Raw genomic sequence first — 224,732 nt, 5'->3', positions numbered from 1 at the left:
AGGTTATGGATCAAAACCCGCAAGCGCTTTTTACAAGAAAAATGAAGTTTTTGCGAAATTTCATCAGAATCGTGAAATTTCAATGACTTACATCGAAACTCTCGCGCAAAAACCCGCTGATCCAGGAAGATTTGAGGCTTTACCCTAGGGGAGCAATGGGTCTGATAGCCGCCCCTTTGAGGTTATCCACAGGGATATGTCCTTTCTGAGAGGAGACTCACGTTCAAATCCCCCAGACTCACCCCGCGGCGCAGCCCGAATCCCGCCAGATGGCCAAAATTTGATTCTCTTAAGTGCGAATACGGTGCCCCCCTGCCCCAAGAGCCGGATGAACAGGATGACCATGTATAGGAGGAATAGCCTTTACAGTGGCGGGCCGCCGACAGGTTCGTGCCAGCCGCGCCCCAGCAAAACCACTGGTCTTTATACTATGGTAAAGAGTGAACGGCGCGGAAGCGCAGGCCGTCTAGTTGGAGCGCACGCCGACCCGCATCATTGCGGCTTGGGTCCGGTCGCCTTCGATGCTCAACAGTGGACCGACAGGAAACGCGCTCATCCCGATCCGCTTCATCCAGCGTTGGAACACCGCCGGAACAATCCCGATGATATGCGATATGCCAAGTTCTTGCGCGGAGAGGGCCATCTGCTGCATCAAGATTGTCTGGATCTTCAGCCGGCGGTCAGAGCTAACGTTGTGAGAGACAAACAAACGTGTGGCCTCCCAGATGTGTTCCTTGACCGGCGCTTCCATAAACAGAAGGTCCGACGGAATATCGGGCAACATCCCCAACTGCGCGTCGCGGATCATATAGGTATAGGCGCCACAACGGGCGGTGGTCGGGGTCAGCCGGATGCCCGCGAGGATCTCACCATATTCATGCAAAACCACACAGCGGCTGAGCGGGGTGTCGTACTGGTCAAATTCCATCCCGTCGACCTCGGGCAGTTTCCAGCCACGACCCACGATGAAAGTCTCATGCCGGGCCCGCAGATAGCTGGTGAACAATTCGCCATGCAGATGCAGATTGTGAATCGATATGGTGCTGGCCCGGACATGGCCATCCACGATGACCGGCCCCTCACCCAGCCGCGCACCGCGTGCAGGCTCCGGCAATTGTGCCGAAAACGTGCCCGATGCAATTGGCAACTCCGGCCGCGCAAGATCGGGAAAGACCCTTTGAGCCTTAGAATATTGAGTTATCCGCTTCTCCGCAGTCACGCCTAATGTCGCCCCGTCTTCGCTCAAACATCTTTAGGTTGAGTGCAATGACCCCATTCACGCCACAATTGCACCTTACTTTGGTGTTTGTCTAGTTGCTAAGTGGTATGTGCAGAACCATTTTTGTGTCTGCAGCTCTGAAACAACAGAATGGCTCACAACAATGTACGAGAGCGGGCAAATATCAGATCAGCAACACCAGGATGGGGTTGCAGAAATGCTGACCTATCAGCTGAAGGATTATGCCAAGGCTGGTCTGGGTCTGTTTTGGCAGCGTCAGGCGATTTTTGGATCTGCACTTTTGCTGGAGGCGTATTACTACAGCCCCCTGATGGCCGCCTTTACCCTGTGCCTTGTGATCGCATCAGAGATCTTCGATTTCATGTGCTTTCGCCGGATCATGCAGCTCAATGACTATTCCAGTGACCGCGAGGCCTTCACCTGCCTGATGCTGGTCCAGATCGGCACAGTGGTCAGCGCCGGCATTATCGCATTCTTTGCCCTGTCCATTTCTTTGGCTCAGGGTCCAACCACCCATTTCATGCCGCTGTTCTTCTTGTTCGCGGCTGCGCTTTTCGCCGCGATGAACAACCACCAGATCCTGTCACTGATCGTGATGCGCCTGTTGATCTATGGTGTGACGTTCCTGTTTATCCCGGTCTGGGATATCTGGCAGACCAGCGCACCTTTGCATTCCGAACTGTGGGCGCAGTTCTTTACCAGTATCTTTGTGGTCTATTTCATCATTGATTGCTCGCGCATCTATATGAAGTTCTACGAACGCAACCGCCAGCAGCTTCAAAAGCTGCAGATCGAACATGAGACCACCAAGAACGCCCTGCGGTCGAAGTCCGAGTTTCTGGCCACCATCAGCCACGAATTGCGCACACCTCTGACCTCGGTCAAAGGCTCGCTTGATCTGGCATGTGCAGGTGCGCTTGGCCCGATGCCTGACAAATTGCAAAACGCCTTGGGCATCGCCCAGCGCAACGCGTCACGGCTGCATGCCTTGATTGCCGAACTTCTGGACCTGCAACAGATTGAGTCGGGCAAGATGTCGTTCTCATTTGAAACCGTCAAAGCCGATACTGTGATCCGCCGCTGTGTGGCCTCGCTGGAACCTTATGCAGATGGTCTGAATGTGCGTTACGTCCTGGGCGATATGCCGGACGATGTCTATGTGAGCGCAGACGAAGCGCGATTGGAACAGGTTGTGACCAACATCATGTCCAACGCGGCGAAATTCTCGTTCGAGGGCGGTGAAGTTGAAATTTCCATGGTCGCCACGGATGACAAACTGCGCATTCTGGTTCGTGATCAGGGGATTGGCCTGGCAACTGCAGACAAGGAAAAGGTCTTTGACCGCTTTAGCCAGCTTGATTCCTCCGATCAACGCCGCGCCGGTGGTACAGGTTTAGGCATGAACATCTCCAAAAAGATCGTCGAGGCCCATGGTGGCACAATCGATTATGTTCCGAACCCGGACAAGGGCACGACCTTCTTTGTCGAATTTGACCGCGCCGCGATGCCTGCTGAGGTTTACGCCGCCGAGGCAAGCTAGGGCAGAACAATCAACCTGCGGCCAGAATGGCTTTGGCCGCAGTGACGTTGATCTCACCTTTGTGCACCAACATCCTGGCGACCCTCTCCACATCCGGCCCTTTGGCGCCAGCAGTGATGGCGATGTTTCGGGCATGCAGGGCCATATGCCCCTTTTGAATGCCTTCGGTCGCCAGCGCCTTGAGCGCGGCCATGTTCTGCGCCAGCCCCACCGCCGCGCAGATCTCGCCCAATTCCTGCGCAGAGGATATATTCATCAACCGCAGCGCCGCCTGCGCTGCCGGATGGGTGCGGGTCGCGCCGCCGACAATGCCCACGGCCATCGGCATCTCCAGCGTTCCAACCAAAGTATCGCCATCCGCCAGTTCCCAAGTGGTTAAAGCACGGTACTGGCCAGATCGCGCCGCAAAGGCATGTGCGCCCGCCTCGATCGCTCGCCAGTCATTGCCGGTTGCCAGAACCACCGGATCAATGCCGTTCATGATCCCCTTGTTGTGGGTCGCCGCGCGGTAGGGGTCGATCAGTGCCAGCGTGCAGGCCTCCACAATGCCCTGCGCCACATCGCGCCCATTCAGCGTCTTGGTGTCCAAGGCTGCAAAAGGCAGTTCTACCCGCGCATTGACCAGCCGTTTGTCGGCAAGGTTGGACAATATACGCAGCCGCACCTTGCCGCCGGTGATCTCTTCGACCATCGGCGCAAGGGTTTCCGCCATCGAGTTGACAGCATTTGCCCCCATCGCATCACGCACATCAACCAGCAGGTGCAGCACCGCCATCGGGCCGATGGGCGAGGTTTCAAAGATATGCACCTCAATGCCCCGGCATCCGCCGCCCAATTCCACCAGCACCGGATCGCAGGCATTGGCCTGCGCCACCAGTGCCGCCTCCTGCGACAGAAGCTGCGCACGAGCCTTTGCAACGTCACCCAGTTCAAGGATCTGGATTTGCGCCCGCATGATCGGCGCGGTGCTCTGAACGGTAAAGCCGCCGCAGGATCGGGCGATCTTGGCCATATGGGAGGCCGCAGCCACCACAGACGGCTCTTCCACCGCCATTGGCACCAGAACTTCGCGGCCGTTCACGATAAAATTAGTCGCCACGCCCATGGGCAGTTCGAATGCCCCGATCACATTCTCGATCATTGCATCCGCCGTACCGGGATCAAGCGCCCCTGCCCCGGACAATGCCTCGATGTCCGCTGCCCCCAATCCGGCTGCTGCTCCCACCCGGTTCAAGCGATCTTGGGGCGCAAGATCACGCAACCCTTCGATGCGCGAGGACAACAGTTTACCTTTGTGGTGATTTTTGGAATTCATGATGTGCCTTTGAAATCTGGGAACGGCCAGCGCCATCATCAGCCAAAATCATAGGGATGCAACCATGGCCTCGTGATCCTACCGCTGGCTCAAATCCAGACCATCAAGCCGGTGCATCTCCCGTTCGATCTTGGCAGAAAGCGACAACAGGCCAATGACCTCCTGTTCGGGAATCCGCGTCGCAAAGGAATAGGCAACATCTTCGATCAGTTTCGACGCCAGCATCAAGCCTTCGGTAGAGAGCAGCGGATGAAACTTTGTCTCCGGATCGCCATTGTTGTCGGCGGTCGCCTGACGCTGCGCCTCAAGCGCGTGGCTGTAGAGGGAAATGCGTTGCGATTTGAATGCAATCAGATCTACGACCGAAGGCACCTCATCCGCCGGATCGTCCGGCTTGCGGGTCACCATCACATTTTCCTTTCCGAATTCAAGTATGCACTGTCTACGGAGGTAAAAAACTTTTCGCAAGGAAAAGAATGGATTACGTCAAAAACATGAAACAATTGCCTCAAAAATATGACACTCGCAATTTGTTCAATCCATGGTAGTTTGAAAGGGCAATCAGAACCTGCAAGCAGAAGCTGTGCACGTCTACTCTGCATTGTATCGCACCGGCTGCAAAGGATCGTTGTGACCAGAAAACGCGCTCGCATCGGGGACGTTATCAGGCTGACGGGATTGTCCCGTGCAACCATCGACCGGGTTCTCAATGCAAGGCCCGGTGTCAAATCCAGCACCAAATCCAAGGTCGAGGCCGCGCTTAAGGAATTGGGGTATGCCCCGGATGTCCTGACCTCGCGCGTGGCCGCGCAGCCTGCGGGGGTCGAGGTTTTTGTGCCCGTCGGGCCTAACCCGTTTTTCAAGGTGCTGCGCGATGGTCTTGAGGCCGCGATTGACCTGTTCAAATACACCAATCTGACCATCCGTTTCCGCGAATTTGATCCCTATGATCCCGATACCCTGTCGGGCCAGTTGCGCCGGGTGAAATCGGATATTGCCGCCGTAATTGCCGTGGGCGTCGAAGCGCCCGAGGTTGAAGCCGCCCTTGAGGCGCTGCAAAGGCGCGGCATCAAAGTGCTGACCTTTGTATCTGATACGCCCCGCGCCAAACGCACCGCTTATATCGGTCAAGACAACCTTGCGGCGGGACGCACCGCAGGGCGGCTGATGCTGGGCGCGCTTGGCGACAGGACAGGCACTCTTGCGGTCATGCTCAGCAACTTCCAGTTTCGGCACTTTCTGGACCGGCAGGCGGGGTTTGGGCAGATCTGCGCTGCGTTGCGCCCGGGCCAAGCCGTGACGACCACGCCGCCTTTTGGCCAAGACCCCACGCGGTCGGCGACCATTATGGAAGATCTCGCTCAGGCCCACCCCGATCTGGCCGGTATCTATATCGCCGGTGGCAGCCAGCCCGGTGGCCTGGCCGCATTTGCGCAATCGTTTGACCCCGCGCCGGTGATCATCGGGCATGAGGTGACACCCTTCAGCCGCGAAGCCCTGCACAGCGGGCTTTTCCGGTTTGTGATCTCTCATGACACCGTTGATATGGGTCGCAAGGCAATTCGCGCGGTTTTGGCCGATGAGCTTCCCGCATTCATCCCCAGCCCGATCAACATTCACGTGGCAGAGAACCTGCCGTGAAAAAGGGGCATCCGCGCGGGTGACCAACCCGTGCGACATGCCCCTTTTTCGGATCGCGCCCACCTTCAAAGGGCGCGAACCGATGTCATGCTTTGACACGCTCCATTCTGGGATCATAAAGCGGCGCTAGGCTGACTTCGGCTTTGACACGTTCTGTGGCCACCTCCAGCTCATAGTCTCCGGCCATCACATCTTCGGCCGTCAAACCGCCATCCATGCGCACGTAGCCCATGCCAATGGATTTGTTCACGTGATGCCCAAAGCCGCCTGAGCTGAGATAGCCGACCCGCACGCCGTCGCGATAGATCGTCTCGCGGCCAGACAGGATCACATCGGGATCGGTGGTGAAGGTCGTGAGGATCTTGCGCAACTGTCCGGCCCGCTGCGCCTCAATCGCCGCGCGGCCTTTGAAATCGATATTCTGTTTCATCTTTACCGCCCAACCCAGACCGGCCTCGTCCGGTGTGTGATCAGGACCAATGTCGGACGGCCATGCGCGGTAGCCTTTTTCCAACCGCAGGGTTTCAATCGCGCGGTAGCCTGCATCGACAAGGCCGTGTTCCGCGCCCGCCTTATGCAATGCCTCATAAACCGTGGTGGCATATTCAACAGGCAGATGCAGCTCCCACCCCAGCTCACCGACATATGTCACACGCAGGGCATTCACCGGACATCCCGCTATGCCGATTGTCTTGGCCGTGCCAAAGCGGAACGCATCGTTGCTGACATCATCGCGGGTGACCGCCGCAAGGATATCCCGCGCCCTTGGCCCCATCAGAGACAGAACAGCATTGGATGAGGTGATATCGAACAGCTGCGCGTTCATGCCCGCAGGAATGTTGCGCGAAATCCAGTCAAAGTCATGGGTGGCATAACCGGTGCCGGTGACGATGTAATATTCATCCTGCGCCATGCGCACCACTGTCAGGTCACATTCGATCCCGCCGCGATCGTTCAGCATTTGTGTGTAGATCAGCGATCCAACCGGACGCGCCACGTTGTTCGCCGCGATCCAGCCCAAAGCCGCCTCTGCGTCGGGGCCTTTGAGGGTGAACTTGGCAAAGGAGGTTTGGTCAAACAGCACCGCTGCCTCTCGGGCTGCCTTGTGTTCGCGGCCCACCGCATCATGCCAATTGGGGCGCTGGAAACTGTAGATGTCTTTCTGCGCCTCGCCTGCCGCAGTATCGGCAAACCAGTTGGGCCGTTCCCAACCCAGCTTTTCGCCAAACACCGCACCCTTGGCCTTGAGATGTTCATAGAGCGGGGATTTGCGGCAAGGGCGTCCACTGTCATGTTCTTCGGACGGCCATGCCATTGTGTAGTGTTTGCCATAGGCCTCAACCGTGCGGGTGCGGATCCAATCGTCGTCAAAATGCGGGCGACCAAAGCGGCGGATGTCCACGGGCCACAGATCATAGGGCGGCTCGCCCTTGGCGACCCATTCGGCCAGGGCCATGCCCGCGCCACCACCGGCGGCAATGCCGTAGGCGTTGAAGCCAGCGCCAACGAAGAAATTTTTCAGCTCCGGCGCTTCGCCCAGAATGAAGTTGCCATCTGGGGTAAAGCTTTCCGGCCCGTTCACCAGTTGCTTGACCCCTGCGGTTTGCAGGGCGGGCACCCGGCCCAATGACAATTCAATCATCTGCTCAAAATGGTCAAAATCACTGTCGAGCAGGGTATAATGGAAATCCTTGGGAATGCCGTCCACGGCCCATGGTTTCGGGTTCGGCTCATAACCGCCCATGACCAATCCGCCGACGTCTTCCTTGTAGTAGGTCAAGCGGTCCGGATCACGCAGGGTTGGCAGATCGGGCGTCACTCCCTCGATCCGTTCGGTGACCATGTATTGATGCTCCATCGGTACCAGCGGCACATTGACCCCCACCGATTTGGCAAAGGTGCGGGTCCATTGCCCGGCACAGGCGATCACAATGGGCGTGTCGATCCGGCCCTTGTCGGTCTCGACGCCTTTGATCACGCCGCCTTCAACATCCACGGACAAAACCTTGGTGTCTTCAAAGATCCGCGCACCGGCCATCCGGGCGCCTTTTGCCAAGGCTTGGGTGATGTCGGACGGGTTGGCCTGCCCGTCCGTGGGCAGGTAGGCCGCGCCGATCACGTCATCGACCTGCATCAACGGCCACAGATCCTGCGCCTCTTTCGCGGTCAGAAGCTGCATGTCCAGACCAAAGGAATGCGCGGTGGTCGCCTGCCGCTTGACCTCGGTCCAGCGTTCCTCGTTACAGGCCAGCCGCAAACCGCCGTTCATCTTCCAGCCGGTGCCAAGGCCGGTTTCGGCCTCCAGCGTTTTGTACAGATCCACCGAATAGCCCAGCAACTGGGTGATATTCGCGCTGGAGCGCAACTGACCGACAAGGCCCGCCGCGTGAAATGTGGTGCCGGAGGTCAGCTTTTTGCGTTCCAGCAGAACCACCTCCCAGCCAAGCTTGGCCAGATGATACGCCGTGGAACAGCCGACAATGCCGCCGCCAACGATGACGGCCTGCGCCGTTTTTGGAAAGTCACTCATGATTGGCCTCTTGCAGGGAATTGGGTGGCATAGGCCTGTCGGTAATTGGACAGGTTTTCTTTGGAATAGCTGGCATAGTCGAACTCCAGCGCTGAGGTGATTTCGGACACCATGCTCCACATGGTTTCGCGCAGCAGGGAGGCGCATTTCATCGCACCATAGCGCCGCATCAGATCGGCATCGGGCGCGGCGTCAAAGTAGCTGCGCAGCATCAGCGCCTCTGCCTCCGGCTCCAGCCCCGCGTTGGTGGCCAGACCGCCCAGATCAAACAGGGGCGTGTTGAACCCGCCATATTCCCAGTCAATCAGCCAAAGCCGGTCCGCACCGCGCAGAATATTGGCGGGCAACAGATCATTGTGGCCCAGCACCAGATCGATCTTGCCGACCGCCGCCTGCAGTTGATCGGCCTGCGCCATCAAATCCGGCAGAAGGGGCCGGTGGGATGATCCGTTGGCTTCCAGAAACGCAGCATAGCTGCGCAGGATGTGAAACACATGGAACGACAAAACCGGCCCTGTGACCTGTGCCTCAACATCGCGATGCATGGCGCGGATCATTTTGGTCACGTCCACCAACAGCGCCGGATCATGCAGGTCTTCTGCGGCGAGCGGCGCGGCATCAACAAATTCCAGCACCATCACCCCTTGTTCAAAGTGATGGACCGCTGGCGACACCCCCGCCTGCGCGGCGGCCCGTGCAATCGACAGCTCGTTCCAACGCATGACCCCGTGTTCCAGAATGTCATCGCCCAGCCGGACCACGAACTTGCGCCCCTGATCCTCGACCGTGAGGTTCACGTTGGTGATCCCGCCGCCCAACGCCTCGATATTTTGCGGAGCATCAAAGCAGGGCAGAGCGCCCACCCGAGCCAAAAGTTCGGCAGATACAGTCATTCCAATCCCAACCTTTCGCGTGATTGACGCGCCAGCGCGTTGACCACCCGGTCTGCAATGATCGCAAGGAAGGCAACGCCAAGTCCTGCGACGATCCCCTTGCCGACATTGGCCTTGGTCAGCGCGATATAGACCTCCTGGCCCAGATCACGGGTGCCGACGAGCGCGGTAATCACCAGCATTGACAGGGCCAGCATGATGGTCTGGTTCAGCCCCAGCAAAAGCGACGGCGCAGCCAGTGGCAGTTTGATCCGGCGCAGCAATTGCCAATTGGTGCAGCCGGCAACCTTGCCCGCCTCGATCAGTTCGGGGTCAATGCTGCGGATGCCATGGGCGGCGTAGCGCACGGCGGGGGCCAGCGCATATAGGACAATGGCAATGAGCGCGGAAAAATCGCCGACCCGGAACAACATGATCACCGGGATCAGGTAGACAAAACTGGGCAGGGTTTGCAGGGTGTCGATGATCGCCCCGATGACCGAGTTGGCCCGCGCGTTCTGGCCCGCCCAGATGCCCAAGGGAATGCCGATAACGCTGGCCAGAAGCACCGCAACCGAGGTCAGGTAGATGGTGATCATCGCCTTGTTCCACAGGCCTGTCGCCGCAATGAACAGCATCATCGCTGCCGCCAGAAGCCCCAGACGCCAACCGCCCGCACGCCCTGCGGCCAGCCCTGTCACCACAACACCAACCGGCCAAGGAATGCCGCCAAAGAATTGTTTCACCGGCAACAACAGCCAGGTCAGCAAAAAGGTTTTCACCGCGTCGATGGCATCAAAGAAATTGATATTGATCCAGGCAATCGTGGTTTCCCAGATCGTGCCGGTCGTCAGCGCTTGTTCGGCGGGGTAGACACGAAAGAACGGGATGAACAGGCTGGCCAGCGTGGCACAGACAATGACCGCAATCGTGGCCGTCACCCAAGGGTAACGCTTTGGCAAAGGCAGGCTCAGGTCGGGTTGCGGGCGCAACTGGCGTTCGGCAAAAGCCTGGCTGAGCCGGTCCAGCGCGATGGCCATGACCACAATGGCAAACCCGGCCTCAACCCCGCCGCCAATGTCCAGACGGCGCAGCGAGGTCAGCACGTCATAGCCCAGCCCCCCTGCCCCGATCATCGAGGCAATGATCACCATGTTCAGAGTCAGCATGATCACCTGATTGACGCCAACCATGATCGACGGCAGCGCCGCAGGCACCATAACCTTCCACATCAACTGGCGACGTTTGCAGCCCATCATCTTGCCCGCTTCGATCAATTGCTCTGGGACAGACTGCAAGGCCACCGTTGTGTTGCGGACCATTGGCGGCATGGCATAGATCACCGTCGCAATCAGGGCCGCCACCGGGCCAAAGCCGAAAAGAACAAGGATCGGCACCAGATAGGCAAACACCGGCACTGTTTGCATCAGATCCAGAACCGGCCGCATCAGCCGTTCCATCTGTGCGGACCGATAGGCCGCAATGCCAAGCAAAAGACCACCCACCGCCCCGATGGGCACCGCGATGAGAACCGATGCCAGCGTGACCATTGCGCTGTCCCATTGGCCAAAGATGGCGAGATAGGCAAAACAGGTGCCGACCAGCGCGGCCAGCTTCCAGCCACGGGCGTATTTGGCCAATGCCACAAAGACAAAGATGATCGCGATCCAGCTCAGCGCGGGCACAATCTCGACCGCCTGCTGGCCCTGACCTTTGGCAAACCCATCCAGTAGCAGCGACCGCACCAGATCATAGGGCGCTTCAATCAGGCTGGCGATGAACCGCGTGACATCGCGAAAGGTAAACCAGCCGAAACTCAGATCCTCCACCAGCCATTTGGTGAAATCCGACAGCCAGTCGTCCACGGAGATCTGGTAGGCTTTGGGAAAGCGTACGATCCAACGGGCATCCAGCGCCTTGTACAGCGCAAAGGACCAGGTTGAAGCGGCCCATGTGACCGCCAAGAGGATCAGCCAGAACAGCCGTCCACCGGTCAGCCAGCGCGCCTTGCCGCCCTTGAGAGGGGGATGATCTGCCACTTGATCCGTCATTTGGCGTTGCGCCCGATCATGACGGAAATCGCGGTTTGGGCATCCACTGCGCCGATCACCGTGCCGTCTGCCTCAACCACTTTGAACGGGTGCGCGGCGGCATCGATCTGCTCCATCGCTTCGGCCACGGTCATGCGGGCGGGGAGATCACCGGCATAGGTGGCATCCGGGTCCACCGGCACCGCGATGGAGCGTAACTTGACCACCTTGGAACGGTTCACGTGGCGCGTGAACTCGGCCACGTAGGGCGTGGCGGGGTTGGTCATCAATTCCTCAGGGGTGGCGGTCTGTTCGATCCGCCCGTCCTTCATCACCGCGATCCGGTCGGCAAGGCGGATCGCCTCGTCAAAGTCGTGGGTGATAAAGACGATGGTTTTCTTCAGCATGGATTGCAGGCGCAAAAACTCGTCCTGCATCTCGCGGCGGATCAAGGGATCAAGCGCCGAAAACGGCTCATCGAGAAACCAAAGGTCGGGTTCAGTCACCAAGGATCGGGCGATCCCGACACGCTGTTGCTGGCCACCAGAAAGCTGGCGCGGGTAATAATCCTCGCGCCCTTTCAGACCGACGGTTTCGATCATCTCATGCGCGCGTGCCTCGCGGGTGGTGCGGTCAACGCCCTGAACATCCAAGGGAAAGGCTACGTTTTGCAAGACTGTCAGATGCGGCAACAGGGCAAAATGTTGAAACACCATGCCCATCTTCTTGCGACGTATCTCGATCAAATCCGCCTCGGAAATGGTCAGCAAATCCTGACCTTCAAAATTGATCGCCCCGGCGGTCGGTTCAACCAATCGCGACAAACAACGCACCAGCGTCGATTTGCCCGAGCCGGACAGGCCCATGATCACAAAAATCTCGCCGTCTTCGATCTGCACATCCACGCCGCGCACCGCGCCGATCATCTTGGCCTTGGCCAGATCGCCATCACTTGGCGCCCCGTTGTGAGCGGTCAGAAAGGCATCGGCCTGCGGGCCATACAGCTTCCAGACGTTAGAGCAATCCAGCATAACGTTACGCGACATCCGGCGTGATCCTGTGACATGAGAAAGGGGTGTTTGGTCCGGGGCGATGCGGCACCGCCCCGGAGAAGTTCAGGCGGGTTTAGTTGATCCAACCCTGCCAGGTGCTTTCGTTGTTGGCCATCCATTCGGCCACAACCGCGTCAACGGTTTTGCCATCCAGATCGACCGCGCCAACCATGGCGCCCATTTCATCACTGGTGATATGGAAATCATTGATCGCCTCGGATGCGCCGGGCCATTTGTCGGCCACGCCGGACCAGGCCACCTTGAAGATCTCGCCGCGCGGCTTGCCGCAGTCATAGGCGGCATCTGGATTGATACCAACAGATGGGTCCGCATAGCATTCTTCCGAATAGGGCGGGAATTCCACGAATTTGCCGTCATATTTGGACGGTGCCCAATGTGGGGAATAGATCCACAGGACAATCGGGTCTTGCCGCTGATAGGCCGCCTCAAGCTCTGCAAATAGCGCGGCATCCGTGCCCGCGTGGACCACTTCGAAATCCATCTCAAGCGCTTCGATCCGCTCTTCATCAAAGCCGCCCCATGTGACGGGGCCGCCCAGATACCGGCCCATCGGGGCGGTTTCGGCTGTAGCAAATTCGCTGGCACAATCGTTCAACGCTTCCCAATCGGGCAAGCCGGGGCAGCGTTCTTCCATATAGGCCGGATACCACCATTCCTCGATGGCCTTCATGCCGGTTGGGCCTGCGCTGACCACGTTGCCGGTGCCAATCGCTTCGTCCATGGCCTCTTTGCCGGTGGTTTCCCAGATTTCCATGGCCACGTGCAGATCGCCGGTTTTCAATCCGGCAAATTGCGCGATGTAATCGGCCTGCACATATTCAACATTATAGCCCGCCTTTTTCAGCACCTCCCCCATCAGGGTCGTGGTGATGATCTGGCCGGTCCAGTCATGGGTGGTCAATTTGATCGGGTCAGAAGATTCAACGTCCGCAAATGCGCCCGCGGTCGATAGCGCGAGAGCAAGTCCCGCAGCCGTCAGTTTAGATGTAGTCATCGTCAGCCTCCTTGCTGGTCTGCGCCCGGTGCGGCGTTTTTGTCTCTGCATCACGAGCTTCCCTTAATCTCCCTGAAAAAACACATAAAGCAACAACAAATGTGGTTATCTGGCAAAAAATGTTGGATTTTGAGGTTTTTTGTTGTTTCACTTGCCTTAACGTGGCGTGATATGCCTAAATGAAAGCCACCTGTCCCCTTAGAAGAAATGCCCTGTCATGGACCCGCTCGCCAATCACCGCCAACAGGAAATCATGGATGCGCTGCGCCGTGCGGGTGGATCCTTGCGGGTGGGCGCCATCGCGTCAGAGTTGAACGTCACCAGCGAAACCGTGCGCCGCAATTTGCGGTCTCTGGTTGAGGGCGGCTTGGTCGAAAAGATGCACGGCGGCGTCCGTTTGAACGTCGCGGATCAAGACCAGGAACAGCAAGAAGAAGGCACGTTCAAACAACGCTTTAGCGAGAACATCGACGCCAAAAAGGCCATTGCGCGATCTGTATGCAAGCTTATCCCCGACGGGGCGTCTCTGTTTCTCGATATCGGCAGCACCACGGCCCATATCGCCGATGCCTTGCGCGAGCGTCATCGCCTGACGGTTGTAACGAACTCCATTCATGTGGCATCCAAACTGGCGATGCGAAATGACAATTGCGTCTATATGGCGGGCGGACGTTTGCGCAGCCATGACGGCGGTGCCTTTGGCCATGCGGCGATGGATTTTGCGGCAAACTTCAACACCGACTTTGCCGTTATGTCCTCCGCCGGGATCACCGCCGGACAGGGATTCGCGCTGTTTGATCTCGAAGAGGCGCAGTTTTCACGGCTGATTCTCCAGCGTGCGGGCACCCGGATCATGGCCGCTGATTCCAGCAAGTTTGGCCGGGAAGCCCCGATTCTGATCGGTGATCCGACACTGGTTGATATTCTCGCTACGGACCAGCGTCCGCCCGAGGATCTGAGCAAAGCCTGCGCCGGATGGGGTATTTCCATCCATACGCCGCAAACATAAGGACCCCCCGATGATCAAGTCAGAAGCAGTGCGCATCGCGCATGAGGCCAGCGCCGTGGCGATGAAGTATTTCCGTGCGCCTTTGGACATCATCGAAAAGGCCGATGACAGCCCGGTGACAGTGGCTGATCGCGAGACCGAAAGCTATATCCGTGCGGAACTGGCGAAGGTGTTTCCCGATCATGCTATCTTTGGCGAGGAACACGGGATCTCCGGATCATTGGATGGCCCCTCTTGGATCATCGACCCCATTGATGGAACACGATCTTTTATCACCGGATCGCCGCTGTTTGGCATGTTGATCGGCCATCTGGTGGGCGGCGTGCCGCAATTGGGCCTGGTCCAGATGCCCGCCCTTGGCGAGACATTTGTGGGTCTGCGCGGCGGCACAGCCGAATGCAATGGCACGCCCATTCATTGCCGGTCCACCAAACAGCTTGATCAGGCGATGGTCTATATCAACGAGGCGGAGCGTATTTTCTCCCATAACCCTGCCCTTTTCAGGCGGCTTTGCCGGATCGGCCACACGCGCCGCATGGCCTATGATTGTTACCCCCACGCCATGGTCGCCGCCGGGCGCATTGATGCGGTGGTGGATTTTGGGCTGGAGCCTTATGATTACCTGCCCTTGGTCAGCCTGATCGAGGCCGCTGGCGGCGTGATGACAGATTGGGAGGGCGCGGCCCTGACGCTTGGTTCCGACGGCCGGGTGGTGACAGCGGCAACGCCGGAGCTGCATCAGGCGTTGCTGGCTCAGATCACCGGCTGATCAGCGCGCCGCGACCGCCGCCACATGCGCGTCGAAATCAGGGTTGTCCATCAAGGCGCGGCAGCGTGCAAATCGGCCCGTGGCATAGGCCCAGAAATCTTCGGCATCATTGCCATCCGCATGCTGGATCAATCCCCATAGGGTCCAAAGCAGATCGCACATCGCCTTGTAGATCACCACACGGCCCATCTCCTCGTCCGTGGGCGCGCGGCCAAAATAGCCTTGCAGCAGCTCTGCCTCTCTCTCCGCGTCCATCTCGGCCTCCACGGACAGATCCCCCACATCCCACAGCGGGTCGTTCATGCCCGAATATTCCCAATCCACGATCCACATCTTTGTCCCGTCATCGAGAAAATTCTCGGACAAAGGATCACAATGGCAGGGGGCGAGCGGTGCAGGATGGGCGGCCAGCGCTGCCTTGACCGGTTCAGCCGCCTTGACCACATCGTGATAGCCATCGGGCAGGTCCACATCCTTGGTCGACAGGATTTTGAGGTAGTCGTCGATCATCGCAAACAGCTCAAACCGGAAATCAAAGGTCTCACCCGAAGTGTGCAATTGGGCCAGCGCCTTTCCGGCCCGCTCTGCCGCGCCGGGAATGTTTTTGAAATTCTGCGGCGTCATGGTGGTGATGCCCGGTACGGCCACTGAAATCATCACGCCGGTCTTCGCATCAGCCCAAAGCACCTCTGGTGACACCCCCGCGGCATGGGCCGCGTGGGCGTTGGTGATCTCAACTGCGCGGTCGATATATTCTTCGGTGCCATCACCGGGGATACGCACGATCACACTGCCCGCCGCACAATCGACGCGGTGTACCAGATTGGTCAGCCCCCCGAGCCGCGTGATGGTGCAGTTCTCTTCGCTCAAATCGGCATAGGCTGGCAGCACCTTCAGTTGCTCCAACACCCGCGTTGCATGTTCTGTCATGTCCTGCCCTCCCCTTAGGATTTCAATCGTGTGTTTTCCGGATCGTACAACGGCCCCTCGACCTTGGCGATGGGATGGCGCTGGCCAAACACCTCAACCTCAAAATCGATCTCATCCCATAGCGCCTTGTCCAGATAGCCAAAGAGGATGGTTTTGCCGGCGCTATGCCCAAACCCCGCCGCTGTGGCTAGAGAGACTGTCTGCCCGTTATGGATGATGGTTTCCCCCCCATAAAGCGGCAGCCTGGCCTCCGTCACAAAGGTACACAACCGGCGCTTTGGCCCATCCTGCTTTTGCTGCGCCAAAACCTCGCGGCCGATGAAATCTCCACCTGATTTCAGGTGCACCCGGAACCCGAGCCCCGCCTCAATGGGGGTGTAATCGGGGGAGATGTCACCCGACCAGTAGAGATACCCCTTTTCCAGCCTCAGACTGTCGATCGCGCGGTAACCGACATTGCAGATGCCCTGTCCCTGTCCCGCCTGCCACAGTTGGTCATAGACATGTGCGCCAAATTCGGTCGGCACATGCAATTCCCAGCCCAATTCGCCAACAAATCCGATACGTACCGCCCGCACCGGTGCCGCGCCAAGGGTGATGTTTTGAGCCGTGCCAAAGGGGAAAGCCGCGTTTGACAGGTCTTCCTCGCAGATCGATTGCAGCACCTGTCGCGATTTGGGACCGCAGATATTGATCACCGCGCGGGCCGAGGTCACTTCGATCAAATGACAACTGCCGTCTTGGGGCATGTGGCGGCGGATCCAATCGGCGTCATGCACGCCAAAGCCCGACCCGGTGACGATATAGAAATGATCTGCGCCCAACCTTGTGATGGTCAGATCCGCCTCGATCCCGCCCGCCTTGTTACACAGCTGCGCATAGATGACACTGCCCTCCGGCTTGTCCATGTTACAGGCTGCAAGATGCTGCAGCGTGTCCAAGGCGGAAGGGCCGAACATCTCGAACTTGGCAAAGCTGGATTGATCTATCAGCGCCACACCTTCGCGCACCGCCTTGTGTTCCTGTTCGGAAAACTGCTGCCAGCCGGGATTCAGAAAATCGAGCTGGTCCACGGGGTCCACCCCGTCCGGTGCAAACCACAAGGGCCGCTCCCAGCCGTTTTTCGATCCATACACCGCACCTTTGTCTTTCAACGTTTGATAGAGTGGAGACAGGCGCAGGCGTCGGGCGGTTTCATGTTCCTGACCGGGGTAGCGCATTTTGTAGTGATGCGCGTAATGTTCCACCGCGCGGGGATACATGAAAGCGCGGCTGCCGTGATGCGGGCCAAAACGGCGCACGTCCAGCGGCCAAAGATCCAATGATGGCCGTCCTTCAATGATCCATTCCGCAATCATCTCGCCTGCCCCACCACCTGCGGCAATGCCATAAAGGAACCCGGTCGCCATCATCAGATTGTCGAAACCCGGTGCCCATCCCATGACAAAATCACCATCCGCCGAATAGGGGATCGGCCCGTTGATCACCTGCCGGATGCCCACCTCGTTGAGCACCGGAGTGACCTCGGCGGCCAGTTCGGCCAGCGGTCCAAACCGGTCCAGATTGTCGGGCAACAATTGGCGCACAAATTCACCGGGAATGCCGGTGTCACCAAATGGCAAGGTGCCTTCTTCATAACCGCCAATGACCAGCCGCCCGCCTGCGTCCGGTTTGTAGTAGACCAACCTTTCGGGATCACGCAGGGTTGGCAAGCCCTTCACCAGTTCGGGCTGCGGCAAGGGTTCGGTGACGATATACTGGTGCTCAACCGCGCAGGCCGGCACCTTGATGCCAAGCTTTGCGCCCAGCTCCCGGCTCCACATGCCTGCGGCCATGATCACCGTATCGGCGCTATAGCGCCCTTGATCGGTGATGACCTGGGAGATCTTGCCCTCTTCAACGATGAAATCCTCGACCTTTTCGCCCTGGCGGATATCCACGCCCATTCTGCGGGCGGCGGCAGCGATGGTCTGGCACAGGCTGGCCGGGTCCACATGGCCGTCCGACGGGATATAGGCGGCACCCTCCAAACCGGTTGCGTCAATATAGGGGAACAGCGCCTTTGCCTCTTCGGCGGTGATCATCGACATTTCCAGGTCGAAACTGCGGGCCATGGTGGTCAGGCGTTGCGCCTCAAGCAGGCGTTCCTTGGTCGCCGCCAGCCTCAGTGATCCGACTTTTTTCCAGTCAAACGCCATGCCGGTTTCCGCCTCAAGCGCATCGTACATCGCAACGGACCGTTTGAGCATCCGCGTGGTGTTGCGCGAGGATCGCAACTGCCCCACCAACCCCGCCGCATGCCAGGTCGCCCCTTCGGTCAGCGATGCCTTCTCCAGCAGGACGATATCGGTCTCGCCGTTCTTGGCCAGATGATAGGCGGTGGAACATCCGATGATGCCGCCGCCGATGATGAGATGTTTTACGTGATGATGTGTCATGTCGTTCCGCCAGATGAGTCTCTCTCAGCATGACGATAAATCAACACAAAACAACATTTTTTGTCGCTTTCCCCAAAAGGAAAATTGTAATATACAGAAAACATGGGAAAATATGATCAACAAATAGCGAACATCGTCGCTTTGCGGGGCACTGTCTCGGTGACGGATCTGGCACGGATGCTGGACGTGACCGATCAAACCGTGCGCCGGATCATCAAGCCGCTGGTTGATCAGGGGCATATCGAAAAGCTTCACGGGGCCATCCGCGCCGTGGGCAACCCACTGACCGCCCCTTTTGCCGCCAGGATGGAGCAGAACCGCACCGCCAAGGCCAAGATCGCAGATCACATCGCCGACATGATCCCCGATGGCGCGTCTGTTGCCATCGACACCGGCTCAACAGCGGCATTTGTGGCCCAAGCCCTGCAAAAACGTCAGGATCTCACCGTCGTCACCAACTCTGCCTATATCGCCAGCACCTTGGCCCTGATCCATGGCAATCGGGTGTTTATGGCCGGCACCCAATTGCGTGATTATGACGGCGCGTCCTTTGACCGAACAGCCTTTGAGGTGATTGAGCGGATGCAGGTCGATTTTGCCATCCTGACCGCCGCTCAGGTCGATCCCGTGCAAGGCATCCGCGTGGCAGAGCAATGCGAATATGACATCTCGGTCGCCATGTCCGGCATTGCCCGTCAAACGATCTACGCCATCGACAGCAGTAAATTCCTGCCTACAACAGCATTGGTTGGGCTTGTCCTGCCCCCTGCGGGTGGCACGCCGATGATTGTGACCGAAGCCGCACCGCCGGAAATGGACGCGGCGACCAAGCAGAACTTCACGCTGCAACTGGCTGAATAGGCTGGCAAGCCCTATCTGATCCGGCGCAGGGCGTTGACGGTAAAGGCGTTCTTTTGAAGCCCTTGATTGAATTTATAACCTTTCCAGTTCAATCGGGTTCGGGCGCCGGTCAGATGATTGACCATTTCCATACGGGAAGACCGCCAGAACCGGCCGTTGTATTGGCGGTACCCGGACAGAGACAATGTCTTGAGATGCGCCCCCCGGCGATCAAAGAAATGGACCTGTTGCAACCGCAAATGGGCCGTATCCAGCCAGATCCGCTGGCGGCTATAGCCGGACTTGGACGTCGGGAACCTGTCGATCACATGGCAGCGCCCACCGCCGGGGCAGTTCTGTTCGGCAATCCATTGATGTTTGAACTTGTCCACCTCTTGATCTGCCATATCCTCGAAGGCGAATTCGCTGCCGACAAAGGAGCCTGAGCGCCCCGAGCCGGAAATCCGCCGCACGCGTTCCATCGCGGGCAGGTATAGCCACTGATCGTCCTTTTTGCCGGCGTAGACATGTGTCAGCAACGCGGTGTTGCGAATGTCGCCCGGCCAGCGAAAGATCAGCATGGACCGCGAGGCCCCTGCCCCTGTCGTTACCCATCTGGCGTCAAACCGCCGGGTTGCAGATTGTCCGCTTGAGGTTTTGAGGATCATCTCTCCGGACACTGTTATGTCTTCATACCCCCCGTTGCGGTTTGACGCCTCGGTCGCAAGGCGCAAACCGCGCTGTTCAGCGGTTTCTGCAATGGCCATGCCCGCCCCAAGGGCCAAGAATCCAAGAACAACTCCAAACAGGGTACGGCGGATCGATGTCATAATGATTTTCCTTGAAAGGTGCGAAGCAGGGCAGGCAACAAAAACAGATCCGACAGCAAAGCAAAAGCGATCACCGTGGCGGTCAACATACCGATGTGTTGATTGATGGAAAAGCCCGATGCCGACATGATGCCAAAGCCAAGGATCAAGGCAATGGACGTCAGGGTGATGGACGAGCCGACCACGGCAAAGGTTTCTTCCAAGGCGGCCTCCACTTTCATGCCGCGCCGTCTTTCCCGCAGGTAGTGCATCAGGAAATGCACCGTGTCATCGACCACGATGCCGAATGTCATTGTGGTCACCACTGTCGATCCCAAGTTCAAATCTCCCATGAACCACCCCCAAAGCCCAAAGGCCAACAAGGCTGGAACCAGATTTGGCACAAGGCTGATGACCCCGTGGCGCAGGCTGCGCAGGGTGACAATGAGGGTGAGTGAAACGATCCCCAGCACGGTCAAAAAACCAAACAACATCTGACTGTTGTTGCGCTGGGATATACGGGCAAAGGCAATCGCCATCCCGGCCGCCCGCGTGGCGATTTGTGGTTCGTTTCTGCCCAACCACGCTTCGGCATCTTGGGCCAAGGTCCGAACCACCGAACTATGCGGGCTGCGCAGGGTGGCCGTGAGCAGCGTTTGCGTCCGATCCACGTCCATCATCACATTGAGATCCATCCCGACAGGCAATGACAATTCATATAACATTAATAGCTGCGCATTTGCGGGTTGGGTCTTGGCAATTGCATAGGCGTCTTCCGCATCGCCGTTCATGCTTTGGTTCAGGTCTTTGATGATCCGGGTGAGAGAGGACACCGCCACAACTTCCGGCTGCGCCTCCAACCAAACGGCAAAGCGATCCACCGCTTTCAAGAACTCCGGTTCGAATACGCTTTGGCCTTCGGGGGCTTGCAGGTTGAACTGCATGGTTTCCAGGCCCGTCAGCTGTTGTTGAATGGCCTCGGCGTCCTGCCGCAATTCGTAGCGTTGATCGAAATAGCGGATGACATTGTCGTCGTAATCCAGCCGAAGGATACCGAACACTGCCAAACCGCCGGCGACCGGAAACAGCATCAGCCAGATCCGACGTCTGACCAGAACCCACCGGGCAAACTGGCGCATGCGCTGCCCGCCAACCATCAGGCTGCTCGCGCGGCGTGGGTAGGCGGTTTGCAACAACACTGGCAACAGCACAAATACGGAAAGATGCCCGACCAACAATCCGAACGCCACGATATTGCCCATCTGGGCCAATGGCGGCGACGGTGCAAAATTCAGGCAGAGGAACCCAAATGCCGTTGTCAAATGGCTGACGGTCACCGGCGCGATGTTCTGCGCAATGGCATAACGAAACGGATCGCCCTCGCGCCCCGTTTCGGCGGCGCGTATGGTGCCAAGCACGATGTGCACGCAACTGGTGGAAACCAGAACCATCACGGCAAGCGGCCCAATAGCCGTGCCCGCGGTCAATGCGACGTTGGCCCATCCGGCAAAACCGAAGGTGGCCGATGTGGCACAGACCAGAACAACAACAGAGGCTGCAACGGCCGCAACAGACCCCAAAGCAAGCGTAAAAAGAACGACCACGGCCAACAGCGCGACCGGAACCAGATATTGAATATCTTCAATAGCGACCTGAGCCAACAGGCTGTTGCCCAGCAATCCACCCGCGACATGAACCTGCCAGCCCGGATAGGATGCCTGCCAGTCCGACCGCAGTTGCCTGAGAAATTCCTCCACGTCCCGGCGCGCCACCGCTTTGTCTTCCTCCTTGGGCAGAATGACACGCATGGTGATCCCATAGGCGTCACCTTTCTCCGACAATAGTGTGTTGCGCAGGCTGTCAGAGGCCATGGCCAATTCGCGAAACCGCTCTGCCGCCTCTGGCGTGATCTCGGCCTCCTCGTCAAGCATCGGCTCCACAAGGATATCGTCATCCTGCGCATAGGAATGCATGTGATTGATCGCGGAATCGACACGCAGGGCATAGGGCATTTGCCATGCGTCCTCAGTCATTTCCTGCAAGGTTTTCAAAGTGTTGGGCGCAAAGGCCGATCCCGGTGGCGGGACGACCATCAACAGCAGGGTATTGGAGACCGTGTAGGTGTCCTCAATCTGCAAGACTTCCACAAATTCACTGTTGTCGCGGCCAAAGAACCCGCGGCTGTCAGATGAGAATTCCAACCGGGGAATGCCTGCGGCCAGACCGAGGATCAGGACAGCGAAAGCCACCATTGCGGCAAACCGAAACCGGAACAATGCGTCAGTGATCCGCTCTGAGACCGTCACGGATCTGCCGCCGGACGTTGATCCATCTGCAAATAGTCATAGCGCCGAAAGAAATCGGCGAATTGTTCATCCACCATTGCACGGGTCTTATCGTCCAATTCATAGCGATTGTTCTGATAGGGACGCGCAGGCCCGACCAGCGCAGCAAGTTCCGCCTCAATCGGGGCGAAATCACCCAAATCCAGATGATCATATATGCCGCGCATCACTGCGACTGGATCGGCCCGCAGATCTTCATAGCGCAATGTCATGATCTGTTCGTCGGGGATGTGCTGCCGGTCCTTGTCGAACTGCTTGTGAAACGCAACCGACCGTTTGATCATGCTCGCATCGCGTTGTTCCGGCACAGGTAAATGATCTTGAAGGGATGAAACCGAATGCATCGCGGTCCGCGAATTTCTGTTTGATAAAAACACCTTATAAGGGTCGCGGACGATGTGGATGAATTTTGCATTCGGGAATATCCGCAGGATCTCTTTTGTCCGCATCGTATGTGGGGGGGACTTCAGAACCAGCCGTTGTCCGGGGTTCACAAACTGGACACGTGTCAAGAAGGCCAGCCACTTTTTGCGCCAATCCGCCGCATCTGACTCACTCATGTCTTCTGGGTTCGTCGGGATCCGGCGAACGTTATTGGGAAACATGTTATGAAGGTAAGGAGACAAAGCGCCGGAAAGCGCAATTGCGTGCTCGTCTTCTTCAGGACTTTCCAATTTCAGATGGACATTGTCCATGGGGCGCTTTCCATCCATCGCCCAGCGCAGCACAGGCGTCAACAAACGTCGCCCGACCAAAAAGGTTTCGGGGCGGAAACAGGCTCTTACATCCGGCGCGGCATGGCGCGGATCAGAGATTAGCAATTGATGCAGCCAGGTTGTCCCGCTGCGCCAATGCCCGATGACAAATATTGGGTCAGGCTCTATTCGAACCTTCGCCAAACGCCGCCCATAGATTAGTTGCGACAGCCATTTGAGCCCCAAGTTGCTGATGCTGAAAAGGGTGATCATCGCAACCAGCGGGTAGCGGCTGGGCGAAACCATATGCCACTTTCCCTTCATCGCACGCAGCCATGCATCCAGCGCCATCCCGTGCCAAAGCCGCAGCGACAGGGGGTGCAGACCGAACTGGCGCAGGTTGATAGGTTCTTTGGGGGCTCGGTCCGTGGTCATGTCAAATCCATGCCAACCGGTTCCAGATCAAGCAATTGGCAGATCGTGTTTGCAATCGTTGTGCTTTCATTCTCGGTGTAGCTGATACCGTCATAGGACAGGCCAAACCCGGTGCGGACCTTGGTCGATCCCGCCTCAAGTCGCATATCCGCAAACCGCCGCCGCCGGATCGAGATATCCAACGCTTCAAGCGTGAAGGGTCCGATCTTCTGGATAACCCCTACGCCCGCGTAAAACCCCTCGCTGAAAATGGATCTGTCCTGACGGGTTATGGCGCGGGGTTGATGCACGGAAAACTGGCCGGGATTACACCCACGTTCGATCAACCTTCGTTGATAGGGCGTTCCCCGACGTGCCGCATCAGATGGCAGATGCGCCATCGCCTCGGCAAAGGTATCTGCAAGGGCTTTGGCTCCCTCCATTATGCGCGACGGCCCAACAGCTTGGTATGGCAGAAACGGATCGAGCGTGTGATCCCCCACATAGGTATCAAGGGCAGGATCACTGCGAGAGATCGCAACCATAAACATCAGCCGATCCAGATTATAGCACTGGCAAATTGCCTCAAGATAGGCTGCGAAGAGAAGCGTCGTTGCGCTGAGATTTGCAGCCTTGGCCGTCGCTTCGAAGGATCGGAGGCTGTCGGGAGTGGCCCGGCAGAAAAGTTGCCGTTGGTCTACCTTTCCCAGCGCATAGGATAGGGGTTCGATCCCCTTTGCCTTTCGCCCGACATTTGGCTCTGGTGGCAGATCGCGATGAAGGTCTTCCCAGAATGTTTTGGTCTTGAGCGCCTGGCTGGGACGGGGGGATTGGAACCGCTTGATATATTCGGCGTGCGATACAGCCTTGCCTGTGACAGGCAGTCCGATCAGGAGCTTGGTCAAATCTTCAGCCAGGACCACCATGCCGTAACCATCGGTAATTGCATGATGCACCCGTGTGATCAGAACATCACCGCGCGCGCCACAATGGGCCACGATGACCTCGGCCAGGGGGGCGTCGATCAGCGGCATGGGCGCATTGGCGATCGCCGAAATAGCGGGCAGAAAATCCTCGTCGCTCAAATTTCCCAGATCTACCTCCCGGATGGTTTCGCCTTGCGGCGGGTCAATCACAGCTCGCCATTTGTCTTTGATCAGGCAAAGCCGGATGCGTAGGCTGTCGTGACGCTCGCGCAGTTTGTCCACGGCCCGGCGCATGCGGCGCAGATCAATTTTGGGGCGCACGAGAAAGGCATTGGACAGGATAAACCTGTCCCGCAGATCATCGGTACAGTCAGGGTGGTTCGCCTCATCCAGCAGGTATTGCTGCCAAATCGTGACAGGATAGATCGTTGGCTTCGCAGGCGCCGCTATCTCTTTTTCTGCCATCAAACGGGTTCTACCTGCGCCAGACTGGCCAGCAGAGTATCTGACACAGATTGCGCCGTCTGCGGCGTTACAACATCGCGATCATAGATCAGTCGCAAACGGGTTTGGTCGTCCTGAATGCACACCTGCAACCAAACATCATGCAACAGATTGCGCGGCGCAACGCTGGAAAGCGTATCAACCTCTTCAAAGAGGATCTGGAAGGGCGAGACATCCCAATCTTCAAAGGCCGACGCGAACTCCGCCGCGGCAGCATAGCTGTCAAATTTGCGGTGCTTGTCCGCGGCGGCCAGAACGCGGTCAAATTGCGCCAGATCGGCGCGTCCTGCACGGGTGGTCGGCACTGGCAGGGGCTGCTCGACGTCAAAGGGGCCAATGGCCGATCCCGTCGGCAAACCCGCGCGCATTGAGGTTCTTCGTCCGATCAGAACCGGACCTGTGCTGCGGGTGGCATCGCGCAGGGCCGTTGCAAAGGCACATAGCAATGTGGAGGTTGTCCGCACGCCTGAAACCGATGCAGTGATCACCTCCGCTGGCCCGTGGTTTCGGCCAGCCAGAGGCGGCACGAGCGCGCGACTGCGGGTGCTGAAAGGCACCGGGTGGGCTGGCGCCGCAGAAAGCGCGTACCACCAGAACGCACGGTCTTGTTGTGAAGCCGGGTCTTCCGCGTCAAACCGGCCGTTGGCCAGATGTGACAAGAGCTTGCGACGCGGCACCGGTTTTGCCAAAGCTTCGCCCGCCAACACCTGCGTGATTTCCTGCAATAGCAAATCTGCCGAAGCGGCATCCCCGGCCGCGTGATGCAGGCGCAGGGCAAGAAACGTCTGATCGTCCTGATATTGGCAGGACAGCCGGGCCCATGCGCCGCTTGCAACCTCAAGAGGCGTATCATCTGTTCCCTGGATAAGCGTCACACCCGGACCGCCAGGTTTGATCTGGCCATCCAACCCGACCCTCATGGTCAACAGCGGATGGCGGCGTTCGACTTTGCGGAGGGCTTTTTCAAGGTCGCCTGCGGCGATGTGTTTCTCCAGATTGCAAATGGCGGAATGTTCCATCGCGGCTTGCGCAGGTTCCGATGTCATAGGCGCGGCCACATCGCGCAGCACCCCGATCTGCCTGTTGCTTGCGGCGAATCCTCCAGAAGTTTTTCCTTCGCCCAACGTTACCCCTGACGCCTCTCCCTGCGCCAAAGCAGCCGCTTCGGCCCGGCGGATCAATTCAATCTCGGCGGCAAGCATGGTTGACAATTCGCGGATGGAGGGCGCTTGCAGGAACTTTGACACCGGGATCGTGGCTTGCAGGGCCGTTTCTATGCGGATCTTCAGTTCAAACGAAGACAGGCTGTCGAGGCCCAGTTCGCTCATCGGGCGCTCCACCTGGATGACGCTCTTTTCGATCTTCAGGACGTTGGTGATCTCATCCTTAATGTAATCCTCGGCCTCAGAAATCAATTCCTCGCCCGACAATTGCATCAGACGCGCCCGGATTTCGGTTGTGCCACCGCCCGTCGCATCAAGAACGCTGGCCAGACGCGGCGATGCGCCGAGTGCAGGGTTGGCGCGGGCCACCTGCGCCCAGTCCGCGCGGGAGTAGACAAACGTCGGCGCATCGCGGGCAATTGCCAATTCCATGGCGGCGTCTGTGTCTTTGCGATCAAGCCCGAATTGTCCTACGCTTTCCAGATAGGAGGCCAAGGCGCTGTTGCGGGACACAAACCCGGCATCTGCAATCACACCCCAGTCGATGGCGGTGCCCGGACGGCCCAATGACAACCGGTAATGTGCAAGCGCGTCCAAAAAGGCGTTGCCGGCAATGTAGTTGGTCTGCCCTGCCGATCCCGTTGCCTGCGCAATGGAGGAAAAACCGATCATGAAATCAGGCTCTGTACCGGTGGCAGCAAAGGCACGGTGCAGATTCCATGCCCCTTTGATCTTGGGAGACAGCACATCGGTGATCATTTCTGGCGTGAGCTGGTTGGCAAATCCATCTTTGATCACCGCCGCGCCATGCACCACACCTTTGAGCGGTCTGTCACTGCCCTGCGCGGCGCTGACAAACTGATCCACAGCGTCGGTGTCACTAATATCCAGCGCGACAATCGAAACCTCGGTGCCACGATCCCGCAGCTTCTTGATCTTTTTCTCGTCTGCTTTGGCGATCTTGCCAGAGCGGGACGCAAGAATAAGATGCCCTGCCCCAACGCGGGACAACCAGTCGGCAACGCTCAGGCTGAACCCGCCAGTACCTCCAGTCACAAGATAGGTCGCATCCGCAGACAGGCTCACCGCGCGGGTTTCATCGCCCTTGATCTCAAAGCGGTCTTCTTCCAAAGACACAACCACTTTGCCCATATGTTTGGCCTGGCTCATGAACCGGATCGCATCACCTAGACGGCTTACGGGAAACTCCGTCAGAGGCAAAGCCGTCAAGGATTGCGCAGTCAACATCTCGGCCAGCTCGGAAAAAAGATCCGCCATGAGGTCCGGGCGTTCCTCACCCATTGCAGCGAGGTCCAGTACGCTCAGCGACACATTGCGGCGCAGTGCCTTCATGCCAATGGCGGCGTCTTCGTAGACATCGCGCTTGCCGATCTCCAGAAACCGGCCATAGGGCGCCATGATATCAAGCCCCTTGGCGATGAAGTCTCCCGGCAGGGAATTGAGCAGAATATCAACGCCTTTGCCCTTGGTGATCCGCATCACGTCATCGGCAAATTTGAGTGAGCGTGAATCCATCACATGCTGCACGCCCAGCGCCTTTAGGTGACGCCGTTTGGCAGGGCTGCCTGCCGTTGCAAAAATCTCGGCACCGGCCGCTTGCGCCAGTTGAACTGCCGCAGTGCCCACACCGCCTGTCGCCACGTGGATGAATACTTTCTCCCCTTGGCGCATCCTTCCAACGTGGTTTAACGCGTAATGGGCCGTCGCAAAGGCGCTCGGAATGGTGGACGCCTCGGCCAGCGAAATATGATCCGGAACGCGCGTCAGCGCATCGGAGTGTATGGTCATGAAGCGTTGCAAACACCGTTTTCCAAGCCCCATGACGCGGTCACCGGGCTCAAAATGGCTGACCTCCTCGCCGACCGCTTCGATTGTGCCGCCGAATTCAAGCCCAAGATTTTGCCACGCAGGTTCCGGCTCGGCTTCGCTGGGCAAAAGTCCCGTAACCGCCATGATATCGCGGAAGTTCAGGCCCACCGCAGAAACGCGCACGCGCACCTCTTTTGGCCCAATTGGGGCAAGCGGAATTTCGACCAAGCGCACCTGATCGATCACACCGGGCGCTGGCATGGTCGCATGGAAGTTGGTGGTGGTATCACTTGGCAGGACGGTCAGTGTCTTTGCGTCAAAATCCTGGACCTCGGCATGGTGCAAACGCGGCGCAAGGCAAGTATCGTCAAGAAGAATGATTTCGGTATCCGGACCGGACGTCAGGATATGGCGGGCCAGCAACTGCGGTGCTTTCAGTGCGGCTACATCAGCGTCGATCACCCGCACATTGTATTCGGGCGCTTCGGTGGCGAGCCCGCGCACCATAGCGGCAATCGGCATCTGCGACAGGATGGCTGCGCCACCTGTTTTGCCCTTTGCGTCAGGATAGGCCCCCGAGGTCAAGAAAACAAAATCAGGCAATCCATTGGTGCCCGCACGCGCGTAATCCATCAACTCCCCAAGTGAGATGATGTCTTTTACACAGGCGTCGATGGGTTCGAACAACGCGTCTGTTCCAGTGTCTTCGCTTACCTCGCTCAGGCCAAGCGGCCAGCCCACGACTATGCCGCTCACGCCGCCGTTTTCGATCTGGGTGCCCAGCATATCGGCCAGCGCGCCGCCGGGATCATCGCCCAGCGCATCGCGTGAAATACAGCGGATATCAGCGCCAAACCCTTGCATCGCCGCAACCAGCCTGGATTCATCCACGCCGCGATCGGTCAGAACAATCCAATGACCCGCGTTTGGATCGGCGCTCAATGGCTCGCGCAACTCAACAATATCCTGCCGGACAAAATGCGCCGGAACACCCTCGCCCTCTTCGTCGGCCTTTTTCGAGGGCAGCAATTTCACCCGAACATCCTCGACCACCATGAGAACGGTCCCGTTTAGATCCATCACGGTAAAGCCGACCGAGGCGTCGGTGTCCTTGGTATTCTTGAACTGATCAGCCCTGACAATCACCTCATCCGGGAAATCCGCATAGACACGCATCCGGCCCACGCCAACCGGCAGGCACACCGGATCACCAGGCTGACGGCCCTGCGCAACCTTCTTGAGCGTCATGCTCGGCTCAAGAATTTGTAGACAGCCGTCGAACATGGTGGGGTGCAGATGGTGCCGGTCTTTGGTCGCCTGACCTTCGTCGCGCAGAACAATCCTGGCGACGGTCTTGTTTCGCGACATCCACAGATCTTCGACGGTCTGAAACGCCGTGCCATAATTGATCAATCCGGTGGAAGCATCCACATCATACACATAAGCTGCATCAATCTTTTCAAAGGCGCTGTCTTCCGGGTCGAAAGGCCGGGCCTTCGGCGCGTCCACATCCAGAATGCGCACCTTCGCCTCGCTGCGCAGCACCCAATCATCCTCGGCGTCGCGGATCCGCGAATAAAGTTTCACGCGCCCTCGTTCGGGATCGTAGACATTGCTGAACAGTACCTCGTCATCAGCATTGATGAACAAGGCCTCGTGGATAATCGCGTTTTCCACCTCGATGATTTTGTCGGGGCCAAACTGATCGCGGCACAGGGCAATCATCGTGTCGACATATCCCGCCGCCGGGAAAATCACGTCGGACTGCATCCGGTGATCTTTGAGATAGGGATAGGCCTTGAGGTTGATCTCGGACGTCCATGTCGTGCCGTTGCCACGTTCCGGCATCCCCAGAAACGGGTGTTTGATCGGCGTGAACAACAGGCCGCGGCTTTCTTCGCTGTCTTGCCAGAACGGTTCTTCCACCCATTGGTTTTGCGGCAATTCGACATGGCCAGTTGGCGTGCCGGTGATCGCCTGCCAATTCAGCGGGTAGCCCATTGCAAACATCGCCGCGGCAGCACGGGCCATGGTGTCAAAATCGTTGTCCTTGCGGTTGATCGTATTCAAAACAGTGACCGATGCGCCCGCTTCGAGGGCCGTGCTTTTGGTAGGACCGGCAAGAGTTGCTGCCGGGCCAAGCTCCACAAACAGGTTCGCCCCCATGTCGATGGCGGTCTCAATCGCCGCCTGATACCGGACTGGCCGCCGCAGGTTGAGCCAGCCATAATCTGTATCAAATCTCGTTTCAGGCTGCCCCGTCACCGTCGAAATAAACGGCAAGGTTGGCACAGACCAATCAATCGTCGCCATTTCGCGGCGGAACCAGTCCTCGCCAGCGTCCAGATGATAGGAATGCCATGCGGTATCGACCGTCAAAGCCCGAATGAAGGTATCGGGGTTGAGCAACTCGAATTCTTCCACAAACTCATGCAGTGCATCAAAGTCGCCGCTGATCGTGGTCGAACCGGGACCGTTGATCGCAGCAATGCCCAATTTGCCATGCTCCGGCAGGATCGCCTCAACATCAGCCTGGTTCATGCCAATGGCGGCCATCGCACCTTTTGCGCCCAGTTGGTCACGGATCACACCGCGCTTTGAAAGAAATTTGGCCGCACCGCTGAGCGACAGACCATCAGCGATATAGCTGGCCGCGGCCTCACCGATGGAGTGGCCTGCAACCATATCCGGCTCAACACCAAGTTCTTTCCAAAGCGCGGCGAGGCCCGATTGAATGGCGAAAAGCGCAGGTTGGGTGACGGTCGTGTCATCAATCCGGCTGCTGTCTTTATCCTTGAGCAGTTCTGCACGGATTGACCAGCCTGCAACCGGGATAAACTCGGCATCAAAGGCGTCAACAGCATCCGAAAACACGGCATTGCGTTCCAGCAAGTCGCGGGCCATGCCCCACCACTGACTGCCTTGCCCGGAGAAGGTAAAGCACAGCTTGTTGTGGGTTTGCTTTTGCCCTGTGATGATGTTGGGGGCATCGGTTTCGCCCGCCGCCAAGGCTTTTAACGCCTTTTTCAGCTGCGGCGTGCTTCGGGCCAGTATCACGGCCCGGTACATCAAATGGCTGCGTTTCGTGGCAAGGGCCGTCGCAATATCGGCTAGCGTCGTTTTGGCCAGCGCCCCCTTGCCGCGCATCGCATCCAATAGTGCCGCCGCGTTGGCTTGCAAAGCCTCCTCCGTGGCACCGGATACCGGAACAAGATGGGGAAAGCCGTCTTCCTGGCCTGCCAGCGGCGGCGCAGGCTGCTGTGGCGGAACCGGATGGTAACTATAGGATTTCTCGGGCGGCGAGGACAGCAACGCACAGGCGTTTGCGCCGCCAAATCCAAAGGAATTGACCACAGCGTAATTTGCACCGTCCCCATCCGGGAAGGCTTCGGGTTTCACCGGCACCTCAAGGTTCAACGCATCAAACGGGATATATGGATTGGGGTTTTTGAAATGGATATTGGGCGGCACTATCCCCGTTTTCACAGCCATCGCCGCCTTGATCAAACCGGTGATGCCGGCGCCGCTTTCAAGATGGCCAACATTGGCCTTGCTTGAACCGATGTAAACAGGATGGTCGGGCGTGTTCTGGCCGATTACCGTACCAATTGCGCCCGCCTCAATCGGATCGCCAATGGGTGTACCGGTCCCGTGGGCCTCGACAAAGCCGATCTGCTCAGGTCCAATTGGGGCTGCATTGAACAAGCTGCGCAGCATCGCGATCTGGGCCTGTTGGTTTGGTGCGGTAATTGTATTGGTTGATCCATCCTGATTGGCAGCTGTCCCCTCGATAACAGCATGGATACGGTCGCCGTCCGCCTGCGCATGGCTGAGGGGCTTGATCACGATCATGCCCGCCCCTTCGCCGCGCACAAAACCGTTGGCGGCGGCATCGAAGGTCGAAATGCGCCCCGTCGGAGAGATCATGCCCGCCTTGGAAAATGCCAGAAACGGCGACGGGTGCGTCATCGCGTTCACGCCGCCCACAATCGCCATATCGCAAGCGCCGGTGCGCAGGTTTTGCACCGCCTGATCCAACGCCGTCAGCGAGGACGAACAGGCCGTATCAACCGCATAGCTTGGCCCTGTGAGGTTGAGCCGGTGCGAAATCCGGTTGGCACTGATACAAAGCGCATACCCGGTGCCGGCATAGCTTTCGGTGCTGGTAATGCGCATTTCTTGCAGAGTGCGATATTCGGATTGGGAAATTCCGATGAACACGCCTGTGCTTTTGCGGGCAAATTCTTCTAGCGGAATTTGCGCATCCATCATCGCCTCAACCGCACCTTGCAAAACCAGGCGTTGCTGCGGATCCATGCCGGCGGCCTCGCGCGGGGAAATGCCAAAGAATTTGGCATCAAAGCCTCGCACATCCTTGATAAAACCGGCCCATTTGCTCACCGATTTGGCAATCGCTGCCGGATCGGGATCATAAAAAACATCAACGCCCCAGCGGTCTTTGGGAACCTCAACAATACCGCATTGTTTTTTAAGAAGAAAATTGAAAAAATCGGCTGGAGTTCGGTTGTCGCCAGGCAGATTGCAGGACATGCCAACGATCGCAATCGGCTCATGGATACCGGCTGCAGCGTCGCGGTTTTGATCTTTCATGCGTGTCTTCCTATAGCGCACCAAAATGCATCGCCGTCAAAACGGTCCGGTACATTCTCCCCAAGAATTTTACGTTTAACACAAACATGACGGAGCAACAGTATCGGGAAGGGGAAAATTCCACTTGATTGAGCGGCAATGGCGGTAGAGCCAGGGCGTGTCGATCCCGCACCAATGATCAAGATTGTGACCACGACTGCGGCCATGTGATTGCGCCTGTGCCATGCTGGGATACTGTGCCCGTCTGAAAGGCAGTTTAATTGGGGTCGATTTGGGTATGAAACGTCTTTGCGCAGCTGCGGTTATGGCCTCCGCCTGGGCCGTTCCGGCATGGGCGGAAGGCAACCCGTTGAACCTCAGTGGACGGCTTGACGTTGGATATCGCTATTACTTTGACGACGGTCAATATGCAGGGCAAGCCGAAGCCGGATTTCACCCTTTTGTCGGCTTCCAGCTGAACGGCAGTTTCGGTGTTGGCACGGGCGAAGTTGTGTTTCAATTCGCTGGCCTGAATGATGATGAAAACGACCGCTCGCTCTTTAACATTCAGAAGGCATATTTCACCAACAGTTTTGAAAACTGGGATCTGGTTCTGGGCTACAATGTCGAGGATTGGGGGGTCAGCAACGGCCGCACCATCGTCAACGTGATGAACGCCAAGAACAGAACAAATCAGGTCGGCAACAGCGACCTGATCGGTACCCCCATGGCGAACGCAAATCTGTTTACAGATATCGGTACGTTCAGTGTCTATGCCTTGGGCGACAGTGTGCGCGGCAATTTTGGTGGTCGTGCCACCCGCCAGCGTGGCCCATTCTATACCGATGATGGATTGGTCCGCTACGAAGACAGCAACAGCCCCGATTTTGCGTTGCGCTATACCCATGGGTTCTCTCTGGGCGAGGGTTCATTGGACCTCGGTGTGTCGGCCTATCAGGGAACCGCCCGCGAGTCCCTCAGGATGCCCGGTTGCATAAGCGCCGATAGCGCGGTCAGCGCCTCGGCCTGCGCACAATTCAACGACGATGTATTGGCAGGCTACAACAGCGGAAAGACAGTGGCCAAGGCCGCCGCGGACGCGGGGACAGATGCCTTCACTGCCGTGACACCCTACTACCAGGAGATCAGGCAACTGGGCCTGACCACAGTCTACGCCGAAGGAAACACGCAATTGCGGTTTGAAGGGTTCCTGCGGGAAGCATCTGGTGAACGTTTCGTCGGCGCCATCGTTGGGGGCGATCATTCTTTTCACAATCTGATGGGCGGCGACGGCACCCTGACCCTTGCGCTGGAATATCACTATGATGATCGGAGCGGCCGCCAACCGGTCACCGTTTATGACGATGATGTGTTTGTTGGCGTGAACTTCATCGCCAATGACACAAACGACAGCCGCTTTAACCTGGGGGTCTTTTACGACCTTGATCAGAGTTCCCAGATTTACACCCTATCCGCGTCGCGCCGGATAGGCGAGCGCTTGCGTGTCGGCATCAATGCCAACCATGTGGTGTCTGACAGTCTGACAGATCCGCTCTCTTCGGTGGACGGAAACAGCTATATCGAGTTTTCTCTGTCAGCGTTCTTTTAGCGGGCAACCCAAAGCACCGTGCTCGCGCGGCAAAGGAAACCATAAACCAGATGGAAAAGCGCCAGACCTTAGGGACCATGGTCATTCGGGTGTGTGGCCTTTTGTTAGGCGCTGCGGCGACCGCAATGATTGCGCGGTTGCTGCAACCCGAAAAGTTTGGCGAATATTCTTTTGTCCTCGCGGTTATGACCATCCTGTCCATGCCTCTGGCGTTTGGGCTGCGGCAGACATTGGTTCGTGAGATTGCCTATGCCCGCGCCCATGCGGGCACGGGGCACAGCAGGCAAATCTGGACATGGGCCTTGCACCGCGCAATCTGGGCCACCGGAGTGTTTGCAGTCGCATTGGCCGTCTGGATCGCATGGGGAATCAACGACACGGACCTGCAATGGCACATGGCGCTGGGTCTTGGGATCTATGTGCTTTTGCCTGCACCAAAATTGCTGAGCGGTGTTTTGCATGGCATGGGCCACACGGTGCAAAGCCAGTTTCCCGAACATGTGCTGCGGCCGGTTCTGACAATTGTGGTCCTGGCCGGTGTTTGGATCGCCAGCGATCCGGCAGCTTTGTCGGTGTCGGCCGCCCTGCTGATTTTTTCACTGGCTTTGGTGGCAGATGCGGCCCTGTCGGTGGCGTTGCTCAAACGTGGATCAGATTTTCGTTTCTGGCCGCAAAAACAGGGCCAAGCCAAGACCACCCGCAGCCGGGACTTGACCATCTCAACCCTATCGTTCGGGGCCATAGCAAGCGTGCAATTGATCAACAATAACCTTGATATTGTGATGCTCGGGATCTTGAGTACTGACGCCCAGGTCGGTCTTTATAACGCTGCAGCAGTGCTGTCGACCATTGCGGTTTTTGGTCTCGGCGCGGTCAACACCGTGATCATGCCGCAGATTGCGAAATTACACGCCGAAGGGAACAGCGCCGAACTACAGGCCACAATCACCAAGGCGGCGCGGATCATTACGGTGTTCGGCATCGGGGGGGCAGCGATCACCTGGGTGTTCGGCAGGCATCTTTTGATCCTCATTTTCGACAGCAGCTATGAGGGCGCGTTTTGGGCCTTGGTCATCCTGACTTTTGGTCAGCTCGCGAATGCGTGTTTTGGACCAGTCGCGCTGATCCTGAACATGACCGGCCATCAGACGCTCACGCTGATTGGTGTTTCGACCTCTGTCTTGGTGAACGCGGCGCTGAACCTTGCTTTGGTGCCCCGCTATGGCATGGAAGGGGCGGCGGTTGCCACGGCTGTTTCGCTGGTAATCTGGAATGGCCTCTTGGCCGTCGCACTGAAACGGCGCACGGGATATTCCAGCAGCATCCTTTGACAATATCGTCGACGCGGCGCACCAAATCCAAGGTGACGACGGTGCCAAAGCTGGTGTAGAGAGAAACCAGTACGATTGCTTGTGTTAAGGAACTGCGCTGTGAACCCGCTTGACCAATTTGAAACCCAATTCAATGCGTCCTATGCGCAGCTTCGCAGTCTATTGCAGGTCACCAGCCAGCCCTTGCCCCCTGTTATTGACGATGCTTTGAGCCTGACTGTCAGTGAATACCTGGCCTCGCTAGACGCCTCGGAACAGGCGCTGCGGGACATTCCGGTGGCGACCTTGGTCAACCTGTTCTCTTTTATTTCCCAGCAGGTCGATGCGGAAGCCTTGGCGATTGTTCAGGCCTTGATTGATCAGGACTACGACACCGCGTTTGCCGCCATCAATGCGGGGCGGTCTTTCGTTGCGAATGCCACGCCGGATGTCACGATGGAGGCGTTTATCATTTCCATCAATCCCGACTACGATTTTGGCAACGGCACCGGCGGTGGAAAAACCGAGATTGAGCAATTGTTTGCCTCCTATCAGGATCGGCTGGATGCTTTTTTGTGGTCTGAGGATGAGGCGGGCTATACCTCTCCCACTTTCATTGTCGATGATGCGACAGGTGCATGGGCCTCGACCGACACTGGCAACGGCAGTGTCACCGGCGCCACCTTGGATGACCTTTTTGGCCAGCTTGGCGAGGCGGCGGCATTGGCGCTGCTGTCGGACCTCAATGAACAGGATGGCGTGATCGACGTATTGGTGTCTCAAGGAGCAGAACCCGAGGATTTTGATGCGGCCATCGCTGCCGTCAAGACCGCGGCGGCGCAAGCACTGCAAAGCCTGCAATCCTTTGGCGCACAGCTGACGGATCAAGGGGCTGCAAGCGTTGCGGGTTTTGAGGCACAGGCAAATGCGCAGTCTCAGGCGCTAGTCGCGGCTTTGGTCACCGCCCTGCCCGGCCTGGATGGCGCTTTGGACGATCTGATCATCGGGTCGCGCAACTCCAACCCAAGCTTTGTGGTCAGCCCGAATGGAGCCGCCGCCGGGTCAGGGTCCGGCGACTGGTTCTACTTGACCGGGGAAGGCGACACTTTCGATGGGGGCATCGGTGATGACATTATTTTTGGCTTTGGCGGTGCGGACCAACTGATTGGCAATGCAGGCAATGATAACTTGTTTGGCGGCAAGGGCGACGACACCCTCGATGGTGGTGATGGAACCGGCGATGTGGCGCATTTTGACGCCGGAATGGGCCGCTACACCCTACGGCTGGCACAGGATGGCACGATCTTTGCTGAAGACCGGATGGCGGACGGCCAGGGGACCGACAGCTTGACAGGCGTGGAAACCCTCGCGTTTTCGAGCGGCGTGAGCATTTTTGACGACGGCACCCTTGATCTGTCTATCATCGAGGGCATCACCGGCTTGAACGCCGATGAGATCAACACATTCGTCGAACTCTATATCGCCTATTTCAACCGCGCGCCGGACGCGCTTGGCCTGTACTTCTGGGGATCGGCCTTTGCCGATGGCACGACCCTTGAACAAGCCGCGACCTTTTTTCTTGACCAAGATGAAACGCGGGCAACCTATGCTCCGGACGCCAGCAACCTTGAGTTTGCCATGCAGGTCTATGCCAATGTGCTGGGCCGCACCGCCGATCAGGCTGGGCTCGACTTCTGGGTCGGCCAATTGGACAGCGGCGGGGTTGGCAGGGATGCGTTTATCCTTGAGGTGTTGCGCGGCGCCAAAGCCGAGCCGCCACAAGACGCCAGTCAGGAATTTGTGGATTTACAGTTGCAGGATCAAAGCTATCTCAGCACCAAGACAGACATTGGAACTTACTACGCCGTGATCAAAGGCCTGTCCGATGTGAATGATGCGGCCGCCGCTATGCAGCTTTTTGTGCGCGGCAACGACAGCAGTGTAGATGCCGCCGTTGCGGCTATTGATGCCGACTATGCCCAAGCAGTGACAGCCGACAGTGGCACATTGATTTTGCAGCTCGTCGGTGTTGTCGATGATCCGTTTCTCGCCTGATCCGGCCAATTGCCTATCGTAGGGCGACGATGATGCGGCAGGCGGAAAATGGCCAATCCATTCCGCTATTCGAACGCCAGATCCACCCTCCCAAAGGCACCAAAATCGGCAGCGATCCTTGTGCCGCTGGGGCATTCCACCGGGCGGATGAAACTGCCCGACAGGATGACCTGCCCCGGTTCGATGCTTTGCCCGTATTGCGCCATGCGGCGCGCCAGCCAGACGACGCTTTCGACCGGATCGTTCAAGACCCCCGCGCCAAGGCCGGTTTCTTCGACCTCGCCATTGCGACTGGTAATCGCGCCGACCCAGCGCAGATCGAAGGCATCCACCGCGTGACGCTCTGCCCCCAGCACCACGCCCGCATTGGCGGCATTGTCGCTGATCGTGTCAAAGATCTTGCGGCTTTGGCCGGTTTCAGGATCGGCGCGAATGATCCGTGTGTCCAGAATTTCAATCGACGGCGCGACGTAGTCGGTTGCGGCCAGAACAGCCTGCCGCGTCACATCCGCGCCGGCCAAGGGCGCCTTGAGGACAAAGGCAATCTCGGCCTCGATCCGAGGCTGGATAAAGCGGCCTTTGGGGATCATCGCGCCGGTTTCAAACATCATGTCGTCAAACAGGATACCACTGTCCGGGATGTCGATGTTCAACGCATTTTGCATTGCCTTGGACGTCAATCCGATTTTCCAGCCCGTGACCCTGCGCCCTTGATCCAGCTTGGCGTGGTAGATGGCGTTCTGGATTGCATAGGCATCATCCATCCCCATTTCGGGGTGGCGTTTGGTGAGCAGGCCAATCTGCTTGCCGGTCGCTTCGGCGTTCAAAAGATCGGCAGCGGCGATCTGGTGGTCTTGCGGGGTCATGTCGCTTCATCCTCGACGGTATTGCGCAGGGTGCCGATGCCGTTCACCTCCACCTCAACCACATCACCCGGTGAGAGGTACTGCGGCGGATCAAGCCGCGCGCCGGAGCCTGTGGGTGTGCCGGTGACGATAATATCGCCGGGCTGCAGGGTCATGAAGGTCGAGATATATTCGATCTCGCGGCGGATGGGGTGCATCATGCGGGACAACACATCATCCTGCCGGACCTCGCCATTCACGCGTGTAATAATCCGCGCATCGTCCAACTGCGATGCATCGCGGAAAGGCACAAGCCACGGGCCAATCGCCCCGGAGCGATCCCAGTTCTTGCCTTGCGTCACATTGAATTTCGCGTGACGCACCCAATCGCGGATTGTCCCTTCATTACACAAGGTCAGCGCGGCAATATGATCATAGGCATCCCTTTGGGCAATCCGGCGGCCCGCTTTGCCGATCACAATCGCAACCTCGCCCTCGTAGTCCAGCATGTGACTTTCGGGCGGGCGGATCAGCGGGCGATCATGGCCGGTAAAGCCACTGGCAAAACGCGGAAACAGCGACATGAATTTTGGCTGTTCGCTGCCGTCCTTGTATTCAGCATTGCGGTCGGGGAAGTTCACCCCAACGCAGAGAATGCGCGGCGCATCCGGCAGAACCATTTCATATTGGAATACCTGATGTTTCGGGCTTTGCCCCTGTGCGGCGTCCTCCAGATCCTTCAGCCCACCGGCCTTAACCACGTCCAAAAGGCTGGCCCATTGCGGAAAGGCATCGCCCAGCGGGATCATCCCCCCTTCAACCGCGGCGCCATAGTGCATCTCCCCATCGGCAGTGTATGTCGCAAACCTCATTGCATCTTCCCCCAGATGTCACGGATCACCGTTTCCGCCATCATCACATCTGCGCGGGTTGTGTCGAATTGTCCGACTTGAAAGCGGATGATCTTGCGCCCCTGAAAGCTGCCTTGCGTGACATAGATCCGGCCATCGTCATTCAGCGCGTCAACAAGGTGTTGCTGATCTTCATCCGACCCCGGACAGCGGAAAGAAAACAGGCTCAGGATCGGTTCCGTCACGATCTCGAACCCGTCCAGTTTTCGGATCGCCTCGCAGACCTCGCCCGCCCAAAGGATGTGATTGCGAATGCGGCTGCGCAGCCCGTCCAACCCGTAAGACCGGATCAAGAACCATATCTTGAGCGCCCGAAACCGGCGGCCGAGCGGGATGGTCCATTCGGAATAGTTGGTCACGCTTTCGCCCGTGGTCTTGAGATATTCAGGCTCGATCTTCAGCGTATTCAGTTGCGGTTGTGCGTCGCGCAAGAATTGCACTGAACAGTCAAACTGTGCGCCCAGCCATTTGTGCGGATTAAACACGATGCTATCAAAGCCATTCACATCGGCCCAGAACTCCGCCTGCAATTCGGGGCAAATCATCGCTGCACCGGCCCATGCTGCATCCAGATGGGTGTAAAGATCTTCGGTTCTGGCGATCTCCAGAATGGGGCCAAGGGTATCACAAGCGCCGATGCCGGTGCCACCGGTGATCGCGATTATGCCAGCAGGGGTATGGCCCGCGGCGCGGTCCGCGGTGATGGCCGCTTGCAAGGCGGCGGCATCCATTCCGTGGCGCGGGCCGGTGGCCGGGATCTTGACCAGATTGGCCTGCCCGATGCCCGACACCCAACAGGCGCGATCAATCGAGGAATGTACCTGATCAGAGCAATATATCCGCAGGTGCCCCTTGCCCGCGATGCCATCACGGTTGCCGGTGTATCCCGTGGCCCGTTCCCGCATCGTCAGCACCGCCGAAAGCGTTGCCGAAGACGCGCTGTCTTGGATCACACCGGTAAAACCTTCGGACAACCCAAGCGCCTGACGCAGCCATTGCACCATGACGGTTTCAACCTCGGTCGCGGCGGGGGAGGTCTGCCAAAGCATACATTGCGAGGCGATGGTGGTGACCAGCATTTCCGCCAGCATCGAGGGCGGCGCGGCATTGGCAGGGAAATAGGCGAAAAAACGTGGGTGCTGCCAATGGGTGATCCCCGGCATGACGATCTGCTCAAAATCCGCCATGATACGGTCCATGGCTTCGGCGCCATCCGGCGGCGCTTGTGGTAATTGCGCGGCGGTCTCGCCAAAAGCGGTTTGCGCCCGCACGGGGCGGTCCCGCAGGGTTTTGTGATAGTCTGCTGACCAGTCAGAAATATGCTTGCCCCAATGGGCGAATTCATCCCAATCCATGGGGAGCCTCCGGTGTTTTAGCCATTGCTGACTTTAGGTTGGCCGCAGGTCAATGCCGGGCGGCTGTGGCACACTCAGGGTGCGATGATCGGGCTGGCCCCAATATCGGACTCCTTGGTGTCCACACCCACAAAACTGCTGCCATGCTTAAACCAGCTTTCGGGCGCTGCCGCCCCCCAAAGGGTTTGGCGCTGCGGGTCTTGCAGATCCCATTTGATCGGCTCCAGATCCGGATCAACGGTCTGATAATCCGAGCAATAGATCTCGATCCGGTGGCCGTCAGGGTCCAGCACATAAAGGAAAAAGGCGTTTGAAATGCCATGCCGCCCCGGTCCGCGTTCGATGTTGTCCACATATCCGGTGGTGGCCATCAGATCGAGCAGGTCGATGATATTCATCGGGGTCGGCACCCAGAATGCCACATGATGCATGCGCGGCCCCGTGCCATTGGTAAACGCCATGTCATGCACACCGCCCTTGCGGTGCATCCATGCCGCCCAAAGCCGCTTGCTGTCTTCGTCTTCGGTGTATTCCGTCACGCGAAAACCAAAGTCACTATAGAAGGCAACAGAGGCATCTACGTCATGAGAAAAGCAATTGAAATGGTCGATCCGCAAGGGTTTGACCCCGCGATAGAGCGCATATTTCTGATGGATCGGCGCAAGGCGGTCCATCTTGTGATAGAACTCAAGCGGTATGCCCATGTTGTCCGAGGTCAGCAAAGTGCGTCCCTGATAGGGCCGTTCCACCCATGATGTCGGGCGACCCTTGGCGTTGAAATAGGCTTCGGCCTTGTCCAGATCATCCTCGTCAAAGGTCTTGAAACCCATCACCTCAACCGTGCCGGGTTGGTCGGATTTTTGCAGGATGATGCAGTGGTGCCCCCGTTCCTCCATCGCACGCAGGTAAATATGGCTGGCATCCTCATCGGTGACCTGAAGGCCAAGCGTATCGGTGTAGAACGCCTTGGATGCCGCGAGGTCTTTAACGTTCAAACAGAGATGAGACAGCCGGATCGTGTTGAAATCAGGGTAAAGGTTCGGGGCAGGTACAGGCATGGTCTGATCTCCTTACAACGCGCCAAGGCGGGTGATTTTATGCGCTCCGGTGGCGAAACCAATGTGTTTTTGCTCCATGTAGAAATCAAAGGACCAATCGCCGCCGTCCCGGCCAATACCGCTGGCCTTGACCCCGCCAAAGGGTGTGGGCAAGTGGCGGACATTCTCCGAATTCACCCAGATCATTCCCGCCTCCAGCGCGTCGGTAAAACGCAGGGCCCGCGTCAGGTCATTCGTCCAAAGGTAGCCGGTCAGCCCATAGGCCGTGTCGTTGGCAAGGCGCAAAGCGTCTTCCTCGGTCTCAAAAGGGATGGAGGTCAAGACCGGGCCAAAAATCTCTTCCTGGGCGATGCGCATGTCGTTTCGCGCGTTGGTAAAGAGGGTCGGCTTGACAAAATACCCTTCGTCCCCGAGGGCCGCGCCTCCTGCCGCCGTTGTCGCGCCATCTTGGGCGGCAATGTCGAAATAGCTGGTGACTTTTTCAAAGTGTTCGCGACTGATCAGCGGGCCGATTTCCGTTTTGGGATCAAGGGGGTGTCCCACCTTGATGTTGTTCACCCGTTCAACCAGCTTGGCCTCGAATTCAGTGCGAATGCTGTCCTGGACCAACAGCCGCGAAGATGAGGTGCACCGCTCGCCGTTGATCGAATAGATCATAAAGATCACCGCATCCAAAGCGCGTTCCAGATCCGCATCTTCAAAGACAATCACCGGGTTCTTGCCGCCCAGCTCAAGGTGGTTGCGTTTAAGGGTCTCTGCCCCCTGCCTGATGATCATCGATCCGGTGCGGCTTTCTCCGACAAAGGCGATGGCCTTGATATCGGGATGTTCACACAGCGCCTTGCCAGCGGTTTCGCCAAAACCGTTGACGGTGTTCAACACCCCCAGTGGCAGGCCCGCATCTTCGGCGATCTCGACCAGCAAACGCGCAGTCAGAGGGGAGGCCTCGGCAGGTTTGTGAACCACTGTGCATCCTGCGGCCAGCGCCGGCGCGATCTTCCAGGTGGACAACATGAAGGGCGTGTTCCAAGGGGTGATCACGCCAACAGGGCCAATGGGTTTGCGCGTTGTGACATTCATCAAGGTCGGCGATTGCAGCAACTGACCGTCCCGCGCCTGCACCACCTGATCAGCGAAATAACGGAAATTTTCCGCACCGCGCAGCGCGGCTTTGGACATGAACTTGAACGCCTGCCCGGTGTCCCAGCATTCGCATAAGGCAATCTCTTCGGCGCGGGCTTCGATCCCCTCGGCCACGCGGATCAGGATGCGCTTACGCTCGAGCGCGGGCATATCACGCCATGCCGGAAAGGCTTCAGCGGCGGCTTTGGCGGCGCGGTCAATGTCCTCGGCGCTGCCCTCTGCCACATCGCATATCACGGATTTATCGACCGGCGACAGGGTTTGGAACACACCCGCGCTGCCGATGCTGTCTTGTCCCGCAATCCGGTTGGCGATCCCGTTCTCTCGGAACCGCTGCAAATATCCGTCCAACTTCGCGATATTGTCTTCAAGCACGCTCATGCATTGTCCTCCAGATGGTCGCGGATGTTGCCGAATTTTGGGGATAGATCACCGTCAATATCGCGAATTTCCGCAGAAAGCGCGATGGAATGGCTGGCCATGGCCGGCGCTGCAAAATCCTTGAGCGCCGCAAAGATCGTTTCAATCGCATCGCGCTTTACCGCGTCACTGCGCCCTTCGCGGAGGCGCACCGACAGATCAATGTAGCCGTGTCTGGCATCCCCATCCGCCATCGCCACATGGTCCGCCTGCAGGGCACGCACACGGATACCGGCCATGGGAAAGGTCTCAATCCCTGCAGCCGTTGCGCGGATCACCTCGCACAGCTGCGCGATGTCCAGAACCTCTTCGAGGTTGGCGGAATAGTCGATGTGGAAGTGCGGCACATAATTTCCTTAACATGTTAACAATTATGAAGTTAATAAATTCGCCGTTGTTTTGTCAAGCCCAGCTGCTGATCGTTTGTTCTCCTCTTGCAGCAAAGAACGCTTGCCAGCACAAGCACCCTTGGCATCGCGTCCCAAACCATTGATATTTCCCGGCATGGTCGCAAGCCATGCAGGGAATTTAATCCCAAGCCAAATCAATGTGAGTGCCCGATGACCAACCCGCTGCCTTCGACGTCCCGCTCCCTGCCCATTGCGTTGATCCGCGCCCGCGAGGGGGTCATGGCACCAATCCGCGAAATGCTGGCAGAGACCGGGATCACCGAACAGCAATGGCGGGTCTTGCGGGTGCTGGCCGAGCACGGATCGCTTGACACATCCACTTTGGCAGATCGGGCCAGCCTGCTGTTTCCCAGTCTCACCCGCATCGCCACAACGCTGCGCAACAAGGGGCTGATCACACAGACCCGCGACGAGGTCGACCGGCGGCGGCAATTGATCGCAATCACCGAAGCGGGGCAAAAAATCATTGACGACCGCGCCGATCAGGCCGCGCAGATCGTGGCGAATTTCAAGGCCACATTGGGCAGTGACAACTATGAAACCCTGCTGGACCTACTGGCGCAGCTTGATCCGGGATCTTCAAACTAGCCCTTTGGCCCGCCAACTGTCCAGGATCTCCAACGCCTTGTCCGCAAATGCCGCGTCATTGATGTGGCAATCAAGGCGATGCGCTTTGGCCTGTGACGGCAGGCCGCTTTCCAGCGCCGACAGAAACGCGGCCAAACCCGGCGCGTCATGCAGATCTGCGCCTTCGCGATCCCATTCACCCAAGCCAAGCTCTGGCAGCAGAACCTCAACCGGAGCTTTGGCCGAAGCCAATTGAGTACAATGGGCTTGCGCCACCGCAATCCGCTCTGCCTCATTCAAGACCACAGAGGTCAAAAGCCGGTTGTGTTCGTGACTGGGGTGATCGGACCATTTGTCCGGCAGGGGTTGCCAGCCGACAATATCCACAAGATCGTAACAGCCCGGCGCAACGATCTGCGGAGTGCCGTTTAAGCCCGCGTTGGTCAGCCGGTCCGCCCCCGCCGAGATGTTTGAGCCGTGAATATGGTTGCCCAGTTCCTGCGTGCAAAAGTCAAAGACACAGACAAACGCCCCCTGCCCTGCAAGGCTTTCAAAAGCACGTCCTCCCATCCCCGTGGCGTGGAACACGGCCACCTCATATCCGCGTTCTTCCAAAGCAGGCTTGAGCGGGATCACATACTTGAGCGCCGAGGTGCCAAGCGAGGTCATGCCGATCATCGGCTTGTCCGGATCAGGCATTTGCACCGCCCGCGTCGCGCCCAGCACCGCACCTGCCGCCTGACTGAGCGAGGCTTTGCAAACCGAATTGAGGCCATACAGCCCGCCAGCCCAAAGGATCATCTGCGTGTCTGCCGCCAACCGTTCTGCCGGGATCAGCGGCGAGAAAGACACGGTAGAGACAATGTATTTCGGCACACCAAGCGGCAAGGCCGTACACACATCCAGCGCCAGATCCGTACCCATCGTGCCGCCAAGCACGATCATCCCGTCAAAGGTCCGCTGCGCATAAAGCCGCGTTACCAGCATGGACGCACCTGCGGCCATGATCTGCATGGCATGGTTTTCATCGCCCGATGCAATCGCCTCTGCGATGGTGCTGCCGCCCTCTTGGGCGACGTCGTGTTTGGAGTAATCGCAAGGCTTTGAGGGATCGCCCAAAACGGAGACATCCATCGTCAGAACGCGCCCGCCCTGCGCTCGGATCACGTCCGCCAGAAATCCCAGTTCATCGTCTTTGGTGTCATAAGTGCCGATCACCAGAATGGTTTTCTCTGTCATATGCACCCCCTTCAGAGTTTGATCCAAGCGGTCTTCAGATTGATGTATTTCTCAATCGCATGGAGTGATTTGTCCGACCCATTACCGGATTGCCCCACACCGCCCAGCGGCACAGTGCCATCAGCACCGCCATAGGTGTTCACATGCATCACCCCGGTGCGTACAGCACGGACCATGCGGTGGGCGCGGCTGAGATTTGAAGTCCAGACCGCACCCGCCAACCCGTAGACCGTGCCATTGGCCATCCGCAACGCGGCGTCCTCACCTTCGAACGGGGTGACCGCCAAGACCGGTCCGAACACCTCCTCTTGCGCCAGCGTCGCATCGGGCGCCACGCCTGTCACAATGGCGGGGTCCATGAAATAGCCGCCGGTCTCTTGCAGGATGCGACCGCCACCCCTGACAATGTCGCCGCCTTCCTGCTCCGCCTTGCGCAGAAAATCCAGATTTTGTTGCAACTGCCGCTCCGAATTCACCGCGCCGATGTTGGTGGACAGATCAAGTGGGTCACCAACCTTCATTGCCCCTGTGGCCCGGGCAACGGCGGCGACAAAATCATCGTGGATGGATGACTCGACCAAAAGACGCGATCCCGCGACACAGACCTGACCGGCGTTTCGAAAGATACCGGCAGCAGCAACTTTAGCCGCCTCATCCAGATTTGGGGCATCGGCAAAGATGATGTTGGGAGATTTGCCGCCCAGCTCAAGATAGACCCGCTTCATATTGGACCTTGCTGCATATTCCATCAGGCGGCGTCCCGTTGCGCCCGATCCTGTGAACACCAGGGCATCCACATCCATCGACAGGCCCAGTGCCTCGCCCACCACCGCGCCCGCACCCGTGACCGCGTTCAGAACACCGGGCGGCAATCCGGCCTCAAGCGCCAGATCGGCCATCCGCATCAGCGATAGCGATGCGGTCTCGGAGGGCTTCAGAACCACCGAATTGCCCATCGCCAGCGCCGGCCCCAACTTCCAAGCGCCAATCATCATCGGAAAGTTCCACGGAATGATCGCGCCGACCACGCCCACCGGTTCTTTGTGGATCAGGCCCAGAACATCGGATGATGTCGTCGCAATCTCACCATAGATCTTGTCGAGCGCCTCGGCGTAATAGCGGATCGTGGCGGCGGCTGATCCCGGCTCGGCTTTTCGGGCCATGCTGATCTCGGTGCCATTGTCGCGCACGCCCAGCACGGCGAGTTCAAGCGCATGGGCGTCGATCAGATCGGCCCATTTCATCAGGACTTTCTTGCGGGCTGCGGGCGCTTGTCCGGCCCAGTGGCCATCCTCAAATGCCGCACGGGCCGATGCGATGGCCGCGTTCATGTCTGCCGCGGTGCCATTGGCGACCTGCGTCAACACCTGCCCATTGAGCGGCGACAGAACATCCATCAGCCCGCCATCCGAGGCTGGCACGTGCTTGCCTTCGATCAAGTGGTGGAACACCGGAACGGGCTGATCCCGCAATGCATTGATGCTGTTTTGATCCATGGGCCTACCGTGTTTGACTGTCGTGCATGTCGTGGTCCTCTTCGGGCTGATGGGCGCGAAACTCTTTGACCAGCGTGCGGATGTGCAATGCGATCACCAATACGATGATCACGAAGAGGATAAAGGAAATGGGCCGGTCGATCATATCCAGCGGCGTCTTGAGGCGCGGCAGGGCCGAGCGCAGCTTGACCTCCATGATGCCGCCCAGAACCATTCCCAGAATGATCGGGACAATTGGCAGGTTCAGCCGCTTCAGGATCAGGCCAAGCACGCCAAACCCCGCCGAAATCATACAATCGGTCAGCGAATTGCGCAGTGAATAGACCCCCACAAAGGACAGGATCAGGATCACCACCCCCAAAAACCGGGTTGGCACGCGAATGATCTTGGTGAGCAGATTGGTCGAGAACAGCAAGAACACCATCACGATCACATTGAGCAGGATCAGCGCGAAATAGAGCCCGTAAACCAGATCAATCTGGTTCTGGAAAAGTTGCGGTCCGGGGATGACATTGTGAATATAGAACACCGATAGCATCATCGCGGTCAGCGCCTCACCAGGGATGCCCAGCGCCAGAAGCGGGATCATCGCGGCGGCGGGCACGGCGTTGTTGGCCGCCTCTGACGCAATCAATCCTTCGGGGGATCCTTTGCCAAAACCATCGGGCTTGGCAGAGGTTTTTTGCGCGTATGTGTAGCTCATGAATTGGGCGGTAAACTCACCCGTTCCGGGGATCATTCCCAAAAGCACCCCAAAGCTGGAGGAGACCGTCGCGACCCGTTTGTGTTTCAACAACTCCTTGAATCCAGCAGTCAGTTTACCTGTCACCGGTTTTGCATCCGGGCTGCTGTCTGGTGCCGTCAGAAGGAAAAACGCCTGGCTCAGGGCAAAGAGACCCAGAACCACAACGATCAGATTGATACCCGAACTGAGGAATGAAAAGCCAAATGTGTAGCGCTGGGTATAGGTCACAGCGTCCAAACCCACGGTCTGTAAGAAGATGCCGAACATGGCCAGAAAACCGGCGGCAAAGATCTGTCCGCGATGGGCCAGGATCACCAGCAAAACACCCAGAAAGGCCGCGAGAAATATCTCGCGCGAGCCGAACATCGGGGCGATCATGGCAAGCACTGGAGACAGCAGGATCAAACACCCTATGCCAAAAATACCCCCCCAGAACGAGGCGCTATAGGCCAATGACAGGGCGCGGTGGCCCTCGCCCGCCTGCGTCATTGGATAGCCATCATAAGAGGTCAGCGCATTCACCGCCGTGCCTGGCGTGTTGATTAAAATCGCCGGGATTGCGCCGCCGTACATCGACGAACCGTAGATACCCAGCAGCATGGTCAGCCCGACAATCGGATCAAGTGAGAAGGTCGCGGGCAGCAGGATGGCGATGGCCACTGCGGGGCCAACACCGGGGATCGCGCCGATGATCACCCCCCCGATCGAGCCAACCAACAGCGCGACCAACACATCCCATCGGGCCAGCATTTCAGCCCCGGCAAGCAGGTTTTCCATGACGTGATCCGATCAGAAATAGGTCAACATAAACGGGCGCAGCCCATCGGGCAGCATCTCGTAGATTTTTCCGGCAGGCAGGTTCACCCGCAGCAGGGTTTTGAACAGCAAAACGGTGATCAGCGCACTGACACCTGCCGCAACCAACATACGGGCGCTGCGGTATCCAACACGCACAGTCAGTAGCAGCGCAAAAACCAGCGTTGTTGGCAGGTAGCCGCCCAATGGAACAAGCGCGGCATAGGCAATAAACCATCCCGCATATTCCAGCGCAGCAAACCACGTCCAAACTTCGCGCCAACGCCCCTCGATCCGGTCCGACAGCGCCGAGCCCAGCAAGTGAAACGTCGCGAACCCGGCCATCCCGATCAGTGACACCGCTGGCCAGAACCGCGGTTGGGCAAACAGCTTGCCGCGCGGTTTGTAGGCCGTTTGGTCAAACAGCTGTGACAACAGAAAGACCGAGACAATCAACATCACCCAAGCAAAAACGATATCGCCGGGACGGCGGTATCGCTTGAACAAGGATTGCAGCGTTTTGACGCGCGACATGGATCACTCCCAATGACCAGCCAAACCGCCGGGCAAAAGATGTCGCCCGGCGGAATGCAGTTTGGTTATTCGGACAGCATACCTTCGATGCGGCCCATGGTCTCAATGTCTTTTTCGATCTGCGCGGCAACCTCATCCGCAGACTGCCAATAGACCAGCGCACCGGTTTCCGCCGCCAGCTTTTTCGCTCTGTCCGACATCATGGTTTTTTGCGCCACAGCGATGATCTTGTCGCGTGCGTCCTGCGGCGTATCGGCATGCACAAACAGACCGTTCCACAGGGCCACGTCCAGATCCGGCGCAAGCTCTGCCACTGTCGGGGCATCCGGTGTCAACGCGATCCGCTCTGATCCGATGGAGGCCAGCACTTTGACATCATCCAGACAGGGCAGGATCAGTTGCAACGTGGTGTTGATCACGTCCACATCGCCAGAGGCCAGCGTGTTGCAATCCAGCGCATCAAATGCGGCGTCCGAAGCATAGGAAAAGCCCATGGATTTGGCCAAGCCCAATGTGACCTGCGTTGGCACCAGTGGCGCACCGAAGTGGCCAAGCACCACGTCATTGTCTGCAGCATGGGCGGCCAAGCCCGCCATATCGTCATAGGGGGCATTGCCGCCCGCCGCGATCACAAACGGATAGGTCAGAAAATTGCCCAGCGGCACAAAGGGATCGGGGTTCAGTTCGGGAATGCCGATCTGCGGGCCAACCACTGGGATCGCGATAATGAAAGATCCAATGGTGTAGCCATCAGCGGGCGCATTGGCCACTTCGATTGCACCGGGGAAAGGGCCGCCGCCGCCGCCGGGTTTGTTTACCACGGCTGTGGGCACGCCGTAGGCCTCGGAAAAGTCCTCAGCAATCATGCGCGTCAAGACGTCCTCAAGATCGCCCGGAGGCCAAGGGACAACAAATTCTACCGGCTTTTCGGGGTATTCGGCCTGTGCAGCTCCGGCAACGGCAGTCATGGCCAAGGCCAAAGCCGTCACGGACATTGAAAATCTATTCATTGGTTTCTCCCTGATATGGTTCATATAGTGAACCGACGTTTCATAAAAAGGTTGCCTTGTTAACCTCCCTCTGTCAAACTTTTTCTCAAGACAGCAACAAAGCGAGAGTCTCATGTCGTCCATTTCGAAAACGCTGGAGCTTTTGGCGTATTTCACATCAGCCCAACCCGAGATCGGGTTGTCGCAGCTGTGCCGGCAGGCTGGGCGTGACAAAGCGACGACCTACAGGCACCTGCAAGCTCTTGAAGACGCAGGATTTGTGGAACAGAACCCGGTGACCAAACATTACCGGCTTGGGCCCGCGTTGCTACAGTTGGCGCAAATCCGTGAAGAGACGGTGCCGCGCAAAGCCGGGGCCGAAACCGTGCTGGATGGCCTGGTCGACACAACGGGCGAGACCGCTCATGTTTCCGTGCTTTCGGGCACCACAGTCTATCCACTGGTGTCCCGGGAATCGCATCATCACAGCACCCGCGCGATCATCGATGTGCAGTCTTTCCCGCTCCATGCCACGGCATCCGGGCTTTGTGCTCTGGCCTTTGGCCCATCTGAGCTTTGGCCCGCAGCGGTTGCGAAGTTGCAGACATTTACCGATCGCACCATCGCATCAAAAGAGGCGTTGCAGCAAACGGTCGCGGCGGTCCGGCAAAGTGGCTTTGGCCGCTCCGACCGTTGCTACGAGGACGACATTCAGGGGGTCTCGGCCCCGGTATTTGATCAATCCGGCCGCTTTGCCGGTGCGGTCTCCGTGGCCTGCGTTGCCTCCCGTTTCACGCCAGAACTAGAGGCCAAGGTCAAGAAACAGCTGATCAACGCCAGCCGCGACATCACCCGAAACTGGGGCGGTGCCGTCCCTGCCGAAATCGAGGCCGCATGGGCCGGTTCACTGTCACGTTCGAACGTATTGGAAAACACATCATGAAAGACTCCAACTTCCTCAAAGAGAACAACGGGCGGCTGATGTGGCATCCGATGACCTCGCCGCAGGACAGCGCCGAGAACCCGCCCAAGATCATCACCGGTGCCAGCGGCGTGAGCGTTACGGATATTGACGGGCATAGTGTGGTGGACGGTGTTGGCGGGCTGTGGAACGTCAATCTGGGCTATTCCTGCCAACCGGTCAAAGACGCGATGACCGCACAGCTGGACACCCTGCCCTATTATTCCACGTTCCGCGGCACGTCCAACGATGTGGCGATTGAGCTGTCTTTTGAACTGTCGGAATTCTTTGAGCCTGACGGGATGGCACGAGCGTTCTTTACCTCTGGCGGATCGGATTCGGTTGAAACCGCGCTGCGTCTTGCCCGCCAGTATCACAAGCTACGTGGAGAGGCGGGACGCACCAAGTTCTTGAGCCTCAAGAAAGGCTATCACGGCACCCATATCGGCGGTGCATCTGTCAACGGCAATGCCAATTTCCGCACCGCTTACGAGCCACTTTTGCCCGGCTGTTTCCACATTCCGGCGCCCTACACCTACCGGAACCCGTTTAATGAAAGTGATCCCGAAAGGCTGGCCCAGCTTTGTGTGCAGGCCTTGGAGGACGAGATCGCCTTTCAAGGCGCGGGCACCATCGCCGCGATGATCATGGAACCGATTCTGGGCGCAGGCGGGGTGATACCGCCGCACAAATCCTTTGCGCCAATGGTTCAGGAGATCTGCAATCGCCACGGCATCTTGCTGATCACCGATGAGGTGATCACCGCCTATGGCCGAACCGGCGCATGGTCCGGTGCGCGGCTTTGGGGCATTCAGCCGGATATGATGTGTACCGCCAAGGCGATCACCAACGGATATTTCCCCTTTGGCGCGGTGATGATCGGCCACCGCATGGTTGATGTGTTCGAGGGCAACCCGTCTGCCAAAATCGGCCATGGCTACACCTATTCGGGCCATCCTGTCGGTGCGGCGGCGGCGCTGGCCTGTCTGGCAGAGACCAAGCGCTTGAACGTGGTGGACAATGCTGCCGCGCGGGGCGCGCAGCTTTTCAACGGGTGCAAAGCCCTTATGGAGAAATATGATATCATCGGCGATGTGCGCGGCGGGCATGGGTTGATGACCGCAATTGAGATGGTCAGTGACCTCGCGACCAAGACTCCGATTGACGGGGCCTCCGCGCTGGCGGTGCAGGAAGGTGCCTATCAGAACGGTGCAATGGTGCGGGTGTCCGGCCCCAATCTGATCCTGTCGCCGCCATTGGTCCTGAGCGAAGCGGAGGCAGATACGATCCTGTCAGCCTTGGATGCGGGCCTCGCCTGCGTCTGACGTCGGCGCATGGGCCTGACAGCGATTGACCGCGAACACACCAATGCCCCGCCCGGCATCGCGGGACGGGGCATTGGCTGTCTCGCTATGGATCAAAAGTTGAAGTCTTCCTCCGACAGGGTAAAGCCGCTGACCCCGATCACACCGATGTTGCCCTCTTTGCCCGCGTCATTGGTGAAGGTCACACGCGCCGCCGTGTCGGTCAGTTGCAGGATCATCACGTCATCCATGCCCTGCACGGCATCCATGCGGGAAAAGTCTATCTTGTCGGCACCGTCTTCCCAGTCAAAGATCTGGCCACCACGCGTGCTATCCATGAACAGAAAGGTATCGGCCTCAGTGCCACCGGACATGTTGTCATGGCCACTGTTGGACACCAGCGTATCCTCCCCCATTTCACCAAAAAGCGCATCTGTGCCCCAGCCGCCTTCGATCCAGTCATTGCCGGCACCGCCAAACAGCAGATCATTGTGCCCCTCGCCAAAGAGATAATCGTCACCCTCGCCAGCCACGACAAAATCATTGCCGTTGTTGCCGTGGATATTGTCCGCCTCTGCTGTACCGTTCAGCATATTCGCGTCACTGTCGCCCGCGATGTGGTTTGGCAGCCCCTCGATCGGTTCCAGAATATCGATCCCGTCAAAGACCCCTTTGGCCGTGACCCGCACATCTTCTTCGGTGACAGTGTCACCGTAGATTTTCACCGTGCCGAGGCTATCCTCGTCATGGGCGCCGCCGCCATCGCCTTGTTGGGAACGAACATGCAGGAGGGAGTAATCGCCACCTTCATCCACACCATAGGTGATCTCGGCCAGTTCGACCGTGTGCCCGCGCAGCTCAATCTTGTCATTGTCCTGATTGGAAAAGTCCAAGACCACGTCATCACCGCCGCTTTCGACCCAATGGTCATGCACCGCATCATTTTCACCCGCGACCTTGCGCCAGTTGATGCTGCCGTCCTCACGGGTATGGCGGGCCAGAACAACGTCTGTCGCGTCCAGCAGATAGTTGAACATAAAGGTATCGCGGTGCTGGCCGCCTGACACGATGTCGGTGGAAAGTGCTGGATCAACCGGATCCGTGATGCGCCCCGCGCCATCTGTCTGTGCCGGGTCAGGCTCTCCGCCATCGGCATAGACGCGAATGTGATCGTTGCCCAGTCCGGCAAAAACCTGCTGCGATCCTGAGCCAAGTTCGATCTGGTCAGTGGTTTTCACGTCATCAGGGGCTGTTTCCAGCACCACACCGTCTTGGATGATCTGGAAAGCCTGCGTGCCGCCGTTGTAATCAGCCAGTTTGTCTGTCTCTGCCAGTTGGTCACCGCCATCGAACACGCCGTCACGTTTCACGGTGATGTCCTCCTTGGTGACCTTGTCGCCATAGACCTTGATGATGCCAAGCGGATCCTCGTCATGGGCGCCGGTGGCCGTATTTGCCCCGCCCGCGCCGCCGTCGCCTTGCTGGCTGATCACACGGATGGCGGAGAACGCGCCGCCTCCGTCATTGCCGTATGTAACCTCCGCAATCTCAACGGTGTGGCCACGCACCAGGATCTTGTCGCCTTCTTCTTTCGAGAAATCGAGGATCGTATCAACGCCGAACCCCTCAACCCAGTGGTCATGCACGTTGTCGTTCTCGCCCGCAACGCCGCGCCAGTTGATGTCACCCGTGCTGCCTGTGTGCTGGGCCACCACTTCGGCTCGGCCGTTCAACAGCGCGTAGAATTCGAACCGATCCGCACCCGCACCGCCTGAGAAGTAATCGTCCGATCCATCCGCCCCGATGGCCGGATTGATCCGCCCCTCGGCGCCATCGGTCTGGGCGGGGTCCGGCTCTCCCGCGTCGCCGTGAGAGATGATCCGGTCATTGCCGCCGCCCGCCTCAACGATCTGGGTGCCACTGCCCGCCTTGAACGTATCGCCCCGCGCGGTGCCCTCAAAAGCCCGTTCAAAATTCTCGGGATCTTCGATACCCCACTGCGGATGCACGATCTGCGGTGCGTCATTGTCGGCCAGACCATCCGCTTCGGCGGCAGCAATATCCTCAAGCTGATCAACGCCGTAGAACACGTCCGCTCTCAGATTGATATCTTCCTTGGTCACCTTGTCGCCGTAGACCTTGATCGTGCCCAGCAGATCTTCGTCATGGGCGCCAGTGGCCGTGTTTTCGCCGCCCGCACCGCCATCGCCCTGCTGGGAGCGCAGTTGGATCAGGCTGAATTCGCCGCCCTCATCCGCACCATAGGTGATCGCGGCAATCTCAACCGTGTGGCCGCGAATGTCGATTTTGTCACCATCCTGATTGGAGAAATCGAGGATCACATCATTGCCGATGCCCTCGACCCAGTGGTCATGGACATTGTCGTTCTCACCGGCGACGCCGCGCCAGTTCACCTCTCCATCGCTGCGGGTGTGTTTGTTCTGTATCTCTTGCTTGGCGTTGAGCAGCAGACGAAATGCAAAGGTATCGCGTCCCTGACCGCCTTTGATGATGTCGTCCGACAGATCCGCCGCGACGGGATCATTGACACGCCCGTCCGCGCCCTCGGTCTGGGCCGGGTCCGGCTCACCGCCATCCGAAAAGCTGTAGATGATGTCATTGCCGCCGCCCGCATCCACGGTTTGCGATCCTTCACCAATCGAAATCCGGTCAGACTGCCTGTGGATCGACCCGGTGTAGCTGGTGTCGTCGGTGTTGCTGGCAACGACCTGCGTGATGCCAAGGTCAATCGGGGCATAGACCGCATCCGCTGTCTCCAGCCGGTCGATGCCCTCATTGTTCCGCTCAACAATCAAATCGGCGAGTTCAACCCTGTCGCCATAAACCTTGATCTGGCCGAGTTGGTCTTCGTCATGGGCGCCGGTGGCTGTATTGGCTCCGCCTGCGCCGCCGTCACCCTGCTGGCTGTAGACTGAGATCAGGGAAAACGCGCCGGCCTCATCCGTTCCATAGGTGATATCGCCAATGGTCACGGTGTGACCTGTGATCTTGATCTTGTCACCCTCGGCCTTGCTGTAGTCCGTAATCGTATCCAGGCCAAACCCCTCGACCCAGTGATCATGGACATTGTCGTTTTCTCCGGCAACGCCGCCCCAATTCACCCGGCCGGAGCTGCCGGTGTGCGCGCCGACGACGCTTTCCCTGGCATTGATCAACGCGCGGAATTCAAACGTGTCGCGGCCCGCGCCGCCTGTGAGCGTATCGTCGGTGCCGCCGGTGACAGGGGGGTAAACGCGCCCCTCCGCGCCGGGCGTTTGCGCCGGGTCAGGCTCCCCCCCATCCGCGTAGGATATGATGCGGTCATTGCCCGCGCCCATATCAACAGATTGTGCGCCGCTGCCAAGGATTGCTGTTTCGCCGAATTTCGTTCCGTTTACGTTGTCCGCCATTTGGTCTCTCCCAAGGTTTTTTGCGGTGTGTCCTGTTTTCAGATCCAGCACCGCGCTTATTGTTGGAGACCATTGATTCCCGTAAAACGTGAAAAATCTATGTTCGAATTCGAGCAATTGTCGGAAGGGCCGTTTTTCGCGCTGCCGGCGCGGTGCACCGCCATTTTTTTCGGTTTGCACCATATGATGTGGGGGATCGGTCGCTGAATCGCGATAGTTTGCGCTGACAAATCCTGAACCGGCTCAGTGTGTCCGCAGCTCAAACCGCAATTTCTTGCCTTAATCCACGCCTCAGAATCAAATGCCCCGGCCAAATGTCATGAAAGCGTCTTAATCAAATGAGGTGAGGATCAGGCCGGACCGGCGCCACGACTGCAGCGCCAGCCCATCGCAACAAACCGCACAAAGCAGTATTGGCAGTTGTTCCGAACGGGCCGCGGCGCGCGTCAAAGGCTTGCGACGACCGCATCACGCACGATGTCCAAAACGGCCTTGAGGTCTGTTTTCGGAACGCCGCCAAACGCAAGACGCAGGGCTTGGGGAACGGCGGTTGTGGTTGCAAACGGCTCTGCCCCGCTGACCGATAATCCCTGATCTTTCAAAGTTGAAATGATCGCGCTGGACCGCGCCCCTTTTGCCAATGGCAGCCAGGCAAAGCCCGCGTTCGGATGCGCCGCGATGGGGAGATCGGCAAATACCTCCCGGCAGATCTTTTGACGCGCGGCCCCGTCTGCCCGTCGGCTTTGCTCCATCCGGTCCAATGTGCCGTCATCAATCCAATTGGTCACAAGATCCACGATCAATGCGGGCGTGTTCCATGTGGTCGCACGGATGATGCCCGACAAGGCATCAAGATGTTTCTCCGGTGTGATCAAATACCCCAAGCGCAGCCCCGTGGCGAGATTCTTGGAAAAGCCGCCGATGTGAAGGGTTCTGGCAGGTGCAAGCGTCAGAAAACTTGGCGGCGGATCAGGTTCGAGGAATGCATAAGCCGCGTCTTCCAAGATGGTCAGATCATAGGTGTGCGCCAATTCAACAATACGGCGACGGGTGCCGGCATCCATAACCGACCCCAGCGGGTTTTGCACCGTGGGCATCAAATAGACGGCCCGCAATCGGTTCAATCTGCACGCCGCCTCCAGCGCATCAGGGTCCATCACCCCGGCAACCGACTGCACCGGCACAAGATTGATCCCTTGCAAAGACGCTGCTGATTTGAAGCCGGGGTAGGTCAGGACATCGACGGCTATTGCATCACCGCGTTGAAACAGTCCCAAGATGGCAATTGCCAGACCATGTTGCCCGCCAGAGGTGATCAGCAGGTGATCAGGGTCAATCGGGCCGTGATTAGCGCCCAGCCGTTCTGCGATAATCCTGCGTTCGTGCCGCCGCCCGGCGTGCGGCTGGTAGCGCATCATCGCCTGAAGATCACCCGAGGTTGCAAGCCGCCGTAGGCCGGAGCGCAGCAGCTCCGCATCCGCCGTCTCGCCGGGCATGTTGAACACCAGATCGATCAGGCCATCCGGGGAGGTTTGCAAAAGCCCATGCGTCATGGACAGGCCCTGATCGCGGACAAATGTGCCTCTGCCCGCCTCTCCGACGATGATGCCGCGATGCTCAAGCTCGCGATACACGCGGGTCGCTGTTCCCAAGGCGATGCCAAATTTCTCTGCAAAAGCCCGATGGGTGGGCAGTTTTGTTCCCGGCGGCAGCTCGCCTTTCTTGATCGCATCCGACAGCTTGTCGGCGATTTGCATGTATCGGGTCTTGGTCATGGTCAAATGTTCTTAGTACAATAAAGAAATTGTTACAACTACATCCCTGTGACATGGCTGTTCCCAAAGAGAACGGAGCATCCATATGCCGCGACTGATTTCCATTCCCATTCTGACGATCTGCCTGTTCACAGTGACTTACGCAGTAAATCTACAATCGCCCCTCTATCCGGCCTACGCCCTGCAAGGCGGCGCGGCGGCAACCTCTGTTACGGTGGCATTTGCTGCATATGTCGGTGGTCTGATGCCGACGTTGCTGCTTTTGGGCGGGCTATCGGACAGGATCGGGCGGCGATACCCCATTGCGCTTGCCTTGTGTCTTGGTGCCGCTGCGACGTTGCTTTTGATGCAATTTCCCAGCTGGAATACCTTGGTCATTGCGCGGGTTCTGCTTGGGATCGGTACGGGCCTCGCAACAACATCCGGAACCGCCTACATGACAGAGCTGCTTGGCATGGCGCAGGCCAGAACGGCGGCCCTGGTCGTGACTTCGGCAACCTCCTTGGGGTTCGGCGGCGGTGCATTGGCGACCAGTATCAGCCTGGGCCTACAGGGTCAGACGTTTTTGCCGGCGAGTTATCTCAGCCTCGTTGTGATTGCCCCCCTCCTTGCCATCCTCGCCTTGGCCCTGCCCCGCGCCGATGTTCCCCGGCCCGTATCGCCCCTGCGCTTGCCCTACTTCCCGGCCGGAACATGGGTCTTTGGCGCAGCCATGGCATTGGCGTGGTCCACAACCGGCATGACCATTGCGATTGTCCCACTGGAACTTGCCGCCAAGGGGCTTCAGGGCTGGATCGGTCTCGTGGTTTTCCTGGCGATTTTTGTTGGCTTCCTGTGCCAACCCCTGGCGCGCCGGATGCAGAACGGCTCGGCGTTGACTGTTGGGTTTGTCTTGGTCCCACTGGGGTTTGCCATTCTGCTTGTCGGGGTTTGGATGAATGCCCTGGCGCTTGTCCTGATCGGCACCTGCGTGACCAGTGCGGCCAGCTATGGGTTCACCTACCTGTCTTCTCTTGCCGAGGTGTCCTTGCGGGCCGGACCGGACCGTGCCCGCGCGACGGCTGGCTTGTTTGTCTATGCCTATTTCGGTTTTTCTGTCCCCGTTGTTGCTGCTGGCGCCTTGGCAGACTGGCTCGGGAGGCTGCCCGCGATGGCGGCATTTGCCGTGGCCCAGATCGTCATCACCATTGTGGTCAGCCACATCTGGAAAGGGCGCTTGCGCCGCAGCGACATTGGCAAAGAGTGAACTGGCCGGCTCCATCCTGACACCATCAATTCGATCGCCGGCAATGTCCCGCCATGATCACCTGCGGGTGCGCGCCTAGCCTGCCTGACGGGCAGGACCATGACGAAAATCAAACGAATCCCTTGACTGATCGATCAATCAGTTTTTAGGGTGAAGCATGACAGTTGCAGTGCAAAAAGTTCAGGGGTCTTCGCGCAGCGAAGCGCGGAATGCCATTTTGGACGCCGCCGAGGTGGCGTTCTCCGAGGCTGGTTTTCACGGCGTTGGGATGAAGGCGCTGTCTAAACGCGCCGGTGTCGCCCAAGGGCTGATCCATTATCATTTTGGCACCAAAGATGGGCTCTACGAGGCGGTGATCGAACGCCGTGCGGTTTCGATCACATTGACGCGCTTGGAACTTCTTAAGCAGATCGATCTGTCCCACCCCAATGCGGTGCGCAAAATTTTTGAGGCTTTCTTTCAACCGCCGTTGTCGACAGAGGGCGGCGGCACCTCCTTTGCACGTGTATTTGCCTTGCTGGTCAACGGCGACGAACGGGACCGCGCCTTGGTGCGCAAATATTACGATCCATCAGCGCTCGAATTTATCGAGGCTTTGCAGGTCGCGCATCCGGCTGCTGACCGTGAAACCTGTGCATGGGCCTATTCAATGGCTCTTGGCTTGCTTGTGGGGGCCGTCGGGCGATCGCGCCGTCCAGAACGGCTTGCTGGAAAGAGCGGGCCTGACCCTCTTGAAACCGAAGCCTTGGTCAATCGGCTGACCACACATGCCACGGGGGGGTTTTTTGCCTTGAGCGAGAACCAAAAGACCTAAACCGCCGCCGGGGGAGAGCGGCGCAATCTAATTTATTCTGGGAGGAAAACAAATGAAGATCACAACAACCCTGGGCATCGCGGCCCTGATATCGGCGGCTGTGCCCGCGGCAACCATGGCTGAGAATTTTTCCGCAACCGTTGTCGCGGGGCATCCACCGGTGTTTCGATGGGTGCGCATGCTGGACGAAGCGTTTTATCCAGCAACCAACGACGCCCTGTCAGAACACGGACACAGCGTGGCATTTGATGGTCAATACGGCGGAACGATCGCAGCCGTCGGAGATGAATTGGAAACGGTGGAAAGCGGGCTTGCCGAAATCGGCGTGTGTTCTTCACTGTTCGATCCGTCAAAACTCGCGATCCAGAATGTCACCTATTACACACCATTCGTCAGCTCAGACGCGCGACTGGTCGGTGAAAAAATGAACCAGTTGCACAACGATGATCCACGTATGCAGCAAGCCTACCTCGACAATGGCAACACCTATCTGGGTGGGCCGGTTGTTGTAGATGATTACCTTTTGATGACGAACTTTCCTGTGCAGAGTCTTGCCGATCTGGAAGGGCGCAAGATCGCGGCACCCGGCGCTGCGGTGAACTGGCTCGAAGGGACCGGTGCCGTGGGGGTCTCGGGCAATCTGACAACCTATTACAATGAAATGCAGACAGGTGTGTACGACGGTGTCATCGTCTTTGCATCCGCCGCATTGCCGAGCAAACTGTACGAGGTGGCGCCATATGTCACCCGCGCAGGTCTTGGCGCCCAGTTTGCCGGGGGCATCTGCGCCAACACCGACTGGTTCGAAGGTCTGCCGGCCGAGGTTCAAGATGCCATGCGCAAAGGCGCCGACGCAGCGCGGGCCTGGTATCTGGATGACCTCGAAGCGGCGATTGAGAAATCCTTTGCCGTTATGGCGGACGCAGGCGCGACCATTACGGACGCCCCGGAAGAAATGCGCCAAGCCTGGGCAGATGGCATGAACAATGTGGCGGCGACATGGGCGGCGGATCTTGATGGTCGCGGGCAGCCCGGCACAGAGATTCTGAATGTCTATATGAACGCCATGCGGGATGCCGGTGCGACGCCGTTGCGCGACTGGGATAAAGAATGATCAAGACCCAAGAAAGGACCGAGCGTTCTCTCTGGCTCGGTCTGCTGGACAGGGTGGCCTCCGCGATGAACATCGCGGGGTCTGCCCTGATCTTGATGCTCATGATCCTCATTGGGCTTGATGTCGCGGGGCGGAATCTGTTGGCTGCGCCTGTTCCCGGAGTGCCTGAAATGGTGTCCTTGTCCATCGTGGCAATCGTATTTCTGCAATCGCCACGGACCCTCTTGGCAGGCAGGATGGTCCGCTCAACCGCGTTGCGGGATCTTCTCATGCGCCGTGCACCGCGCGTCGCCCTGATCCTGGAGGACATCTGGGATATCATTGGCTTGTGCGTGTTGGCGACGATTGCCTGGTCGACCTGGCCCACATTGGTACGCGATTGGGAACGCGACACCTTTGTCGGCGCGGTGGGCAGTTTCACCGCCCCGGTTTGGCCCGTCAAAGCAACCATTCTTGCAGGATGCATCATGCTTGTCCTGCTGTTCGCCGGACAAATCTGGCGCCGTCACCGCAATGCAGGGCAGGACGTTTGATGGAAGCGTTTGATATCGGCCTGATCTCGCTTGGTGCGATGGTGGTGTTTGTGATGGCCGGGCTTTATGTCCCGATTGCGTTGATGGCCTGCTCCTTTGTGGGCATCTGGGCGATCAAAGGGTCTCCCCTCCTGGCGTCCAAAGCGCTGGCACTTGCGGCAAGTGACACCATCGCCAGCTACTTCTTTGGTGTTGTGCCATTGTTTGTCCTGATGGGGTTTCTGGTTTCGGAATCCGGCATGGGTCGGGATGCCTTTGATGTGGCCAATCAGGGATTTCGGAAGATCAAAGGCGGCCTCGGCGTTGGCACGGTTGGCGCCAATGCCATCTTTGCCGCGATTACAGGGATCTCTATCGCCTCTGCTGCCGTCTTTACCAAAATCGCGGTCCCCCAAATGGTGCGCCACGGGTATAACGCACGCTTTGCAACGGGCGTTGTTGCGGGCTCTTCCGTCCTGGGCATGCTGATCCCACCATCGCTCTTGTTGATCCTTTACGGTCTGCTGACCGATCAGAGCATTGGCGACCTGTTTCTTGCAGGCATCGGCCCCGGCATCCTTTTGTCGGTGGTTTTTGGCCTCGGCATCATCGCCACAGCCGTCTTTGCGCCGCGCTTCATCGGAAACCCGACCATTCCTGAAGACGGCGCGCTGTCTGGCACCGAAGTTCTGGCCAAAGGTCTGCCAATCGTACTTTTGATCTCGGTCGTTCTTGGCGGTATCTACGGAGGGGTCTTCACACCGGTCGAAGCAGGCGCCATCGGATCCATCGGTGCGCTGGTGCTTGGCTTGGCCAAACGTGCGCTCAACCTGAAAGCCATCGGGCGGGTGCTGGTTGAAACCGGACTTGTGACCGCCTCGATCTGCTTTTTGATCATCGCCGCGCAGATGTATTCGCGAATGTTGGCGTTCTCTGGCCTGCCCGCTGAATTCGGGTCTCTGGTCACAACTGCGGATCTCTCGCTCATGATGGTCATCACGCTTTACGTGGCTGTCGTGATCGCGATGGGTATGATGCTGGACAGTTCATCCATCATGCTCATTCTCGTTCCATTGATGATGCCGGTGATGAATACCTTTGGTGTCGATCTGATCTGGTTCGGGATCGTTACGGTGATCGCTGTCGAGATTGGTCTGCTCACGCCGCCCTTTGGCATTTCCGTCTATGTGATCAAGTCCACACTGGATGATCCCTCAATAACTCTGGCCGATATTTTCATCGGGGCCGCCCCCTTTGCACTGGCCATGCTTGGCGTCCTCATTCTCGTGATCGCATTTCCGGTGATCGCCACGGGTCTTATCCCTTGAACCTAAGAAAGGAGCGGTCGTGCCGCGCAAGATAATCGACATTTCCGTCTCGCTCGAAGCGGGCATTGCATCGGACCCGCCAATGATGCTGCCTCAAATCAAATATGAGGCACACAAGGACACCGCCGACCAGATGGCATCGTTCTTTCCCGGATTAACGGTTGACGATCTGCCCAATGGCGAAGGCTGGGCGGTCGAAACGCTGACCGTTTCGACACATAACGGCACCCATCTTGATGCCCCCTACCACCATCATTCAACGATGGATGGCGGCAAGCCATCAAAGACCATTGATGAAGTGCCTCTGGACTGGTGCTTTCGCCCCGGTGTGAAACTCGATTTCCGGCACTTCGAGAACGGCTACATCGTTCAACCCGGCGATATCGAAGCGGAACTGGACCGCATCGGGCATCAACTGCAACCGCTGGATATTGTGGTGGTCAACACCTCTGCCGGGCTCCGCTATGGGCATGAGGACTACCTTGTATCAGGTTGCGGTATCGGGCGCGACGCAACCCTCTATCTGCTTGAACGGGGCGTGCGTGTCACGGGAACCGATGCCTGGTCTTGGGATGCGCCTTTTGCTCTGACTGCGGCGGAATGGGCCCAAAACCGCGATCCTTCAATCATCTGGGAGGGGCACCGTGCCTCCATTGATATCGGATATTGCCATATGGAAAAGCTGTCCAACCTTGAGGCCTTGCCGCCCACGGGCTTCGACATCAGTTGCTTTCCGATCAAGATAAAACGCGCCTCTGCCGGATTTACCCGCGCCGTGGCTATACTGAGGGACGACACATGAAGCTGGGAACAATTTGTTATCAAGACAAGGATCGCCTTGTTGCACTTGTGGACGAAAACACCGTTCTCGATCTTGCAAGGGCCTCATCGGATGCCTGGCATTTCTCCGACATGGTGGCGATGATCGAAGCCGGCCCAGATGCACTGGAGCATGCGCGAAAGCTGATGGCTGAGCCCCCGCAAGAGGCCCTCATTGCCCTCTCGGACGTAGAGCACCGCGTGCCCTTGCGCCCCGTGCAATACCGCGATTGTCTGGTTTTCGAAGAACACCTGCTGAACAGTTTTGCGCAGGCGGAGAAGATGACGGGCCGCCCCTTCACGATCCCGCCGGTCTGGTACGATCAACCGATCTACTACAAGGGCAATCGCATGTCCTTTGTCGGCCACATGCAGACGGTGCAATGGCCCAAATACTGCGATCACCTCGATCTGGAACTCGAACTTGCAGTCGTGATCGGCAAAAAGGGCAAGGATATTTCCCAAGCCGACGCGCCAGGCCACATCTGGGGTTACACGATCTTGAATGATGTGAGCGCCCGCGACGCCCAAATGCGCGAAATGGCAGGTCAGCTTGGCCCCGCCAAGGGCAAGGATTTTGACACAGGCAACATTCTGGGCCCATGGGTTGTGACCGTGGATGAGATACCCCATCCCGCCCAACTTGACATGCATGTCGAGGTCAATGGCCAGCGGTGGGGCGGTGGCAATTCACGCCAGATGCACCATGATTTTGCCGCCGTGATTGCGCATATATCCGCGTCGGAAACCCTGTACCCCGGCGAAGTCATCGGATCGGGCACCGTCGGCACCGGCTGCGGCCTTGAGATCGGCAGAAAATTGGCGGATGGCGATGAAATGGCGCTGACGATTGAGCGGATCGGAACCTTGCGAAACACAGTCCGGCGCGGAGGCCAAGATGACAGCAACACCTGAAAACATGCCAGCCCGTGCCGAGGTCACATTCACATGCCACGGCACGGCCACGGGCAAGATGCGCAACGATCTTGATGTGCGCATGGTCAAACCCTTTGCCGAACACTTCGAACTTGCAACGGATGAAGGGCCCTTTCACGGAGGCGACGCCACAGCGCCCCCGCCTCTCGCCTTGTTCATCGGTGGATTAACCGGATGTCTGATGACCCAGATCCGCGCATTTGCCAAACGTCTGAAGGTCGAGATTGCAGACCTCCAGGTGGATTGCCAAATCACCTGGGATTGGGCGAAGGCTGGTAAGGTCTACGAAACGGGTCCCAAAAGCTTTGCCATCGACGTGATCCTGGACAGCCCCGCCCCTATTGAGGACCAAATTGCACTGATCGAGGCAGCCAAGAAGGGCTGTTTCATTGAGCAAACACTGGCTGCGCCAAACACGATCCGGCACCGGCTCAAGACCGCGGAGGGATATCGCGACGTGTGAACCGGCGGCCTGTCTCGCGAAGGCCCGTGCCTCAAAGACGAAGAGCGGCCACCACGCCATGCCGCCGCTCTTTGCAATCCACCGCCAGCCATTCACCGCCCCCTCGGCCCAGCAACCCGAGATTTCCTGACCGGCGTATCTGACAAGGAAAGATCAACAAACATCGCTTCCGCTTGTTGATGGAACAACGAGGAGCAGATCGGCTCCCACTCCGCGATGGCCACAGACAGCGCCCCCGCTCACGGCCTCAAGGGATGCTTTGAGTGCAGGAAGAAACCTTAGAAAATCGCCGCGCCGCTCAAGGCCAACGAACAACTCTCCCGCCGGCTCCCCGTCGGGTTTTCTTCTTTTCAGTGGATCGGGATTTTTGAGCCAAAGATTATGGCGGAGACGAAGGGATTCGAACCCTCGAGACCCTTCCGGGCCTACTCCCTTAGCAGGGGAGCGCCTTCGACCACTCGGCCACGTCTCCGCTGACCCGTTTATCGGCAAGCTCTTTGGGGGGCAAGGGCGAAAAACGGATTTATACCGTTTCTGGAAACCGCACCGCTCGGGGCATTGATGTGGTGCCTTGGGATATCGTCAACTGTTGGCCACATGCGGCTGTTTCAGCACTGTCACTGGCTTGTGAGAGTGAAGTGAACACCGCGCTAACATGCTGTTAGGACAAAAGAAAACCGCCCAATCCCACGCTCAGAACGCGGCGGTTCCTTCTCTGGCAGGAACTATGTCCGCCGTCCGTCATTATCTATCCATCAGACGACACAACAACGCGGCAGAGATCGCCGCCACTTCAGAAAAAGGAAACGATATGACTTTGAGCAAAATCACATTGACCGCCGCTACTGCCGCCCTGATTGGATCCGCCGCCTATGCGGACAAAAGCACGCGCTATTACGACATGCGCGCCGACACCTCGCAAAGTGCCTCGGTGGAGCCCAACGCCGCCTCACAGGATCAGCGTGTGGTGCGTGGGGAGACCGTTCCGGGCAACACTGCGGGCGAGGAGAACATCGTGACCTACTCAAGCCGCAATGCGCCGGTTAATCCTGGCTATCAGAACGTATATTCTGCCGGCGGCATTGGCCCATACAACGACAGCCGCTGATCGTCTCTGTCCCTCAAAAACAACAAAAGGCGCCTGTATCCGCGGGCGCCTTTTGACATCGCGAGGTCGCCGGTTTTTACGTGTTGAACAAGAAGTGCAGCACGTCACCGTCTTTGACGGTATAGGCCTTGCCCTCGGCGCGCATCTTGCCTGCCTCTTTTGCTGGCCCCTCACCGCCCAGTGACACAAAATCGTCATAGGCGATCGTTTCGGCGCGGATGAACCCTTTTTCGAAATCGCCGTGAATGACCCCGGCCGCCTTGGGGGCGGATGTGCCGGTCTTGATGGTCCAGGCGCGTGCCTCTTTGGGGCCAACGGTGAAGTAGGTTTCCAGATGCAACAGCTCGTATCCCGCACGGATCAACCGGTTGAGGCCCGCTTCTTTCAGACCCATTTCTTCAAGGAACATATCGGCTTCTTCGTCTTCGAGCTGGCTGATCTCTTCTTCGATCTGGGCGGAAATGATCACATGGGCATTGCCCTGCGCCGCGGCCATTTCGGCCACTTTGGCCGAAAAATCGTTGCCCTCTGCCGCTTCGCTTTCGCCGACATTACAGACATAAAGGACCGGCTTGGTGGTCAACAGTTGCAGCATGCGCCAAGCTTTGGCGTCTTCTTCGTCCACCTCGACCACGCGGGCGGGTTTGCCCGCCTCCAGCGCCTCAAGCGCCATGCGCATCAGGCGTTCCTGCTGCACGGCTTCCTTGTCACCGCCGCGCACCTTGCGCACGATGTTTTGCAGGCGCTTTTCGATGCTTTCGATGTCCGCGAGCATAAGTTCGGTGTCGATGGTCTCGGCATCCGCAACCGGATCAACGCGGCCTTCAACATGGGTCACATCGCCGTCTTCGAAACAGCGCAGTACATGGGCAATCGCGTCCACCTCACGGATATTGGCAAGGAATTGGTTGCCCAGCCCTTCGCCCTTGGAGGCACCTTTCACGAGGCCCGCAATATCCACGAAGGTCATCCGTGTCGGGATGATCTGTTTGGAGCCTGCAATCGCCGCCAGTTTATCAAGCCGTGCGTCCGGCACCGCAACTTCGCCGACATTGGGTTCGATGGTGCAAAACGGAAAATTTGCCGCCTGCGCCGCCGCCGTGCGGGTCAGCGCGTTGAAAAGGGTGGATTTGCCCACATTTGGCAGACCCACAATACCCATCTTGAAACCCATGATACCGTCCTTTTTAGATCAGGGGCTGTCCTAGGGGTTTGCAAGGCGTTGCGCAAGCCTCAGCGGGCGTCACGTTTGTAACGGCGGTCCTCATGGGCCTGATAGATCAAGATCCAGGCCAGCAGGACAAACATCGGATGGGTCAGCCCGCCAGTGAACAAGATCGCGGGCACCCAGATCAGGAACACAACGATACTCACGAACACCCGTCCCAAAAGCAGGATCGAGAGCGGCGGCAGAAACAGGGCAAGAACATAATTCATGCACCTTAGATAAGTCACTGTGCCGATTTTTGAAGGGACGACGTGATTTGCCGGTCCAAAAGCGCAAATTCGCCCCCTGCCCCCCGTCGCGGATTGATTTCCCCCGCAGTTTTGGGCATTGCCAGAGGCAACAGCATTGAAAGGCCTCTGACATGACCCGCATTGACGCAAAATTTGCCGATCTCAAAGCCAAGGGCAAGAAAGCCTTTGTGTCCTATATCATGGCCGGCGATCCCGATTTTGATGCCTCTTTGGCCGTGATGCGCGGCCTGCCGGATGCGGGTGTGGATGTGATTGAACTGGGGCTGCCCTTCACCGATCCCATGGCCGATGGCCCAACCATTCAGCTTGCGGGCCAACGCGCCCTTGAGGCGGGGATGACCCTCAATCGCACGCTTGAAATGGCCAAAGAGTTTCGCAAGGACGATGACACCACACCGATTGTCCTGATGGGCTATTACAACCCGATTTATTCCATGGGTGTGGATGCGTTTCTGGTCGCGGCCAAGGCGGCGGGCATTGACGGGTTGATCGTGGTGGATCTGCCCCCCGAAGAGGACGAGGAACTGTGCCTGCCCGCACAGGCCGCCGGGCTCAACTTCATCCGTTTGGCCACACCGACAACGGATGACAACCGGCTGCCACGGGTTGTGCAGAACACCTCCGGTTTTGTCTATTATGTCTCCATCACCGGCATCACCGGCGCGGCCGAGGCCGAAGCGGGCGATGTTGCCCCCGAGGTCACACGCATCCAAAAGGCCAGCGGCCTGCCGGTGATTGTCGGGTTTGGCGTGAACACCCCCGAGAAATCCGAAGCCATCGCAAGCGTTGCAGACGGTGTCGTCGTCGGCTCCGCCATCGTGGCACGCATCGCAGCAGGTGACAGCACAGCGGATGTTCTGGCCTTTGTCAAAACCCTGTCAGACGGCGCGCACCGGGCTTGAGGGCTCAAACTGGTAGCAACAATACGGGGGCGTCGTCACGTTCCAGTGCTTCTTCTAGATAGTGGCGCCCGTCGATATCGGCATTGATCAGTCGCTCGCAAAGCAACGGACGGCTTGCTGAGACGGATCGAAGCTCTACCAGTTCGCGGTGCACCCTTTGGGCACACTCGTCGTTGCCAAGTGATGTTTGTAGTCTGTCCATTGGCATTTCAGCCGACAACGAAAGAAGTTTGGCAGCTTGAAGTTCAGCTCTTTTTTGAGCCGCTTCTTTTTCATTCAGCCAAATGAGCGATTTCGTCTGCGCCGCCCCGCAGATTGCCAAGCCGGCAAGCAAGCTTCTCAAGAGCCCTTCGTCAACTTCGACGGACAGTATCAGCCGATGTACCCCTTCATGTAGAGTGTTGAAGCTCTCGTGTAACTCTTTTTCCACGTTTTCAACAACCTGAGTCGGCTTCTGCCGCAATGGCAATTCTTGCAGTCGTTCAAGTTGTGTTTCGGTTTTCCTAAGGGTCTTTTCCAGTTCAAGTTCACGAATTTGATCTGGCAAACGGTCCATCCTTTGAGCGACATCCTGCAACGCACGATCAATGCCCTTTATCCGGTGCAGGATCATGGCCGTGCTTGCCACTGTTACGCCTACACCAGCCACGCTAGCCAGTGTTCCTACAATATTTAAAGTCTTCAAGCTGCCCATCATCTCGGTCAGGTTGCTCAACTGCCCAATCATTTTAGAATTCTGCGCAACAGCAGCGAGCTGCCCAGCACCACCCATTGCAGCCGTCACCGGATTGGCAACCGCCATGGCACCACCACCGATAACCTTGGATGCGACCGCATCAAAAAGGCCGGTCTCCTGAACATGGCCAATGATTTTGCCGGTTCCCACGTCTTTTAGGATGGCACCGTAGCGCACGACTTCACCAGCAGCCACGCGAGCTTCGTGTGATGCGAGAAGATGAAAAGGGATGCTGGTCAATGTCACAGGAGTGCCTCTAATCTTTTGTCTTTGATGTCATCAAGTTGTTGGAAAAAATGCGTGCAAAGAGAGCCGGGGCTGCCTCCGTCGCTCTCCTGTAGAATGGTGTTGCTGAGACTTGCACAGAGTTTGCGAGAATAGCGCTTTCTCATCCGTACTTGCCAAACCACAAATGATGATGGAGAAATCAAGGCCATCGCTGCAGCACCGGCCCCGGCAAGCATCAATATCGGAATGGAAATTTGTGGCTGTGTAAAAATGAAGAATGATGTTGCAGTCCCTGTCGCCAAAGTAGTCGCGCTTGCAGCTAGACTTACCGCACCAACAGCTGCCGCGCCTCCGACAGCTAGCTCAGCATAGTCGGTGGCTTGGTTTCTGAGCTCCAGTGAGCCTTCGGTGAGCTGAATGGACGATTTTGCCGATGTCGCCAGCCGATCTGCGATAGCCGTGCCAAAGCTTTGGATCCTTTTGTCCAGTTCCGAAACAATCGCTTTTCGACGAGGTGACATGGGCAAGGTCAACTCTTTCGCAGTTAGGTCAGAGATCGCTTTGTCAGCTTGAGTGTGCATCCGTTCTTCGAACTCGATGCATTCGGATCGCACGCGGCCTCGCTCTACGCTCCACCAATCCAAAATCTCGCTAACTGCAATTTCGTTCGCCAAACCAAAGCCCTCAAATAATTGGAACATTGATCACAAAAGGAGAGTGTTAATCAAGCGATCTGATCGCCGTATGAGGGAATCTCTCGCGTTAGGCGTCTCCCACTTGGCAAAATTGGTTACTCAAACTTGGTTCAATTTCGGGACACCGGGCTTGAGGGCCTAACTGCCCGCCGTCACATCGCGGGCATCGTCAAGGTATTCCCGCAATGCGGTCAGGGTGGGTTTGATCCGGGCCAGCTGTGCCATATCGAACCCCTGCGCCAGCACCGCGAAATCCGCGCCCAGCGCGGTGATCACCTCTTGGCGCAGCGCAACGCCTTTTTCTGTCAACCAGACACGTTTGGAACGGCCGTCATCCGGATTGGCACGCAGATCAACCAGACCATGCTGCACCAGCCCTTTTATGGTGTGGGTCATTGAGGTTTTTGGCACCTGAAAGGCGCGGGCCATGTCGATCGGCACCGCGCCATCACCCCGCATCGTCAGGTGGTTGAGGACCGCAAAATGCGGTGCAATCAAACCATCCGGCAAGCGCGCCTCAAGTCGGGCGCGGCTGAGCTGTTCGATGATCCCGACCTCTTTGAAAAAGTCGAAGATCATGGCGGGGTCGAAGTCATGCGTCAATCAGCTTGGTCTCCAGTGGCCAACGCGGCGTGCGCTGTGTGGCTGGACCATAGCCCAACCGCCCCAGCATTTGAACCGTATGCCCCTCGGGAGCGAGCATTTGATGCGCCTGCGCGTAATGCTCTTTCATTTCAGGATATTCCTGCAACGCCTGACTGACCGGATGCAGTGACAGCCCCATCCCTGTGGTCGCCAGATTGAGCCGAAGCCAGCGGCGCCCCGCTGCAATCTGATCCGTCCGGTTGTTGCCATTGGTGGTGACCACCGCATAGGCAGGCGTGGCCGTCAGCATGTCGTGATAGATCGTTAGTCCTTGTTGAAAACCGCTGCTGTCTGGATCAGAAAGCGCCTCCCGGCTGAGCAGTCCTGCCACCATCAATCCCTCCAGAAACGGGCCGCCGAGATCAATGCCATCAGGGTTGGTGTTGATTTCGGTTTTGCCCATCCGCATCAGATCCACACTTTCCTGCATCGTGCGCGGGGTCATCGTTTCGACCATCCAGGCATCAATGGTCAGCCTGCGCAGCTTGTCGACCATCGCGGGATCAGTGTGGATATCTGCAAGCAGCTCAAGTTGATTGGCCAATGCCGCAGGCACCGTGCGGTCCTCATAGGGTTCCTTGCACGATCCGCGCATCAGGATATGCGCCGCCAGCGGATCGGCTTTGCCGCCTCTGGTCAGTTCCGCATTGGCCACAGGGCCATCTGGGCCTTCGGGGAACAGCGTCACCTCAGTCTGGTATCCCGCTGCGCCAGCCGCCAGTTCCATCTGCTCGATGAAACAGCCCAAACCGATAAAAATTTGCCGGTCGAGCGGATCGGTCTCAGGCAGGGCTTTGGTGCTGTCTCGGATCAGGGTCAGCCCGGTATCCCCCTCCAGCCGCACTTGCCAGGGTTGCAGGTTGTGCGGGTTCGGGGCCAGCAGTGCATAGCTCAGTGCGTTCAATCTTGGATCGTCATATTGGCCCGCCAAGGACCATGGCCGGATTGCGCTGTTCGGTGTGCGTGTCGCCGCAAAGCCGCCCACTGCCCCCGTTGCCGCCAACAAAGTGCCGCCGCCGATCAGAGCCAATGCTTTTCGTCTGGAAAGTGCCATTTCGAATCTCCATATAGTACGATTTCGAACTATATATATGGTGCGATATCGCACCAATCAACCCAGCAAAAAGAAAATTGATCTTCTGCCCGCTGATTGGTAAGCAAACATTACCAAAGTGGAGCAAAACACCATGCCCGTCATCACGAACATCAATGATCTCAAACGCATCTACGAACGCCGCGTGCCGCGCATGTTCTTTGACTATTGCGAATCCGGCAGCTGGACGGAGCAGACCTTTCGCGAGAACACCTCTGATTTTGACCAGTTGCGCCTGAGGCAACGGGTGGCGGTCGATATGTCGGGGCGCAGCACCGCGAGCCAGATGATCGGTCAGGATGTGGCCATGCCCGTGGCGCTGGCCCCGGTTGGCCTGACCGGCATGCAACACGCCGATGGCGAGATCAAAGCGGCCAAAGCCGCGCGGGATTTCGGGGTGCCCTTCACCCTGTCCACGATGTCGATCAACTCCATCGAGGATGTGGCCGAGGCAACGGGCGCGCCGTTCTGGTTTCAGCTCTACACAATGCGCGATCAGGACTATGTCAGCCGCCTGATCCAGCGGGCCAAGGACGCCAATTGTTCGGCTTTGGTAATCACACTGGATCTGCAAATTTTGGGACAACGCCACAAGGATCTGAAAAACGGGCTGTCTGCCCCGCCGAAACTGACGCTCAAGACCATGGCCAATCTGGCGACCAAATGGTCATGGGGGCTTGAAATGCTCCGGGCGCAGCGGCGCGAGTTTGGCAATATCGTTGGCCATGTCGATGGGATCTCCGATGCCTCCAGCCTTGGGGCATGGACCGCGGAACAGTTTGATCCATCACTGGATTGGAACAAGGTCGCCAAGCTTAAAGAACAATGGGGCGGCAAGGTGATCCTCAAAGGTATTCTGGATGCCGAAGACGCCAAAATGGCGCTCAAGGTCGGTGCGGATGCGATCATTGTCTCCAACCACGGCGGCCGCCAGCTTGACGGTGCGATCAGTTCCATCGCGGCGCTGCCTTCCATTCTGGACGCGGTTGGCGACCAGGTCGAAGTGCATCTAGACAGCGGCATCCGCTCTGGTCAGGACGTGCTCAAGGCGCTGGCCATGGGGGCCAAGGGCACCTTTATCGGGCGGGCCTTTGTCTATGGCCTTGGCGCGATGGGGCAAAAGGGCGTGACCACCGCCCTTGAGGTCATCCACCGCGAGCTGGACATCACCATGGCCCTTTGCGGGGAAACAAAAGTCACGGATCTGGGCCGCCACAATCTTTTGGTGCCGCGCGATTTTGGCGGGGTCTGGCAGTCTTGATCCCCCCCTGATAGGTCTGGTCCATGTTGATTTTCCTGCGGCATAGACTGGCCTTTCTGGCGGTCCCCAAGACCGGCACAACCGCCGTTGAGATGGCCCTCCGCCCCAAGGCGGAGGTGATCTTTTCACGCAATCGAAAGCATATCAACGCGCAGAGGTATATGCGCAAGATCGGCCCGTTTCTGGAGGATACCTTTGGCGTCTTTCCCGAACCGCTAGCGGTGATGCGCGATCCGGTCGATCAGATCCGCAGTTGGTACAAATATCGCACGGCGGACCGGCTCAAGGGCAGCGATCTGAGCACCGATGGCATCAGCTTTGACGACTATGTGAGGGACGTCATTTCGGAGAATCCGCCCCCCCACGCCCAGATCGGCACGCAGTTCAATTTCCTCACTGATGGCAGCGGCGCGGTGCAGGTTGAACATCTGTTCGCCTATGAAAACCAACATACCTTCAGGCAGTTCCTGTCAGAACGGTTGGAGGAGCCGGTCGAGATCGCGCCCAGGAATGTCTCACCGCCTATGGATGCCGCACTGAGCGATGATGTTGCCGCGCTGTTGCGGGCGGCGCGGGCCGATGAATTTGCGCTTTATGACCGGTTGCTGGCCGCTGGCGGCTATTTGCATCAGGCGCGGGCGTAGGCCACGCGCCGCGCCACCGCCGGGATCAACGCCAACGCCGTCAGGGCCAGCAGCACCGCGATTGCCCCGAAGGCCGTGCGCAGCCCAAAGCCTTCGGCGATCAATCCCATCAAGGGCGGGCCAAAGAAAAACGCGCCATACCCAAGCACTGAGGCGCGGCTGATCGCCGCCAGCCGCACCTGCGGCGCAACCACCCGCCCGATCAACGCAAGCGCCAAGGGCGCCACCACCGAAATGCCCAATCCCGCAATGGCAAAGCCGGTCAGCGCGACAGCGACACTGCCCGCAGCCGCCGCCAGCACCAGCCCGGCGGCAGAAACCAAGGCAGCCACCAGCATCAGATGGGTGTCACGCATCCACTGGGACAGCGCATGACCGCTAAGCCGGCCAATGCCCATCGTCAGCCCCAAAAGCGCCGGGCCCATGGCCCCTTCGCCCGCGGTGCCGCCCAAGGTCCGCTCAAGATGCAGCGCCGACCACCCTTCGGAGGCCGCCTCGGCCAGAAAGGCCATCATCACCACCAGCCCCACCAAAAGGACCAGCACATGCGGCAAGCCGCTGTTTGGTGTGTCACGAATCTCCTGCACCTCGGGAGCAACCCCGTAAGAGGCCCAGGCCAGCAGCGCCAATATCACACAGACACCCGCAAAAACCGGAACTGGCGTGACCTCAAGGCTGCGCAGGGCACCGGTCGCCAGCGCTCCGCCTGCATAGGCAAAGGAATAGAGCGCATGATTGAGGTTCATCAGCGATCTGCCAGAGCGCTCTTCGATCTCGGACACCCGCGCATTGATCAGGACATCCACAACCCCGGATCCCGCAGAGGCCAGCAAAAGCGCAACCGTGAGAAACGTCAGGCTGGCCGCCGCCCCCGCACCAAACATCCCCAGCCCCAGTGCGGCCATGCCCAATGGCAATGCCAACCCTTTGGCGTATTTCTGGCAGGCAGGTGCCAGCCACATGGCCGCCACCGCCCCGAAGGCCGCAAACAACACCGCCGCCCCATAAGCCCCGTCCGAGGCCTCTACATTTGCCTTGATCACCGGCATCTGGGCGAAATACACAGCCCAGGTCAGCCCGATGGCGAGAAATCCGGCAAGGGGTTTGCGGGTCAAATAAAGATCGTTTTTCAGGCTCATTGCACCGGCTTGCCACGCCCGTGATCAAGAGCCAAGACCGCAAGGACAGATTTGCCCTTTTCACACCGGCAAAAGGCGTCTATACGCGCGGCTTCACGCGGGAATACAGCCTTGGAGGATTCCCGCCCTAAATATATTGGAGATTAAAATGGCCGGAGAGATTCCAGATCTTGAAGCCCAGGTTCGCACGGGGACAGGCAAGGGCGCCGCTCGTCAGGCGCGCCGTGACGGTATGGTACCAGGAATTGTGTTCGGGGGCGACAGCGATCCCTTGCCGATCAACATTCCTTTCAACAAGCTGCTGACAATGCTGCGCAAGGGCCGGTTCAAGTCCACCCTGTTCAACATGAAAGTCGAAGGTCACGACGACGTGCGTGTGATCTGTCGCGACGTTCAGCGCCATGTTGTCAAAGACCTGCCGACGCATGTCGACTTCATGCGCCTCAAGCGCACCACTAAGGTGAACCTGTTCATCAACGTTGAAGTGCACGGCGAAGAAACATCCCCGGGTCTGAAAAAGGGCGGCGTTCTAACGCTGATCCGTCCAGAAGTTGAACTGGTGGTAACTGCGGCTGACATTCCTGAAAGCCTCGTCATTGACGTGTCTGGTCTGGAAATCGGCGACAACCTGACAATTTCCGATGTGGAATTGCCAGCAGGTGCCAAGCCAACAATCGACCGTGACTTTGTTATCGCGCAGGTCTCCGCACCTTCCGGTCTGGCCAGCCAGTCCGACGATGAAGACGAAGACGTCGCAGCCGACGAAGTGCCAACCACAGAGCAATCTGACGGCGACGAAGAATAAGCATCACGCGCCTTGCGCAAATGCTGAAAGGGGTCGCATCTGCGGCCCCTTTTGTTTTTCCGGCCAACGCCGCGAGAATACTCCAGGTGCTCTGACAGATGACATTATGATCTGGGTCTTTCCATAAGGTGCTGGCCCGCCTCCAGACGCGCCCCCAAATTCTGGCCCAAGGCAATTTTGCCGCCCCGAGCATTTCCCTCGCCCCGCAGCAGCGTTACAGTGCCGCCAAGTTCAGGAGTGATGTGATGAAATTGATTGTTGGTCTCGGCAACCCCGGTGGCAAATACGCCCGTAACCGGCACAACATCGGCTTTATGGCCCTCGACCAAATCGCGGCGGATCATGGATTTGCCCCGTGGAAGGGCAAGCATCAGGGCAGCATCAGCGAAGGGCGATTTGGCCCTGATCGGGCGGTGCTGTTGAAACCTGAGACCTTTATGAACAACTCCGGCCAGTCGGTGCAGGCCGCGATGCGGTTTTACAAGCTGGACCCGGCAGATGTGATCGTGCTGCACGACGAGATCGACCTCGCCCCCGGCAAGGTCAAGTGTAAAACCGGCGGCGGCCATGCGGGGCACAACGGGTTGCGCTCCATCCATGCCCATATCGGGCCGGAGTATGACCGCGTGCGCCTTGGGGTCGGCCATCCGGGCCACAAGGATGCGGTGCCGGGCTATGTGCTGCGCGATTTTCCCAAGGCCGACGCGGATTGGCTCGATGATGTGCTGCGCGGGATCAGCGATGGCGTGGCGCATCTGGCGGCGGGCGACACGGCAAAGTTCTTGAATGCCGTGGCCATGCGGGTGAACCCGCCGCGTTCCGGTACGGGCACCAAGGGGCCGAAAGCGACCAAGGCGGCTGAACCTGCCCCGGCAGAAACTCTTGAAGAGCCACAGAAATCTCCGTTTCAGAAGCTGATGGAGAAATTCCGTTGAACCTCACGCAAGCCTTCCGCGCCCAAGCTGACGCCTGCACGCGCTTGGGCTCGCCTTTCATGGGCCAGCTGTTGTCCATCCTCGCAGAGCATTGGCCCGCGACCGGTACATTGGCCACCAAGATGGCAGCCTTTGACGGTGACATCGGGCCTGCGGGCCACTCGCTGCCACTTCGCATCGCAGGTGGCCTGCACGCCTTGGTGCTGAGCGGCCAGTCACCCGAGCTTGCCGCGCTTTACCCGCCCCATGCCGCCTCAGATAGCGATCTGCGCGATGGCGTCCTGACAGCTTTGAACCAGCATGAAGCCTTTTTGCTGGAGTGGACAGAAAGCGCCCCGCAAACCAACGAGGTGCGCCGCTCCGCCGCGTTGATTGCGGGTGCCCATGTCGCCGCCGCACATTTCGATCTGCCCATCCGGCTGAGCGAGCTGGGCGCAAGCGGCGGGCTGAACCTGATGTGGGACCATTTTGCGGTGGATGTGAATGGCACGCGCGTCGGCGCCTCCGATCCGGCTCTGGTTCTGCACCCCGATTGGGACGGCCCCCTGCCCCCCGAGACGGCGCCCCTCATCGCGGATCGCGCTGGCGTGGACCTCAATCCGCTGGACCCGACGGCGCCTGATGATCTGCTGCGCCTCTCGGCCTATCTCTGGCCGGATCAGCCCGAAAGGCTTGCCCTGACGCGGGCGGCGGCCAGCGTCACCAATGCGCCGCTCACGCGCGGTGACGCGATTGACTGGCTGGCGCCGCGTCTTGACGATGCCCCCGAGGGGCAGTTGCACCTGATCCAGCACACAGTCGCATGGCAGTACTTTCCCAAAGCCGCGCAAGACCGGGGCCGCGCTCTGATCGAGGCCGCTGGCGCCAGAGCCACCGCGCAGCGCCCGCTGGCGTGGCTGTCAATGGAAAGCGATGGTGACACCAGCGGCAACATGGGCGCAGCACTGGTGCTGCGGCTTTGGCCCGGCGATCTCACGCTCAATCTGGGCCGGGCCGATTTTCATGGCCGCTGGATCAAATGGGACTACGCAGGGTAAAGCTTGGCATTAAAGACCCGCCTGTGCTTGGATGATGCAGGGACAATGGGGGATCACCATGCGTAGTTTCGGTAAATGGCTGGGGCGGCTGCTTTTGGCACTTGTTCTGGCGGCAGTGGTCGTCGGGCTCTGGAAACGCGAAGAGATCACGCGCCTGCTTGCAGTGAACTCTCTCTTTAGCGCCGATAAAATCGTTTCGAACTTCAGCCATATGGATGCGGCCTTCCTGACCGCCCCCGTGCCGCGGGGCAACGGTCCGACCGCGCCGCTGGATTACGGCCCCGAAACCGCCCTGCCGTCAGAGGTGGATCAATGGATCACCAACCGGACCGTTACCGCGCTTGTGGTGCTCAAGGACGGAGACATCGTCTATGAGAACTACTTCCAAGGCACCGGGCCGGATGATCTGCGGATCTCCTGGTCGGTCGCCAAAAGCTACCTTTCGGCACTTGTCGGGATCTTGCTGGACGAAGGCAAAATCGCATCGCTCGACGATCCGGTTATCCAATATGCACCGCAACTCAAGGGCAGCGCCTATGACGGGGCAACTCTGCGCAATGTCCTGCACATGTCCAGCGGCGTTACCTTTGACGAGGATTACCTCGACAAGAATTCCGACATCAACCGGATGGGCCGCATCCTCGCCTTGGGCGGCAAGATGGATGACTTCGCTGCAGGTTTGACCGAACGCTTCGCCGCGCCCGGCCAGCAATGGCAATATGTCTCGATCGACACCCATGTGATCGGCATGGTGGTGCGCGGCGCGACGGGGCGCAGCATTGCCGACCTGCTCAGCGAGAAGATCATCGTGCCTCTCGGCCTGGAACGCAGCCCCTATTACGTCACCGATGGTGTCGGCACAGCCTTTGTTCTGGGCGGTCTCAACCTGACCACCCGCGACTACGCCCGCTTTGCCCAGATGTTCGCCCAGGGCGGTGAATGGCAGGGTCAACAGATCGTTCCAGCCAGCTGGGTGGCTGAATCAACCACTGCCAGCGCCCCGACGGCACCGGGCAAAATCGGCTATGGCTACCAATGGTGGATCCCCCAAGGGGCCGCGCCGGGCGAATACATGGCGCGCGGGGTTTACGGCCAGTACCTTTACATCGACACGGCCCGCAACGTGGTGATCGCCACCAATGCCGCCGATCGCAAATTCCGCGAGCCGGGCGTCAGCCAGCGCAATATCGACATCTTCCGACTGATCGCCAAAAACCTGTGAGGGACCATGGAACCTGACCAAAGCATCAATGTGCTGAACGGCCCGCTTGCCCTCTGCGGCACCGATCCAGTTACCGGTTTTTTCCGCGACGGGATGTGCAACACCTGCGCCGAAGATCATGGAAGCCACACGGTCTGCGCCGTGATGACCGCAGAATTCCTCGCCTATTCAAAATATGTCGGCAACGACCTCAGCACCCCACGGCCCGAATTCGGCTTTGACGGGCTGAACCCCGGCGACACATGGTGCCTCTGCGCGGGGCGGTTTTTGCAAGCCGCCGACGAGGGCTGCGGGCCCAAGGTATCGCTCGAAGCCACGCACATCCGCGCCCTCGACGTGGTGCCTTTGCAAACCCTCAAAGACCACGCGTTGCAAAGGCCATCCAAAGACTGACCTTGCTCTCCTTTTTGGCCCTAAATACCTCCGGGGGTTTGGGGGCTGGCCCCCAATGATCTCTAGTTTGGGGGCTGGCCCCCAATGATCTCTCGTTTGGGGACTGGCCCCCAATGGTCTCTCGTTTGGGGGCTGGGCCCCAATGACTGCGCGGTTTGGGGCCGCTGGAGAACCTAGGCGAATTCACCCATCTCAAAGCCCAGCGCCTTGGCGACGGTAAAGATATCCTTGTCGCCGCGCCCGCACATGTTCATGCAGATGATGTGATCCTTCGGCAGCTCCGGTGCGATCTTCATCACATGCGCCAGGGCGTGCGATGGCTCCAACGCGGGGATGATCCCTTCCAACTCACAGCACAGCTGGAACGCCTCCAGCGCCTCCACATCCGTGATCGACACGTATTTCGCACGGCCAATCTCGTGCAGCCACGCATGCTCTGGCCCGATGCCGGGATAATCCAGCCCCGCCGAGATGCTGAAGCCTTCAAGGATCTGGCCATCGTCATCTTGCAACAGATAGGTTCGGTTGCCATGCAGCACGCCAGGGCGGCCGCCGGTCAGAGAGGCGCAATGCTCCATCTTGGCGTTCACACCTTTGCCGCCTGCCTCGACACCGATGATGTTCACTTCCTTGTCATCAAGAAACGGGAAGAACAGGCCCATCGCATTCGACCCGCCCCCGATGGCGGCAATCACGGTGTCAGGGAAACGGCCCTCGGCGGCAGTCATCTGCTCGCGCACTTCCTTGCCGATGATGCTTTGGAAATCGCGCACCATGGCTGGATATGGATGCGGTCCTGCCACGGTGCCGATGCAGTAGAATGTATCGCGCACATTGGTCACCCAATCGCGCAGCGCATCGTTCATCGCGTCCTTCAGCGTGCCGCGCCCTGAGGTCACCGGCACCACCTCGGCGCCCAGCAGGCGCATGCGGAACACGTTGGGTGCCTGACGTTCCACGTCATGTGCGCCCATATAGACCACGCATTTCAAGCCAAACTTCGCACAAACCGTCGCCGTGGCGACCCCGTGCTGGCCCGCGCCGGTTTCCGCGATGATGCGTTTCTTGCCCATGCGCCGGGCGAGGATGATCTGGCCCAGCACGTTGTTGATCTTATGCGCACCGGTGTGGTTCAGCTCGTCACGCTTCATATAGACCTTTGCGCCGCCCAGATGTTCGGTCAGGCGCTCTGCATGATACAATGGGCTGGGCCGGCCCACGTAATGCGTCCAAAGGTCGTTCATCTCTGCCCAGAAACTGTCGTCGGTCTTGGCCTTTTCGTATTCCTGCTCCAACTCGAGGATCAGCGGCATCAACGTCTCGGATACGAAACGCCCGCCAAAATCACCAAAACGGCCCTTTTCATCGGGGCCGGTCATGAAACTGTTGAAAAGATCGTTGGCCATAACGGCGCTCCTTCATGAGATCGGGCATGTGGTCTGGCCTGACATAGCGCAGCATAGGCCGGACCGCCACTAGGATCGTATAGGAAATTGCACCCCTGCGGCGTCAATCAAAAATGCTCAGCAGTTCCTTTTTCAACTTGTCCTCGATCCCGTCCTTGACCGCCTCTTCGATGGACTGGCCCTCTTGAACCTTCACGCCCAGTTCCTTCTCGATCTTTTGCTGGACCTTGGCCTCGACCTTGGCTTTGGCTTCTTCCTTTTCTTTCTGGAAATTGAGATCCACAGCCGCTTTCAGATCTGGCCGGATCTTGGGGTCGGCCCATGGCCCGAAGATGCGCACCGGCACCGCGAGCCCGCGATCTCCGTTCACCCGCAGCGCCTTGGGCGTCACCGTGTAATCCAGCGTCTGCGCGCCCAGATTGATCTCCCCCGCGCCTGCCGCGTTGAAATTGGGCAGCAACATCAGCAGGTCCGAATTGCGCAACACCCCGCCCTTGATCGCATAGCTGGCGTTCAGGCTGTCAAACACCGTGGTGCCGCCCTCCACATCAAACGAGCCCAGCAACGCGTCCAGGTCGATCCCTTCAATCGCCCCGCGACCCACCTTGAGGCTGCCCTCACCGCTGAGCGACCGCATGATCGCATCGACAGTTTGCCCGACCCCGAGGAACGAGAGCGAAGCACTGCCCTGCCCGCGAAACCGGCTCAGATCGGCCAGATCGGTCAGCAGAGGCTGCATCTGCACGCCGAGCGCCTGCAATTTGCCACCCACGGACAGGCCGTTGCGGTTGTTCATCACAAATTCGCCCGCCAGTTTGCCGTCATAGGCGTTGACCTCGCGCAGCTCGAACACCATCCGCGATCGATCGTTGCGCAGCACCGTGCGTGTCGCGCCCAAGGACAATGCGCCCAGATCAATGCGGCTCGCGTTCAAGGCAATGGTGCCGTTAAACGCCGCCAGACCCGAGGCATCAATGCGGTCTTTGGGCCAACCCGCCCCGGCATTGCTGCCGCCGTCCTCGCCGCCTTCGGTGAGGCTGCGCAAATCCAGCACCCCGGCGTTCAGCTGCGCATTGATCTGTGGCACACCGTTCAGCGCCACATCGACCCCGCCGCGCAGGGTGTTGCCGCCCAGATCCGCCACCAGATCCCGCAGCGCAAGCCGCCGGTCGGGGGTCAGCGTCAGATCAGCCGTGACATTCAGGCTTTGCCCCAGTCCCTTGGGCAACTCCACGCCGCCCGCGCCCAGTTGCGCCAGAAATGCCCCGGTATTCCCGGCCTTCAGCGCGAAAGCCCCCGCAACCGCCCCTTCGAGCGATCCGCGTCCTTGCAGGCTCAGCTCGCCGCCTTTGGCCGTGATCCTGGCCCTCAGGGGCTGCACCGCACCGGTCAGGAAAGACCCAAAATTCTCGATCCACGCATCAAAATTGACCTTGTCCTGCGCGGGGCGCAAAGCCGCCGAGATATCCGCCGCGCCATTGGCGTCGGGCCAATCCAGTGTCAGATCAACCCCTTGATAAGAAACCAGATCCGCCCCTTCCGCGTCATAGATCAACGTGGCATCGGTGATCTTGAGCTTTTGGATGGTCACCGCCTTGGCAGGCCGCGCGGGCGAGGTTTCGGTCTCGATCTGCGCCGCGCCTGTGGCGTCTGTGAACTGCCAACTTGCGCGGCCATCCTTGCGGCTTTCCAGCCGGATCGTCGGGCTTTGCGCCTCGATGTTGGTGATGCGAATTTCGCCGCGCAGCAGCGCTGATGCATCCACCCCAATCGCCGCGTTCGTGGTGCTGAGCATCGCGCCGTCCTTGGCCCAGCTGGCATTGCCAACCTCAAGACCGCCCGCTGTCACCCCCAGCACCGGCCAGAATGTCATGGAAACATCGCCGCTGATCGTCACATCGCGCCCCGTCACCTTGCGCAGCTGATCCCCCGCGATCTGCGCGATCTTGTCCGCAGGCAGCATCAAAACGCCCACGACGACCAGCACAGCCACCAAAACCACAAGGCCCAAAACCCGCATGATCCATTTCATTGCCGCTCTCCTGTTTTGCGGGGGCTTTCACCGCCCCTTTGCTTGCCTTATAGCCCATTGGATGAGCACAAACCCACCCAATCTGCGCCCTGATCTGGCCCCCAAAGCCAAAATCAGCGATCCCTCCCGCCCCGGCCAGCCGACCATCGGCATGGTCTCGCTTGGTTGTCCCAAGGCACTGGTTGACAGTGAACGCATCCTGACGCGGCTGCGCGCCGAAGGCTATGGGGTTTCGCCCGATTATGCCGGGGCCGATGCGGTGATCGTGAACACCTGCGGATTTCTCGACAGCGCCAAGGCCGAAAGCCTTGATGCGATTGGCGAGGCGCTGACCGAGAACGGCAAGGTGATTGTCACGGGCTGCCTCGGGGCCGAACCTGATTACATCCGCGAGCATCACCCCCGCATTCTGGCGGTGACCGGCCCGCATCAATATGAACAGGTGCTGGATGCCGTGCATGGCGCGGTGCCGCCCAGCCCTGATCCCTTTGTGGATCTTCTGCCCGCACAGCAGGTCTCTCTGACCCCGCGCCATTACAGCTATCTCAAGATTTCCGAGGGCTGCAATCACAAGTGCAAATTCTGCATCATCCCCGACATGCGCGGGCGGCTGCAATCGCGCCCCGCCCATGCGGTGATCCGCGAGGCGGAGCGGCTGGTGGACAATGGTGTCAAAGAACTGCTGGTGATCAGCCAGGACACTTCGGCCTATGGCGTGGATATCAAACACGCCGAGGACCGCGGCCACCGCGCCCATATCACCGATCTGGCACGTGATCTTGGGGCGCTTGGTGCAGGGCGCGATCTTTGGGTGCGGCTACACTACGTTTACCCCTACCCGCATGTGCGCCAGCTGATCCCGCTGATGGCCGATGGGCTGATCCTGCCCTATCTCGATATTCCATTCCAACATGCGCATCCTGATGTGCTCAAACGCATGGCGCGGCCTGCGGCGGCGTCCAAAACGCTGGATGAGATTGCCGCATGGCGCGATGTCTGCCCCGATATCACCCTGCGGTCCACGTTCATTGTCGGCTATCCCGGCGAGACGGAGGCAGAGTTCCAGACCCTGCTGGATTGGATGGACGAGGCGCAGCTCGACCGGGTGGGCTGTTTTCAATATGAAAACGTCGAAGGTGCGCGGTCAAACGCGCTGCCCGATCATGTGCCGGATGAGATCAAGCAAGACCGCTGGGACCGTTTCATGGCCAAGGCGCAGGCGATCTCCGAAGCCAAGCTGGAGGCAAAGGTCGGCCAGACCCTGCAGGTGATCGTGGACGAGGTGGACGACGAGGCGGCCACCTGCCGCACCAAGGCGGACGCGCCGGAGATCGACGGAAACCTCTTTATTGACGAAGGGTTCGCAGATCTGAAGGTGGGCGATCTGGTTACCGTTGAGGTGGAAGAAGCCGGAGAATATGATTTGTGGGGGCGGGTGGTTTAGGCCCTTTTGACATCGTTTCCTTAGGAACACACAGCGCCCGCCCCGTCAAACCGTAGGTTTGCCTTCGGCAAAACGGGGCGGTTCGGGCGCTGCCAAATCTCCGATTTGGCACTATTCTTCCTCTGGACGGTATTGTCGATCTTGCTCATGTTTCGCTGCGCTTATGCGGGCGGCTGTGCCCTGTCGATAACGATCTCTGAACATCCAACATAAGGTGCCAAACTGACAGGCCAGATGCACCAGCCCGCGGTCTGCCGCGGCACGGCGCATGTGGTTTTTCGTGGCAAGCGGACCCCACGATGTTCTCCTCCCCCTTGAAAATGTTCCCCATATGTTCTATATCTTAACCAATCGTTAAGAGAGGTGCATATCATGTCCTTCCAACCCTCATTTCCCGGCCTGTTTTCCCCCGCGCGCGGGGCCGCGCCGGTTGACGCTGAACCGCAATCCACCGCCGCGCAGCCCGCGACGGAGAAACAGATCGCCTATGCCCGCGTGCTGTCCGCCAAATCCGGCGCGGCCCTGCCTGAGGGGATCACCGCAGACCGTGCGGCGCTGTCCAAATGGATCGACGCCCACAAGGCGCCCGCACCGCAGGGCCGGTTCAGCAATTACCCCTCTTCCAAACAGGTGGCCTTTGCCGAACGCATTGCACGGCTCAAGCGCAATCCGGTGCCGCCCGAGTGTTTCCGCGACAAGACCATGATGTCGCGCTGGATCGACAGCAATAAACCGCGCTGACCCTTTGCCGCCGGGCCGCTGCGCCCTATCTTTGCACCATGAGCAGCGACACCAAAGTTTTGTACAACGGCCAATGTCCGGTTTGCAGCCGCGAGATGGATCATTACGCCAAGGCCAGCACCAAGGCCGCTATCCCGATCCGTTATGATGACCTGAACGATCCGGCCAAGCTGGCCGATTGGGGCATAGACAGTGATCAGGCCGCGCGGCGGCTGCATTTGCGTAAGAACGGGCAGACCTTTGTGGGCATTCCGGCCTTCATCGAACTGTGGCAAGAGATACCGCGCTATCGCTGGATTGCACGGGCGGTGGCGCTGCCGGGGGTCAATCGGCTGGCGGTGCTGGGCTATGATCGCGTGCTGGCGCCTCTGATCTATCGCTGGCACCTCTGGCGGCAAAAACGCGCCTAAGCGGGAGCTTTCCCTTTGGTCATCCATGGCGTGTTTACAAACCGCTGCTAGGCTTTGTGCATGGCTTATCCTTACTCCAAAGCGGAAACACTTGCCGATGGCGCGGTGCATCTGGCCGGTCTGTTGCTGGCCGTGCCTGCCTCGGTGATCTTATTGATCCAAGCGGCGCATAGCGGCACGGCGCTGGCCCCGACAGGGCTTTATGCCGGTTGCATGATCTTTGCCTTCATGGCCTCGGCGATCTACCATCTGACACCGCACGATGGGCTGCGCCCGGTCTTGAACCGGATCGACCATGCCGCGATTTACTTCAAGATTGCAGGAACTTACACCCCTCTTGTCATGGTGATCGGATCGGGTTTTGCCTATGGTATCCTTGGCATCGTCTGGGCGCTGGCGGTCATTGGTGCAGTGGCCAAGCTGTGGTTCTGGGGCACAGACGGGCGCGGATCTCTGGCGCTTTATCTGCTGATGGGCTGGCTGTCGGTTCTGCTGATCTGGCCGATGTGGATGACCCTGCCGGGCAGCGCATTGGCGCTGATCGTGGCGGGCGGTCTGACCTATTCGGTCGGCACATTTGTCTATGCCCACAAGGGGATGCGGTTCCAAAACGCAATCTGGCATGGCTTTGTGCTGGTGGCCTCCGCCTGTTTCTTTGCCGCGATCCTGCTGAGCCTCTGGGCTCACGCGCCGTCGATATAGGCGCTGACGCAGGTCTGTACATGGCGGAACCTGTCACCGCCCAGATGTTTGCCGCCATACCAGCGGGTCACGACAATCACATGATCGGTCAGCTCTTCGCGCTCCAGCATCCGCAGGATAACCATGCCTGCACCGGCCTCGCCATCGTCGCCCTTGAGGGGCGTTCCATCCGCGAACAGAACCCCCCAGGTGTTGTGAGTCGCCTTGGCATAGGCCTTGTCCCGCTTGAGCGATTTAAGCAAGGCATCGACCTCGGCGCGGGTTGTGGCAGGCCCGCCGGACACTGCATATTTCGATCCGCGATCGGTCAGGATCACGCCCAGCTTCTTGTGCATATCGGTGTCTTTCAGCGGCGGGTCAAACGCTCTAGCGCGGTGCCGTTTTGCCATGTGCCGTGCAGGTTGCCGTTGGCCATCACCACATAGATTACCGGATGCGGCTGGCCCCAGTTGACCACCACAATCTGTCCGTCGCGCACACCGCTGCCAGCATAGGTCTGGCTGCCCACGGTCCATGTGACCTGCACCGATCCGTTCTGTTCGCTCACAACCGCCACACCGGAATAGGCCGATCCATCTGGATTGCGCCCTTCGGCAGTGAAAACACCAGAGATCCCAACGGTTTGCGCCGCTACAGGATAGGCCAGACAGGCCGCCATAGCCCCTGCGATCCAGGCCCTGCGGGTGAAATTGCTGCGGCTCATTGGTCTCTCCTGCGGTCCGTTGTCAGCCGCAGTTTAGGTCAGATCGCCGGCCAAAGCCACCGCCGCCGCCAGATCAAAGCCCGGCTGCGGTCCGGCGTACGACCTCGATCCGCGCGGCGTTGGGGGGATGGGTCCCAAGGAATTTATCGCCTGGGTCGGGAATACGGGTAAAGAATTCGGCCCCGCGCAACGGGTCAAAGCCCGCCTTTGCCGTGATAATCGTGCCCAGCGCATCCGCCTCCAGCTCAAAATCCTTCGAATAGGTGCGTGCGCCCACCTGTGCGCCCAGCCTCTGTGCCGTTCGGACCGCATTGGCATCGCCGCCCGTCAGCGTGGCCAAACCCGCAAAGATGACCGCTCCGGCCACCGCATTTTGCTGCTGTCGTCCGATATGGCCTGCGATGTGGTGGGCGGTTTCATGGCCCAGAACGAAGGCCAACTCGTCTTCGTTCCGCGCATCGCGAATGAGCGGCAGGGTAAACGCAACAACCGGGCGGCCTTTCTTGTCCAATGTCTGATAGGCGTTGGCCGGCTGGTTGGGACGGTCATCAATGATGATGTTGAAGTCACAATTCACACCCGTGGTCCGGGCCCGGCATTCCCGCTCGGCCACCGGCTCAACCGTTTGCACCACCCGGGCAAAACTGCGGGCCGCCTGCGATTGGCTCAGCACCGGCCCCCTGGGGGTGGTTTGCACAGCGCCGCCCTGCGCTTCGGTCTGCACAGGTGCCACTTCACAAGCCGCCAATGCCGCCACAGCGACAATCGCGCACATCGTCTTTCTGATCATCTGCCAACGTCCTTTGGGCAATATCCAATTGCTGCCAATCTAGCACGCCCGGCGTATGAGGCCACCCCGATCACCACCAAGTGACACAGCGCTTGCAAAGCCCTGCCGAAACCATCAGGTTTGCCCCATGTTTACCATTGAACACGAATTCGACGCGACGGTGATCACCCTTGTGGACGAAGGCAGCACGCCCCTCCGCGAAGATGTAACCGTACAGGCCTTTGCTGGCGAGATCACTTTTGAACAATGGGATCCGCGCACGGACCGGGTCTCCAAAATCACGCTTTCGCCGGATCAGCTTCGCGATTTGACGGCGGCGCTGAACCTGCCCGAAGGCATCTACCGCAGCGCACCATAAGAACAGGACCAACCAAGATGGCCACCGGAACCAACATCAAAACCTATTACGACGGCGCTTGGCATGACGGCGACAAGACCGTGATCAATGCCGCAGATCATGGCGCATGGCTGGGCACCACCGTGTTTGACGGCGCACGCCTGTTTGACGGGCTGTCCCCTGATCTGGAGGCGCATTGCGCCCGGATCAACCGGTCCGCCAAGGCGCTGATGATCACACCCACCGTTGAAACAGAAGAGATGGTCGAGATGGTCCGCGAGGGCTTGAAAAGCTATGGCCGCGACAGCGCCGTTTACATTCGTCCGATGTATTGGGCGCTGGCCGGTGACGAGCTTGGCATTGTCCCGCGTGAGGGGGCAACCGGATTTGCCATCAGCCTCGAAGAGATCCCGATGGCCCCGCCCGAGGCCGCGACAACCCTGACCCGAACACGCTTCCGCCGCCCCGTGCTTGAGGACAATGTCGTGAATGCCAAGGCCGGCTGCCTCTATCCCAACAACGCCCGCATGATGGTCGAGGCCAGATCCAAAGGTTTCGGCAATGCCCTGGTGGCCGATGCGGCCGGAAACGTCGCCGAAAGCGCCTCTGCCAATGCGTTTATGGTCAAGGATGGCGAGGTTTTCACGCCGATTCCCAATGGCACTTTTCTGGCGGGCATCACCCGTGCGCGGCACATCAAGAACATGCAGGCCGATGGCATTAAGGTGCATGAAACCGTGCTGTCCTTTGACGATTTCCACGATGCGGACGAGGTTTTCCTGTCGGGCAACATGATGAAAGTGACCCCTGTCAAAGCCTTTGACGACACCACTTACGAGGTGGGTGCAAACGCCAACCCCGTGACCCGCCGGGTGCGCGAAATGTATTGGGACTGGGCCGCCTCCGAACGGTAAACGGCCTGTCCAGACCTCCAAATCCGATCACTCCAGCCGCAGATAGCGATTGCCCTGCGCCTGAACTGAGGTCATGATCCGCCCTCAAGGGAGACCAGAAGATGCGCAAGTTCCTTGTTGTCTTGGACGACAGTACAGAATGCCTTAATGCCATGCGTTTCGCCGCGCTGCGGGCCGCTCACACCGGCGGCGGGGTAGAGGTTTTGGCGGTGATTCCGCCCGAAGAGTTCAATCACTGGATCGGTGTCGGTGACATCATGCGCGAAGAGGCCCGCGAGCGGATCGAAGTGCATTTCGAGGTGTTTGCAAAGTGGATGCGCGACAAACAGGGGGTCGACCCCGAATTGGTGATCCGCGAAGGTCAACCTGTCGATGAGATCATTCAGCAGATTGCCGATGATCCCGAGATCGGCGTGCTGGTGCTGGGTGCCAGCTCGGACAAGAAAAAAGGGCCCGGTCCACTTGTCACGCAAATGTCTCGCTCTGCAGGCAGTTTGCCGGTGCCGATCACCATTGTGCCCGGCGATCTGAGCAAGGAGCGGCTTGAAGCGATCACCTGATTGCGCCGTTTAGAATCGTTCCAAATCTTGACACTTCGCCCCTCAGGGCGCATATCAAAGCCAAGCCATCTGAGGACACCGCGATGTTTATTCAAACCGAATCCACCCCGAACCCGGCCACGTTGAAATTCCTGCCCGGTCAATCCGTTCTGGAAATGGGAACGGCGGATTTCCCGACGCCCGACACCGCTGGTTCCTCCCCTTTGGCCACACGGCTGTTTGCGGTGGATGGTGTGACCGGCGTTTTCTTTGGCACCGACTTTGTCACCGTGACCAAGGCCGACAGCATCGAATGGGACCACATCAAGCCTGCCCTTCTGGGCGCGATCATGGAACATTTCCAATCCGGCCAGCCGGTGATGGGCGAAGGTCACGAGGCCAGCTCGGGCCATGCCGCACATGACGGCGAAGATGGCGAAATCGTTGGCCAGATCAAAGAATTGCTGGACAGCCGCGTGCGCCCCGCCGTGGCACAGGATGGCGGCGATATCACATTCCACGGCTTTGACCGTGGCGTGGTCTATCTGCACATGCAAGGCGCCTGCGCGGGCTGCCCCTCTTCGACATTGACCCTGAAAATGGGCATCGAAAACCTGCTGCGCCACTACATCCCCGAAGTGACCGAGGTGCGCCCGGTTGCCTGAGACCCCGCTTATTCTGGCGTTTGACACATCGGCCGCGCATTGCGCGGCCGCTTTGCTGTCGGGCGGCCAAATCATTCAAAGCGCCGTGGAAGAAATGTCAAAAGGTCAAGCCGAACGCCTGCTTTGCCTTTGCGAAGACCTTTTGCAAGCCAGCAACAAAAGCTTTCAGGATCTTGATGCCATCGGTGTTGGCGTCGGCCCCGGCAATTTCACCGGCATTCGCATTTCCGTTTCCGCCGCGCGGGGTTTGGCGCTGGGTCTTGGCGTGCCTGCGGTGGGCGTGTCCAACTTTGACGCGCTGGCTTTTGGCATCGATGGGCCTTGCGCCTGTGCCGTCGATGCCCGGCGGGGGCAGGTCTTTTTTCAAGGCATCGGCAACCCGGCCTTGGCCGAGCCTGCCTTGCATGACGCAGATGTATTGCCACGCTTCGATGGGCCATTGATCGGCGCGGGCGGCCAACCGCCACAGCTGCCGGTGGCCGAAGCCATCGCCCATATCACCGCGCGGCGGTTTGCCACCACGACCGACCGCCCTGCCCCCCTCTACCTGCGCCCTGCCGATGCGGCCCCGGCGCGTGATGCCCCTCCGGCCATTTTGCCGTGACCCCGGCGCGGATGGCACAGTTGCACCGCGCCGCCTTCCTGCGCGAACGTCCCTGGTCTGACAAGGAATTCTCCGACCTGACCCAAAGCCGTTTTGTCCGCTGCTTTGATCACGCTTTTGGCTTTGCCCTCACCCGCACGCTTGCTGGCGAAAGCGAGCTGCTGACACTGGCCGTTGATCCCGACCATCAGGGCAAGGGAATCGGTCAGGAACTGCTGCAAAACTGGCTGGATTCCCTGCCCGAAGGCACCGAAACCGCCTTTCTTGAGGTCGCATCGGACAATCAGCCCGCGATAAATCTTTACCAGAAGTTCAAATTTATCGAGGCCGGACGCCGCGCCGCCTATTACAGCCGGAGCAATGGTACAAAGGCCGATGCTATTGTGATGCGCCGCGCCGTGACCTTTGGTCATGGCCATGTTTCACACCGCAAAATGCCAGAAAGCGGTTGACCCTCCCCCCCGCATACCGCCTAAATTGGCTCTGATCTATTGATCTTGGGCAATCGGCCAACATAGGCCGCGCCCCAACAGTATAAACCTGGGAGACAAAAATGACCCTTATGACCAAATTTATGGGTGCTGCCGCCGCATTGGCGCTGAGCGCCGGCGCCGCATTGGCCGAACCTGCGCTGATCTTCGATCTGGGCGGCAAGTTCGACAAATCCTTCAACGAAGCGGCCTTCAACGGTGCGCAGCGTTGGGCCGAAGAAACCGGTGGCACTTTCCGCGAGATCGAACTGCAGTCCGAAGCCCAGCGTGAGCAGGCCCTGCGCCGCTTTGCCGAGGCCGGTGCAAACCCGATCATCACCACTGGTTTCGCCTTCGCGACACCTGTTGATGCGGTTGCAGGCGACTATCCTGACACCAAATTCGTGAACATCGATGGTTGGCTGCCAGAGATCCCTGCCAACGTGCAGATGATCAGCTTCCAGGAGCACGAGGGTTCCTATCTGGTGGGCATGCTGGCCGCTCAGGCGTCCAAGTCCGGCACCATCGGCTTTATCGGCGGTATGGACATCCCGCTGATCCGCCACTTCGGTTGCGGTTATGCGCAAGGCGCCAAGGCGGTGAACCCTGACATCAAGATCGTTGCCAACATGACCGGCACGACACCATCTGCATGGAATGACCCGGTAAAAGGCTCCGAGCTGACCAAAGCGCAGATCAGCCAGGGCGCTGATGTTGTCTATGCAGCCGCAGGCGGCACCGGTGTTGGCGTTCTGCAAACCGCAGCGGACGAAAACATCCTGTCCATCGGTGTTGACAGCAACCAAAACCACCTGCATCCGGGCAAGGTTCTGACCTCCATGCTCAAGCGTGTGGACGTGGCCGTATACAACGCCATGAAAAACGGTGCTGACGGTGTGACCGGTTCCATGGTCCTGGGTCTGGCCGAAGAAGGCGTGGGCTATGCGATGGATGAAAACAACGCCCCCTTGATCAGCGATGAAATGAAAGCCTCTGTTGAGGAAGCGCGCCAGAAGATCATCGACGGCGAATTGGAAGTTGCGTCCTATTACGCCAACGACAGCTGCCCAGCGCTGGACTTCTAAGGTCCGTTTCAAGACAATATGACATGGGCCGCGCTGAGAAATCGGCGCGGCCCTCTCAACTCCGGGGGGACATATGGCCAATCAGGCACCAGCGATTGAGCTGAAGGGCATATCCAAGGCTTTTGGGCCGGTTCAGGCCAACAAGGACATTTCGATCCGGGTGATGCCAGGCACCATTCACGGCATCATTGGCGAAAACGGCGCGGGCAAATCCACGCTGATGTCGATCCTCTATGGCTTTTACAAGGCCGACGCCGGCGAGATCTTTATCGGCGGCAACAAGGCCAATATCACCGACAGCCAGGCCGCCATCGCGTCAGGCATCGGGATGGTGTTCCAGCATTTCAAGCTGGTCGAGAATTTCACCGTGCTTGAGAATATTATCCTCGGCGCGGAAGACGGCGGGCTACTGAAACCGTCGCTGGCCAAGGCACGGCGGACTTTGATCGAGCTGGCCAATGATTACGGGCTGAACGTAGAACCCGATGCGCTGGTCCAGGACATTGGCGTGGGGATGCAGCAGCGGGTCGAGATCCTCAAGGCGCTCTACCGGCAGGCCGATATCCTCATCCTTGATGAACCCACCGGGGTTCTGACCCCCGCCGAAGCGGACCAGTTGTTCCGCATTCTGGGTCGGCTGCGCTCCGAGGGCAAAACCATCATCCTGATCACCCACAAACTGCGCGAGATCATGGAGACCACCGACACCGTGTCGGTGATGCGACGCGGCGAGATGACCGCCACGGTCAAAACCTCCGAAACCTCGCCTGCCGAACTGGCAGAGCTGATGGTGGGGCGTAAAGTATTGCTGCGGGTCGATAAAAAGCCCGCCACCCCCGGCGACGTGGTGCTGGATGTCAAAAACCTCAAGGTGAAAGACGACAAGGGCGTCGAACGGCTGCGCGGCATTGATTTGCAAGTGCGGGCGGGCGAAATTGTCGGCATCGCGGGTGTCGCGGGCAATGGTCAGTCAGAACTGCTTGAGGTACTCGGCGGCTATCAGGATGGCACCGGCGAATTGCGCCTGAACGGCCAACTCCTTGATCTGTCGGGGCGGCATTCAGATGGCCAGTCGCGCCGCGCACGGGGGGTGGCCCATGTGCCCGAAGACCGCCAGCGCGAAGGTCTGATCATGAATTTCCACGCCTGGGAAAACACCGCCTTTGGCTATCACCACGATCCGTCCTACCAAAAAAACGCCATGTTGATGGACAATGCCGCGATCAAGGCAGACACCGCCGAAAAGATGGAACGCTTCGACGTGCGCCCGCCGGACCCCAACCTGGCGGCCAAGAACTTTTCCGGTGGCAACCAGCAGAAAATCGTGCTGGCCCGCGAGATTGAGCGGAACCCCGATCTGTTGTTGATCGGCCAGCCGACGCGCGGCGTCGACATTGGCGCGATTGAATTTATCCACCAACAAATCGTCGCGCTGCGCGACCAGGGCAAGGCGATCTTGCTGGTCTCGGTTGAGCTCGAAGAGATCCTCGCGCTCAGTGACCGGATTGCCGTGATGTTCGACGGACAGGTGATGGGAGAGAGACTGCCGGACCAGACCGACGAGAAAGAGCTGGGCCTGCTGATGGCGGGGATCACCGACACCGCCAATGCCCATACTGTTGAAGAGATCGAAGAAAACCTCGCCCATGCGGGCGGCGACGCAGGCAAGGAGGTCTGATATGGATGTGATGCCAAAATGGGCCGAAGTGGTCCTTGTACCCTTCATTTCCCTGCTGCTTGCGGCGTTTATCTCTGGCTTGGTTGTGTTCGCCATCGCGGATGTTCCGGACACGGCCATCACAATGATGGACCGCATCGGTGCCCGGCTCGATTTTGTCTGGGGCGCGGCCAAGCTGATGGTCAACGGGGCACTCGGCTCAACCTATGGCTGGGGTTACACGCTTTATTACGCGACGAACTTCATGTTCACCGGACTGGCTGTGGCCATCGCCTTTCACGCGCGTCTGTTCAACATCGGCGGCGAAGGTCAGGCGATGCTGGGCGGTCTGGGCGTGGCGATTGCCTGTCTCTATATCCCCTGGCCGCATTGGTCCGTGGCGCTGATTGGTGCCGCGGCAATGGCGGGCCTGTTTGGCGCGGTCTGGGCTGCGATCCCGGCTTGGCTTCAGGTCAAGCGCGGCAGCCATATCGTGATCACCACGATCATGTTCAACTTTATCGCCGCCTCTTTGCTGAACTATCTGCTGGTCAATCTGATGCGCCCCAAGGGCAGCATGGATCCCGCCACCGCGCATTTCCGCGAGGCCACCAACCTGCCGACGCTGCATGACCTGCTGGCGCCCTTTGGCATCGCCTTTTCCAAATCGGCCCCGGCCAATGTTTCGCTTCTGGTGGCGATTGCGGCCTGTTTTGCCTTGTGGTTGCTGATCTGGCGCACCCGTCTGGGGTTCGAGATCCGCAGCTATGGCGAATCCGAAAGCGGAGCCAAATACGCGGGCATCTCGCCCTTCAAGATCACCATGATTGCGATGATCATCTCCGGCGCTTTGGCAGGGATGATGGCGATCAACAATGTCATGGGCGAGGCCGAAAGGCTGGTGCTAAACGCCACCGAAGGGGCCGGTTTTATCGGCATCGCCGTGGCGCTGATGGGGCGGTCACATCCGCTGGGTGTGTTTATCGCCGCGATCCTCTTTGGGTTTCTCTATCAGGGCGGGGCCGAACTGGCGCTTTGGACCTCGATCCCGCGTGAATTGATCGTGGTCATTCAGGCGCTGGTGATCCTCTTCACCGGGGCGCTGGACAACATGGTGCGAATGCCACTGGAACGGATGTTCCTGGCCCTGCGCCGGAACAAAGCTGCGGGGGCCAACTGATGGATTATACGACGCTTATCCAGCTTCTCGACAGCTCCGTCCGTCTGGCCACGCCTTTGTTGCTGGCCTGTCTTGCGGGTCTCTTTAGCGAACGCGCGGGCATTTTTGACATTGGGCTTGAGGGCAAAATGCTGGCCGCTGCGTTCTTTTCCGCAGCGCTGGCTTCCGTCACCGGCTCCGTCTGGCTTGGCCTGCTGGCAGGCATAGGCGCATCGCTGATGCTCAGCGCGCTACACGGGGTCGCCTCCATCACCTTCCGTGGCAACCAGTTGATCTCTGGTGTAGCGATCAATTTCCTTGCGGCAGGCATGACCGTGCTGATTGCGCAGGATTGGTTCAAACAGGGCGGGCGCACGCCCTCACTGACCGGCGATGCACGTTTCGAAGGGATCACCCTGCCCGGCGCCGATGCCATGGCGGATGTGCCGATCATCGGCCCGCTTTACTCGGAACTGATCTCCGGTCACTCCATTCTGGTCTATATGGCGCTGGCCGCTGTGCCGGCGACATGGTGGTTGCTTTACCGCACCCGTTTTGGCCTGCGCCTGCGTGCGGTGGGGGAAAACCCCGCGGCTGTAGACACCGCTGGCGTTTCGGTGATCGGGCTGCGCTATGCGGCTGTGGCGATCTGCGGCGTCCTGTGCGGCATCGCGGGCGCATACCTCAGCACGGCCTTGCAGGCAGGCTTTGTCAAAGACATGTCTGCCGGGCGCGGGTTTATCGCGCTGGCCGCACTGATCTTTGCCAAATGGCGGCCATGGTACGCGCTTTGGGCGACGCTGCTGTTTGGTCTGTTTGGCGCTTTGGAAACCCGCCCCGACGTGATCGAAAGTGTGATCGGAATGAAGGTCCAAGGCCAGCTTTTGGGCGCCCTGCCCTATCTGATGACGGTGATCATTCTGGCCGGTTTTGTCGGCAAGGCGATTCCCCCCCGTGCGGGCGGTGAACCCTACGTCAAGGAACGCTGACGTTCGGCCCCCGGGAACGGGGGCCAATCCGCCTCAGGCGCGGGCAGATAAGTCCAGTTTTTCAAGGGTGATGAGCCCATTTCGCTGCGAGGCAGCAGGCATGGTTGATTTCCCGCGTTAACTTGCGCTAAGGGATGCCATGCAAATCTACCTTCCCATCGCCGAAGTTTCGGTCAATGCCTTCCTCTTGTTGGGGCTGGGCGGACTTGTGGGCGTCCTGTCTGGCATGTTTGGCGTCGGCGGTGGCTTCCTGATGACACCGCTGCTGTTCTTCATCGGCATCCCGCCCGCCGTGGCTGTGGCCACTGAGGCGAACCAGATCGTGGCCTCTTCCTTTTCCGGCGTGCTCGCCCATTTCAAGCGAAGGACCGTGGATCTGAGGATGGGCACGGTGCTGCTGATCGGGGGTCTGATCGGTGCGGCGCTGGGTGTGATGGTGTTCAACTACCTCAAGGCGCAGGGTCAGGTCGATCTGCTGGTCAAGCTTTGCTATGTCGTGTTTCTGGGCGTCATCGGCGGGTTGATGTTCCTTGAATCGCTCAAGGCGATCCGCAACACCAAACGCGGCAAACCGCCCGCCCGCAAGAAACACAACTGGATTCACGGCCTGCCGTTCAAGATGCGCTTTCGTGTCTCAGGGCTTTATATCTCGGTGATCCCGCCTGTGGTCGTTGGCATTGCCGTGGGCATTCTGGCCGCGATCATGGGTGTTGGCGGCGGCTTTATCATGGTTCCTGCAATGATCTATCTGCTTGGCATGCCGACCAAAGTTGTTGTCGGCACATCGCTGTTCCAGATCATCTTTGTGACCGCATTCACCACCATGCTGCACGCGACGACCAACTATACCGTGGACATCGTACTGGCGGTGCTGCTGCTGGTGGGCGGTGTGATCGGCGCACAGATCGGCACCCGGATCGGGGTCAAGATGAAGGCCGAACAATTGCGTATCCTGCTAGCGCTGATGGTGCTGGCTGTCTGCGGCAAGCTGGCGCTGGATCTGCTTTTGCAGCCAAGTGAGGTGTTCTCGCTTGGTGCGGCAGGTGGCCACTGATGCGGATGCTTTTGCCTTTGTTGCTGGCGGCGTTTTTTCTGGCTTTGCCAGCGCGGGCCAACGAAGAGATTGTTTTGGGTCTCAGTCAGGCCGAGGTGTCCATCACCACCAATTTTAACGGCTCCGAGATCCTGGTCTATGGCGCGGTCAAACGCGACCAGCCCATTCCAGACGGGCCAGAGCTGCACGTGGTGATGACAGTGTCCGGCCCGTCCGAGCCGGTGGTCGTGCGCCGCAAGGAAAAACGGTTTGGCATCTGGGTCAATACCGAGGCTGTCGAAGTGGACCGCGCCCCAAGCTATTATGCCGTGGTAACAAGCGGACCGATGCTCGACGTGCTGAAACGGACAGAAGACCTGCGCCACAAGGTGTCCATCCCCCGCGCGATCCGGTCCGTGGGCGCGCCAATGGAGATTGCTGATGCCGCCAGCTTTACCGAGGCGCTGATCCGCATTCGTAAAAAGGCCGAACAATATCAGGTGATCGAAAGCGGCGTGACCGTGGACGAACAGACCCTGTTCCGCGCTGCCGTGCGCCTGCCTGCGGCTCTGACCGAAGGTGCCTATGACACCCGGATTTTCCTGACCCGTGGTGGTAATGTGGTCGCGCAATACGAGACCATCATCGACGTGCGCAAAGTCGGGCTGGAACGTTGGCTGTTCACGCTTTCGCGGGAAAATGCCTTTCTCTATGGCTTGATGTCACTGGCGATTGCCATCGCCGCAGGCTGGGGCGCATCGGCGATCTTCTCGCTGCTCCGCCGGTAAATCAAGCGCCACCGGAAGCTGCGCCTTGATGCGGCCCAGACTGCCCCCTACCCGCGTCCGATATAGGGCATCTTGGTCGCCATCACCGTCAGGAATTGCACATTCGCCTCCAGTGGCATCTGCGCCATATGCAACACCGATTGTGCGGCATGGGCGACATCCATAGTCTGCATCTCCGGCTGCTTTTCCTTGAGCGCCGCCACCATATCACTTTCAGCATTGCCAATGTCGATCTGGCCGCAAGCGATGTTATGTGCCCGCCCGTCCAGCGACAGGGTGCGGGTCAGGCCGGTGATCGCATGTTTGGTCGTGGTATAACAAACCGATCCCGGACGCGGCACATGAGCGGAAAGCGATCCGTTGTTGATGATCCGCCCGCCGCCCAGCCCCCGCATCCGGCCAAAGGCCAGCCGCGCCGCGATGAACATGCCTTGAATGTTCACAGCCATGACCTGCGCCCAATCCTCGAGTGCGATCTCGTCAATCGGACCGGAAGGGCCAAACATGCCCGCATTGTTGAATAGAACATTTAGATCGCCAAAGCGGTCAAAGGCCGTCTGCATCGCATCGGCATCCGTCACATCGGCGGGCAAGGCCACCGCCTTTTCATGTGCCGCTGCCATCTCTTCGAGCACATCCGCCCGCCGGGCAACCAGACCCACACGCCAGCCTTCGCGCAAAAACAGCTCTGCCGTGGCCCGGCCAATGCCGGAACTGGCACCGGTAATGATAATCGACTTCATGCAAAATCCTCCGTTGTCGGATCAAGGGTCAGCGGCGCAACCGGCGTGGCCCGCAGATCATCTACCACCAGCGGCCCGCTGGGTTTCGACAACCGGTTGCGGACCACCCAGATCAAACGCTCCTGCGCACGGGTGATCGCCACATAGGCCAGCCGTTTCCACAGGGGCTGTCCCGCCTCCATACGGCCCATCCGTGCCGCGGCATATAGATCCGGCGCAAAGACCTGCACGGTCTCCCACTGGCTGCCCTGCGCTTTGTGGATGGTCACTGCCGCCCCATGCAGGAACGTGGCCCCCATACGGGCGGCGAAGGGGATAAACGGCTCTTCCTCGTCGGGCTTTTCAATCTTCACAATGGACGCGGCAGACACCTGCGGGTCTTCGGCCCCCATGACATGCAGTCGGCTGAACCCCGGTTTGCGGCCCTCGCCCAGAAACACCACCTGCGCCCCTTTGATCAGCCCACGCGCCTCCAGATCCAGCCGTTTCTTGCGGTGTTTCAGCGGCAGTTCAATTCCGTCACAGATCAGCGGCTCCCCCGCCAGAAGCGCATCTTCGGGCGCGCCATGCACCGACCTGAAGGCATTGATCAGACGGATGCGCGTGGCATTGCGCCAAACCAGCACAGGCGAGCGTGCCATCAGATCCACCTCGACCCTTTGCCCCCAGACCACGCGGTCATCCTTTTTCGAGGCTGCTTCGATCATCCGTTCAAAATCCTCGAACCCCAGATCCGGATCCGCCAGCGCATGGGCAAGATCAAGGATCGGGTTATCAGCGTCTTGGCGGTGAATGCGGTTGAGCGTCAGAACCCGCTTTTCCGGCAGTTTCTCAAACACCATGGTGCCGGATTGATTGACGGGCGCAAGCTGGGCCGGATCGCCAAACAAAAGCAGCGTTGGGAAAATCTCTTTGAGGTCTTCGAACTGCTTGTCATCCAGCATCGAGGATTCATCGACAAATCCGATATCCAGCGGCTCTTCCCGCCGTTTCCAGCCGGTGATGAAATCCGACCCACGCAGGCCCGCCGCCGCCAAGGCACCGGGAATGGATTTGTTGCCCGCATAAAACGCCGCCGCACGGTCCAGCGCCAGATCGGTCAGGCCTTCAATCTCTGGTCTCTCACCGCTGCCTGCCAGCCATTCGGCGATCTTTTCGTATTCGGGATCATAGACCGGCGTGTACAAAATCCGGTGGATCGTCGTCGCCGGAACGCCACGCAGACGCAACACCGAGGCCGCTTTGTTGGTCGGTGCAAGGATCGCCAATGTGCGTTTGTCCTTGCGCTTTCGCGACTCGTAATCGCCAGAAACCACCTCAACCCCCGCCTGCTCCAGAGCCTTGTAAAGCTCTGCCAGCAATAGGGTTTTTCCTGACCCGGCCTTGCCCGTCACCGCCATCACCTGATCGGCACCGCCGCCCGGTGGCATCAATAGGCTGTCGTCCAGATCAATCCCCGCATGGCGCAGCATTTCGGTGACGCTGTCATAGGCGGCGGCTTGATCGTCGGTGTAGGTCACGGAGGGCACATTCATGCCGCGACAGTAGAGCTTTTCATTTGGAACTTGAATCGGTTTCTCGCCCCCGATCGGTCAGGCGACGATCAATCCCCGGCTCAACGCACGCACCACTGCATGGGTCGTATTCTGCGCGTTCAACTTGCTGCGCGCGCTTTCAATATAGACCCGCAGCGTGTGCTCGGAAATGTCCAGATCTTTGGCAACCTCTGCCCGGCTGAGCCCCCGCGCCAGCAGCGTCATCGCGTCCAATTCGCGCGGCGACAGCGCCTTGGTCGGCTTTTCGTCCAGGTTCGCCACCACCTCCAGCGCCTTCTGGTTAAAATAGTGCGACAGCAGGATAAAACTGTTCTGATGCTTACGCGTGAAAGCGGCCCATTCCGCATCCTCGCAAGAGTGATTGACCGAAAACAATGCGAATTGCCCTTTGGGCCCGCGCACAGGCACCGAATACCCCTGCGTTCCGACACCATGCATCGCCGCCTCGACACGGAATTTGCGGGCCGGTTTTGCACTCCAGTCCAGATCGTTCCAGTTGAACGGTTCAAATCGGGAATTGCCGCCGATCAGCACCGGATCGATGCGCATATATTGTTGCTGCGCATAGCGGGCCTTCCATTCCATCGAATAGGTCGCATAGCCATAAAGCCCGTCACCGGGTCCAAAACAAAAATAGGAGACATGATCGATCTGCAGCATGTCACGCAATTCGATACAGGCGTCTTTGAGATCCTCAATCGTGTCAGCGCGGGCCAATGCCTTGAGGACGGGGTTCAATTTCTTTGTCGTTATCATGACCTGAAATAAGGCGTCTTTCTTGCAATGCTGATATTTCGGCCATGGCAACTATTGCACTGTCGTCCAGCTTTGCCGCCAATTTCGGCAAATCACTGGATATCGCAAAAGTTCTTAAGTCGGCCAGAAAATCTAAAATCCAATCTGTTTGCATCTTACACGTCCCCTCAAATATGAACAGCGGATCTGCACAGCTCAGGGTTGTACCACGCCAAGCTTACGCAGCGTCAACTTGTTATCTCACCATGATGTGACCGCTCAAATCCCAAAGCATTGATCCAGAATACAAAAATGGCCTGCGAATCGTCGTCCGATCCACAGGCCATTGTTTTCAATTTATCGCTAACCGGAGGTTAACGAGCGTCGAGCGCGTCTTCCAATGTGCGCAGGCCGGTTGTCGGCGCCTGCACGAGCACAGACATGTTGCCCGGCTTATGTTCGTTGCGCATCATCTTCATGTGCGCTTCGGGCAGATCGGCCCATGTGAACACTTCGGACATGCACGGATCAAGGCGGCGCTCCAACATCAGGTTGTTGGCAGCCGAGGCTTGCTTGAGGTGGGCAAAGTGGCTGCCCTGCAAACGCTTCTGGTGCATCCACATGTAGCGCACGTCAAACGTCAGGTTGAAACCCGAGGTGCCCGCACAGATCACAACCATACCGCCCTTCTTCACCACGAAGGTGGACACAGGGAAGGTCGCTTCGCCGGGGTGTTCAAAGACCATGTCAACATTCACGCCCTTGCCGGTGATGTCCCAGATCGCCTTGCCGAATTTGCGCGCCTCTTTGAACCATTCGGCATACTCGGGCGTGTTCACCGTGGGCAGCTGGCCCCAGCAATTGAAATCCTTGCGGTTCAACACGCCCTTGGCGCCCAGATCCATCACAAAGTCGCGCTTGCTTTCGTCAGAGATCACACCGATCGCATTCGCACCCGCCGTATTGATCAGCTGGATCGCATAAGAGCCAAGACCACCCGACGCACCCCAGACCAGCACGTTCTGGCCGGGCTTCAGATCATGCGGCTCATGGCCGAACAGCATCCGGTAAGCGGTGGCCAGCGTCAGCGTGTAGCACGCGCTCTCTTCCCATGTCAGATGCTTGGGGCGCGGCATGAGCTGCTGTGCCTGAACGCGGGTGAACTGGCTGAACGAACCGTCCGGTGTCTCGTAGCCCCAGATCCGCTGGCTTGGGGAATACATCGGATCGCCGCCGTTGCATTCCTCATCATCGCCATCATCCTGGTTGCAGTGGATCACCACCTCATCGCCCACCTTCCAGCGCTTGACCTTGTCACCCACGGCCCAAACGATACCCGAGGCATCGGAACCGGCAATGTGGTAGGGCTGCTTGTGGCCGTCAAAAGGGCTGATCGGCACGCCGCGCGCGGCCCAGACACCGTTGTAGTTGATGCCTGCAGCCATCACCAAGACCAACACGTCATGACTGTCCAGCTGCGGCACATCAACCACCTCTTGCAGCATGGCGGTATCGGGATCGCCGTGACGCTCGCGGCGGATGGCCCATGCGTACATCTGCTTTGGGACATGGCCCATCGGGGGCATCTCGCCCAATTCATAGAGATCTTTTTCCGGTGCGTCGTACTGCGCGATGGATGTATCGAGTGCCATGAGGGGCCTCCTGTCGGCTGGTCTTTGCGTTGCGTTTCTTTGCGTTTTGCCGCGATGCAGAATCAAATCGCTTGCCCATGGAATATTGGCGAGCGCGAAACAATGCAACCTCTGAACGGCACTTTTTGAAACTTTATGACCCAGCGGGTGCAGAAATTTCCTGTGCAAGTGCAGCATTCTCGGGCAGGAAATGCGCAATGGAGTTGGCATAAAATCGCAAGATCGGTGCCTGCCCCTCTACCATATGCCAGTTTCCGTCCCGCATTTCGATGATTTGCCGCGCCACCAGCCCGGCAATCGCGCGGCCCAGCTCAAAATCAATTGCATCGGCTTTGATCACCCGGTTGGCCTGCGGCACCATCTCAAGCAAGGCGCCAACCCGCGCTTTCAACGCATCCGGGCGATAGCCCCCGGTTTGTTCCAACAGGGCATAGGCCACCACCGGCACCGACAACACCGGCATGGTCTGAGAGATGCGTTCCATCAGGTCTTCGGAGATCTGTTCGATACTGGCATCCGGTCCCGCCTCGCGCAGCGACATTGGCGTGCCAAAGGCCACAGCCGCCATACCAAACCGGGTTTCCTGCCGGGTCAGCCGCTGCCACAGCTTGCGCAGCACAAACCGCAAGACCACCGTGATCCGCGCCCCGAACCGCCGGTCGCCCCGCTGGTCGGCGGCGATCAGCACCGTGTCTTCGAGCACCCGGTCATAGTTGATCGCAACCGGAACCAGCACCACGTCCCGCTCGCCCTCGGGTTCAAACCCATCCGCCACATAAGACAGCAAGCCCATCCGAGGCGGCTGCAACTTTCCATTCAGGCTCAGCCCGCCTTCGGGATACATCGCCTGATTGACGCCGCCCGCTGTCGCCATCTGCACGTAACGGGCCAAAACCTTGCGATAAAGCGCCCCGCGCGATTTGCGCCGGATGAAATAGGCTCCCATGGATTTGATCAACCGGCTCAGCGGCCAAACCCGCGCCCATTCTCCCACAGCATAAGCCAGCGCAGATTCCCGCGCCGCCAAATAGGTGACAAGCACGTAATCCATGTTGGACCGGTGGTTCATCACATAGACGATCGTGGCTTCCTTGGGGATTGCATCAAAGATCCGGTCGTTGCTGTCGGCGGTTTTGATCCGGTACACCGCGTTCGCCAGCAGCCGCGCCACCCGAATGCCAAAGCTGAAATAGGCAAAGGCCGAAAAGCTGGGCACAATTTCGCGGGCATAGTCGCGGGCCTTTTGAAAGGCCACGTTCTCAGGCACCCCGTTTTCGCGGGCATAGACCACAATTTCGCGGGTCACTTCGGGATCATAGATCAACCGTTGGATCATGTCATAGCGCCGCGCCAGCTTGAACGGCTCAATCGGCCGCTTGAGCCGGGTGTTCAGCCGTGCAACCGCCCTTTCCAGCCGCCGCCGAAAGAACCAGCGCACAGACGGCAACAGAAAATGGCTCAGCGCCGTCACCGCCGCAAACAGCAAAATCAGGATAAATAGCCAAAGTGGCAGCTGCACCGTCTGGTTCATGTCCGCACATTCGCAGTGCCTGCACACAAGAACAATATCAATCTGCAAGATGTGCGGGGCTTGATCACCAAAACACCGGCGGTTTTGCGGCTATTGTGGGCATTGCGGAAAAAAGATGCTGCACCGGCACATGCCGCATTGCAGCGAATTGACATTGGTATAAAATGTCCCGTAAACACAATCAAACGCAAGAATATTGCCCGACCGATTCAGCGAGGCCCACCATGTCAGACCCAAAGACCGACCACAAAGATGCATCCGCAGCACCCAAGACAGATCGCCCCTGGTTGATCCGGACCTATGCGGGCCACTCCACCGCTGCGGCGTCCAATGCGCTTTATCGGGCCAATCTGGCCAAGGGACAAACCGGCCTGTCCGTGGCATTCGATCTGCCCACCCAGACCGGATATGACAGCGATCACGTGCTGTCGCGCGGCGAGGTTGGCAAAGTGGGCGTGCCGGTCAGCCATTTGGGCGATATGCGGATGCTGTTCAAAGACATTCCGCTGGAGCAGATGAACACCTCCATGACAATCAACGCCACCGCGCCATGGCTTTTGGCCCTCTATATCGCTGCGGCTGAGGAACAGGGCGCGGGCGTGTCGAAACTGCAGGGGACGGTGCAGAACGACCTGATCAAGGAATACCTCAGCCGGGGCACCTATATCTGCCCGCCTGCCCCGTCGCTGCGGATGATCGCGGACGTGGCTGAATACTGCTATACCAACGTGCCGAAATGGAACCCGATGAACGTTTGTTCCTATCACCTGCAAGAGGCCGGTGCGACGCCCGAACAGGAACTGGCCTTTGCCTTGGCCACCGCCACCGCCGTTCTCGATGCGCTCAAGCCGCGCGTCCCTGCGGAGGATTTTCCCGCACTTGCAGGGCGTATCTCGTTTTTCGTGAACGCAGGCATCCGTTTCGTGACCGAAATGTGCAAAATGCGGGCCTTCGTCGATCTGTGGGATGAAATTCTCGAAACACGATATGGCGTGCAGGATCCCAAATACCGCCGTTTCCGTTATGGTGTGCAGGTCAATTCGCTTGGCCTGACCGAACAGCAGCCCGAAAACAATGTCTACCGCATTCTGATCGAAATGCTGGCCGTGACACTTTCCAAAAAGGCCCGCGCCCGCGCCGTGCAATTGCCCGCCTGGAATGAGGCACTTGGCCTGCCCCGCCCCTGGGATCAGCAATGGTCAATGCGGATGCAACAGATCCTGGCCTATGAAACTGATCTGCTCGAATTTGACGATCTGTTTGACGGCAACCCGGCTGTGGATGCCAAAGTCGAGATGCTCAAAGACGGGGCGCGTGCCGAATTGGCCAATCTTGACGGTATGGGCGGCGCTATTTCCGCCATCGACTATATGAAAGGCCGTCTGGTCGAAAGCAACGCCGAACGCCTTGGCCGGATCGAGGCCGGCGAAACCGTGGTGGTGGGCGTCAACAAATGGCAGCAGGGCGAACCGTCCCCGCTGATGACCGGCGATGGCGGCATCATGGTTGTGGATCCTGCGGTGGAGGCCGAACAGATCGACCGTTTGAACCAATGGCGGGCCGAGCGGGATGAAAGTGCGGTCAAGGCCGCGCTGGCCGATCTGCGGGCCGCTGCCGCCGAGGGCCGCAATGTGATGGAGCCGTCGATTGCCGCCGCCAAAGCGGGCGTAACCACCGGTGAATGGGCCGCGCAAATGCGGGCCGTGCATGGCGAATATCGCGGGCCAACCGGCGTGGCCGCAGGTCAGTCGAACAAGACCGAGGGCTTGGATGATCTGCGCAGTGCCGTTGATGCGGTCAGTGACCGTCTGGGCCGCCGCTTGAAATTCCTCGTCGGCAAGCCCGGCCTGGATGGCCATTCCAACGGCGCCGAACAGATCGCCGTCCGCGCCCGCGATTGCGGCATGGATATCTCCTACGAAGGCATCCGCCTGACCCCGGCCGAGATTGTCGAGGCGGCGCAAAAGGACAAGGCCCATGTTGTCGGCCTGTCGATCCTTTCCGGATCACATATTCCGCTGGTCGAAGACCTGATGACCCAAATGCGCGAGGCCGGTCTGGGCCATATTCCGGTGATTGTGGGCGGTATCATCCCCGATGATGACGCCGCCCGACTTTCTGCCATGGGTGTTGCGCGGGTCTATACGCCCAAGGATTTTGAATTGAACGTGATTATGGGCGACATCGTCACCCTTGCCGATCCCGAAGCGGTCGCAGCAGAATAAACCGCCGCTCATTTCAATATCATTTTAATCTTTTCGCAATTAGTGTAGGTCCATCTCCGAATTAGGAAATGGACCTTCACACATGAAAATCGATCTGAAATCACTGAGTTCCAAAGAATTGGAAAAGCTGGTTGCCGACGCGAAGAAAGCACTGGCAAATGCCCGCGCCCGTGACCGCGCCAAAGCCCGCAAAGCAGCCGAGAAAGCTGCCGCCGAATATGGCTTTTCTCTCAATGAGTTGTCCTCTGAAATCAAAGGTGCCTCAAAGCCGCGCAAAGCCAAAGCAAAAGCGCCCGCCAAGAAGGGCAAACCGCAATATGCCAACCCCGAGGATGCCACTCAAACATGGACGGGAAAAGGGCGACAACCCAATTGGTATCGCGCAGCGGTTGAAAACGGTATTGCGCCTGAAACGATGCGTATTGGAAGTTAATACACCTTAATGGAGAATTATAACGCCTCCTAATTGCATTCTGAATTCCACTACAATTCAAAGGGCGCAATTCTTCTCCCTTATAGGCAATAATAGAAAAAGGCCGGCCCAACGCAGCCGGCCTTTTGCACGCCTCTGATTTGACAATCCACTTGCCCCCGCGCGCCCGGAAAGGCAGGTTACACCCCTGTCAAAAGCGGAGATTCCAATGACCGTCCATATCGGAGCCAAGCCCGGCGAAATCGCAGAAACCGTCCTCATGCCCGGCGATCCTTACCGCGCCAAATGGGCGGCTGAGACCTTTCTTGAGGGGGCCGAACTGGTCAACGAAGTGCGCGGCATGCTTGGCTTTACCGGCACATGGAAAGGCAACCGCGTGACCATCCAAGGGTCCGGCATGGGCATGCCTTCGCTGTCGATCTACGCCAATGAACTGATTCGCGATTATGACGCCAAAACCCTGATCCGCATCGGGTCATGCGGCGGAATGCAGCCGCAGGTGGGTATACGCGACGTGATTATTGCCATGACCGCCAGCACCATCACATCGCCATCTTCCGGCATTTTCAAAGAAGTGAACTATGCCCCAACCGCCGATTGGTCACTACTGCGGGCCGCTGTGGCGGCAGCGGAAGGCAAAGGATGCAAAACCCATGTCGGCGGAATCTATTCCTCAGATGTGTTTTATGCCGAACGCCCCGATCTGGACGAACAAATGGTGCGCCACGGTATTCTGGGCGTGGAGATGGAGGCGGCGGAGCTTTACACTCTGGCCGCCCGTCATGGTCGCCGCGCACTCGCGGTTCTGACGGTCTCGGACCATTTGCAAACCGGTGAGGCGCTGCCGTCAGAAGATCGTGAAAAGACCTTTGGCGATATGGTCGAGATCGCTCTTGAAGCAGCGTTCGCTTAGGGTCTTCTTCGCCCGGCACCGCTGGTCATGCGCCATGACTGCGGTCATAGCCATTGACGGGCGGAGGGGTCCAACCGTCCAGCCCTCCGTCCTGCGGCGCAAACACCTCTACCAACAACGGGTAGCAGGCGGCCACGTCTGAGGAATGTTCCGCCGAACAATCCCCGCCGGGACAGGCGCTGAGCGCGCCAAGAAGATCCATCTCGGCAAAGAATTCCAGATAGTCGCCGGGCCGCACCGGGCTGGCTTTCATGAAATACTGCCCCGTGTCGCGGGTAAACCCGGTACACATGAACACGTTCAACACGTCATGCACCAAGGGTTCTGCCTCTTGCACAGGCACACCCAGATGCGCGGCCATGGCACGGGTCAGATTGGAATGGCAGCAATGGTGATATTGCCCGCCTTTCAACAAGTTATGCGTATAAGGATCGCAACGGGTGCCAATCACGTCATGCACCGCCCCCCCATAGGCATCTATCCCGTACCACCCCAGCGTATCATGGCTGATGGTCGCCATAGGCCGCATGCCCGGAAAAGAGGACCACATCCGCTCTCCCGTGGTGATATGGGTGCCATGCAAGGCGCGGGTCTTGCCAGAATAGAACCGTTCGTTCAGGTCATTGGCGTTCCACAAGTTCAGATCCCCCACCTGCGATCCTTCAACCGAGGTGATGCGGAAAAAATGCCCGGCTGGCACGGTGAACGTCGCCGCATCACGGGGCTGTACCAGTGCCTCACCCGTTTTGCGCAGATCCTGCCGCGCCCGCGTCAGCAGTGCCATATCCGGCTGCGGCAGGGTCTCGACAGGATAGCAGATCACCGGTTTGATCGCGCGGCGGGCTTCGGCATCAATAGGTGTGGTGATCATCTGGCATCCTCCCGATGTTTGACCGACGTTGCCGCAGCCATACACCGCTGTAAAGCCTGCTCAGGCGTTCTGCCCCGCGATACGCCCTGAATACAGGCAACCGCCCAGAAACGTCCCCTCAAGGGCGTTGTACCCATGATAGCCGCCCCCGCCAAAGCCGCAGACCTCTCCGGCGGCATAAAGCCCCTCCAGAACATCGCCCTTGGGCGTCAGAACCCTGCCCTGCATATCCGTGTGCAACCCGCCCAGCGATTTCCGCGTCAGGATATTCAGCCGCACCGCAATGAGCGGCCCGTTTTCCGGATCAAGGATCGCATGGGGTTTGGCCGTGCGGATCAATTTGTCGCCGCGATAGTTGCGTGCGCCGCGAATGGCGGTGATTTGCGCATCCTTGGCAAAAGGATTGGTCAGTTGCAGATCCCGCGCGGTGATTTGCCCCCGGATATGATCCAGCACCACAGGCGCATCGGGGGTCATTCGGTTCATCCCCGCCACCAGCGTTTCCAGATCATCCGCGACGATGAAATCCGCACCGTTTTTCTTGAATGCCTCTACCGCTGGTGTCGCCCCCTTGCCCAATCGGGCCTTCAAAACATCGCGCCAGCCACCATCAGTCAGGTCCGGGTTCTGCTCTGACCCGGACAGGGCAAATTCCTTTTCGATGATCTTTTGGGTCAGGATAAACCACGAATGCTGGCCCGCGCTCAAAATGCGTTTCAACGTGCCCAGGGTGTCAAACCCCGGCAAATACGGCGCTTCCATCCGGTCGCCCTTGGCATCAAACCAAAGCGAGGACGGACCGGGCAAAATGCGAATACCATGATTGGGCCAGATCGGATCCCAGTTTTGCAGCCCCTCGCAATAATGCCACATCCGGTCTTCGTTGATCAGGCCCGCGCCCGCCTGCCGCGCAATCTCGTGCATCTTGCCGTCGACGTAATCGGGCACACCCGCAACCATCACGTCCGGCGCCGGGCCAAGCCGATCTGCGGGCCAGTGTTTGCGCACAACGTCATGATTGCCGCCAATCCCGCCCGTGGTCAGCACCACCGCATCGGCGCTGTGTTCAAAGCTGCCGATGACGTCCCGCGTGGTGCTTTTGCCCCGCGCCTCGGTGCTGTTTTCCAAAATATCGCCGCGCAGGCCCGTGACCCTGCCATCGCTGGTGGTCAAATCCGTGACCCGATGCCGGAACCCCAGTTGCAGGCTGCCTTGCGCGGCATATTCCGTCATCCGCTTGGCAAAGGGGGCCACAACGCCGGTGCCGGTGCCCCATGTGATGTGAAACCGCGGCACCGAATTGCCATGCCCGTGGGCCTGCTCGCCACCGCGTTCGGCCCAGCCCACCACCGGAAACCACCGCATGCCCAGATCATAACACCACTGCCGCATGCCGCCTGCAGCCCAGTCAATGAACCCTTCGGCATAAGCGCGGGGATTGGCATCCTCAGCGCGGTCAAACTGCGCCGATCCCATCCAGTCGCTCAGCGCCAGTTCGGGGCTGTCCTTGATACCCAAGCGACGCTGTTCGGGGGTGTCGACCATAAATAGACCGCCCAACGACCAGAACGCCTGACCGCCCAGGGATTGCGGCGCCTCCTGGTCCAGCAGCAGAACCTTGCGGCCCCGCTGCACCGCCTCATGCGCGGCCACCATACCGGCCAGCCCCGCACCGACAATGATCACGTCCGCTTTGAAATTGGTGTTGCTCATTTGATCCCCCGCTTTGCCGTTAGGTAAGCAGGATCACAGCTCTCTGTCGAGCCGGACGCTGGGTCAGATCTTGGCCTTGCTCACAAACCCGTTTTGGGTTGCCCGCTCAGACAGCGGTCCGGCTTGCCGGTGCTGCGAAACGCCTCTGCACCGCAGTTGATGCAATTGTATTTGACCAATGCGCCCTTGCTGCCTGCCCGGTCTTCGCGCCAGCGACACAGGCGCGTGCCCGCATTGCGCCGCGCCACGATGGCAACGACGATCACAGCAATCACAAGGGCAATGAACAGGGGCATAGGCAAAACCAGCCCCCATGGGGGCTGGGATCAGTCTGGATCAAACGGTGCGTTCGACCATCAGTTTCTTGATCTTCGCAATCGCTGCTGCGGGGTTCAAACCCTTGGGGCAAGTCTTGGCGCAGTTCATGATCGTGTGGCAGCGATACAGTTTGAACGGATCTTCCAGATCGTCCAGACGCTCGCCCGTGGCCTCATCGCGGCTGTCAATGATCCAGCGATAGGCATGCAGCAAGGCCGCTGGCCCAAGGTAGCGGTCGCCGTTCCACCAATAGCTTGGGCAAGAAGTGGAACAGCAGGCGCACATGATACACTCATAAAGACCGTCCAGCTTGGCACGATCATCAATGGACTGCTTCCATTCCTTTGCCGGGGCGGGCGTGTCGGTCTCAAGCCAGGGCTGGATGCTGGCGTGCTGCGCATAGAAGTGGTTCAGATCCGGGATCAAATCCTTGACCACCGGCATATGCGGCAGCGGATAGATTTTGACCACGCCTTTGATCTCTTCCATGCCGTAGGTACAGGCCAGCGTGTTGATCCCGTCGATGTTCATCGCGCAGGAACCGCAGATCCCCTCACGGCAGGACCGGCGGAAGGTCAGCGTTGGATCAATCTCGTTCTTGATCTTGATCAGCGCGTCCAAAATCATGGGTCCGCAGCTGTCCATATCCACAAAATAGGTGTCGATGGCCGGGTTTTTGCCGTCATCGGGGTTCCAGCGGTAAATCTGGAACTCACGCAGATTGGTGGCGCCTTGCGGCTTGGGCCATGTCTTCCCGCTGGTCATGCGGGAGTTTTTGGGGAGCGTCAGCTGAACCATTTCGCGTCTCCTGTTTCAATCTCATCTGCCCCTTGGGGCGTTTCACTTGACCCTGCGCCGGGGCGCAGGATGTAAATTCTTGACCGCCTTACGTGGCGGCGGAAGCCAGCACCCTGGCCTGCAAACAGGCGGCGGTCTCAGGCCGTCCCAACACAGTGCGCACAGTTTCCACGGTGCCATCATCCACACCCACCACGGCCGCTTTGGCATATTCGCGGATCTCAAGGGCCGAGGAATTGTCGATGATGCAATCGGTGAAGGGCGTGATCAGCTCCTTGGGCACCTGCGGGAAACGGGTGGCAAGGGTTTCTGTCACCACCCCTTTGGCCCCGCGCCGCGCGGTGTTGTCCACGGCCTGCTCCACCTCGGTGCAGGCCGCCAGCGTTGCCGCGCAAAGAACAAGGGCCACCAGACGCATCGGCTTAGTACACCCGCGCCTTGGGTGCGATTTTCTTGAGGTCGATACCGCCCTCATCCTGCTGGGTCAGCGGATCAAGGTGCACAGGCCGGTCGCCCAACTTGGCCTTGTTCCCGTCAAACCAGCACAGGCTGTGCTTGCGCCACTTCTTGTCGTCACGATCAGGATAATCCTCATGGGCGTGCGCACCCCGGCTTTCCTTACGCGCCGCCGCTGCGGTGATGGTGGCCACCGCATTCGGCATCAGGTTGGTCAGTTCCAGCGTTTCCATCAGATCGGAGTTCCAAACCAGCGACCGGTCCGTGACATGCAGATCGGCCATCTTGTCGGCCACGGCGACCATCTTTTGGCGGCCCTCTTCCAGCGTCTTGTCGGTGCGGAACACCGCCGCATCGGCCTGCATGGTTTTTTGCATCTCAAGGCGCAACTCGGCAGTGGGCACGCCGCCCTTGGCATGGCGCAGCCCGTCAAAGCGATCAAAGGCCGCATCAACCGAAGCCTGATTTGGCGTCGGCACTGCGGTTTTCGGATCGACGATCTCGGCTGCACGGATCGCAGCGGCGCGGCCAAAGACCACAAGGTCAATCAGCGAGTTTGAGCCCAAACGGTTCGCCCCATGCACGGAGGCACAGCCCGCCTCGCCCACGGCCATCAGGCCCGGCGAGATTGCATCGGGGCTGTCCTTGGTTGGTGCCAGAACCTCACCCCAATAGTTCGTCGGAATACCGCCCATGTTGTAGTGTACGGTCGGCAGAACCGGGATCGGTTCTTTGGTCAGGTCCACACCGGCAAAGATGCGCGCGCTTTCGGAAATGCCCGGCAGGCGCAGGTCCAGCGTTTCCGGCGGCAGGTGGTTGAGATGCAGATGGATGTGATCGCCATTCTCGCCCACGCCGCGCCCTTCGCGGATTTCCATGGTCATGCAGCGGCTCACCACGTCACGTGACGCCAGATCCTTGTAGGTCGGCGCATAGCGTTCCATGAACCGCTCCCCTTCGGAGTTGGTCAGGTATCCACCTTCGCCCCGCGCCCCTTCGGTGATCAGACAGCCCGCGCCGTAGATTCCTGTGGGGTGGAACTGCACAAACTCCATGTCTTGCAACGGCAGGCCCGCACGGGCCGTCATGCCGCCACCGTCGCCGGTGCAGGTATGGGCCGAGGTGGCGCTGAAATAGGCGCGGCCATAGCCGCCCGTGGCCAACACCACCATCTTGGCGCTGAACAGGTGCATGGTGCCATCATCCAGCTTCCAGCACAGCACCCCCTGACACACGCCATCGTCGGACATGATCAGGTCAATGGCGAAGTATTCGATGTAGAATTCCGCGTTGTTTTTCAGCGACTGACCATAGAGCGTATGCAGGATCGCGTGGCCGGTCCGGTCCGCCGCGGCGCAGGTACGCTGCACGGGGGGGCCTTCGCCAAATTCGGTGGTATGCCCGCCAAAGGGGCGCTGGTAGATCTTGCCCTCTTCGGTGCGCGAGAACGGCACGCCGTAATGCTCCAGCTCGTAAACCGCCTTGGGCGCTTCACGCGCCAGATATTCCATCGCGTCCGTGTCGCCCAGCCAGTCAGAGCCTTTGACCGTGTCATACATATGCCACTGCCAGTTGTCCGGGCCCATGTTGCTCAGGCTGGCGGCAATCCCGCCCTGCGCTGCAACGGTGTGCGAGCGGGTGGGAAACACTTTGGACACACAGGCCGTGCGCAGCCCTTGCTCCGCCATCCCGAGGGTTGCGCGCAAACCGGCCCCGCCGGCACCCACCACAACCACGTCATATTCGTGGGTTTCATATTCATATGCGGCCATTATTCGGTCTCCCGTGGGAATGTTTGGATCAGAGCGCCAGCTTGGCAATGGCAAAAACGCCAACCGCCGCTGCGCCGTAGCTCAGGCAGGTCATCAGGATGATCGCCACTTTCTGGCTGGTGCCATGCACATAGTCCTCGATCAGAACCTGCACGCCATCATTGAAATGTTTAAAGCCCACCAGGATGGTCAAGGCCGCCACAATCGCCGGGAACGGGCGGCTGTAATAGGCAAGGATCTCCTCATAGCTTCCGCCCAGCGCCGACCCAAAGGTGAACACAAAGAACGGAATGAGGATCAGCAGCGCAACAGAGCTGACCTTCATGGCCCAGAAATGCGCGGTACCGGTTTTGGCAGAGCCAAGGCCACGGGCGCGTTTGCGGTCGGTAAGATATGCCATTTCCCAGACCTCCTTAAACGATCACAACAGTGATCAGGGTGAGCAGGATAGACCCAAAAATCACGGCCCAGCCCAGTTTTTCGGCGGTCGGGATGTCCAACGCATAGCCGTTGTCCCAGATCAGGTGCCGTACCCCGGCCAGCGTGTGGTACCAAAGTCCCAGCACCGAGAAGAACATGACCAGATCGCCAAACCAGCTGGTCAGCAGCCCGTTCACAACGTCGAAATAGGCCGGCGAAGTTGCCGCAGACAGAAACCACCAGACAATCAGCAACGCCGCCACCAGCATCGCATTGCCGGTGATCCGGGTCAGGATGGATGACATCGACGTCAGTTGCGGTCGGTAGATCGTCAAATGAGGCGACAGCGGGCGGTTGCCCCGGTTTACATCGGCCATGGCACAGGTCCTTTGCTGTTGGTTACCCCAGTGATAGCGTTTTTTTGCGGCCTGTCACGGGTCTAGCGGGGGTAAGGGCGCGGTTTGTTGGCGCATCTACGCACATTTTTTTCAAAAGAGTAGCGATTCCTGCAATTTGTGATCACACGATATTATACTGTGATCACAACCTCACTCGAATGGCAGGGCAAGACTCAGTTGCTTGGTGGTTTCACGTTGCAATTTGCGCCGGATCTGTGCGGGATAATCCTCAAATCCGTTGGCTGTTATAACAAATGCCCCTTCACCGGAAATGAGATTCTCAAAAAAGTAGGCTGTAAGGTCGGTATCATCGGTCTCAATGGCCAAAGCGTTCACAATGATGCCCTTGGCCCGCATTTGTGGCAGTACATCAGCCGGGGCAATGCCTTCGTTGGATTTGCCATCCCCCGACACGTCGATCACCTTGCGGCGGCAGTCCGAGGCCGCTTCCAAAACCTGTGCAGACAGGTTTAAAGCTTCGCCAATGGCGGTTGAATAGTTGCGCCAGCGCCGTGGTGCATGAGCGACCTGTGTCGACAACGCCGCAACGTCTGAAAAATCTGTGATCACGGTCCAGGGGATCGTCTGTTCCTGCCGCGAGGTGCCGGACCATTGGATCAGCGTCACCCGCGCCTGTTGCTCGACCAAGGCTTCCGTCACGATCCCGTCTGACAGCGCTGCCGCCAGCCCGTCCATCTGGATGCGGTATTCATTCCGGTCAACCGAGCCAGAGACATCCACCGCCAAAACCAACGCCAGTTCGCAAGCCAAGGCGGGGCGAGCCAGCAATATCAGAAGGGTCACAATCACACGCATGCGCGTAGGTTAGATCACTGGGTCCTCCGGCGCATCACACAATCCTGAGATTGGCATAAAGGGCTATCGGCGGCTCGCGGGTGGGCGATCAAACATCGCAGTTCGGCACTTTATGGCAGCCAAGCGCACACTCCCCCTCCAGCCGTCACGCCCCCATCAAAATCGCCGACCCGTGGGGCGGGCCGACGATGGCCCGGCGGCCGCGCCTTGCTTCGGGCCCACTCAAACAAAAAGGGCGCGCCCAACGGCACGCCCTTCCCAAATCTCTTACAGCAGACCTTACTTCAAGCTGCCGTCGATCCCTTTGCAGGCCTCAACCAGACCCTTAACCGCATTGACCGAATTGTCGAACATCGTCTGTTCGTCCTTGTTCATGGAAATCTCCACAACACGTTCGATCCCGCCAGCGCCGATCACCGTTGGTACACCAACATAGAAACCGTCGAGGCCGTAAGCGCCATCCACATAGGCCGCGCAAGGCAACACGCGTTTTTGGTCTTTCAAATAGCTTTCCGCCATTTCAATCGCCGATGTCGCAGGCGCATAGAAGGCAGAACCGGTTTTCAACAGGCCAACAATCTCGGCGCCGCCATCACGGGTCCGCTGCACAATTGCGTCCAGCTTCTCTTGCGTGGTCCAGCCCATCTTCACCAGATCCGGCAGCGGGATACCGGCAACGGTCGAATAGCGCACCAGCGGCACCATCGTATCGCCATGGCCGCCCAGCACAAATGCGGTGACGTCTTTCATGGAAACGTCAAATTCGCTTGCCAGGAAGTGACGGAAGCGGGCGCTGTCCAGAACGCCTGCCATGCCGCAGACCTTTTCATGAGGCAGGCCGGAGAACTCGCGCAGCGCCCAAACCATTGCATCCAGAGGGTTGGTGATGCAGATCACAAAGGCGTCCGGCGCGTGTTTGGCAATGCCCTCGCCCACGGACTTCATGACCTTGAGGTTGATGCCCAGCAGATCGTCGCGGCTCATACCCGGCTTGCGCGCGACACCCGCGGTCACGATGCATACATCCGCGCCTGCGATGTCGGCATAATCTTGGGTGCCGGACATGTTGGCGTCGAATTTGGCCGAGGGGCCCGATTCTGCGATATCGAGCGCCTTGCCCTCCGGGATGCCTTCCGCGATGTCGAACAGAACAACGTCGCCGAGTTCTTTCAATGCTGCGAGATGGGCTAGGGTGCCGCCGATTTGACCGGCGCCGATGAGCGCGATTTTGGGTCTGGCCATGATATGTCTCCGTCCAGGTTACGTTGCGCGTGAGATAGCGAAATGCGGGCCGCGCTGCAAGTTGCGCGATCAAGACAGGCTTAAACGCCGCAGATGGTTAAGAATTCGTGATCACAAACGCCGCAAAAAAGGGCCACCGCAGATGCGATGGCCCATACTCTTTAACATACTAACCTTTTGTTCGGGCCTGCGCCCAAACGAAACGGGTCAAATCAGCCTTTGTATTCAGGCTTGGCTTTCAACGCCGCTTCGTTGGCGTCGATGTAGATCCGCAGTTCGTCACCATTGGCATCGCGCAGAATCTGCAGCTGTTCAAAGGGAACTGCGACCGGCTTTTCCCCTAGACCCAGGAAGCCACCGACATTGATGACAACTTCGGCCACTTCGCCCTTGTCGGTCAGGACCAGCGCGTCAACTTCGCCAACAGTCTCGTCGTTCTGGCCCATCACAGCGGCACCCTGAATTTTTTCAGCGGTCAGCGGGTCGGCTTTTGCCACTTCGATGTCCATCGGCTCAAAGCCGTCACGCTCCACCATCGGGCGGCCCAGTACCGGCGCATCAATTGCCTCGTCCGCCTGGGCTGTCATCTGCTCGGCTTCTGCTTCGGTTTCCTTGGCGACTTCATCAATGCGCGTCTCGACGCCTTCTGCCGCTTCGTTGGCAGAGGCAACCAGATCCTGCTTCAGATCCGTCGCTTCAGCTTCGGCGCTTTCGGCCATCTCATGAGTTTCGGCTTTGATGTTGGTCGCAGCCTGCTCCATATCACGCTCAATCTGGCGCTCGAACGCAGGGGCTTTTTCCAGCATCTCCTTGGACGTTGTCACAACCAGGAAACGGTCGTTGCTGTCGCCCTCTTCACGCAGCACCTTGATGTCGTCCATCGACACGCTCACGTCGCGTTCCCCCAGACCGAGGAAGCCGCCAACGCCAAGAATCACCGCACGCACATCGCCATTTTCGCTGATGATGATGTCGTTGATCTCGCCGATGTCATCCCATTCGCGTTCCGCGCCATCCGCGAGGGGCGTCATGGGGTCAATGTCTGTTTCGGAATTGTAGATCCGCATGCCGATCAGGTCGGATGCGAAGAAGTCGCTTTTCTCAGCTTCTACAGTTGTGATCGCGCCCGAATGGCTGCCCGCGAAAGCGGCGCTGGACAGGGTCAGAGCTACGGCTGTTGTTGTCAGAAAGCGTTTCATTGTACTGTTCTCCTAAGAGTTACTAAGTTAACGTTACCGAGTGTGGACATAACGCCGCATTGCCGGTCTTGTTCCGGCCCTTTTCGAAAAAATGTGAAGTCCCGCCGCCATGATCACCTTTGACCTCTGGTTTTTATGTATCGCAGGCGCGGCGGTGGTTTTTGCCGGGGTGTCCAAGGCCGGATTCGGCTCTGGCGCAGCCTTTGCTTCGGCCACGGTGCTGGCTTTGGTGATCGAACCGGGGCTGGCGCTTGGGGTGATGCTGCCGCTGCTCATGTTGATCGATGCAGGATCGCTCAAACCCTATTGGCGCAAATGGAGCGTGCCGGACGTGCGGCTTTTGGTGCTGGGCGGCGTACCCGGCGTGATCCTCGGCGCGGCGCTCTACCGTGTTGCCTCACCCGATGTCTTCCGGCTTCTGATTGGCGGCGTATCGGTGGGGTTTGTCTTGTGGCAAATGATGCTCAAGCTCGGGATAATACGTCTGGCGCAGCAGCGCATGCCCGATTGGGCGGGGCTTGTGATTGGCACTGTCGTCGGCTTCACCACCTTCGTCAGCCATGCCGGCGGCCCGCCCGCCGCGATTTTCCTGCTCACCCGTGATCTGAATAAAACACAATATCAGGCCACCACGGTGCTGCTGTTCTGGATTTTGAACATCATCAAATTTGTGCCCTATGCCATGCTCGGCATGTTCACTGCGCAGACCTTTCTGGCCAATCTGATTCTTGCGCCCTTCGCGATTCTGGGCACTTGGCTGGGCGTACGGGCCCACGTTCTGGTGCCAGAGCGGCTGTTTTTTGCGCTCACTTATGTGTTGCTGGTTGTTACCGGATCCAAGCTGATCTGGGACGGGCTGACATAAAAAAAGCGGGCCAAAGCCCGCCTTTGTTGCTTCCACAGTTTTTTGTTTGCCTCAGGCGTCTTCGTCGCTGGTCGGCAGCGCCTCTGCCACCTCTTCAAAGGCTTGGCCCGAGGCCACCAGACAAGTCAGCCCGCCCGGCCGGGTGATGGTGATGGTCCAGCTGCCGGTCTCTTCGGAGGCAAAAACCTCTACCACCGCGTTGTTTGCACCAAGGCCCACGGATTGGCGGGTCTCTCCGTACCCTTCGGCCAATCGTTCCACCACCGCGATGCGCGGCCCACAGTTTCGCGACGATTGCGCGGATGCATCCGTCGCCGCGGTCATATAAATCGCCGCAGCGGCGATCAGCCCGATAGATTTCAAAGTCTTGTCCATACGTTGCATTCCATTGCCTTCACTCAAAAGACAGCGCCCTCGGTTCCTGACCTGTCCGGTGTTCCCGGCAGAACTGGGGGCGAGCCCGGTTATGACATGTCTGCACTTCCATTCAGGAGATCCGGCGTCCGCGCCGATTTGGCCCGAGCCACGAAATGCGACGGGGCAAGCCTGCGTCAGAGGACTGAAATTAAGGTTAATAATGCGACCGGATTCCTGTTGGATTTGATTTTTGCTGCAGCGCGGCACGTTTTGACTTGAACTTTTCTGAAAGAAATGCCCCTTTGTGCGCAATTTTATGACCCGGCGCACCCGCGCCCTCGAACGGAGCTGCTCATGCCCAAGATCACCCGCCCCTTGCGTTCTGTCCTCTATATCCCCGGCTCCAAGCCCCGTGCGCTGGATAAGGCGCGGACCTTGGCTTGCGATGCGATCATCTTTGATCTCGAAGATGCGGTCACGCCGGAGGAAAAGGTATTGGCCCGCGAAACCCTTGCCGCCGCACTGGCCGAAGGCGGCTACGGCGCGCGTTACAAGGTGATCCGTATCAACGGTCTGGACACCAAATGGGGCGCTGACGATGCCCGCGCCGCCGCAAAGATGGACGCAGATGCGATCCTGCTGCCAAAGGTCGGCAGCCCGGCGGACCTCGATGCATTGGCAGATCTTGTCGGCGACACCCCACTGTGGGCCATGATGGAAACGCCGATTGCGATGCTCAACGCAGGTGCCATCGGCGCCCATCCGCAGCTTGAGGCAATGGTCATGGGCACGAATGACCTCAACAAAGATCTGCAAACCCGCACCCGCGCCGACCGGCTGCCGCTTATTACGGGCATCGGCCTTTGCGTTCTGGCCGCCAAGGCGCATCAGATTGCGATTATTGATGGCGTCTATAACGCCTTCAAAGACGACGACGGCCTCAAGGTCGAAAGCGATCAGGGCCGCGACATGGGCTTTGACGGCAAAACCCTGATCCACCCTGCACAGCTTGACGTGGCCAATGCCGCCTTCTCCCCTTCGGAGGAAGAAGCCGATCTGGCCCGCCGCCAAATCGCCGCTTTTGAGGAAACCGAAGCCTCCGGTCAGGGTGTTGCGGTGGTCGACGGGCGGATCGTTGAAAACCTGCATGTTGCAACTGCCCGCGAAACACTGGCAAAACTGGAGGCAATTGCCGCCCTTCAGCAGGAGTAACCCGCCATGATCCTTCTTTTCCTCGGCCTCGCCCTCTGGGTGGCCGCCCATTTCTACAAACGCGCCCTCCCCGCCCAACGCGCGGCCCTTGGAGACAAGGGCAAGGGCTTTGTGGCGCTTGCCATTGGCCTCTCTATCGTGCTGATGATCTTCGGCTACCGGATGTGGGACGGCACGTTCTTCTGGGGCCGCACGTCTGCCCTGACAGGGATCAACAACCTGCTGATGGTTGCCGCGCTCTATTTCGTCAGCCCCGGCCCTTCAAAAGGGGCGATCTTTTACAAGATGCGCCACCCGATGCTGACCGGCTTTTCGCTCTGGGCGGTTGCCCACCTGCTGGTCAATGGCGATACGCCTTCGCTGGTGCTCTTTGGCGGGCTGCTCGTCTGGGCGCTGGCCGAAATGGTCGTGATCAACCGTGCCGAACCCGGCTGGACCCCGCCGCAAAAGGGCAGCATCGCCAAGGACGCCATGTTCCTTGCGATCTCCCTGGTGTTGCTGGTGGTGATCGGCTTTGTCCACAGCTGGCTCGGCTACAATCCCTTCGGCTAAGGAAAACGCCATGAAACTCTATCGCTTCCTCTCCGAAGAGGACACATCCGCCTTTTGCCACAAGGTGACTGATGCCTTGAACAAAGGTTGGGAACTTTACGGATCACCCACCCAGACATGGGACCACAAGGCGGGCGTCATGCGCTGCGGGCAATCCGTGGTGAAAGAGGTGGACGGCACCTATACCCACGAGACCAAGTTGGGGGCGCACTGATGGCCAAGACAAACCAAGGGCGCTTTTTCGAAGACTACCGCTTGGGCGAAACCCTGCACCATGCGGTGCCGCGCACCGTGTCGGGGGGCGAACGGGCGCTCTATCATATGCTCTACCCCGCCCGGCATGCCCTTTATTCGTCCGACCAATTTGCCAAAAACAGCGGCCTGCCTGCCAGCCCGCTGGATGATCTGATCGCCTTTCACATCGTCTTTGGCAAAACCGTGCCGGATGTCTCGCTCAATGCGGTGGCCAATCTGGGATATGCCCAAGGGCGATGGCTGGCCCCTGTCTGGCCCGGCGACACCCTGCGCAGCCAATCCGAGGTGATCGGTCTCAAGCAAAACTCCAACGGCAAATCCGGCGTGGTCTATGTGCGCACCACCGGGGTGAACCAACGGGATGAAACCGTGCTGGACTATGTGCGCTGGGTGATGGTGCGCAAACGCGATCTGGATGCACCTGCACCGGAGACCGTGATCCCCGATCTGCCCAAGGCGCTGACCTCCGATCAGTTGGTGGTGCCGCAGGGTTTGGATTTCTCCAACTACGATTTCACGCTTGCGGGCGAGCCGCACCGCTGGGGCGATTATGCCGTGGGGGAACAGATCGACCATGTGGATGGCGTGACCATCGAAGAAGCCGAACATATGATGGCCACGCGGCTTTGGCAGAACACAGCGAAGGTGCATTTCGACACCTCCGCCCGCCCCGATGGCAGCCGCCTGATCTATGGCGGCCATGTGATCTCGATGGCGCGGGCGCTGTCCTTCAACGGGCTGGCCAATGCGCAGATGATTGCGGGCCTCAATGGCGGGGCGCATGCCAACCCCTGCCTGTCCGGCGACACCGTCCGGGCATGGTCCGAGGTGCTGGACAAGTCCGAGACAGACGCGCCGGGCGTCGGCGCAATCCGCCTTCGGCTGGTGGCGACCAAAGGCGGCGATCCCTTTGCCCTGCGCGGGGAGGACGGGAAATACCTGCCCGAGGTGCTGCTCGATCTCGATTATTGGGCGTTGATGCCGCTGTGATCTGGCTGCGAGGCCAATGCATTCTATGATCCGGCGGATCAAACGATTACAATGTGTCTCGAACTTGAGTCGCGCCTCATGAGACTCGCTGCGCAAAACGGCTAAGCCTCCTCATATTTTGTTGGGGATTCGCATATTCACCAGATTTTGTGATCACACTTTTTTCTCGTGTGATCACAAATGTCACTTTATACTGGTAATATGAGGCAAACTGCGAAAAACCTTTACCGAACCATAAGATTCATCGGCATACTGCGCGGTGACTTGAACCAAAACGGGACCGTTTTTCATGAACATCCACGAATACCAGGCGAAAGCCCTCCTGCGCAGCTATGGCGCCCCTGTATCCGATGGCCGCGTCGTGCTCAAAGCCGAAGACGCCAAATCCGCCGCCGGTGAACTTGACGGCCCACTTTGGGTGATCAAGGCACAGATCCACGCAGGCGGCCGCGGCAAAGGCAAATTCAAAGAGGCCGACGCAGGCGAAGCAGGCGGTGTCCGTCTGACCAAATCCGTGGAAGAAGCCGCTGAAGAAGCGAAAAAGATGCTCGGTCGCACCTTGGTCACCCATCAGACCGGCCCGGTCGGCAAGCAGGTCAACCGCATCTATATCGAAGACGGCTCCGGCATCGAGACCGAGCTTTACCTCGCGCTGCTGGTCGACCGCCAGACGTCCCGCGTGTCATTCGTCTGCTCCACAGAAGGCGGCATGGACATCGAAGAGGTCGCAGCCAGCACCCCCGAAAAAATTCTCAGCTTCTCGGTTGATCCGGCCACCGGCTATCAGGCGTTCCACGGCCGCCGCATCGCCTTTTCGCTGGGTCTGGAGGGCAAGCAGGTCAAACAATGCGTTGGCCTGATGGGTCTGCTCTACAAAGCGTTCATGGAAAAAGACATGGAAATGCTTGAGATCAACCCCCTGATCGTCACCGATACCGGCGATCTCAAGGTTCTGGATGCCAAGGTGTCCTTCGACGGCAACGCAATTTACCGCCACGCCGACATCGCGGAACTGCGCGATGTGACCGAAGAAGACCCCAAGGAACTCGAAGCCTCCAAATACGATCTGAACTACATCGCGCTTGACGGTGAAATCGGCTGCATGGTGAACGGCGCGGGTCTGGCGATGGCCACAATGGACATCATCAAACTCTACGGGGCCGAGCCTGCCAACTTCCTCGACGTGGGCGGCGGCGCGACCAAAGAGAAAGTGACCGAAGCGTTCAAGATCATTACCTCCGACCCACAGGTCAAAGGCATCCTCGTGAACATCTTCGGCGGTATCATGCGCTGTGACGTGATCGCGGAGGGCGTTGTCGCGGCTGTGAAAGAGGTTGGTCTGAAGGTGCCACTGGTCGTCCGGCTCGAAGGCACCAACGTGCAGGAAGGCAAAGACATCATCAACAATTCCGACGTTGATGTGATCGCCGCCGATGACCTGAAAGACGGCGCACAGAAGATCGTGCAGGCTGTTAAGGGTTAAGCCTCGGCTGAGCCACAAAGGTGAAGATATCGGTATGAGCGCCATCACCAGATCCACCGCAACACTGCTTGCAGGCATCGCCCTTTTCGGGGCGGCGTCTGCTGCTGTTGCGCAGGGATCGGCCCATACCGCCATCGACACTTTCAACGCCTGGTGTTTCAAGGCCGGCCAGACAGAGGCGCAGGCGCGGGTCAATATGGGAGCGGATGACGCGCCCTTTGCCCTGACGTTTTGGGATGACAGCCTTGAGCCGCGCCCCACCGGCGCGCCCGATGGGGTGGAACGGCGCTGCGAGGTCGCCTTTGACGGCGATCACAGCACCGCCGCGATCAAAGCGCTGCGTATACAGATGGCAAAACCGCCGGTGTTCGGCACCAAGATCCCCCTGCCCAAGACCCACGCGGCACAAGATGGCACAGCCCTGATAGAAGGGCGCGAATTGCTGCGCGGGCGTGTGGCGGTGGTGCAGGTCGGCACCCGCACGGCCCAAGGTAATGTGCAAACCTACATGGGCGTTGATCGCCTTTATGCCGGGCTTGGCCTGCCGAAGGATGGATCATGAGCGCGACGCTGCATGCCTTCCCGGGCGCGGAACTGCCCGCGCTTGATGCCGCGCCCGCGTTGCGGGACTGCCCGGTATGCGACAGCAGCGCCTGCACCCCCTTGCCCGCCTATTCCCCCGATCACTGGGACATGGTGACCTGTGCGGCCTGCAATCTGGTCTATCTGCGCAATCCGGCAGAATATGCCGCGCTCGAAGAAGACTTCGCCTGGGAAAAGACCTACGAAGAAAAGAAAACCGCCACCGAAGGCTCCACCCCGATCAGCCCCTATGTCCGCACCATCCGCACCAAACTCGGACTGACCCGCGACAGGACCGCCGCCTTCCGGCGCTGGTTCCATGACGGTCATGTGCTGGACATCGGTTGCGGTGACGGCGCACGGATCAAACCACCGATGACACCTTATGGCATCGAATTGTCCACCGCCCTGCACGCCCGCGCCGACAGCGAAATGCGCAAATCCGGCGGCTATTGCATCCATGGCGCCGGGGCCGAGGCCATCTGGAAATTCGACAAGGGCCAGTTTGATGGCATCGTCATGTTCTCTTATCTTGAGCATGAAACCAACGTAATGTCGGTGCTGCGCGGTGCACGCCGTGCGCTCAAGGACAATGGCCGCGTGTTTGTGCGCGTGCCCAACTACGGCTCGCTGAACCGCAAGGCGATTGGCCCGAGATGGTGCGGTTTTCGCTATCCCGACCACGTCAATTACTTCACGCTGGCAACTTTGAAAAACGCCGCCAGACGCGCCGGGTTCCTGGCGACCCTGATCAACCGCATCACTCTGCCGCTTGATGACAATGTCTCGGTGTTGCTGCGCAAATCACCGGAGGGGCTGGCATGATCTCATCCAACTCCGCCCCAACCCTTAACCGCCCCGCCCCTTTCGCCGCTCCGGCAGACCGGCGCGATGGCAACCCGCTCACCATTCAAATGACCCGCAGGCGCTTTCTGTCCATTCCGGATACGCAGCCCCTGCCCGCTAACTAAGGAAAACCAATGGCCGTACTTGTAGACGAAAATACCCGCGTGATCTGTCAGGGCCTCACCGGCTCCCAGGGGACATTCCACACCGAACAGGCGATTGCCTATGGCACCAAGATGGTCGGCGGCGTGACACCGGGCAAAGGGGGCCAGACCCATCTCGACCTGCCGGTGTTCAACTCGGTGCACGAGGCCAAACATGTGACCGAAGCCAACGCATCGGTGATCTATGTACCGCCCCCCTTTGCTGCCGATTCCATTCTTGAGGCGATCGACGCCGAGATGGAGCTGATCGTCTGCATCACCGAAGGCATCCCTGTTCTGGACATGATGCGCGTGCAGCGTGCGCTGGAAGGCTCCAAATCCCGCCTGATCGGGCCCAACTGCCCCGGCGTGATCACACCTGACGCCTGCAAGATCGGGATCATGCCCGGCCACATTCACAAGCGCGGCTCCTGCGGCGTGGTCTCGCGCTCCGGCACGCTGACCTATGAGGCGGTCAAGCAGACCACCGATCTGGGCTATGGCCAGTCTTCGGCCGTGGGCATCGGCGGCGACCCGATCAAGGGCACCGAACATATCGACGTGCTGGAAATGTTCCTCGCCGATGACGAGACACAATCGATCATCATGATCGGCGAAATCGGCGGCTCTGCCGAAGAAGAAGCGGCGCAGTTCCTCGCCGATGAAAAGAAAAAAGGCCGTTGGAAGCCAACCGCCGGTTTCATCGCGGGCCGCACTGCCCCTCCGGGCCGCCGCATGGGCCACGCCGGTGCGATTGTTGCGGGCGGCAAAGGCGGTGCCGAAGACAAGATCGAAGCAATGATGTCCGCCGGCATCACCGTCGCCGAAAGTCCCGCAACACTGGGCGAAGCGGTGAAAGAAGCCATCGCAAAAGGTTAAACCAAAAATCGCGGGCCGGGCATGTGTCGTCCGGCCTGCGCCTCCTCCTAATAGGCAGCGCCTGCGCCATATTCCGGCCCCAAGACATACGGTCCTAACTCAAACGAGGTATTTCCATGACCGAACAACCCGGCAACGACCAATTCCACGCCTCTTCCTTCCTTGAGGGAGAGAACGGCGAATACCTCGAACAGATGTATGCCCGCTATGCCAATGACCCCAATGCCGTTGATGCGGCGTGGCAGGCGTTTTTCGGGGCGATGGGCGACACCTCCGGTGATGTCACGGCTGAGGCCGCTGGCCCGTCCTGGGCGCGGCCCGATTGGCCCCCCGCCCCCGCAGGTGACGTGATGGGCGCATTGACCGGGGTCTGGCCCGAGGCCGAAGAGGCCGCCGCAGCCGGAGACAAGATCAAATCCAAGGCCGCCGAAAAAGGCGTCAGCATCACCGACGATCAGGTCAAACAGGCTGTGCTGGACAGTATCCGCGCCCTGATGTTGATCCGCGCCTACCGTATTCGCGGCCATCTGGCGGCGGACCTTGACCCGCTTGGCATGCGCGACATGGGCAGCCATCCCGAGCTTGATCCGAAATCCTATGGGTTCTCTGACGCGGATATGGACCGTCCGATCTTCATCGACAACGTGCTTGGCCTCGAAGTTGCGACGATGAAACAGATCGTCGATATCGTGAAACGCACCTATTGCGGCACGTTTGCCCTGCAATACATGCACATCTCCAATCCCGAAGAGGCCGGTTGGCTGAAAGAGCGGATCGAAGGCTACGGCAAAGAGATCGCCTTCACCAAAGAGGGCCGCAAAGCGATCCTGAACAAGCTGGTCGAGGCCGAAGGTTTTGAGAAATTCCTGCATGTGAAATACATGGGCACCAAACGCTTTGGACTGGATGGCGGCGAAAGCCTGATCCCCGCTATGGAGCAGATCATCAAGCGTGGTGGCCAGCTTGGTGTCAAGGAAATCGTGATCGGCATGCCGCACCGGGGCCGCTTGTCGGTGCTGGCCAACGTCATGCAGAAACCCTATCGCGCGATCTTCAACGAATTTCAGGGCGGCAGCTTCAAGCCCGAAGATGTGGATGGCTCCGGCGATGTGAAATACCACCTCGGCGCGTCGTCCGACCGGGATTTTGACGGCAACTCCGTCCACCTCAGTCTGACAGCGAACCCCTCCCACCTGGAGGCGGTGAACCCCGTGGTCATCGGCAAGGTCCGCGCCAAGCAGGACCAATTGAACGATCATGACCGCATCGCCGTGATGCCGATCCTGCTGCACGGGGATGCAGCCTTTGCCGGTCAGGGTGTTGTTGCCGAATGTTTCGCCCTGTCGGGCCTGCGCGGTCACAAGACCGGCGGCACCATGCATATCGTGGTGAACAACCAGATCGGTTTCACCACCGCGCCGCATTTCTCGCGCTCCTCGCCCTATCCCACCGACAACGCGCTGGTGGTTGAGGCGCCGATCTTCCACGTCAACGGTGACGATCCCGAGGCCGTGGTACACGCCGCCAAGGTGGCGACCGAATTCCGCCAGAAGTTCCACAAGGACGTTGTGATCGATCTGATCTGCTACCGCCGCTTTGGTCACAACGAAGGCGACGAGCCGATGTTCACCAACCCGGTGATGTACAAAAAGATCAAGAACCAGAAAACCACGCTCAGCCTCTATTCTGATCGTCTGGTCCGTGACGGTCTTGTGCCTGAAGGCGAGATCGAAGACCTCAAGGCCGATTTCCAGAAACGCATGAACGATGAGTTCGAGGCCGGCAAGGATTTCCGCCCCAACAAGGCCGATTGGCTGGATGGCAAATGGTCCCATCTGGACAAGCAGAAAGACAAATACCAGCGCGGCAAAACCGCGATTGCCAAGAAAACCATGGACGAGGTCGGCAAGGCGCTGACCACGGCACCGGACGGCTTTCCGCTGCACAAGACCGTTGGCCGCTTGCTGGAGGCCAAGGCCAAGATGTTCAAAGAGGGCGAAGGCTTTGACTGGGCCACAGCCGAGGCGCTGGCCTTTGGCTCCCTGCTGACCGAAGGGTACAAAGTGCGCCTCGCCGGTCAGGACAGCACCCGCGGCACCTTCTCGCAGCGCCATTCCGGTCTGGTCAATCAGGAAACCGAGGAACGCTACTACCCGCTCAACAACATCCGCGAGGGTCAGGCCGAATACGAGGTCATCGATTCCATGCTGTCCGAATATGCGGTGCTGGGCTTTGAATATGGCTATTCGCTGGCCGAACCCAACGCGCTGACCCTGTGGGAGGCGCAGTTTGGCGATTTCGCCAATGGTGCGCAGATCATGTTCGATCAGTTCATCAGCTCTGGCGAAAGCAAATGGCTGCGCATGTCCGGTCTCGTCTGCCTGATGCCGCATGGCTATGAAGGGCAAGGGCCGGAACACTCCTCCGCCCGTCTGGAACGGTTCCTGACCATGTGCGGCGGTGACAACTGGATCGTCGCCAATTGCACCACGCCGGCCAACTATTTCCACATCCTGCGCCGCCAGCTGCACCGCAGCTACCGCAAGCCGCTGATGCTCATGACGCCCAAATCGCTGCTGCGACACAAACTCGCGGTCAGCCGCGCCGAAGAGTTCACCACCGGATCATCCTTTCACCGTGTGCTCTGGGACGATGCCCAGCAGGGCAATTCCGACACCAAACTGGTGGCGGACAACAAGATCAAACGGGTCGTGATGTGTTCCGGCAAGGTCTACTTTGACCTGCTTGAGGAGCGCGACGCACGCGGCATTGATGATGTCTATCTGCTGCGCTTTGAACAATTCTATCCCTTCCCCGCCCAATCCGCGGTCAAGGAACTGGAACGGTTCAAACAGGCCGAAATGGTCTGGTGCCAGGAAGAGCCCAAGAACCAGGGCGCCTGGTCCTTCATTGAACCCAACATCGAATGGGTGCTGGGCCGGATCAAGGCCAAGCACACCCGCCCGACATATGCGGGCCGCACCACTGCGGCCTCTCCTGCGACTGGCCTCGCCAGCCAGCACAAAGCACAACAAGCCGCCCTCGTGGACGAGGCGCTGACGATTAAAGGAAACTAAATCATGACTGAAGTACGCGTTCCGACCCTTGGCGAATCCGTGACCGAAGCAACGGTCGCCACCTGGTTCAAGAAACCCGGCGACACGGTTGCCGTTGATGAAATGCTCTGCGAACTGGAAACCGACAAGGTGACCGTCGAAGTGCCCAGCCCCGTGGCAGGCACCCTTGGCGATATTGTCGCCGGTGAAGGCGAAACCGTGGGTGTTGATGCGCTTCTGGCCAATATCACCGAAGGTGATGCCGGATCAGCCGCCGCGCCCAAAGGCAAGGAAGCCGCCGCCGATGCTGGCGCGGCCTCCGCTGCTGCCCGCACCGCCTCTGACGGCGAAGGTGGCGGCGCATCTGTAGATGTGATGGTGCCGACCCTCGGCGAATCCGTGACAGAGGCGACAGTCTCCACCTGGTTCAAAAAGGTCGGTGACACCGTCGCGCAGGATGAAATGCTCTGCGAGCTGGAAACCGACAAGGTCAGCGTTGAGGTGCCCGCCCCCGCCGCAGGCACTTTGACCGAAATCATCGCCGCCGAAGGCAGCACGGTTGAGGCCAATGGCAAGCTGGCGGTCATCGCGTCGGGCGCTGGCGCTGCGGCTTCGGCCAGTGCGTCCACTGCGGCACCGGCCCCTGCGGCCCAACCCGCGGGCGGCACCGGCAAAGACGTCGAAGATGCCCCATCCGCCAAGAAAGCCATGGCCGAAGCGGGCCTGAGCCCCGATCAGGTGCAAGGCTCCGGCCGCGATGGCCGCATCATGAAAGACGACGTGGCCGGCGCCCTGGCCGCAGGCAATTCTGCTGCGGCCTCGGCCCCGGCAGCGGCTGCACCGGCCCGCGCCGCATCCGCCCCGGACGATGCATCGCGCGAAGAACGCGTGCGCATGACCCGTCTGAAACAGACCATGGCCCGCCGTCTCAAGGAGGCGCAGAACACCGCAGCGATCCTGACCACCTTCAACGAGGTCGACATGACCGAGGTGATGGAACTGCGCAACACCTACAAGGCCGACTTTGAGAAAAAGCACGGCGTGCGCATGGGCTTTATGTCCTTCTTCACCAAGGCCTGCTGTCACGCGCTCAAGGAAATCCCTGAGGTCAACGCCGAGATCGACGGCACCGATGTGATCTACAAGAACTACGTGCACATGGGCGTTGCCGCCGGCACGCCGACAGGTCTGGTTGTGCCGGTGATCCGCGATGTTGATACGATGTCTTTTGCAGAGATCGAAAAAGCCATCGGCACCATGGGCAAAAAGGCCCGCGATGGCAAATTGACCATGGCCGACATGACCGGCGGCACCTTCACTATCTCCAACGGCGGCGTCTACGGCTCCTTGATGACCGCACCAATCCTGAACCCGCCACAATCGGGTATCCTCGGAATGGCGAAAATTCAGGACCGTCCGATGGCCATTGGCGGTCAGGTCGTGATCCGTCCGATGATGTATATCTCGCTGTCTTATGACCACCGGATCATCGACGGCAAAGGCGCGGTGACCTTCCTTGTCCGCGTCAAAGAGATGCTCGAAGATCCACGCCGTCTGCTGATGGATCTGTAAGACCCCCGTAGGCCGGGCATCCTGCCCGGCCTGACCTGAGCTGCTAGGGTGATTGGAATTCATGTTGATTGACATTGGGCGAAATTGGACACCGGGATTTCACCGTTTTGCCATGGGCGCAATGGTAATCTATTTTTTCCATGCCAGTAACATAATTCCATTCCATGCTGTTTTCGCAGAGAACCCAAGCGAAACGGGGCTTTCAACCTCGTCTGTGGTTACTCTGATCGCTTTTGTAAGCGGTAGTTCGATTATAGGGCTGTTGGTCGCGCCGCTAGGAACGCTGTCCGCGTTCAATCCTGCTTTCAAAGAAGAAAGGAAGATCGCGCGCGCAATCGCGGTAGGCCAGACCCAAAATCCAATATTAATAGAGTATTGTCGGGATGCGGAAGCGAAGGCAGATCTTGCGAAAGGCTTAGTTGGGTTGGTCACATTTCTAGTGATATCCATCATAGCCATAGTCGCGTTCAGTTGGATTTCAGGAGAGACGAACGATCTTCAACCCGCCCGAGAATCGTTTAGTTGGCTTCCAATTCTCGGTGGTTTCGGTGCATTTCTTTTCGGAAAATGGTTAAGGTACTCTGCGGTTCGGAGCCTACTGGCATTAGACCGCGCACTTGGAATTGACTCGGAGGAAAACAAATGACCGAAACAACCATCCTTGTCGCCTATGGCCTGCTGGTTCTGCTGACGATCCTGTTGCAAGTTCTCGGTTCTCTGCAAACCCTGTCGATGGGCTATCTGATGTCCGCGCGGGATGAGCCGCGCGAGGTGGGGCGCATGACCGCGCGGATCAACCGGGCGCTCAACAATTCGATCACCGCGATGGCGCTGTTTGCCCCTGCGATCCTGCTGCTGGTGGTGCAGGACAAGACCACCCCAACCACCCTGCTGGTTGCGCAACTCTTTCTCGTGGCGCGGATCATTTATCTGCCGGTTTATGCCCTTGGCGTGCCTGCGATCCGCACGTTGGCTTGGTTGGTCGGCTTTGCCGCCACCGCCGTTTTGTATCTTCTGGCGCTTTGAAAGCTGGGCCTGTGCAACCGGCCTGCCGCTTTCCCTGATCCCGCCCCCTGAACTGGATTGATGTCCATGTCCACCGAACTCACTGTTCTGACCCTGGCCGCGCTTTTGCAGGTGGTGCAGTTTTTGCTATATGCGGTGCCTGCCAACCGCGAGATCGGGCCGGGCTATACCACATCACCCCGCGACCGACCGCCAAGCCGCCCGATGTCGGACCAAACCGCGCGACTGGGCCGTGCCTTTGACAACCATTTTCAAGGGCTGATCCTGTTTACCATCGCTGTGGGCGTCATCGAAATGTCAGGCCAGAACAGCGCATTTACCGGTCTGTGCGCATGGATCTATCTGGCGGCACGGGTGGCCTATATCCCCGCCTATGCCAAGGGGCTGCGCCCCGGACGCTCTGCCATCTGGTGCGCCGGATTTCTGGCCACCACACTGATGCTGCTGGCGGCGCTTGTATGACCCGCCGCCGCCCCGCATCCAGCCGCCCTTGCCCGCGCCCCCTGCGGCGCCTAACCTGCTGCAAGGCAGGCCCGTCCATAGACCCCAATTCAGACACGTCCCAAACACCCAAGGAGACCCCCAATGTCCAGCTATGATGTCATCGTGATCGGCGCAGGCCCCGGCGGCTATGTGGCCGCCATCCGCTGTGCCCAGCTTGGCCTGAAGACCGCCGTTGTCGAAGGGCGCGAAACCCTTGGCGGCACCTGCCTGAACGTGGGCTGTATCCCGTCCAAGGCGCTGCTGCATGCCTCTCATATGCTGCATGAGGCGGAACATAACTTTGCCGAGATGGGCCTGAAGGGCAAAAGCCCTTCCGTCGATTGGAAGCAGATGCTGACCTACAAGCAAAACACCATCGACACCAATACCAAGGGCATCGAATTCCTGTTCAAGAAGAACAAGATCGACTGGCTCAAGGGCTGGGGATCGGTGCCTGAGGCGGGCAAGGTGAAAGTCGGCGATGAAATCCATGAAGCCAAGAGCATCATCATCGCATCCGGCTCCGAACCATCGGCGCTGCCGGGTGTTGAGGTGGACGAAAAGGTGGTCGTGACCTCCACCGGGGCGCTGACCCTGAACAAGGTGCCCAAGAAACTGGTGGTGATTGGCGCAGGCGTGATCGGGCTGGAGCTGGGCAGCGTCTATGCCCGCCTTGGCGCCGAAGTGACCGTGGTGGAGTTCCTCGACGCAATCACCCCCGGCATGGATCCGGAGGTGCAGAAAACCTTCCAGCGCACCCTCAAGAAACAGGGCATGAAATTTGTCATGGGCGCCGCGGTACAAAAAACCGAAGCGACCAAGACCAAAGCCAAGGTGCATTACAAGCTGCGGAAGGATGACAGCGAACATGTTCTGGATGCCGACACTGTGCTGGTCGCAACGGGGCGCAAACCCTATGTCGAAGGGCTGGGCCTTGAAGCGCTGAATATCGAGATGACCAAGCGCGGCCAGATCGCGGTGAACGGCACATGGCAGACCTCGGTGCCGGGCGTCTATGCCATTGGCGATGTGATCGAAGGCCCGATGCTGGCCCACAAAGCCGAAGACGAAGGCATGGCCGTCGCCGAGGTGATCGCGGGCAAACATGGCCACGTCAATTATGGCGTGATCCCCGGTGTGATCTACACCGCCCCCGAGGTTGCCAACGTTGGCGAAACAGAAGCGACCCTCAAAGAGGCAGGCCGCGCCTATAAGGTTGGCAAATTCAGCTTTATGGGCAATGCCCGCGCCAAGGCAAACTTTGCCGGGGACGGTTTTGTCAAAATCCTCGCGGACAAGGAAACCGACCGTATTCTGGGCGCCCATATCATTGGCCCTGCGGCTGGCGAATTGATCCACGAGATTTGTGTGGCGATGGAGTTTGGCGCATCCGCGCAGGATCTGGCCCTGACCTGCCACGCGCATCCGACCTATTCCGAAGCCGTGCGCGAGGCCGCACTGGCCTGCGGCGATGGTCCGATCCATATGTGAGCGATTTTCCAAGGCAGGCTTTCCCTGCCTTGGAGCCCCCCTTGGTTGCATGGCCACCGTACGCTGGCCTCACCATTCCTTCACCCTGCCCGCCTACAACCCACCCCGTCGCGACATCGCTGCGGGCTGACATTCCGTGGCACATTCGGAATAGGAGGTCTGCCAAACAGGCAGGCCACACTGAACCGTTCAGGGTGCAGGGTGACACCTGTCTCACAGCTCCGATCCGGCGGCGCCGCCATTTCTAAACGGCCCCACAGATCCAGTTAACATGATGGAACAAACCGCACCGGCCCTGCCTGTGCGGCGATTTGGCATGGCTATTCTGCAGGGATATTGGACGTTTGCGGTGCCGCCGCCTGCGATTGCCCGCCCTTACGGCGCAGGCGCCGCCGCACCACCCGATAGGCATCCCGGCAAGGCACCCAATACAGGCGGGCGCAGGAGGTAAATTCACCCTTGTCCTCTTTGCCAATCCCGAACTTCACGTCGCGATTGTCCTCAGGCATGTGGTAAGTGCCAAAGATCACGTCCCAGATCGGCAACATGAAGGCAAAGTTCCTGTCGATGTGGTCAGGGTGGCAGCTGTGATGCACATGGTGGTGCGCCGGTGAGGGAAAGATCATCGACAGTTTGCCCGGCCATTTCAGCCAGATATGCGAATGCCGCAAGTTATACCCCGCCACATTGAACAACAGGTGCATCGCGGGCACCCCAAGCAGGCTCGGCAGGCTGGGAGTGAAGCCATAGATCAATGTCGCCAGACCCAGGATCGCCCCGTACCCAAACCCGTTCAAAGTGATGTAAAACAGGTTATCGACAGGGTGCTCTCGGTAGTTTGACACCGGATGCATCACCTCGGCACTGTGATGCACCTTGTGGAACTGCCACAGGAACACAGACTTATGCTGGAGGTAATGCGCCACATAGCCGATCAGATCAGCCACAATCACCGCAACAACCATAAAGCCCAGCGATTGCCCCAGTTCGGTCAACGGCGGGGTGATGTTATCGAGCGCCTTGGCCATGACCTGATCGGTGCCGGTGATGTATTTATAAGGCAGAACCGTGAACCAGGTGCCGAGCCCCAGAATAAGGAAATGCCCAAAGATGCGATGGAAGAAGAAATACCGCAGATCAAGCCAGGCCGACGGATGTTGCCAAACATGTTTGGGAAAGAGAAAGCGCAGAAATCCGCCCTCGGTCTGTGCGCCCCGCCGCCGCGCCAGCATATAGATCACAAACGCGATCACCACCGAACATGCCAGATACAGCACAAAAATGCGCTGCTGCGAGTCGAACGGAAACATCACGATGTCCATGGCATGCGCAATGAAGCGGTCTAAAAGGTCAATTCCTGTTTGCATTTTCTTGTCTTTCCCACTGCCTACGGCAGTTTTAATCGGGAAAAGTGTCGAAAATCAGTCAAAGTCCGAAAAATAATGTGCCGGTCACGTCACCAGTCACCACATGGTGTCTTTGGCCCGCGCACCCCATGCGTTGTCATAGGGCGCACCGCCCTCTTCTCCGCTGGTCATCTCGGCCAGAATTTCGCCCACAGTCGGCAAGCCGGTGCTTTCGTCCGCGCCTGCCCAGGTGCCCGCCCGCATCAGGGCGCGGGCGCATTGGGTGTAGACCTCCGCAATCTGGATCACGATCACGGTGGCAGGCAGGCGGCCCTTCTTTTCAAAGCGCCCCCGCAGGCCTGCGTCATCGGTCAGATAAGCGGTGCCATTAACCCGCACCACGTTGTTGGAGCCCGGCACAACAAACATCAGCGACACGCGGCCATCCGTCACGATATTGCGCAGTGAATCCAATCGGTTATTGCCACGCCAATCGGGCATGGCCAGCGTGAATTCATCCAGTTCCGTCACCACCGGACCATCGTCGCCGCGCGGACTGCCATCGGTGCCGTTGTCGCCGACTGTGCTGAGAACACACAGTTTTGAGGCCATGATCCACTTGCGATAAAGCGGCGTCAGCCGGTCCGCGACCTTGCGCAACGACGGTGCGCCTGCCTGCCCATACAGCGCCTCAAGCGCCGCGATACTCGTGATCTTATGCATCGGGCCTTCTCCAGCCTGCCTCAAGCAACAACTCTTCGGAGGCCCGCTCAACCCGGGTTTCCAGCTCGGCCATAAAGGCCTCCTTGGTCAGGCCCGCCTCAATCGGCGTCAGAAATTCCACCACCGCAACACCGGGACGTCGATAAAGCCCCCGGCGCGGCCAGAAGTAACCGGCATTGGTGGCCACCGGCACGCAGGGCTGGCCCAACTGGCCATAAAGCACGGCAGTGCCGACCTTATAGGGGATATGCGCCCCCGGCGCGACACGGGTGCCTTGGGAATAGATCACCAGTTGTCCGCCTTCCATGCGGCCCGCGTTCACATCCTCGATCATCTTGGCGATGGCCTTGCCGCGTTTGCCACGGTCTACGGCGATCATCTCCATCCGCTTGGTGTACTGGCCAATCACCGGGGTCCAGTGGATCTCGCGCTTCATGATGAATTTGGCCCGTGGCAGCGCGTGAAATATCATGATGATGTCAAGAAACGACTGGTGCTTGGCCGCCACCAGAACTTCGCCCTGCGGGACGTTGCCGCGCACCTCGCAACGCAGCCCGATCAGCCAGCGGGCCGACCACATCGCATAGGCCGCATAGGTTTTGCAGGCTTTGTAAGCCCCCGCCTTGGAGAACATCGCCCAGGGCGCAAAGGCCAGCCCGATGATCGGCATCGCGATGGTAACCTGAATGATATAGATGATCGAACGCACCCATTGCAGCATTATGCCAACTCCCTCAATGTTCGCCGTGCGGCAGCGCCGGTTGCGGCAAAGGCCACGGCCCCGGCCAAAACCGGGATGAGCAGCGGAAAGACCCAGTGAACGCCCTGATAGCCAAGCCCCGTCAGGAACCCCGGCGTGTCAGAGGCATCGGGCATCAGAACCATCGCAATCAGCCCAAGCGCGGTGCCCACCGCCGCGCCGGACAGCGCCCGCAGGGTAAAGCGGCGAATGAAAGCCTGTGCGATGTAATCGTCTGTCGCCCCGACAAGACGCAGCACCGCGATCACCTGTGCATTGGCGGCCAGTGCGGCCTGCGCGGCAAGGGTGATCATCGCCGCAACCGCCGCCGCGATCAGCAGGGTTGAGATCCAGCCCAGCATCCGCAGCCGCCCCGCCGCGTCAATCAGCGGCTTGCGCCAACGGCTGTGGTCATCCAGCACCGCACCGGGCACTTCGGCGGCCAAGCGCAGGCGCAGTCCGGCGGCATCCATGCCCTCATCGTTTTCAATCACTTCGATCAGGCGCGGCACCGGCAATGTGTCCAGCGCCAGATCGGGGCCAAACCACGGCTCCAACAGCGCTTGTTGATCTGCATCCGTGAGGGCGCGCGCACTTGCCACGCCTTTGGTGGTTTCCAGAATGCGCAGGGCGGCATCGGTCTGGAGCTGCCGTTGGTCCAGCGGCGCAACAATGCGCAGGGTCGCGGATCGGGCCAGTTCATCGCCCCAACGGTCGGCCAAGCGCCCTGCCGCTAGGGACAGCGCCAGCGCAAAGACGGCCAGAAAGGCCATCGCCGCTGCGGCAAAGAGGGTCAGCTGCGCGGTAAAGCCCGAAGGCGGCACAACCCGGTCCGCTTGCCTGTCGCCGGCGATGAACCCGCGCAGATACTTCATGTTGGCGATCATAGGTCCGCCCCCGCCAGTTGCACGCGGCGGTTGGCAATGCGCAGCACCCGCGCCTGCACATGCGCCTTGGTGGCGCGGATCAGGCTCAGATCATGGGTGGCAATCAAGACCGTCTTGCCCATCTTGTTGAGCTCGATCAACAGCCGCAGCAGGCGTTGCGACATTTCCCAGTCGATGTTGCCCGTGGGTTCGTCCGCCAGCACCACATCCGGCGACATGATCACCGCGCGGGCCAATGCGGCACGCTGGCGTTCCCCGCCCGACAATTCCGGCGGCAGGGCCGATGCGCGGTTGGTCAGGCCCACCCAGGACAACAGTTCTTCGAGATCGCCATTGGCCGCCTCCGCATGCCGTCCCGACACAGTCAGGGGCAGGCAGACATTTTCCGAAACGCCCAGATGGTCCAGGAATTTGACGTCCTGATGCACCACACCGACACGTCGGCGTATAAGGGCAATATCGTCCCGATCCAAACCGCGCACATCAGCGCCGAACAGCCGCACATTGCCCGCTGTCGGCAGCAAGGCACCATAACACAGCTTCATCAATGTGGTTTTGCCAGCCCCCGACGGGCCGGTCAGAAAATGAAAGGAACCTGGCGCCAGCTTGAGCGATATGTCGGATAACAATTCGCCGCCGCCATAGCTGTAGGCCACGTTTTCGAGCTCGATCACGAAAATACCCCGTTATAATTGACCTGTTGTGCCTCAGCATCGCTTGGGTTTCAATGCACCACTTCGGGCCAAACCGACCCAGATTGCACTTTTCCTGTGGGAATCTTGGACATATGGTGCAGGTGTTATACCAAATCCGGTTTGAGTAATGTTGCAGGAAACAAAATGAGGCTGACCTGTCCGAATTGCGACGCGCAGTATGAGGTGCCGGATGAAGTCATCCCGGTGGCCGGGCGCGATGTGCAATGTTCCAATTGTGGTCAGACCTGGTTTCAGCATCACCCCGACCATGCCCCCGCTGATGAGGATGAAACCGATCTCGGGCTCGGGGACAACGCCCCCGACGAGGACGAAGAGGTTTCGCCCCCTCCACCGCCACCGCCCCCAGTAGAGGAGCCGCAGCGCCGACAGCTTGATCCGGCCGTGGCCGACATTCTGCGCCAGGAGGCCGAGGCCGAACATGCGGCCCGCAAGGCGCGGCAGGCACAGTCCCTCGAAACCCAGCCCGATCTTGGGTTGGATACCGCAGAGGATCACCCGCCGCACAGCTATGACGACGATGATGCCCCCGCCGCAGCACAGGACCAGCGTGCGCTTGAGGCCAAGCGCCGGATGGCGCGGATGCGCGGCGAGGCAGAACCAGTGTCCGAAGCCGCGGCCAATGCCGCCGCCTTGTCCTCGCGGCGCGAATTGTTGCCCGACATCGACGAAATCAATTCCACCCTGCGCAGTGACAGTGACCGCAGTGCCGGTAGCCGCGATGCCAACGGCAGCCATGCACCGCAAGAGGTGAAGAAACGCAAACGCGGGTTCCGCCGTGGATTTTCGCTGATGATCCTGATCGTGTCCGTGATGGCACTGGTCTATGTCTTTGCGCCGCAGATTGCACAGCAGGTGCCACAAGCCGATCCTTACCTGTCGTCCTATGTGACCTGGGTGGACGGCCTACGGACGATGCTGGATGTTCAATTGCAACGCTTGCTGACATGGCTCGACACAATGGCGAGCCAGTCGGCCTCCTGATCTTCTGTTTCGGCGTTAGAAACGCTCCAACAGCCGGTTGAGATAGTCACGCTCCAGTTCGGGGCGCTCTGTCTCGCCGGAGCGGCGGCGGATTTCATCCAGCAAACGGCGGGCGCGGTCCGCACCATCCGGCCCCTGCGCCAGCGGTCCATCGGAACTGTTGGCGCCGTTGCCGGCCTGTTCGCGGCCCAGCGGATCTCTGTTATCGGCGCGGCGGTCCGATTCCGTTGCGCCCTGGCCGGGTTGCTGGTTTTGCTCGTTCTGGGCCATTGCCTCACCCAGTGATCGCATGCTTTCGCGCAGCGCTTCCATGGCTTGCGCCTGATTGTCGATGGCCTCGGCCAGATCGCCATCGCGCAGCGCCTCTTCGGCCTGATCCATCGCACGGCCCGCACGGTCCAGCGCCTCGCGGGCGGCCTCGCCCTCTTCGGTGCCGCCACCGGGCAGTCGGCCCTGCTGGCGGCGCAACTCATCGCGCAGCGCCTGCTGGCGTTCGGCCAGACTGCGTTCGCCGTTGCCATCACCCTCGCGCGGGGCGCCCTCTTCGCCGCCCTCGCCATTCTGGCCCTGCTGCTGGCCTTCGCCCTGACCGCGCCCGCCCTGGCCTTCATGGCTCTGGCCGCGGCCCTGCCCGCCATTGCGGCCTTCGTTGCCATCGCTTTCACCCGCCTGAGCGCCGGGATTGTACTGTTCCTGCAAATCGCGGAACGCCTGATCGCTGAGCCCTTGCTGTTCGCGCAGCGTATCAGCCAGCCCTTCCATGGCCTGTTCACCGGGGGTCTGGCCTTGCTGGCCCTGCTGCCCTTCGGTGACACGCATGTTCTCCATCAGTTCCTGCAACTCTTTGAGGGCTTCGGCAGCTTCGGCCATACGGCCTTCCTCCATCAGCTCCTGAATGCGGTCCATCATGGCTTGCAGGTCGTCTTGGGTCATCTGCATGCCCTCGCCCTGCTGCTGCTGTTGCCCTTCCTGACCGTTCTGCTCTTGCTCCTGCGCCTGTTGGCGCTGCAATTGCTGCAGATAATCTTCGGTCGCGCGGCGCAGCTCGTCCATCAACTCGGCGATTTCTTCGTCAGAGGCGCCGTTTTTCATCGCCTCGTTCAACCGGTCCTGCGCCCGCCGCATCCGGTCCAGCGCATCGGCCAAAACGCCCTCCTCCAGCTCAAGCGCCAAGCCCCAGAGATCCTCGGCAATCTCGCTTTGCACCTCGTCCGACAGACCATAGCTGGCATGCACCTCCAACTGCCGGACCACCCGGCGGAGCCGCAATGCAGAGACCTCGGTGCGGAACACGTCATTGGGTCGGTAGGACACCGCCCGCAGCACCTGCGCAATGCGCGGTCCGTTGGATTTCGACCACAGCAGATCACGCCGCATCTCGATCACCGCTGCCGCTGCCGGGGCAAAGAACCGCCGCCCGGGCAGGATCATGTCCTGTGGCACGGTTTGTCCCGATTGCTCGGCCGCGTCCAGAACGCTGAGAGTCATCTTGACGGGCAGATTGGCCCAGGGGTGCTTGGAAAAGTTGTCGATCAGGTTTTCTTCGAACTGCGCCCGATTGCCGGAAATGGGCGTTGGCAAGGGCACGATCATCTCGGGGCGCGGGTCGGGATTGGCCGCCAGACCATAGCGCCGGTCCACAGCGGCCAGATCAAGGACAATGCGCGCCTCGCCCGCCTCGACGCTATAATCATCCTGCGCGGCAAAAGGCAAACGCATCTCGCCCAGTGCCGACACTTGCGGATCGCCGATCACCTCCACCTCCGGTGCGCTGTCTGGGCGCATAGCCACTTGCCAACTGCGCCCGCCGGGGCCGTCGATGACAATCTCGCCCTCCTGCAAAACCGTGAAATCCTGTGCAACTTGCGTTGCGACGTCTTGTTGTGGTCCGTCAGGGGCCAAGCGGCCCGAGACCGTTTCGGCAACCTGCAATGCCCCCACATCGCCGTAAAGGCGCAATGTGATCAGCGTGCCCATCGGCAATTCCAGCGCCCCGGCGTCCAGATCATTGAGGTAGAGCGTCGGCTTGCCGGTATAGCGCGGCGGCTCTGCCCAGCCTTCCCAGACCGGGCCACCCGCCAGATCACCCCCGCCCGGCGCCATATCCGCAACCGACGCGACCCGCAGGAACGAGCCGAACACCAGTGCCACCACAAATGCCAGAAGCGCGGCATAGCGCAGCGCATATGGATCACGCGATGCGATCCGCAGGTCCGCTGGCACGGGTTTGGCCGCTTCGGTGCGGGCCGCCATCCGGGCCTTGTGTGCCCGCCACAGCGCCATCGCCGCATCGTCCTGTGTACCGATGGCCGCATCATCCAGCATCGCCTGAATGGGCCGGCCCGGCAGGCTTTGATCCAGCCGTGCCATGGCATCTGCCGCAGTCGGGAAGCGCAGCCCCCAGACCCCGCGCAGCAAAGCTCCAAGCCCCGCAACCACCAGTGCGGCGCCAACGCCCCAAACCAGTTCCACAGGTGCAATGTCGTGCAATCCCAGCATCAACGCGGCCAGACCCAGCAGAACAATGCTGATCAGTGGCCAGAACCGGCGCAGCAAAACCTCTGCCACCATCCCCGCCCGTGTCAGGCGCAAGGGCCAGCGCAGACGCGCCAGCGCCCGGCGTTGTTCATTGGGGGTGAATGTGGCCATGACAAACCTTTCCAAAAGGCCGTGTCAGCAAGATGCCGTCAAAGCCATTCAGGGATGGTATCGCGATTTATCATTTCGTCAAAGGTCGGCCGTGCGCGGATAACCGCGAATTGATCGCCATGGACCAGAACTTCGGGGATCATGGGGCGCGAATTGTATTCGCTGGCCATCACCGCGCCGTAGGCACCGGCACTGCGGAAGGCGACAAGATCCCCCGCCTCCAGGGGCGGCATCAATCTTTGTTTGGCAAATGTGTCGCCAGATTCGCAAACCGGCCCGACAATATCAATCGGCTGCGGCTCAATCCCGACAGCAGGTTCAATAACCGGCACGATGTCGTGATAGGCTTCGTACATCGCCGGGCGGATCAGATCGTTCATCGCCCCGTCAATGATCAGAAAATCGCGGCCTTCGCCGGATTTCACATAGATCACCTCGCTGACCATCAGCCCCGCGTTGCCGGCAATCAAACGCCCAGGCTCGATCTCGATCTCGCAGCCCAGATGGCCCAGCACCCGCTTGACCATCGCGCCATAGTCGGACGGCAAAGGCGGATCGGCATTGCTGCGTTCATAAGGAATGCCAAGGCCGCCGCCCAGATCCAGCCGCCGGATGGTGTGGCCATCTTCCCGCAAGGCCTCGGTCAGTTCCGCAACCTTCAGATAGGCCTGTTCATAAGGCGCAAGTTCGGTCAGCTGGCTGCCGATATGGACGTCTATGCCGACAATTTCCAACCCCGGCAGGGCGGCGGCCATGGCGTAGACCGCGCGCGCGCGGGCAATCGGAATGCCGAACTTGTTCTCGGATTTGCCGGTGGCAATCTTGGCATGGGTTTTGGCGTCCACATCGGGGTTGACCCGGATTGTGATCGGGGCGGTGACGCCCAACTCTTCTGCAACGGTGCTCAGCACAGCCATCTCCGGCTCGCTTTCCACGTTGAACTGGCGAATGCCCCCCGTGAGGGCCAGCTTGATCTCCTCGCGGGTCTTGCCGACGCCGGAGAACACGATCTTGTCGCCCGGTACGCCCGCGGCCCGCGCGCGGCGGTATTCACCGCCTGACACCACATCCATGCCCGCCCCGGCCTGCGCCAGGGTCTTAAGAACCGCCTGATTGGAATTGGCCTTCATCGCATAGCAGACCAGATGCTCCGTCCCTTCCAGCGCCTCGTCAAACAGACGGAAATGCCGCTGCAACGTTGCTGTTGAATAGACATAAAAGGGGGTGCCGACCGCCGCTGCGATCTCTGAGATAGGCACATCTTCCGCGTAAAGCGTGCCGTCACGATAAAGAAAGTGATCCATGTTCTTTCTGGCCCTAAATATTCCCGCCGGAGGCTCCCCGGCTATTTGATGGGTGCTGACCGCAGAAACAGATAAAGCGGCAGACCACAGCTTACTCCAATACAGAAGGTTGCGGGAATGGCAATCAGCGCGGTCCAGTTTCGCCGCACGGCGACTTCGGCGATGATCCAGACCGTCAGGGCGATGGCGGCTATGGTCAGATCCCACACCAGCCCGCTGCTGGCGGCATTGGCGTGCCAGGCGTCAATCATCGCCGCGAGGTCAAAACCGTTCTGCCCGAACCAGCGCAGGAAGTAATACATCGGATGCACCGCACCCCAGACCGCCAAGGCCAGATAGATGAGGCGCAGCATGGACATCTCAGAAGGTCTTGACCACACCGACGTTCACATGGCCGCTCACATGAATGCCCGGTGTCGTGTTTGTCGGTTTTTGGCGGGTGTCGGCATATCCGGCCCGGTCATCCTTGGGATCAGGCGGACCGCAGGCGACCAGCAAGGTCAGCATGCCCACAAGGGCGGTATGGCGGATCATGTCATCCGCCCCGATGGGGCAGGCAGGCTGATGGGTTCGACACCGGCCAGCGATGCAAATACCGTGCCACCAGCATTCGGGTTTGTCATATTGGAGGCAGGCCGGACCGGTTCACCATCCGCGCCGCAGCTTGCAAGCGCGGTCAGTGCCAACAGTCCGATGAGCCGTTTCATGACAGGATGTCCTTCCAGCGTTTGATCTGCATCCGCACCTGCGCGGGCGCGGTGCCACCATAAGACATACGCGAGTTCACCGAATTTTCCACACCCAGCACATCAAAAACATCTGCGCTGATCTGCTCATGGACGCTTTGCATCTGCTCCAGCGTCAGATCCGGCAGGTCGCAGCCCTGGCTTTCGGCCATGGCGACCAGCGATCCGGTGATGTGGTGCGCATCGCGGAATGGCAGACCCAGCACCCGCACCAGCCAGTCGGCCAGATCGGTTGCAGTAGAGAAGCCGCTGCCCGCGGCGGCGGCGAGGTTTTCGCGCTGGCCATTCATGTCGCGCACCATGCCTTCCATCGCGGCCAATGCCAGCATCAGGTTGTCAGCGGCGTCAAACACCTGTTCCTTGTCTTCCTGCATGTCCTTGGAATAGGTCAGCGGCAGCCCCTTCATCACCATCATCAGCGCGGTGTTCGCACCAAAGATCCGGCCCACCTTGGCGCGGATCAGTTCCGCCGCATCGGGGTTCTTTTTCTGCGGCATGATCGAGGATCCGGTCGAGAACCGGTCCGACAGTGCCACAAAGCGGAACTGCGCAGAGGACCAGATCACCAGCTCTTCGGCAAAACGGCTCAGGTGCATGGCGCAGATGCTGGCACATGACAGGAATTCCAGCGCAAAGTCGCGATCGCTCACCGCGTCCAGCGAATTGGCCGAGGGCCGGTCAAAGCCAAGCGCCTGCGCGGTCATCTCACGGTCGATGGGAAAGGAGGTGCCCGCCAGCGCCGCCGCGCCCAGCGGGCTTTCGTTCATCCGCGCACGGGCATCGCGCACGCGGCTCAGGTCACGGCCAAACATCTCGACATAGGCCATCATGTGATGGCCCCATGTCACCGGCTGTGCGGTTTGCAGATGGGTGAATCCGGGCATCACCCAATCGGCGCCCGCCTCGGCCTGGCCCAACAGCGCATCGATCAGGGCCAGCAGCCCGCCCTCAAAGGCATCAAACTGGTCACGGGTCCAAAGCTTGAAATCAGTCGCCACCTGATCATTGCGGCTGCGCCCGGTGTGCAGACGGCCCGCAGGTTCGCCGATCACCTCCTTGAGACGTGCCTCGACATTCATGTGGATGTCTTCCAGCGCCGTTGAAAACTCAAAACGGCCTTCTTCGATTTCTGACAAGATCGTGAGCAAGCCTTCCCGAATGGCTTCGGCATCGCTATCACTCAGAATGCCTGTGGCGGCCAACATGGCGGCATGGGCACGCGATCCGGCAATGTCCTGCGCCGCCATCCGCTTGTCAAACCCGATCGAGGCGTTGATCGCCTCCATGATCGCGTCCGGACCAGCGGCAAAGCGGCCGCCCCACATCTTGTTCGATTTCGTGTCAGTCATTGATAAACCCTCGGAGGGACAGATGAAAAAATTCGCGCTGGCTGTCATGTATACGGCCCTTATGGCAGGTGCAAATGTTGCCTTCGCCGCTGGCCCCGACATTGTCCCTTTGCGGGAGGGCGACATGAAAAAGCTGGTGGTTCATGACGCGCCCAAGGCGACCTCTGGCGCGGCCTTCGATCTGGAGGACGGCGGCGGCAAAGCCACGCTTGAGGATTACCGCGGCAAGTATATCCTGTTGAACTTCTGGGCCACATGGTGCGCCCCATGCCGCAAGGAAATGCCGCAGATCAATGCGCTGCAAAAAGAATTTGGCGGTGAGCATTTCGAGGTGCTGACCATCGCGGCGGGCCGCAATTCTCCCGAAGGTATCAAACGGTTTTTCAAAGAGGCCGGCGTGGATGCCTTGCCCCGGCACCAAGATCCGAAACAGGCGCTGGCCAGCCAGATGGCGGTGTTTGGCCTGCCGATTACCGTGATTTTGGACCCTGAGGGCCGCGAAATTGCACGTCTGCGCGGCGATGCCACCTGGGACAGCGACAGTGCCAAGGCGATCATCAAGGCGCTGATCGACAGCGCTGCGAGCAGCTAAGGGCGGCGGAAATTTTCAAAATTTCCGGTCCGAATTTTTGAAAAATTCGTCTCTGGTCAGGCCGCGTGGTTCAGGATTGCCGCCTCGGACCCTGACAGATGCCGACGGGCAAAGCTACCATAGGTATGCGGATCAAACTCCAACGACGGATGCGTCGCCAAAAGCCGCGCCCGGTCGCTGTCGTCAAGGGCATTCAGGGAGGCAGAGGCCGGATGGAAGCTTTCGGTTTCCACCCCATTGGCCCACATCACCTGATGCCGGTCCAGCAGCAAATGGATATAGGTCACTTCGCGCATTTTCAGGTCGACACTGATCGAGGTGCCATTGATCAGATCCTTGGCGGCGACCAGCACTTCGGGTGTATTGAACAGATCCTGCGCCACGGCACCTTTGATCAGGATGCGATGCTCCGGTGACACAACAAGATCTTCGTCTGGGATACCGGCCCCCAGAAGCCCTGCGGAAATCCGCACCGGGCGCAGCTTTGGCATGGCAAACAGCCGGGCGCCGGACATGCGGCGGCTGCCGATCCAGCGGATCTGCTGGGCACCGTTGTCCTTGGTCTGGACCGCGTCGCCCTCTTGCAGGTCTTCGATCCGGGTCAGGCCACCCGGCGTGCGGATCATCGTGCCGGGGGTGAAACAGATCACACCGCCATCACCTGAGGCGGCATCACCTGTGGGCGCTGCGCTGAGCGTGTGATGCACGATCCAAAGCTCGCAATCACGCGGCGGAATTTCATCAAGAAACATCAACAAAGGCTGGCTGCCGCGGCCCACCTCGATCAGGGTCACGGTATAGCTTTTGCCGCCATCAGTGATGACAAAGCTGTTGTCCATCAATGGGGGTTCATTGCCGTCCCGTTCCGGCTTGCGGATCTGGGATGGCTCACGGTCAAGGGCCGCGCCCACAAGGCGGTGCACCATCCGTGCCGCGCGTTTCCGGAGATTTTCTGCCCCGTCTGCCTGGTCCAGCCGCAAAACATCGCTTGGCCCATCCACCCGGATGGCGTCCCCGCGCCATGCCCATGCGGCCCCCACTGTCAGGGATTGCACCGGCGCGGCCTCAAGGCCGTCAATTTCTGTTTGCGACCAGCTTATGACAAACGTGCCTCGAAAGCCCGTTCTCATTGCTGTCCACCTGCCTCAGTCTTTTTATTAAGGAAAAGTTAACAGATTCAACGCGCTCTGGGAAGTGGGAAATTTCGGGACGTCGCTCAACCGACGCGAGTCGGCGCCCCGGCATGTGCAGTACAGCATAAGAGCGCCTGATTTTCGGGCCATTGGCCCCTCTCTTGCTTGCAAAACATTGGTAAAATGTTAACGTAAATCGGCATTTCTTGAGGACTTATCCATGGCCGAAACGCCCAAATCACTGCCTGAACGGCGCATCGTATCCTCCCGCCACTTGGCCGAAGGTGAGGGCTGGGAAGCCTCCGAACTCGAATATGGGATGATTATTGCCTATAACGCCTTCACCCGCTGGATGTCGCGCTGCATGGCGGCGGCGGGCAATGCGGACCTCACGCCACTGGAAATCCTGGTGCTGCACAACACCAACCATCGGGGCCGGGAAAAGCGGCTGACCGATATCTGTTTCCTGTTGAACATCGAAGACACCCATACGGTCAACTATGCGCTGCGCAAGCTGCTGAAATCGGATTTGGTGGAGGCGGACAAACGCGGCAAGGAAGTGTTTTACCGCACCTCGAAGGCGGGCAGTGACTTGTGCGAGGCCTACCGCACCATTCGTCAAACCTGCCTTCTTGAAGGGCTTGGGCGCATGGACACCAGCGGCGAGGAATTGCGCCAGGTCGCGGCCAGTCTGCGGGCGATGTCGGGGCAATTTGATCAAGCCAGCCGCGCGGCGGCCTCGCTTTGAAGATGGGGCAATAGGACGCTTAAATCAAAAGCCTGCGTCCGCCGCCGACACCCGGGGCCTTGCCCCGGACCCCAGAGGTTTAAGGGCCAAATGAAGAAAAAGGCGCTCTTGTCTTCATTTGGCTAAAAAACCTCCGGGGGGAGCGCCGCGCAGCGGCGGTGGGGGCTGGCCCCCTTATGCGGTGCGTTTGAGAGGGGCGGTTTCCATCAGTTGTCCCATCACCCGCGCGGTGTCGTTCATGCGGTTGGAGAAGCCCCATTCGTTGTCATACCAGCTGACCACGCGGACCATGCCGCCCTCTGTGACCTTGGTCTGGGCGGCGGCAAAGCAGGAGGAATGGCTGTCGTGGTTGAAATCAACCGAGACCAGCGGATCGTCCTCGAAAGACAGCACGCCCGCCAAAGGCCCTTGGGCGGCAGCGGCAACGGCGGCGTTGATCTCTTCTGCCGTGACCTTGCGTTTTGGCACAAAGCTGAGATCGACCAGCGAAACATTGGCCGTGGGCACCCGCACGGCGGAGCCTTCGAGGCGGCCTTCCAGCGCCGGCAGCACCAGTGAGATCGCCGCGGCGGCGCCAGTGGAGGTGGGCACCATCGACAGTGAGGCCGCGCGGCCCCGATACGGGTCGCGGTGCGCGGTGTCGTGGCTGGGCTGATCGCCGGTGAAGGAATGGATCGTGGTCATGTAGCCGGTTTCAATGCCGCAAAGATCATCCAGAACCATCGCCAGTGGCGCGAGGCAGTTGGTTGTGCAGGAGGCGTTTGAGACAATCACATCGTCAAAGGTCAATTCCTCATGGTTGACCCCATAGACCACGGTGCGGTCCACCTCTTTGCCCGGAGCCGAGATCAGCACCCGTTTGCTGCCGTTCTCAAGATGTTTGGCGGCGGCGTCACGCTGGGTGAAGAGGCCCGTGCATTCATAAGCGATATCTACGTCAGACCAGGGCAGATTGGCCGGATCACGTTCGGCGGTCAGGCGGACGCTGTAGGGACCGACATGCAGCATGTCCCCATCGAGCCGGGCATCTGCCTGCAAACGGCCATGGACGGAATCGTATTTCAGCAGGTGCAGCAAGGTTTCCGGCGCGGCCAGATCGTTGATGGCAACAACCTCAATCCCGTCGGTGCCATTTTCCAGCAGCGCCCGCAGCACACAGCGGCCGATGCGGCCAAACCCATTGATCGCAATTTTCGTTGTCATAATACCACCTCATGGCCGGATTTTTCGATTTGGCTCACTGTTAGCGCTATCATAGATCTTTTTCAACTGTTATTCGGGCTGCGCATCGGGATGGTACTATGAGGAGATTGAAAGATTGTGTTTGGCGGTGATGGATTTGCGGGCTCTGACGCGCTAGGCAATGCGGGCAAATTAGGTGGGTAGAATGACAGAACAGCAAGACACCGTATTGATTGCCGTGGATGGCGGTGGCACCGGTTGCCGGGCCGCGGCGGGCACCTTGCACCGGGGAGTCCTCGGCGAAGCAGCGGGCGGTCCGGGCAATGTTGGCACAAATTTCAAAGCGGCCACGGGCAATATCCGCAATGCCATTGACGCGGCCTTGGTTGAGGCTGGGCTGGAAACCACGCCGGCATCTGAAATCTGTGTTTTTATGGGGCTTGCAGGGGCCAATTTTCCCGACGAGATGGCCCGGGTCGCGGCAGAGTTTGACTTTGGCGCCGTTCATGTGACCAGCGACCGCGACACCGCTGTTGTCGGCGCGTTGGAGGATGCCGACGGGTTTGTTGTCACCCTTGGCACCGGCACCATCGTGGCCCGGCAGAAGGACCGCCAGATCAAGACCGTGAACGGCTGGGGTTTTCATCTTGCCGATCAGGCCTCGGGATCGTGGCTGGGACATCAATTGCTGCGCAAGGTGATGTTGGGCGAGGACGGGATGATTGCACAAAGCCCTCTTGGCACGCAGGTCTTGGCCGAGATCGGCGGGGCGGCAAAGGCGATGACCTTTAGTGCCGCTGCCGCGCCGGGCGATTATGCCGCTTTGGCACGGCAGGTGATCCCTGCGGCCCAAGCCGGAGATGAGATCGGTCTGGCTCTGATGCAAGAGGGCGCAGCGTTTATCGTATCGGCGCTGGGCGTGTTGGGGTTCGCCCCCGGCGACCGGCTTTGCCTCAGTGGCGGCGTGGGGCCGCATTACGCGCCCTATCTGCCAGAACCATTTACCCGCCATCTGACGCCGCCTGCGGGCAATGCCTTGCAAGGGGCGTTTACTCTGGCAGGCCGGGCGGCGACGGCTGGTTGATCATGAATGGGCGCTGTGGCGGCGGCGGACGCTGACGGGCCGGCCCGGCAGATCAAGTCGGGCGTCGTTGCGCGACTGGCGCGAGATCACCTTTCCCTTGGCAATCACGCACAGGCGGTCCGGTCTGAGGCGCAGCGCCTCAATCGGGTTGCCCGCATCCAGCACCACCATGGAGGCCTTGGCCCCGACCCGCAGGCCGTAATCGTCCAGCCCCATGATCCGGGCATTCACATTGGTGACCATGTCAAAGCAGCGGCGCATCTCTTCGGGGCTGGTCATCTGGGCCACATGAAGGCCCATGAAGGCCACATCCAGCATGTCGCCGGTGCCCATGGAATACCACGGGTCCATCACGCAGTCCTGGCCCCAGCCAACGTCGATGCCCATGGCCTGCATTTCCTTGACCCGCGTCAGCCCGCGCCGTTTGGGATAGGTGTCATGCCGCCCCTGCAGCACGATGTTGATCAGCGGATTGGGGATCGCTGCGACCTCCGCCTCAGCCATCAGGGGCAGCAGTTTCGAGACATAGTAGTTGTCCATGGAATGCATGGAGGTGAGGTGCGATCCGGCCACCCTGCCCTGCAGGCCCAGCCGCTGGGTTTCATAGGCCAGCGTTTCGATGTGGCGCGAATGCGGATCGTCGGTTTCATCGCAATGCATATCCACCATCAGCCCGCGTTCAGCCGCGATCTCGCACAGGGCGGTGACGGAGCGGGCGCCGTCCGCCATGGTGCGTTCAAAATGCGGGATGCCACCGACCACATCCACCCCCATATCGAGGGCGCGGATGGTGTTTTGCAATGCAGTTGGGTCGCGGTAGAGGCCGTCCTGCGGGAAGGCGACCAATTGCAGGTCGATGTAATCGGCCACCTCTTTGCGGACCTCCAGCAACGCCTCGACCCCGATCAGGCTGTCGTGGCAGGTGTCCACATGGCTGCGGATGCACAACAGGCCAAGCGAGGCGGCCCAGTCGCAGTATTCCAGCGCGCGGGCTTTGATCACCTCCGGCTGCATGACCTGTTTCAGCTCGCCCCAGAGGCCGATCCCTTCGAGCAGGGTGCCGGAGGCGTTGATGCGCGGGATGCCGTAGCTGAGGGTGGCGTCCATGTGGAAATGCGGATCGACAAAGGGCGGGCTGACCAGATCGCCGGTTGCGTCGATGACTTCGCCTGCTTCGGCCGAGGAAAGGTCTTCGATGGCAGCGATTGCGCCGCCGGTGATGCCGATGTCGGCAGTGCGGCCATCCGGCAGGGTGCCGCCTTTGAGGATCAGGTCAAACATGAAGAAACTCCTGTGCTGTCGGAAATGTGGTTGCGCCCGGACGTAGGCCGGGCTGCCCCCGACCGCCCCCATGGGCGGGGGCATTCGCCCCGCCCGCGGTCAGGGCCAACCCTTCGTGAAACGTCCTCACCGTTCGCCCTTGTTGAACGACACCATCAGGGCGGCGGGCACCTGTGCGCGGCGCGACATGATCACCAGCGCCAGAATGGACAGGATGTAGGGGGCCATCAGGAAAATCTGGTAGGGAATATCCGCGCCCAGCGGAGTTTGCTGCACCCGGATTTGCAGCGCGTCAAAGGCGGCAAACAGCACCGCGCCCAGCAGGGTTTTGCCCGGCTTCCATGAGCCGAACACCACCAGTGCAATGCAGATCCAGCCGCGCCCGTTGACCATTTCAAAGAAGAAGGAGTTGAACGCGCTCATGGTCAGGAAGGCCCCGCCAACCGCCATCAGACCGCTGCCCACCATGACAGCGCCCATGCGGATGCCGGTCACGGACAGCCCCTGCGCCGCCACCGCCGCAGGGTTTTCCCCCGCCGCCCGCACCGCCAGCCCCAACGGCGTGCGATAAAGCGTGACACTGACCACCACGGCCAGCACAAAGGCCAGATAGGTCAGCGGCGTTTGCGAAAACAGCGCCTCGCCGATCAGTGGAATGTCAGACAGGACCGGGATTTCATAGGGTTGAAAGGCCTCGATCTTGGGCGGGGATGTCACCTCTGGCAGGGCGAGGCGATAACAGAAATAGGTCAGTGAGGTGGCCAGCAGCGTGATACCAAGACCCACCACATGTTGGCTGAGGCCAAAGGGCACGGTCAGCGTCGCGTGCAGCAGGCCGAACCCCATGCCGGACAGCATCGCCACCGCCACCCCGAACCACAGCCCGCCGCCCAGATAAACGGTCAACCATCCGGCGAATGCGCCCACGACCATGATGCCTTCGATGCCGAGGTTCAACACGCCTGCACGTTCGCAAATCAGCTCACCCAATGCGGCGAAGATCAGCGGCGATGCGATGCGGATGGCAGCGGTCCAGAAACTGGCCGAGATCAGAATGTCGAGAATATCCATCAGCTGCGCCTCACCCGGAATTTGGTCAGCATGATCGCCAGCACCATCAGCAGCAGGGCAAAGGCCAGCATAATATCGGCCAGATAGGTTGGCACGCCCGCCGCGCGGCTCATGCTGTCCGCGCCGACAAAGATGCCCGCGACAAACAGCGCCGCCACCACCACGCCCAGCGGGTTGAGCAGCGCCAGCATCGCCACGATGATGCCGGTGTAGCCAAAGCCGGGGGAGATATCCAAAGTAAGGCTGCCCTTGAGACCTGCGACCTCGGAAAAGCCTGCGAGCGCGGCAAGGCCACCAGACAGCAGCGCGGTCTTGATCAACACGGCGTTGACGGGAATACCGGCAAAGCGCGCCGCCTCGGCATTCAGGCCCACGGCCCGCATTTCATAGCCCAGCGTCGTGCGGCGCTGGATCACCCAGACCACCAACGCAGAGATCAGCGCGAGGCCAAAGCCCCAGTGCAGGCGCAATCCATCCATGATGCGCGGCAGACGCGCCTCGGCAATCAGGCGGGCGGATTTGGGCCAGCCCAGGCCCATCGGATCTTTCAGCGCCCCTTCGAGAAGCATCGACACCCAGAGCAGCACGACAAAATTCAGCAGCAGCGTCGTAACCACCTCATCCACGCCAAAGCGTGTCTTGAGAAAGGTCGGCACCAGCAGGGCCACCGCCCCGGCCAGCATCGCGGCAATGGCGATTGTGGGCAGCAGGGCAAAGGCGGGCCAAGACAAAGCTCCGGTGCCTAGGACTACGGTCACGACCGCGCCCATGTAGAGCTGTGCCTCGGCGCCGATGTTCCACAGCTGGGCGCGGAAGGCGACGGCGACAGCCAATCCGGTAAAGATCAGCGGCGTGGCGCGGTTCAGGGTTTCTAGCGCCGCAAATTTTGACCCAAACGCGCCTTTGATGATCAGGCCCAGCACCGAGAACGGCTGCGCCCCTGCAATCATCGCCAGTAAGGACGCAATCACCACCGTGCAAATCAGCGCCAGCGCGGGCAGGCCCAATTGCCGGATCAGGGTCGGGTTGGCCACAGGTTCAAGCCGCATGACTGCCCCCTTCGTTCTCAAATCCGTGTCCGGCCATCCAGACACCCAGTTCTGTCGTGCTGAGGGCGCCGCGTGCAAATCCGGGCGACAATCGCCCTTCGGAGATCACATGGATCACATCGGACAGGGCCGTGACCTCGTCAAGATCTTCGGAAATCAGCAGCACCGCCGCGCCACGATCACGGGCGGCCAGCAATTGTTCATGCACGTAGGTCAGCGCCCCGATGTCCAGCCCGCGCACGGGTTGGTTGGCCAGCACCACTTCGGGCGTGGTTTCAAGCACGCGGCCCAAAATCAGCTTTTGCATGTTGCCCCCCGACAGCAGACGGATGCGGGTGTCGGGGCCGGGGCAGCGGACGTCGTAGCCTTCAATCACATTTTGAGTAAATTCGCGGGCTTCTTGCCAGTGCATCCAGCCTTTGGTGCTGAACGGGGGTTTTGTATAAAGCTCAAGCACCGCGTTTTCGGTCAGGTCAAAATCGGCGATGGTGCCGGTTTTGTGGCGGTCTTCGGGGATGCGGGCGATGCCCGCGGCAAGGGCTGCACGCGGGGTCCAGTTTTTTGGCGCGGCGTCATGAATGCGCAGGCTGCCGGAGGCCGGGGCGATCAGCCCGCCAATCAGGTCGGCCAGAGCCGCCTGCCCGTTGCCAGAGACACCCGCGAGGCCAATGATCTGCCCTGCACGCAGGTTCAGGTTGACGGATTTCAGCCCCGGTGCACTGCCGCGATCAGGGGTCGAAACATGATCCAGCGCGATCAGCACCTCGCCGGGATTGGCGGCACGGACGGAGGGCGGCGCGACTTCTTCGCCAACCATCATCTGCGCCAGAATATGTTTGTCTGTGTCGGCGGTGCGGGCCTCGGCCACCAACCTGCCATGGCGCAGCACCACAACCCGGTTCGAGATGGCCGTGACCTCATGTAATTTATGCGAGATGAAAATCACCGAAAGGCCCAGCGCTACGGCCTTGCGCATGGTGGCAAAAAGATCGTCGGTTTCCTGCGGGGTCAGCACGGCGGTGGGTTCATCCAGGATCAGAATGCGGGCATCGCGGTAGAGCGCCTTGAGGATTTCAACGCGCTGGCGTTCGCCGACGGTCAGGCTGCCCACCTGCGCATCGGGATCGACCTGCAAGCCATAGTCCTGCACCAGCGTCAGTATGCGACGCCGCGCCGCCGCTTTACCAAAGCCGAGCTTCCACAGGGGCGATGTGCCAAGCACGATGTTTTCCAGCACGGTCATGTTGTCGGCCAGGGTAAAATGCTGATGCACCATGCCGACCCCCGCCGCCAATGCGGCACGGGGATTGCCGGGCGGCAAGGCCTGACCAAAGACCTCAACGCGGCCCTCATCGGCGGTGTAATGGCCAAAGAGGATGTTCATCAGCGTTGTCTTGCCCGCGCCATTTTCGCCAAGCAAAGCAATGACTTCGCCCTGAGCGAGATCAAAGCTGATGGCGTCATTGGCGGTCAGGCTGCCAAATCTTTTGGTGATATTGTCGAGGCGCAGGACAACCTGCGCCTCTTTATGCTGTGCCATTTAAGAGGACTTCGGTTCTTCGTCGTTGATCGTGACACTGAAGGAGCCGTCTTTGATCGCGGCCTCTTTTTCCATGACCAGTTTCATCGCCGCTTCGGGGACTTTGCCCTCGAAGGTGCCGAGTGGCGCAAGCGATGACCCACCTTCGGCCATGAAGGAATATTTGCCATAGTCATCGGCGGTGAAATTGCCGGCCTTTACCGCAGCAATCGCCGCGTCCAACGTCGGTTCAAAATGCCAGATCGCGGAGGCGACAACCGTGTCGGGATAATCGGCTTGGGTGTCGATCACATTGCCGATGGCGAGCACACCTTTTTCCTGCGCCGCGTCCGACACGCCAAAGCGTTCAGCATAAAGCAGATCCGCGCCATTTTCGATCATCGCAAAAGCGGTTTCCTTGGCCTTGGGCGGATCGAACCAAGAGCCGATAAAGCTGACCTGGAACTTGATGTCGGGGTTCATTTCTGCCGCGCCTGCCATGAAGGCATGCATCAGGCGGTTCACCTCGGGGATCGGGAAGCCGCCGACCATGCCGATGTTGCCCGATTTGGTCATCGCACCGGCGATGATGCCGGACAGATAGGCCGCATCCTGAATGTAGTTGTCAAAGACAGAGAAGTTCGGCAGCGCCGCATCCTGTTTGAAGCTGGACCCCATCAGGAAGGCCACGTTTGGATAGTCGGCCGCCACTTCGCGGGCCTCTTGTTCGGCGCCAAAGACCTCGCCGATGATCAGGGTGTTGCCGCTTTCGGCATATTCGCGCATCACGCGGGCATAATCCGTGTTGGAGACATTTTCGGTAAAGGTGTATTCGATGTCGCCCCGTGCCTGCGCGGTTTCAGCGGCCTTATGGATGCGGCTGACCCATTGCTGTTCGACCGGCACGGTGTAAATGCCCGCGACCTTGATTTTGTCCGCGGCAAATGCGGCCTTGGGCGCAAAGGCAGCGGCCCCCAGCAGAACCGCGGCAGTGCCGAGCAATCTGCGGCGTGTGATACTATTGTTTTGTGGCTTATTCATTGGTTATCCCCCAGTTGGACGTCTGATATTTTTACCGTTTGGTTAAAATCGTCTTGAGTCAAGCTTTGTATGTCGGCCAGTGGCAAGCTTAGGCTTGGAATTTGTAACTGCCAAAGACTTGTGCGGGCAAGACGCGGTTGAGGCGCATTCTTGGGCAGGTTGGAAAAGGTTGGTTGTTTCCAAGGGGCTGGCCAAAGATGCTGCGACGCGGCGGCGGCCCCGACTGTTCACGCCAGCCGTTCCTCCCAAAGTTTCATGACCGGGCGGGCTTTTTCGAACTCGGACCGCACCGCCTTGACCAATCCGCCATCAGTCTTGCGCCAGGTGTCATCCATAGGGCCGCTGAGGATCAGGTTCTTGCGCCTCAGCAGATCGGCATGGGGATGATCCTCGGCATAGGGTTTTGGCACTTTCTTGAGCGGCGGCGCACCCCATGAGGAAAACTGCAGGCCGGTGGCATCTATCAGGTCGGCCAATTCATCCCCGTCACGGTCCACAAAGGCGCGGAACCGTGTGAGTGTTTCCCCTTTGAACCCGCCGATGCCAAAGCCGATGGTCATGTCGCCGGGTTCGGAGCCAAAGAAAAAGAATGGCGCAAAAGGATCATCCCCGGCTTGCGACCACATCATGTGCAGATGGGCGTTGAGCGGGGTCTTATCTTTGGAGAACCGCACATCTCGGTAGATGCGAAACAGCTTGGGCTTGAAAGGCTTGCCCGAGATCCGGCTGAAATCCTCGGCCAGCAGATCGGCAAAGAACTCTGCCGGCTTCTTGATCGCGGTGTTGTAGTGATCCTTGCGGGGGTTGAACCAGTCTTTGGTGTTGTTCTCGCGCAACTCGGCAAAGAAGGCGTTGCTGTCGTCGATCATCTGGGTAAAGCCGTCGGGCGGCGTGGATGGGTCCGCTTGTGTCATGTGATCCCCCTGAACAATCAGTGATGCCGCCAGTATAGGGCCGCAAGCGCGGTTGAATACAGCGAAGTGCTACCCTGCGGCGGCGCGGATCATGTCGGCGGCCTTTTCGGCGATCATAACCACGGGCGATGCGGTATTGCCTGACACGATGCGCGGCATAACCGAGGCGTCGATGACCCGCAGCCCGCTGAGCCCATGCACCCGCAGGTCGGTGCCGACCACGGCGTTTTCATCCGCACCCATCTTGCAGGTGCCAACCGGGTGAAAAATAGTGGTGGCGATATTGCCCGCCTGTTCGACCAGCGCCGCATCGCTTTGATGATCGGGGCCGGGGAGGATTTCTTGCGGGCTGTAGGGTTTCAGCGCGGCGGCGGTCATGATCTTGCGGGCCTGTTTGATCGAGGCCACAGCAACCTGCTTGTCACGCGGGGCCGAGAGGTAGTTGAGCTTGATATGCGGTTGCTGGGCGCTGTCCGTTGAGCTCGCGTGACAACTGCCGATGCTGTCGGGGCGCAGGTTGCAGACTGAAACCGTGATCGCCGGAAACGGATGCAGCGGATCGCCAAGGCGGTCGGTCGACAAGGGCTGTACATGGTATTCCAGATCCGGCGTTTCCAGCGCGGGGTCGGATTTGGTGAACATGCCAAACTGGCTGGGTGCCATGGACAGCGGGCCGCTTTGCGTGGTGAGATATTGCAAGCCAAGCCGGGCCTTGCCCAACAGGGAATTGGCCATTGTGTTCAATGTCTTGGCATTGCTGACCTTGTAAACGGTGCGGATTTGCAAATGGTCTTGCAGGTTCTCGCCCACCCCTTGCAGGTCATGTTTGGGCGTCAGGCCCAGCCCCGCGATGTGATCGGGTTGGCCAATGCCGGAATGCTCCAGAATCTTGGGTGAGTTGATCGCCCCTGCCGCCAGCAGCACCTCGGCGGTGCAATGGGCCTCATAGCTTTGGCCGCGCCGGTTGTACCGCACCCCTTTGACGGTTTTGCCTTCAAGAATCAGGGTTTCGGTATGGGCATGGGTCAGCACCCGCAGGTTGGGCCGTTTCATCGCCGGGCGCAGGAAGCCTGTTGCCGTGCTCCACCGGACGCCAGCCTTTTGGTTGACCTCGAAAAAACCGGACCCCTCGTTGTTGCCATCGTTGAAATCGGCGCGGGGGTGAATGCCAAATTCCTTGGCGCCCTCCTGCACCGCCTCCAGAATGTCCCAGCTGAGCCTCTGGGTCGTGACCTTCCATTCGCCGCCGGCGCTGTGCATCTGCGAAGGCCCGCCGTGGTGATCCTCGGACTTAAGAAAATAGGGCAGCACATCCTCCCAGCCCCAACCGGTATTGCCGAGCTGCCGCCAGTGATCATAATCCGCCGCCTGCCCGCGCATGTAGATCATGCCATTGACCGAGGTGCAGCCGCCCAGAACCTTGCCGCGCGGATAGACCAAAGACCGCCCGTTCAACCCCGGTTCTGCCGCGGTTTTCATCATCCAGTCGGTGCGCGGATTGCCGATACAATAAAGATAGCCGACCGGAATTTTGACCCAGTGGTAATTGTCCTTGCCGCCCGCCTCCAGCAGCAAAACGCGGGTATTGGGGTCTTCGGTCAAGCGATTGGCCAGAACACAACCCGCCGTGCCCGCGCCGATGATGATGTAATCATAGGTGCCGTCCAGCGTAGTGGTTGTGGTCATGATTTTCCCCTTCCAGCGGAGTGCCGACGTCTTTGTTGCCATTCAAATCTGATTTACACGGAAATGAAAAGTCGAGCTGCAACAAAGCAATCAGGGGGTGATTAAGTTGTGGAGTTTTCCCTAAAAGGTAAATACCATTCCCCCATAGCTTTACCATTTTGAATCGCAAGCCATTTTGCAGGAGAGCAAAAATGCCAATAGTTGAAGGCACCGCAGGGGATGATACCCTTTTTCCAGTTGATTTTACAGGTGACGAGATCCGCGGCCTTGCCGGGAATGATACTCTTTATGCTGGTCTAGGTTTTGATACATTGTCTGGCGGTGAAGGCGTTGATTGGGCCAATTTCGACACCACCTTCAATGGCCAGCCGATTTTTTATCGTGGCGTAACCGCCAATCTGATGAATGGGGATGCGCGCGCGATAACGTCTGACGGAATACGGCACCATCAACTTTTACAGATTGAGAACATCTCTGGCAGCGCGGGAGATGACACGCTCACTGGTGATGATCAGTCAAACGAGTTTCAGGGCCTCGGCGGGAACGATCAAGTTTTTGGGCTTGGCGGCGATGATTTGATTTTCATTGGTTCAGGAAACGATTTTGTAGATGCAGGCGCTGGCGACGATCGGGTCTATGCAGATCTGGGAAATGCAACACTCGATGGCGGCGATGGAATAGATTGGCTGCGTTTCGACACTTTTCGTAATGGGCAACCCCTATTTCAGGCCGGGATCACTGCCGATTTCGGAACGGCCACAGCAATGGTGCAAGTCGGGTTTGAAACCTATCTTCATCATTTTCAGAGTTTTGAAAGCCTCCAGGGCAGTTTGTTTGACGATACTTTGACCGGCGATGAGAACGACAATACCCTGTCCGGTGTTGAAGGTAATGATATGCTTTTCGGGCTTGCGGGTGATGACCGGATTTTCCCAAGCATTGGCCATGACACCATTGATGGAGGTGCTGGACATGACAAACTGCTTTACTATTTCGGCGCTTTCGACAGTGGTCTGGATATCAACGCGGTCACTGGCCTGACGCACGGAAATGTAGGCGGCCAAGAGTTTACCCAACAGTTCCAAAATATCGAAGAGATAGTAGGGACCGTTTTTGATGACCTGATCCAAGGTGCGGCGGGAAACGATACCCTTTATGGTGATGATGGTTCTGACACCATCAAGGGCGGCGCTGGGGACGATTTCTATCTTGGTGGATATGGGTTTGATATCGCGCTCTATGATGGTGCCTCGACCCAGTTCACGATCAAAGTGGATATGGAGGCGAGCGAGGTATTCATCGTTGACCGTACAGGCGCAGAAGGAACCGACACGGGCGGAACAAACCTGTTGCGGTTTGCCGATCGGGACTGGGATCTTGTTGGCGACGGGCAGATCTATCTCGATGAAGCTGACATTTCTGCCGCAGATTTTCTTGAGTTGGTCGAGCTGTACATCGCCTATTTCGACCGGGCCCCAGATGCCGAAGGCCTAAACTTTTGGGCAAGGGCACTGGTCAATGGGACGGCTTTGGATCAGGCGGCGGATTTCTTTTTCGATCAGCCCGAGACACGCGCCCTTTATGGTCAACAGATGGATACGGAAGCATTTGTCACCGCGGTGTATGGCAATGTCCTTGGGCGTGGGCCGGACGATGAAGGCCGCTCATTCTGGGCCGATGCCATAGACGGCGGCGCGGTCACCCAAGGCCAGTTCATTCGCAGTTTTCTGGCAGGAGCCCGCGCCGAACCCCCTGCAGACGCGAGCGCTGATTTCACCCAGCAACAAAATGCGGACCGCGCATTCTTGGACAGTAAGACCGATATTGGCGTATATTATGGCGCCCTATTGGGGATGAGTGATGTGACAACCGCCAACGATGTGATGAACCTGTTTGACGGAAGTATAGAAAGCCGAACAGCAGCACAATTGGCCGTAGAAGCTGCCTATGAGGATGCTGTCTCAACCGATGGCAGCGGCGAGATGTTGATCCAAGTTGTTGGTTTGGTCGAGAACCCCTTCGGAACAGATTTATCCTGATCCAAAAGGGTAAATCGGCCTTAGCTCAGCCGCATTTGCTGTGCCCGCAGGAGGCGCAGGTCATGCAGCCTTCGACCATGCGCAGGTCGTATTGGCCGCAGGAAGGGCAGGATTTGCCGCGCGGGGTGTCAAGGCCGACGACCTGCGCTTTGGGATCGTTTTTCAGCCCCATGCCCTCGCCCGCGATGAAGCCTGTGGCTATCATATGCTGTTCGATGACGCCGCCAATGGCCGCGAGGATCGAGGGGATGTATTTGCCCTGCATCCATGCCCCGCCGCGCGGATCGAATACCGCTTTGAGTTCCTCAACCACAAAGGACACATCACCGCCACGCCGGAACACCGCAGAGATCATCCGCGTGAGCGCAACCGTCCAGGCAAAATGTTCCATGTTCTTGGAGTTGATGAAAACCTCGAAGGGGCGGCGGTGTCCATTCAGCACGATGTCGTTGATTGTGATATAGATCGCATGTTCGCTGTCGGGCCATTTGACCTTGTAGGTGTTGCCTTCCAGATCCGCCGGACGGTCCAGCGGTTCGGACATATAGACCACCTCGCCGCCCTCATCGACGGGCACGGGTTTGTCGGCCTTGGTGTCTTCGCTCACACTCAGCACCGATCCGGTCACGTCATTGGGCCGGTAGGTGGTGCAGCCCTTACAGCCGCTGTCCCAAGCCTGCATGTAGACATCCTTGAAGGCGTCAAAATCAATGTCTTCGGGGCAGTTGATGGTCTTGGAGATGGAGCTGTCGACCCATTTCTGCGCTGCCGCCTGCATCTTGACGTGATCGGCGGGGGCGAGGGTCTGGGCATTTACGAAATAATCGGGCAACGGCGCATCCCCCTTCAGGTCGCGCCACATCTGCACGGCGTAATCCACCACCTCTTCCTCGGTGCGCGAGCCATCCTTTTGCAGCACTTTACGGGTGTAAGCATAGGCAAAGACCGGCTCGATCCCTGAGCTGACGTTGCCTGCGTAAAGGCTGATTGTGCCGGTCGGCGCGATGGAGGTCAAAAGCGCGTTGCGGATGCCGTGTTCGCGGATCGCGTCGCGCACGTCTTCGTCCATCTGCTGCATGGTGCCGGACGCCAGATAGGCCTCGGCATCAAACAGCGGGAAAGCGCCCTTTTCCTTGGCCAGATCGACAGAGGCCAGATAGGCCGCCCGCGCAATCGCCTTGAGCCAGCTTTCGGTTTGTGTCGCCGCCTCGTCAGAGCCGTAGCGTTGGCCAACCATCAAAAGCGCGTCGGCAAGGCCCGTCACGCCAAGGCCGATCCGGCGCTTGGCCTGCGCTTCGCGGGCCTGGGCCTCCAGCGGGAATTTCGACACATCCACCACGTTGTCCATCATCCGCACGGCAGTTGCGACCAGCTCTTGCAGCGCGGCCTCGTCCAGCTGGCTGTCATCGCCAAAGGGGTCCGACACCAGACGCGCCAGATTGATAGAGCCGAGCAGACATGCCCCATAGGGCGGCAGGGGCTGTTCGCCGCAGGGGTTGGTGGCGGCAATGGTTTCACAATAGCTGAGATTGTTGGCGGCATTGATCCGGTCGATGAAAATCACCCCCGGTTCGGCATAATCATAGGTGGCCTGCATGATCTTGTTCCACAGATCGCGGGCCTGCACCGTGTGATAGATCCGGTCATTGAACGTCAGTTCCCAGGATCCGTCAGCCTTGACCGCTTCCATGAAATCATCGGTCACCAGCACCGACATGTTGAACATGCGCAGGCGGGCCGGATCGGATTTGGCTGTGATGAAATCCTCGATATCGGGGTGATCGCAGCGCATCGTCGCCATCATCGCGCCGCGGCGGGAGCCGGCAGACATGATCGTGCGGCACATCGCATCCCAGACATCCATGAAACTCAGCGGGCCGGAGGCATCGGCCGACACCCCCAGAACATCCGCGCCCTTGGGGCGGATGGTAGAAAAATCATACCCGATACCGCCGCCCTGCTGCATGGTCAGCGCGGCCTCTTTGAGCATATCAAAAATGCCGCTCATGCTGTCGGGCACGGTGCCCATGACAAAGCAGTTGAACAGGGTCACGCGCCGCGCGGTACCTGCCCCGGCAGTGATGCGGCCTGCGGGCAGGTATTTGAAATCTTCAAGGGCGGAATAGAACCGATCTTCCCAAAGCGGGGCATCCTCTTCGACCCGCGCCAGATCCCGCGCAATGCGCCGCCAGCTGTCCTCGACAGTGGCATCCTTGAGGGTGCCATCGGCCGCTTTGAAACGGTATTTCATATCCCAGATTTGTTCGGCAATCGGGGCGGCAAAACGGGTCATAGCAGGGGCTTTCTGAGCAGGCATTGGCAGGAAGATCTTTATCTTAGGCGGGGCGGCGGGATTCTGAAACGGGTGATTTCAGCAGGCCGGACGATTTCTATATGTTGTGACATTTGGCGGCGCAACAACAATATCAGGTAAAACGTGATGCAATGGCCCTTGTCCTCAAATCCATTAAATGCGATGAAACCTCATGACCTCAACCGTGCACCTGATCAAGCTTTCCGTTGGAACGGAGTCCGTCGACGGGCTTGCCGAATGGCATGCCACAAAACGGGCGCAAACCGCCGATGGACTGCCACGGCATGTGACGCGTATGTGGCCCAAACGCGAGGCCGAGATTCTCAATGGCGGCTCGATCTTCTGGGTGATCAAGGGCGCAATTCAATGCCGCCAGCGTATTCTGCGGCTTGATGAACAGATCGGATCGGACGGCATCCGCCGCTGCGCAATCGTGTTGGAGCCGAAACTGGTCCGCACCCAAAGCAGCCTGCGCCGCCCGTTTCAGGGCTGGCGTTACCTTGCGCCTGACGACGCGCCGCCCGACCTGCCAGAGGGCCGTGAAAACGAAGAGGCTTTGCCGGTGGAGCTCAATCAGGCTCTTGCGGAAATTGGCGTGCTCTGAGCCGTTTGAATAGCGCCACCACTTCCCCCTTTTTGGCCCTAAATATTCCGGGGGTCCGGGGGCTGGCCCCCGGTTCAACGTCACCTCACCCCAAACGGCGATTGATCTCGCCAAGGGTTTTGCGATCGAGATCGCTCATCTCCGCCACACGGCTGCGCCAGAGGGTGGCTTGTGACTGCAAGACCAATCCATCGCTAAGGATTTTCAGATGGTTGGCCCGCAGGGTTTCGCCGCTTGAGGTGATATCCGCCACGGCCTCGGCGGTTTCGTTTTTCACGGTGCCTTCGGTCGCGCCCTGGCTGTCGACCAGTGCATAATCGGCCACGCCGCCGCTGCGCAGGAAATCCCGCACCAGCCGGTGATATTTGGTCGCGATGCGCATCCGGAACCCGTGATGCTGGCGGAAGGCCGCGGCGGCGGCGTCCAGATCATCCAGCGTGTCCACATCGATCCATGCCTGCGGCACCGCGATGATCAGATCGGCATGGCCAAACTGCAGCTCCTCCATCGGTTCGACCAATTGGTCCCAAAGCGCCAGTTTTTCGCGTACCAGATCGGTGCCGGTCACGCCCAGATGAATGCGCCCTGCGGCCAGTTCGCGGGGGATTTCCCCGGCGGACAGCAAAATCAGGCTGACGTTGTCGATGCCGTCAACCGCGCCCGCATATTCCCGTTCGTTGCCGGTGCGCTGCAGGGTGATGCCGCGCGCGCCGAACCATTCAAAGGTCTTTTCCATCAGCCGCCCCTTGGACGGCACGCCAAGTTTCAGCGTCATGCCTTGCCCTCCAGTTGCAGCATCAATCCGGGGCGCATCACGCCGCCGACGGCGGGGATCTCGTCGCCCTGCCCCAATTGCCGGGTCAGCGCGTCATAGCGTCCGCCGCTGGCAATCGCAGGCAAATCGGGTCGGGCCTCGGCGCGGAACCCAAAGACAAAGCCGTCGTAATACTCCATCGAGGCGCGGCCATAGCTGGCCTCGAAGATCAGATCACCGGTGTTCACACCGCGGGCCTGCAGTGCCTTTTCCCGCGCAGCCACCCGCGCCACAGCCGGCGCGATGGAGGGCAGATCCACCGCCAGATCATGCAGGCGGCTGAGGGCGTTGGGCATGGTTTCGCGCACTTCAAGCAGCACTTCGATCAGGTCCACATCGCGGGCTGAAATCGCAGGGGCGGCGGCGTCCTCGCGCAGGGCGGCGACGCGGGCGTCAATCTCTGCGGCGCTGCGCAACCCCACAAGCGGCCCGCCTTTCGGGGCCTTTCCGGCCAGAAGCGCGGCGCGGGAGGGCGGCACCGGCGTGCGGCCTGCAAACCGTTCGAGCAATCCACGAAAGCGGCGCGGCCGCCAGATGTGCCGCATCAGGGCATGTTTGCGCCGCGCGGTGGTATTCAGCCCCTCTACCGCGGCCATCAGCACGCCGATATCACCCGTGACAGGTGCCACGGGCAGGCCTTTCAGCCCTTCCGCGATCAAGGCAAAAACCTCCGCATCCGCGGCGGCCGGATCGGCGCGGTCAAAGACCTCGTACCCAACCTGAATATATTCATTGGCGCGGCTGGGGTCATGTTCCTGCCGCCGGAAAACTTCGCCCGCGTAGGTATAGCGGGCCGGTTCTGCGCCTTCGCTCATGTGCATTTGCACCACCGGCACGGTGAAGTCGGGGCGCAGCATCTGCTCGCCCCGCAAAGCGTCGGAGGTCACATAGGCGCGGGCGCGGATATCCTCGCCGTAAAGTTCCAGCAGGGTATCGGCGGGTTGCAGGATCGGTGGTTCAACCAAAGCTGCGCCCTGTGCCTCGAACATCGCCCGCAGACCCGCAGCGCAGGCCAGTGTTTCAGAACGGGTCGGCATCAGCTGTGCAGATCCAGAATTTCGCGCACCTTGGCAATCATCTGATCGCGCGGCACTTCGTACTGGCTGGGGCGGTCTTTCCATTCTTCCAGACTGGCGTTCTCGGCCAGTTTGGCGCCAAGGATCAAATCCTTGATCTGCACCACGCCTTTTTCATGCTCGTCCCCGCCTTCGATCACCGCAACAGGGGAGCCGCGTTTGTCGGCGTATTTGAGCTGGTTTCCGAAGTTCTTGGGATTGCCAAGGTAAACCTCGGCGCGGATCCCCGCCTGCCGCAGCTCGGCCACCATGGTCTGATAATCGGCCATGCGGGCCTTATCCATCACGGTGACAACCACCGGGCCATCTGCCTTTTTGTCCAGACGCCCCTTGGCATCCAGCGCGGCCAACAGGCGGTCCACGCCGATGGAAACGCCCGTTGCAGGCACTTCCTGACCGGTGAAGCGTTTGACCAGATCGTCGTAACGCCCGCCCCCCGCGACGGAGCCAAAGTTGCGGGTGCGTCCCTTTTCATCCTGAATGTCAAAGGTTAATTCGGCCTCGTAGACAGGGCCGGTGTAATAGCCAAGGCCGCGCACAACGGAGGGGTCAATCTCGATCCGGTCGGGGCCGTAGCCGCCTGCGCTCAGCAGATCGGCGATCATTTCCAACTCATCGACGCCTTGCGCCCCGATGGCCGATCCTTCGACCAGTTCACGCAGGCGGGCAACTGTCTCGGCTCCGGTGGGCCGCTTGGCGTCCATGAAACCCATGACCACCTCGGCCTGCGCATCATCCAGTCCTGCACCCTTGGTGAAATCGCCGCTCTCGTCCTTGCGGCCCTCGCCCATCAGTGCACGCACGCCGTCCGGGCCAAGCCGGTCGAGCTTGTCAATCGCGCGCAGCACGATGCCGCGTTCGGCCTCTTTGTCATCGCCCGCAAGGCCTGCCACTTCCATCACGCCGTTGAGCACTTTACGGTTGTTGACGCGCACCACATAATCGCCGCGCTCGATCCCGACTTCCTCAAGACAATCGGCCAGCATCGCGCAGATCTCGGCATCGGCGGCCACCGAAGGTGCGCCAACGGTGTCCGCATCACATTGATAAAACTGGCGGAACCGCCCCGGCCCCGGCTTTTCATTGCGCCAGACCGGCCCCATCGCATAGCGGCGGTAGGGTTTGGGCAGATCGTTTTGATGCTGCGCATAGACGCGGGCCAGCGGCGCAGTGAGGTCATAGCGCAGGGCCAGCCAATCGCCGGGTTTGTCGGCATCCGCGTCTTCCTGCCATGCAAAAACCCCCTCGTTCGGGCGATCCACGTCGGGCAGAAACTTGCCCAATGCCTCAACCGTTTCGACGCCGGAGCTTTCCAAGGCGTCAAAGCCGTACCGATGATAGACCGCCGCAATCTTGGACAGCATTTCAGCGCGATGTGTGACTTCGCTGCCGAAATAGTCGCGGAACCCTTTGGGCGTTTCTGCCTTGGGGCGTGGGGTCTTTTTGGGTTTGGCCATGGATCATGTTCCTTGAGGCGTGATTTCGCGCGTCCCGCATCTACCCCAGCCCCTGTCAGAGGGCAAGCAATGGCGGGGTTTATGGTGTCGCAGGGCCGAATGCAGGCTGGCCTTTGTCACGCGGGGAAAGGCATGTTAGGGCAGCGCGGCAACAAGGAGAGTTATCATGGAAAAGCTGGAAGAACAGATCGCGCATCTGACACGGATGGTGGATGACCTTTCCGAGATCGTGGCGCGTCAAGAGGGTGAGATCACCACGTTGAACCGCCGTGTGCATATGCTGATGCAGCGCGAGGGGGAGCGCGAAGCCTCGGGCGGCGGTGCGGTGGTGATCGGCGATGAACGTCCGCCGCATTATTGACCGGCCGGCGGCGATCTTTTTGAAAAGATCGCTGCGCATTCTTTGAAGAATGCGGGGCACGTCCGGGTGCAGATGTTGCGGTTGGTGGCGATTTCTTTAAAGAAATCGGTTCGGAATTTTTGAAAATTCCGGGGCTATGTCAGTCGTTGCTTTTGAGCGAGGCGGCCAGCACTTCACCGTCGTGGATCAACAGTTCTGACCACCGGGCATTGCCGCCAAACCGCTCATAGGTGTTCACAAAGAACGTGCTTTTCTCAAGCTGGCCGATTTTGCTGCCGCAGGGTTTGCCTTTGCGGGCACCGCAGACGCGGGATTTGACCTTTTCATAGGCTTTGTCGGTGGCGCCATAGGCCAGATGTTTGCCCGCGGGGCCATAGTGCAGTTGTTCATACAACGAGGGCGCACCCAGAAGGACGCTGGCGGCGGTCAACTGGCGCGGGCAACCGTCGGGAAACCCGGTGAGGTAAAAGGTGCGGGGCGCGGCGGAATCGGGGTTGCTGTCAAACAGGGCAAATCCGCGCGCATTGGCTTTCTCCACCTTGCGGCCCAAGGGTTTGCGCCGGGCCTCGCAGACACGGGCGATGACGCCGTAGGGCAAGACCGTGCCATAGGGGACGTCTGTCGCGTCGGGGCCGGTGCGCGGTTTGTCCTTTTGCGGGGCAGCCACACGGGCAAAGAGCCCCCGGCGTTTGCGCGGGGTTTCTTCCGCCGGTGACAGGCTGGCCAAGAGAACGGGATCATCTGCGGGTTGGTCATCGGCGGTTGTATCCAGCACCACTGCCGTTTCTGTTTCGGAGGGTTGCGGCGCGGCCTCTGCGTTCAGGACCGTGGGCGCGGTGGCAGCGGCATCCCTCGGGGCGGCCTCGGTGTTTGGCACCACGCGGCGCAGCAATCCCAGAAAGCCGCCGGTTTTTTCGGGCGCGGGTTCGGCGGGCTGCAGTTGGGCGGCGGTGTTGGTGGCTGGATCCGCGGCTGCGGTGCCGAGGAAACCCTCGCGGGCGATTTCCTCTTCAGTCGGGAGCGCCTGTGCCACGGCTTCGGTTTCGGCCAGATCCACGTCCGACAGCCGATCCATGTTGCGCAGCGGATCACCGCAGGCCGCAACACTGGCCAACAGGGCCATAAGACACAGTTTCTTCAGCATGGATCCCCCCTCCCGCACCGGCGTTAACTAAACCAAAGGGGGCCGCGCGTCCACAGAGCCGACTGGATTTCTAGATTTCCTGCACTTCAAGAACCCCGCCCAAGGACCGGATCGCGCCCTTAATCTGGGGTGTGACCGGATACTCGCGGCCCAGATCCACCTCGACCTCGCCGGGCAGGCTGGGGTCCATCAGGCACAGTTGCACCGGCCCACGCCCGCGTATCGCCTGGGGTGCCCCTTCGAGCACGCCTGCCACGGCGGCGATGGCGGCAGGTTCGTCGATGAAAACCCGCAGGCCCATGCTGCCGGCATCGGCAACGGCGGCGTCGATCGGGGTGACGGACCGGCCCAACAGCTTGAGTTGGTCACTTTCCATCGTGGCCTCGACCGTGACCACAACTTTTGATCCGGTTTCAAGGTGTTCGCGGGCGGCCTCAAGCGTGTCGGAGAACAGCGTGACCTCGTAACCGCCCGTGGTGTCGGACAATTGTGCAAAGGCAAAGCGGTTGCCGCGGGCGGATTTGCGTTCCTGCCGTCCGGCGACAACGCCCGCGATCTTGGCGACCAATGCGCCGCCTTCGGCCTTGGCGGTGACCTCGTCCAATGTCATCACGCCCTTGCGTTTCAGCGGGCCCATGTAGTCATCAAGCGGGTGGCCGGAGAGGTAGAACCCCACGGCCTTGAACTCTTCGGTCAGGCGTTCGGCGGGCAGCCAATCGTCGCAGGGCAGCATCCGCGGTTCTGGCAGGTCATCACCCGCCTCCCCGAACAGCGAGACCTGATTGGAGGCTTTTTGTTCATGGATCGCGGCGGAGTAATTGACCAGCGGATCAAGCGCCTGAAACACGCGGCGGCGGTTTGGGTCAAGCTGGTCAAAGGCACCGGAGCGAGCGAGCATTTCCAGCGGGCGTTTGCCCACCCGTTTGAGGTCAACCCGGCGGGCGAGATCAAAGAGCGTGGCAAAGGGTTTGTCCACGCCGTCGACAGTTCGGCCATCGGTGATCAGTTTCATCGCCTCGACACCGACGTTTTTCAACGCGCCCAGCGCATAGACCAGCGCCCCGTCCACCACTTTGAACGTCGCATCGGAGCGGTTCACGCAGGGCGGCACCCAAGGCAGTTCGAGCCGTTTGCGCACCTCTTCGAAATTGATCGCCAGTTTGTCGGTGAGGTGGATATCGCAGTTCATCACACCGGCCATAAACTCGACCGGGTGATTGGCCTTGAGCCAAGCGGTTTGATAGCTGACCACCGCATAGGCGGCAGCGTGGGATTTGTTGAAACCGTAGTTGGCGAATTTTTCCAGAAGATCGAAAACCTCGGCGGCTTTTTTCTTGTCCACGCCGTTTTCCATCGCGCCCTTTTCGAACTTGGGGCGTTCCTTGGCCATCTCTTCGGCGATCTTTTTGCCCATCGCGCGGCGCAGCAGGTCCGCACCGCCAAGAGAATAGCCCGCCATGACTTGCGCAATCTGCATCACCTGTTCCTGATAAACGATGATGCCTTGGGTTTCCTCCAGGATGTGATCAATGGAAGGGTGCACGGATTCGCGCTCGCGCTTGCCGTTCTTGACCTCGCAATAGGTTGGGATGTTCTCCATCGGGCCGGGACGGTAGAGTGCCACCAGCGCCACGATGTCCTCAATGCAGGTGGGTTTCATCCGCTTGAGCGCATCCATCATCCCCGAGCTTTCCACCTGGAACACGGCCACGGTTTTGGCGCTGGCGTAGAGTTTGTAGGACGCCTCGTCATCCAGCGGGATGGTGGCGATGTCGTCGATCAACCCCTCGGGCGGCTCAAACAATTCGGAGCCATCCGCCGCGATGTGCAGATGCCGACCGGAGGCTTTGATCTGATCCACCGCGTTCTGGATCACGGTCAGGGTTTTCAGGCCAAGAAAGTCGAACTTGACCAATCCGGCCTGTTCCACCCATTTCATGTTGAACTGGGTTGCGGGCATATCAGAGCGCGGATCCTGGTAAAGCGGGACAAGCGCATCCAAGGGGCGGTCCCCGATCACCACACCGGCGGCATGGGTCGAGGCGTTGCGCAGCAGCCCTTCGACCTGTTGGCCATATTCAAGCAGCCGCGCGACGACCTCTTCGTTCTTGGCCTCTTCGCGCAGGCGCGGCTCATCCGCCAGTGCCTTTTCGATGGAGACCGGTTTGACCCCCTCCACCGGGATCATTTTGGACAGGCGGTCGACCTGCCCATATGGCATTTGCAGCACCCGCCCGATATCGCGCACCGCTGCCTTGGACAGGAGGGCACCGAATGTGATGATCTGGCCCACCTTGTCGCGGCCATATTTCTCCTGCACGTAGCGGATCACCTCTTCGCGGCGGTCCATGCAGAAGTCGATATCGAAGTCGGGCATCGAAACCCGTTCGGGATTGAGAAACCGTTCAAACAGCAGTTGATAGCGCAGCGGATCCAGATCCGTGATGGTCAGGGCATAGGCCACCAGCGAGCCCGCACCAGAGCCGCGCCCCGGCCCCACCGGAATGTCGTGATCCTTGGCCCATTTGATAAAATCCGCAACGATCAGGAAATAGCCGGGAAAGCCCATGCCCTCGATGATGCCCAGCTCAAAATCGAGGCGTTTTTCATATTCCTCGACACTGGTGGCATGGGGGATGACGGCCAGCCGCGCCTTGAGCCCTTCGTGGGACTGGCGCTTGAGCTCTTCGATCTCGTCATCGGCAAATTTGGGCAGGATCGGCGCCCGGCGATAGGCCATGAAGGCGCAGCGTTTTGCGATTTCGACCGTATTGGCCAGTGCCTCGGGCAGATCGGCAAAGAGCGTCACCATTTCGGAGGGCGTTTTGAAGTAATGCTGCGCGGTCAGGCGGCGGCGCGGATCTTGCTGATCCACATAAGCCCCTTCGGAAATACAGATCAGGGCGTCGTGCGCCTCGTACATCTTGGGGTCGGGGAAATAGACATCGTTGGTGGCGACCAGCGGAATGTCCATGTCATAGGCCATCTCGACAAAGCCGCGTTCGGTCAGGCGCTCGTTTTCGGGCAGGCCGTCCTCTCCCGGATGGCGCTGCAACTCGACATACAGCCGGTTGCCAAAAGCGCCGTGCAGGCGCGTCATCAGCGCTTCGGCGGCAGGGCGTTGGCCGCCTTGCAGCAGTTGACCCACCGGGCCATCCGCCCCCCCCGTGAGGCAGATCACATCGGCGCTGAATGTCTCCAACTCGTCCAGCGTCACCTCGGGGAGCGCACCGCCCTTGTCGATGTAGAGACAGGAGTTCAGCTTCATCAGGTTCTCGTAACCCGTCTCGGTCTGGGCCAGAAGAACCACAGGCGCGGGATCGCGGGGCCGCTCGCCCGGTTGCACCTGTACATAGGCCAGATCGACCTGACAGCCGATGATCGGCTGCACACCCGCACCGGCCATGGCAACGGAATATTCCAGCGCCGCGAACATGTTGTTGGTGTCTGTGAGGGCCATCGCGGGCATGCCCATATCGCGGCACATGCCGGGCAGCTTTTTCAGCCGCAGCGCCCCTTCGAGCAGGGAATATTCGGAATGGGTGCGCAGGTGAATGAATCGGGGTGTGTCGGTCATGGACGCAGGTTAAGCCAGCCGTCCGGCCATCACCAGAGCCAGAGTTTGCTTGACAGCGATTTGCAGATGTTGGCGCAGAAGTCGCAGTTAAATGCTTGCCAAGTGGCCCTGCCCCCGACTAGCCTGAGTGCTGATATTGCCCGCGCCGCGTTCTACGCCGCATCGAACGCCGCGCAACCCTCGGGCCCTTTAGTACCGCGGCTGGTCAAACACATGGACATCACTTTTCTTCTCAACGAAGAGGTTGTGTCGCTCACTGGCGTATCTCCGACGACAACATTGCTGGACTGGCTGCGCGAGGCGCGTGGGCTGACCGGCACCAAGGAAGGCTGCAACGAGGGCGATTGCGGGGCTTGCACGGTGATGATCACCGATGAGGATGGAAGCCGCGCGTTGAACGGCTGCATCCTGTTTATGCCGCAGATCAACGGCAAGCGGGTGACAACGATCGAAGGTCTGGCCGCGCCGGACGGAAGCCTGCACCCCGCACAAGAGGCCATGGTCGCGCATCACGGCAGCCAATGCGGATTTTGCACGCCGGGGTTTGTGGTGTCGATGGCCACGGCACATCTGAACGGTGCGCGGGATCATGATGTGCAACTGGCGGGGAACCTTTGTCGCTGCACCGGTTATGCGCCGATCATTCGGGCCGCCGAGGCGACCGAAGGCACGCCAGTGCCGGTGCATCTGCGCAATTTGCGAAGCGGCTTACCCGCGGCGGTGGAGGCGGCGGATGTGCTGGCCGCAAATGTGGCGCAACCTGCCAGCGCGGATGAATTGGCAAGCTGGTACGATGCGCATCCCGATGCGACGCTGGTGGCGGGGGCCACGGATGTGGGGCTTTGGGTAACAAAACAGTTCCGCGATCTGGGCGATGTGGCCTTTCTGGGCCGCTGCGCCGATCTGCGCGGGGTTGAGGACGGGTCGGACACAATCCGCTTTGGCGCGATGACCACGATGACCGATGTTGAGGCGGCGATTGAACCCTATCACCCCAGCTTTGCCGCGATGATCCGGCGGTACGGGTCGGTGCAGGTGCGCAATGCCGCGACGATAGGTGGCAACATTGCCAACGGATCGCCCATCGGGGATGGCCCGCCCGCCCTGATCGCGCTGGGCGCACGGCTGCATCTGCGCAAGGGCGATGCGCGGCGCGAGATCGCGCTGGAAGATTTCTTTATCGCCTATGGCAAGCAGGACCGCGCGCCGGGCGAATTTGTCGAGGCGGTGAGCGTGCCGAAACAGGATGATACCTTGCGCTGTTACAAGCTGTCGAAACGGTTTGATCAGGATATCTCTGCAGTGTGCGGCTGTTTGTCGGTGGTCCGCGAGGGTGACACCATCACCGCGGCGCGGTTGGCCTATGGGGGGATGGCGGGCATTCCCAAGCGGGCAGCGGCGGCAGAGGCGGCGATGATCGGGCAGCCCTTCAGCGACGCCACCATCCGGGCCGCAATGGCCGCGATGGCGGATGATTTCACCCCCCTGTCAGACATGCGGGCCAGTGCAGATTATCGACTGCAAACAGCGCAGAACATGCTGTTGCGGTATCTGCATGAGATGCAGGGCCATCAAACCAACGTGCAGGAGGTTTCAGCATGAGTGTTGCCAAGCCCCTGCCCCATGACGCCGCCCGCCTGCATGTGACGGGCGCAGCGCGATATGTCGATGACATTCCCACGCCGCAGGGCACATTGCATCTGGCCTTTGGCCTCAGCACTGTCGCGGCGGGCAGGATCACCGCGATGGACCTCAGCGCCGTGGCAGACGCGCCCGGTGTGGTGCGGGTTTTGACGGCGGACGATCTGGCGCATGATTGCGATGTCTCCCCCTCCAACCATGATGAGCCGCTGTTGGCGGAAGGCACCGTGCATTATGTCGGGCAGCCGATCTTTCTGGTCATTGCCACCTCGCATCTGGCGGCCCGCAAGGCGGCCAAGCTGGGCCGGATCGAGATTGCCGAAGACACGCCCATTCTCACCATCGAAGCGGCGCTGGCCGCCGATGCGCGGTTTGAAGACGGGCCGCGTATCTATCAAAAGGGTGAACCGGATGCCGCGCTGGAGGATGCACCGCTGCGCCTGAGCGGCCGCATCGAGATGGGCGGGCAGGAACATTTCTATCTGGAGGGACAGGCCGCATTGGCCTTGCCGCAGGACAATGGCGACATGGTGGTGCACAGCTCCACCCAGCACCCAACGGAGATCCAGCACAAGGTGGCCCATGCCATCGGCCAGCCCATGCATGCGGTGCGGGTGGAAACCCGCCGGATGGGCGGCGGCTTTGGCGGCAAGGAAAGCCAGGGCAACGCGCTGGCGGTGGCCTGCGCGGTGGCGGCGATGGAGACCGGGCGCTGCTGCAAGATGCGCTATGACCGCGATGACGATATGATCATCACCGGCAAACGCCATGATTTCCGCATTGATTATACCTTGGGCCATGACGCCGATGGGCGCATTCGGGCGATTGAGTTTACCCATTACACCCGCTGTGGCTGGGCGATGGATCTGAGCCTGCCGGTGGCGGACCGCGCGATGCTGCACGCCGACAACGCCTATCATCTGGAGCATGTGCGCATCACCTCGCACCGGCTGCGCACCAACACGCAATCGGCCACGGCCTATCGCGGCTTTGGTGGGCCGCAGGGGGTGCTGGGCATTGAAAAGGTCATGGATCATCTGGCGCAAGTGCTGGGCCTTGATCCTTTGGCGGTGCGGCGGGCGAATTATTATGCCGACAGCCGGCAAGAGGCATCCGCGGGTGTGCCGATAGACGGGCGTGACGTGCCGGACGGTGCGGGCGATCTGGCCTCGCGCGGGGCGCCGCAGGCATCAATGGACGTGCCTGCCCCGCAAAGCGAGGCCCAGACCACGCCCTATCATCAGCCGGTTACGGATTGCATCATCAACGCCCTCACCGACCGGCTTGCCCACAGTGCCGATTACGCCGCCCGCCGCGCCGCGATTGCGGCATGGAATGACGATCAACCCGTGTTGAAACGTGGCATCGCCATAACGCCGGTGAAGTTTGGCATTTCATTTACGCTGACCCATCTCAACCAAGCGGGCGCATTGGTGCATGTCTATCAGGACGGATCGATCCACCTGAACCATGGTGGCACCGAGATGGGCCAAGGGCTGTTTCAGAAGATCGCGCAGGTGGCAGCCAGCCGGTTTGGCGTGCCGTTGGAAGCGGTCAAGATCACCGCGACGGACACGGGCAAGGTGCCTAACACCTCGGCCACGGCGGCCTCGTCGGGATCGGACTTGAACGGGATGGCGGTGCAGAACGCTTGCGATACCATTCGAAGCAGGATCGCCGCGCATCTGGCGGAGCGGTATGGCTGCGACGCGGGTGACGTCATATTTGAGGGTGGCATGGTACAGGCAGGTGCAGAACGTATCAGCTTTGCCGCCGCTGCGGCCTCGGCCTATGAAAACCGGATCAGCCTGTCCTCGACCGGATTTTACAAAACGCCGGATATCGAATGGGACCGGATCGCTGGGCGCGGCAGGCCGTTTTTCTATTTCGCCTATGGTGCGGCTTGTACGGAGGTGGTGATTGACACGCTGACCGGCGAGAACCGGATTTTGCGCACCGACATCCTGCATGATGCTGGGGCGTCCTTGAACCCCGCGCTTGATATCGGGCAGGTCGAGGGCGGCTATGTGCAGGGCGCGGGCTGGCTGACCACCGAGGAATTGGTTTGGGACGACAAGGGCAGCCTGCGGACCCATGCGCCATCGACCTACAAGATCCCGGCCTGTTCGGACCGGCCCGATGTGTTCAACGTGGCACTTTGGGATGAGCCGAACCCGGCACAGACGATTTACCGGTCCAAGGCGGTGGGCGAGCCGCCGTTCATGTTGGGCATTTCGGCCTTTATGGCGCTCAGCGATGCTGTATCGGCTTGCGGTCCCGCCTATGGCGATCTGCAAGCGCCTGCGACCGCTGAAGGGGTGTTGCGGGCCATTCAGAAGGCGCGCGGTTGATGTTTGATCTGGCGGCTCTGACCCAAGCGGCGCAACGCCACGGCAAAGTGGCGCGGATCGTTCTGGCGCAGGTGCAGGGGTCCGCCCCTCGGCAGGCCGGCACCGCGATGCTGGTCTGGGATACCGGCAGCACCGGCACGATCGGTGGCGGGCAGCTTGAGCTGCAATGCATGGAGCAGGCCCGCAAGATGCTGGCGGGTGATGAGACATTGCATTTGCGGCGGGCGGCGCTGGGTCCGGCGCTGAACCAATGCTGCGGCGGGGCTGTGAGTGTTGTGACCGAGGTGTTTGATACTGACGCGCTGGCCGGTTGGCGCAGCGATTATCCGGCGATCCATGTACGGGCGGTGGCACCGGAGGCGGTGGCGGTGATCCCTGAAAAGCTGCGCCGGAAACTGGCCCGTGCGGCGGCTGGCCCAGCGCCCCTGCCCCTGACCTATCAAAACGGGTGGTTGGCCGAGGCATTGTGGCAACCGCAACAACAGGTGGTGATCTATGGCGCGGGGCATGTGGGCAAAGCCTTGGCTGCGGTCTTGGCCCCACTGCCGCAATTCGATGTCGTGTTGACCGACCTGCGGCTGGAGCTGTTGGCGGATGTGCCACAGGGCGTGCGCAGTGATGCGGCCATGCCGACCGAGGTGATGGGCAAGGCCGCGCCCGATGCGGCGCATTACATCATGACGCCAGAGCATGATTATGATCTGGAACTGTGTCATCATCTGCTGCGCCGCGATTTTGGTCATGCCGGATTGATTGGTTCCGCGACCAAATGGGCGCGGTTTCGCAAACGGCTTGCGGCACTGGGCCACGCCCCCGCCCAGATTTCCCGCATTGCTTGTCCGATTGGCGATCCTGCCTTTGGAAAACACCCGCAGGCCATTGCGCTAAGCATCGCGGCGCATATGCTAGCGCCTGTTTCAACGCCCCGGAAAGTGAGCCTTTCATGACCGACACGCCCCTTCTTGATCTCTCTGGATTGACCAAGGCATATCCGGGCGTCGTCGCCAATGACAGCGTGTCCCTTGCGATCATGCCGGGTGAGGTACACGCGCTGTTGGGGGAAAACGGCGCGGGGAAATCGACGCTGGTCAAGATGATCTATGGTCTGGTCAAACCCGACGCGGGCAACATGCAGATGAATGGAGAGGCCTTTGCCCCGGCAGAGCCGCGTGCCGCGCGGGCGGCTGGCGTTGGCATGGTGTTCCAGCATTTCTCGCTGTTTGACGCACTGACCGTGGCAGAGAACATCGCACTTGGCATGGAAAATGCGCCCAAGCTGAATGCGCTGAGCCAACAGATCCGCGATGTGTCAGATACCTATGGTTTGCCGCTGTCGCCCGACCGTGTGGTGGGCGATTTGTCTGCGGGGGAACGGCAGCGGGTGGAGATCATTCGCTGTCTGCTGCAGGAGCCCAAGCTGTTGATCATGGATGAGCCAACCAGCGTTTTGACCCCGCAAGAGGTTGAAATCCTGTTTAAAACCCTGCGCAAGCTCAGCGCCGAAGGCACCGCTATCCTGTATATTTCGCATAAACTGGAAGAGATCCGCGCCCTGTGTGATAGCGCGACAATTTTGCGGTTGGGCAAGGTGGTGGGCGAATGCACGCCTGCCGAAACCTCGGCCCGCGATATGGCCGAGATGATGGTGGGCACGGTTTTGCAAACCCCGACACGGGCGGGCAAAACCCCCGGCGAGGTGGTTCTGGAACTGAAAGGCTTGTCGGCCAAATCGCCCAGCGCCTTTGGCATGCCACTGCGCGACATTTCGGTCGAGGTGCGGCGCGGCGAGGTTCTGGGCGTTGGCGGGGTTGCGGGCAACGGGCAGGACGAATTGCTGGCAGCGCTGTCGGGCGAGATGCTGACCACGCCCGGGATGATCCTGTTTCAGGGGCGCGAGGTGGGTCTGCTTGGGCCAAACCCGCGCCGGGCCATGGGCATTTTGACCGCGCCCGAAGAACGGCTTGGCCACGCCGCAGCGCCCGATATGTCGCTGACGGAAAATGCCATGCTGACGGGTGCGGCCCGTGAGGGGCTGGAAAGGGGTGGTTTCCTCAATTGGGGGGCTGCCAAGGCATTTGCCGAAAAGATCATAGCGCAGTTTGACGTGCGCACCCCCGGCCCCGGCAATGCGGCACGGTCACTGTCGGGCGGGAACTTGCAGAAATTTGTCATTGGCCGGGAGGTCTTGCAACGCCCTGAACTGTTGGTGGTGAACCAGCCGACATGGGGGGTGGATGCCTCTGCCGCCGCGTCGATCCGGCAGGCGCTGCTGGATCTGGCGGAGAATGGCACCGCGCTGGTGGTGATCAGCCAGGATCTGGACGAGTTGATGGAAATCTCGGATCGCTTTGCCGCGCTGAATGAGGGGCGGTTGTCGCCGCCGCGGCCCGCACATGATCTGACGGTGGACGAGATTGGCCTGATGATGGGCGGGGCGCATGGCATGGAGGTGGCTCATGTTTGATCACGCAGCGCAGGAGTTTTTCTTGCCAAATGAAGCAGGGGGCCGCGCATGATCCGGTTGGAAAAGCGACCAGAACCAAGCCGTGCATTTTCGCTGGCAACGCCATTGTTGGCGGTTCTGGCGACGATGGTGTTTGGCGGGCTGTTGTTTATGGCGCTTGGCAAAGATCCGTTGACCTCGATCCAGACGATCTTCTGGGAGCCGCTCTTTGGTGAATTTGCGTTTTACTATCGTCCGCAACTGTTGATCAAAGGGGCGCCGCTGGTGCTGATTGCGATCGGGCTGAGCCTTGGGTTCAAGGCGGGGATCTGGAACATCGGGGCCGAAGGGCAATACATCATGGGCGCGCTGTTTGGTGCCGGCATGGGGCTGGCGTTTTATCCGCTTGAGGCCTGGTATGTTTTTCCGTTGATGGTGATGGCGGGGGCCTTTGGTGGCTGGATCTGGGCGATGATCCCGGCGTTTCTGAAAGTCCGCTTTGGCACGAACGAGATTCTGGTGTCCTTGATGCTGGTCTATGTGGCGGAGCAGTTTTTGGCCTCCATGTCATTGGGATTGCTGAAAAACCCCGAAGGCTTCGGCTTTCCCGGATCGCGCAACCTGCAACAATACGAGAGCGCCTTTAACGGTGATCTGATCGAAGGCACGGGCATGCATTGGGGGGTTGTTGCGGCGATGATCGCGGTGATCTTTGCCTATGTGTTGCTGAGCAAGCATCGCCTTGGCTTTGCCATTCGTGTCACCGGCGAAGCGCCGCGTGCGGCGAAGTTTTCGGGGGTGAACCCGACGCGGCTGGTGTTGTTCTGCATGGGCATGTCGGGGCTGCTGGCCGGTTTGGCCGGTCTGTTCGAGGTTTCCGGTCCGGCGGGTCAGGTGACAATTGATTTTAACGTTGGCTATGGGTTCACCGCGATTATCGTGGCGTTTCTGGGCCGGTTGCATCCGGTGGGTATTCTGCTGGCCGGGCTGCTTATGGCGCTGACATATATTGGCGGGGACATCGCGCAGAGCAATCTGGGCCTGCCGGCGGCTGCCATTCAGGTGTTTCAGGGGATGCTTTTGTTTTTCCTGCTGGCGCTGGATATGTTCACAAATTACCGGCTGCGATTTGGCCGGGCGGAGGTGGCGTGATGGACCTTTCAGCAATCAACCCAATCCTGTTTATCGCCGGTTTCCTCGTCGCGGCGACGCCGTTGATCTTTGCGGCCATTGGCGAACTCGTTGTCGAAAAATCCGGGGTGCTCAACCTCGGCGTTGAGGGGATGATGATCACCGGGGCGATCTGTGGCTTTGCAACGGCGGTTGAAACCGGATCGCCGATGCTGGGCTTTGCGGCGGCGGCGGTGGGCGGTGCGGCGCTGAGCTTGCTTTTCGCGTTCCTGACGCAGATCACCCTGGCCAATCAGGTCGCCTCTGGTCTGGCGCTGACGCTGTTCGGGCTGGGGCTTTCTGCCCTTTTGGGCCAATCTTACGTCGGGATCAAACCGCCACGGCTGGGCGATATCAACTTTGGCCCATTGTCGGATATTCCGGTGATCGGTCCGATCCTGTTCACCCATGACATCATTCTTTATCTGGGCATTGCTCTGGTCGCCGGCGTCTGGGCAGTGTTGAAATTCACCCGTGCCGGGCTGATCCTGCGCGCGGTAGGCGAAAGCCATGATGCGGCGCATGCCCTGGGCTACAAGGTGGTGCGCATTCGCACCCTGGCGATCATGTTTGGCGGGGCCTGCGCGGGTGTTGGCGGGGCCTACATCAGCCTGATCCGCGTGCCGCAATGGACCGAAGGCATGACCGCCGGTGTGGGCTGGATCGCGCTCGCGCTGGTTGTGTTTGCCAGTTGGAAGCCCTGGCGGCTGTTGCTGGGTGCTTATCTTTTTGGCGGCATCACGCAATTACAGCTGAACTTGCAGGGCGCAGGCGTTGCCATTCCTGTCGAGTATCTGGCAATGTCGCCTTATGTTATCACGATCATCGTGTTGGTGATCCTGTCGGCGGACAAATCGGCGGCTCCGGCCTCGCTTGGCCGCACCTTCCATGCCTCGCATTAGAGGCCAAATCAGACCACTGCCCCGGATCATCCGGGGCCAAATCAATGGGGAACCCTGAATGAAACTCTCTGCACTTTTGACAAGCGCGGCGCTTGCGCTGGGGCTGGCCACGGCGGCGGCGGCTGACGACAAGACCAAGGTTGGTTTTGTCTATGTTGGACCGGTTGGCGATGGCGGCTGGACATATGAACACAACAAGGGCCGTTTGGCCGTTGAAGAAGAATTTGGCGACAAGGTTGAGACCGTGTTCGTTGAGAACGTGGCCGAGGGTCCGGATTCCGAGCGGGTGATGACGCAGATGGCGCTGGATGGTGCGGATCTGATTTTCACCACGTCTTTCGGCTATATGGATCCGACAATCAATGTCGCCAAGAAATTCCCGAATGTGAAGTTCGAGCACGCGACCGGCTACAAGCGGGCAGACAACGTATCGACCTATTCGGCGCGTTTCTATGAAGGCCGCGCCATTCAGGGCCATATTGCCGGGTCCATGACCGAGAGCAACATCATCGGCTATATCGGGTCCTATCCGATCCCCGAAGTGATCCGTGGCATCAACTCCGCCTTTATCCATGCCCGCAAAGTGAACCCGGATGTGCAATTCAAGATCGTTTGGGCCTACACATGGTTTGATCCGGCCAAAGAAGCGGACGCGGCCAAGGTTCTGATCGAGCAAGGCGCGGACGTGATCTTGCAGCACACCGATTCCACCGCGCCACAGGCCGCCGCGCAAGAAGCCGGCAATGTGATCACCTTTGGTCAGGCCTCTGACATGGCGCAATATGCACCGCATCCGCGTGTGTCCTCGATCATCGATGACTGGGCACCCTACTACATTGCGCGGACCAAGGCCGTGATGGATGGCACATGGGAAAGCACAGACACGTGGGATGGCATCGGCGCTGGCATGGTTGGCATCGGCGAGATTTCCGATGCGGTGCCTGCCAAGGTCAAGGAAGAGGCACTGGCGCTGAAGGCGGCCTTGGCCGATGGGTCTTATCACGCGTTCACCGGCCCGCTGAACAAGCAGGACGGCAGCGTCTTTCTGGCCGAGGGTGCGACCGCTGATGACGGCACGCTGGCTGGCATGAACTTCTATGTTGAAGGCATCGAGGGCACGATCCCGCAGTAAGCGGATCTTGTTCCAAGAGATGGAAAGCCCCGCGATTTGCGGGGCTTTTTTTATGGGTAATTGGGTTCCGCCCTGCATTCTAACGGAGCCGCAATGGCGGGGTTTGGCCATTGATATGGCACAGGCATGCATCTCAACTTCCAAATCCGAGGTTCGGGAATGTCCAAATGATGCCTTAGCTTAATTGACAGCGCCACATATTGGACGCTCAATGCAGAGCATCAATAAGGGAGACCCTTTGCCGATGCGCCTTTTGGATACCTTGCAAGTGACAAAACCAATACTCTCCGCCCCGATGGCCGGCGCGGCGGGGCCGGATTTGGTGGCTGCGGTCTGCAATGCGGGCGGTTACGGTGTCATCCCGCTTTGGGGTAAGTCAAAAGATCAAGTGGCTTGCGGAATTGAAGAGCTGCGCGCCCTGACGGATCGGAATTTTGCGGTCAATTTGAACCTGTCTTTTCCCTATGAAGATCAACTGGACATATGCATCGCCGAAGGGGTGCATGGCGTGTCATTGTTCTGGGGCATGGAGCCTTCAGCCATCGCACGGGCGAAGGCAGGTGGATTGACAGTTCTGATGAGCGTGGGAAACGCCAAAGAAGCGAAAGCAGCGGCCGAGGCCGGTGCCGATGTGATTGTCGCGCAGGGATGGGAGGCCGGAGGCCACGTTTGGGGGCAGGTTTCCACCATGGCCCTGATCCCCGCCGTTGTGGATGCGGTTGATATACCGGTGGTGGCCGCTGGTGGGATCGCTGACGGAAGGGGCATGGCAGCCGCCATGATGCTGGGCGCATCAGGTGTCTGGATCGGTACACGGCTGCTGGCCAGTTCGGAGGCGACAATCCACGAGGTTTATCGCAACCGCATTCTGCAAGCATCAGAGGCCGACACACAATGGGCCCATGACCTGTATGATGTTGGCTGGCCGGACGCGCCGCACCGCGCCCTTTCCAACTCGACGTCGCAGGAATGGTTGCAAACAGGATCTTCTGCCCCAGGTCACCGGCCAAATGAAAATGAGCAGATTGGCAGACGTCCCAATGGTGACCCGGTTGTTCGGTATCAGAGTTATACCCCCTTGCCTGAAACATCAGGTGACGTGGAGGCGATGTCGCTTTGGTCAGGCCAAGGCGTATCATTGGTACGCAAAGTGATGCCCGCCGCCGATATTGTTGAAGAGATCTATCAAGAGGCAAAAAAGCGCCTGCAAACTGGCCATTCAGTGCTCTGATCCCTGTGAGATCCATTGCGGGCTTTTGGTCCGGCACTACGGCTGAAGGTAAGAGTTTCTGAGTAAATTCAGGAGCATTTCGCCTGCCTTGGGCATTCTGTTTCAATCGAGTGCCAAGAGAAAATATTGAAAGCTTTTTGGCCTTTGGTGGGACAGTCTTCGATCAAACGCTCCGCAGCAGTGATCCATTTGGGGCTCCTCGCAGACCTTTTGTGCATTGCACGCAGGAGGTGCCAGAACACAACCGCTTCTGGCAAAGGCACCCCCTCCCCTTTCAGCATCGCTGAAAGTTGCCCCTAGCGATCGCCCGTATTGTCGAGTTGGGTTTGAAAGCGGGCCTCGATTTCACGCAATTCTTCAATGGCGCTGCGAATATCCGAGCTGTCGATGATGTTGACCTCGACCCGTTGACCGGTGTGGGACAACTGCCTGCCTGAGGTCCGGTCTTTGGATGCCACATATTCCGAGAGCTCGAAGTACTGAACAGGTCGTTTGAAGCCGCGCGGAATAAACTCACCCTTGCCTTCGACTTTCACATGCGCCTCGACCAGTGAAACGGTGTTCTGATCCATGACTATTTTCTTTGGATCGGCCAATCCCTGAAGTCGTGCAGCCAAGTTTACCGGGCTGCCCAAAACGGTGTAGTCAAGCCGCTGATCCGAGCCAAAGTTTCCGACGGTACAATAGCCCGTGGCAATGCCAATCCTGACGCGCAAGCCGTTGGTAACACCATTTTTCTTCCAGAAACTTTGCAGCTGCTCGACACGTTCCTGCATCCTTACCGCCATTTCAACACACCGCAGGGCATCCTCTGCATCCCCTTGGGTTTCCGGGTCTCCAAAGAAGACCAGGATTGCGTCGCCAATAAACTTGTCGATGGTGCCACCACACTCGATTGCGATGTTTGTCATTTCCGACAGATACGAATTGATCACGGTTGCCAGGCGTTCCGGCTCCATCGTGTCGCTCAGGTCGGTGAACTGCACGATATCGGAAAAGAAGATCGTCAGATTTTTGCGCGCATGCGTTCTGGACGCATCCTCTGTCTCGGAGAAAATACTGTTATAGATCTGCGGAGACAGGTACTTGGCCAGCCGATTTGCCAATGTCTCAAGTTGCTGGCTCTTTTGTTCTATAATTTCTCGGTCACGGATTTTCTGCTCAAGCAAATCCTCACGTTCGCGCCGCAGCGACCATTCAGCGGTCCGGTCGACAAACTGGCCCTGAACACCATTGAGGTAGGAAAAATCACTGTTCTGTGTGTATGTGGACAGCAAGGAGAATACCCGATCCTCGCCTTCGACCGAGACCTGAACATGCGGCAAGAGCACGGATCCGTCTTGCTCCAGGCCGGTTCTGAATCTATCAATCTGCTTGCCCGGCAGGCCCAGACGCTCCAGCACATCCAGCATGGATGTATCCGTGGCGTCGCCCAATTCAGGAAAAAAGACGCGGAAATTTTCGTTCACGCGTCGGATTTCAAGGTCCTTGTTGGCAAAATACGCAGCTGTGATGGCATTCTCGAAGTTGAAGAAACTGAGGCCCAGAATGGTTTTCTGATTGAAAAACTGCTCAGCATTCATGACGTGTGCCCGTTAAGCTGGGCATTGGTGTCTTGATCCCTGAACTGCCGCTCCGCTTGCGCAATTTTACCCGTCACAGCGCCCCAGGTCGTGACGCAATAGGGGACACAATACGTCAGCAGCACTTTCAGAAACGGTGGGAATTGCCCAGCCAGAATGAGATCTCCATGATTGATGGCCGTCAGCAGGGTGCCAACGATCAGAGCCGTGACAGCCGCTTTGTGCGGTGTGCCATCTCCGAAAAGCAAGGACGGCCAATCTGGCCTCTTTCGTGATATCTCGTTCGACATATCGCAAGTCTCCGCTCTGGGTTCAGACAAAATGTTCGACCGGAACGCCAGGCGGCCAATGGCTCGTAGGCAGATGATAGGGGCACATCAGGCGATGTGACAGGCCTTTCTTTACCTGTCGTCCCGCCAGAGGTTTGGCCCGTTTATCGCGCCGGCATCCACCTCGGGAATTTTAATCACGCTTGGAAGTGCCCCCATTGAGGGGTAGCGTCCCATGACCGGCCCAATCACTGGCGCTGGCAAACGGGAGAAAACAATGACGCTTTCACTGCAGGTTTTATACACAACAGAAAATGGCACGACATTCGATCATGCCTATTACGCGTCAACACATATGCCCATCGTGACCGAGCATATGGGCCCTCATATTGAGAAGACGCTGATCACCAAAGGCTTGGCAGGTGGGCCGGATACCCCCGCCGGTTATCATGCCATTGCAACCATGACCTTTGCCGATCAGGCGGCGTTGGATGCTGCAATGGCCGCTGCGGGTCCGGCACTGCAGGACATTCCAAATTTCTTCAGCGGAGATCCCAAGATGCTCATCGGCGAAGTTGCCGATTGAACGGAAACCTTTTCTGCGTTGCGGCCAATTTCAGCCCATGGGACCATCGGTTGATGGGCAACCCGAGACTACAGGGCAAATTCGGGATGTTAATAAATGACCTTCCAAAGGCTGCATTGGCCGTTTCAATGCTTGGTACGTCCGCTTTTGCCGAAGCAGACTAGGGGCAGGAATGGGTCAATGCTATGGACGCCTGTGAAATGCTGGTTTCCTAGCAATCCTTTGATGGTTTTCAAAACTATGCCGATACTCAGTCTAAACTGAATGTTACACCACAGCTTGAGCGTGGCTTTAAGCATCCCACTATGCCATTGATTGTGAGTGCTATTTCAGACGGTTCTGAGTGGTTCTTGTGCGTTGTGACGGGTGACACCGGGAATGAGCAAGGGGCAATAATCGGCACCCTGACAGGAACGCTCCTTGCTCAAATAAGAGACTTCGGAAACCGAACCATGGCGTTTGACGATGCCAAGACCTTTGCACCAGTCCGTGTCATTTGTCATGCAGATGGACGTCTGACCTCGGTCTTCGCATTTTATGGCGAAGACCGGGAGTTGCGGGTCGCCGCCGCAAACCGACTGCCAAAAGGCACAAGTAGTCCCTGCCACTAGAAGCGGACATCCGGTTGTGATGGAGCATGGTCCGCATACGACCGGTTCATGCACCGCACGGCGAACGGCGGTGTTATCCGAACCGGCTACACCTGACCCATGCCGCGAATGTGTTGAAAAAGCTCATACGGCCCCGGATCACGTGGTGACAGGGCGCTTCTCAGATGGACAATTAGACCAGGGCCAGAACCCATTCGCGCAGCAAGCGATCGCCGACGGTTCATTCATGGGATGAGCCCGGCGTTTCAGGAATGACGGCATCGACCTCGATCTCAACGAGCCATTCGGGATTCACAAAGCGATTTATGGCCATGATCGTATCGACCGGTCGGGCATCTATGCAGTATTGCTTTCGGGCTTCGATGGCCTCCTTCCAATTGTCAATGTCCGTCAGGATCACCCGCGTTCGCACGATATCTGCCAAGCCCGAACCGGCATCTTCAAGTGCTGCCTTGATGATCTCGAAACACTGTGTGGTTTGTGCGAAGACATCACCAATCCCGACCGTTTTGCCATTTGCATCGACGGGGGCGGTGCCGCCAACGGCAACAAATGACCCGACCCTCACGGCTCTGCTGAAACCGACGATTTTCTCCATCGGATTTCCATTCGAGATAAGTTGACGACCGGACATGACAGGAGAACTCCCTCTGTTGACCTCATTCAGTATAGCGAAGAACCACAGAGGAGTCGCGTGGTTTACCGACCTGCCGTGCCGCCGGATCTGTCATGCCACCCCGCTGACGGTTGGGCATCGTGCAGGGCGGGGCGCAATCACAAAGTGGTCTTGTACGCACCAGCCTGGAAGACACGCCCCGGTCCACTCTGCCAAGACCGGTGCAAACCGTGGTAAATGGCAGGTGGGGGACCAAAGACAGTGAACAGTCTCTTGCCAAGTCAATCAGACAAGCAACAGCGTTCCAAATTTTCCGACTGGGTCGCGACAGCAAAGGTTCACTTGTTCTGGTGGATCTTATTGTCGAGATGGCCATCACTTTTTCCGACGCCATCCCCATGGCGAGCGAACTTGTTCATCGGATGGGGCTATCGGTTCAGCAAAATACCGGTCGCCAACTGGCTTTTGCGCTCCTTAATCTGAGAATGCGATTTGCCCTTGGCCCTTCCCCCTTGATTTGATGAAAGTTCGAAAACCGACCGAGGCATAATCTTTCGCAGATTTGGAAACTTACCGCTGGCCATAAAATTCGATTGCCCCCCTTCCGGCACGGGCTGAGCCGCCAGTAGTAATCTCTAGAGATCCAAGGGTAATGAAATCGGTTTTCTGATGCAGCCGCCATTCCCTGTATCGCGCACTTTGATTGTCACAAGGCCCGCGACGCCGAAACAACATTGGCGCTATGGGGAAAATGCAACGCGGTTCCATCATAACAGGCACCGAACTCTTTAAGCATATCATCATGCAATGCTGTTCTTTCAGCCTGGTTCATTGCAGCGATGCGTTCCGCAACAGGAGTGGCCATCATCAAACCGTTTACAAAATCGGACCCATCTTCGGCTTCGAGATCAAGAACAACCGTCTCAACGGCGACCTGCCCGAAACCCGCATTGTCGAACAGAGCCTGCACCTTCTCCGCGTCGGGAAAACCACAAACCGCACGGATTGCCTGGGTGGCCTCTTCCCCGAAATAGCGGCTGAACGCCGCCACCTGTGCCTGCATCAAGGGATTTTCTTCCAAACCACGCGCCGTGCAAAACACAGCCCTGCCTCCGGGCTTCAAGACCCGCAAACATTCGGACACAGCGGCAGGTTTGTCTGGAAAAAACTGAAGACCTTGCTGACAAATGATCGCATCAAAGCTTTCATCCTCGAAAGGCAGGTCTAGTGCATCTGCCAATTGAAAAGTCGCGTTCAGCCCGGCCGAGCGTTCCTTTGCAACAGCCAACATACCGGGATTGATATCACCACCTGTCGCCATAACACCTGACCGGGTTGCCAATCGCGCGACGATCCCTGTACCGCAGGCAAGATCGAGAAGGCGGTCACCGGGCGCAAAGTCCACCCGCGCAATCAGGTCGTTGGCCCATGGGGTGAATATGACAGGTACGAGGTGTTCTTCGTATCGCTCGGCCATATTGCCGCTGAGTTGCCATTCCGTGTTCACCATGTTGTTCCCCTCCCGCACTGCATGTTTGATCGAATTCGCCCTGTCTTTCTGCGGCCACGCTGTCTACCTTCACAGGATGTGAACGGTTTGCCCTATGCGCCGTCCGCATCCTTTTCCAACCATGCACTCGCTCTTTGCCGGACATCATCCGGGATGTCCGTTGCTCTGCGTGTTTCCAGATTGAGCATGACACATTTGAACAGTGTTTCAAACGCGATTGCATCGTCTTCGGACCGGATAAGGTGGTGGCGAAATGTGATGGATTTGGTCCCCATGGCGACAATCGACGTTTCCAACCGAATGGCATCACCCGATGACAGTTCTGAGCGAAAATCGCTTTCGGCATGTACGACCGCAAACGACAGCTTGCGGCCCGAGCGCATGTCACTGGCGGTTAACCCCATTTCTGCTTGAATGGCAAACACACCATCTGAACAGGCGGCAAAGTACTTTGAAACATTCATATGCCCCAGAAAATCACAATCCGAGGGGTCAACAACAGAACGGAAGGAAATCATGGCAGTCATTCTCTGGCGCCTTTCTGTTTGAGCTGGCAATTTTTCAGTAAAAACTATCATGGGTCGCGTCGCAGGCCAAACGATCGCTGCGATGATTCATCGGCCGCATGGCTACAGTCAAAGGAGCAAGCGATGCCATCTATCGATATCCAAGTTCTTGAAGGTGTATTTTCGACAAAGGAGAAAGCCGAGATAATACAAAAGGTGACAGATGCCTTCGGCGAAGTAGCCGGTCTGACGATCAGAGCCGGAACATCCGTTCGTATACACGAGGTGCGCAGTGGTGCATGGGGATACGGCGGAAATATTCTCAAAACAGAAGATGCTTTGGAGATGCGCGCACGCAGCTGATCAAGTGTCCAGATTCTAACTCAACCCAGCCTCAATTTTGAGCTGCGGACGATTGCCCCTCCGGCATTCTCGATGGTTTGCCATGGTGCGCGTGAACGGCTGCTTATCTCGCCTCGCCGTCGCCGGCCAAGTGTGCATAGGTTTGCCGTTCAGGGGTCATATCTCTAAACACAAGAAATCGGGTTTTGGGCGCTTTTGGCAGAAAGCTCGTTTCGTCCCGCCCAACAAATCCTTCGCATTTTGTCAAAGCCGGAAAGTCGCTGCCTGCTGGGCAGAGTAAGGCACGCGCCGTTTGTCCAGCGCCCTACTGTGATTGCCCGGTGAGGTCTTCGGCAAGCATCAATGCGTTGCCATCGGGGTCATAGAAGGTTGCTGTTTTCACCATCCCTTCGACCACATCGGTTGCACCGTCAAATTTGACCTCGGCCTGTTCCAGCGCCTGCCTTGCAGTATCGAGATCGGCGGTCCCGAAAACCGGTACGCAGTTGCCGGGCGCGGGTTTGGTGTGCTCGCCCAGGCCAAGTGTGACGCCTGCGGTATTGGTTTGAAGCTCTGACCAGCCTGCCTCGTCTGCGTGGTATAGCGTTTCAAACCCCAGCATGCGTTCAAACCATGCGGCGCTGGCATGTCGGTCCTTGACGGAGAATGCGATGGTGATGGTCTTGTCCAACGAAATGAGCGACATGGTCTTTCCTTACGATTCTAAATATACTAACTATACTTTATGGACATAGCGCTGTTTGTCAACATCACCTCAAGAGCTTGGGCGCTGCCCATCTTATCAAACCTGCATGAAGGTGTCGCGGCGCGGCAGGCGCCATTGCTGGCCGCGACGGGGGCAAGCCGGACCGCATTCGCGCAGAGTCTGGACCATCTGATCAAAATAGGGTTGGTGGAAAGAAACCCCGGCTACGGGCACCCCCTGCGCCCGGAGTTTAGACTGACGGCGCTGGGCATTGCCGCTGCAGCGATCGCCAACAAAGTTCAAAAGGTTCCGATGGATGAAGGTCAGGATTTGCTGCGCAGGTCATGGACATTGCCGGTGCTGACATCGCTTCATGCGCCAAGTCATTTCAATCAGATCAAACGAAATCTGCAAACCATTACGGACCGGGCTTTGTCCCAGTCGTTGAAGTCGATGGAGAGCAGAAATTGGGTCTGCCGCAGCGTTGACCAGGCCGCCCGCCCCCCAAGATCGATTTATCGTGCCGTGAACACAGGAGAAGTGATCAGCAGGATCACTGCACCTGAAATCAGGTTTGGCTAGCCGCCATTCCTGGCCGCCGGTCGCCTCGAAACACACCAGCGCTCTTTGCGACAGAGCCATCTCGCTCAAGCGCTCATGCCCTTCATCTGTGTTGGGCAATCGCAACCCTTGGTTGTCTGGCAGCCAGTGAATATCAAGCCAATCGCGACTGACATCTATGCCAATGATTGCGTCTTGTGGTATCTTGTCCATGTTCTCTTCCTTCTGATCCGTGGTCCTGATCGGCCACATGCAACTGTTCGAGATGATGAAGAGAGACGGTGCTGGCTCGCTAGCAAACGTGGTCATTGCCACAAGGCTCAGACGCCATACACCGCCCCGTCAGCGACCTTGGCCAAGGCGCCTGACGGGGGCAATATAGCAAAGCAGAGATACAGAAGGGTCAGTTCATCCCTCCGGCGCGGCATAGCTGCCATCTGGCCCATGCACCTCATCGCCCTGAAGCGCCGGTGAGAACACGCAGATCAGATGCAGCGCCTCGCCGTCCTCGGGCACATGCACCTCGTGCCGGTCATGGGCATTAGGCGCATAAAGAACCCCGGGCGTGATCTCGTGGCGCGTGCCGCTGTCCAGTTCAATCACCGTCCCTGCCCCGCCGATGCAATAGCAGGCCTCGATATGGTGTTTGTATTCCAGCCGCAGCACGGCGCCGGGCAGTACATGGGTTTCGGTCATGGAAAACCCCATGCCATCGGACTTCACCAAAAGCCGCAGGCTGGTCCAGCCCGGACCGGCAGCGTCGCGTTCTGTACCGCGCAATTGTCTGTGATCTTGAACAATCATTTCACTGCGTCCCTTTTCATTCCCTGATCTGGGTCTAGACTGACAACAGCCGCATTTGAAAGTCCATGCCATGATCCATGTTCACCATCTCAACCGATCCCGTTCGCACCGCATTTTGTGGCTGCTGGAGGAACTGGGCGAGCCCTATACCATCGCCCATTACAAACGTGATGCGCAGACCAATCTGGCCCCGCCCGAGTTGCAGCTGGTGCATCCCTTGGGCAAATCCCCGATGATCGAGCTGGACGGCACGTTGATCACCGAAAGTGCGGCGATTGTCGAAGTCCTATGCGGTCGTTACGCGCCGGAAATGATTCCGGAGCGGGACACGCCAGCCTATCTGCGGCATCTGGAGCTGATGCATTTCGCCGAAGGCTCGGCCATGACACCGATCTTGCTGAAGCTTTACGTGGGGCGTTTGGGCGATGCGGGCAAACCGCTGCATCCGCGCATCACGGCAGAGCTCGACAACCATTATCGCTATATGAACAGCCTTGTGCGCCCCTCGGGGCATTTTGTGCAAGACAGCCTGTCCGCGGCGGATATCATGCTGAGCTTTCCGGCGGAGATTGCGATGCGGCAAGAGCGGGCCAAGGACTTTCCCGCGCTGGCCGGGTTTGTGCAGATGATCCAGAACCGGCCTGCATATCAACGGGCATTGGAAAAGTCCGAAGAGTAGAGCCGCGCCCCATTGCACCGCTCCGCGCCGCATGCCACCGTCGCGTTATGAAACAGACCTTGACCAGCCCCAATGGCACCCCCGCCAGCCGCTTTGCCTTTGGCACGATGCAATTTGGCGGACGCGCCGATGAAGCGCAGTCGCGCGAGATGTTTGACGCCTGTCTGGCGGCGGGCATCACCCATTTTGACACGGCACATGTTTACACAGGTGGCGCCTCAGAGACCCTTCTGGGACGGTTCGTTCAGGACCGCCGCGAAGATCTGATCATTGCGACCAAGGCCGCCTATGATGGCGGTGCGGGACGGGACAACTTGCTGGCCTCGGCGGAAACTTCGCGGCAGCGGACGGGTCTCGACACGCTGGACGTGCTGTACCTGCACCGGTTTGATCCAGACACTGACATGCACGAAAGTTTTGAGACCCTCGCCGGACTGAAAGAACGTGGACATGTCCGGCACATCGGCCTGTCGAACTTTGCCGCCTGGCAGGTGGTCAAGGCCGCAAACATCGCGGCCAAGTTTGATCTTGAGATCGCGGTGCTGCAACCGATGTATAATCTGGTCAAGCGACAGGCCGAGGTCGAGATCCTGCCAATGGCGGATGATCTGGGCATTCTCGTCGCGCCCTATTCGCCGCTGGGCGGAGGGTTGTTGACCGGGAAATATGCGGCGGGTGATGACGAAGGGCGTCTGGCGCAAGACAGCCGCTATGCCGCGCGATATGGCCAGCAACAGATGCATGATGCGGCACGGGGGCTGACACAGATCGCGGCGGCGGTTGGCGTACATCCCGCAACATTGGCCGTGGCTTGGGTGGCCCGGCATCCCACCGCACCCTCGCCGATCATTTCCGCCCGCAGCGGGGCGCAATTGCAGCCATCGCTGGCGGCGCTGAGCTATGTGATGTCCGATGCGCTTTATGATCAGATCACCGCGCTTTCAGTCACCCCGCCCCCGGCCACAGACCGGTTGGAGGAACAGGGTGAGTGATATTGTCGTTATTGGCGGCGGCATCGCCGGGTTGTCAGCAGCGGCGCGGCTGTCTGAGCATTTCCGCATCACCGTTCTGGAGCGGGAACAGGCCACCGGCTATCACGCATCGGGGCGGTCTGCCGCGATGTTTGAGCAGAACTATGGACTGCCCAGCACCATTGCGCTGAACAAGGCCAGCGCCGCCTACCACCGCGAGGCCAACGGCGGATATCTCAGCCCGCGCGGATTGATGATCATCGCCCGCGATGATGAGGCGGACGCGTTTGAGGATGATGTGGTCACCATGGGGATCGACCGGATTTCCAAGAACCGCGCGATGCAACTGGTCCCGATCCTTGATCCGGCCAAGTTCACATTCGCTGGCTATCACGAGGCCGGCTATGACATCGACACCGACCGTTTGATGCAGGATTTCATTCGGCAGATCCGGGGCAATGGCGGCGCAATTGTCACCAAGGCGGAGGTCACGGCAATCACCCGTCAGGCGGATGGTTGGCAGGTTGTGGCTGCAGGCCAGACCTATGGCGCGGCCAAGCTGGTCAATGCGGCAGGGGCATGGGCCGATGAGGTGGCGCAGGCCGCAGGCATTGCGCCGATAGGGATCACGCCGCGCCGCCGGTCCATGGCACGCATTCCAGCGCCGGATGGGCTAGATCCGCAAAATTGGCCGATGTTCTTTGGCGTTGGCGAAAGCTGGTACGCAAAGCCCGATGCGGGTGCACTGCTGGTCTCTCCCGCCGATGAAGACGTGGTTGCGCCGCAGGATGCATGGGCCGACGATATGGTGCTGGCCGAGGGGTTGGCGCGGTATGAAGGCATGGTGCGCACACCGGTTACACGGTTGTTGGCGTCTTGGGCAGGGCTGCGCAGTTTTGCACCGGACAAGGCGCTGGTTTTGGGGCCTGATCCTGAGGATGAGAGTTTCGTCTGGTGCGCCGGACAAGGCGGTTACGGTTTTCAGACAGCTCCGGCGGCATCACAATTGCTGGCTGATCTGGTGCGCGGGGTGACATCTGCCCTGCCCGACGATCTGGTGGCGCAGCTCTTGCCGGATCGGTTGCGCAGATGACACGCAAGCTGCCCTCAACCGCCAGCGTGGCCATCGCCCAAGATGGCGCAAAACTGCACGCGCCGGCGGCGGCCCGCAATGCACAGGCTCTGCGCAATCTGCTGCTGGATCATGCCCCCAAGACAGGGCGGGCGCTGGAGATTGCCAGCGGCACGGGACAGCATATCGTGGAATTTGCCACCGCCCTACCGGGCCTTCACTGGCAGCCGACAGATATTGAAGCGGAGCGCCGCGCCAGTATTGATGCCCATGTGGCCGAGGCGGGCCTGTCCAACGTGGCCCCTGCCGCGCATCTGAACGCAGCGGAGGCTGGATGGCATGACGCCCATGCTCCGTTTGATCTGATTGTTCTGGTGAACCTTCTGCATCTGATATCCGAGGCCGAGGTGCGGACCGTGATCACCGAGGCGGCGAAGGCACTGAGGCCGCAGGGAGTGCTGGTCCTTTACGGCCCGTTCAAACGCGAGGGCCGGTTGACCAGCGAAGGCGATGTGCGGTTTCACGATCAGCTGCGCACCGCCGATCCGGCCATCGGTTACAAAGATACGCTCGACATGAGGCGTTGGCTTGGGGATGCTGGGCTGACGGCGGTGCAGACCATTGAGATGCCCGCCAACAACCTGGCTTTTGTGTCGCGAAAGATTTGATCATGCGTTTGTTTCGGTGCCTTGCTTTCCTTGCCCTTCTTGCCCTTGCAGCTTGCGGCGGATCCAGCGGGCCACCGGCAGAGCCGGGGGTTTTGTTTCCCGCCCGGTTTGGCGACACGGATCCGGTTGATTTTGCCAATCCCAAGCCCTCGCGCTTTGCCGTGCACGGGATTGACGCGGCGCGGTTTCAAAAGAGCATCAACTGGAACACCGCCCGGCGCAACGGGGTGAACTTTGCCTTTCTGAAGGCCACAGAGGGTGGTGATCTGCTAGATCCATCTTTCAAGAGCCATTGGCGCGGCGCGGGCCGTGCGGGGATGTATCGCGGCGCTTATCATTTCTATTATTTCTGCACGGCGCCTGAGGTGCAGGCGGCGTGGTTCATTCGCAATGTTCCCCGCACGGCCGGTGCCCTGCCGCCGGTTCTGGATATGGAATGGAACCCCTTTTCACCCACCTGTGCCCATGTGCGCCCACCAGCCGCCGAGGTGCGGGCGCAGATGCGCAAATGGCTGCGGATCGTTGAGGGCCATTACGGGCAGAGGCCAATCATCTACACCACGCCCAAGTTCTTTTCGGAGAATGGGTTGGGGCTGTTTCAGGACTATGATTTCTGGCTGCGCACCACGGCCAAAACACCGGCGGAGGCCTATCCCGGCCAAAATTGGAGGTTCTGGCAATACACCGCAACAGGCGCCGTTCCGGGGATTGCCGGTGAGGTGGATTTGAATGCTTTTGGGGGATCGGCAGAGGACTGGAACGAATGGGTTGCGCGGCGGGCTGCGCCCTAAGATCTCTGGCGGATAGGGTGGGTAAGCCGGGCGGAATGCCCGGCCTGCGTTTTGCTTAACCGTCTACGCGAATGGTTGCGTTTTTCGGATCATAGGGGCTGTCTTCGACAATTTCGGCATCCCAGAGCTGATCAAACATTTTGACCTTCAGCTTGGTGCCAACCACCGCATGTTCTGGCTTGACGTAGCCCATGCCGATGGATTTGCCGAAGGCCACGGAATAGCCGCCGGATGTCAAACGGCCCGTGCGTTCCCCGTCGACATAAAGCACCTCACGGCCCCATGGATCGGCATCGTCTGGCCCGTCGATCAGAAGGGTGACGCATTTGGCGCGGATGCCGGTCTTTTCCATCGCTTCTTTGCCGTAGAAGTCTTTGCTCAGGTCAACAAAACGTGGCAGATCGGCCTCAAGCGGGGTCGCGTCGCGGCCCAGTTCGGTGCCAAAGGCACGGTAGGACTTTTCCTGACGCAGCCAGTTTTGCGCCCGTGCGCCGACCAGCTTCATCCCGTGCTTTTCGCCAGCTTTCTCAAGCTGATCAAAGAGATAGTTCTGCATCTCGATAGGGTGGTGCAATTCCCAGCCCAGCTCGCCGGTATAGGCCACGCGGATCGCCTTGACCGGGCACATGCCCAGTTCGATGTTGCGCATGGTCAGCCAAGGGAACCGCTTGTTCGACAGGGCGGTTTCGGGATCGGCGTCCTTGATGATCTCTTTGAGAACATCGCGGGATTTTGGACCTGCGATGGCAAAGACACCCCATTGCGTGGTCACATCGTGGCATTCGATGTAGCCAAATTCGGGCGCTTTGTCCTCGATCGCCTTGCGCAGATAGTCACTGTCGTAGGCCGTCCATGCCCCGGCAGAAACCAGATAGTAGCTGTCCTGTCCGGTGCGCACGATGGTGTATTCGGTGCGCGTGGTGCCATGGGAGGTCAGCGCATAGGTCAGGTTGATCCGGCCCACGGAAGGCAGCTTGTTGCAGGTGAACCAATCGAGGAAGCGGGTTGCGCCCGGTCCTTTGACCACATGTTTGGTAAAGGCTGTGGCGTCGATCAGGCCCACACCTTCGCGCACGGCCTTGGCCTCTTCCACCGCGTATTGCCACCAACCGCCACGGCGGAAGCTGCGGCTGTCGTGGTCGTTGAACCCTTCGGGGGCAAAATAGTTGGGGCGTTCCCAGCCGTTGACCCAGCCGAATTGGGCGCCGCGTGCGGCTTGGCGGTCATAGGCCGGCGAGGTGCGCAGCGGACGGCAGGCGGGGCGCTCTTCGTCCGGGTGGTGCAGGATATAGACGTGATCGTAGCACTCTTCGTTTTTGCGCGCCGCAAATTCGGTTGTCATCCAATCGCCGTAGCGTTTGGGGTCAAGCGACGCCATGTCGATCTCGGCTTCGCCCTCGACCATCATCTGCGCAAGGTAATAGCCGGTGCCGCCCGCAGCGGTGATGCCAAAGGAGAAGCCTTCCGCCAGCCACATGTTGCGCAGGCCCGGTGCGGGACCGACAAGCGGGTTGCCATCGGGGGTATAGCAGATCGGACCGTTGAAATCGTCCTTCAGACCGCAATCTTCGCAGGAAGGCACGCGGTGGATCATCGCGGCATATTGGTCTTCGATCCGCTCAAGATCCAGTTGGAACAGATCCGCGCGGAAGCTGTCAGGCACACCATATTCAAAGCGTGCTGGCGCGTCTTTTTCATAGACGCCCAGGATCCAGCCGCCGCGTTCCTCGCGCACGTAGGATTGCGCGTCGGCGTCGCGGATGACGGGGTGTTCGGCATTGCCTTCACCGCGAAACTTCACCAGCTCGGGGTCTTGATCCATGACGATGAACTGGTGCTCAACCGGGATCGCGGGCATTTTGATGCCCAGCATCTTGGCCGTGCGCTGTGCGTGGTTGCCGCTGGCGGTCACCACATGTTCGGCGGTGATGACGATCTGTTCGTCGGAGGGCACAAGGTTGCCGCCCTTTTCAATCATCTTGGTTGCGGTGACTTCCCAGGCTTCGCCGTTCCAATGGAAAGCATCGGCCTGCCATTTGCGTTCAATCATCACGCCGCGCTGACGGGCGCCTTTGGCCATCGCCATGGTGACATCGGCCGGGTTAATGTAGCCGTCGGTCTGGTGATAGAGCGCGCCCTTGAGATCCTCGGTGCGGATCAACGGCCATTTGGCCTTTACCTCATCAGGGGTCATGAACTCATAGGGCACACCACAGGTTTCGGCGGTGGAGGCGTAGAGCATGTATTCGTCCATGCGCGCGTCTGTCTGGGCCATGCGCAGGTTGCCAACGACGGCAAAACCGGCGTTCAGGCCGGTCTCTTCCTCAAGGGTTTTGTAGAACTTGATGGAGTAGTCATGAATATGCGTCGTGGCATAGGACATGTTGAAATACGGCAGCAGCCCTGCCGCATGCCAGGTGGAGCCGGATGTCAGTTCATCCCGTTCCAGCAACATAACATCATCCCAGCCCGCACGGGCGAGGTGATAGGCAATGGACGTGCCGACAGCACCCCCGCCCACGACCAATGCTTTGACTTGCGTTTTCATTTGACGATTCCTTTGATCTCAATTGATCCTGTTTTACGGATTGGCCCTAGAATACGCGGGCACCAGCCGACCCAACATGTTAAAAAACCGACCTGCGCTGCGGCATGGTGACGTTAAGTGACCTCGATGGGTCAAATTTGACCGATATTGGCGATGGCGGGCAAGACCGTGCAGCGCGATCCTTTTCTGTTTGGGTTGCAGCCGACAGCGGCTCAGAAGATCGCAGCATGTGACCGATATATTTATCATGGCAACAAAATAACGGCAGCAAACCGCCACACTGCGAACACATTGCCCTGCAAAATTGGCGCGGCAATTATTGTCGACCCCGGTAGCCCTTTTTATGTTAAATGTCATTTCCTGCATCACCGTCGAACACGATCTCAGCCTGGTCCTCGTGGCCGGACTTCTATGTGCCTTCGGCAGCTGGGTCACATCGCGGCTTTATAAATCTGCGCAGATGCGGCCCAAACACCGCGCGATTTCGTGGCATTTTCTGACGGCCCTGACCGCAGGCGTAACAATCTGGTGCACCCATTTCATTGCGATGCTTGGCTATCGACCCGGTGCGCCCGTGAACTTTGACTACACGTTGACTATCGTATCCCTGATCATCGCAATCGCCGGCAGCACTGTCGGCGTGCTGTTTGCCAGCCTGTCCAAGACGCGCTTCGCCCCGGCGTTTGGCGGTGCGATCCTCGGGCTTGCCATTGCCGGAATGCATTACGCCGGAATGATCGCCTATCGTGTGCAGGGCGTTGTTTATTGGGACAAAAGCTTTCTCGCGATTTCAATTGTGCTTGCAGTGATTTTTGCGGCAGTGGCCTTATGCCTTGGCAGCAAGAGCACCCGTTGGAGCGAGTTTCAAATGACAGGCGCGTTGACCGTTGGTATCGTCAGCCTGCATTTCACCGGCATGACCGCCTTTCACGTCGAGCCGTTGAACATTTCAGGTGAATTTGTGAACCCCGAAGCCTTCAAGATTTTGGCGCTGGCGATTGCGGGCACAGCTGTTTTGATCGTTGTCGGCGGGTTTCTGAGCTATGCCGTGGAAAGCCGCATTCGCATGGAAAGCATCAAGGAACTGACCGAAGCACGCAATGCCGCCGAAGAGGCCAGCCGTGCCAAATCCGAATTCATGAGCGTTCTGAGCCATGAGCTGCGCACCCCGCTGACCATTGTTTTGGGGTATGCCGGCATCGTGACCAAACTCAAGGACCACCACGAGAAAATTGCCGCCCGAAATGGAACGACGGCTGTGCCCGGACCGAACCCGATCGGCGAACAGGCCGAGCTCTACGGGCAGAAAATCACGGTTGCTGCGGATCACCTTTTGACGCTGATCAACGAGATCCTCGATTACACCAGCATGGAACTGGACGACGCCAAGCTGACCAGAGATATCTTCCCGCTGCCTGCCCTGCTGGATCAGGTCGCCGACCAGTTTGAGAAACTCGCGCAGGACAAGTCCATTGCACTGGATGTGCAGTCCGAACAGATCGACGCCTTTGCGGACCGCGGACGGATTTTGCAGATCTTGATCAACCTGGTGGGCAATGCGGTGAAGTTTTCCAACGGCTCGCAGATTTCGCTGTCCGCGCAAATGTCCAAGACCGGGTTCACCATCGAAGTGCGCGACAATGGCTGCGGCATCCCCGAAGAACATCTGGACCGCATTTTCCAAGCCTTCCAACAGGTTGAGACCGCTGACACAAGATCCGAAGGCGGCACCGGCCTTGGTCTGGCGATCTGCAAACGGCTGGCCATTGCCCATGGTGGCGACATCAAGGTGCGCAGCTATCTGGGCGCTGGCACGACCTTTACGCTGTCATTGCCTGCCTCGGCCTTGGCCCTGTCAGAGACCCCCGCCGCCGCACCGCAAGGGCGTTCGAATTTTCGTTTGGCACGTGCAGGTTAACGGCAGGATACGCCGACCAGTCACTCTGGCAAAATCTTGCCCGGGTTCATGATGTTGTCCGGGTCAATCGCGGCTTTGATCGCGCCCATGATACCCACGGTGCCTGCACCCAACTCCTTGACCAGATAGGGGCGTTTGCCTTGCCCGATGCCATGTTCGCCCGTGCAGGTGCCGTCCATCGAAATGGCAAGTTCGTTCAGCCAGCTCACAAAACCCCCCGCGCGGGCTACTTCATCAGCATCTTCCATGTCGATCATGATGGAGGCATGGAAATTGCCATCCCCTGCATGACCCACAATCGGCGCAAAAAGGTTCATCTCTGTCGCCTTGGTTTCTGCTGCCGTCACAGCTTCGGCAAAGCGCGAGATCGGCACGCAGACATCAGTGGCAATGCCCTTGCGGCCCGGACAGGCTTGGATCATCGCCCAATAGGCATCATGACGCGCCTGCCATAGCTTGTTCCGCTCCTCCAAGGTTGCGGTGGCCTCATAGCCGGTGCCGCCTTCCTCTTCGGCCAGCATGCCAAAGGTTTCTGCCTGTTCTGCCACCCCGGCTTCGGATCCGTGAAACTCTAGCAAGAGCAGCGGCGTTTCCGGCAGGGACAGATTGGAATAGGCGTTCACCGCCTTCACAAGCTGCGCATCCATCAATTCGATCCGCGCCACAGGCAGGCCATATTGGATCACCGCCATCACGGTTTTTGAGGCAGCCTCCACACTGGGAAAGGAACATCGCGCCGCCGAGATCGCCTCGGGTATGCCCTGCAAACGCAGGGTGATTTCCGTGATCATGCCCAGCGTCCCTTCTGAGCCGACCATAAGCCGGGTCAGATCATAACCTGCCGAAGATTTTCGTGCCCGGCTGGCGGTGCGGATCACCGTGCCATCGGGCATCACTGCCTCAAGGCTCAGCACGTTGTCCTTCATCGTGCCATAGCGCACCGCATTGGTGCCCGAGGCCCGCGTCGCCGTCATCCCCCCGATCGAGGCATTGGCGCCAGGATCGATGGGAAAGAACAGCCCCTGATCCCGCAGATAGGTATTGAGCGCCTCGCGGGTCACGCCCGGCTGCACCCGGCAATCAAGATCGCCTGCATTGACCTCAAGCACCTGATCCATCTGGCTGAGATCCACGGAAATGCCGCCCGCGGGTGCATTCACATGCCCCTCCAGTGAGGTGCCTGTGCCATAGGCAATGACCGGCACCTTATGGGCGGCGCAGGCTTTGACAATGTCCGAAACTTCTTGCGTGGATTGGGCGAACACCACCGCATCTGGCATCTGGTTTTCGATCCAGGTGGTGGTATGGCCATGCTGTTCGCGGATCGAATGACCTGTTTGCAACCGCTCGCCAAACTGTTGCTTCAAGATCCCCACGACGGTGGCGATCCCCTCTTCGTTGCGCGGCAAAGCTCTGGCATCTCCCATGGTGTCTCTCCCCTTATTCTCCGTATGCGATGCCTTCGCGGCGCTGATCGGCACCGCCCTGCAGATCATTGCCAATGGCAATCAGATGCAGACCGGAGGTCAGCCCCCGCGCGTTCACCTCAAATCCCATCGCTTCGAGCGGGGCGGCAAGCGTTTCGGCCGGTGTGCCCGCCTCCAGATCATAGGTGCCAAAGCGGTTAACGGCATGAGGCACCATCACCGCTTGCTGCACGTCGAGCCCCCAGTCGATCACCCCGACAATGGCTTGCGCCACATAGCCGATGATGCGGCTTCCGCCCGGGCTGCCCACGGCCAGCACCGGTTTGCCATCTTTGAGCACGATGGTTGGTGCCATGGAAGAGCGGGGCCGCTTGCCGGGCTCCACCCGATTGGCCACCGGCACCCCGTCGCGGTGCGAACGGAAGGAAAAATCTGTCAACTCATTGTTGAGCAGAAAACCACCCGCCATGACGCGTGATCCAAAACCGTTTTCAATGGTCGTGGTCAGGCTGGCCACATTGCCATAGCTGTCAACAATCGACACATGGCTGGTCGACGGCAGCTCAATCGCCGCGTCATCGGCCCAGTTCAGTGCATGATCAAATTCCGGATTGCCCGGTGCAACCTCGGTCAAGGCCGCATCCCCATCCAGCAGTTTCGCCCGCTCCGCCAGATAGCCCGGCTCCAGCAATCCCTGTACCGGCACGGGCACATAATCGCTGTCCGCGAGATACCGGCCGCGGTCTGCAAAGGCCAAACGCCCCGCATCCCCCATCAGGCGGCGCACCTCTGGGTCAAGCGGTCCGGCACTCAGGTCGGAGCCTTCAAGCAGCCCAAGGATCTGCCCAACCGCCACAGCGCCCGAGGAGGGCGGCCCCATGCCGCAGACCTCATGGCCGCGATAGGGCGCGCAAACGGCGGCGCGTTCCTTGACCTGATAGATCGCCAGATCCGTCTCGGACAGTACACCCGGATTGCCCTCTGCGCCCTGAACGGCCGCCACGATCTGGCGCCCGATGGCACCGCCATAAAACGCGCCCGCGCCCTCCTTGGCAAATGTGGCAAGTGTCTGCGCATAGGCCGGATTGCGCAGGGTGGCCCCCACTTCAATCGGCGCCCCCTCCGGAAGAAAATAGGCTGCGGTGTCAGGCGAAGTTGCCAAACGCATGGCATCTCCGGCCACCAGCTTGGCCAATCGCGGCGATACGGCAAACCCGTCCTGCGCCACTTGTTGTGCCGGGGCCAGCAAAGACGCCCAGTCGCGATTGCCCCAGCGGGCATGTACGTCCGCCATCAGCGCCGGCGTGCCGGGCGTGCCAACGGACCGTCCGCCCACAACCGCATCGAAAAACTTCAGCGGCGCGCCGTCCTGATCCTGAAACAACTGCGGTGTCGCGGCCAAGGGTGCGGTTTCCCGGCCATCCAATGTTGTCACCGCGCCCGACTTGGCATCATACCAAACCAGAAAGGCGCCGCCGCCCAGACCAGAGCTTTGCGGCTCAACCAAACCCAACATGGCCTGCACAGCCACCAGGGCATCTGCCGCCGTGCCGCCCGCCGCGAGCACATCTGCACCGGCCTGCACCGCATGGGGATTGGCCGCCGCGACCATCCAATTGTCCGCCACCACGGGCCGCCCCTGCGCCTTGGCCTCGGCGGATGCTGCCAGTCCCGCGGGAAGATCTGCAAAGACCCCTGCCCCTGACGCCTCAGGCGCGACGCTGTCAGCCACCTGCTGCGCGGTCGCAGCTGATCCAAGACACAAGGCAAGTCCGACCAAAGCAAATCTCATGACATCACTCCTTTGCCCTTTTTGGCTCAAAAATACTCTGGGGGAGTTTGAGGGGGCAAAGCCCCTTCATCCCTTCATAAATCGAATGCGGGCTTGCCCGCGCCGCCGCCCTACAACATCGAAGGGACAACCTGATCCGGCGGGCGGTGACCGTCATCAAAGGTCTTGATGTTGATGATCACTTTCTCGCCCATCTCCATCCGGCCTTCGACAGTGGCCGATCCCATATGCGGCAGCAGCACGACATTCTCCAACTCGCGCAAGCGCGGATTGACTTGCGTGCCGTGTTCATAAACGTCCAGCCCCGCGCCCTTGATCTCGCCTGCGCGCAGCATCCGGGTGAGGGCGTTTTCGTCGATCACCTCTCCGCGCGAGGTGTTCACGATCACCGCATCGGGTTTCATCAGCTTCAAGCGCCGCGCGTTCATCAGGTGGAAGGTGCTGGGGGTGTGCGGGCAATTGATGCTGATCACATCCATCCGCGCCACCATCTGGTCCAGACTTTCCCAATAGGTTGCGTCCAGATCCGCTTCGATCTGCTCATGCAGGCGGCGTCGGTTGTGATAATGCACCTGCATGCCAAAGGCCGCCGCGCGGCGTGCCACGGCCTGTCCAATCCGGCCCATGCCCAGAATGCCAAGCCGCCGGCCGCTGACGCGCCCGCCCAGCAGGGCGGTGGGTGCCCAACCGGACCATGTGCCTTTCTGCATCTGCGCCATGCCCTCGGACATGCGGCGCGTCACCGACAGGATCAGGGCCATGGTCATATCAGCGGTATCATCGGTCAGAACGCCCGGTGTGTTGCTGACCAGCACGCCGCGTTGACGGGCAGTGGCCACATCAATGTGGTCCACTCCGGCCCCGTAATTGGCAATCAGTTTGAGCTGTTCGCCCGCCTGGCCGATCATGGCCGCGTCAATCTCGTCTGTGACAGTCGGCACCAGAACATCGGCAGTTTTCACCGCTTCGATCAGTTCACCTCGGGTCATTGGCGTGTCGTCTTCGCGCAGCCGCACGTCAAAAAGTTCGGACAGCCGTGTTTCCACGGCATCTGGCAACCGTCGCGTGACTACAACACTCAACCGTTTCTTTGCCATGCTTATCTCCCCGGCCTTGGCCTCAGTCTATTTGAAAGGCATGGTGTCTCATGCAGCGACGAGGCACAAGAACCCCGCGCCGCAAAAGAGCAAACAAATCAGTATGACAGTGCAGGCAGCACCCATGATCATGACAAAGTTGCAAAGCGCCGTTCTGGCGCTGGCCCTTGTGGCATTCGCCCCGCATGGACCGGTACAGGCAGGGGAAACCGGATCAGTGACCCATCTGCCGCTCCCGCGGTTCGTGTCAATGAAAGCCTCGGAAGGCAATGTGCGGCGCGGCCCGTCCCTGTCGCATCGGATCGACTGGGTTTTCAAGCGCCGCGATATGCCGCTGCGCATTACCGCAGAGCATGGTCATTGGCGCCGCGTCGAAGACCGTGACGGCATGGGCGGCTGGGTGCATTATTCGCTGCTTTCGGGCACACGCACGGTTCTGGTTGAGCAAGACATGTTGCCGCTGCATGTGCGCCCTGACCCCAATGCACCGGTGACGGCGGCTTTGGAAATTGGTGTTGTGGCTCGGCTTGGCGATTGCAGCACCGAATGGTGCGAGTTGCGATCAGGCGGCTACAAAGGCTGGGCGCCCAAGGCGCGGGTCTGGGGCGTGGCCGCCCATGAGATCCGCGAATAAGATATCCGATTTCAAAGACTTGACGAAAGCACCACCGCCGCTCAGCGGGTCTTTTCAACAAAGGCGTTGATCCGCCGCGCCAGTTCGGGGCCGACGTCCTCTTGCAGGAAATGGCCTGCGTCCGGCAAGATCACATGGTCCTGCCCCGCCGCGCCGGTCATCCGGGTTTGAAAGATCTTTTCCACCCCTGCCATGATTTTGTCGTCCGCGCCAAAAGTGGTCAGGACCGGCAGGGTCAATCCCGAAAGCACCTTCCACGCCGCGCGGTTTGCCGGGGCTGCGGGATCATCCGGTGTGCTGGGCACCAGTGCCGGAAACTTGCGCGCGCCCGCTTGATACCGATCATCGGGGAATGGCGCGTTGTAAGCGGCAACCTCGGCCTCGGTCAGCTTGGACGTGGTGCCGCCATAGACGATCCGGCCTGCGTTGAACTCCGGCACGCTCAGCGCGTAGTCCCGCCAGCTTTCAAACGCCTTGCTCATCGGTTGATCACCTGTGGGCAGCGCGGTGTTGCCGACAACGATGCGGGCAAAACGATCCGGCATCGCGGCAACAAGCCGCAGGCCGATCAGCCCGCCCCAGTCCTGCGCAAAGAGCGTGATCTCCTGCAAGTCCAGCTGCTGCACAACGGACATCATCCAGTCGACGTGCCGCTGGTAGGTGTAATCTTTCAATTCGGTGGGCTTGTCCGACCGGCCAAAGCCGATCAAGTCCGGCGCAATCACCCTGTGCCCGGCATCCACCAAAGGCGGGATCATGTGGCGGTAAAGATAGCTCCACGTCGGCTCCCCGTGCATCAACAGCACAGGCGCGGCACCGCGCGACCCTTCATCAAGGTAATGCACCCGCAATTGGCCGCCTTCGGTGTCATCCACCTTCAGATAGTTGGGGGAAAAGGCATAATCGCTCAGCCCGTCAAAATGGGCATCATCGGTCCGAAGGAATTGCATGGGTCTCTCCTTTGCATCAGGGTAGTCCGCGACACATCCCCCATTCAAGGACCAAACCATGAAAGCCATCACCTATGACCGCTTCGGAAGCGCCGCAGACGTCTTGAAGCCCGCCGAGGTGGTCTGCCCCGATCCGGCGGCGGGGGAGGTCATGGTCAAACTGGTCTATTCCGGCGTTAACCCCTCCGATGTCAAATCCCGCGCGGGCGGGCGGCCCGGTGTGACCAAACCTGCCTTTGACCAGATCATCCCGCACAGTGACGGAGCAGGCGAAGTGATCGCCGTGGGCGCAGGCGTGGATGCGGCCCGCATCGGGCAAAGGGTGTGGATCTGGAACGGCCAGTGGCAACGCCCCTTTGGGACCGCGGCCAGCCACATTACCCTGCCCGCGCAGCAAGCCGTACCTCTGCCCGACGCGGTGAGTTTTGAAACCGGCGCCAGTCTTGGCATTCCCGGGCTGACGGCGTGCCATGCCGTCTTTGGTGGCGGAGATGTTGCCGGTGAGACTGTTTTGGTTCAGGGCGGTGCAGGCACCGTTGGTCTGCTCGCCGTGCAACTGGCCAAATGGGGCGGTGCAAGGGTGATCGCGACCTGCAGCCCCAAAGATATGGATGCGGTCCGGGCGGCTGGCGCAGACCATGTGATCGACTACCGCGCCGATGATCTGCCCGCACAGGTTTTGGCGGCCAATGATGGCGCTTTTGTCGAAACCATTGTCGAAGTGGAGTTTGGCATCAACATCGCCATGGACACCGAGGTGATCGCGCCAAATGGCCGGATCGCCGCCTATGGCGCGGCCAAGGAGCTGTCACCAACGCTGCCGTTCTATCCGCTGCTGTTTAAGGCCGTGACCATCGATATCATTCTTATCTATCTGCTGCCCCCGGCCGAGCGGGACCAGACCATCACGCGGCTGCACAACGCGTTGGCCGAAGGTGCATTGGATTGTCCGGTTGCCAAAATCTATCCGCTTGCCGAAACCGCCCGCGCCCATGAGGCGGTGGAAGCCGCCGTGCGGTCCGGGGCGATCCTGATTGATTGTCAAAGCTAGGGCCGCAACCTAAGATCGGGGCGAATTTTACCACGGAATTTGTTATGCGCCTATTTGCCCTGATCTTGTGCCTGTTCCTGCCTTTTGCCACCCTCGCGCAAAGCGTGGATCAACCCAATGGCACCATCGCCATCGAAGACAACGCCAGCGCCGATGCCGCCATTGCCACCCGAATTCGCGATATTCTTGGGGAATTGGAGGGCTATGAAGACATCAGCGTCACGGTATCCTCCGGCATTGTCACCCTGCGCGGCACCACGCTGGATACGGCAACCGCAGTCCGCCTGACCGAGCTGGTTGGCCGGGTTGAGGGGGTGGTCGCGATCGAGAACGAGGTGTTCGAGACCACGGATGTGGCCCGCCGCCTGAACCCCGCGGTGGACCGGTTCAAGGCCCGCGCCACGCAATTGGTGGCCTTCCTGCCGCTGGCGCTGATTGCGCTCGGCGTATTCGTCCTGATTGTTTTTGCCGGGTTCTTCATCGCCCGGATGCGGCAACCCTGGGATCGCTTGTCGCCCAACGCCTTTATCGCCGACATCTACCGCCAGATCCTGCGCCTGCTGTTTGTGATCGGCGGCCTGGTTGTGGCGCTGGATATCGTGGGCGCAACGGCACTGCTGTCTGGCATTCTGGGTGCGGCCGGGATTGTCGGCCTCGCCATCGGTTTTGCCGTGCGCGACACGGTGGAGAATTTCATCGCCTCGATCATGCTGTCGATCCGCCAGCCGTTTCGCCCCAATGACACGGTCGAGATCAACGGCGACACCGGCAAGGTGATCCGCCTGACCAGCCGCGCCACCATTTTGCTCAGCTTTGATGGCAATCACATTCGCATCCCCAATGCGACCGTTTTCAAAAGCCGCATCGTGAACTTTTCGCGCAATGCAGAGCGGCGGTTTACATTTGCGCTGTCTGTGGCCTCGGACACCGATCTGGATGCTGCACGGCAATTGGCGTTGCAGACTCTGAACGATCTGCCCTTCGTACTGGACAGCCCTGAGGTGTCGGTTTGGGTTGAATCGGTGGATGATTTCTGGATCACGCTGATGATGGCGGCATGGATTGATCAGAATGAGACCAGCATCGTTCTGGCGCGCAGCGAGGCGATCCGCCTGACCCAGGCGGCCTTGGACGGGGCAGGAATGGCAGCGCCTGTGCCGGGCTACCGCATCGAAAACCTGCCTGCGGTCCTGCAAGCGCCGGCGCCCGCCCCCGAGGAAACAAAAGAAAGCCGCCCCCCTGCCCCAGCACCGGTTCAGGATGTGGAGGCAACAGCCGATAAAGAGCTTGAGAAAATCGTCGATCAGGAGCGCGCTGAACTGGCGCGCCGCGATCTTCTGAATATGAATGCGTCCGAGGAGTAATTTTTTGCGAAAACAGGCTTGCACCCAGCGCCCAGTCCCCTTAATTAGCCCCTCAGTTGGGATGTAGCCAAGTGGTAAGGCAACTGTTTTTGGTACAGTGTACCGTAGGTTCGAATCCTACCATCCCAGCCACTTCCAGATAGATCAAAGAACACAACACCCGTCGCACCCGCAGGTACGAAAAGGCCCCAATTTAGGCCCCTGTTGGCGCGTATCGCTACGCGGGTGCATCGGGTGTAGCGGGTGGCCCCCAGCGGTGTGCTAGAGGCCCGGACCACGGTACTAGAGCAGGTCGTAGTTAACGCCATTGGCCCAGTATTCCCAGTCGTCCCGCTTGTTATCCGCCGCCGAGCCCGTCTGAAGGTGCTCCGGACGGCAACATTGCTCGTTGTGGCAGCGATGGCGTATCACGACCCGCTGACTCAGGACTTCCCGATTGACCACGCAGTAGACGAACCTCGCCGCCGCAACCTGTCGCCCCCGGAACCTGATCTTCGGTCGCCGCACCGTCGGTCGCACCCAGCACCCATTGGCGTCGGGCGTGGTCTGGCGTAGGTTGTGGTTTTGGCAATTAATGGGGAGCAGAAATGGTATTTCTGGACGACAGAACGGAAATAGACAATTGGATGGGCCAGTCGTGCCCTGAGTTCACTGGCGTGCCTCCCGAAGTTCAGCTAGCCGCCTATTATTTCATGATCCTCTGGAGCGTGTTTGATAAGAGGAATTTGAACCGCAGTGCCAGCAGACTTCTCATAGCGAAGTACTGTGAGGGGGTACCGGAAGATGTGGAGTTCGAGCCCTTCGAAACTTGCTGGAATTATTATCAAGGCCGTTTCGCTGATCCTACAGGCGTCAATGATCACTTCAATGAATTGGTAGGGGAAGATTACGGGACCAGAAAACGCCTTGAACCGACTATCGCCGCTCAGCAGGGAACACCGAAAGACAAGCTAACGGCACTTGTCTGGATAACCTATCGGCTACGCTGCAACCTCATGCACGGAGCAAAGCACAAAAAAGGGATCAGCGATCAGTATGACAATCTGATGATGGGAGCCAAGCTGATGACCAAGATCATGGACCTGAAGCTGAAACCGGTGGGCTAGCCGGAAGCAACCTAGCTCCAGTCATGTGCTTGTATCACCGCCTCCAACTGTGCGCGAAGAGGAGCCCTCTGGCCCCTCCAATCCATGCAATTCTCAACTCTTTTGGCCCGTCCTTGCCTTCCAGGGGACGCTTATAGAGAGAACACGCAGATATTGAAGTCGATCTTCGCAACCCAATCGTAGGTTAATCGCCTAACTCTCTCGAGGGCCGAAGAATGAATCGGCGTCATCGATGATTGGAGTAAACCATCAATGACCACTACACAGAAACCAGAAACAGGAGAAAAAACACAGAAAGAAATCGAGATGCTGGCAACAGTGTTCGCGCAGCAATTTGTACGCAAAGACAATAAGTTCTTCGATGTAGATTACCTCGGTAGCGCCTTATCACGCACCGACGTGGAGCAGATGATCTTAAACCGCATCTCGGAAGAATACCCTGACGTCACGATGTCGACCCCTTTGCTAAAAGGGCTTTACGGCAAGCTCATTCAGGCACAGCACAGCGACCGCTCACGATCGATACAGGTCTGGAACGGGCATTCAGTCTGCTTGCCGGGGCGTACTGATCGCCTTGTGTCCGAGCGTGGCGCAGTAGCAACCAATGTCTGGGTTCAGCCAGCATATCGGGACCTGAAGATAAACTCACTGGACGCGGATGTGATCGACGAATTCCTCAGCTACGTCTTCCAGACCGAAGCTGAACACGATCTGTTCGTTAACTGGCTGGCCTACTGCCTTCAGAACGAGAGCGAGAAGCCGTCTTGGGCCCCGTTCTTCTATTCTGCCAGCAAGGGCACGGGCAAGAGCACCTTGTGCCGCTTGATGACCGAGCTGTTCGGAGAGCATAACACTGCCGTTCAGAACAATGTTGATAAGCTGACCCAGCAGTTCAATGCGACGCTGCTGAGAAGCAAGCTGGTGATCTGCGAAGAGACACATCTTCAGCAGGGATCGTCGAAGGGCAATACGATAAAGACCTATATCACCGATCCGTTCATTCTTGTTGAGCAGAAGGGCAAGGAGCAGGTCCGTGCGCGAAACGTCACATGCTTCGCCTTTACCTCGAACTTCCTGCCTGACTGGATGGAACCGGGTGAGCGGCGCTACGCTGTCTTCGATGTTGACCATGACGGTTGCGCTGGCGGGCCTGACGCTGACGCCTTCGCTGAGCTAGTTGGGCGCGTTCATGCCTTCCTCGACGATCCGAGCAACGTGGCGCGGTTCTATAACGCTCTGATGTCCAGAGAGCTGCCAACGACGTTCAACGCGAAGAGCCTGAACATCACCGACCAAGCGACGCCGATCATGAAGCGACTGCAGGAGACGAGCCGCCAGACCAACCTCGACCAATTGGAGGAATATCTGAACGCTGAGAAGCTTGTGGTCGTGCCGCAGGAGACTGTCGCGACCTACGTTCGGGAGGAGCTGAACGGTAATGGCAATCAAACCCGCCATCTGATGAACGAGCTGAGATGGATTAAGTCCACTGTGAAGTGGGGGGGCCGAGACTATGCAAGGTCGATCTGGGCTCGCCCGGGCTACATTGTCGATGGCGGAAAGATCTTCGGCACCGGGCACGACGGGACACCGATCGCGGATTACCTCGACACAACCCGGATGCACGGAGAAATCGAGGTGATCCAATGAGCCACCATGTGTTCGTCTATCAGGATGAAAGTGAAGTCTGGCTGCAAGACATCATGGATAACCACTACGAGGAGGCCCTTGCGAGGGCCAACTCAGTTCTGGCGCAGACCACGCCCGACGCCAATGGGTGCTGGGTGCGACCGACGGTGCGGCGACCGAAGATCAGGTTCCGGGGGCGACAGGTTGCGGCGGCGAGGTTCGTCTACTGCGTGGTCAATCGGGAAGTCCTGAGTCAGCGGGTCGTGATACGCCATCGCTGCCACAACGAGCAATGTTGCCGTCCGGAGCACCTTCAGACGGGCTCGGCGGCGGATAACAAGCGGGACGACTGGGAATACTGGGCCAATGGCGTTAACTACGACCTGCTCTAGTACCGTGGTCCGGGCCTCTAGCACACCGCTGGGGGCCACCCGCTACACCCGATGCACCCGCGTAGCGATACGCGCCAACAGGGGCCTAAATTGGGGCCTTTTCGTACCTGCGGGTGCGACGGGTGTTGTGTTCTTTGATCTATCTGGAAGTGGCTGGGATGGTAGGAAACCTTGACGGTCGTTGATTGCTATAGGTTTTCCCGACTGGTCGCCGGATCTGGGGCCGAAACGGGGGCAGTTTTAGCGTATCTGTTGACGATCGTAGCGGCGGTGGCGGGTGTCGCGGGTGTGGTCTGCTGGCTGCCGAGTACTGCGCCCCGCTGCTGGCCTCCTGTGACCACCTGAGAACGGTCCGTTGCCGACCGTGGCGACCCGCTGCCGACCGTGGCGCTCAGAGAACCAGATGCAGGATCCAGTTGAAGAGACCGATCATGGCGTCGTCCACGATCGCAACCTCAACCAGCCCCGTCAGACGCACCAGCAAGTACCAGATCACCGCCGCTAGCGAACAGACAGCGAGCGCGGCAACAACGTAGGCAGTATTCAGCACAGGTTCCACGGGTCGGACATAGCACGTTTATTGGCTCACGTCCTGCTCCTGCTGGTCACCGGCGGTCTCGAGGTGGTCAGACACGCAGCCCCAGAACTGGTTCCTGTGTTCGTACTCGCCTGACTTGGGATCTAGGCAGTCGTCCAGACCAATTACCCCAGCCGCCCAGTAGGCTGAGAAGGCAACCAAGGCGAGGGCCATGAACTTCATCATGTAGGTTGGCAAAGCCAGTGAGAAGCCGAGCAGTCCCACTCCGACGATAAACAGCTCAAAGTAAAGTATCATTGTAGTCGCTCCCCATGATCCGGCCTCCTAGTTAACCAGCTTTGCCGTCGATCGCCCCGCGTAGTTTCGAAGCGGCACTGAAAATGAGACTCATAGTCTGTAGATCGAAAGTCTGCAATCACGCCTACCTTCGGCATGGCAATTCGCAGGCTCGTGGGCCGAAACCTTAAGCATTATCGAGAAGCCGCTGGGCTCTCGCAGGAGGCCCTCGCCTTCGAGTGTGGGCTGCATAGGACTTATGTGAGCGGCGTTGAGCGCGGCGTAAGAAACCCTACCGTTGTCGTTCTGGCTAAGCTGGCCGCACCGCTGGAGATCGAGCCTTGGCGGCTGTTGGTGGAGGAGGGCACTAGACGGTGACCAACTTGGCAAGAGCAACTAATATACACCTTTGATGTGAGATAGTTCCGCCAGGAATCGCTCCGGCGCTTGATTGCCAAAATATTAGATATATACCATCCTCTTCACTATAGAACGCGGGCCATAGCAAAGTGACTTACCAAAAAGATGTTCAGGATGCGCATAAGTACCTGCAGCAAAGGAGTTATAAGCGTTCACTAAAAGCTGCACTTTCAGCTGCAAAGAAATCCCCACGTTCAGCTGTAGCTTTCAATATTGCTGGTATCGCAGCGAGCGCAACTGGACGACAAACAGATGCAATCAAGTACTTTCGAAGAGCGATAGAAATTGACCCAGCCCTTCCCGATGCAGAGAAGAATCTCGCACAAACGTTAATCTTGACTGGAAGGGCAGATAAGGCCGTACAACTGTTAAGCGTTCTTGTGCAAAAAAGCCCAGAAGACTGGAAGGTCTGGTTCTTGAAAGCTCAGGCCGAGTTCGGATTAGGCAAAGAGCGTGCCGCACTCTCATCATCGGATGAAGCGATCGCTAAGAGCTCAGGCATTGTTACAATACACCACCTTCGCAGCACGATCAATTTGCGCCTAGGGCATATCAAAGATGCCATTATTGATCTACAGAAAGTCCTTCAAATCAATCCCAATGACGTAACGGCGTTAACTAATCTAAGTCTTCCACTTGCGCGGCAGGCGCAATCGCAGGATGCCCTCCGGGTCGTGCAAAAAGCAGTTGAACTTGACCCAAACAACATCCCAGCAAGAGTGCGACTTGCAAGTCAATACGTTGAAATGGGAAAACCTGAAGAAGGTATTCGTCATTTCAAGATAGCCTTGGAGATCCAGCAATACAATTCGGCTGCACTAGAACAACTCGCTCACTTGTTCGCCGATGCGGATGCAGCTGCGCTTGAGCCCAAAATTCGCAAGGCTTTGGAAAAGGCCCCCAAAAAATCGGAAGATCGAGCATCCTTACTCTACGCCCTCTCCGCCGCCTTGGCCGCAAATAATGAAAGCGCCGAAGCGGAGAAGACGCTAGGTCTTGCGAACAAGGAAATGGCTCATCTATTTCCATATGAAGCAGAAGCTGATGCCGCTGTTACAAACGCCATTCTTGCTCGTTTTCCATCGCCTATGAAGGTTGAAGAAACACGTCGATCATCATGCAGACCTATCTTCGTGATTGGCCTACCCCGGTCTGGCACAACCCTTGTCGAAGCGATTTTGGGTGCACATCCAAATGTAGTACCGCTCGGCGAACGCGGGACGGCAGGCTTTTTGCTGCGTGATACCATCGAACAAGATCTTCCTTTCACGCCTGAAGCTGCAGCCGAACTGGTTAAGCAGGATCAGAGACTTTTGCCAGATCTGCCCGTAAGTGCCACTGCTTATGTGGATAAGATGCCGGAGAACTATCGACTGGTGGGTTTTTTGAAGCAGGCCTACCCTGACTGCAAAATCATCAATGTGCAGCGCGACCCAAGGGATATCGCGCTCTCAATGTGGAGGTCTCATTTTTCGGGGAGTGTTCTTTCATACACCTATGACTGGGATTGGATGGCAGCCAAATTCAACTTGTATGCAAGTTCGATGGAACATTGGAGAAGTGTGTTATCGGGCGAAATACTTGATGTCCGTTACGAAAAACTGGTTGAGAATGTCGAGGGCATTGGCCGTCAAATGGCAGATTTCTGCGATTTGGAATGGCACGCTAAAATGGCGCGTCCAGACCTAAGCACGGATCAAATTTTGACACTCAGTGCAACTCAATTGCGTATGCCAGTGCACAAGGGTTCAGTTGGGAAGTGGAGAGAAAAGGCTGGATTGTTAGAACAATTTTGCAACGGCTTGGATACTGTTCGATGGAGCCACCTTCTCAATTCCTAGTCGACCTCCTTCAGCCTCGACGTGTTACGAAAATTGAGTTGGCGGGCAATTCTCTTCTGCCTTCCAGATAAAAAAAGAAAAGTGGAACCCCCGGCCGGCAGACGCCAGCCGAGGTTTTTTTTGGGGGTATTTTCTGTTGACCACGTAGTCGGCTAGCCACTGCCAGTAATACTGGGCACTGATGAAGTCTTGATCCCTCGCAGCCACGTCCTCAGCGTCGGACCGAGACAGCCCACCATCGAACTCAGCATGAAGCCTGTCACCTTCCACACACCCTTGACCTAATAATCATACCCGAACAGCTGGACCTCCTCGGCCTCGATCACTGGCTTCAGCGTTGCCAACACGCCCTGATCCACATAGGTCGCGGCCCGCAACAGCGGCAGAAACCCCTCCGGCAACCAGTCAGAGTTCCACAGCTGCAACTCGCCCTCAGCAATGGCGCTGCACAGCGGCTCTGTGGTCGTCAGATCAATCTGCATCGGAATTGCGAAGCGCTGCATCCAGAGCTGAAGATGACCGCTGTTGGGCACCTTCTCGAACTTCTGCAGTATCGTGGTGACAATCGGTTGCCTGTCAGCCGCATCCAGATGGCTCAACAGACTGCTCAGGATCGCCGCATAGATCGGGTAGACCCGTGGATTGTGCAGCGCAACGTCCGTCGCGACCGCCAGTATCGGCTTAATCGGGTCTTTCAGCTCCTCCAGCTTCACCACCCGCCGCTGGAACTTCGACATGGCAATCGCAACGCTGCCCGAGTTCGGATACTCCAGAGACAGCTCATGGATCAGCAGCATATGCTTGATCAGGCTGCGCTTCTTCTTCTCTTTGCCAATCCAATGCAGCTTATCGGGCTTAATCGAAGATTGGACGATCTGATTGGACGTCGCGGTCTTGTCGGGGCTCAGCTTCATGCCGAGATCCCGCAGCACTTCCGCCAACAACTTCGTAATGCGCTCGCCGTCAGCAGGGGTGTTGCTAAAGATCCGATAGTCGTCCCGATACCTCAGGATTTTATAGTCAGTGATCTCGTCTTGCTCGATCAATGCGGTGAGCTGCGTGTCTGCGTAGCCCAGAACCAGCTCAGCAATAAGATTGGTCAGGTTTGAGCCCTGCGGGATGCCGTTGGTCTGCCCGTGACGGGACGAAGCTATCAATCGATCCAACTGATTGCCCAACAAGCTCTTATCCTGCTTCCCTTCCTTGGACTTCGCGAGCGGTTTACCGTGCAAGGCCCAGCAAATGGTATGGGTGTAGATCGATCCGTAGCAATCGGCGATGTCGGTCTGGATCACGTGGTCGAAATCGAGGCTAAACTCGAGCGATCGCTGCTCCATCTCCATCCACCACGACAGAACCTGCGCTGCTTTGTCCTTCTGCTCGGTGTCTGTGACAACAGGGTGGCTCACACACTCGATCTTCGGGTTGGCGGCATAGGCCGCGAAGCGATCCTTCACCAGACCCCAGCCGCTGGCCTGCGTCAGGGCATCCACAAGGGCCACATAGATGACAGGGTGGATCAGTTCCTGGGGTCGCCACGCATATTTGCCATCTTTGCTGTGAAAAATGATGTGATTTACGCCCTCGTGGTCGCTGGGCGGTGACTTCCAGATGCCAGAGATGGGTTTGCCAGCCAACTTGGCGTCCACAGCCATCAGGGTTGGGGAGAAGTCGAAGTAATGTGGCAGGTCGAAGTCGAAATAAGTCTCTGACTTGAGCAGTGCTGCCTTGGCCTTGCCGCTGTCGAGGTCAATGATCCTGACGGCTTTGTCGAGCTTCTTTGTGTCTGGCATTCGGGCGATCAATTCTACTTTGGGTTCAATGTCCTCAACCTAAGCGCTGCCACCCGCTCCTGTAAACTGAGGGATCTGCCGTATCTAATAAAAGAAGCAACTACAGGAGTTACGTCATGAAGACGTTTTGCACCCTCGGCAGACCCGCCGGGGGTTTTCTTATGCCATCTCGCCCTCAGCAAGCTGCGGGGTGGCCCAATGGATGATCTCATGGAAGGCGATGTGGTCGTCATTCGGGCCTTTGACGATTGGCCTGAACATCTGTTCGAGGTCGATGAGACCTTTGACGACTGCGTGAGCGGTTACTCGATCACCGGCCCTCTGGCCGGGGTCTACGGCGAACCGGGCTTCGAGTTGATCAAGTCCGTCGCCTACCGGGCCGTTCGGTCCGCCTAAATCACACCAAAACCAAACAATGAAAGGAGCCGACCAATGTCTGCTTCCATTAAGTATGCCTATCTCAAGGGCCATACGTGGCTGTATCGTCGCCACTACCCAAGAGACGTCACCATCGTCACAGGGGTCGCTGCACTCAAGCAATCTCTGAAGACAGGAGACCCGACCACTGCCCGTGTTCGTGCCGCCGAACTGAACGCATCCTTCGAGGCGCAGGTCCAGGCCGTCAGATCTGGCGCAGAGAGAGCCGCTAGCCTGCCTGAATGGGTTGACCGTCCAGCAGCAGCCCTTGGCCACCTGCGGGCCACTCTGGAGGCCTCAGGAGGTGTGTCCTTCCAACCGAAGACCGTCGCACCCGTAGCAACCGTTGCCGAGTTGGGGCGGACGTACCTTGACCGTCGGAGCAACGAGCTGCGTCCCAGTGGGTTTAAGAGCGTGCGGTATTCCGTGGGTCTGTTCCTGTCGAAGTATGGGCGGCTGCCAGTTACCGCTCTGGATCGTGACGTTGGCCGGGAGTTCCTTCAACTGGTGGCTCAGCTATCGCCGGTCATCGGACGATCCCAGAACACCCGTGGTCTGACGCTGGATCAACTCGTTCAGTTCTCGTCTGATGGGCCTCACCGCATCACGGCGCGGACACAGCGGCGCATCTGGTCTCAGGTGAACCATTGGGTCGACTGGGTCGTCTATGAAGGCCACCTGGAGGCAAACCCGTTTCGGTCTGTTCGGTTCGATCCCAAGGTGCGTCCCGCGCCCTATGCGGTTCCCACCGACGTTGAAGTCCGGCGGCTGGTCAACCACGACGATCCGGTGCTGCGTCCGGTTCTGCTGACCTGTCTGTTGACGGGGATGCGGGCTGGGGAAGCTGTTGGCTTGCTGCGGGAAGATCTGGTGACCAAGGGCAACCTTGGGCGCTTCGTTCACGTCAGACCGAACAAGCTTCGACTACTGAAGACCGACGCTGCGGAAAGACTCGTACCTCTGCATCCTGATCTGGACGACGTGTTCGATCGACTGCCATCGTCAGGTCCACTGTTCCCTGACTTGACGGTGAACGCCGTGACGAAGCGGTTCTCGCGGGTGCGGGACTGGTTGGTTCTGGATCAACTGGTGTTTCACTCAACGCGCAAGTGGTTCATCACGCAATGCGAGCGCACAGGCGTCCCCGAACACTGGACGGCATCGCTCGTTGGCCATCAGTCAGCGCGGTCGGAGAATGGCATCACCTATGGGATCTACAGTGCAGGTATCTCTGACGAACAGAAGCGCGGCATCGTTGATCAGATCCGGCTTCCGGCATGACTGTTCCTCCGGACATTGAAGCGTTTGAGGAGCGGGTTGCCATTGCTGAGTTCGATGGTGGACTGAGCCGTCGAGAGGCGGAGGACGTCGCTGCAAGAGCTCAGGGGTTCGCTAACGCGGATCTCTACTGGCAGTGGCTGGCCGATTATGTTGTCCTGAAAAGGTACCCATGAATCTCAATCTCGGCTGGTTCGTGCTGGCCGAGACCACCATGAGTAAGAAGGTTAAGTACATGAAGAAGTTAAAATACATCGCCGTGATATTGGCCCTTGTCCTGTCGCTGGCCACGAACGTCGCGACGCTGGCATTCAGCTCTTTCGCTCTGCTGCTATCAACAGCGTTCGAGGCGATAACCGGAACGTCTGCTGTTGTCTCAGAACTAAAGCGTGACGGGATCCAGAAGGATCGTCGCATTCAGGATCTGGACGGGGAGTTAGACACAAAGAAGAAGCAAGCAGCAAAGCTGTCTGATGATCTGGCCCTGAGCGACAGGCGGGCCGATGCCCTCTCGGAAAAGGTGGCGACATCTGAGGCGCAGCGGAAGGGCTTGCGCAAGGAACTCGACTTGAAGCGTACCGAGGTGGCCGGGTTGTCGGAAGATCTTGCGGCACGGGATCGCCACATTGCGGAACTGTCGAAGTCGGCAACGAACCCGAAGGTCACCTATCGTGGGCGGCAACAGCCACTGAGCGATGCTGTGGGCGACACGGTGGACCGCATATCGCAGCGCACGGTGGTCGGATCGAGTCGCAATGTCACTGCGATCTTCGCGGAGTCGATACCGATGGTCGGTGCGGGTGTTGCCATTGCGGTCACGGGTTACGAGCTGAAAGACGGCTGCGACAACCTGAAAGACCTCAGAGCGCTGGAGCTGTCGATCAACCCCTCCATTGCCTACTCAGAGGACACGAAGGTGGTCTGTGGTCGAGAGGTGCCCACCAGTGAAGAGGTGTGGGACGCAGTGACCAATTCCCCTTCAGCGGCTTGGGACAACGTGAAGGCATATCTGCCCGAGCTCGGCGAGCTGCATCTACCGGAGATATCGATCGGTGACGGCTGGGAACGGGCGAAGGAAGGCACGTCCAGCTTCTGGGGGTCAACGAAGAACAGCGCGTCGGCGGCATGGTATGTGGTCGGGGATGGCGTCGGGTCCGCGTGGCAGAAGATGTTCGGCGATTGACACAACACTCCTCAGCTGGCTCGCGCTGGCTGGGGAGACTTCCAGTTTGATTTTTTTATCTGACAGGTGGTGGGATTGGCGTTGTGGGCGGAGCTGTCAATATCACGGGTTCGTTAGATTGGTGTAGGACGGGCAGGAAGGGCGGCTCCGGAGTGGGTGGTCGATTGGATCGATAGCAGAGCTGGCAGCACATTCTGCCAATGCTTGTTGCGGGGGCCTATCAGGTGATCGAATTTGCGGTGATGCGGGGCAAAGAGAGTTTCGGTCGGCCTTGCCAATTGTTGGGGTCCGGTCCGATAGTAAAAGGAGCTCTCGGTCGCGACTGTAATCAATTCACAAGTAGAACGGCTTCCTTACCCCGCACGATGGAGCGGGCCGTCGTCTGGGTGGTGTCGGCGTAGTCAAGTAGCTCAGGAAAAAACGACAGCAGCTCATGGTTGGTTGCTGATTCAAGTGCATCGCAAGCATGGCCGGGGAAGTAGCTTTCCGACGGAACGCCCTGCCCAAAGATGATTTCATGTCGGTCAAACAACAAATGGATATAACGAACTGGACCGCCAAATACCTGACGAACTGAATGCCCATTTACCAAGTGTTTCGCTGCAACGAGGACAGAGGCTTGTTCATAAAAAAGTTCAGCCTTCCAACCACTGATCAGCATCCGATGTTGAGGAGAAACCACTAGAGGAAGGTCGTTGCCGATACTACCAACTTCGAACCTGATTGGTGCGAATTCATTTGCTGCGCGAAAACAACCATCCACAATATATCTTATGGGCTGTGGACCGTGATCCAGGGTCTCTACCAGATCGCCAATACGAAGATCTTCAATCGGTCGGGCTCCTGATGGGGTTTCGATCAAAGTGCCGGGCGTAAAACAGGTTGGACCGAAGCTACCAACCGGCGTTTGAGTGCTTTGGGTAACAAAGGTCGAACTGACGAAAGTACCATTTTGAAGCACTTGGCCATCTGTCGGAGTGAATACTGGAGAGCCCGACGAAAGATAAAAGGTAACACCTGTGTAGGTGACTTGAGCGCCGCTAGGCAATTCGACGGTGAGCGTGTCGTTTTCCCAGACGTTGGTCACGTTAACACCGTTAAAGGTATCGCCAGTGTTGGTGCCGATGTTCCCATCATCGTTCTCGTCGATGAACTCCACGCGCTGAAAAACAAGTTGAGTGCCTGCTGGCGGCGGTGCCCCCGGATCGACAGTAAAGAACTGGTCTTCGAATGAAGTTGGCATGGCAAAACCCTTAGCTGATTGAAACTAGGGGTAGCGCGAGAATCCGGCATTATTGCGGTGGAACCAGCACCTAATCTAGGCATTCCAACTTAGTCGTGACGGACCGGTGGGCATATCCGGATTTTGATTGATCCTCTTCGGATCACAGTAAAGTTAGGTGCTGCAACATTTGGCGCATCATAGTTTTGGCGAATTGCAGCTGCAGGGTGATTGGTGCACTAAATGATAGAACTAGGGCTGGTTTGTGGAGCATAAATATGAATGACGTAACTGTCACTGTCAGTATCTCAAGGCGTTCTCGGCTTGCGGCAGCCTACGCACTGGAAGCGATCGCTGAGGCTATCCGTAACGGTGACATCAGCACACTACCAAACAATCTGATTTTAGGTCCAAATGGTGTCGGTCTAGATGTTCAAACTCACGAATGAAGTTGGATGGCGTCGGTTTCTGGGTAACTCAGACTGCCCGGCCAAAGGTTTGAGCAGCAAAAGTCTGACCGAATTGTTGTTTAGTCACGCCCTGACAGATTGGGATTTCTTTGCCGCCAACTGAGAGACTTGCTCAGCTTACGCGCCTGATTGGTATGGACCAAGAAGGAGCGCGATTACACACTGCCTGTCCAGAGCAAGAAAACAGCCGCCGCTAACAGCAAAAAACAGATCCGTTTAAAACGACGGGAATCCCTGACAAGCACTGTTGGTCGTTGGAAGTCGGTTTGTTGAAAGTAAGTTGGCCGGTGATGCATGGTTGCCTCTCGTGATCTTTGATTGATTACCATCTGATGCCAAAATGTGTTCCAAACTTGGCCATAAGCTGAATATTTGGTGGTCACACGGTCCGACTTCGGCTTTGCCGCCTGATCTCAATCGCCCCCGGCCTCGTCAACTAGCAGCCGCCAAGGCTCGATCTCCAGCGGTGCGGCCAGCTTAGCCAGAACGACAACGGTAGGGTTTCTTACGCCGCGCTCAACGCCGCTCACATAAGTCCTATGCAGCCCACACTCGAAGGCGAGGGCCTCCTGCGAGAGCCCAGCGGCTTCTCGATAATGCTTAAGGTTTCGGCCCACGAGCCTGCGAATTGCCATGCCGAAGGTAGGCGTGATTGCAGACTTTCGATCTACAGACTATGAGTCTCATTTTCAGTGCCGCTTCGAAACTACGCGGGGCGATCGACGGCAAAGCTGGTTAACTAGGAGGCCGGATCATGGGGAGCGACTACAATGATACTTTACTTTGAGCTGTTTATCGTCGGAGTGGGACTGCTCGGCTTCTCACTGGCTTTGCCAACCTACATGATGAAGTTCATGGCCCTCGCCTTGGTTGCCTTCTCAGCCTACTGGGCGGCTGGGGTAATTGGTCTGGACGACTGCCTAGATCCCAAGTCAGGCGAGTACGAACACAGGAACCAGTTCTGGGGCTGCGTGTCTGACCACCTCGAGACCGCCGGTGACCAGCAGGAGCAGGACGTGAGCCAATAAACGTGCTATGTCCGACCCCCGTGGAACCTGTGCTGAATACTGCCTACGTTGTTGCCGCGCTCGCTGTCTGTTCGCTAGCGGCGGTGATCTGGTACTTGCTGGTGCGTCTGACGGGGCTGGTTGAGGTTGCGATCGTGGACGACGCCATGATCGGTCTCTTCAACTGGATCCTGCATCTGGTTCTCTGAGCGCCACGGTCGGCAGCGGGTCGCCACGGTCGGCAACGGACCGTTCTCAGGTGGTCACAGGAGGCCAGCAGCGGGGCGCAGTACTCGGCAGCCAGCAGACCACACCCGCGACACCCGCCACCGCCGCTACGATCGTCAACAGATACGCTAAAACTGCCCCCGTTTCGGCCCCAGATCCGGCGACCAGTCGGGAAAACCTATAGCAATCAACGACCGTCAAGGTTTCCTACCATCCCAGCCACTTCCAGATAGATCAAAGAGCTAAACAGCTTGGTTGCCTGTGGTGGCTAAAAGGCCCCTATTGGCCTTCTGCTTCCTGTGCTGGCCCGAGTGATCTCAAGGGATTTGGGGGAAGATCAGGGTGGGCTAGAAGGGAGGAAGGGAATAGGTATAAGTAATGAGAAAGAACCCGGAGATAGAGAAGAGATAACAAAACCTTCCTGATCACTCCCTTACTGCTCTTCCTCTCCCTCTCGTAATCAGTGGAGTAAGCCAATGGCCACCATCGATAACCCTTGGCACTCCCGCCCCATAGACGTTCACCGCTGGTCGGACCATCCGGAGGTCGCGGGCCTGGCGGAGACAGTGTGGGCATTTAGTCTCGGTTAATGTTCAATCGGCGAAGGCATTCGTGCACAAGCCCCCTCTGACAAGGATCCTCCGTATCCTTCATGATCTTTGATACGTTAGATGACACCCGAAGGAAATTGGCGCTCTGGCGATACGATTACAATAACGTCAGACCGCACTCATCTCTGGGCAACCAAACACCCGCTGAAGCGCGTCGAGCGCTTCAGCAAGTTGGGAGCTCCGCGCACGACGCTCTTGCCAAAACGAAACCGACGAAAATGAAATCCAAATCCGCAAACTCTCGTTATGAATGAGGGAGCCTTGGGGGGCAGGTCAAAACTTGTCCATGATTTGCAGTAGAGGGCTGAACGATGAATCCCTCCATCTGGTGCAACCCACTCCTGACGTCCTTTGGACCGATGCTGAAACAAGGCCGTTAAGTGATTTAGTAAGCATTCACGCGATACCAAAAGGGTCGTCCACCACCCCGTTCATTTGAACAAGTAACTGCGGATTGGTCCCGTTTTGAGAGTCGGTTATGATGTCATCGACGAAATCCTTGGCTTCCTGCAGACTGTTTGCACGGTCGGTTGTATCATAGAAGTCCATTGCAGTGGCCGTATCGGCCGAGTCTGATAGACCCTGAATGACAGCGTAGTAGAGGCCGATGTCTGTCTGATCCGCCAGTGTGCTCCGGTCACCATCTGCTCCGAGGTTGTTTTCCACGCCTTGCACGAAGAGCCGGTAGAAATTGGCCGTGTTGATAAGGCCGAGTTCCAGCAAACCGGTCCAGAACGTCTGACCCGAGGCATCTGGTGCCCGGTCCAGAAGATTCTCGTAAGCGCCAGATACGATATCCGCGTTACTGGGCGTTCCCCCAAAGAGCGCAATCGCTTCGTCGCTGATAAGGAACTCTTCCGTAATGTCACTGAATCGCATGCCATTGGCGAGTTGTGTTGACCAGTAGAACAGGCCAAGTGCGTCAGGGGCCCGGTCATAAAGTGCAAGGTAGAGCATTGTCAGCGATTCCAGCTGGTCTGCCGTAACGTCGAGGACACCGTCGAAGGCCTCCAAGTTGAGAAGGTTTCCACTGTCTGGCGATCCTTCAGGATCTTCGGAGAAACGCAGCCTTTCGATGTCGATCAAAGTGTCGCTGCCGGTACCGTCCGGACGGCGGTCGCTGACGGTGGTGCCATCAGCGGAAAAGACAATTGTATAATTCTCCTGTCCGGCCTGCAAAACGGCCGTATCCATGCCCGGGCCGCCATCGAGCGTGTCATCCTCTGCAAGCCCCACCAGAGTGTCGTCTCCCCCAAGGCCTTCCAGCAGGTTCAGCAATGGGTCGCCGATTAGCAGGTCATTGCCGGGCGTGCCTGTCTGCTTTGTGTCCGGTACGGCGATTGAGAGTACGGCCGTATCGTCAGGGAAGGTGCCCACATCGGGATCATCGACGCTGACCGCGACATCAAGCTGCGGATTGCCGGCGTGCTCCAGCACTGTACCTGCCTTCAGGAACAGGTCATCTCCGTCGATCTCGAACAAAGCGGCGTCATCTCCGCTCAGCGTCAAGCTGTTGCTGCCAAGCGCATCATCGGTCACCATGATCGTAGCCACGCGCAACCGGGTTGACGTGTCAGTTTGTTCCAGCAACGTGTCGATGGTTCCAGCCAGTGTTACGCTCGGCGCCTCGTTCACATCTGTGACGCTGACACTCATTGCCGCGCTGTCATCAGGATCGGCAGCCAGTGCCGGGTCATCCACGGTGACCTGGACGTCGAGGCTGGGATTGGTTTCAAAATCCAGCGCGGCCCCGGCGGAGAGAAACAACTCCGTGCCGTCGATCTCGAACAGCGATGCATCGTCGCCCGCAAGCCCCAGCGTGGCAGCGCCAAGCGCATCGTCCGTTACGTCGATGTCGGCGACCTTGATGCGTGCGCTGGTCTCAGTGTCTTCCGCCAGCCCAGCCAGAACATTCAGCAACGCCACTGTCGGCGGCTCATTCACGTCCACGATGGCCAGCGCCACAGCTTCCGAGCCTTCGAGACCTGCGAATTGAGCATCATCCAGCGTCACCGTGACGTCAAACTGGGGATCGCTCTCAAAATCAAGCGCCACCCCGGCCGACAGGAACAGCTCCGTGCCGTCAATCTCGAAAAGACCTGCATCCGCACCGGCCAGCGCCAGCGTGTTCGCGCCCAGCGCGTCGTCTGTCACCACGATATCGGCCACCTTCGTGCGGGTGGTGGTGTCGGTATCTTCCGGCAAGCCCGCCAACACACTGGCCAGCGCAAGGCTCGGCGCCTCGTTCACATCTGTAACGCTGACACTCATTGCCGCGTTGTCATCAGGATCGGCAGCCAGTGCCGGGTCATCCACGGTGACCTGGACGTCGAGGCTGGGATTGGTTTCAAAATCCAGCGCGGCCCCGGCGGAGAGAAACAACTCCGTGCCGTCGATCTCGAACAGCGAAGCATCGGCGCCCGCAAGCCCCAGCGTGGCAGCGCCAAGCGCATCGTCCGTTACGTCGATGTCGGCGACCTTGATGCGTGCGCTGGTCTCAGTGTCTTCCGCCAGCCCAGCCAGAACATTCAGCAACGCCACTGTCGGCGGCTCATTCACGTCCACGATGGCCAGCGCCACAGCTTCCGAGCCTTCGAGACCTGCGAATTGAGCATCATCCAGCGTCACCGTGACGTCAAACTGGGGATCGCTCTCAAAATCAAGCGCCACCCCGGCCGACAGGAACAGCTCCGTGCCGTCAATCTCGAAAAGACCTGCATCCGCACCGGCCAGCGCCAGCGTGTTCGCGCCCAGCGCGTCGTCTGTCACCACGATATCGGCCACCTTCGTGCGGGTGGTGGTGTCGGTATCTTCCGGCAAGCCCGCCAACACACTGGCCAGCGCAAGGCTCGGCGCCTCGTTCACATCTGTAACGCTGACACTCATTGCCGCGTTGTCATCAGGATCGGCAGCCAGTGCCGGGTCATCCACGGTGACCTGGACGTCGAGGCTGGGATTGGTTTCAAAATCCAGCGCGGCCCCGGCGGAGAGAAACAACTCCGTGCCGTCGATCTCGAACAGCGAAGCATCGGCGCCCGCAAGCCCCAGCGTGGCAGCGCCAAGCGCATCGTCCGTTACGTCGATGTCGGCGACCTTGATGCGTGCGCTGGTCTCAGTGTCTTCCGCCAGCCCAGCCAGAACATTCAACAACGCCACTGTCGGCGGCTCATTCACGTCCACGATGGCCAGCGCCACAGCTTCGGAGCCTTCGAGACCTGCGAATTGAGCATCATCCA

Annotated in this window: 202 protein-coding genes, 2 tRNA genes and 1 pseudogene (1 of these 205 only partly in view); 101 read left to right on the top strand and 104 right to left on the bottom strand. The window is 59.0% G+C overall.

Annotated elements, in window-relative coordinates:
- Positions 1-466: 466 nt before the first annotated feature.
- On the bottom strand, positions 467-1,147 hold the full coding sequence (locus JNX03_RS18585) for an acyl-homoserine-lactone synthase (RefSeq protein WP_238936786.1): 681 nt from the start codon (positions 1,145-1,147) through the stop codon (positions 467-469).
- A 289-nt stretch (positions 1,148-1,436) separates the two neighbouring features.
- Here JNX03_RS18585 and JNX03_RS18580 point away from each other — a divergent pair, with 289 nt between their 5' ends.
- The gene (locus JNX03_RS18580; protein WP_203210473.1) at positions 1,437-2,780 is read left to right on the top strand and encodes a sensor histidine kinase; all 1,344 of its coding nucleotides are present in this window, start codon (positions 1,437-1,439) and stop codon (positions 2,778-2,780) included.
- Between the two features lie 10 nt (positions 2,781-2,790).
- Here JNX03_RS18580 and JNX03_RS18575 read toward each other — a convergent pair whose 3' ends face one another.
- Together JNX03_RS18575 and JNX03_RS18570 are read right to left on the bottom strand one after the other, a co-directional pair.
- On the bottom strand, positions 2,791-4,095 hold the full coding sequence (locus tag JNX03_RS18575; RefSeq protein ID WP_203210472.1) for a hydroxymethylglutaryl-CoA reductase, degradative: 1,305 nt from the start codon (positions 4,093-4,095) through the stop codon (positions 2,791-2,793).
- Between the two features lie 78 nt (positions 4,096-4,173).
- Positions 4,174-4,503 (bottom strand): hypothetical protein, encoded by a 330-nt coding sequence (locus JNX03_RS18570; protein WP_203210471.1) that lies wholly within the window; start codon positions 4,501-4,503, stop codon positions 4,174-4,176.
- Positions 4,504-4,725: 222 nt separating this feature from the next.
- On the opposite strand from JNX03_RS18570, the gene JNX03_RS18565 reads away from it, so the two are divergent.
- Positions 4,726-5,736 (top strand): LacI family DNA-binding transcriptional regulator, encoded by a 1,011-nt coding sequence (locus tag JNX03_RS18565; protein WP_203210470.1) that lies wholly within the window; start codon positions 4,726-4,728, stop codon positions 5,734-5,736.
- A gap of 85 nt (positions 5,737-5,821) precedes the next feature.
- Here JNX03_RS18565 and JNX03_RS18560 read toward each other — a convergent pair whose 3' ends face one another.
- The 5 genes from JNX03_RS18560 to JNX03_RS18540 form a co-directional block, all read right to left on the bottom strand.
- The gene (locus tag JNX03_RS18560; protein WP_203210469.1) at positions 5,822-8,266 is read right to left on the bottom strand and encodes a GcvT family protein; all 2,445 of its coding nucleotides are present in this window, start codon (positions 8,264-8,266) and stop codon (positions 5,822-5,824) included.
- Entirely contained in the window at positions 8,263-9,159 is an 897-nt protein-coding gene (locus JNX03_RS18555; protein WP_203210468.1) for a phosphotransferase, read from the bottom strand. The genes JNX03_RS18560 and JNX03_RS18555 overlap by 4 nt, the downstream gene beginning before the upstream one ends.
- A complete protein-coding gene (locus tag JNX03_RS18550; RefSeq protein WP_244968374.1) occupies positions 9,156-11,177 on the bottom strand; it encodes an ABC transporter permease in 2,022 nt (673 codons plus the stop codon). Before JNX03_RS18550 ends, JNX03_RS18555 begins: the two co-directional genes overlap by 4 nt.
- A gap of 8 nt (positions 11,178-11,185) precedes the next feature.
- On the bottom strand, positions 11,186-12,214 hold the full coding sequence (locus JNX03_RS18545) for a quaternary amine ABC transporter ATP-binding protein (RefSeq protein ID WP_203210466.1): 1,029 nt from the start codon (positions 12,212-12,214) through the stop codon (positions 11,186-11,188).
- A 79-nt stretch (positions 12,215-12,293) separates the two neighbouring features.
- Positions 12,294-13,235 carry an ABC transporter substrate-binding protein gene (locus JNX03_RS18540; protein WP_203210465.1) on the bottom strand — a complete coding sequence of 314 codons (942 nt, stop codon included), beginning with the start codon at positions 13,233-13,235 and terminating at the stop codon, positions 12,294-12,296.
- A gap of 217 nt (positions 13,236-13,452) precedes the next feature.
- Here JNX03_RS18540 and JNX03_RS18535 point away from each other — a divergent pair, with 217 nt between their 5' ends.
- Together JNX03_RS18535 and JNX03_RS18530 are read left to right on the top strand one after the other, a co-directional pair.
- A complete protein-coding gene (locus JNX03_RS18535; protein WP_203210464.1) occupies positions 13,453-14,244 on the top strand; it encodes a DeoR/GlpR family DNA-binding transcription regulator in 792 nt (263 codons plus the stop codon).
- Between the two features lie 10 nt (positions 14,245-14,254).
- Positions 14,255-15,013, top strand: a complete 759-nt coding sequence (locus JNX03_RS18530; protein WP_203210463.1) for an inositol monophosphatase family protein — start codon at positions 14,255-14,257, stop codon at positions 15,011-15,013.
- On the opposite strand, the gene JNX03_RS18525 is transcribed toward JNX03_RS18530, so the two are convergent.
- Both JNX03_RS18525 and JNX03_RS18520 read right to left on the bottom strand, forming a co-directional pair.
- On the bottom strand, positions 15,014-15,943 hold the full coding sequence (locus tag JNX03_RS18525) for a choline/ethanolamine kinase family protein (RefSeq protein ID WP_203210462.1): 930 nt from the start codon (positions 15,941-15,943) through the stop codon (positions 15,014-15,016).
- A gap of 14 nt (positions 15,944-15,957) precedes the next feature.
- Positions 15,958-18,381 (bottom strand): GcvT family protein, encoded by a 2,424-nt coding sequence (locus JNX03_RS18520; protein WP_203210461.1) that lies wholly within the window; start codon positions 18,379-18,381, stop codon positions 15,958-15,960.
- Between the two features lie 102 nt (positions 18,382-18,483).
- Between JNX03_RS18520 and JNX03_RS18515 the strand changes: the two genes are divergently transcribed.
- The gene (locus tag JNX03_RS18515) at positions 18,484-19,242 is read left to right on the top strand and encodes a DeoR/GlpR family DNA-binding transcription regulator (protein WP_203210460.1); all 759 of its coding nucleotides are present in this window, start codon (positions 18,484-18,486) and stop codon (positions 19,240-19,242) included.
- An 11-nt stretch (positions 19,243-19,253) separates the two neighbouring features.
- On the opposite strand, the gene JNX03_RS18510 is transcribed toward JNX03_RS18515, so the two are convergent.
- From JNX03_RS18510 to JNX03_RS18490, 5 genes are read right to left on the bottom strand one after another with little or no spacing between them, the layout of a single operon-like run.
- Positions 19,254-20,051, bottom strand: a complete 798-nt coding sequence (locus tag JNX03_RS18510; protein ID WP_203210459.1) for an outer membrane lipoprotein-sorting protein — start codon at positions 20,049-20,051, stop codon at positions 19,254-19,256.
- Positions 20,048-22,336, bottom strand: a complete 2,289-nt coding sequence (locus JNX03_RS18505) for an efflux RND transporter permease subunit (RefSeq protein ID WP_203210458.1) — start codon at positions 22,334-22,336, stop codon at positions 20,048-20,050. Before JNX03_RS18505 ends, JNX03_RS18510 begins: the two co-directional genes overlap by 4 nt.
- Positions 22,333-23,505, bottom strand: a complete 1,173-nt coding sequence (locus tag JNX03_RS18500) for a sulfotransferase family protein (protein WP_203210457.1) — start codon at positions 23,503-23,505, stop codon at positions 22,333-22,335. The genes JNX03_RS18505 and JNX03_RS18500 overlap by 4 nt, the downstream gene beginning before the upstream one ends.
- Complete coding sequence (locus JNX03_RS18495; RefSeq protein WP_203210456.1) at positions 23,502-24,875, bottom strand: condensation domain-containing protein; 1,374 nt, start codon at positions 24,873-24,875, stop codon at positions 23,502-23,504. Before JNX03_RS18495 ends, JNX03_RS18500 begins: the two co-directional genes overlap by 4 nt.
- Entirely contained in the window at positions 24,875-32,518 is a 7,644-nt protein-coding gene (locus JNX03_RS18490; RefSeq protein ID WP_203210455.1) for a type I polyketide synthase, read from the bottom strand. Before JNX03_RS18490 ends, JNX03_RS18495 begins: the two co-directional genes overlap by 1 nt.
- A 277-nt stretch (positions 32,519-32,795) precedes the next feature.
- On the opposite strand from JNX03_RS18490, the gene JNX03_RS18485 reads away from it, so the two are divergent.
- The 3 genes from JNX03_RS18485 (at position 32,796) to JNX03_RS18475 (ending at position 37,471) form a co-directional block, all read left to right on the top strand.
- Positions 32,796-34,106: a hypothetical protein gene (locus JNX03_RS18485; RefSeq protein WP_203210454.1), complete on the top strand. Its 1,311-nt coding sequence runs from the start codon at positions 32,796-32,798 to the stop codon at positions 34,104-34,106.
- 50 nt (positions 34,107-34,156) lie between these two features.
- Entirely contained in the window at positions 34,157-35,437 is a 1,281-nt protein-coding gene (locus JNX03_RS18480; RefSeq protein WP_203240816.1) for a flippase, read from the top strand.
- 99 nt (positions 35,438-35,536) lie between these two features.
- Positions 35,537-37,471: a DUF4214 domain-containing protein gene (locus JNX03_RS18475; protein ID WP_203210452.1), complete on the top strand. Its 1,935-nt coding sequence runs from the start codon at positions 35,537-35,539 to the stop codon at positions 37,469-37,471.
- 65 nt (positions 37,472-37,536) lie between these two features.
- Here the strand turns inward: JNX03_RS18475 and hpaH are convergent, their stop codons facing one another.
- The 6 genes from hpaH to JNX03_RS18445 all read right to left on the bottom strand — a co-directional run bounded on the left by hpaH (position 37,537) and on the right by JNX03_RS18445 (position 43,550).
- Complete coding sequence (gene hpaH / locus JNX03_RS18470) at positions 37,537-38,337, bottom strand: 2-oxo-hept-4-ene-1,7-dioate hydratase (RefSeq protein ID WP_203210451.1); 801 nt, start codon at positions 38,335-38,337, stop codon at positions 37,537-37,539.
- Positions 38,334-39,188, bottom strand: coding sequence for a fumarylacetoacetate hydrolase family protein (locus tag JNX03_RS18465; RefSeq protein WP_203210450.1), 855 nt, complete (start codon positions 39,186-39,188; stop codon positions 38,334-38,336). Before JNX03_RS18465 ends, hpaH begins: the two co-directional genes overlap by 4 nt.
- Positions 39,185-40,582, bottom strand: coding sequence for a pyridoxal phosphate-dependent decarboxylase family protein (locus JNX03_RS18460; RefSeq protein ID WP_203210449.1), 1,398 nt, complete (start codon positions 40,580-40,582; stop codon positions 39,185-39,187). The genes JNX03_RS18465 and JNX03_RS18460 overlap by 4 nt, the downstream gene beginning before the upstream one ends.
- Before the next feature lie 74 nt (positions 40,583-40,656).
- Positions 40,657-41,640: a 3,4-dihydroxyphenylacetate 2,3-dioxygenase gene (hpaD, locus tag JNX03_RS18455; protein ID WP_203210448.1), complete on the bottom strand. Its 984-nt coding sequence runs from the start codon at positions 41,638-41,640 to the stop codon at positions 40,657-40,659.
- A 12-nt stretch (positions 41,641-41,652) separates the two neighbouring features.
- The gene (hpaE, locus tag JNX03_RS18450; protein WP_203210447.1) at positions 41,653-43,164 is read right to left on the bottom strand and encodes a 5-carboxymethyl-2-hydroxymuconate semialdehyde dehydrogenase; all 1,512 of its coding nucleotides are present in this window, start codon (positions 43,162-43,164) and stop codon (positions 41,653-41,655) included.
- Positions 43,161-43,550, bottom strand: a complete 390-nt coding sequence (locus tag JNX03_RS18445) for a 5-carboxymethyl-2-hydroxymuconate isomerase (protein ID WP_203210446.1) — start codon at positions 43,548-43,550, stop codon at positions 43,161-43,163. Before JNX03_RS18445 ends, hpaE begins: the two co-directional genes overlap by 4 nt.
- 213 nt (positions 43,551-43,763) lie before the next feature.
- Here JNX03_RS18445 and hpaR point away from each other — a divergent pair, with 213 nt between their 5' ends.
- The gene (hpaR, locus tag JNX03_RS18440; protein ID WP_203210445.1) at positions 43,764-44,201 is read left to right on the top strand and encodes a homoprotocatechuate degradation operon regulator HpaR; all 438 of its coding nucleotides are present in this window, start codon (positions 43,764-43,766) and stop codon (positions 44,199-44,201) included.
- Here the strand turns inward: hpaR and JNX03_RS18435 are convergent.
- From JNX03_RS18435 to JNX03_RS18415, 5 genes are all read right to left on the bottom strand, one after another.
- Positions 44,193-45,419: a Tm-1-like ATP-binding domain-containing protein gene (locus JNX03_RS18435; protein WP_203210444.1), complete on the bottom strand. Its 1,227-nt coding sequence runs from the start codon at positions 45,417-45,419 to the stop codon at positions 44,193-44,195. The genes hpaR and JNX03_RS18435 overlap by 9 nt on opposite strands.
- Positions 45,420-45,430: 11 nt before the next feature.
- Positions 45,431-46,915, bottom strand: a complete 1,485-nt coding sequence (locus JNX03_RS18430) for an aldehyde dehydrogenase (protein WP_203210443.1) — start codon at positions 46,913-46,915, stop codon at positions 45,431-45,433.
- 4 nt (positions 46,916-46,919) lie between these two features.
- Positions 46,920-48,437: a tripartite tricarboxylate transporter permease gene (locus JNX03_RS18425; RefSeq protein ID WP_203210442.1), complete on the bottom strand. Its 1,518-nt coding sequence runs from the start codon at positions 48,435-48,437 to the stop codon at positions 46,920-46,922.
- 12 nt (positions 48,438-48,449) lie between these two features.
- On the bottom strand, positions 48,450-48,989 hold the full coding sequence (locus JNX03_RS18420) for a tripartite tricarboxylate transporter TctB family protein (protein WP_203210441.1): 540 nt from the start codon (positions 48,987-48,989) through the stop codon (positions 48,450-48,452).
- Positions 48,990-49,054: 65 nt separating this feature from the next.
- Positions 49,055-49,999, bottom strand: a complete 945-nt coding sequence (locus tag JNX03_RS18415) for a tripartite tricarboxylate transporter substrate binding protein (protein ID WP_203210440.1) — start codon at positions 49,997-49,999, stop codon at positions 49,055-49,057.
- 112 nt (positions 50,000-50,111) lie between these two features.
- Between JNX03_RS18415 and JNX03_RS18410 the strand changes: the two genes are divergently transcribed.
- Together JNX03_RS18410 and JNX03_RS18405 are read left to right on the top strand one after the other, a co-directional pair.
- Positions 50,112-50,921: an IclR family transcriptional regulator gene (locus JNX03_RS18410; protein WP_203210439.1), complete on the top strand. Its 810-nt coding sequence runs from the start codon at positions 50,112-50,114 to the stop codon at positions 50,919-50,921.
- Entirely contained in the window at positions 50,918-52,264 is a 1,347-nt protein-coding gene (locus tag JNX03_RS18405) for an aspartate aminotransferase family protein (protein WP_203210438.1), read from the top strand. The genes JNX03_RS18410 and JNX03_RS18405 overlap by 4 nt, the downstream gene beginning before the upstream one ends.
- A gap of 92 nt (positions 52,265-52,356) precedes the next feature.
- Here JNX03_RS18405 and JNX03_RS18400 read toward each other — a convergent pair whose 3' ends face one another.
- Positions 52,357-55,653, bottom strand: a complete 3,297-nt coding sequence (locus JNX03_RS18400; RefSeq protein WP_203210437.1) for a calcium-binding protein — start codon at positions 55,651-55,653, stop codon at positions 52,357-52,359.
- Between the two features lie 446 nt (positions 55,654-56,099).
- The gene (locus tag JNX03_RS18395; protein ID WP_203210436.1) at positions 56,100-57,428 is read right to left on the bottom strand and encodes a PLP-dependent aminotransferase family protein; all 1,329 of its coding nucleotides are present in this window, start codon (positions 57,426-57,428) and stop codon (positions 56,100-56,102) included.
- An 85-nt stretch (positions 57,429-57,513) separates the two neighbouring features.
- Here JNX03_RS18395 and JNX03_RS18390 point away from each other — a divergent pair, with 85 nt between their 5' ends.
- The 8 genes from JNX03_RS18390 to JNX03_RS18355 all read left to right on the top strand — a co-directional run bounded on the left by JNX03_RS18390 (position 57,514) and on the right by JNX03_RS18355 (position 64,660).
- A complete protein-coding gene (locus JNX03_RS18390) occupies positions 57,514-58,674 on the top strand; it encodes an MFS transporter (protein WP_203210435.1) in 1,161 nt (386 codons plus the stop codon).
- Between the two features lie 157 nt (positions 58,675-58,831).
- Entirely contained in the window at positions 58,832-59,488 is a 657-nt protein-coding gene (locus tag JNX03_RS18385; RefSeq protein ID WP_203210434.1) for a TetR/AcrR family transcriptional regulator, read from the top strand.
- 52 nt (positions 59,489-59,540) lie between these two features.
- On the top strand, positions 59,541-60,602 hold the full coding sequence (locus JNX03_RS18380) for a C4-dicarboxylate TRAP transporter substrate-binding protein (protein WP_231024331.1): 1,062 nt from the start codon (positions 59,541-59,543) through the stop codon (positions 60,600-60,602).
- Positions 60,599-61,135, top strand: coding sequence for a TRAP transporter small permease subunit (locus JNX03_RS18375; protein WP_203210433.1), 537 nt, complete (start codon positions 60,599-60,601; stop codon positions 61,133-61,135). The genes JNX03_RS18380 and JNX03_RS18375 overlap by 4 nt, the downstream gene beginning before the upstream one ends.
- Positions 61,135-62,442, top strand: coding sequence for a TRAP transporter large permease (locus tag JNX03_RS18370; protein WP_203210432.1), 1,308 nt, complete (start codon positions 61,135-61,137; stop codon positions 62,440-62,442). The genes JNX03_RS18375 and JNX03_RS18370 overlap by 1 nt, the downstream gene beginning before the upstream one ends.
- A 19-nt stretch (positions 62,443-62,461) precedes the next feature.
- The gene (locus tag JNX03_RS18365; protein WP_203210431.1) at positions 62,462-63,244 is read left to right on the top strand and encodes a cyclase family protein; all 783 of its coding nucleotides are present in this window, start codon (positions 62,462-62,464) and stop codon (positions 63,242-63,244) included.
- Positions 63,241-64,176 (top strand): fumarylacetoacetate hydrolase family protein, encoded by a 936-nt coding sequence (locus JNX03_RS18360; RefSeq protein ID WP_203210430.1) that lies wholly within the window; start codon positions 63,241-63,243, stop codon positions 64,174-64,176. Before JNX03_RS18365 ends, JNX03_RS18360 begins: the two co-directional genes overlap by 4 nt.
- Positions 64,160-64,660, top strand: a complete 501-nt coding sequence (locus JNX03_RS18355; RefSeq protein ID WP_203210429.1) for an OsmC family protein — start codon at positions 64,160-64,162, stop codon at positions 64,658-64,660. Before JNX03_RS18360 ends, JNX03_RS18355 begins: the two co-directional genes overlap by 17 nt.
- 382 nt (positions 64,661-65,042) lie before the next feature.
- Here JNX03_RS18355 and JNX03_RS18350 read toward each other — a convergent pair.
- A tRNA-Ser gene (locus JNX03_RS18350) sits at positions 65,043-65,132 on the bottom strand.
- A gap of 339 nt (positions 65,133-65,471) precedes the next feature.
- Here JNX03_RS18350 and JNX03_RS18345 point away from each other — a divergent pair.
- Complete coding sequence (locus JNX03_RS18345; RefSeq protein WP_203210428.1) at positions 65,472-65,768, top strand: hypothetical protein; 297 nt, start codon at positions 65,472-65,474, stop codon at positions 65,766-65,768.
- A 76-nt stretch (positions 65,769-65,844) separates the two neighbouring features.
- On the opposite strand, the gene ychF is transcribed toward JNX03_RS18345, so the two are convergent.
- Complete coding sequence (ychF, locus tag JNX03_RS18340) at positions 65,845-66,942, bottom strand: redox-regulated ATPase YchF (RefSeq protein ID WP_203210427.1); 1,098 nt, start codon at positions 66,940-66,942, stop codon at positions 65,845-65,847.
- 59 nt (positions 66,943-67,001) lie between these two features.
- Positions 67,002-67,205: a hypothetical protein gene (locus tag JNX03_RS18335; protein WP_037908840.1), complete on the bottom strand. Its 204-nt coding sequence runs from the start codon at positions 67,203-67,205 to the stop codon at positions 67,002-67,004.
- Between the two features lie 152 nt (positions 67,206-67,357).
- Between JNX03_RS18335 and trpA the strand changes: the two genes are divergently transcribed.
- Complete coding sequence (gene trpA / locus JNX03_RS18330; RefSeq protein WP_203210426.1) at positions 67,358-68,149, top strand: tryptophan synthase subunit alpha; 792 nt, start codon at positions 67,358-67,360, stop codon at positions 68,147-68,149.
- Positions 68,150-68,153: 4 nt separating this feature from the next.
- Here trpA and JNX03_RS18325 read toward each other — a convergent pair whose 3' ends face one another.
- The 4 genes from JNX03_RS18325 to JNX03_RS18310 form a co-directional block, all read right to left on the bottom strand.
- Positions 68,154-69,131: a hypothetical protein gene (locus tag JNX03_RS18325; RefSeq protein WP_203210425.1), complete on the bottom strand. Its 978-nt coding sequence runs from the start codon at positions 69,129-69,131 to the stop codon at positions 68,154-68,156.
- Positions 69,128-69,787 carry a hypothetical protein gene (locus JNX03_RS18320; RefSeq protein WP_203240817.1) on the bottom strand — a complete coding sequence of 220 codons (660 nt, stop codon included), beginning with the start codon at positions 69,785-69,787 and terminating at the stop codon, positions 69,128-69,130. Before JNX03_RS18320 ends, JNX03_RS18325 begins: the two co-directional genes overlap by 4 nt.
- Positions 69,788-69,946: 159 nt before the next feature.
- A complete protein-coding gene (locus JNX03_RS18315) occupies positions 69,947-70,411 on the bottom strand; it encodes a MarR family winged helix-turn-helix transcriptional regulator (protein WP_217621280.1) in 465 nt (154 codons plus the stop codon).
- Entirely contained in the window at positions 70,401-71,507 is a 1,107-nt protein-coding gene (locus JNX03_RS18310) for an Acg family FMN-binding oxidoreductase (protein ID WP_203210422.1), read from the bottom strand. The genes JNX03_RS18315 and JNX03_RS18310 overlap by 11 nt, the downstream gene beginning before the upstream one ends.
- 133 nt (positions 71,508-71,640) lie before the next feature.
- Here JNX03_RS18310 and JNX03_RS18305 point away from each other — a divergent pair, with 133 nt between their 5' ends.
- Entirely contained in the window at positions 71,641-72,807 is a 1,167-nt protein-coding gene (locus tag JNX03_RS18305) for an alpha-hydroxy acid oxidase (RefSeq protein ID WP_203210421.1), read from the top strand.
- Between the two features lie 23 nt (positions 72,808-72,830).
- Positions 72,831-73,451, top strand: coding sequence for a hypothetical protein (locus JNX03_RS18300; RefSeq protein ID WP_203210420.1), 621 nt, complete (start codon positions 72,831-72,833; stop codon positions 73,449-73,451).
- Here JNX03_RS18300 and JNX03_RS18295 read toward each other — a convergent pair.
- A complete protein-coding gene (locus JNX03_RS18295) occupies positions 73,436-74,590 on the bottom strand; it encodes an MFS transporter (protein WP_203210419.1) in 1,155 nt (384 codons plus the stop codon). The two genes, JNX03_RS18300 and JNX03_RS18295, sit on opposite strands and share 16 nt — an antisense overlap.
- A gap of 148 nt (positions 74,591-74,738) precedes the next feature.
- On the opposite strand from JNX03_RS18295, the gene JNX03_RS18290 reads away from it, so the two are divergent.
- The 5 genes from JNX03_RS18290 to JNX03_RS18270 all read left to right on the top strand — a co-directional run bounded on the left by JNX03_RS18290 (position 74,739) and on the right by JNX03_RS18270 (position 78,982).
- Entirely contained in the window at positions 74,739-75,395 is a 657-nt protein-coding gene (locus JNX03_RS18290; RefSeq protein WP_203210418.1) for a 50S ribosomal protein L25/general stress protein Ctc, read from the top strand.
- A 245-nt stretch (positions 75,396-75,640) separates the two neighbouring features.
- Positions 75,641-76,330: an aminoacyl-tRNA hydrolase gene (gene pth, locus JNX03_RS18285; RefSeq protein WP_203210417.1), complete on the top strand. Its 690-nt coding sequence runs from the start codon at positions 75,641-75,643 to the stop codon at positions 76,328-76,330.
- Entirely contained in the window at positions 76,327-77,367 is a 1,041-nt protein-coding gene (locus JNX03_RS18280) for a DUF2332 domain-containing protein (protein WP_203210416.1), read from the top strand. Before pth ends, JNX03_RS18280 begins: the two co-directional genes overlap by 4 nt.
- A gap of 58 nt (positions 77,368-77,425) precedes the next feature.
- Entirely contained in the window at positions 77,426-78,589 is a 1,164-nt protein-coding gene (locus JNX03_RS18275; protein WP_203210415.1) for a serine hydrolase domain-containing protein, read from the top strand.
- A 6-nt stretch (positions 78,590-78,595) separates the two neighbouring features.
- Complete coding sequence (locus tag JNX03_RS18270; RefSeq protein WP_203210414.1) at positions 78,596-78,982, top strand: DUF2237 family protein; 387 nt, start codon at positions 78,596-78,598, stop codon at positions 78,980-78,982.
- 173 nt (positions 78,983-79,155) lie between these two features.
- Here the strand turns inward: JNX03_RS18270 and trpB are convergent, their stop codons facing one another.
- Both trpB and JNX03_RS18260 read right to left on the bottom strand, forming a co-directional pair.
- Positions 79,156-80,388 carry a tryptophan synthase subunit beta gene (gene trpB / locus JNX03_RS18265; RefSeq protein WP_203210413.1) on the bottom strand — a complete coding sequence of 411 codons (1,233 nt, stop codon included), beginning with the start codon at positions 80,386-80,388 and terminating at the stop codon, positions 79,156-79,158.
- A 103-nt stretch (positions 80,389-80,491) separates the two neighbouring features.
- Positions 80,492-82,420 (bottom strand): AsmA family protein, encoded by a 1,929-nt coding sequence (locus tag JNX03_RS18260; RefSeq protein WP_203210412.1) that lies wholly within the window; start codon positions 82,418-82,420, stop codon positions 80,492-80,494.
- Between the two features lie 61 nt (positions 82,421-82,481).
- Here JNX03_RS18260 and rimO point away from each other — a divergent pair, with 61 nt between their 5' ends.
- From rimO to trhA, 4 genes are all read left to right on the top strand, one after another.
- Positions 82,482-83,864, top strand: coding sequence for a 30S ribosomal protein S12 methylthiotransferase RimO (gene rimO, locus JNX03_RS18255; RefSeq protein ID WP_203210411.1), 1,383 nt, complete (start codon positions 82,482-82,484; stop codon positions 83,862-83,864).
- A 372-nt stretch (positions 83,865-84,236) separates the two neighbouring features.
- Entirely contained in the window at positions 84,237-84,605 is a 369-nt protein-coding gene (locus tag JNX03_RS18250; protein ID WP_203210410.1) for a hypothetical protein, read from the top strand.
- Positions 84,606-84,643: 38 nt separating this feature from the next.
- Complete coding sequence (locus tag JNX03_RS18245) at positions 84,644-85,015, top strand: thiol-disulfide oxidoreductase DCC family protein (protein WP_203210409.1); 372 nt, start codon at positions 84,644-84,646, stop codon at positions 85,013-85,015.
- A 60-nt stretch (positions 85,016-85,075) separates the two neighbouring features.
- Complete coding sequence (trhA, locus tag JNX03_RS18240; RefSeq protein WP_203210408.1) at positions 85,076-85,717, top strand: PAQR family membrane homeostasis protein TrhA; 642 nt, start codon at positions 85,076-85,078, stop codon at positions 85,715-85,717.
- Here the strand turns inward: trhA and JNX03_RS18235 are convergent.
- The 3 genes from JNX03_RS18235 to JNX03_RS18225 all read right to left on the bottom strand — a co-directional run bounded on the left by JNX03_RS18235 (position 85,699) and on the right by JNX03_RS18225 (position 87,210).
- Positions 85,699-86,052, bottom strand: coding sequence for a YigZ family protein (locus JNX03_RS18235; RefSeq protein ID WP_203210407.1), 354 nt, complete (start codon positions 86,050-86,052; stop codon positions 85,699-85,701). The two genes, trhA and JNX03_RS18235, sit on opposite strands and share 19 nt — an antisense overlap.
- An 11-nt stretch (positions 86,053-86,063) precedes the next feature.
- A complete protein-coding gene (gene lfb1, locus JNX03_RS18230) occupies positions 86,064-86,420 on the bottom strand; it encodes an LIC10280 family protein (RefSeq protein ID WP_203210406.1) in 357 nt (118 codons plus the stop codon).
- A gap of 73 nt (positions 86,421-86,493) precedes the next feature.
- Positions 86,494-87,210, bottom strand: a complete 717-nt coding sequence (locus JNX03_RS18225; RefSeq protein ID WP_203210405.1) for a M48 family metalloprotease — start codon at positions 87,208-87,210, stop codon at positions 86,494-86,496.
- A 127-nt stretch (positions 87,211-87,337) separates the two neighbouring features.
- Here JNX03_RS18225 and JNX03_RS18220 point away from each other — a divergent pair, with 127 nt between their 5' ends.
- The 12 genes from JNX03_RS18220 to JNX03_RS18165 all read left to right on the top strand — a co-directional run bounded on the left by JNX03_RS18220 (position 87,338) and on the right by JNX03_RS18165 (position 97,450).
- Positions 87,338-87,568: a hypothetical protein gene (locus JNX03_RS18220; protein ID WP_203210404.1), complete on the top strand. Its 231-nt coding sequence runs from the start codon at positions 87,338-87,340 to the stop codon at positions 87,566-87,568.
- Between the two features lie 17 nt (positions 87,569-87,585).
- The gene (locus tag JNX03_RS18215) at positions 87,586-88,461 is read left to right on the top strand and encodes a branched-chain amino acid aminotransferase (protein ID WP_203210403.1); all 876 of its coding nucleotides are present in this window, start codon (positions 87,586-87,588) and stop codon (positions 88,459-88,461) included.
- Positions 88,462-88,562: 101 nt separating this feature from the next.
- Positions 88,563-89,021, top strand: a complete 459-nt coding sequence (locus tag JNX03_RS18210) for a universal stress protein (RefSeq protein ID WP_203210402.1) — start codon at positions 88,563-88,565, stop codon at positions 89,019-89,021.
- Between the two features lie 83 nt (positions 89,022-89,104).
- Entirely contained in the window at positions 89,105-89,665 is a 561-nt protein-coding gene (locus JNX03_RS18205; RefSeq protein ID WP_025046568.1) for a NifU family protein, read from the top strand.
- Positions 89,658-90,269 carry a tRNA (adenosine(37)-N6)-threonylcarbamoyltransferase complex dimerization subunit type 1 TsaB gene (gene tsaB / locus JNX03_RS18200; protein ID WP_203210401.1) on the top strand — a complete coding sequence of 204 codons (612 nt, stop codon included), beginning with the start codon at positions 89,658-89,660 and terminating at the stop codon, positions 90,267-90,269. The genes JNX03_RS18205 and tsaB overlap by 8 nt, the downstream gene beginning before the upstream one ends.
- A gap of 11 nt (positions 90,270-90,280) precedes the next feature.
- The gene (locus tag JNX03_RS18195; RefSeq protein ID WP_238936791.1) at positions 90,281-90,721 is read left to right on the top strand and encodes a GNAT family N-acetyltransferase; all 441 of its coding nucleotides are present in this window, start codon (positions 90,281-90,283) and stop codon (positions 90,719-90,721) included.
- A 101-nt stretch (positions 90,722-90,822) separates the two neighbouring features.
- On the top strand, positions 90,823-91,824 hold the full coding sequence (locus tag JNX03_RS18190; RefSeq protein ID WP_203210399.1) for a BMP family lipoprotein: 1,002 nt from the start codon (positions 90,823-90,825) through the stop codon (positions 91,822-91,824).
- 73 nt (positions 91,825-91,897) lie between these two features.
- Positions 91,898-93,502 (top strand): ABC transporter ATP-binding protein, encoded by a 1,605-nt coding sequence (locus JNX03_RS18185; protein WP_203210398.1) that lies wholly within the window; start codon positions 91,898-91,900, stop codon positions 93,500-93,502.
- A gap of 1 nt (position 93,503) precedes the next feature.
- On the top strand, positions 93,504-94,661 hold the full coding sequence (locus JNX03_RS18180) for an ABC transporter permease (RefSeq protein ID WP_203210397.1): 1,158 nt from the start codon (positions 93,504-93,506) through the stop codon (positions 94,659-94,661).
- Positions 94,661-95,629, top strand: coding sequence for an ABC transporter permease (locus JNX03_RS18175; protein WP_203210396.1), 969 nt, complete (start codon positions 94,661-94,663; stop codon positions 95,627-95,629). The genes JNX03_RS18180 and JNX03_RS18175 overlap by 1 nt, the downstream gene beginning before the upstream one ends.
- A 139-nt stretch (positions 95,630-95,768) precedes the next feature.
- Positions 95,769-96,683, top strand: a complete 915-nt coding sequence (locus JNX03_RS18170; RefSeq protein WP_203210395.1) for a sulfite exporter TauE/SafE family protein — start codon at positions 95,769-95,771, stop codon at positions 96,681-96,683.
- Between the two features lie 5 nt (positions 96,684-96,688).
- Positions 96,689-97,450, top strand: a complete 762-nt coding sequence (locus JNX03_RS18165; RefSeq protein ID WP_419584932.1) for a TIGR02186 family protein — start codon at positions 96,689-96,691, stop codon at positions 97,448-97,450.
- 47 nt (positions 97,451-97,497) lie between these two features.
- Here the strand turns inward: JNX03_RS18165 and JNX03_RS18160 are convergent, their stop codons facing one another.
- The 6 genes from JNX03_RS18160 to JNX03_RS18135 form a co-directional block, all read right to left on the bottom strand.
- Positions 97,498-98,193 carry an SDR family oxidoreductase gene (locus JNX03_RS18160; protein WP_203210393.1) on the bottom strand — a complete coding sequence of 232 codons (696 nt, stop codon included), beginning with the start codon at positions 98,191-98,193 and terminating at the stop codon, positions 97,498-97,500.
- The gene (locus JNX03_RS18155) at positions 98,190-99,728 is read right to left on the bottom strand and encodes an ATP-dependent DNA helicase (protein WP_203210392.1); all 1,539 of its coding nucleotides are present in this window, start codon (positions 99,726-99,728) and stop codon (positions 98,190-98,192) included. Before JNX03_RS18155 ends, JNX03_RS18160 begins: the two co-directional genes overlap by 4 nt.
- Positions 99,729-99,785: 57 nt before the next feature.
- The gene (locus tag JNX03_RS18150) at positions 99,786-100,487 is read right to left on the bottom strand and encodes a helix-turn-helix transcriptional regulator (RefSeq protein ID WP_343075493.1); all 702 of its coding nucleotides are present in this window, start codon (positions 100,485-100,487) and stop codon (positions 99,786-99,788) included.
- Positions 100,453-100,659 carry a hypothetical protein gene (locus tag JNX03_RS18145; protein WP_203210390.1) on the bottom strand — a complete coding sequence of 69 codons (207 nt, stop codon included), beginning with the start codon at positions 100,657-100,659 and terminating at the stop codon, positions 100,453-100,455. Before JNX03_RS18145 ends, JNX03_RS18150 begins: the two co-directional genes overlap by 35 nt.
- 199 nt (positions 100,660-100,858) lie before the next feature.
- On the bottom strand, positions 100,859-102,136 hold the full coding sequence (gene ccrA, locus JNX03_RS18140) for a crotonyl-CoA carboxylase/reductase (protein ID WP_203210389.1): 1,278 nt from the start codon (positions 102,134-102,136) through the stop codon (positions 100,859-100,861).
- A gap of 133 nt (positions 102,137-102,269) precedes the next feature.
- Positions 102,270-103,667 (bottom strand): 1-acyl-sn-glycerol-3-phosphate acyltransferase, encoded by a 1,398-nt coding sequence (locus JNX03_RS18135; protein WP_203210388.1) that lies wholly within the window; start codon positions 103,665-103,667, stop codon positions 102,270-102,272.
- Positions 103,668-103,891: 224 nt separating this feature from the next.
- Between JNX03_RS18135 and JNX03_RS18130 the strand changes: the two genes are divergently transcribed.
- The 3 genes from JNX03_RS18130 (at position 103,892) to deoD (ending at position 107,238) form a co-directional block, all read left to right on the top strand.
- Positions 103,892-105,892, top strand: coding sequence for a protein meaA (locus JNX03_RS18130; protein ID WP_203210387.1), 2,001 nt, complete (start codon positions 103,892-103,894; stop codon positions 105,890-105,892).
- Positions 105,893-105,974: 82 nt separating this feature from the next.
- A complete protein-coding gene (locus tag JNX03_RS18125) occupies positions 105,975-106,325 on the top strand; it encodes an H-NS family nucleoid-associated regulatory protein (protein ID WP_203210386.1) in 351 nt (116 codons plus the stop codon).
- Between the two features lie 208 nt (positions 106,326-106,533).
- The gene (deoD, locus tag JNX03_RS18120) at positions 106,534-107,238 is read left to right on the top strand and encodes a purine-nucleoside phosphorylase (RefSeq protein WP_203210385.1); all 705 of its coding nucleotides are present in this window, start codon (positions 106,534-106,536) and stop codon (positions 107,236-107,238) included.
- A 25-nt stretch (positions 107,239-107,263) separates the two neighbouring features.
- Here the strand turns inward: deoD and JNX03_RS18115 are convergent, their stop codons facing one another.
- The 11 genes from JNX03_RS18115 to JNX03_RS18065 form a co-directional block, all read right to left on the bottom strand.
- Complete coding sequence (locus tag JNX03_RS18115; RefSeq protein WP_203210384.1) at positions 107,264-108,109, bottom strand: urea carboxylase-associated family protein; 846 nt, start codon at positions 108,107-108,109, stop codon at positions 107,264-107,266.
- A 60-nt stretch (positions 108,110-108,169) separates the two neighbouring features.
- The gene (locus JNX03_RS18110; RefSeq protein WP_203210383.1) at positions 108,170-109,822 is read right to left on the bottom strand and encodes an FAD-binding dehydrogenase; all 1,653 of its coding nucleotides are present in this window, start codon (positions 109,820-109,822) and stop codon (positions 108,170-108,172) included.
- Positions 109,823-109,902: 80 nt separating this feature from the next.
- On the bottom strand, positions 109,903-110,118 hold the full coding sequence (locus tag JNX03_RS18105) for a hypothetical protein (RefSeq protein ID WP_203210382.1): 216 nt from the start codon (positions 110,116-110,118) through the stop codon (positions 109,903-109,905).
- 40 nt (positions 110,119-110,158) lie between these two features.
- Positions 110,159-110,938 carry a succinate dehydrogenase iron-sulfur subunit gene (locus tag JNX03_RS18100; RefSeq protein ID WP_203198504.1) on the bottom strand — a complete coding sequence of 260 codons (780 nt, stop codon included), beginning with the start codon at positions 110,936-110,938 and terminating at the stop codon, positions 110,159-110,161.
- 88 nt (positions 110,939-111,026) lie between these two features.
- Entirely contained in the window at positions 111,027-111,356 is a 330-nt protein-coding gene (locus JNX03_RS18095) for a hypothetical protein (protein ID WP_203210381.1), read from the bottom strand.
- A gap of 4 nt (positions 111,357-111,360) precedes the next feature.
- A complete protein-coding gene (gene sdhA, locus JNX03_RS18090; protein ID WP_203210380.1) occupies positions 111,361-113,166 on the bottom strand; it encodes a succinate dehydrogenase flavoprotein subunit in 1,806 nt (601 codons plus the stop codon).
- 28 nt (positions 113,167-113,194) lie between these two features.
- Complete coding sequence (gene sdhD / locus JNX03_RS18085; protein WP_025046592.1) at positions 113,195-113,566, bottom strand: succinate dehydrogenase, hydrophobic membrane anchor protein; 372 nt, start codon at positions 113,564-113,566, stop codon at positions 113,195-113,197.
- Positions 113,567-113,579: 13 nt separating this feature from the next.
- Positions 113,580-113,963 (bottom strand): succinate dehydrogenase, cytochrome b556 subunit, encoded by a 384-nt coding sequence (sdhC, locus tag JNX03_RS18080; protein ID WP_203210379.1) that lies wholly within the window; start codon positions 113,961-113,963, stop codon positions 113,580-113,582.
- A 171-nt stretch (positions 113,964-114,134) separates the two neighbouring features.
- On the bottom strand, positions 114,135-114,788 hold the full coding sequence (locus tag JNX03_RS18075) for a DUF1194 domain-containing protein (protein ID WP_331000489.1): 654 nt from the start codon (positions 114,786-114,788) through the stop codon (positions 114,135-114,137).
- Between the two features lie 291 nt (positions 114,789-115,079).
- On the bottom strand, positions 115,080-116,042 hold the full coding sequence (mdh, locus tag JNX03_RS18070; RefSeq protein WP_203210377.1) for a malate dehydrogenase: 963 nt from the start codon (positions 116,040-116,042) through the stop codon (positions 115,080-115,082).
- 212 nt (positions 116,043-116,254) lie between these two features.
- The gene (locus tag JNX03_RS18065) at positions 116,255-117,241 is read right to left on the bottom strand and encodes a PRC-barrel domain-containing protein (RefSeq protein ID WP_203210376.1); all 987 of its coding nucleotides are present in this window, start codon (positions 117,239-117,241) and stop codon (positions 116,255-116,257) included.
- A 109-nt stretch (positions 117,242-117,350) separates the two neighbouring features.
- Between JNX03_RS18065 and JNX03_RS18060 the strand changes: the two genes are divergently transcribed.
- Positions 117,351-118,106 carry a sulfite exporter TauE/SafE family protein gene (locus JNX03_RS18060; protein ID WP_203210375.1) on the top strand — a complete coding sequence of 252 codons (756 nt, stop codon included), beginning with the start codon at positions 117,351-117,353 and terminating at the stop codon, positions 118,104-118,106.
- A 51-nt stretch (positions 118,107-118,157) separates the two neighbouring features.
- Here JNX03_RS18060 and JNX03_RS18055 read toward each other — a convergent pair whose 3' ends face one another.
- Positions 118,158-118,490: a hypothetical protein gene (locus tag JNX03_RS18055; RefSeq protein WP_409202358.1), complete on the bottom strand. Its 333-nt coding sequence runs from the start codon at positions 118,488-118,490 to the stop codon at positions 118,158-118,160.
- A gap of 327 nt (positions 118,491-118,817) precedes the next feature.
- Here JNX03_RS18055 and JNX03_RS18050 point away from each other — a divergent pair, with 327 nt between their 5' ends.
- From JNX03_RS18050 to lpdA, 14 genes are all read left to right on the top strand, one after another.
- A complete protein-coding gene (locus tag JNX03_RS18050) occupies positions 118,818-119,675 on the top strand; it encodes an HpcH/HpaI aldolase/citrate lyase family protein (RefSeq protein WP_203210374.1) in 858 nt (285 codons plus the stop codon).
- 6 nt (positions 119,676-119,681) lie between these two features.
- On the top strand, positions 119,682-120,227 hold the full coding sequence (locus JNX03_RS18045; protein WP_203210373.1) for an NnrU family protein: 546 nt from the start codon (positions 119,682-119,684) through the stop codon (positions 120,225-120,227).
- A gap of 10 nt (positions 120,228-120,237) precedes the next feature.
- On the top strand, positions 120,238-120,441 hold the full coding sequence (locus JNX03_RS18040) for a DUF1737 domain-containing protein (RefSeq protein ID WP_203210372.1): 204 nt from the start codon (positions 120,238-120,240) through the stop codon (positions 120,439-120,441).
- Positions 120,441-121,472: a MaoC family dehydratase gene (locus JNX03_RS18035; RefSeq protein ID WP_203210371.1), complete on the top strand. Its 1,032-nt coding sequence runs from the start codon at positions 120,441-120,443 to the stop codon at positions 121,470-121,472. Before JNX03_RS18040 ends, JNX03_RS18035 begins: the two co-directional genes overlap by 1 nt.
- Before the next feature lie 289 nt (positions 121,473-121,761).
- Complete coding sequence (gene sucC, locus JNX03_RS18030) at positions 121,762-122,955, top strand: ADP-forming succinate--CoA ligase subunit beta (protein ID WP_203210370.1); 1,194 nt, start codon at positions 121,762-121,764, stop codon at positions 122,953-122,955.
- Between the two features lie 34 nt (positions 122,956-122,989).
- Entirely contained in the window at positions 122,990-123,517 is a 528-nt protein-coding gene (locus JNX03_RS18025; RefSeq protein WP_203210369.1) for a hypothetical protein, read from the top strand.
- Positions 123,514-124,362: a class I SAM-dependent methyltransferase gene (locus tag JNX03_RS18020; protein WP_203210368.1), complete on the top strand. Its 849-nt coding sequence runs from the start codon at positions 123,514-123,516 to the stop codon at positions 124,360-124,362. Before JNX03_RS18025 ends, JNX03_RS18020 begins: the two co-directional genes overlap by 4 nt.
- A 155-nt stretch (positions 124,363-124,517) precedes the next feature.
- Entirely contained in the window at positions 124,518-125,405 is an 888-nt protein-coding gene (gene sucD, locus JNX03_RS18015; protein WP_120503548.1) for a succinate--CoA ligase subunit alpha, read from the top strand.
- Positions 125,406-125,521: 116 nt separating this feature from the next.
- Positions 125,522-128,482 (top strand): 2-oxoglutarate dehydrogenase E1 component, encoded by a 2,961-nt coding sequence (locus tag JNX03_RS18010; protein ID WP_203210367.1) that lies wholly within the window; start codon positions 125,522-125,524, stop codon positions 128,480-128,482.
- Positions 128,483-130,033 carry a 2-oxoglutarate dehydrogenase complex dihydrolipoyllysine-residue succinyltransferase gene (odhB, locus tag JNX03_RS18005; RefSeq protein ID WP_203212287.1) on the top strand — a complete coding sequence of 517 codons (1,551 nt, stop codon included), beginning with the start codon at positions 128,483-128,485 and terminating at the stop codon, positions 130,031-130,033.
- A gap of 61 nt (positions 130,034-130,094) precedes the next feature.
- Positions 130,095-130,679 carry a hypothetical protein gene (locus tag JNX03_RS18000; protein ID WP_203210366.1) on the top strand — a complete coding sequence of 195 codons (585 nt, stop codon included), beginning with the start codon at positions 130,095-130,097 and terminating at the stop codon, positions 130,677-130,679.
- Entirely contained in the window at positions 130,676-131,059 is a 384-nt protein-coding gene (locus JNX03_RS17995; RefSeq protein ID WP_203210365.1) for an MAPEG family protein, read from the top strand. Before JNX03_RS18000 ends, JNX03_RS17995 begins: the two co-directional genes overlap by 4 nt.
- A 66-nt stretch (positions 131,060-131,125) precedes the next feature.
- Positions 131,126-131,521, top strand: coding sequence for an MAPEG family protein (locus tag JNX03_RS17990; protein ID WP_203210364.1), 396 nt, complete (start codon positions 131,126-131,128; stop codon positions 131,519-131,521).
- A 123-nt stretch (positions 131,522-131,644) separates the two neighbouring features.
- The gene (gene lpdA, locus JNX03_RS17985) at positions 131,645-133,033 is read left to right on the top strand and encodes a dihydrolipoyl dehydrogenase (RefSeq protein WP_203210363.1); all 1,389 of its coding nucleotides are present in this window, start codon (positions 131,645-131,647) and stop codon (positions 133,031-133,033) included.
- A 320-nt stretch (positions 133,034-133,353) separates the two neighbouring features.
- Here lpdA and JNX03_RS17980 read toward each other — a convergent pair whose 3' ends face one another.
- From JNX03_RS17980 to JNX03_RS17960, 5 genes are all read right to left on the bottom strand, one after another.
- Positions 133,354-134,343: a sterol desaturase family protein gene (locus JNX03_RS17980; RefSeq protein ID WP_203210362.1), complete on the bottom strand. Its 990-nt coding sequence runs from the start codon at positions 134,341-134,343 to the stop codon at positions 133,354-133,356.
- A 153-nt stretch (positions 134,344-134,496) separates the two neighbouring features.
- On the bottom strand, positions 134,497-135,102 hold the full coding sequence (locus JNX03_RS17975) for a pyridoxamine 5'-phosphate oxidase family protein (RefSeq protein ID WP_203210361.1): 606 nt from the start codon (positions 135,100-135,102) through the stop codon (positions 134,497-134,499).
- Positions 135,095-135,823, bottom strand: a complete 729-nt coding sequence (locus JNX03_RS17970; protein ID WP_203210360.1) for a lysophospholipid acyltransferase family protein — start codon at positions 135,821-135,823, stop codon at positions 135,095-135,097. Before JNX03_RS17970 ends, JNX03_RS17975 begins: the two co-directional genes overlap by 8 nt.
- Entirely contained in the window at positions 135,823-136,716 is an 894-nt protein-coding gene (locus tag JNX03_RS17965) for a cell division protein FtsX (RefSeq protein ID WP_203210359.1), read from the bottom strand. The genes JNX03_RS17970 and JNX03_RS17965 overlap by 1 nt, the downstream gene beginning before the upstream one ends.
- An 8-nt stretch (positions 136,717-136,724) precedes the next feature.
- Entirely contained in the window at positions 136,725-137,402 is a 678-nt protein-coding gene (locus JNX03_RS17960) for a cell division ATP-binding protein FtsE (protein WP_203210358.1), read from the bottom strand.
- 165 nt (positions 137,403-137,567) lie between these two features.
- Here JNX03_RS17960 and JNX03_RS17955 point away from each other — a divergent pair, with 165 nt between their 5' ends.
- Positions 137,568-138,425 (top strand): zinc-ribbon domain-containing protein, encoded by an 858-nt coding sequence (locus tag JNX03_RS17955; protein WP_203210357.1) that lies wholly within the window; start codon positions 137,568-137,570, stop codon positions 138,423-138,425.
- A 15-nt stretch (positions 138,426-138,440) separates the two neighbouring features.
- Here the strand turns inward: JNX03_RS17955 and JNX03_RS17950 are convergent, their stop codons facing one another.
- The 6 genes from JNX03_RS17950 to argH are packed head-to-tail and all read right to left on the bottom strand — an operon-like array spanning position 138,441 to position 144,473.
- The gene (locus JNX03_RS17950; protein ID WP_203210356.1) at positions 138,441-141,074 is read right to left on the bottom strand and encodes a TIGR02302 family protein; all 2,634 of its coding nucleotides are present in this window, start codon (positions 141,072-141,074) and stop codon (positions 138,441-138,443) included.
- Between the two features lie 38 nt (positions 141,075-141,112).
- Positions 141,113-142,378, bottom strand: a complete 1,266-nt coding sequence (gene lysA / locus JNX03_RS17945) for a diaminopimelate decarboxylase (RefSeq protein WP_203210355.1) — start codon at positions 142,376-142,378, stop codon at positions 141,113-141,115.
- A 41-nt stretch (positions 142,379-142,419) separates the two neighbouring features.
- Positions 142,420-142,737 carry a DUF2834 domain-containing protein gene (locus JNX03_RS17940; RefSeq protein WP_203210354.1) on the bottom strand — a complete coding sequence of 106 codons (318 nt, stop codon included), beginning with the start codon at positions 142,735-142,737 and terminating at the stop codon, positions 142,420-142,422.
- A 1-nt stretch (position 142,738) separates the two neighbouring features.
- Entirely contained in the window at positions 142,739-142,912 is a 174-nt protein-coding gene (locus JNX03_RS17935; RefSeq protein WP_203210353.1) for a hypothetical protein, read from the bottom strand.
- Positions 142,909-143,085: a hypothetical protein gene (locus tag JNX03_RS17930; protein WP_203210352.1), complete on the bottom strand. Its 177-nt coding sequence runs from the start codon at positions 143,083-143,085 to the stop codon at positions 142,909-142,911. The genes JNX03_RS17935 and JNX03_RS17930 overlap by 4 nt, the downstream gene beginning before the upstream one ends.
- Positions 143,082-144,473 (bottom strand): argininosuccinate lyase, encoded by a 1,392-nt coding sequence (argH, locus tag JNX03_RS17925; protein WP_203210351.1) that lies wholly within the window; start codon positions 144,471-144,473, stop codon positions 143,082-143,084. The genes JNX03_RS17930 and argH overlap by 4 nt, the downstream gene beginning before the upstream one ends.
- Positions 144,474-144,495: 22 nt before the next feature.
- Between argH and JNX03_RS17920 the strand changes: the two genes are divergently transcribed.
- Positions 144,496-145,065: a TlpA family protein disulfide reductase gene (locus tag JNX03_RS17920; protein ID WP_203210350.1), complete on the top strand. Its 570-nt coding sequence runs from the start codon at positions 144,496-144,498 to the stop codon at positions 145,063-145,065.
- Between the two features lie 56 nt (positions 145,066-145,121).
- Here JNX03_RS17920 and JNX03_RS17915 read toward each other — a convergent pair whose 3' ends face one another.
- A complete protein-coding gene (locus JNX03_RS17915) occupies positions 145,122-146,195 on the bottom strand; it encodes a Hint domain-containing protein (protein ID WP_203210349.1) in 1,074 nt (357 codons plus the stop codon).
- 223 nt (positions 146,196-146,418) lie between these two features.
- Here JNX03_RS17915 and JNX03_RS17910 point away from each other — a divergent pair, with 223 nt between their 5' ends.
- On the top strand, positions 146,419-146,946 hold the full coding sequence (locus JNX03_RS17910) for a winged helix DNA-binding protein (RefSeq protein WP_203210348.1): 528 nt from the start codon (positions 146,419-146,421) through the stop codon (positions 146,944-146,946).
- A 174-nt stretch (positions 146,947-147,120) separates the two neighbouring features.
- Here the strand turns inward: JNX03_RS17910 and gap are convergent, their stop codons facing one another.
- Entirely contained in the window at positions 147,121-148,149 is a 1,029-nt protein-coding gene (gene gap / locus JNX03_RS17905; RefSeq protein WP_203210347.1) for a type I glyceraldehyde-3-phosphate dehydrogenase, read from the bottom strand.
- Between the two features lie 184 nt (positions 148,150-148,333).
- Here gap and JNX03_RS17900 point away from each other — a divergent pair, with 184 nt between their 5' ends.
- Positions 148,334-149,212 carry a BadF/BadG/BcrA/BcrD ATPase family protein gene (locus JNX03_RS17900; RefSeq protein WP_203210346.1) on the top strand — a complete coding sequence of 293 codons (879 nt, stop codon included), beginning with the start codon at positions 148,334-148,336 and terminating at the stop codon, positions 149,210-149,212.
- On the opposite strand, the gene JNX03_RS17895 is transcribed toward JNX03_RS17900, so the two are convergent.
- From JNX03_RS17895 to JNX03_RS17865, 7 genes are all read right to left on the bottom strand, one after another.
- On the bottom strand, positions 149,213-150,493 hold the full coding sequence (locus JNX03_RS17895) for an amidohydrolase family protein (RefSeq protein WP_203210345.1): 1,281 nt from the start codon (positions 150,491-150,493) through the stop codon (positions 149,213-149,215). It abuts the gene before it with no gap.
- Positions 150,494-150,619: 126 nt separating this feature from the next.
- The gene (locus JNX03_RS17890) at positions 150,620-151,564 is read right to left on the bottom strand and encodes an ABC transporter permease (protein ID WP_203210344.1); all 945 of its coding nucleotides are present in this window, start codon (positions 151,562-151,564) and stop codon (positions 150,620-150,622) included.
- Complete coding sequence (locus JNX03_RS17885) at positions 151,564-152,613, bottom strand: ABC transporter permease (RefSeq protein WP_203210343.1); 1,050 nt, start codon at positions 152,611-152,613, stop codon at positions 151,564-151,566. Before JNX03_RS17885 ends, JNX03_RS17890 begins: the two co-directional genes overlap by 1 nt.
- Positions 152,603-154,153, bottom strand: a complete 1,551-nt coding sequence (locus tag JNX03_RS17880; RefSeq protein WP_203210342.1) for an ABC transporter ATP-binding protein — start codon at positions 154,151-154,153, stop codon at positions 152,603-152,605. Before JNX03_RS17880 ends, JNX03_RS17885 begins: the two co-directional genes overlap by 11 nt.
- The gene (locus tag JNX03_RS17875; RefSeq protein ID WP_203210341.1) at positions 154,154-155,173 is read right to left on the bottom strand and encodes a BMP family protein; all 1,020 of its coding nucleotides are present in this window, start codon (positions 155,171-155,173) and stop codon (positions 154,154-154,156) included.
- A gap of 227 nt (positions 155,174-155,400) precedes the next feature.
- Positions 155,401-156,087: a DUF2461 domain-containing protein gene (locus tag JNX03_RS17870; RefSeq protein WP_203210340.1), complete on the bottom strand. Its 687-nt coding sequence runs from the start codon at positions 156,085-156,087 to the stop codon at positions 155,401-155,403.
- 69 nt (positions 156,088-156,156) lie between these two features.
- Positions 156,157-157,773, bottom strand: a complete 1,617-nt coding sequence (locus tag JNX03_RS17865; protein ID WP_203210339.1) for a GMC family oxidoreductase — start codon at positions 157,771-157,773, stop codon at positions 156,157-156,159.
- 158 nt (positions 157,774-157,931) lie between these two features.
- Here JNX03_RS17865 and JNX03_RS17860 point away from each other — a divergent pair, with 158 nt between their 5' ends.
- Positions 157,932-159,812, top strand: coding sequence for a DUF4214 domain-containing protein (locus tag JNX03_RS17860; protein WP_203210338.1), 1,881 nt, complete (start codon positions 157,932-157,934; stop codon positions 159,810-159,812).
- 25 nt (positions 159,813-159,837) lie between these two features.
- Here JNX03_RS17860 and JNX03_RS17855 read toward each other — a convergent pair whose 3' ends face one another.
- Positions 159,838-162,105, bottom strand: coding sequence for an adenosylcobalamin-dependent ribonucleoside-diphosphate reductase (locus JNX03_RS17855; protein WP_203210337.1), 2,268 nt, complete (start codon positions 162,103-162,105; stop codon positions 159,838-159,840).
- 193 nt (positions 162,106-162,298) lie between these two features.
- Here JNX03_RS17855 and JNX03_RS17850 point away from each other — a divergent pair, with 193 nt between their 5' ends.
- A complete protein-coding gene (locus tag JNX03_RS17850; protein ID WP_203210336.1) occupies positions 162,299-162,730 on the top strand; it encodes a DUF1489 family protein in 432 nt (143 codons plus the stop codon).
- An 85-nt stretch (positions 162,731-162,815) separates the two neighbouring features.
- On the opposite strand, the gene hisG is transcribed toward JNX03_RS17850, so the two are convergent.
- The 3 genes from hisG to hisS are packed head-to-tail and all read right to left on the bottom strand — an operon-like array spanning position 162,816 to position 166,077.
- Positions 162,816-163,505, bottom strand: a complete 690-nt coding sequence (gene hisG, locus JNX03_RS17845) for an ATP phosphoribosyltransferase (protein ID WP_203210335.1) — start codon at positions 163,503-163,505, stop codon at positions 162,816-162,818.
- Positions 163,502-164,581 carry an ATP phosphoribosyltransferase regulatory subunit gene (locus tag JNX03_RS17840; RefSeq protein ID WP_203210334.1) on the bottom strand — a complete coding sequence of 360 codons (1,080 nt, stop codon included), beginning with the start codon at positions 164,579-164,581 and terminating at the stop codon, positions 163,502-163,504. Before JNX03_RS17840 ends, hisG begins: the two co-directional genes overlap by 4 nt.
- Positions 164,581-166,077, bottom strand: coding sequence for a histidine--tRNA ligase (gene hisS, locus JNX03_RS17835; protein WP_203210333.1), 1,497 nt, complete (start codon positions 166,075-166,077; stop codon positions 164,581-164,583). The genes JNX03_RS17840 and hisS overlap by 1 nt, the downstream gene beginning before the upstream one ends.
- 166 nt (positions 166,078-166,243) lie before the next feature.
- Here hisS and JNX03_RS17830 point away from each other — a divergent pair, with 166 nt between their 5' ends.
- A complete protein-coding gene (locus JNX03_RS17830) occupies positions 166,244-166,438 on the top strand; it encodes a SlyX family protein (RefSeq protein WP_037908572.1) in 195 nt (64 codons plus the stop codon).
- A 139-nt stretch (positions 166,439-166,577) separates the two neighbouring features.
- On the opposite strand, the gene JNX03_RS17825 is transcribed toward JNX03_RS17830, so the two are convergent.
- Entirely contained in the window at positions 166,578-167,582 is a 1,005-nt protein-coding gene (locus JNX03_RS17825; RefSeq protein WP_203210332.1) for a hypothetical protein, read from the bottom strand.
- A gap of 70 nt (positions 167,583-167,652) precedes the next feature.
- On the bottom strand, positions 167,653-171,159 hold the full coding sequence (gene dnaE / locus JNX03_RS17820; protein WP_203210331.1) for a DNA polymerase III subunit alpha: 3,507 nt from the start codon (positions 171,157-171,159) through the stop codon (positions 167,653-167,655).
- A 213-nt stretch (positions 171,160-171,372) separates the two neighbouring features.
- On the opposite strand from dnaE, the gene xdhA reads away from it, so the two are divergent.
- From xdhA to JNX03_RS17780, 8 genes are all read left to right on the top strand, one after another.
- Positions 171,373-172,761, top strand: a complete 1,389-nt coding sequence (gene xdhA / locus JNX03_RS17815) for a xanthine dehydrogenase small subunit (RefSeq protein ID WP_203210330.1) — start codon at positions 171,373-171,375, stop codon at positions 172,759-172,761.
- Entirely contained in the window at positions 172,758-175,151 is a 2,394-nt protein-coding gene (gene xdhB / locus JNX03_RS17810) for a xanthine dehydrogenase molybdopterin binding subunit (protein WP_203210329.1), read from the top strand. The genes xdhA and xdhB overlap by 4 nt, the downstream gene beginning before the upstream one ends.
- On the top strand, positions 175,151-176,098 hold the full coding sequence (xdhC, locus tag JNX03_RS17805; protein WP_331000490.1) for a xanthine dehydrogenase accessory protein XdhC: 948 nt from the start codon (positions 175,151-175,153) through the stop codon (positions 176,096-176,098). Before xdhB ends, xdhC begins: the two co-directional genes overlap by 1 nt.
- Positions 176,095-177,615 carry an ABC transporter ATP-binding protein gene (locus JNX03_RS17800; RefSeq protein ID WP_203210327.1) on the top strand — a complete coding sequence of 507 codons (1,521 nt, stop codon included), beginning with the start codon at positions 176,095-176,097 and terminating at the stop codon, positions 177,613-177,615. The genes xdhC and JNX03_RS17800 overlap by 4 nt, the downstream gene beginning before the upstream one ends.
- A 48-nt stretch (positions 177,616-177,663) precedes the next feature.
- On the top strand, positions 177,664-178,746 hold the full coding sequence (locus JNX03_RS17795; RefSeq protein ID WP_203210326.1) for an ABC transporter permease: 1,083 nt from the start codon (positions 177,664-177,666) through the stop codon (positions 178,744-178,746).
- Positions 178,746-179,666: an ABC transporter permease gene (locus JNX03_RS17790; RefSeq protein ID WP_203210325.1), complete on the top strand. Its 921-nt coding sequence runs from the start codon at positions 178,746-178,748 to the stop codon at positions 179,664-179,666. Before JNX03_RS17795 ends, JNX03_RS17790 begins: the two co-directional genes overlap by 1 nt.
- A gap of 58 nt (positions 179,667-179,724) precedes the next feature.
- A complete protein-coding gene (locus JNX03_RS17785) occupies positions 179,725-180,798 on the top strand; it encodes a BMP family ABC transporter substrate-binding protein (protein ID WP_203210324.1) in 1,074 nt (357 codons plus the stop codon).
- 211 nt (positions 180,799-181,009) lie between these two features.
- Positions 181,010-182,029 (top strand): NAD(P)H-dependent flavin oxidoreductase, encoded by a 1,020-nt coding sequence (locus JNX03_RS17780; protein ID WP_348541355.1) that lies wholly within the window; start codon positions 181,010-181,012, stop codon positions 182,027-182,029.
- A gap of 296 nt (positions 182,030-182,325) precedes the next feature.
- Here the strand turns inward: JNX03_RS17780 and JNX03_RS17775 are convergent, their stop codons facing one another.
- Positions 182,326-183,612 (bottom strand): adenylate/guanylate cyclase domain-containing protein, encoded by a 1,287-nt coding sequence (locus tag JNX03_RS17775; protein WP_203210322.1) that lies wholly within the window; start codon positions 183,610-183,612, stop codon positions 182,326-182,328.
- A complete protein-coding gene (gene nrtS / locus JNX03_RS17770) occupies positions 183,609-183,902 on the bottom strand; it encodes a nitrate/nitrite transporter NrtS (protein ID WP_203210321.1) in 294 nt (97 codons plus the stop codon). Before nrtS ends, JNX03_RS17775 begins: the two co-directional genes overlap by 4 nt.
- A gap of 256 nt (positions 183,903-184,158) precedes the next feature.
- Here nrtS and JNX03_RS17765 point away from each other — a divergent pair, with 256 nt between their 5' ends.
- Positions 184,159-184,467: an EthD family reductase gene (locus tag JNX03_RS17765; protein WP_203210320.1), complete on the top strand. Its 309-nt coding sequence runs from the start codon at positions 184,159-184,161 to the stop codon at positions 184,465-184,467.
- An 831-nt stretch (positions 184,468-185,298) separates the two neighbouring features.
- Here JNX03_RS17765 and JNX03_RS17760 read toward each other — a convergent pair.
- The 3 genes from JNX03_RS17760 to JNX03_RS17745 all read right to left on the bottom strand — a co-directional run bounded on the left by JNX03_RS17760 (position 185,299) and on the right by JNX03_RS17745 (position 187,731).
- Positions 185,299-185,712, bottom strand: a complete 414-nt coding sequence (locus JNX03_RS17760; protein ID WP_231024334.1) for a RidA family protein — start codon at positions 185,710-185,712, stop codon at positions 185,299-185,301.
- A gap of 688 nt (positions 185,713-186,400) precedes the next feature.
- Positions 186,401-187,204: a class I SAM-dependent methyltransferase gene (locus JNX03_RS17750; protein WP_203210318.1), complete on the bottom strand. Its 804-nt coding sequence runs from the start codon at positions 187,202-187,204 to the stop codon at positions 186,401-186,403.
- A 92-nt stretch (positions 187,205-187,296) separates the two neighbouring features.
- A complete protein-coding gene (locus JNX03_RS17745; RefSeq protein WP_203210317.1) occupies positions 187,297-187,731 on the bottom strand; it encodes an acyl-CoA thioesterase in 435 nt (144 codons plus the stop codon).
- Between the two features lie 123 nt (positions 187,732-187,854).
- On the opposite strand from JNX03_RS17745, the gene JNX03_RS17740 reads away from it, so the two are divergent.
- The gene (locus JNX03_RS17740; protein ID WP_203210316.1) at positions 187,855-188,073 is read left to right on the top strand and encodes a tautomerase family protein; all 219 of its coding nucleotides are present in this window, start codon (positions 187,855-187,857) and stop codon (positions 188,071-188,073) included.
- A gap of 304 nt (positions 188,074-188,377) precedes the next feature.
- Here the strand turns inward: JNX03_RS17740 and JNX03_RS17735 are convergent, their stop codons facing one another.
- Entirely contained in the window at positions 188,378-188,758 is a 381-nt protein-coding gene (locus tag JNX03_RS17735; RefSeq protein ID WP_203210315.1) for a VOC family protein, read from the bottom strand.
- Positions 188,759-188,797: 39 nt separating this feature from the next.
- On the opposite strand from JNX03_RS17735, the gene JNX03_RS17730 reads away from it, so the two are divergent.
- Positions 188,798-189,340: a winged helix-turn-helix transcriptional regulator gene (locus JNX03_RS17730; RefSeq protein ID WP_203210314.1), complete on the top strand. Its 543-nt coding sequence runs from the start codon at positions 188,798-188,800 to the stop codon at positions 189,338-189,340.
- Positions 189,341-189,727: 387 nt separating this feature from the next.
- Here JNX03_RS17730 and JNX03_RS17725 read toward each other — a convergent pair whose 3' ends face one another.
- On the bottom strand, positions 189,728-190,123 hold the full coding sequence (locus JNX03_RS17725; RefSeq protein ID WP_203210313.1) for an ectoine synthase: 396 nt from the start codon (positions 190,121-190,123) through the stop codon (positions 189,728-189,730).
- A 70-nt stretch (positions 190,124-190,193) separates the two neighbouring features.
- Here JNX03_RS17725 and JNX03_RS17720 point away from each other — a divergent pair, with 70 nt between their 5' ends.
- From JNX03_RS17720 to JNX03_RS17700, 5 genes are read left to right on the top strand one after another with little or no spacing between them, the layout of a single operon-like run.
- On the top strand, positions 190,194-190,802 hold the full coding sequence (locus JNX03_RS17720) for a glutathione S-transferase family protein (RefSeq protein ID WP_203210312.1): 609 nt from the start codon (positions 190,194-190,196) through the stop codon (positions 190,800-190,802).
- Positions 190,803-190,849: 47 nt separating this feature from the next.
- The gene (locus JNX03_RS17715) at positions 190,850-191,794 is read left to right on the top strand and encodes an aldo/keto reductase (protein WP_203210311.1); all 945 of its coding nucleotides are present in this window, start codon (positions 190,850-190,852) and stop codon (positions 191,792-191,794) included.
- Positions 191,787-192,866, top strand: coding sequence for an NAD(P)/FAD-dependent oxidoreductase (locus tag JNX03_RS17710; protein WP_203210310.1), 1,080 nt, complete (start codon positions 191,787-191,789; stop codon positions 192,864-192,866). The genes JNX03_RS17715 and JNX03_RS17710 overlap by 8 nt, the downstream gene beginning before the upstream one ends.
- Complete coding sequence (locus JNX03_RS17705; protein ID WP_203210309.1) at positions 192,863-193,513, top strand: DUF938 domain-containing protein; 651 nt, start codon at positions 192,863-192,865, stop codon at positions 193,511-193,513. The genes JNX03_RS17710 and JNX03_RS17705 overlap by 4 nt, the downstream gene beginning before the upstream one ends.
- Before the next feature lie 2 nt (positions 193,514-193,515).
- Positions 193,516-194,304, top strand: a complete 789-nt coding sequence (locus JNX03_RS17700; protein WP_203210308.1) for a glycoside hydrolase family 25 protein — start codon at positions 193,516-193,518, stop codon at positions 194,302-194,304.
- A gap of 55 nt (positions 194,305-194,359) precedes the next feature.
- On the opposite strand, the gene JNX03_RS17695 is transcribed toward JNX03_RS17700, so the two are convergent.
- Positions 194,360-196,852, bottom strand: coding sequence for a GcvT family protein (locus JNX03_RS17695; RefSeq protein WP_203210307.1), 2,493 nt, complete (start codon positions 196,850-196,852; stop codon positions 194,360-194,362).
- A gap of 343 nt (positions 196,853-197,195) precedes the next feature.
- Between JNX03_RS17695 and JNX03_RS17690 the strand changes: the two genes are divergently transcribed.
- The gene (locus JNX03_RS17690) at positions 197,196-198,770 is read left to right on the top strand and encodes an MHYT domain-containing protein (protein ID WP_203210306.1); all 1,575 of its coding nucleotides are present in this window, start codon (positions 197,196-197,198) and stop codon (positions 198,768-198,770) included.
- Between the two features lie 20 nt (positions 198,771-198,790).
- On the opposite strand, the gene JNX03_RS17685 is transcribed toward JNX03_RS17690, so the two are convergent.
- The 3 genes from JNX03_RS17685 to JNX03_RS17675 form a co-directional block, all read right to left on the bottom strand.
- Positions 198,791-200,197, bottom strand: a complete 1,407-nt coding sequence (locus JNX03_RS17685) for an FAD-binding oxidoreductase (RefSeq protein ID WP_203210305.1) — start codon at positions 200,195-200,197, stop codon at positions 198,791-198,793.
- A 13-nt stretch (positions 200,198-200,210) separates the two neighbouring features.
- Positions 200,211-201,989, bottom strand: coding sequence for a gamma-glutamyltransferase (gene ggt / locus JNX03_RS17680; protein WP_203210304.1), 1,779 nt, complete (start codon positions 201,987-201,989; stop codon positions 200,211-200,213).
- Between the two features lie 110 nt (positions 201,990-202,099).
- Positions 202,100-203,086: a 2-hydroxyacid dehydrogenase gene (locus JNX03_RS17675; protein ID WP_203210303.1), complete on the bottom strand. Its 987-nt coding sequence runs from the start codon at positions 203,084-203,086 to the stop codon at positions 202,100-202,102.
- A gap of 130 nt (positions 203,087-203,216) precedes the next feature.
- Between JNX03_RS17675 and JNX03_RS17670 the strand changes: the two genes are divergently transcribed.
- Positions 203,217-203,720 carry an SH3 domain-containing protein gene (locus JNX03_RS17670; protein ID WP_409202391.1) on the top strand — a complete coding sequence of 168 codons (504 nt, stop codon included), beginning with the start codon at positions 203,217-203,219 and terminating at the stop codon, positions 203,718-203,720.
- Between the two features lie 41 nt (positions 203,721-203,761).
- On the opposite strand, the gene JNX03_RS17665 is transcribed toward JNX03_RS17670, so the two are convergent.
- Positions 203,762-204,670, bottom strand: coding sequence for a haloalkane dehalogenase (locus JNX03_RS17665; protein ID WP_203210301.1), 909 nt, complete (start codon positions 204,668-204,670; stop codon positions 203,762-203,764).
- Between the two features lie 58 nt (positions 204,671-204,728).
- On the opposite strand from JNX03_RS17665, the gene JNX03_RS17660 reads away from it, so the two are divergent.
- The 3 genes from JNX03_RS17660 (at position 204,729) to JNX03_RS17650 (ending at position 207,217) form a co-directional block, all read left to right on the top strand.
- Positions 204,729-205,721 (top strand): NADPH:quinone reductase, encoded by a 993-nt coding sequence (locus JNX03_RS17660; RefSeq protein ID WP_203210300.1) that lies wholly within the window; start codon positions 204,729-204,731, stop codon positions 205,719-205,721.
- Positions 205,722-205,765: 44 nt separating this feature from the next.
- Positions 205,766-207,085, top strand: coding sequence for a mechanosensitive ion channel domain-containing protein (locus JNX03_RS17655; RefSeq protein ID WP_203210299.1), 1,320 nt, complete (start codon positions 205,766-205,768; stop codon positions 207,083-207,085).
- A gap of 57 nt (positions 207,086-207,142) precedes the next feature.
- Positions 207,143-207,217 (top strand) — tRNA-Gln (locus JNX03_RS17650).
- A 150-nt stretch (positions 207,218-207,367) separates the two neighbouring features.
- Here JNX03_RS17650 and JNX03_RS20735 read toward each other — a convergent pair.
- The gene (locus JNX03_RS20735) at positions 207,368-207,496 is read right to left on the bottom strand and encodes an HNH endonuclease (RefSeq protein WP_432422749.1); all 129 of its coding nucleotides are present in this window, start codon (positions 207,494-207,496) and stop codon (positions 207,368-207,370) included.
- Positions 207,497-207,672: 176 nt separating this feature from the next.
- Here JNX03_RS20735 and JNX03_RS17645 point away from each other — a divergent pair, with 176 nt between their 5' ends.
- The 3 genes from JNX03_RS17645 to JNX03_RS17635 all read left to right on the top strand — a co-directional run bounded on the left by JNX03_RS17645 (position 207,673) and on the right by JNX03_RS17635 (position 210,212).
- Positions 207,673-208,191, top strand: coding sequence for a hypothetical protein (locus JNX03_RS17645; protein ID WP_203210298.1), 519 nt, complete (start codon positions 207,673-207,675; stop codon positions 208,189-208,191).
- Between the two features lie 252 nt (positions 208,192-208,443).
- Positions 208,444-209,841 carry a primase-helicase family protein gene (locus tag JNX03_RS17640; protein WP_203210297.1) on the top strand — a complete coding sequence of 466 codons (1,398 nt, stop codon included), beginning with the start codon at positions 208,444-208,446 and terminating at the stop codon, positions 209,839-209,841.
- Positions 209,838-210,212, top strand: coding sequence for an HNH endonuclease (locus JNX03_RS17635; protein WP_203210296.1), 375 nt, complete (start codon positions 209,838-209,840; stop codon positions 210,210-210,212). Before JNX03_RS17640 ends, JNX03_RS17635 begins: the two co-directional genes overlap by 4 nt.
- Before the next feature lie 391 nt (positions 210,213-210,603).
- On the opposite strand, the gene JNX03_RS17630 is transcribed toward JNX03_RS17635, so the two are convergent.
- Together JNX03_RS17630 and JNX03_RS17625 are read right to left on the bottom strand one after the other, a co-directional pair.
- Complete coding sequence (locus JNX03_RS17630) at positions 210,604-210,771, bottom strand: hypothetical protein (RefSeq protein ID WP_203210295.1); 168 nt, start codon at positions 210,769-210,771, stop codon at positions 210,604-210,606.
- Between the two features lie 18 nt (positions 210,772-210,789).
- Positions 210,790-211,047 (bottom strand): hypothetical protein, encoded by a 258-nt coding sequence (locus JNX03_RS17625; protein WP_203210286.1) that lies wholly within the window; start codon positions 211,045-211,047, stop codon positions 210,790-210,792.
- A gap of 135 nt (positions 211,048-211,182) precedes the next feature.
- On the opposite strand from JNX03_RS17625, the gene JNX03_RS17620 reads away from it, so the two are divergent.
- The gene (locus JNX03_RS17620) at positions 211,183-211,404 is read left to right on the top strand and encodes a helix-turn-helix domain-containing protein (RefSeq protein ID WP_203210294.1); all 222 of its coding nucleotides are present in this window, start codon (positions 211,183-211,185) and stop codon (positions 211,402-211,404) included.
- Between the two features lie 131 nt (positions 211,405-211,535).
- A complete protein-coding gene (locus JNX03_RS17615; RefSeq protein WP_203210293.1) occupies positions 211,536-213,287 on the top strand; it encodes a tetratricopeptide repeat-containing sulfotransferase family protein in 1,752 nt (583 codons plus the stop codon).
- A 281-nt stretch (positions 213,288-213,568) separates the two neighbouring features.
- Here JNX03_RS17615 and JNX03_RS17610 read toward each other — a convergent pair whose 3' ends face one another.
- Positions 213,569-215,080, bottom strand: a complete 1,512-nt coding sequence (locus tag JNX03_RS17610) for an RNA-directed DNA polymerase (RefSeq protein WP_203210292.1) — start codon at positions 215,078-215,080, stop codon at positions 213,569-213,571.
- Between the two features lie 198 nt (positions 215,081-215,278).
- Here JNX03_RS17610 and JNX03_RS17605 point away from each other — a divergent pair, with 198 nt between their 5' ends.
- The 3 genes from JNX03_RS17605 (at position 215,279) to JNX03_RS17595 (ending at position 217,958) form a co-directional block, all read left to right on the top strand.
- On the top strand, positions 215,279-215,476 hold the full coding sequence (locus tag JNX03_RS17605; protein ID WP_203210291.1) for a hypothetical protein: 198 nt from the start codon (positions 215,279-215,281) through the stop codon (positions 215,474-215,476).
- A 36-nt stretch (positions 215,477-215,512) separates the two neighbouring features.
- The gene (locus JNX03_RS17600) at positions 215,513-216,778 is read left to right on the top strand and encodes a DUF6538 domain-containing protein (RefSeq protein ID WP_203210290.1); all 1,266 of its coding nucleotides are present in this window, start codon (positions 215,513-215,515) and stop codon (positions 216,776-216,778) included.
- 169 nt (positions 216,779-216,947) lie between these two features.
- The gene (locus JNX03_RS17595) at positions 216,948-217,958 is read left to right on the top strand and encodes a hypothetical protein (protein WP_203210289.1); all 1,011 of its coding nucleotides are present in this window, start codon (positions 216,948-216,950) and stop codon (positions 217,956-217,958) included.
- 328 nt (positions 217,959-218,286) lie between these two features.
- Here the strand turns inward: JNX03_RS17595 and JNX03_RS17590 are convergent, their stop codons facing one another.
- Both JNX03_RS17590 and JNX03_RS17585 read right to left on the bottom strand, forming a co-directional pair.
- Positions 218,287-219,201 (bottom strand): Hint domain-containing protein, encoded by a 915-nt coding sequence (locus JNX03_RS17590; protein WP_203210288.1) that lies wholly within the window; start codon positions 219,199-219,201, stop codon positions 218,287-218,289.
- A gap of 862 nt (positions 219,202-220,063) precedes the next feature.
- Positions 220,064-220,285 (bottom strand): helix-turn-helix domain-containing protein, encoded by a 222-nt coding sequence (locus JNX03_RS17585; RefSeq protein ID WP_203210287.1) that lies wholly within the window; start codon positions 220,283-220,285, stop codon positions 220,064-220,066.
- A 135-nt stretch (positions 220,286-220,420) separates the two neighbouring features.
- Between JNX03_RS17585 and JNX03_RS17580 the strand changes: the two genes are divergently transcribed.
- The 3 genes and pseudogenes from JNX03_RS17580 to JNX03_RS17570 all read left to right on the top strand — a co-directional run.
- Positions 220,421-220,678, top strand: a complete 258-nt coding sequence (locus JNX03_RS17580; protein ID WP_203210286.1) for a hypothetical protein — start codon at positions 220,421-220,423, stop codon at positions 220,676-220,678.
- A 29-nt stretch (positions 220,679-220,707) separates the two neighbouring features.
- A complete protein-coding gene (locus JNX03_RS17575; protein WP_203210285.1) occupies positions 220,708-220,866 on the top strand; it encodes a hypothetical protein in 159 nt (52 codons plus the stop codon).
- A gap of 674 nt (positions 220,867-221,540) precedes the next feature.
- Positions 221,541-221,750 (top strand): annotated as a pseudogene (locus JNX03_RS17570) (integrase core domain-containing protein); the annotation flags it as partial.
- 142 nt (positions 221,751-221,892) lie between these two features.
- On the opposite strand, the gene JNX03_RS17565 reads toward JNX03_RS17570, so the two are convergent.
- A protein-coding gene (locus JNX03_RS17565) for a DUF4214 domain-containing protein (protein WP_203210284.1) crosses the window boundary here: on the bottom strand, positions 221,893-224,732 show its 3' end. It continues 4,345 nt past the right edge of the window; 2,840 of the gene's 7,185 nt are visible here — the last part of the coding sequence; its start codon lies off the right edge, out of view; the stop codon is at positions 221,893-221,895.

The sequence above is a fragment of the Sulfitobacter mediterraneus genome, from assembly GCF_016801775.1.
In the GTDB taxonomy this organism is placed as follows: domain Bacteria; phylum Pseudomonadota; class Alphaproteobacteria; order Rhodobacterales; family Rhodobacteraceae; genus Sulfitobacter; species Sulfitobacter mediterraneus_A.
Note: the sequence above shows the minus strand (reverse complement) of the source record. Positions and strands in the feature narration are given on the sequence as shown.

Coding starts and splice junctions, on each gene's coding strand:
- JNX03_RS18580 (WP_203210473.1), top strand. CDS start 1,437: ATGCTGACCTATCAGCTGAAGGATTATGCCAAGGCTGGTCTGGGTCTG.
- JNX03_RS18575 (WP_203210472.1), bottom strand. CDS start 4,095: ATGAATTCCAAAAATCACCACAAAGGTAAACTGTTGTCCTCGCGCATC.
- JNX03_RS18570 (WP_203210471.1), bottom strand. CDS start 4,503: ATGGTGACCCGCAAGCCGGACGATCCGGCGGATGAGGTGCCTTCGGTC.
- JNX03_RS18560 (WP_203210469.1), bottom strand. CDS start 8,266: ATGAGTGACTTTCCAAAAACGGCGCAGGCCGTCATCGTTGGCGGCGGC.
- JNX03_RS18555 (WP_203210468.1), bottom strand. CDS start 9,159: ATGACTGTATCTGCCGAACTTTTGGCTCGGGTGGGCGCTCTGCCCTGC.
- JNX03_RS18545 (WP_203210466.1), bottom strand. CDS start 12,214: ATGTCGCGTAACGTTATGCTGGATTGCTCTAACGTCTGGAAGCTGTAT.
- JNX03_RS18540 (WP_203210465.1), bottom strand. CDS start 13,235: ATGACTACATCTAAACTGACGGCTGCGGGACTTGCTCTCGCGCTATCG.
- JNX03_RS18535 (WP_203210464.1), top strand. CDS start 13,453: ATGGACCCGCTCGCCAATCACCGCCAACAGGAAATCATGGATGCGCTG.
- JNX03_RS18530 (WP_203210463.1), top strand. CDS start 14,255: ATGATCAAGTCAGAAGCAGTGCGCATCGCGCATGAGGCCAGCGCCGTG.
- JNX03_RS18525 (WP_203210462.1), bottom strand. CDS start 15,943: ATGACAGAACATGCAACGCGGGTGTTGGAGCAACTGAAGGTGCTGCCA.
- JNX03_RS18520 (WP_203210461.1), bottom strand. CDS start 18,381: ATGACACATCATCACGTAAAACATCTCATCATCGGCGGCGGCATCATC.
- JNX03_RS18515 (WP_203210460.1), top strand. CDS start 18,484: ATGGGAAAATATGATCAACAAATAGCGAACATCGTCGCTTTGCGGGGC.
- JNX03_RS18510 (WP_203210459.1), bottom strand. CDS start 20,051: ATGACATCGATCCGCCGTACCCTGTTTGGAGTTGTTCTTGGATTCTTG.
- JNX03_RS18500 (WP_203210457.1), bottom strand. CDS start 23,505: ATGACCACGGACCGAGCCCCCAAAGAACCTATCAACCTGCGCCAGTTC.
- JNX03_RS18495 (WP_203210456.1), bottom strand. CDS start 24,875: ATGGCAGAAAAAGAGATAGCGGCGCCTGCGAAGCCAACGATCTATCCT.
- JNX03_RS18490 (WP_203210455.1), bottom strand. CDS start 32,518: ATGAAAGATCAAAACCGCGACGCTGCAGCCGGTATCCATGAGCCGATT.
- JNX03_RS18485 (WP_203210454.1), top strand. CDS start 32,796: ATGAAACGTCTTTGCGCAGCTGCGGTTATGGCCTCCGCCTGGGCCGTT.
- JNX03_RS18480 (WP_203240816.1), top strand. CDS start 34,157: ATGGAAAAGCGCCAGACCTTAGGGACCATGGTCATTCGGGTGTGTGGC.
- hpaH (WP_203210451.1), bottom strand. CDS start 38,337: ATGACCCCGCAAGACCACCAGATCGCCGCTGCCGATCTTTTGAACGCC.
- JNX03_RS18465 (WP_203210450.1), bottom strand. CDS start 39,188: ATGAGGTTTGCGACATACACTGCCGATGGGGAGATGCACTATGGCGCC.
- JNX03_RS18460 (WP_203210449.1), bottom strand. CDS start 40,582: ATGGATTGGGATGAATTCGCCCATTGGGGCAAGCATATTTCTGACTGG.
- hpaD (WP_203210448.1), bottom strand. CDS start 41,640: ATGCCTGTACCTGCCCCGAACCTTTACCCTGATTTCAACACGATCCGG.
- hpaE (WP_203210447.1), bottom strand. CDS start 43,164: ATGAGCGTGCTTGAAGACAATATCGCGAAGTTGGACGGATATTTGCAG.
- hpaR (WP_203210445.1), top strand. CDS start 43,764: ATGACCAACCCGCTGCCTTCGACGTCCCGCTCCCTGCCCATTGCGTTG.
- JNX03_RS18435 (WP_203210444.1), bottom strand. CDS start 45,419: ATGACAGAGAAAACCATTCTGGTGATCGGCACTTATGACACCAAAGAC.
- JNX03_RS18430 (WP_203210443.1), bottom strand. CDS start 46,915: ATGGATCAAAACAGCATCAATGCATTGCGGGATCAGCCCGTTCCGGTG.
- JNX03_RS18425 (WP_203210442.1), bottom strand. CDS start 48,437: ATGGAAAACCTGCTTGCCGGGGCTGAAATGCTGGCCCGATGGGATGTG.
- JNX03_RS18420 (WP_203210441.1), bottom strand. CDS start 48,989: ATGTCGCGCGTCAAAACGCTGCAATCCTTGTTCAAGCGATACCGCCGT.
- JNX03_RS18415 (WP_203210440.1), bottom strand. CDS start 49,999: ATGAATAGATTTTCAATGTCCGTGACGGCTTTGGCCTTGGCCATGACT.
- JNX03_RS18410 (WP_203210439.1), top strand. CDS start 50,112: ATGTCGTCCATTTCGAAAACGCTGGAGCTTTTGGCGTATTTCACATCA.
- JNX03_RS18405 (WP_203210438.1), top strand. CDS start 50,918: ATGAAAGACTCCAACTTCCTCAAAGAGAACAACGGGCGGCTGATGTGG.
- JNX03_RS18400 (WP_203210437.1), bottom strand. CDS start 55,653: ATGGCGGACAACGTAAACGGAACGAAATTCGGCGAAACAGCAATCCTT.
- JNX03_RS18395 (WP_203210436.1), bottom strand. CDS start 57,428: ATGACCAAGACCCGATACATGCAAATCGCCGACAAGCTGTCGGATGCG.
- JNX03_RS18390 (WP_203210435.1), top strand. CDS start 57,514: ATGCCGCGACTGATTTCCATTCCCATTCTGACGATCTGCCTGTTCACA.
- JNX03_RS18385 (WP_203210434.1), top strand. CDS start 58,832: ATGACAGTTGCAGTGCAAAAAGTTCAGGGGTCTTCGCGCAGCGAAGCG.
- JNX03_RS18380 (WP_231024331.1), top strand. CDS start 59,541: ATGAAGATCACAACAACCCTGGGCATCGCGGCCCTGATATCGGCGGCT.
- JNX03_RS18375 (WP_203210433.1), top strand. CDS start 60,599: ATGATCAAGACCCAAGAAAGGACCGAGCGTTCTCTCTGGCTCGGTCTG.
- JNX03_RS18370 (WP_203210432.1), top strand. CDS start 61,135: ATGGAAGCGTTTGATATCGGCCTGATCTCGCTTGGTGCGATGGTGGTG.
- JNX03_RS18360 (WP_203210430.1), top strand. CDS start 63,241: ATGAAGCTGGGAACAATTTGTTATCAAGACAAGGATCGCCTTGTTGCA.
- JNX03_RS18355 (WP_203210429.1), top strand. CDS start 64,160: ATGACAGCAACACCTGAAAACATGCCAGCCCGTGCCGAGGTCACATTC.
- JNX03_RS18345 (WP_203210428.1), top strand. CDS start 65,472: ATGACTTTGAGCAAAATCACATTGACCGCCGCTACTGCCGCCCTGATT.
- ychF (WP_203210427.1), bottom strand. CDS start 66,942: ATGGGTTTCAAGATGGGTATTGTGGGTCTGCCAAATGTGGGCAAATCC.
- JNX03_RS18335 (WP_037908840.1), bottom strand. CDS start 67,205: ATGAATTATGTTCTTGCCCTGTTTCTGCCGCCGCTCTCGATCCTGCTT.
- trpA (WP_203210426.1), top strand. CDS start 67,358: ATGACCCGCATTGACGCAAAATTTGCCGATCTCAAAGCCAAGGGCAAG.
- JNX03_RS18310 (WP_203210422.1), bottom strand. CDS start 71,507: ATGGCACTTTCCAGACGAAAAGCATTGGCTCTGATCGGCGGCGGCACT.
- JNX03_RS18305 (WP_203210421.1), top strand. CDS start 71,641: ATGCCCGTCATCACGAACATCAATGATCTCAAACGCATCTACGAACGC.
- JNX03_RS18300 (WP_203210420.1), top strand. CDS start 72,831: ATGTTGATTTTCCTGCGGCATAGACTGGCCTTTCTGGCGGTCCCCAAG.
- JNX03_RS18295 (WP_203210419.1), bottom strand. CDS start 74,590: ATGAGCCTGAAAAACGATCTTTATTTGACCCGCAAACCCCTTGCCGGA.
- JNX03_RS18290 (WP_203210418.1), top strand. CDS start 74,739: ATGGCCGGAGAGATTCCAGATCTTGAAGCCCAGGTTCGCACGGGGACA.
- pth (WP_203210417.1), top strand. CDS start 75,641: ATGAAATTGATTGTTGGTCTCGGCAACCCCGGTGGCAAATACGCCCGT.
- JNX03_RS18275 (WP_203210415.1), top strand. CDS start 77,426: ATGCGTAGTTTCGGTAAATGGCTGGGGCGGCTGCTTTTGGCACTTGTT.
- JNX03_RS18270 (WP_203210414.1), top strand. CDS start 78,596: ATGGAACCTGACCAAAGCATCAATGTGCTGAACGGCCCGCTTGCCCTC.
- trpB (WP_203210413.1), bottom strand. CDS start 80,388: ATGGCCAACGATCTTTTCAACAGTTTCATGACCGGCCCCGATGAAAAG.
- JNX03_RS18260 (WP_203210412.1), bottom strand. CDS start 82,420: ATGAAATGGATCATGCGGGTTTTGGGCCTTGTGGTTTTGGTGGCTGTG.
- rimO (WP_203210411.1), top strand. CDS start 82,482: ATGAGCACAAACCCACCCAATCTGCGCCCTGATCTGGCCCCCAAAGCC.
- JNX03_RS18250 (WP_203210410.1), top strand. CDS start 84,237: ATGTCCTTCCAACCCTCATTTCCCGGCCTGTTTTCCCCCGCGCGCGGG.
- JNX03_RS18245 (WP_203210409.1), top strand. CDS start 84,644: ATGAGCAGCGACACCAAAGTTTTGTACAACGGCCAATGTCCGGTTTGC.
- trhA (WP_203210408.1), top strand. CDS start 85,076: ATGGCTTATCCTTACTCCAAAGCGGAAACACTTGCCGATGGCGCGGTG.
- JNX03_RS18235 (WP_203210407.1), bottom strand. CDS start 86,052: ATGCACAAGAAGCTGGGCGTGATCCTGACCGATCGCGGATCGAAATAT.
- lfb1 (WP_203210406.1), bottom strand. CDS start 86,420: ATGAGCCGCAGCAATTTCACCCGCAGGGCCTGGATCGCAGGGGCTATG.
- JNX03_RS18225 (WP_203210405.1), bottom strand. CDS start 87,210: ATGATCAGAAAGACGATGTGCGCGATTGTCGCTGTGGCGGCATTGGCG.
- JNX03_RS18220 (WP_203210404.1), top strand. CDS start 87,338: ATGTTTACCATTGAACACGAATTCGACGCGACGGTGATCACCCTTGTG.
- JNX03_RS18215 (WP_203210403.1), top strand. CDS start 87,586: ATGGCCACCGGAACCAACATCAAAACCTATTACGACGGCGCTTGGCAT.
- JNX03_RS18210 (WP_203210402.1), top strand. CDS start 88,563: ATGCGCAAGTTCCTTGTTGTCTTGGACGACAGTACAGAATGCCTTAAT.
- JNX03_RS18205 (WP_025046568.1), top strand. CDS start 89,105: ATGTTTATTCAAACCGAATCCACCCCGAACCCGGCCACGTTGAAATTC.
- JNX03_RS18195 (WP_238936791.1), top strand. CDS start 90,281: ATGGCACAGTTGCACCGCGCCGCCTTCCTGCGCGAACGTCCCTGGTCT.
- JNX03_RS18190 (WP_203210399.1), top strand. CDS start 90,823: ATGACCCTTATGACCAAATTTATGGGTGCTGCCGCCGCATTGGCGCTG.
- JNX03_RS18185 (WP_203210398.1), top strand. CDS start 91,898: ATGGCCAATCAGGCACCAGCGATTGAGCTGAAGGGCATATCCAAGGCT.
- JNX03_RS18180 (WP_203210397.1), top strand. CDS start 93,504: ATGGATGTGATGCCAAAATGGGCCGAAGTGGTCCTTGTACCCTTCATT.
- JNX03_RS18175 (WP_203210396.1), top strand. CDS start 94,661: ATGGATTATACGACGCTTATCCAGCTTCTCGACAGCTCCGTCCGTCTG.
- JNX03_RS18170 (WP_203210395.1), top strand. CDS start 95,769: ATGCAAATCTACCTTCCCATCGCCGAAGTTTCGGTCAATGCCTTCCTC.
- JNX03_RS18165 (WP_419584932.1), top strand. CDS start 96,689: ATGCTTTTGCCTTTGTTGCTGGCGGCGTTTTTTCTGGCTTTGCCAGCG.
- JNX03_RS18160 (WP_203210393.1), bottom strand. CDS start 98,193: ATGAAGTCGATTATCATTACCGGTGCCAGTTCCGGCATTGGCCGGGCC.
- JNX03_RS18155 (WP_203210392.1), bottom strand. CDS start 99,728: ATGAATGTGCCCTCCGTGACCTACACCGACGATCAAGCCGCCGCCTAT.
- JNX03_RS18145 (WP_203210390.1), bottom strand. CDS start 100,659: ATGCAAACAGATTGGATTTTAGATTTTCTGGCCGACTTAAGAACTTTT.
- ccrA (WP_203210389.1), bottom strand. CDS start 102,136: ATGGCACTCGATACATCCATCGCGCAGTACGACGCACCGGAAAAAGAT.
- JNX03_RS18135 (WP_203210388.1), bottom strand. CDS start 103,667: ATGAACCAGACGGTGCAGCTGCCACTTTGGCTATTTATCCTGATTTTG.
- JNX03_RS18130 (WP_203210387.1), top strand. CDS start 103,892: ATGTCAGACCCAAAGACCGACCACAAAGATGCATCCGCAGCACCCAAG.
- JNX03_RS18125 (WP_203210386.1), top strand. CDS start 105,975: ATGAAAATCGATCTGAAATCACTGAGTTCCAAAGAATTGGAAAAGCTG.
- deoD (WP_203210385.1), top strand. CDS start 106,534: ATGACCGTCCATATCGGAGCCAAGCCCGGCGAAATCGCAGAAACCGTC.
- JNX03_RS18115 (WP_203210384.1), bottom strand. CDS start 108,109: ATGATCACCACACCTATTGATGCCGAAGCCCGCCGCGCGATCAAACCG.
- JNX03_RS18110 (WP_203210383.1), bottom strand. CDS start 109,822: ATGAGCAACACCAATTTCAAAGCGGACGTGATCATTGTCGGTGCGGGG.
- JNX03_RS18105 (WP_203210382.1), bottom strand. CDS start 110,118: ATGCCCCTGTTCATTGCCCTTGTGATTGCTGTGATCGTCGTTGCCATC.
- JNX03_RS18100 (WP_203198504.1), bottom strand. CDS start 110,938: ATGGTTCAGCTGACGCTCCCCAAAAACTCCCGCATGACCAGCGGGAAG.
- JNX03_RS18095 (WP_203210381.1), bottom strand. CDS start 111,356: ATGCGTCTGGTGGCCCTTGTTCTTTGCGCGGCAACGCTGGCGGCCTGC.
- sdhA (WP_203210380.1), bottom strand. CDS start 113,166: ATGGCCGCATATGAATATGAAACCCACGAATATGACGTGGTTGTGGTG.
- sdhD (WP_025046592.1), bottom strand. CDS start 113,566: ATGGCATATCTTACCGACCGCAAACGCGCCCGTGGCCTTGGCTCTGCC.
- sdhC (WP_203210379.1), bottom strand. CDS start 113,963: ATGGCCGATGTAAACCGGGGCAACCGCCCGCTGTCGCCTCATTTGACG.
- mdh (WP_203210377.1), bottom strand. CDS start 116,042: ATGGCCAGACCCAAAATCGCGCTCATCGGCGCCGGTCAAATCGGCGGC.
- JNX03_RS18065 (WP_203210376.1), bottom strand. CDS start 117,241: ATGAAACGCTTTCTGACAACAACAGCCGTAGCTCTGACCCTGTCCAGC.
- JNX03_RS18060 (WP_203210375.1), top strand. CDS start 117,351: ATGATCACCTTTGACCTCTGGTTTTTATGTATCGCAGGCGCGGCGGTG.
- JNX03_RS18055 (WP_409202358.1), bottom strand. CDS start 118,490: ATGCAACGTATGGACAAGACTTTGAAATCTATCGGGCTGATCGCCGCT.
- JNX03_RS18050 (WP_203210374.1), top strand. CDS start 118,818: ATGCCCAAGATCACCCGCCCCTTGCGTTCTGTCCTCTATATCCCCGGC.
- JNX03_RS18045 (WP_203210373.1), top strand. CDS start 119,682: ATGATCCTTCTTTTCCTCGGCCTCGCCCTCTGGGTGGCCGCCCATTTC.
- JNX03_RS18040 (WP_203210372.1), top strand. CDS start 120,238: ATGAAACTCTATCGCTTCCTCTCCGAAGAGGACACATCCGCCTTTTGC.
- JNX03_RS18035 (WP_203210371.1), top strand. CDS start 120,441: ATGGCCAAGACAAACCAAGGGCGCTTTTTCGAAGACTACCGCTTGGGC.
- sucC (WP_203210370.1), top strand. CDS start 121,762: ATGAACATCCACGAATACCAGGCGAAAGCCCTCCTGCGCAGCTATGGC.
- JNX03_RS18025 (WP_203210369.1), top strand. CDS start 122,990: ATGAGCGCCATCACCAGATCCACCGCAACACTGCTTGCAGGCATCGCC.
- JNX03_RS18020 (WP_203210368.1), top strand. CDS start 123,514: ATGAGCGCGACGCTGCATGCCTTCCCGGGCGCGGAACTGCCCGCGCTT.
- sucD (WP_120503548.1), top strand. CDS start 124,518: ATGGCCGTACTTGTAGACGAAAATACCCGCGTGATCTGTCAGGGCCTC.
- JNX03_RS18010 (WP_203210367.1), top strand. CDS start 125,522: ATGACCGAACAACCCGGCAACGACCAATTCCACGCCTCTTCCTTCCTT.
- JNX03_RS18000 (WP_203210366.1), top strand. CDS start 130,095: ATGTTGATTGACATTGGGCGAAATTGGACACCGGGATTTCACCGTTTT.
- JNX03_RS17995 (WP_203210365.1), top strand. CDS start 130,676: ATGACCGAAACAACCATCCTTGTCGCCTATGGCCTGCTGGTTCTGCTG.
- JNX03_RS17990 (WP_203210364.1), top strand. CDS start 131,126: ATGTCCACCGAACTCACTGTTCTGACCCTGGCCGCGCTTTTGCAGGTG.
- lpdA (WP_203210363.1), top strand. CDS start 131,645: ATGTCCAGCTATGATGTCATCGTGATCGGCGCAGGCCCCGGCGGCTAT.
- JNX03_RS17980 (WP_203210362.1), bottom strand. CDS start 134,343: ATGTTTCCGTTCGACTCGCAGCAGCGCATTTTTGTGCTGTATCTGGCA.
- JNX03_RS17975 (WP_203210361.1), bottom strand. CDS start 135,102: ATGCATAAGATCACGAGTATCGCGGCGCTTGAGGCGCTGTATGGGCAG.
- JNX03_RS17970 (WP_203210360.1), bottom strand. CDS start 135,823: ATGCTGCAATGGGTGCGTTCGATCATCTATATCATTCAGGTTACCATC.
- JNX03_RS17965 (WP_203210359.1), bottom strand. CDS start 136,716: ATGAAGTATCTGCGCGGGTTCATCGCCGGCGACAGGCAAGCGGACCGG.
- JNX03_RS17955 (WP_203210357.1), top strand. CDS start 137,568: ATGAGGCTGACCTGTCCGAATTGCGACGCGCAGTATGAGGTGCCGGAT.
- JNX03_RS17950 (WP_203210356.1), bottom strand. CDS start 141,074: ATGGCCACATTCACCCCCAATGAACAACGCCGGGCGCTGGCGCGTCTG.
- lysA (WP_203210355.1), bottom strand. CDS start 142,378: ATGGATCACTTTCTTTATCGTGACGGCACGCTTTACGCGGAAGATGTG.
- JNX03_RS17940 (WP_203210354.1), bottom strand. CDS start 142,737: ATGTCCATGCTGCGCCTCATCTATCTGGCCTTGGCGGTCTGGGGTGCG.
- JNX03_RS17935 (WP_203210353.1), bottom strand. CDS start 142,912: ATGATCCGCCATACCGCCCTTGTGGGCATGCTGACCTTGCTGGTCGCC.
- JNX03_RS17930 (WP_203210352.1), bottom strand. CDS start 143,085: ATGAAACGGCTCATCGGACTGTTGGCACTGACCGCGCTTGCAAGCTGC.
- argH (WP_203210351.1), bottom strand. CDS start 144,473: ATGACTGACACGAAATCGAACAAGATGTGGGGCGGCCGCTTTGCCGCT.
- JNX03_RS17920 (WP_203210350.1), top strand. CDS start 144,496: ATGAAAAAATTCGCGCTGGCTGTCATGTATACGGCCCTTATGGCAGGT.
- JNX03_RS17915 (WP_203210349.1), bottom strand. CDS start 146,195: ATGAGAACGGGCTTTCGAGGCACGTTTGTCATAAGCTGGTCGCAAACA.
- JNX03_RS17910 (WP_203210348.1), top strand. CDS start 146,419: ATGGCCGAAACGCCCAAATCACTGCCTGAACGGCGCATCGTATCCTCC.
- gap (WP_203210347.1), bottom strand. CDS start 148,149: ATGACAACGAAAATTGCGATCAATGGGTTTGGCCGCATCGGCCGCTGT.
- JNX03_RS17900 (WP_203210346.1), top strand. CDS start 148,334: ATGACAGAACAGCAAGACACCGTATTGATTGCCGTGGATGGCGGTGGC.
- JNX03_RS17895 (WP_203210345.1), bottom strand. CDS start 150,493: ATGTTTGACCTGATCCTCAAAGGCGGCACCCTGCCGGATGGCCGCACT.
- JNX03_RS17890 (WP_203210344.1), bottom strand. CDS start 151,564: ATGGATATTCTCGACATTCTGATCTCGGCCAGTTTCTGGACCGCTGCC.
- JNX03_RS17885 (WP_203210343.1), bottom strand. CDS start 152,613: ATGCGGCTTGAACCTGTGGCCAACCCGACCCTGATCCGGCAATTGGGC.
- JNX03_RS17880 (WP_203210342.1), bottom strand. CDS start 154,153: ATGGCACAGCATAAAGAGGCGCAGGTTGTCCTGCGCCTCGACAATATC.
- JNX03_RS17875 (WP_203210341.1), bottom strand. CDS start 155,173: ATGAATAAGCCACAAAACAATAGTATCACACGCCGCAGATTGCTCGGC.
- JNX03_RS17870 (WP_203210340.1), bottom strand. CDS start 156,087: ATGACACAAGCGGACCCATCCACGCCGCCCGACGGCTTTACCCAGATG.
- JNX03_RS17865 (WP_203210339.1), bottom strand. CDS start 157,773: ATGACCACAACCACTACGCTGGACGGCACCTATGATTACATCATCATC.
- JNX03_RS17855 (WP_203210337.1), bottom strand. CDS start 162,105: ATGACCCGTTTTGCCGCCCCGATTGCCGAACAAATCTGGGATATGAAA.
- JNX03_RS17850 (WP_203210336.1), top strand. CDS start 162,299: ATGACCTCAACCGTGCACCTGATCAAGCTTTCCGTTGGAACGGAGTCC.
- hisG (WP_203210335.1), bottom strand. CDS start 163,505: ATGACGCTGAAACTTGGCGTGCCGTCCAAGGGGCGGCTGATGGAAAAG.
- JNX03_RS17840 (WP_203210334.1), bottom strand. CDS start 164,581: ATGCCGACCCGTTCTGAAACACTGGCCTGCGCTGCGGGTCTGCGGGCG.
- hisS (WP_203210333.1), bottom strand. CDS start 166,077: ATGGCCAAACCCAAAAAGACCCCACGCCCCAAGGCAGAAACGCCCAAA.
- JNX03_RS17830 (WP_037908572.1), top strand. CDS start 166,244: ATGGAAAAGCTGGAAGAACAGATCGCGCATCTGACACGGATGGTGGAT.
- JNX03_RS17825 (WP_203210332.1), bottom strand. CDS start 167,582: ATGCTGAAGAAACTGTGTCTTATGGCCCTGTTGGCCAGTGTTGCGGCC.
- dnaE (WP_203210331.1), bottom strand. CDS start 171,159: ATGACCGACACACCCCGATTCATTCACCTGCGCACCCATTCCGAATAT.
- xdhA (WP_203210330.1), top strand. CDS start 171,373: ATGGACATCACTTTTCTTCTCAACGAAGAGGTTGTGTCGCTCACTGGC.
- xdhB (WP_203210329.1), top strand. CDS start 172,758: ATGAGTGTTGCCAAGCCCCTGCCCCATGACGCCGCCCGCCTGCATGTG.
- xdhC (WP_331000490.1), top strand. CDS start 175,151: ATGTTTGATCTGGCGGCTCTGACCCAAGCGGCGCAACGCCACGGCAAA.
- JNX03_RS17800 (WP_203210327.1), top strand. CDS start 176,095: ATGACCGACACGCCCCTTCTTGATCTCTCTGGATTGACCAAGGCATAT.
- JNX03_RS17795 (WP_203210326.1), top strand. CDS start 177,664: ATGATCCGGTTGGAAAAGCGACCAGAACCAAGCCGTGCATTTTCGCTG.
- JNX03_RS17790 (WP_203210325.1), top strand. CDS start 178,746: ATGGACCTTTCAGCAATCAACCCAATCCTGTTTATCGCCGGTTTCCTC.
- JNX03_RS17785 (WP_203210324.1), top strand. CDS start 179,725: ATGAAACTCTCTGCACTTTTGACAAGCGCGGCGCTTGCGCTGGGGCTG.
- JNX03_RS17780 (WP_348541355.1), top strand. CDS start 181,010: ATGCAGAGCATCAATAAGGGAGACCCTTTGCCGATGCGCCTTTTGGAT.
- JNX03_RS17775 (WP_203210322.1), bottom strand. CDS start 183,612: ATGAATGCTGAGCAGTTTTTCAATCAGAAAACCATTCTGGGCCTCAGT.
- nrtS (WP_203210321.1), bottom strand. CDS start 183,902: ATGTCGAACGAGATATCACGAAAGAGGCCAGATTGGCCGTCCTTGCTT.
- JNX03_RS17765 (WP_203210320.1), top strand. CDS start 184,159: ATGACGCTTTCACTGCAGGTTTTATACACAACAGAAAATGGCACGACA.
- JNX03_RS17760 (WP_231024334.1), bottom strand. CDS start 185,712: ATGTCCGGTCGTCAACTTATCTCGAATGGAAATCCGATGGAGAAAATC.
- JNX03_RS17750 (WP_203210318.1), bottom strand. CDS start 187,204: ATGGTGAACACGGAATGGCAACTCAGCGGCAATATGGCCGAGCGATAC.
- JNX03_RS17745 (WP_203210317.1), bottom strand. CDS start 187,731: ATGACTGCCATGATTTCCTTCCGTTCTGTTGTTGACCCCTCGGATTGT.
- JNX03_RS17740 (WP_203210316.1), top strand. CDS start 187,855: ATGCCATCTATCGATATCCAAGTTCTTGAAGGTGTATTTTCGACAAAG.
- JNX03_RS17735 (WP_203210315.1), bottom strand. CDS start 188,758: ATGTCGCTCATTTCGTTGGACAAGACCATCACCATCGCATTCTCCGTC.
- JNX03_RS17730 (WP_203210314.1), top strand. CDS start 188,798: ATGGACATAGCGCTGTTTGTCAACATCACCTCAAGAGCTTGGGCGCTG.
- JNX03_RS17725 (WP_203210313.1), bottom strand. CDS start 190,123: ATGATTGTTCAAGATCACAGACAATTGCGCGGTACAGAACGCGACGCT.
- JNX03_RS17720 (WP_203210312.1), top strand. CDS start 190,194: ATGATCCATGTTCACCATCTCAACCGATCCCGTTCGCACCGCATTTTG.
- JNX03_RS17715 (WP_203210311.1), top strand. CDS start 190,850: ATGAAACAGACCTTGACCAGCCCCAATGGCACCCCCGCCAGCCGCTTT.
- JNX03_RS17705 (WP_203210309.1), top strand. CDS start 192,863: ATGACACGCAAGCTGCCCTCAACCGCCAGCGTGGCCATCGCCCAAGAT.
- JNX03_RS17700 (WP_203210308.1), top strand. CDS start 193,516: ATGCGTTTGTTTCGGTGCCTTGCTTTCCTTGCCCTTCTTGCCCTTGCA.
- JNX03_RS17695 (WP_203210307.1), bottom strand. CDS start 196,852: ATGAAAACGCAAGTCAAAGCATTGGTCGTGGGCGGGGGTGCTGTCGGC.
- JNX03_RS17690 (WP_203210306.1), top strand. CDS start 197,196: ATGTTAAATGTCATTTCCTGCATCACCGTCGAACACGATCTCAGCCTG.
- JNX03_RS17685 (WP_203210305.1), bottom strand. CDS start 200,197: ATGGGAGATGCCAGAGCTTTGCCGCGCAACGAAGAGGGGATCGCCACC.
- ggt (WP_203210304.1), bottom strand. CDS start 201,989: ATGAGATTTGCTTTGGTCGGACTTGCCTTGTGTCTTGGATCAGCTGCG.
- JNX03_RS17675 (WP_203210303.1), bottom strand. CDS start 203,086: ATGGCAAAGAAACGGTTGAGTGTTGTAGTCACGCGACGGTTGCCAGAT.
- JNX03_RS17670 (WP_409202391.1), top strand. CDS start 203,217: ATGACAAAGTTGCAAAGCGCCGTTCTGGCGCTGGCCCTTGTGGCATTC.
- JNX03_RS17665 (WP_203210301.1), bottom strand. CDS start 204,670: ATGCAATTCCTTCGGACCGATGATGCCCATTTTGACGGGCTGAGCGAT.
- JNX03_RS17660 (WP_203210300.1), top strand. CDS start 204,729: ATGAAAGCCATCACCTATGACCGCTTCGGAAGCGCCGCAGACGTCTTG.
- JNX03_RS17655 (WP_203210299.1), top strand. CDS start 205,766: ATGCGCCTATTTGCCCTGATCTTGTGCCTGTTCCTGCCTTTTGCCACC.
- JNX03_RS17645 (WP_203210298.1), top strand. CDS start 207,673: ATGGTATTTCTGGACGACAGAACGGAAATAGACAATTGGATGGGCCAG.
- JNX03_RS17640 (WP_203210297.1), top strand. CDS start 208,444: ATGACCACTACACAGAAACCAGAAACAGGAGAAAAAACACAGAAAGAA.
- JNX03_RS17635 (WP_203210296.1), top strand. CDS start 209,838: ATGAGCCACCATGTGTTCGTCTATCAGGATGAAAGTGAAGTCTGGCTG.
- JNX03_RS17625 (WP_203210286.1), bottom strand. CDS start 211,047: ATGATACTTTACTTTGAGCTGTTTATCGTCGGAGTGGGACTGCTCGGC.
- JNX03_RS17620 (WP_203210294.1), top strand. CDS start 211,183: ATGGCAATTCGCAGGCTCGTGGGCCGAAACCTTAAGCATTATCGAGAA.
- JNX03_RS17610 (WP_203210292.1), bottom strand. CDS start 215,080: ATGCCAGACACAAAGAAGCTCGACAAAGCCGTCAGGATCATTGACCTC.
- JNX03_RS17605 (WP_203210291.1), top strand. CDS start 215,279: ATGGATGATCTCATGGAAGGCGATGTGGTCGTCATTCGGGCCTTTGAC.
- JNX03_RS17600 (WP_203210290.1), top strand. CDS start 215,513: ATGTCTGCTTCCATTAAGTATGCCTATCTCAAGGGCCATACGTGGCTG.
- JNX03_RS17595 (WP_203210289.1), top strand. CDS start 216,948: ATGAATCTCAATCTCGGCTGGTTCGTGCTGGCCGAGACCACCATGAGT.
- JNX03_RS17590 (WP_203210288.1), bottom strand. CDS start 219,201: ATGCCAACTTCATTCGAAGACCAGTTCTTTACTGTCGATCCGGGGGCA.
- JNX03_RS17585 (WP_203210287.1), bottom strand. CDS start 220,285: ATGGCAATTCGCAGGCTCGTGGGCCGAAACCTTAAGCATTATCGAGAA.
- JNX03_RS17580 (WP_203210286.1), top strand. CDS start 220,421: ATGATACTTTACTTTGAGCTGTTTATCGTCGGAGTGGGACTGCTCGGC.